Below are 223,183 nucleotides of genomic sequence, written 5' to 3' on the forward strand. Positions count from 1 at the left end.
CCGCTGGCAACACAGAACGAGGGTTGCGCTCGTTGCGGGACTTAACCCAACATCTCACGACACGAGCTGACGACAACCATGCACCACCTGTACACCGACCACAAGGGGGCGCCCATCTCTGAACGTTTCCGGTGTATGTCAAGCCTTGGTAAGGTTCTTCGCGTTGCGTCGAATTAAGCCACATGCTCCGCTGCTTGTGCGGGCCCCCGTCAATTCCTTTGAGTTTTAGCCTTGCGGCCGTACTCCCCAGGCGGGGCACTTAATGCGTTAGCTGCGGCGCGGACCACGTGGAATGTGACCCACACCTAGTGCCCAACGTTTACGGCGTGGACTACCAGGGTATCTAATCCTGTTCGCTCCCCACGCTTTCGCTCCTCAGCGTCAGTAATGGCCCAGAGATCCGCCTTCGCCACCGGTGTTCCTCCTGATATCTGCGCATTTCACCGCTACACCAGGAATTCCGATCTCCCCTACCACACTCCAGCCTGCCCGTATCGAATGCAGACCCGGGGTTAAGCCCCGGGCTTTCACATCCGACGTGACAAGCCGCCTACGAGCTCTTTACGCCCAATAATTCCGGACAACGCTCGCACCCTACGTATTACCGCGGCTGCTGGCACGTAGTTAGCCGGTGCTTCTTCTGCAGGTACCGTCACTTGCGCTTCTTCCCTGCTGAAAGAGGTTTACAACCCGAAGGCCTTCATCCCTCACGCGGCGTCGCTGCATCAGGCTTTCGCCCATTGTGCAATATTCCCCACTGCTGCCTCCCGTAGGAGTCTGGGCCGTGTCTCAGTCCCAGTGTGGCCGGTCGCCCTCTCAGGCCGGCTACCCGTCGTCGCCTTGGTAGGCCATCACCCCACCAACAAGCTGATAGGCCGCGGGCCCATCCTGCACCGCCGGAGCTTTCCACCCCCAGGGATGCCCCCAGAGGTAATATCCGGTATTAGACCTCGTTTCCAAGGCTTGTCCCAGAGTGCAGGGCAGATTGCCCACGTGTTACTCACCCGTTCGCCACTGATCCACCCCGAAGGGCTTCACCGTTCGACTTGCATGTGTTAAGCACGCCGCCAGCGTTCGTCCTGAGCCAGGATCAAACTCTCCGTGAATGCTTTCCCGTAATCGGGACATCCGCGCAGAGCGGCACGACACCCACCGGAATAGGCGGACTCGTGCACAGCGTCCTCGCTGAAAATTTGTTCTCAAAAGTAACTGGCGTTGACTTTTGGCACGCTGTTGAGTTCTCAAGGAACGGACGCTTCCTTCGCACCTCGTTTCCGAGGCCCTCCGGGCGCTTCCTTCGTGATTTGTCCCGGTCGGCGCCGGGCACAACGAAGAAGTTACAGGGAGCTGTCCGTAGGAGCAAATCCGCGCCTGTCACTCGAATGACGTAGAGTCTGCTCCGCGCGGTGGTCTAGACCTCTCGCCGATCTTTCCCGGTCCGGGCGTAGCGGCCCTGACCTGGGCGGACAACTCGTGGCTTAGGTCCGAAGTGTCCATAGTTGACATGATTTAGGCTGATCCCCGATGCGCGCCCCTGAGGGCTCGCGTCCTGGGTTCCGCCATCTAGGAGGCTCAACCATGACGACCGTGACGTCCCCTCTGGTCGGCGAGGCCATCGGGCTCGCGAACGTTCCCGACCCCGTCTTCTCCGGGGCCATGGTCGGCCCGGGTACCGCGATCAAGCCCGCGCCCGGGCCGGGTGAGGCCGTCTCCCCCGTCGACGGCATCGTGGTGTCCATGCACCCGCACGCCTTCGTCGTGCTGGATGAGCAGGGGCACGGCGTGCTCACGCATCTCGGTATCGACACCGTTCAGCTCAACGGCGAAGGCTTCGAGCTGCTCGTGCAGAAGGGCGACAGCGTCAAGCGCGGGCAGCCGGTGGTCAAGTGGAACCCGACCGCCGTCGAGGCCGCCGGTAAGTCGTCCATCTGTCCCGTGGTCGCGCTGGAGGCCTCGGTCGAGCAGCTCACCGATATCCGGGAGTCCGGTGACATCGCGGTGGGCGAGACCCTGTTCGCCTGGAACTGATTCAGCGACAGCGGTACGCCGACAACACTACGACGGAGACTCAAAGCGGAGACCGGTGAGATGACAGAGACCCTGCAGGGCGTGGGCGTGAGCCACGGCGTGGCGATCGGCCAGGTGCGGCACATGGGCACGGCGGTGCTGGAGCCGGAGGCCAAGCAGATCCCGACCGAGGACGCGGCGCGCGAGCAGGCCCGGGCACAGCGGGCGGTCGACGCCGTGGCCGCCGATCTGCAGGCGCGCGGCAACCTGGCGGGCGGTGAGGCACAGGCCGTCCTCGAGGCGCAGGCGCTGATGGCGCTCGACCCGGAGCTGATGGCTGACGTGGAGCGGCGGATCGCCGTGGGCAGCAGTGCGGAGCGCGCCGTCTACGACGCGTTCGCCGCGTACCGGGCGCTGCTGGCAGCGGCCGGGGACTACCTGGCCGGGCGGGTCGCCGACCTGGACGACGTGCGGAACCGGATCGTCGCCCGGTTGATGGGTGTGCCCATGCCGGGCGTGCCGGACAGCGACGAGCCCTACGTGCTGATCGCCCGCGATCTGGCCCCCGCCGACACCGCGTTGCTGGACCCGACGCTGGTGCTCGGTTTTGTCACCGAGGAGGGCGGGCCGACCAGCCACAGCGCCATCCTGGCCCGCGCGCTCGGGGTACCGGCCGTGGTGGCGATGCCCGGCGCGACCGACCTGCCGGAGGGTGTGGTCGTCGCGGTCGACGGCAGCAGCGGTGCCGTGATCGTCGACCCTTCGACGGAGACGCAGCAGCGGCTGCGGCGCGAGGCCGAGGAGCGCAAGGCGGCGCTCGCCGCGTCCACGGGTCCGGGCCGGACCTCGGACGGGCACCGGGTTCCGCTGCTGGCCAACGTCGGTGGCCCGGTGGACGTCCCGGCCGCGGTTGAGGCGGGTGCGGAGGGCGTCGGGCTGTTCCGGACCGAGTTTCTGTTCTTTGAGAAGCACAGCCTGGACGACTCGAAGAAGGCCCCGTCGGAGGACGCACAGGTCGACGCGTATCGCGCGGTGCTGGAGGCGTTCCCCGAGGGGCGCGTCGTGGTGCGCGTCCTGGATGCGGGGGCGGACAAGCCGTTGGACTTCCTGACCCCGGCCGACGAGCCCAACCCCGCTTTGGGCGTACGCGGTCTACGTACGTTGCTGGAGCACCCCGAGGTGCTGCGCACCCAACTGCGGGCGCTGGCGCGGGCGGCCGAAGGTCTGCCGGTGCACCTGGAGGTGATGGCCCCGATGGTGGCCGACCGCCAGGATGCGAAGGCCTTCGCCGACGCGTGCCGTGAGGCGGGACTGCAGGCGAAGTTCGGCGCGATGGTGGAGATCCCCTCGGCGGCGCTGCGGGCGCGGTCGATCCTCCAGGAGGTCGAGTTCCTCTCGCTCGGGACCAACGACCTTGCCCAGTACACCTTTGCGGCGGACCGCCAGGTGGGCACGGTGGCGCGGCTGCAGGATCCGTGGCAGCCGGCGCTGCTGGACCTGGTCGCGCTGTCCGCGGAGGCCGCCCGCACCGAGGGCAAGAGCTGCGGCGTCTGCGGCGAGGCCGCCTCGGATCCGGTGCTGGCGTGCGTGCTGATCGGGCTGGGCGTGACCAGCCTTTCGATGGGCGCGGCGTCGATCCCTTACGTGCGGGCGAAGTTGGCCAAGGTGACGCTGGCCCAGTGCGAGCGCGCGGCTGCCGCCGCGCGGGCCGCGGACAGCGCGGCCGAGGCACGGGCGGCGGCGAACCAGGTGCTCTCCGGGGAGTGACACCGGTGCACGCCACCGGTTACGACGTGAGCGGGCCTTCGTCCTTCGGGGCGGGGGCCCGCTGCGACGTCCGCGTGCCACGTGCTGTGCGCGCCTCGGTGGAGACGACGACGCAGACGCCGACCACGACGACCGCACCACCCACGGCGATGGACCAGGTGACCGACTCGTTGAGGACCAGCCAGCCGAGCGCGACGGCGACGACGGGGTTGACGTAGGCGTAGGTGGCGACCAGCGAGAGCGGCGCGCTCTGCAGCAGCCAGGCGAAGGCGCTGAAGGCGACGAGGGATCCGAAGACGACCAGGTAGGCCAGGGCCAGCCAGGAGCTGGTGCTGACGGCGCCGACGTTCAGGTGCTCGTGGCGGAAGAGGCCGAGCGCGAGGTCGCCGAGGCCACCGGCCAGCATCTCGTAGGCGCTTGCGGTGAAGGGGTTGCCGGGCATCGGCAGGCGGGAGGAGAGGAACGAGCCGATCGACCAGAGCAGGGCGGCGGCGAGCACCGCGATGATCCCGACCAGCCGGACCGCGCCGGAGCTGCCGGGCAGGGTGAGCACGATCAGTCCGGCGAAGCCGATCAGCACGCCGACGAAGGTGGCGGCGCGGGGGCGGTCGCCGAAGAGCGTGCGCAGCACGATGACCCAGAGCGGCACGGCGGCGACCAGCAGCGCCGCCAGCCCGGACGGGATCCGGGTCTCGGCGAGGACGACCAGGCCGTTGCCCCCGACGAGCAGCAGCAGACCGACGACGGCGGCGGAGGCGAGCTGCCTGCGGGTCACCCGCAGGGCACCCGGGCCGGAGCGCCAGACGACCAGGCCCACGAGCAGGACTCCGGCGACGAGGAAGCGGAGCGCTGCCGAGAGGAACGGCGGCATGGTCTCGACGGTGATCCGGATGGCGAGGTAGGTGGACCCCCAGACGACGTAGACGATGCCGAGGGCGGGCCAGAGGAAGTTCCGGGTCCGTTCGGGACCGGCCTGACCTGCGGGGACCGACCGTTCGGTCGCAGCTGGCGCCGCCTCATGTGTCATGTGCGTTCCTCTCGTACAGCTCTGTACATCGATCCTCCCGCAGGAATACAGCCACCCGCCACGCCATTTCCTGCCGTTGTCGCGAACGGGTCTTGTTATACGAGACAGTTGCTCTCACAAGCTGAGACCTGATCTATGGTCGGCACCCAGGGAGGCAGACATGACTGAGCATCAGAAGCAGTACACCCACGGCTACCACGCGTCCGTCCTGCGCTCGCACACCTGGCGCACGGCTGAGAACTCCGCCGGCTACCTGCTGCCGGAGCTGAAGCCGGGGCTGTCCGTGCTGGACGTCGGCTGCGGGCCGGGAACGATCACCGCCGGGCTGGCCGAGCGGGTCGGGCCGGGGCTGGTCACGGCCGTCGAGATCTCCGCCGAGGTGCTGGCCAAGGCGGCGGAGGCGGTACCGGAGTCGGCCGGGGTCCGGTTCGAGACGGCGGACGTGCACGCGCTGTCGTTCCCCGACGCGTCGTTCGACGTCGTGCATGCGCACCAGGTGTTGCAGCATGTCGCGGACCCGGTCCAGGCGCTGCGCGAGATGCGGCGGGTCTGCCGTCCGGGAGGCGTGGTCGCGGTGCGCGACTCGGACTACGGGGGGTTCGTCTGGTACCCGTCGCTGCCCGAGCTGGACGAGTGGAACGTGCTGTACCACCGGGTGGCCCGCGCCAACGGCGGCGAGCCGGACGCCGGGCGGATGCTGCGCAGCTGGGCGCTCGATGCGGGCTTCGCGCCGGAGCGGGTCGAGGCGTCCTCGTCCACCTGGTGCTTCTCGTCGGAGGAGGACCGCGCCTGGTGGGGCGGGATGTGGGCGGAGCGGATCACCGGATCCGCGATCGCCGAGCAGGCGGTGGCCGAGGGGTTCGCCCAGCGCGAGGATCTGGAGCGGATCAGCGCGGCGTGGCAGAGCTGGGCCCAGGAGCCGCGCGGCTGGTTCAGCGTGCTGCACGGCGAGCTGCTGTGCCGGGTGTGACCCGGACCCGGCACAGCAGCCCGTCGGCGTTCAGCTGACTGGCGCTCAGCGGCGGTACTGCTCGAAGATCCGCAGCGCGTCGGGGTTGTCGATGGAGCCGAGGTTGACGGCCTGGGCGAGCGGCGTGCCGCCCAGGATCCGCTTGATCGGCACCTCGATGCGCTTGCCGGTGAGGGTGTGCGGAAGCGCGGGCACGGCGATGATCTCGTCCGGGACGTGCCGCGGCGACAGCTGCGTGCGCAGCGCGTCGCGGACCGCCGTACGCAGCTCGTCGTCGAGCTCCGCGCCCTCGACCAGCACCACGAAGAGCGGCATCCAGTAGCCACCATCGGGCAGTTCCAGGCCGATGACCAGGGACTCCTTGACGGCGGGCAGTCGCTCGACGACCTCGTAGATGTCGGCGGAGCCCATCCGGACGCCCTGACGGTTGAGCGTCGAGTCGGAACGGCCGTGGATGACCACGGTGCCGCGCTCGGTGACGGTGATCCAGTCGCCGTGTCGCCAGACGCCGGGGAACATCTCGAAGTAGCTGTCCCGGTAGCGGACGCCGTCGGGGTCGTTCCAGAAGCGGATGGGCATGGACGGGATCGGCTTGGTGACGACCAGTTCGCCGACGTCGCCGACGACGGGCTTGCCGTTGACGTCCCAGGCCTCGACGGCAGCGCCCAGGCTGGGAGCCTGGATCTCGCCCAGGTACACCGGCAGCGTCGGCACGCCGCCGACGAAGCAGCTGCAGACGTCGGTGCCGCCGCTGACGGAGGCGAGCCACATGTCCGGGCTGATCTCGTCGTAGATCCAGCGGAAGCCGTCGGGCGGGAGCGGGGAGCCGGTGGTGCCGATGGCGCGCAGCCGGGTCAGGTCGAGGTCACGGCCGGGGTGGACGTCGGCCTTCTTGCAGGCCATCACATAGGCGGCGGAGGTGCCGAACGTGGTGACCCCCGCGTCGGCGGCGATGCGCCACTGCGCGTCGGGGGTCGGGTAGCCGGGGCTGCCGTCGTAGGTGACGATGCTCGCACCCACCAGCAGACCCGCCAGCAGGAAGTTCCACATCATCCAGCCGGTGGAGGTGTACCAGAAGAACCGGTCCCCCGGGCCGAGGTCGAGGTGGAGTCCGGCCTGCTTGAGGTGCTCCACGGTAATGCCGCCGTGGCTCTGCACGATGGCCTTGGGCAGGCCGGTGGTCCCCGAGGAGTAGAGCACCCAGAGCGGGTGGTCGAACGGCAACTGCTCGTAGGAGGGGACGGTCGGACTGCTCGTCAGCTCCTCCCACTCCAGCGCGCCTTCGGGTGCGGGGCGTCCGAGCAGCGGGATGTGCACGACATGACGGAGCGTCGGCAGCTCGGCGCGCAGCTCGGCGACGACGCCGGTGCGGTCGTGCTCCTTGCCGCCGTAGCGGTAGCCGTCCACGGCGAAGAGGAGGACGGGTTCGAGCTGCTGGAACCGGTCCAGCACGCTGCGGGCGCCGAAGTCGGGCGCGCACGAGGTCCAGATCGCGCCGACGGCGGCGGTGGCCAGCAGGGCGACGACGGCCTGCGGCACGTTGGGCAGGTAGCCGCCCACCCGGTCACCGGGCTCGACGCCGAGGCGACGCAGTTCGGCGGCGAGCGAGCCGACCTGACGGCGCAGCTCCGACCAGGTGGTGACCTGCGGCTCTGGGTGCGCCTCGTCGACGTGGAGGATGGCGGGCGTGTCGGCGTTGTGCGGGTCCTCGCCGTGGCGCAGCACGTGCTGGGCGTAGTTGAGCTTCGCGCCGGGGAACCAGGTCGCCCCGGGCATGGTCGCGTCCCCGAGCACGGCGCTGGGCTCCGTCTGGAAGCGGACGTCGAACCACTGGGTGACCGCGCTCCAGAAGTCCTCGAGGTGCTCGACCGACCAGCGGTGGAAGCTCGCGTACTCGACCGCAGGGTCCTGGCCCTGCTGGGGGCGGGGCGCGCCGTAGTACTCGGCGGCGAAGCGCTGGAAGGCGGCCATCCGGGAGGCCGCGGCTCCGGCCGGGTCCGGCCCCCACAGCGGCGTGGTCTCTTCGGTGCTCATGCGCGCTTCGTGCCTCCGACCGTCAGGCGCACCTGCACGCCGGAGGGCAGGTGGGAACGCCTGTGCTGACCTTGCCACGATCGGGGCCGGACGCGCCAGGGTCGACGGAACGCGTCACACGGCTCACGTCACGGACCCAGCTGCTGACGGACTCAGCTCGCGGACTCAGCTCGACTCGGCCCTGGGCGTCACGGCCGCAGCAGTGCCGGGTGAAGGGTGGTGGCCGGTCCGGCGCGGTAGAGGCGGGCGCGCGGACCGCCGCGGGAGTTGCCCCGTTCCGCGGTCGCGCCGGTGTCCTCGACGAAACCGGGCGCGGAGAGCACCTTGCGGTGGAAGTTGCCGGGGTGGAGGCGCTCGCCCCAGATCTCCTCGTAGACGGCGCGGAGTTCCGGGATGGTGAACTCCGGCCCGAGGAAGGCGGTCGCGAGCGGCGTGTACTCCAGCTTGCCGCGGGCGCGCTCCAGCGCGTCGGCGACGATCCTGGCGTGGTCGAAGGCCAGTTCGCGTTCGGCGAGCGGAGCGGGTAGCTCCCGGTCGCCGGTCCCACCCCCGTGAGGACCGGCGACCGGAACCCAGACGGCGCGGGCGGCGTCGCCGCCGGCGCGCGGGTCGGGCAGATCAGGTGCGAAGGCCAGGTAGGCCACCGAGACCACGTGCATGCGCGGGTCACGGTCGGGCGCGCCGTAGGAGCCGAGCTGCTCCAGGTGCACCCGTTCGAGAGCGGTCGGCGCGAGGCCGGTCTCCTCCGCGAGCTCGCGCGCCGCGGCCTCGTCCAGCCCCTCCTCCCCTGCCTTGACGAACCCTCCGGGCAGCGCCCAGCGCCCCTGGAACGGCGGCCCGCCCCGCTCCACGAGGAGGATGCTGAGCCGTCCCTGACGCAGCGTCAGCACGACGACGTCGACCGTGAGGGCGATCGGCGCGTAGGCGCGCGGGTCGTACGCGGCGAGCCACCCGGCCTCGTCGTCCTCGTGCATGCGTGCCGCTCCGGCGGGTCGATGTGTCGTGGTCGGATTGTCGCGATCGGTTTCGGTCGACCCTCGGTCAGAGTTGTTCTCTCATCGAGTTCTTCTCTGATCGAGTCTTTCTCGCTCTGAGAACAACATAGCGCATGCCGCGCCGGAGTGCCAGCCCCGCCCGGGCGCTACGCCTGCCGCAGCGCGGCCACGACGACGAGCACCTGTTCCGTCAACTCCGGCCCCACCGGCCCGTGCTGGTTCATCAGCCGGTACCACATCGCCCCGAAGACCAGGTCGACGACGGTCGGGACCGGGACCCTCCAGCCGTCCGCGCCCTGGCGCTCCAACACCTCCGCCAGCAGCGCGCGACGCTCGGCGATGTAGCCGCGCAGCCTGGCGGCCAACTGCTCGTCGGCGAAGGCGTCGGAGGTCAGGCCGAGCAGGATGTCGGCGACCGGGGCCTTGTGGGCGAGCCGGAACGTCGCCTCCAGAAAGACGCGAAGGTCGGCAACGGGATCACCGCTCGGCGGCGGGGCGCCGTGGGCCGCGCCGACTTCGCCCATCGCCTCCAGCAGCACCGCGCCGCGGGTCGGCCACCAGCGGTAGACCGTCTGGCGTCCGACTCCGGCCGCGTCCGCGATGGCCTTGATGGTGACGTTGGCGTAGCCGCCGTCCACGCAGAGGGCGACGGCCGCGTCGAGGATCGCGCGACGGGCGGCGTCGCTCCGCGGACGCCCGGGAGGCTTCGGATTCATGGCCCGACTTTACAAGACAGGGTGTCTCGTTACAGAATCGAGGCACAGTGTCTCGTTACTCGTGACGAGACACGAGCGGAGATGAAGTGGGGACGGACATGGCACACACGTCGGAGCGCGTCGTCATCCTGGGCGGCACCTCGGGGATCGGCCTGGCGACGGCGGACCTGCTGCTCGACCGGGGGTACGAGGTCGTCATCGCCGGACGCAGCGAGGAGCGCCTCACGCAGGCGCTGAAGACGCTCGACAGGCAGGGCGCCGACCGCCCGGTCACGGGCCGCGCGGTGGACGCGACGGACAGCGGGCAACTCGCCGAGTTCTTCGCGGAGGTGGGCACGTTCGACCACCTCGTGGTCACGGTCACCAGGAACGGCGGGGTCACCACGCTGGCGGACCTGGAGGCAGCCGAGGTCCGCAAGCACAGCGAGGGCAAGCTCCTCGCCCACCTGCTGAGCGTCCAGGCCGCACTCGGCACGCTGCGCGCGGACGGCTCGGTGACGCTGGTCGGCGCGGTCAGCTCGCAACTGAGCGGCCCGGGGCTGGTGGTACTGGGTGCGATGAACTCGGCCGTCGAGACCGCGTCGCGGATCCTCGCGGCCGAACTTGCGCCGCGCCGGGTCAACGCCGTCTCCCCGGGCGTGATCGAGACGCCGTGGTGGGACTGGGTCCCGGCGGAGGCGCGCACCGAGGCGATCGTCGGCGCGGCCGGCGGTACGGCGGTCGGCCGCCCGGGACGGCCGGAGGAGGTCGCCCACGCGATCGCCTTCCTGGTCGAGAACACCTACACCACGGGCGTGGTGCTGCCGGTCGACGGCGGGGCGCGGCTCAACGTGCAGCGGTGACACGTGCAGCAGCGCCCGTACGGCAGTGGCCAGTACAGAGGTGGCCCATACGGCGGTGCCCCGTAAGGAGGTGACCCGTCCGCGCAGCTGAACGGCGGGCGGGGATAGGGTTGGGGTGACGTCGATGGGGCGGGTCTGCCGGAGTTCCGGCGGCCCGCCCCGCGCCGTTGACCTGCTTGGCAGTTCGCTCGTTGCCCGACCGCTCGTCCTGCCCGACCGCTCGTCCGTCCGGAGGTCTGCCGATGTCCATCCAGGGTTCGCTCGCCGACGCGCTCGCCAGGGGCGTGGTGGTACTGGACGGCGGCATGTCCAACGAACTGGCCGCCGACGGGCACGACCTCTCCGACGCGCTGTGGTCCGCACGGCTGCTGCGCGACGAACCGGCAGCCGTGGCCGCCGTGCACCGGCGCTACTTCGCCGCGGGCGCGCAGGTCGCGATCACCGCGAGCTACCAGGCCAGCTTCGAGGGCTTCGCCCGGGTCGGCGTGGACCGTGCGGAGGCGGAGGAACTGCTGCGACGCAGCGTCACGCTGGCGCGGGAGGCCGCGGACGAGGCGCCCGGACAGGGGCCGCGCTGGGTGGCGGCCTCGGTCGGACCGTACGGCGCGGTGCTGGCCGACGGTTCCGAGTACCGGGGCCGGTACGGGCTCAGCCGGGCGCAGTTGCGCGCCTTCCATGCGCCGCGCGCCGAGGTGCTGGCGTCCGCCCGGCCCGACGTGCTGGCTGTCGAGACCGTCCCGGACATCGACGAGGCCGAGGCGGCGCTGGACGCCGTCGCCTCGCTGGACCTGCCGGTCTGGCTCTCCTTCAGCGCGGCCGAGGGCCGGACGCGGGCGGGGCAGCCGCTCGCCGAGGCGTTCGCGCTGGCGCGCGGCAACGCGCAGGTCGTCGCCGTGGGCGTGAACTGCCTCGCTCCGGAGGAGGCGGCCGAGGCGGTCGCCCTGGCGGCGGAGGTCTCCGGCAAGCCGGTCGTCGTCTACCCGAACAGCGGCGAGGGCTGGGACGCGGCGGCGCGCGCCTGGTCCGGGCCGGCGACCTTCTCCCCCGACCGGGTGGCCGAGTGGACCGCCTCCGGGGCCCGGCTGGTCGGCGGCTGCTGCCGCGTCGGGGCGGACCAGATCGCGGCGCTGGGAGCAGTGCTGAGCGCCGGGACCCGCGGCGTCTGAGACGCCGTCGGCGGCCCGGCGGGGTGGGCCTGTGTGCTGCCTGACTTGGTTTGCTGGCAGACTCGGTGTCACGCACAGCGCCGTCGGCATTGTCGACCGCTGTTCCGTCCCCTAGTTCTGTCCGTTCCGTCGTCTGTGTCCGTTGTCTGTTCCGTCGTGCTGTCTTCAGCCGCAGTGGGAGGTTCTCCGATGGCCGGGTCGATCCAGTCGCTCGAGCGCGCGGCGGCGATCCTGCGACTGCTTGCCGGCGGCGAGCGGCGGCTGGGCCTGTCGGACGTGGCCGCCTCACTCGGACTGGCCAAGGGAACGGCCCACGGCATCCTGCGCACGCTGCAGCAGGAGGGCTTCGTCGAGCAGGACCCGGACAGCGGCAAGTACCAGCTGGGCGCAGAGCTGCTGCGACTCGGCCAGAGCTACCTGGACGTCCACGAGCTGCGCGCCCGCGCCCTGGTCTGGGCGGACGACCTGGCCCGGGCCAGCGGGGAGACGGTCTACCTCGGGGTGCTGCACCTGCGCGGCGTGCTGATCGTGCACCACGTCTTCCGCCCGGACGACACCCGGCAGGTGCTGGAGGTCGGCAGCATGCAGCCGCTGCACAGCACGGCGCTGGGCAAGGTGCTGATCGCCCACGACCCGGTCGCCCGCGCCGAACTGCAGGAGAGCGAGCGCGAGGCCTTCACCCCGCGCACGCTGACCGAGCTGGCCGACCTGGACGCCGAGGCCGCGCAGATCCGCGAGCGCGGGTGGGGCGCGGCCGTCGAGGAGACCTGGACCGGGGTGGCCTCGGTCGCGGCGCTGATCCAGGACCGCCGCCGCAACCCCGTCGGCGCGGTCGCGCTCAACGGGCCGGTCGAGCGGGTCTGCCGGGACGGCGTGATCCGGCCGGAGCTGGTCGTCTCCGTACGCGAGGCGGCCCGCGCGATCTCCCGCGACCTGGGCGCGCCGCGCTTCTGACGCTCGGGCGCATTCACTGGGCGCACTCCCGATCTGACGGTCCGTTCGGCGTGTTCCGTACCCGTCCGAACGGGTGATTTGTCTATGTTGAGCGAGCAATGTCCCGTTTGTTCGACGCCTCCACAGCCACAGCTGCACCTGCATTGACGCAGGTGCAGCGGGCCACGTAGTTTTCGCACAACGGTCGACATTGTCGAACGTGAGCCGCAAACTGCACTGGGAGCCGCTGTGTCCAACAGCCATATCTTCTTCGGCGAACTCATCGGTACCGCCCTACTGATCCTGCTCGGCGCGGGCGTCTGCGCTGCCGTCACCCTGAAGCGCTCCAAGGCCGAAGGGGCCGGATGGCTCGCCATCGCCTTCGGCTGGGGCTTTGCCGTGCTCGTTGCCGCGTACACCGCGAACTCACTGTCGGGGGCCCACCTCAACCCCGCCGTCACCATCGCGATAGCCGTCAAGACCGGCGACTGGAGCCACGTCCCGGTCTACCTGGCGGGACAGTTCCTCGGCGCGGTCATCGGCGCGGTGCTGGTCTGGCTGTCCTACCTGGGCCAGTTCAACGAGAACGACGAGCCCACCCTCGGCATCTTCGCCACCGGGCCGGAGATCCGGAACCCGGTCCAGAACGTGATCACCGAGACCATCGGCACCACCGTGCTCTGCCTGCTGATCCTGACCCAGGGGCTGAACAAGGAGCTCGGCCTCTCCGGCATGGGCATCCTGATCACCGCCCTGACCGTGGTCGGCATCGGCCTCTCCCTTGGTGGCCCGACCGGCTACGCCATCAACCCCTTCCGCGACCTGGGCCCGCGTCTGGTCCACTCCCTGCTGCCGATCCCCAAGAAGGGCAGCTCGGACTGGGGCTACGCCTGGGTCCCGATCGTCGGCCCGATCCTCGGCGCGCTGCTCGCCGGCGGAATCTACAACGCGGCCTTCTGATCAACCTGACGGATCGACCAGGCTAGGCACACCCGAGAACGCGCCACCCCGCAGGGCCCTCGCCGCCCCCACTGTCAACGAGGACACACATGACCACCAGCACCGGCCAGTACATCGCGGCCATCGACCAGGGCACCACCTCCAGCCGCTGCATCATCTTCGGCGCAGACGGCCGCATCGTCGCGGTCGACCAGCAGGAGCACAGCCAGATCTTCCCCCAGCCCGGCTGGGTCGAGCACGACGCCGAGGAGATCTGGACCCGGGTCCAGTCCGTGATCGCCGGCGCGCTGGCCAAGGCCGGGCTGACCCGTGACGACATCCGCGCCATCGGCATCACCAACCAGCGCGAGACCACGGTCCTGTGGGACCGGACCACCGGCAAGCCGGTCCACAACGCCCTGGTGTGGCAGGACACCCGCACCGAGGAGCTCTGCCGCGAGCTGGGCCGCAACGTCGGGCAGGACCGCTTCCGCCGCGAGACCGGGCTCCCGCTCGCGAGCTACTTCGCCGGTCCGAAGATCCGCTGGCTGCTGGACAACGTCGAGGGCCTGCGCGAGCGCGCCGAGCGCGGCGACATCCTCTTCGGCACCATGGACACCTGGGTCATCTGGAACCTCACCGGCGGCGTCGACGGCGGCAGGCACGTCACCGACGTGACCAACGCGTCCCGCACCATGCTGATGAACCTGCACACGCTGCAGTGGGACGAGAAGATCGCCGAGTCGATGGACGTGCCGATGAGCGTCCTGCCGGAGATCCGCTCCTCCGCCGAGATCTACGGCGAGGCCGTCGGCGACCTGGCGGGCGTGCCGGTCGCCTCCGCGCTGGGCGACCAGCAGGCGGCGCTGTTCGGCCAGACCTGCTTCAACGTGGGCGAGGCCAAGTCCACCTACGGCACCGGCACCTTCCTGCTGCTCAACACGGGCGAGAAGGCGGTCAACTCCTACCACGGGCTGCTGACCACGGTCGGCTACCGGATCGGCGAGGAGGCCCCGGTCTACGCCCTGGAAGGCTCGATCGCGGTCACCGGCTCGCTGGTGCAGTGGCTGCGCGACCAGCTCGGCATCATCTCCACCGCGGCCGAGATCGAGACGCTGGCCTCGACCGTCGAGGACAACGGCGGCGCGTACATCGTCCCGGCCTTCTCCGGCCTGTTCGCGCCGTACTGGCGCTCCGACGCGCGCGGCGTGATCACCGGCCTGACCCGGTACGTGACGAAGGGTCACCTGGCCCGCGCCGTGCTGGAGGCGACCGCCTGGCAGACCCGCGAGGTCGTCGACGCCATGGAGAAGGACTCCGGCGTCACGCTCTCCGCGCTCAAGGTCGACGGCGGCATGACCAGCAACAACCTGCTGATGCAGAACATCGCGGACGTGCTGGACGTCCCGGTCGAGCGCCCCTACGTCGCCGAGACCACCGCGCTGGGCGCCGCCTACGCCGCCGGTCTGGCCGTCGGGTTCTGGCCGGACCTGGACACCCTGCGCGCCAACTGGCACCGCGCGGCCGAGTGGACGCCGCGGATGGACGAGGCGACGCGCGACCGCGAGTACAAAAACTGGCTCAAGGCCGTCGAGCGGACCATGGGCTGGATCGACGAGGACTCGACGTCCGGCCGCTGACGCCCGGACGCCGCAAGACGGGTGCGGCGGGCCCCGCACGGGGAGGGCCCGCCGCGCCGTTCGCACCACCACCAGAGAAGTTGAGGGATCTTCCGATGCACTCCATGCCGACCCTGGGGGCCAACCGCACGGCCGACCGCGCCCAGGCGCGGGAACTGCTGAGCAGTGCCACCTACGACCTGCTCATCATCGGCGGCGGCATCCTCGGCACCGCCGTCGCCTGGACCGCCGCGCAGTCGGGGCTCCGGGTCGCCATGGTCGACGCCGGTGACTTCGCGGGCGCGACCTCCAGCGCCTCGTCGAAGCTGGTCCACGGCGGCCTGCGCTACCTGCAGACCGGCGCGGTCAGGCTGGTCGCGGAGAACCACAAGGAGCGCCGCGCGCTCTCCACCGACGTGGCCCCGCACCTGGTCAACCCGCTCACCTTCTTCGTCCCCGTGTACAAGGGCGGCCCGCACTCCGCGCCCAAGCTGGGCGCGGGCGTCTTCCTCTACTCCGCGCTCTCCGTCTTCCGTGACGGCATGGGTCACGTCGCCACGGCGGCCCGCGCCGGGCAGGCTGTCCCGGCGTTGCGCACCGAGGGCCTGCGCTCGGTGGCCGTCTACAAGGACCACCAGATGAACGACTCGCGCGTCGCCGTGATGACGGTCCGCGCGGCGGTCGACTCGGGCGCGGTCGTGCTCAACCACGCCGAGGTCAGCGGGCTTCGCTTCACCGGCGGCCGGGTGACCGGCGCCGAGATACGCGACCGGCTGACCGGCGACGAGTTCGGCATCGACGCGCGGCTCGTCCTCAACGCGACCGGACCGTGGGTGGACCACCTGCGGAAGATGGAGGACAAGGGCGCCGCGCCCAGCATCCGGCTCTCCAAGGGCGCGCACGTCGTCGTCAAGCGCAAGGCCCCGTGGCAGGCGGCGCTGACCATCCCGATCGACAAGTACCGGGTCTCGTTCGCCATCCCGTGGGAGGACCACGTCCTGCTCGGCACCACGGACGAGGAGTACACCGGCGACCCGGCCGACGTCCGCGCCACCGAGGCCGACGTCGACCAGATACTCGGCGAGGCCGCGCACGCGATCCGCGACGACCATCTTGACCGCGACCTGATCACCTACTCCTTCGCGGGCCTGCGCGTGTTGCCCGGCGGTCCGGGCGGGACTGCCGCCGCCAAGCGCGAGACGGTCGTCTCCGAGGGCCGCGGCGGCATGCTCTCCGTGGCAGGCGGCAAGTGGACGACGTACCGTCACATCGGCCGCGTGGTGCTGGAGAAGCTCGCCCACGTGCCCGGCACCGGGCTGGCCGAGGACATGTCGGCGATCCCGCGCACCGTGCCGCTGCCGGGCGTCGGCAGCCCGAACGCCGTCGCGCACCGCCTGCTGGTGGACCGCGAGCCGGGCGCCCGGATGGACCCGCTGGTGGCGCGTCACCTGGCCACCCACTACGGCACGCTCTCCTTCGACCTGGCCCGCCTGATCGACCAGAACCCGGCGTTGGGCCGCCCGATCCACGCGGACGGCCCGGACGTGTGGGCGCAGGTCGCCTACGCGGTCGACCACGAGTGGGCGGCCACGGCGGACGACGTCCTGCGGCGACGCACGACGCTGACCGTGCGCGGGCTGGACACGCCGGAGGTCCGCACGGAGGTCGAGTCCTTCCTGGCCGGGCGCAGCGCGCAGGGCTGAGCCGCCACCGGTCCCCCAGGGTGGGCCCCGGCGCACGATGCGCCGGGGCCCACCCTGCTTTTTGAACGCGTTCAATATTGGCGTACGCTCCTGATCGAGCGGAGGCCGGCCGAGCGTCGTGCTCAGGGCCGTCCGCTGCTGCGCTGAAGGGGGAGCTGGTCGGCATGAAGGTGGTAATTCCGGGCGGAACAGGGCAGGTGGGAACGATCCTGACCCGCTCCTTGGAGGCGGACGGGCACCAGGTGGTCGTGCTCACCCGGTGCCCCGCCCACCCGCGCGAGACGGCCTGGGACGGTCGGACCCTCGGCCCCTGGGCCGAGGCGCTCGACGGCGCGGACGCCGTCGTCAACCTGGCCGGGCGCAGCGTCAGCTGCCGCTACACCCCGGCGAACCTGGCCGAGATGATGGCCTCCCGTGTCGACTCCGCCCGGGTCGTCGGCCAGGCGATCGCGGCTGCTGCCCGTCCACCCCGGGTGTGGCTGCAGATGAGCACCGCGACCGTCTACGCCCACGCGGCGGCCGGTGCGGCGCCGAACGACGAGACGCACGGGGTGCTCGGCGGCACCGAGCCCGACGTGCCCGGCTACTGGGAGTTCAGCGTCCGGATCGCGCGCAGCTGGGAGCGCGAGCAGGAACTGGCCGTGACGCCGCTGACCCGCAAGGTGGCGCTGCGGTCGGCCATGGTGATGAGCCCGGACCGAGGCGGCGTCTTCGACGTGCTGCTCGGCCTGACCCGGCTGGGCCTCGGCGGCGCGGTCGCCGGCGGCGGGCAGTACGTGTCCTGGATCCACGACGTCGACTTCGTCCGCGCGGTGCGGTTCCTGATCGGAGACGAGGGCGGGGCCAAGGGCGAAAGCGACGCAGCGCTCTCCGGCCCGGTGAACCTTGCCGCCCCAGGGCCGTTGCCGCAGCGGGAGTTCATGCGCGCGCTGCGCCAGGCGTGGGGCACGCCGGTCGGACTGCCCGCGACCCGGCAGATGGCGCGCCTCAGCGCTTTGGCGCTCCGGAGCGACGCCGAACTGCTGCTCAAGAGTCGCCGGGTGGTGCCCGGACGACTGCGGGACGCAGGGTTCGCCTTCGAGCACGATCAGTGGCACGACGCGGCGGCCGACCTGGTCCACCGGGTCCGCTGCCGACAGGGCGGCGAACGCAGGGGCGAGGCGCTGCGGTCCGTGCTGACGCCAGCGTGGCTCCACGGCTGAGCGATGACGGCCGAACGGTCGCGCGGCTGAGCGATGATGGCCACATGACGATCCCCTCCGCGCTCGCCTCGTTCGCCGTCGTCGCGGGCCTGCTGACGCTGATACCCGGGCTGGACACGGCCCTTGTGCTGCGCAGCGCCGCCGCGCGGGGCCGGGCGCACGGCTTCGCCACGGCACTCGGGATCAACACCGGTGCGCTGTGCTGGGGTGCGGCGGCGGCCTGCGGTGCGACCGCCGTGCTGACGGTGTCCCAGGACGCCTATCTGGGGCTGCGGATCGCCGGTGCCGGCTACCTGCTGTGGCTGGGCGTCGGCATGCTGCGCGCGGCCCGACGCCCCGAGGCGGCGCTCGGCGGGTCGGTGGGCGACGATCCTGCCCCGGCGCTCGCCCGGCTGTCGGGCTCGTACCGGCGCGGGCTGACGACCAATCTGCTCAACCCGAAGATCGGCGTCTTCTACACCGCGATGCTGCCGCAGTTCATCCCGCCGCACGCGCCGCACCTGGCCATGGGCCTGCTGCTCGCCCTGGTCCACGACGTCGAGGGGATGGCGTGGTTCAGCCTGCTGATCCTGGGCACCACGCGGCTGCGCGCCGCGCTGCGGCACCTCCGCCTCCGGCGCGCCACGGTCCGCCGCGCGCTGGACGCCGTGACCGGCGTGACGCTGATCGGGTTCGGCGTGGAGCTGGCGTTGTCCGAGCGCTGACCGCCCCGCCGATCAGGTCAACGTGTCGCCGTAGCGGGCCGAGACCTCCTTGAGGCGCCTGACCTCCTGATCGTGGCACTCGTGTTCGCACCCGATGAGCTTGCCCGAGACCACTCGCACGCCGACCGCGCAGGCGTGCGGTTCTTCGGGTTCCACGCCCTTGCAGCCGGGCGCGAGGTACTTGTCCGGGGGTGTCCACAGACCGCCGTACGGCTTGGACGGATCTCGAGTCGTCTGCGCCATAAAGCAAGTGTGCGTCAAAAACCCTTGCTGGTAGGGCAGATCGCCGAAGATCGCAACGCACGGGCGACGCGGCGGCGGTGACTCGGGCACCGGGAGGGGAGGAGGCTAGGCCTATTGTGGCGGCTGTGACTGAGAGCAACGCGACCCCCGGACACCACCGCAGCGACGTCATCGCCCACCACGAGACCCCGGAGGACCTCGACGCCCTCCGGCGCCGGACGCACATCTCCAGCAACATCCTGGCCGGCTCGGTCTGGCTGGCCCACAACATCGACCGCGCCGTGATGACCGAGAACGGCCCGCTGCTCCGCGCGCTGGCCTCGGCTGCGGACGCCGTCCACGAGCTCGGCCTCCACCTCAACCAACCGGACCCGGCCCACCTCGCCACCGCGCTGCGCGAGCTGGACGCGGCGCGGGAGCTGGTGCGCGGAGCGCTCGACGGCGACTGAACTACCACTGATCCGCGGCCGGCCTGCGGCTGGTCCACCGATCGGTGGGGCGGACTCAGCCGTCCGGTTGACCGGGAGGATCAGCCCTTGTCCCCGGCGGACGGTTGATGTGGGAGCCGGGGTCGCCCGGCGATTCTGGAGCCAACCCAAGAACAGCCGAAAGGCCGGACAGGAAGGCTCCCGAGATGAACACCGTGCAGACCTCCGTCAGCTCCTCCAATTCCTCCGTCTCCTCGTCCACCACGGCCGAGGCGTTCCGTCCCGTCAAGCGACTGGTCGGCGGCTATGCCGCCCTGAGCGCGGGCACGCTGGTGGTCGCCTACCTCATGCGGAACCACGCAGATCTGGTCACCCCGACCGTCTGGATCCGGGGCGGGATCGTCGCCTTCACCTCGCTGCTGATGCTGGCCCTCGCCGCCGGTGCCGCACGCGGCCGACGCGGCGCGTACCGCCGCCTGCGGATCGCGTCCGGCGTGATGCTGGCGGTGATCGCGGTGATGGCCTCGCTCCCCGGCGTGCTCCCCGTCTGGATGCGGTTCGAGCAGGGCGTCTGCGGCGTGCTGCTGGTCGGCGTCGTGGCGATCGCGAACAGTCGGCGGACGCGCGCGCTCTTCGCCGTCGACGGCCCCGTCGCGCGTTGACGCCGATACATTGGCGGAAGGGCCGACGGTTCAGGGTGTTCCGCACCTTCAGCGGGAGCCGTGTGAGCCACGTGAGCCAGGTGAGCCATCAGGGAGACGCAGTCATGGTGCAGGAGGGCACGACCGGTTCGACGCGGCAGTGGTCCGCGACGGCCACGGTCGTGCCCTATCTGCTGCTCGGGCTGCTGGTCCTGGTCACCGTCGCCGAGAAGGCGGGCAGCCCGACCCAGCGCGGATCGCTGCCGGTCGACCTGCTCCTGTGCGGGGCGGCAGCCGCCTGGATGCTCTGGGTCTTCACCCTGCACCCGGCCTGGCGCGAGCGGCCACACCTGATGGCGGGCTTCTTCGTCGTGCTGATCGCGATCACCGCAGCGCTGGTGGTCAGGGACCCGTGGTTCGGGTTCTTCACCCCAGCCGGATACATCTACGCCTTCCGGCTCCTGCGCTGGCCGGTACAGCTCGTCGGGGTCGGTGCGGTGGCCGTGGTCGCCGGGACGGCGCAGGCGAACGGCATCGACAAGTCGACTGCCGTCGGCGTGCTTGGCTACCTCGGCGTAGTGCTCGCCAACGTGGTCCCGATGTGCGCCGCCGCCGTAGCGATGCGGCGACGCGCCCACGACCACGCCGAGCGCGAGCGCGCCCTCGCCGAGGTCAGTGCCACCAACCGTCGGTTGGAGGCGACGCTGGCGGAGAACGCGGCCCTGCACGAGCAGTTGCTGGCCCAGGCCCGCGCGGCGGGCGTCCAGGACGAGCGCCGGCGGATGGCCCGCGAGATCCACGACACCCTGGCCCAGGGCCTGACCGGGATCATCACCCAGCTCCATGCCGCGGAACACGCGGCAGAGCACGCCGCCGACGCGCCCGAGGTCCGACAGCGCCACATCGAGGCGGCGACGCGGCTGGCGAAGGAGAGCCTGACCGAGGCACGCCGCTCAGTCCACGCGCTGAGCCCCGAGCCGTTGGAGTCGGGGGCACGGTTGGGCGACGCGGTCGCGGGCGTGGCGGAGCGCTGGTCGGCGCTGCACGGCATCCCGGTCCGGGTCACCACGACCGGAACGGTGCGCGCGCTGCCGCCGGAGGCGGAGCTGGCGCTGCTGCGCACCGCGCAGGAGGCGCTGGCCAACGTGGCGAAACACGCACGCGCGTCGCGGGTCGGGGTGACGCTGTCCTATCTGGAGGACGAGGTGGCGCTGGACGTCCGGGACGACGGCAGCGGCTTCGACCCGTCGGGGGTGGCGGCGCGTGTCAATGGATCCGCACCTGTACCGCAGGGCGGGTTCGGGCTGGTGGCGATGCGGCAGCGGATCGAGGGCCTGGCTGGGACCTTGCAGATCGAGTCGGAGCCGGGCGGCGGCACCGGGATCTCGGCGCGGGTCCCGAGGAAGGAAGAAGCGTGAGCGAAGAGAACGTGATCCGTCTGCTGATCGCGGACGACCATCCCGTCGTGCGCGACGGCCTGAGTGGGCTCTTCGCGCGCGACCCGGAGTTCGAGGTCGTCGGCGAGGCCGCGGACGGCGCGGAGGCGGTCCGGCTGACGGAGCAGCTCCGCCCGGACGTGGTCCTGATGGACCTGCGCATGCCGGGCACCGACGGCGTCATGGCCATCCGCGAACTCGCCGCGCGCGGCAGCACCACCCGGGTGCTGGTGCTGACGACGTACGACACCGACAGCCACGTCCTGCCGGCCATCGAGGCGGGCGCGAGCGGCTACCTCCTCAAGGACGCGCCACGCGACGACCTCCTCCGCGCGGTCCGTGCCACCGCGCGCGGCGAGGCGGTGCTGGCACCGTCGGTGGCGGCACTGCTGATGAGCCGCGTGCGCGGGTCGGACCCGACGGAAGCCGGTGACTCGGCTGCCGTCCCAACGAACGGTCCGTTGAGCCAGCGCGAGGTGGAGGTGCTCCAGTTGGTCGCCTCCGGCGCGACCAACCGCGAGGCAGCGGCCAAGCTCTTCATCACCGAGGCCACGGTCAAGTCCCACCTGCTGAACATCTACGCCAAACTCGGAGTCAGCGACCGCGCCGCCGCCGTGAGCGAGGCCTTCCACCGCGGCCTGCTCCAACCCCAGCGGCGTCCGACGCAGGGGTGAGGAGACCATGGCGAACCAGGCTGACGGCATAAGCCTCGACCTCTTCGCGGGCATTCCCGTCAGCGACTACGCGACGGCGGTGCAGTGGTACGAACGGCTGCTCGGCGGCCCGCCCGCGTTCTATCCGCACGCCACGGAGGCGGTGTGGCAGTTGGCGGAGCACCGGTACGTCTACGTCGTCGAGCAGTCGGAGCGTGCCGGAGGCGCGCTGGTCACCCTGTTCGTCGACGACCTCGACGCACGCGTCGCCGCGATCGCGGTCCGGGGTCTGGAGCCGGCGCGGCGGGAGGCTTACCCCGAGGGCGTCCACAAGGTCAGCTACCGCGACCCGGACGGCAACGAGATCGCCTTCGGCGGCAAGGTGTCCTGACTCGGGGGCCCGCGCCGGAGGCGCTTTCGGTCGTCGGCACGATGTCGGTCGACGGTGGGCGCTACGCTGACCGGATCGGGAGCGACAACGGGGGCGACAGTGCTGGTGGCGTGGTGGGTCTGTTGTGCCGTGGTGCTGGTCGGGGTGGAGGTTCCGCTGTTCCGGCGGGCCCACCGCAAGCACAAAGCCTGGATGAACGGCCACATGACCGAGTACCGGGCGATGTCGAGCAAGGAACGGAGCTGGGCGGGCGCGGACCGGGAGCTGTGGATGACATCGGTGATCTTCACGATCATCGCGGTCGTCGTCGGGCCGATCGGCGCAGCCCTGATCAGCGGCAAGATCTAGCCAGGCCCCCGCCGTTCACCTGCCTACGGTCCGCCTGTCCAACAGTCAGCCGCTCGCCGAGTCCCGTGAGCGCAGCCTCACCGAACACCCTCTGCCCCATCCACAACGCCGCCGTGATGCAGGCCTGGAGGGGCAGCAATAGCTGAACTGCCCCTCGTCACGGCCGATTCCGGATCTGGTGCAGGGTTATGTGCAGCGTCGGCGCGCTGCGGGGGTACACCCTACTTGGAACAGCAACTCGTCTACGTGGCTTGGGTTTCAGTCGCGTTCGCCGCGTCGGGCGTCACTCGCCCACGCTCCTGGACCGTTCGACACGACGACCTGTCCGGCCGTCTTTGCTGACTCAACGGCCAAGCAATTCAACGACGTTGGCCCATATGGCATCTCTTTCGCGGCCGCTGCGCGGCCCGGTGTCGATCCTCAGCAGGAGGACCCCTTGAGCGCGCTCACAAAACTGGACCACGAGCCTCAGCCCGCCCCGACTGCCGTACCGCCCACGAGATGACGGCCGCGCCGGTACAGCCCCTGCCGGGGGACTTCTTCGTGGTGAAAGTCGACGGCCCCGTCGGGGTGTTGATATCAATCGGCGAGTTCCTCAATGGCTCCCGATTCGGCCACTGGGACCACGCCGGAGTGTTCGTCGGCGACGGCCAGGTCGTCGAGGCGGAGCCGGGTGGGGCGCGTCTGGCCGGTGCCGACGAGTACGCGGGGCGGCCGATCGCCTGGTCGACGGGCCACATCGATCTGACCGACGTCCGGCGGACCAGGATCGTGACCGCCGCCCGCGGCTTCGTCGGAGTGCCCTACAGCGCCGCGGACTACTTCGCCCTGGCCTTGTGGCACTTCCGCCTGCGGATCCCGTGGGCGAAGCACGTCATGACGTCGCAGAAATCGATGATTTGCAGCCAGTTGGCCGATGCTGCCTACGCCGCCGCCGGCGTCCATCTCTTCAAGGACGGACGCGCCCCAGGTGATGTCACGCCTGCCGATTTGGCGGCACTGATCGGAGCCTGACGCGTTCCCTGCGGTGGTCAGCCCTTGGGGCCGAGCAGGAACAGCACCCCGAAGAGCAGTATCCCCAGGACGATCGTGCAAGCCACCGCCAGGCAGCAGCCCTTGGGGGTGTCTCCTGGCTTCGGGGTGTAATTGGTCTGCGCGGTGTTGGAGGGCATGGCTTGGACCCTACCTGTGCCGTCAGGCAGCGAGTCTCGAGAACATCTCGCTGTCGAGGCGATGGCCTTCTGGGGTCATGGCGGGGAGATACCGACCAAATGCATGATCATGCGGCGAGGGGTTCGGGCTCCGGTTCGTCGTCGGCTCCGTGGGCGCGGAGGGCCTCAATCGCGTGCAGCCACACGTCGACGAGCTGGGTGTGGCGGTGGTGCGCGAGCTGCGTCCACGTGGTGGTGCCGCGGGCATGTACCTGGATCGCGACGTTCGCTTCGATCACCGCCCGCTGCAGTTTGCGCAGCTCAACACCAGAATCCACACGATCATTCTACCGGGCGGCGCTTCAATTCCCGTACCAGGTGGACGACTTCCGCCGAGTCAGCCAACTCGCCAAATCCGCACCCCGGCCAGTCGACCGATAGGCTCGCCCGCATGCAGATCAGCGCTGTGGTGTTCGACGTCGGCGAGACCGTCACCAGCGACCGCCGCTTCTGGGCAGATTGGGCCGACTGGCTCCAGGTCCCACACCACACCCTGTCTGCGCTCGTCGGCGCCGTAGTCGCCCAAGGCCGAGACAACGCGGACGCCCTCCGCCTGATCAAACCCGACCTGGACCTGTGGGCCGAGTACGAGATCCGGGAAGACTCCGGGCACGGTGAGCGCCTCGACGAATCCGACCTCTACCCCGATGTCCGCCCCGCACTGCAGGCCCTCCGCGACGCCGGCCTGTGGGTCGGCATCGCCGGAAACCAGACCACGCGCGTCGGCCAGCTACTGCGTGCCCTTGACCTGCCCGCTGACGCGATCGGTGTGTCCGGTGAGTGGCAGGTCGCGAAGCCTTCCGGCGAGTTCTTCGCGACCCTGTGCACGTGGGCCGACCGCAACCCGGCGGAGATCCTCTACGTCGGCGACCATCCGGCGAACGACATCGCCCCCGCGCAGGCCGCGGGGTTGAAGGCCTGTCACATCCGCCGCGGACCGTGGGGCTACCTCTGGGCCAACGAGGCCGAGGCCGCGGGCGCGGACTACCGCGTCAACTCGCTGACGGAACTCGCCGAACTCCTGGCAGGCTGACAGCAGAAGCGCCCGACCTGGATGGGTCGAGCGCTTCACCGGCACAGCAACTGAGCGCGCAAGTACCGTTCCGGATAGTGAGTCAGGAACGGAGTGCCAGGATGCCACCGCGCAACCCCGACATAGTAGGGGCGCGTATCGCCGCCGCCCGCAAGCTCAAGCGACTGGATCAGGCCGAGCTCGCCGCAGCCGCGCACGTGTCCACGAGCACCATCAAGAAGATCGAGCAAGGCAGCCGATACCCGTCTGATCAGGTGCTGGAGTGCATCGCCGACGCCCTCGACGTCGACCCTGAGCAGCTCCTTGGCAGCGCCGGGTTCACCTCCGGGCGCGTCCATGACGCGATCCCCGCGCTGCGGGCAGCGATCGACGCCTACGACCTCCCCGACGACGGCCCTGTCCGACCCCTGCGGGCCTTGCGTGAGGCCACCGTGGCCTTGGAGCAGAAGCGTCTGGAGTCGCACTACTCGCAGCTCACCCGTGCTCTCCCCGCCCTGCTCGCCGAACTGTCCCGCGCCGTCCACACCCTGACCGGTGTCGAGCAACAGCAGGCCGCCACCCTCCTCGCTTCCGCGTACCGCTCGGCGGACGCCGTGGTGTATAAGTTCCGATACCACGACCTGTCCGCCCGCCTGATCGAGCTGATGCGCTGGTCCGCCCGCCTCGCCGAAGACCCCGCGATCGACGCCACCGCCGCCTACGTGCGCATGGAGACGTTCTTCGCCGACGGGAAGTCACAGAATGTCGCCACTGGGCTGCGAATGCTGGAGGCCGCGATCGACGCCGCACCCACCGGACGCTCCAGAAGCGTCACCGCCGCCGTCGGCGCCCTCCACATGCGGGCCGCTGTAGCCGCCGGCCGCATCCACGACCGCCCCCGGGCGCGGGCGCATCTCGCCGACGCACAACGGTGCGCCAAGCGCGTTCCTGAAGGCGTGTATGCGGGGACTGCGTTCGGCCCTGACTCGTACTACGTGCACCAGGTGGCCGTCGCTGTCGAGCTCGGCGACGCCACGAGTGTCCTGAACGCCGCAAAGTCGTGGAAGCCGCCCGCGAATCTCCCGGCGGAGCGCCGCTCGCACTTCTACATCGACATCGCCCGCGCCCAGCTGTGGCAGTCCCGCGACGACGACGCGTTCGAGTCCCTGCGTGTGGCCCGGTCGATTGCGCCGCAACACGTCCGCGAACACGGCCAGGTCCACCAGACGCTGCAGTCGCTGCTTCGGTCGAAGCACTCGGACCGGGACGCCCTGATCGGCTTCGCGGAGTGGGCCCACGTCGTCTGACCAGCCGTCCACCGGGGACACACAGTGTGTCCCTCGCCTCTCTTCCCAGTCGTCAGCATGGATCACGCCAGCCGATTCGCCCGCTGCGAGGAGGTCCCATGCCTTATCTGCTGGAACGACGCCTGCCCGAAGAGATCAGCATCGCGCGCCTGCATGGTGAGGCGTGCATAGGGTGCGGTGCGACGGGCGCCGGACTGCCCGCTGTCGCCTGCGGGTGAGATCAGGGTCCTCGGCCCGGACGACGAGCGGAAGTTGTGGCCGGTCGTGAGGTGCCCCGACTGCGTGCTGCGGGAGACGTCATGAGCGACACCACCATCCCCGCGCCGCCAGAGCCGACGATCCCTGTCCGCTGGAACACCCCCGACGGCGCCACCCTCCAACAGCTCGTCACCGAGCCCCAGCTCCACGGCGAAGCGTGCATGCTCTGCCACAGCACCCGCCCCGGCCTTGAAGACGCCGGGCACGTGTACGGCGAAGTCGGCGGCGGCTGGCGGGCGGAGGCCTGCCCTGCAGGCGAGTGCGAGGGGGGCGGCGTGAGCCGGACTGTGAAGTACGACCGCCGTGACGGCGGCTACCTGGTCATGGAGAACGGCCGACCGCTCACCGACGAGCATGGGCGCCCGCTGCGGTTTGAGGACCACCAGCGCGCCGAAGAGGTCGCCAAGCGTCGGGACGGTGGCCGGTGACCGGGCCCCGCCCGCCGTACCCGGAGACGCGAGAGCCGTTCACGTGGCCGACCCTGGGCGTGCGCAAGTGGCGGGCGCCGGAGCGCTCGTACTTCGGCACGTGCAACCCGGCGGCGACCGCCGAGGATCACGTCTGCCCAGTCGGTGTGCGGAAGGTGAACGGGCGCGTGTACGGGTGCGACTGTGCCTGTCACACTGCGGACCGAGCTCGGCTGACGGGGCGTTGAGGAGGATATGGAGGGCGTGCGGGACGGGCATTCACTACCACTCGCTTGGGCTGTCCAACCGACCGCCAGAACCCTTTCCCGGCAGCAGACGTCTCCTAGTCGGCAGAACCGTGTAGTAGCCACTCAGTCTCGGAGGGACCTGGGACCAACTCCGCAGAACTGATGCCGAGGGCCCGGGCGAAGCGCGCGAGTTGATCGACGCTCACCTGGTAGACATCGTTCTTGGCTCGGCTGACCGTCTTGTGGTCTGGGGAGTGCGCGACGAACCCCTCCCCGACTGGATCCAGCAACACCGCTGGGCCGTCGGCGCACTCCTGCGCGCAGCCCGCAACTCACGCGCCCTCAGTCAGGTCCAACTCGGCGAGATCGCGGAGACGTCCTACATTCGACGATCTACGCCTTGAAACCCTCAATGCCACGTAGCGGCGACAGACTCCCACCCAGTTGTGCTGGTGGGCACCGGGGTGGGTAGGCGCGAACCCCCGGAGCGCCAGCACCTGACACGGACTCAGAGAGAGATCTCAGAAGTTCACAAGTTACGGATGAGTACGGGATGAGGTAGGCCATCGCTTGTAGTTGCCCGGGTAGACGACAGGGCGGCTGCAACGAGTCGAGAGAACCCGTTGCAGCCGCCCCGCAGAGCCAGAGACGCTATATGACCAGCGACAACGGCAGAATCAGAAGGATCGCGGTGACGGAGATCAGGGTCTCCATCACCGACCAGGACTTGACCGTCTGGCCGACGCTCATCCCGAAGTACTCCTTGACCAGCCAGAACCCGGCGTCGTTCACGTGGCTGAAGAAGAGCGAGCCCGCGCCGACCGCCAAGACCAGGAGGGCCGTGTGGGTTGTGCTCATGCCGACCGCGAGCGGGGAGACGATGCCCGCTGCAGTGATCGTCGCGACCGTTGCCGAGCCGGTGGCGAGGCGGATGAGGACGGCGATCAGCCAGCCCAGCAGCAGGGCGGAGATGTGCAGCTTGTCCGCCCAGGAGCTGACCGCGTTGGCGACGCCGACGTCGACCAGGGTCTGCTTGAAGCCGCCGCCCGCGCCGACGATGAAGACGATGCCGGCGATCGGGCCGAGCGAGGAGCTTAGCGAGTCGGAGATGCGCTGCTTGGTGAAGCCGGCGCCCTTGCCCAGGGTGATCATGCCGACGAGCACCGCCAACAGCAGTGCGATCAGCGGCGAGCCGACGAAGTCGAAGATCCGCTGGACGACGGCGGTCGGCGAGTTGACGACGACGTCGAAGAACGCCTTGGTCAGCATCAGCACGACCGGCAGCAGGATGGTGACGAGCACCGCGCCGAAGGCCGGGGTGTGCTCGGAGGAGTCCACCGCGGTGGAAGCCGCGGCCGCCTCGGATGCCGTCTGCTCCGGGATCTCCAGCGGGCCGACCCAGCGCTCGGCGACGCGGGAGAACAGGGGGCCCGCGATGATCAGGCAGGGGATGGCGACCAGCAGGCCGAGCGCAAGGGTCACGCCGAGGTTGGCGTGCAGGGCGGTGACGGCGACCAGCGGGCCCGGGTGGGGCGGGACCAAGCCGTGGAGGATCGAGAGACCCGCCAGCGCGGGTATGCCGACGCGCATGAGCGGGAGGTTGCCGCGGCGGGCGACCAGCACCACGATCGGGACCAGCAGCACCACGCCGATCTCGAAGAAGAGCGGCAGGCCGAGCACGGCCGCGATCAGCGCCATCGCCCAGGGCAGCTTCCGGCCGCTGGAGCGGGCCAGCACGGTGTCGGCGATGACGTTCGCGCCGCCGGAGTCGGCCAGCAACTTACCGAGCATCGCGCCGAGGCCGATCAGCAGCCCGGTGCTGGTCACGGTCGCACCGAAGCCGGTCCCGAAGCTGTCGGTCAGCTTGTCGAAGGGCGCGCCGGCCACCACGGCCAGCACGATCGAGCCGAGGGTCAGGGCGAGGAAGGGGTGCAGCTTGAGCCTGGTGATCAGCAGCACGATCGCGCCGATGCTGACCAGGGCGGCGAGCAGCAGCTGGCCTTGGCTGTGGGAGTGGGCGAGGGCAGGGGTCGCGTCCGCCAGCAAGGCGGTGGGGGTGGACAGGCTGGTCACGCGAGGTCTCCGTTGACAGGCCGTGGCAGCAGTGCCACGGCGGACTCGACGAGGTTTTCCGGGGAGGCGTCGACGTCCAGGACCGCGCCGTTCTCGTCCGCGCCGAGCGGTTCGAGGATGGCGAGCTGGGAGTCGAGCATGTGGGCCTTCATGAAGTGACCGCTGCGGTGCGCGAGACGCTCCTCGATGAGCGCGTCCGGGCCGGTCAGGTACAGGAAGAAGGCCGAGGGACAGGCTTCGCGCAGCAGGTCCCGGTAGCTGCGCTTGAGCGCCGAGCAGGTGACGACTCCCCCGTTGCCGACGGCGACCTGCTCGCCGAGCCAGGTGCCCAGGGCCCTGAGCCACGGCTCGCGGTCCTGGTCGTCGAGGGGGTGCCCGGCCGCCATCTTGGCGATGTTGGCGGCGGGGTGGAAGTCGTCGGCTTCGCCGTAGGGCAGGCCGAGGCGCTGGGCGAGGCCCTGGGCGACGGTGGTCTTGCCGACCCCCGCCACACCCATGACGACGATGGCCATCGCCGGGCGCTGGATCTCGACGCTGAGAGCCATTGCTGGTGCTCCGTTCTTCATTCTGGTCGCCACAGTGTCGTTCAAAGGTATGACTTAATCAACCCCTGTTTCCACAATGGTCATACTTACTGCCCGCGGTACGGGTTCGGCCGTACGCCCCCTAACCTGGACGGATGGACTTCCAGGGCCTGCCCGGCCGCCTACTCGCCGATCTCGGACCCTCCATCGCCGCCGGTGAGATCCCCGTGGGCTCGATCCTGCGGATCGAGGGGCTGGAGGAGCGCTACGGCGTCTCCCGCACCGTGGTCCGCGAGGCGGTGCGGATGCTCGAATCGATGCGGATGGTTGCCTCGCGCCGCCGCGTCGGGATCACGGTCCGGCCCAAGGCCGAGTGGGACGTGTTCAACCCCACCGTGATTGCCTGGCGGCTGGCCGGTGCGGACCGGGGCGCACAGCTGCGCTCGCTGGGTTCCCTGCGGGTCGCCGTCGAACCCGCGGCGGCCGGGCTCGCGGCCACCCAGGCGACCGACGACCAGCGGCGGGCGCTCAGCGCGCTGGCCATGGAGATGACCATGACCGGCCGGGCGGGCGACCTTGCCGCCTTCCTCCGGCACGACGCCGACTTCCACGCCACCGTGCTGCAGGCGTCGGGGAACGAGATGTTCGCGCATCTCGGCGACACCGTCGAGGCGGTGCTGCGCGGGCGCACCGAGCACCACCTGATGCCGCATCACCCGGAGGAGTACGCCGTCCAGCTGCACCGCGAGGTGGCCGAGGCGGTCTGCTCGGGCGACGGCGAACGCGCGGAGCGCGCGATGCGGGCGATCGTGGCCGGGGCGCTGGAGGAGCTGGAAGCAATCCTGGAGTAGCCCGGACCGCGCTCGGGACCGTCGGCAGCACCGCCACGACCGGTAGCCGTGCGGTGACGTTCTGCCGGTCTTGTGGTGATCTGTCCGACGCGGGACGCTGAATCCACGCGCGGGAACGCTCCGCGCGGGGAAGGAGGTCGAGCGGCATGACCTTCGTTCAGGTCATCGACTACGAGACCGAGGAAGCAGAGCGGTTCGACGCCCTGATGGACGACTGGCTGCAGGCAACCGAGGGCAAGCGGACCGCGACCCACTCCTCTGTGGGCAAGGATCGCGACAACCCGACGCACTTCATGCAGATGGTGGAGTTCCCGTCCTACGAGTCGGCGATGCGCAACAGCGAACTGCCGGCGACCCGGCACATCGCGGAGGAGATGCAGCATGCCTGCATCACCCCGCCGCGCTTCGTCAATCTGGAGATCGTCCGCGACGAACGGATGTGATCCACGCAGGCGCTCCCGCCGCCGGGCCGCCGCGCCGTCCCGACCTCATCCCTCTGTCGGGACGGCCGACCGGGCCGGAGCGGGAGCGTCGGACGTCTCGTCGTAGGTGGGAAGTTCGCGCATGCCCCGGAGCGGCGAGAGAAAGACCGCAAGGAAGGTCGCAGACCCGCCGACCGCGGCGACGAACAGCGTGTCGCGCACGCCTATCGCTGTGCTGAGCACGCCGCCGAGGAACGCACCGAACGGCATGGTGCCCCAGACCAGGAACCGCATCGTCGCGTTCATCCGGCCCAGCAGGCCGGGCGGGCACAGACCCTGACGGAAGCTCACCTGGGTGATGTTGTAGACCACGATGCCCACCCACATGACGATCTGCGCCACCGCGAACAACGCCAGCGTCCAGTCTCGCTGCACGAACGGTGTGACCAGCGCACACGGGCCGAAGACTGCGGCGGAGAGGCAGATCGCCGGGCCCTGGCCGAACCGGGTGGCGACGCGTGCGGCGATCAGCGCGCCGGAGTGATTGGGTTTTGTCAATCACTCGTAGGATGCTGTGCATGACCCAGCGCAGACCGGCCACCGACGACGAGGCGAAGGCGCTCGCCTCCTCGCTGCGGCTGCGCATCCTGCGCATCTGTCTGGGCGAGGCGCACACCAACAAGGAGATCGCCCGGATCCTCGGACGCGACCCGGCGAGCGTGCTGCACCACACCAGGACGCTGGTGCGGACCGGGTTCCTGGAGGCGCAGGAGGAGCGGCGCGGGGCCCGGGGCGCCCGCGAGATCCCGTACCTGGCGACGCGGAAGTCCTGGCGCCTCGAAGTCCCGGCGCTGGACCGGACGATGCTCGAGACGTTCCTGGAGGAACTCGCCCTGGTGCCCGCGGCGGACGTCGACAGCACCCGCATGGGCCTGCGCCTGTCCGCCGGGGACATGGACGAGTTCCGCACCCGGCTGCGCGGCCTGCTGGAGGAGTTCGCCGGGCGCCCCAACGATCTCACCGAACCGGCCTGGTCGTTCTTCCTGGTACTCCACCCCGACCCGAATCGGCCCGACCCGAATCGCCCGGACCCCGACCGGCCCGACTCCAACCGGTCCGCGCCGAACGCCCAGGACGATTCCGGCACCCCTCACGACCTCGGCAAATCCGGTGAATCCGACGATCCGACCGGCCCGCGGGGTCCCTCGAACGGACCAGTGTCGACCCGGTAGGGTCCCGGGTAGCCTGCGAACGGCAGGGAGGGACGGGGCCTGGGGAGGAGCCGAGTGAGTCAGCCGGATGCGTGCTGGGATCCCGACGCCGCCGACGTGCTGCGTGCATGGGCCGCGGACGAGCGTGCCCGCGGGGACAGCCTGGCCACGGCGTTGGAGTCGATCGCCGCCAACGGACTGCCCACGGTGGAGGAGTGCGTCGCCTGGGAGGAGATCCGGGAGACCGCGCTCGCACGGCTGGCCGAGGGTCCGACGGGCCGTGTCCTCTAGGCGGCGGCTCAGGCGTGCGCAGATCCGGTTCACCGAGGGCGCGCGCAAGCAGGTCGACGCGCTGACCGGCACCGAGGAGATACGTCGGCTGGACCGGGCGCTGACCGCGCTCTCCCTGGCCCCGGAACTCGGACTGCCGACGCGGTTCCCCCTGCTCCGGGACTACCGCGACGAGTTGGAGGACGTGCGCGTCATCTACTCGGTGTCGGTGCTGCGTTCGACCATCCTCGTGGCCTACGTCGAGGCCTAGGGCAGCACGGACTGACGGTACGGAAGCACAGAACAGAACGAGGCAGGTTCGACAATGGCGGGTACGACGATGGTTCGAGTCTCGGACAAGGCGCGCCGCGCGCAGGTACGACTGCTGATGGGCGCGGCCTTCACGATGGCGTCCCTGGTGTTCACGGTCTTCGTGTCGATGGCGCAGGCGCAGCAGATGGGCGCGTGGTTGACCGCGACGGTGGCGGGGGTGCTCCTGACGACCTGGTTCGGCCTGGACGTCTGGATCACCCGCCGCGCCAACCGCGAGCAGCTCTACGGCTCCGGCAACGTCACCCCGATGACGGGCGCGAGGCGCCCTCGCTGAGCTCCGAGCTCGCCACGGTTTCGGTCGTCGCCGCCGCCGCCGACGCGTCTGTCTCCGCCTCCGTCTCCGCGTCCTCGGGACGCGGGCGGCGGAAGACGCGGGTGGCGCTGACGGCGCCGTGGATCTCGGCGTCCTCCTCGTCGATCTCCGGCAGGCCGGGGCGCAGGTGCTCCTCCACCGAGATGTACTTGAGGCCGGCCCGCAGGTCGGCGTCGTTGCGCAGGCGGATGATCAGCGGGAACTCGGCCAGCGCGGTGGTGTCGAACAGACCCGTGGTGTAGATCAGCTGGACGCCGAGCGCGTCGGCGACGGCGCGCTGGAGCTCCAGCAGGTAGGTCGCGTTGGCGCGGCCGATCGGGTTGTCCAGGAAGAGTGTGCCCGCGTGGCGCAGCTTGGCCTGGCCGCGGTCGTTGGCGCGCAGGGCGGCCATGGTGCAGTAGAGCGCGATGGCCGCGGTCAGCAGCTGGCCGCCGGAGAAGACGTCGGACATCTGACTGACCGACACCCGCTCGGCGCGCAGCACCGCGTCGGGCTTGAGGATCTCCACGGTGACGCCGCGCGGCTCCAGTGCGGCGTGGACACCGCGCAGCAGCAGGGACATGCCGTCACGGCGGTTCCAGTCCACCGCACCGGCGTTCGCGCCGGAGGCAGGACCGCCGTGGCGCTTGACCGCCGCGCGGGTGGCCTCGTCGATGACCTCGCCGAGACGCTCAGTCAGCACCGCGTGGTCGGGCTCGTCGAAGCGGATCCGCAGGAACTCCTGGCCCGACCACTCCCCCAGCCCCTCCGGCAGGCGGGAGAGCCGCTGCGCGGCGCGCAGCGTGGCGAGCGAGGTCTCGACCAGGCCGCGCAGCCGGTCGACGATGCTGTCGCGGTTGCGCTCCAGCTGGTTCAACTCGTCGGTCAGCACCCGCAGTCGGGGTGCGAACGCCGCCGCCCACTGGGCCGCGTACTCGGGCAGGACGGAGGCCGGCAGCTCGCGGATCTGCTGGCGGGCCGGGGTGCGGACGGCCTCGAACCGGGTGGCGTTGGCATGCCGGACCAGCGCGTCGCCGGCATCGCGGACCGAGAGGTCGGCGGCGGACAGCTCGGCGCCGGCGGCGCGCAGCAGACGGCGGGCGTCGGCGGCGGCGTGCCGGGCCTCCGGCAGGGTGCCGGTGACCGGCGCGACCTGCTCCTCCTCCTCGGCCTGCGCGTTGCCCGCGTCGGCGGCGGGCTCGCGGAGGCCGTCACGGAGCTGGGCCGCGGTCTCGTCGAACTCGGCGGCGGCGTGCTGGGTGGCTTCGTGACCGCGCAGCAGCTCGGCGTGGGCAGCGCGGCCCGCGTCCAACGCATCGCTGCGGCTTGCCAGTTCGGCGCTGGCCGCGCGGAGCAGGGTCTGCGCGTGCTCCTGGTCGCTCGGGACCAGCTCCTCGGGCAGCTCGGTGTGCGCGTCCCCGGAGGCGGGGGCGCTGCGCTCGGCCTCGCCGCGCAGGCGGCCGAGCTGCTCGCTGGCGGCGGAGGCGCGGGCCTCGATCGTCTGGACCAGATCCTCGGCGCGGGAGGCAGCCGCCTGGCGGCCGGGGCCGTCGGCTCCGTCGGGGCTTCCGAGCAGCTCCTCAGCGCGGGTACGGACCTTGTTGGTGAGCCGGTCGAGCTCGGCCCGTGAGCCGGACTCGTCGCTCTCCGCCCGGGCCTGCTCGGCACGCAGGTCCGCGCCGACCCCGACCTTCTCGTAGAGCTGGGCGGCGACGCGGTGCGCCTCACGCAGCGCGGGCAGGGACGCCGTGGGAAGTTCGGCATCGGCCGCGTCGGCCCGGCTGCGGGCGTCCTCGGGCAGGTCGGCGCTGGGGAGTTCGGCGCGCTCGGCGCGCAGCGCGCGGACCGTGCGGCGGGCGTCGTCGGCGGCGCGCTGGGCGGCGCGGCGGTCCTCGTCGGCCGCGTGGGCGCGCTCCTCGCAGACGTGCTGACGCTGCTCGGCCTGGGCGGTCTCGTCACCGAGCCCGCGCAGCCGGGCGGTCCAGGCACCGCGCTCGCGCAGCCGGTACGCGAGACCGGCCAGCGCGTCGGCGCGGCGGCGGGCCTGCTGGGCGCCTTCCAGTCGGGACTCGCGCAGCCGGGCGGCCTCGGCGCGCTCCTGCTCGGCCTCGGTGTGCTCGGCGCGGGCCGCGCTGCGCTCGGCGCCCGCCGCCTCCAGCGCGGCACGCGCGGCCTCGACCTCGACGGTCAGCTCGGCCAGGTGTCCGGCCGGGCAGCCGGCACGCCAGGAGGTGAGCCGACCGGCCAGCAGCCGGTCCGCGCCGAGGCGGGCCGCCAGTTCGCGGATCTGCTCGTCCCGCGCGGCGGCGCGGTCGCGCAGCTGACGCCGCTCCTCGTCGGCGGCGGACTCGTCGTGCATGGCCGGGTTCGGCGGGACCAGAAAGACGCCCGCGGACGCGGCCTCGACCTCGGCGGTCACCGGGCCGAGCAGGGCGGCGGCCGTGCCGACGGCCACGGCGGACCGCGGCAGCAGCGCGGCGGCGGCCAGCACCTCGCGGGCTCGCTCCAGCGTGTCCGGGTCGGTGACGATGACACCGTCGACCAGCTGCGGCCGGGCGGCGAGGATCCGGTCGTGGTCGACCGGGTCGACCGACTGCGCCAGGTAGCGCCAGCCGGGCAGCGCGGGAACGCCGTGCTCGCCCAGGTACTCGACAGTGGCCAGCACGTCGGGGCCGGGCGGCAGCAGACCGCCGTCACCAAGGGCGCCCAGGATCCGGGCGTCGTCGGCGGCCTTGGTGCGCAGCTCGAAGAGGGTGCGCTCGGCGCCCGCCACCGCGTTGTCGAGTTGCTCGCGCAACGGGTCGACGGCGGCGTCGAGCTGTTCGGGCGTCAGCTCGCCGTCACCGACGCCGAGCAGGGCGGCGACGCGCGGCTCGGCGGCCAGCAGACCGAGAGTGTGCCGCTCCGATCCGAGAGCGCCCTCGGCGGCGGCGAGGGCGTCCTGGGCTCGCGCGGCGGCGAGCTCGGCGCGGTTCTCGCGGGAGGAGGCCTCGCGGGAGCGTCCGGCGGCCTGCTCGGCGGTGGCGCGGGCCTGCTCCCAGGCAGAGGTGGCCAGCTTCTCGGCGTCGGCGGCCTCCAGCGCGGCACGGGCCGGGTCGACGAGCTCGGCGTCGTCCGGATCACCGGTGGTGGCGTCGATCCAGCCGGCGCGGACCGCCTGTTGGGTCTCCTGCTCGACCTCGGCCAGGCGCTGGCGCAGGTGGTCGCCCTCGCTGCGGCTCTTCTGCGCTGCGGTGGCGGCGGCGGTGGCGTCACGGCGGGCGGCCTCGCCCTCGGCGAGCAACCCCTGGGCGCGGGACTCCTCGCTGTCGGCGCGTTCCTCCGCCGCCTCGGCTGCGGCCTCCAGCGCGCCGACCAGCGCGACGGCGGCCTTGGTCCGGGCGGCCAGGGCGGGGGCGGCGTCGCGCTCGGCCTCACGGATGGCGGCGGAGACGCGGGTCGCCCGGTCGGCGGCGGCACGGTGACGCAGCACCAACTCGGTTGCCTGCCAGGCGGAGTGGAGCGTGCGGGCGTCCAGCAGCTCACGACGGAGCGCGGCGGCGTCGGCGGTGGCGGCGGCCAGCGCCAGACTGGCATGACGATGCGTCAGCTCAGCGGCGATCAGTGACTGCCGGGTGCGCGCGGCGTCCGCCTCGGCGGCGGCGTCCGCCGCGGACTCGACCTGTGCCTGCAGTTCAGCGGCGCGGGCGCGCTCCAGCCCGGCGCGGGCGCCCAGCGAGCGGGCCAGGCGACGGGCGCGCCGCTCGGCGCCGCGGTGGTGCTCGCGGACCGCCTCACGCGCGGTCGCGGCCTCGGCGATCCGGTGCAGCAGGTCCAGCGAGCCGCCGGTGAAGTCCCGCTCGGCGGTCAACTCGGCGCGGCGACCCAGCTTGGCGGCGAAGCCGTGGACCAGGTCGGCCAGGCCGTCGGTGTCGCGGGTGTCGGTGACCGCGCGGAGCAGGAGGTCGGTGAAGTCCTTGTCGCTCTTGACCGCGAAGAGGCCCGCCGCCTCACCCTCGTCGGCGTTCATCTCGCGCTGGTAGCGGAAGAGTTCCGGGTCCAGGCCGAGGCTGCCGAGGTGCTCGATCCAGCGCTCGTGACCCTCCTCCCAGCTGATCTCCAACTCCGGCGCGAGCTTGCCCGCCTCGGTGAGCGCGTCGCGGAAGCCCTTCATGGTGCGGCGCCGGCCACGCGCGCTGACCGGGAGGGTGCGCGGCGAAGCCGCTCCGTCGAGGGTGGTGGCGGGCGACGGGTGGGCTTCCTCGCGGGGCGCGGGCATCAGCACCGCACGCTCGGCGACCGGCAGCGAGTCCAGGCCCAGCGCCGGGCTCGGCCGGAACGAGTACCACGCCTCGGCGAACTTCCGCGGGTCGGCGGATACCTGACGGCCGCGCCACTCGCTGACCTTGCCGACGACGACGGTCTCGCCGGTCAGCGTGTGCTGCCACTCCAGCGCGACGTGCCCGCAGTCGTCCGCGAGCAGGAACTTGCGCAGCACGCCGGAGCTGGCGCCGCCCAGGGTGTTGCGGTGACCGGGCAGCATCACCGAGAAGATCAGCTTGAGCAGGACCGACTTGCCGCCGCCGTTCTCCAGGAAGAGCACGCCCGCGGGTGCGGGCCGCCGGGCCGGGCCGGTCTCCTCCTCGTCGAAGAAGCCGGGCTGTCGCGGCACCGGATCGGGCACGAGCTCCCCGACGCCACTCAGGTCGAGCACGGTGTCGGCGTACCGCGCACCGGCAGGGCCGATGGAGTACAGGCGGACCCGGTTGAGCTCGTACACCTTGCGCACTCATTCCCAGTTGCTTGATCGACAGGCGGGGTGCCATGTCTCACCAGAGGATATCCAGTGATTGCGGTACATCTCCGGATCTCCCGCCCGGCCTCCGACTCCACGTCGCTCAGCACGCAGCGCGCGGCTCACATCCCGCACGATCCGGCGCAGGCCGTCGAGTACGCGGGACCTCATGGGCCGCCGCCCGGTCAGGTCGGCGACGGGAGGGGGCTCAACGTCTCCTGAGCAAGCAGGCTGCCATCGAGAGTGATGGTCACCGTGCTCCCGTGGAGGACATACCGGTAGGCGCCGTTCGTCGCCTCGATCCCGCCAGCCGTCCGGGTCGCCGGCATCACCAGCCCGGTCCCTGGTTCGTCGACGAACTCGCCGTAGTAGTACAGACGCTTTTCGGCCGTCAGGCAGAGCGTGATCTGGGTGGTCCCAGCAGTGTAGGCCTCGACCAGGCTCGCCCCTTCGCCGCCGGGGAGCTGGTCCGCGACACGTTGGGGGCACGGTTGCTGCGCCTCGGCTGTGGCGACACCCGTAGCCGTGGAAGTGGCGTCCGGACCGCTGGGGCCCGACGGACTGAACAAGCTCTCGCAGCCGTGCAGCAGCTGCTGGCTGAAGAAAAGGGCTGCTACGACAGCGATGGTGGTAAGGCAGCCTCGCACGCGCTTCCCGACGGGCGCCGGCGGCGGTGGGATGTAGCGCGGGGCTATCCGTCTCGGGCGCGGAGGCGGTAGCGGCGGGGCCGGAGGACTCGGCGAGTATCCGGCGCCGCCCGGTGGCGGGTAGAAGAGGGCCTCCGGGCGCGGGGTGCCGCCCGAGCGGGCAGTGGTGGTGGGCTTGGCAGGCCGGGGTCCGGTCGAACGCGGCGCTCCGGTCTTCGTCCCGCCCGTGACTGTCGGTCGGCTCGCCGCAGTGGGTCGGTGGGTCGAGGTCGCTCGGTCGGCCGACGCCCGAGGTGAAGTGGAGGGCTCGGCAACTCCAGGAGTTGGCGCCTTTCTGGGAGTACGCGGGGCGGCTCCACTGCTCCGCGGTTCGCCTCTCCCGTCCCGTGGCGAGGAGGACTTCGTGGACGCGGGGCGGGACGCCTGGGTCGAGGGGCGGGACGCCGGCTTCCACGGCGCACTGCATACCAAGCATTGGAGGTCACTGGCGGCGTTGCGGACTTCGCAGTCCGGGCACGTCCAGTCCTCCTTCGGGCGGGCCACGGGGGGCCTCGGCTTCGAGGGCGCCTTCGGGGAGTCGCTGGGGCGGGGCTCCTCGCACACCAGGCAGGCCCGTCGGCTGGGCGCGTTGTAGGTATCGCACGAAGCGCAGCACCAGGTCGGGCCGGTCACAGAGTCTCTCCTTCTGCTCCCCCGCTACTGGGCGACAGGCGGCGTGGGACGGTTCAGTCGTGCCAGCAGGAAGTCGTAGAGTTCCGCTGCCTCTTCGGAGACCGGGAAATTCACCCAGTCCGGACTGGCGGCAGGCACACGAGTCGCGGTCTTCGGTGGAGGTGTCTCCCGCCTCCGGAGACGACCCAGGAAGTTGGCGAACTCGTGTGCGTCCTGCGCGCACTGCGACGGCACTTCGAGCCGGACGGAGACCCGGCTCTTCGAGGGGCCGGGACCTGTCCGTCCCGGTTCGAAGGTCAGCACTATCTGGACTCCGGAACCGTCGGGTGGACGCAGTGACACCACGTCGGTGCACCAGTCGAGCGGGAGGTCCATGCCGCCTCCCGCCTCCCAATGCACCCGCACCCGGCCTGCCACGTGGCTCAGTTCGGCGCCCGCGCAGAGGACGCGCAACTCAGGAAGTTGCCTCACGTCCGAGCTCACAGACTGTTGGCGATCGTGTCGATGATCTCGTCCATCTCGAACTCCTGCAGGCCGTCGCCCGCCTTCGACGGGAAGTGGAGCGTCAGGTCCCACTCCTCGGCGATACCGGACCACGGGTCCTGATCCGGTGCGAAGAGGACCAGACGCTTGGCCGACTGCTCCATGAGTGCGGATTGGCTGCGCGCATACCCCCACTGCTCGAACAGGTCATCGAAGCTGGCGGGTACCGAGGCCGGGTAGCCCTGCAGTTTCGAGTGCTCCCCTCCCAAGGGATGTGCCGGCGCGTCAGTGAACACCACCACGACGTGGCGCCGACGATCCAGGCCCGTCTCCCAGGGGGAGGCAACCGCGAGGGAGAGCGCCTCCAAGCCCGACTCGGGGATGTCCCCGCCGCCGGCGGCCTCGACACCGCGCAGGAAGGTCTCGAACTCGGCGGCCTGCTCGGGGAGACGCAGGAAGTCGGTCTGTTGCATCGCGTCGTCAACGCGGTCACCGAAGTCACGGAAGGCGATGGTGCGAATCCGCAGGTAGCTGATCGCCTTACCCTTGGAGTCCATGACCTCCGCCAGCCGCTGGTGGAAGGACAGTGCGCTCGCCTTCACCGACTCCAGCACCGGCCCCATGCTGGCTGTGGCGTCGATGCAGAGCACGATGTCCACCGCGTACTGCAGATTCCCCTGGTACTGGCTGAGTTCCGAACCCATCTGACTCTCTCCTGTGTGGTAGTTGTTCCGGTCAGCGTCGGCGGTCGCCGAGGTTGATGCGGACGCGGGACACGCGCGCAGCCGATTCGGCAGCCGGTGTTCCTGCCGCCGGTTCGGGCGCTGCCGTCGGGCCGCCGTCACGTCCGGTCAGGTTCTTCCTCAGACGGCTCACCGGCGCGGTCGCGTTGGCCGGCGCGGCAGCGGTGACCGTAGCCGGGTCCGGCGTCGTGGCTGGCCGACTCGTCCCCGGCCGAGGATGCCGCAGCGCGCACAGGTCGGGGTCACGCAGTGTGTTGAGGAACGCCGCGATCCGGGGGCGTGCCGTCGGGGCGACCGAGGTGAGTGCCCGCACCAGCCCCTGGACCGTGCTCGAGAGCCGGGAGTCCAGCGTGAGGCTCTGTCCGGCGTTGACCGCGTCCGCCGGGGAGCCGAAACGGCGGTCGTAGCCGGGAAGCTCACCGGTCAGGTAATAGTGGGTCATCAGACCGAGCGCGAACATGTCCACCGCGGTCGTCAGGTGCGTGGGCGCAAGCTCCGGATCCTCCTGAACGTAGCGGCGCCATTCCGGCGCGCCGTAGAGGGAGTCACCCGCGATGTCATGCGGGCCCGGGGGATTACCGGACAGGTAGGAGTCGTCGAAGTCGATGAGCTTCGCGATCTGCAGTGCCTTGTCCTTGTTCTGCTGGGGCAGGACGTTGGCGGGCTTGAGGTCGCCGTGGACGATGCCGATGCCGTGCAGCAGTTGGACACTGACCGCCAGCGATCGGAGCAGCACCGACTTCTGTCGCGGCTCCAGGAGTTGGGGCTGCTCCAGCGGGGCGGCCTCGATCCGGGCGGTGACCTTGTAGTAGGTGCTCCCGGAGAAGAAGAAGTCCTCGGCGAGGACGAGGTTGCCGGCCCCCCGCATGTCCGGTGCGAGCCGGGCCATCACTCCACGGTGGCGGTCCTCGAACTCCTGGCACACCGACAGGCGGATCGCCTTGCTGCGCTCGCTGCCGGGCGAGTCGTCCCTCGGCCGCTTCGGTTCCAGGAACTGCTTGATGAAGAAGTCCCGTCCGTCCTTCTCCGCGAAGGCCCAGATGCACTTGCCGCCGTTGTTGTTGGTCGGCGAGGAGACGACACGGTATCCGTTGACGACATCGTGCAGCTTCACTCGTCCTCCTGCCGCAGCTCGGGCAGCAACGTCTCGTAGGTCTCCCGGTAGGCGTTCCACTGCGCCAGGCGCCAGTCACGCATGGCGTCCTGGTCCTCCAAGGGCGGCATCTCGCGGTACCGAGACTCCGCCTGCTCAAGGCGTGGCGCAAAGGCCTCGCGCAGCGCGTCGAAAGTCTTGAAGCCGACAGCCGCCAGCACAAGTGACGCATCGTCCGCTGAGTAGCCCCGCACCGTCTCGGCGAGGTCGTGAGCCCACCGACTCATGTCCGGCGCACGTTCGAGGTGACTCAGCAGCAGGTACTCGAAATCGCCGGGCGTGTTGACGTAGCCGAAGAAGCCGTCGGTCGAGCAGAGGTAGATGCCGGGAGTGCTGAGCCGGTGATGGCTGCTCTCCACATGAAAGGGGCGGTCGGCGCAGATCATGTTGGTCATCGGCGGGTCCTGCACAAGCTGTTCCAGAGCGTCGGTCTCCTCCGTGTGGTCCCTGGTGAGCACCTGCAGACCCTGGTTGGGCGTGAGAACGTAGGCGCGCGAATCCCCGGCCCACATGGCTTCGGCCACCAGACCGGAGCCCTCGTACCGGTAGTGCACAGCCGCGATCGTGGTCGGCAGTTGGCGCCGCATCGTTCCGACGACCTTGCTGCGCGCGGCCGGCACGGCCGCCACCAGAACCCGGCGGAGTTCGTCCTCCAGGGTCTCGCAGCTGGGGTGTTCGCCGGAGACGATCCTGTCGTGGAACCAGAGTTCGGTGGCCAGTCGGGCCGACCGCGCTCCCGTCCAGGCCCCGGTGCGCTCGGTTCCGGAGGCGCTGCGCCAGGCCGGAGCGGATCCGGCACCACCGGCGCCGTCGAAGACGGCCAGCAGGCCTGTCTGCGTGGGGCGGTGGAAGAACATGAGCGGATCGGCGTCCTCGCCCAGCCCGGGACGCCGCTCAGTCCACACGCTCAGCGCATACAGTCCTGGTTGGGAGTGGAAATGCGTCCCCACCGGGTTCGGTTGCCGAGCAGGAACCCGAACCAGTGCTGACGACTCCGGGGCCGGATGCCCGCTCATCGGTCGTCACCGTTCTTCCTGCCGCTACCCCGCAGGGATCCGCGTACGCGGCTCATCTTTGCGGCGCCGTCCTGGTCCGCCGGACTCGACGCGGCCGTGGCCCCTGCCGACGACCGGGGATCGTAGCGGCGGTCCGTGGGCGGGCGGTCCTCCGCGGGCGGGCGCTCTCCGGGCAGCGGTTCGTCCTCGGGGGGAGCCGCGGGCGGTTGGGAGACGACCTCTCCAGGCAGACTCCGCGCCTCGCCCGCGAGTTCCACCGGCCGAGCCGCCGCCCCCTCGGCAAGTGGACGCGGCAGTCCGCGGCCCCGGACCCGGCTCATGCGCGTCCCGCCGAAAGGTGCGTCGCTCCCACTCAGGATCCGGTCCACGAGGGCGCGTTCGATATCTGCCGACTCGAACGGCTCGCGGTCCGCGTCGCCGCGCTCCAGGACCAGCTTGAAGGTCTTCATGAGCTCGTCGCGCTCGTTCGACTCTGCCCGCTCGATCCAGTCCAGCGCAGCCCGCGGTCCCTCCCGCTCCATGATCTCCGCGAGCAGCCCCTCCACGCCATCCGCACGCATCATGTCCAGATGCCGTTGACGCCGCATGCCGTCAAGGCGTGTGTCCCGGACGAGGTCACGGTAGGCGCGGCCACTGGCCGCAGCTTCGTCCGGGTCGATCACCAGCTCGACGTGAAGGTTGCGCAGCCGAACGGCTCGGTCACCGTCCAAGTCACGGACTTCACGGTTGAGGGCCGACTCGGCCTCGTGGAAGTCGGCGATGTCGTAGTGCCGGCTGACCGAGCGCAGCATCCGCCTGATGGGGTCGAAGAGCGCGCCACTCATGTCCCGGATGCCACGGGAGACGACCTCCGCAGGATCGGCCACCGAGCAGGTCAGGGCCAACTGGCTGCGGAAGGCGAACGCGGCGTCCCGGCTGAGCAGCGTCATGTCCAGGACCAGGCGGTGTTCGGTGGTGTCGACGGTGATCCCTTGCCGGTACATGCCCAGCCGGGCATGCGGGATCTCCTCGCCATGACGCACCGTCACTGCATAGCCCTCATGGGGGACGAGGACGAGTGCGCGCCCGGGGCTCGGTGGCCGCAGCGGGGTGAGCATACGCAACCAGGACAGGTCCTGAACGTCCAGGACCGGATCGTAGGTCAAGTGACCCATGGGGACCTCCCTCCAAGGAGTTCCAAGTCGACGACTGTGCCCTCGGCAGTCAGTGCGGTGCGGAGAGCAGGGACCGGAGGAGCGTTGCGGAGACTGTGGAGGGCCCGTCGGGGTCCTTAGCCCACCTCTCCAGGTGGTACAGCAGACGGTCACGGTGCTTTCCCTTGCGTGCCGCGATCCCACGGAGCAGCTCGGCCACCGTGCTGACCCCGCCCGGGTCCCGCCCACCGCACTCGTCAATCCAGGTTCGGAGGGCCGGTAGAGCCTGGTCCTGCACAGGCTTGCGGGCCAGAGCCCTGGCCCACAACTCCTCCAACTCCCTGCGGTATGTGCCCACCTCGACCCACAGCCTTGGCAGCGGGGCGGCGGACCCCGCTTCTGCCGAGGTTGACGGATGGCTGCGGTTAACCACGAAGAGGAAGACACTGAGGCTCTTGGCAACCAGGGGGGACAGATCCTGCGGCTGTGACCACTCCAGCAGGGCTGACAGCACAGCGGCGCCTTGACCCTGGTCGACCAGTTGGACGGAGCTCCAGGCGACCGGCAGCAGATTCCCCCAGTCTTCCCGCCAGTCCAAAGCGCTTCGCAGGACGGTCATCGCCCGGGTCGGCTGCCGTCGGCCGAGCGCCCCGCCGACCGCCGTCGCAGCGGTCTTGGCCAGCCGCCGTTCAACGGCCGAACTGCCATCGGCGGCCCATCCGCTGAGCTGGACCCAAACGTCCTCGGTGAGCTCAGGGCGTCCGGCGACGACGCCCAGTGCCGTGGCCGCGGCCTGGCGCACCGGCCAGACCGTGCTGCCCGCCCAGGACGAGAGGAAGCGGTGCAGCGCGTGTCGATGGTCGCCCCACGCCATGACGCCCGCCGCTACCGCAGCCCTGGCCCGGACCTCGACATCGGCATCGGTGAGGAGCCTCCTGAGCCACACGACCAGTCCGTCGCGGCATCCGTCAAGATAGGTCCAGGCGTAGCTGAGAACGGCCTGCCGAACCAGCGGGCTACGGAATCTGACCACCGGGGCGCCGGCCCGAACCCCACCCGAGCCCTCGGCGTCCACGATGTCGAGCCAGATCTGCTCCCGGCCGACGCGGTCGCCGAAACGGAGGCCGACCGGAGCTGCTCCTTGGGGCGAGAGCTCCGAGTACAACCGGACCGCCGCGTCCGCGACTGTCAGATAGCTCGCCTCCTCCAGCGCGGCGGCGGAAACGACGAAGCAGAGCGTCTCCAACTCCTCGTGGCTGCTGAACCACGCGCGCACCTGCTCGGTCGGGTCGCGCACCGCCGCGACCTCCGCGGCCAGGTCACGATCGGCCCGGATCGCCCGGGCAAGCCGCACGGCAGTCGCGGGCTCGGGCCGTTCACGCAGGGCGGCCAGCGCGAGGGAGTCCGTCAGCAGGCGTCGCAGCCGGGACCGGTCCTCGGAGTCGGGGTGGCTGCCGAGCAAGTGTCGTTCGAGGACAGCCAGTGCATCCACCGCGCCCAGGTCACGGCGGACGAACGGAGTCCGGTCGGCTGAAGGGGCCAGAGTGGTCCGTGGCGCCCCGGTGATAACCACCATGTAGCTGTTCGATGCGCGCAGTCCCCTGGCCACAGCGTGGAGCCGTCCCGAGTCGATCCTGTGCGGGTCGAGCCCCTCAGCCGCATCCACGTGTTCGTCGAGCGGCACCAGATAGCCACTGTCCTTCGCCGGCTGCCAGCCCGGCTGAAGCACGGCCACGGGATCCGTGACCAGGAGGCAGGTGCCGCCGTCCGCGGCGCCCGCATCGAGTAACGCCTCAGCGAGGAGATTGGCAGCGGCTGCCTCGCGGCCGGTGCCCGAGTCGGCGGCGAGCACCAGCAGATGAAGCTCGCGCAGGACGTTCAACACCTGGAGGAAGCCGTCCGGTTGAACGAAGGCAGCCAACAGCTCGTCAAGTTCCTCGGCCCCGAAAGGTACGGACGAATCGGAGCTGCCCGCAGCCGAGGCTCCACCCCGACTCCCATGGCCGCTGACGGTGTTGAATCCGCCGCCGAAGCTGACCGTGTCATGGAAGAGCGCGAGAGTACCGATACTCAGGCCGGACGGCTCGCTCTGCAGGCGGTCAGCGATGAGGTCGGCGATCCGGGCTGCCTGCGCGGTCGCCGCCCAGTCAGTCTCCTCCTGCGCCCCGTCCTTGAGTGCACGCAGCGCATCCTGCTCACTCTGGGGGCCATCGGCCGTCTCTTCGGTCGAGCCCGAGCCGTTCTTGGTGGCGCCGGACCCGGGGTCGGCATCCGAGGAGTCCGGCGCGGGTCCCGCGCCAAGGCGCGCCCGGTCGGCTTCGCTGGTCAATATTAGGTCTCCAACGGAGAAGTCACGGGTCCTGGCGGACATGGTCAAGGTGGTTACGCGGTCAGAACGGTTGCGGTCAGGAGAAGTTCAGATCACCCTTGACCTCGACCTTGCCGTGGTTGACCTGGACGTTCTTGATCACTGCGGCGTTGACCGAACCACCGCCAGGGCTCCCCTGCACCTTGATCGCCTCATCGATCATCGCGCGAAGCTCGCTCTCGAACGCGCGGTCCTGGAGCATGTAGGCGTGCAACAGGCGCTGCAACCCGTCCCGAGCCACCTCGTCTTCCGGGCTCTCGACAGCTCTCTGCAACGCCGCCACGGCCTGGGGGTCACCACGGAAGCGATCCCTGATCCGCGTGGTCAGACGAGTGACCGCAGCCACGGAGGCTTTGCCCACCCCGTCGCCTGCCGACTGGAGAGCACTGCTCGCCACGAGTGCTGCACCGGCCACCGCCGCAGTAGTGATCGGATCCATGCTTCATTCCCCCGAGTTGGCGTATACCGACGGGTACCCACCAGAGACGGACGGTACACGCAGGAAAGCCACCATAGTGCCATGCCCGTGGCACATGCGCAGCGTTTCGGGAAGCAACTCGCCGCAGCCCCGCCGCTGCGCGCACCCGCCGTCTCGATCCGTCAATGTCGGTTCGCCTGCCAAGAGTTGGCGACAGACCGGCGCAACCGTACCCGCAACCCAACGCCCAGCCCCCACCCCGACAGCGGCGCCCGAGCGAGACCGAGCGGTCGGCCTGGCGAGCGGTCCTCCTCGGGGCACAGCCAAGTGGCGTGGGGGGAACAGCTACCCCGTCGTCCTCTGCTCCTGCAGCCGGCCCTGACGCCCCGCTGGGCCGGACCGGTTCAGGCCGGATCGGTTCAGAGCTGCGGGGCGTGGGCGCGCAGGGTCTCGCCGAGCTCGGCCGCGCGGGGGTGGGCGAGCTCGCGGAAGATCACACAGGCCTGCTCCCACCGCTGCCGGGCCTGGGCGCTGTCGCCCCTGGCAGCGTGGGAGTGGCCGAGGACCTCCAGGGCGACGGCCTCGTCGACACGGTTGCCCAGGCGGGTGTTGATCGCGTAAGCCTCCGTCGCCCGCTCGGCCGCCTCCTGGGTGCGGCCGAGCAGCAACAGTGTGTCGGCGACGTTGCTCAGAGTCCGGCCGATCGCGAATTCCTCGGTGCCGGCCTCGCGAAAGCGCCGAAGCGCGTTCTGGTAGTGCTCCAGAGCGGTGTCCAGCTTGCCGAGTTGCTTGTTGGCCTCGCCGAGGTTGAGCTGCGCCGAACCCTCGGGGTGGATCGCACCGAGGCTGTGATAGATGTCCGCCGCCCGCTCCAGCAGGGGCAGAGCCTCGGCCGCCCGTCCCATGTCGATCCTGAGGTAGCCCAGATTGCCCATGCACGACGCCTGACCGCGCAGGTCCCCGAGACGTCCGCGGATCTCCAGCGAACGCAGCAGGCAGTCTTCGGCCTCGGCGACTCGTCGGGCGGCCCGGTGGGCGGCCCCCAGGGCGTTGAGCGCCCAGGATTCCGCCTCCGGGTCGTCCAGCGTCCGCGCGCTCGCCACGGCCGTCTCGTACGTGCGAATCTGCCCGGGTTGCTCGGGGCGCAGGTCGAACAGCTCCCACAGAGTGTTCGCGAGCTGCCACGCGACCCGGTGCCGACCGGTCTGCGCCGCCGCAGTCAGCGCCGAGACCAGGCAGTCGCCCTCGGACTCGGACCACGCGAGTGCCTCGTCGAAGCCGGCGAACTCCATCGGCACACAGGTCGGTTCAACCGAGGGGAGATCGAGGTGCCTGCGCCCGGGGTACAGCCGTCGTGACGCGGCCTCGCTGCTGTACAGGAGCCAGGACAGCAGGCGGTCCGTCGCGGCGTCGCGGTCGCCCGACGGCTCCTCGGCCGCGCATTCCACGGCGTAGACCCGGATGAGATCGTGCTGACGGAATCGCCCCACCCCGGCGTGCTCGATCAGGTACGTCGCGGCGAGGTCCTCGAGCAGACGGGAGGTCTCGGCCATGGGCAACCCCAGCAGTGCCGCGGCGGCTCCCAGGCTCGTCGTCGGGCCCGGACTCGACCCGAGCAGACGGAAGGCCCGGGCCTGGTCGGGCGGAAGGTTCCGGTAGCTCACTGCGAAAGTGGCCCGGACCGCGCGGTCCTCGACCCGCAGCACGTTGAGTCGTCTGTTCTCGTCGGCGAGCAGCCCGGCGAGGTCCCGCACGGACCAGTCCGGTCGGGCCACGAGCCTGCTGCCGGCCAGCCGGATGGCGAGGGGCAGGCCCGCGCAGGCGTCCAGCACGTCCGCTGCCGCATCGGGTTCCGCATCCACGATCGCGTCACCGATGATTCGGCGCAGTAACGCCGACGCCTCCTCCGCCTCAAGCACATCCAGAGTCAGCCGGGCCGCGCCGTCGAGCCCAGGCAGGGTGCTGCGGCTGGTGATGAGTACCCGACTGCAGCCGGCCCCCGGCAACAGCGGACGGATCTGCGCGGCATCCTTGACGTTGTCCAGGAAGACAAGCACGCGCCGGTCGGCCAGCAGGCTTCGGTAGCGGGCGGCCCGCTCATCGGCATCGACGGGAATCTGCTCCGGCGCCATGCCGAGGGCGCGCAGGAACCGCGCCAGGACGTCGTGCGGAGCCGTCGGCTCCGCCTCGGTCCCCTGGAGATCGACCTGCAGTTGGCCGTCCGGGAAGGACCGGAGCACCCGGTGGGCGACGTGCACGGCCAGCGTGGTCTTGCCCACCCCGCCAGTGCCGCTGATCGCCGTGAGCACGACCGGCGGCACCGGTCCCGTGGCGGTGTCCTGGAGCATGGACGCCAACTGCTCCGTCACCGCCGATCGACCCGTGAAGTCGTGCAGGTCCGCCTGGAGTTCGGCGGGCCGGGACGGCGGGATCCCCACGCCGGGCCGGGCCGCGGAGCCCGGAGTGTTCACCGCCGAGACGAGCCGATCCCGATCGGTCGCCTCCAGCGCCATCGCCTCGGCCAACCGGGAGACGGTCGACAGTCGCGGTCGACGCCGCCCGGACTCCAGCATGCTGATGGCGTGGTTCGACACGCCGGAACGCTCTGCCAAGTGCTCCTGCGTCCAGCCGACCTTGAGCCGACACGCACGCAGCAGACTTCCGAACTCCCCCAAAGCCCCAGCCCCCCGGTCAGGCCTTGCCCGGGAGCAGGAAATGCGCATGCGGCTGCCGCTGCGATCACGCAGCAGCTTTCCTCCCCCAAAGACCGACCATAGCGACTGCACAGACGACTTGACCAGCCACCACCAAGCAGTCCGGCCAAAGGAGACTGCCGTGACAGGCGAGCGGGGTGAGGTGCCCTCCTCAGCGCTCCCCACCACCGCCCGCCTGGTCATCCGGCTCCGCGCTCATCGAGCTCCGCGCGGGTGCGACCGGATCGTGATGCTCAGCTCATCGTGAACTGCTGGAAGGCGGCGTACGGACCGTTCTGGTCCTGACAACCGAAGTCCCGCAGCCCGTAGCTGCTGTCGTCGACGCACTTGCCCGTGGCCACGTTCTTCAGCACGACCGAGCCGTTGGGCTCCAGGAACATCGTGAACTGCTGGAAGGCGGCGTACGGACCGTTCTGGTCCTGACAACCGAAGTCCCGCAGCCCGTAGCTGCTGTCGTCGACGCACTTGCCCGTGGCGACGCTCTGCAGCACGTCGGTGCCGTTGGGCTGTCCCATGATGCGGAACTGCTGGAACCCGGCGTACGGACCGTTCTGGTCCTGGCAACCGAAGTCCCGCAGCCCGTAGTTGCTGTCGTCGATGCACTTGCCCGTGGCGACGCTCGTCAGCACCCACGTGCCGTTGGCGGCGTAGGGCTGCATCTGGTGGCCGACGGCCTTCGCCGACACCGTGCTGGCGCTCGCGCTGCTGACGCCCAGGCCGAGCGAGCCGATCAGGGCGACTCCGCCGACGGCGGCGACTGTCAACTTACGCATTTCGCGACCTTCCTTGTCCGATTTTCGGAGACCGACGCACATTCGCGGGAGGTCCTCCGTCGCACGTCAACCATGGTTGCCGAGCGTGCGGCGGGGCTCCATGGCGTTCGCTTTGCGTTTCGCCGCACCCCGCCTGCTCCCCTCCCGGCAGCTGAGGCACGACACATGACGAACCATCACCACAGAGGAGATGCTCGGCTGTGCGGGGCTCGCGCGCGAGCTCGCGGCGGACCGGCAGTCAGCGCCCGGGGCCCCTGACGGTGACGTGATGCCCATTTGCGAGACTCACCGGGTGACCACCTCGAATGACGCTGCTCGCGCGACCCTGCTCCGCCGGGGCTTCGCCCTGGAATACACGACGCTGGCCTGGAACGTGGTCGGCATCGTGGTCCTCGGTGTGGCCGCGATCTCCGCCCGCTCGGTCGCCCTGGCCGGATTCGGCCTCGACTCGCTGATCGAGATCGGCGCCTCCACCGTCGTGGTCTGGGAGTTGAGCGGCACCGGGGAGGAGAGGCAACGTCGCGCGCTTCGCCTGATCGGGATCGGCTTCTCCCTCCTGGCCGCCTACCTGCTGGTGCAGTCCACCCTCGTGCTCGTCGCCGGCTTCCACCCGCACCACTCAGCGCTCGGCATCGTGTGGACCGCGGTGACGGCCGCCGTGATGTTCGCGCTGGCCGCCGGCAAGGCCCGAACCGGCGCCGCCTTGGACAACCCGGTGCTCAAGACCGAGGGCAGAGTGACCCTGATCGACGGGCTGCTCGCCGCAGCGGTCCTGGTGGGCCTCGTGCTGAACAGCACGCTCGGCTGGTGGTGGGCCGACCCGCTCGCCGGCTACGTCCTGGTCTACTACGCCGCCCGCGAGACGAACGAGATCTTCTTCGCCCAGCACTGACCACCGGCTCCCGCAGGGGCAACTGCGGGCTGCCGTCTTGCCGAAGCGGTCAGACGCTGTGGAACGGGAGTCCGGCGTCGGTGACCAGGTCCTCGGAGTCGTCCGGCGGCAGCAGCGTGCCGGTCCCGTCGGTGACCGGCACGATGCCGAGCGCCAGCAACTCCTCCATCGCGGCGCTCCCGGCCAGGTCCCGGACCTGCAACTGGTAGCGGGCGGTGGTGCGGTAGGTACCGCCGGAGTCGTCGGAGGTCTTCTGCAGAAAGCCGGAGTCGACGAGGAAGGAGACGGCCTTGCCCACGATGCCGATGGTCGACCCGGCGAGGCGTCGGGCGTCCTTGGTCGCACCCGTCGCGCTGCGGCGGGCGTAGACCCGCCAGGCCGCCTCCAGGCCGGGCGCGTCGCTGACCGGGTCGGTGTTGTCCCCGGCGACGTCGGCCTGCTCCTCCAGCCGACGGCAGGCCTGCCGGACGAAGGCGTCCACGCCGTTGACGGTGATCCGGCCCAGGTAGCCGTCGTCGGCGAGGTCCTCAGGGCGCGGGAACGCGAGCGCGGCGACGGCGAGGTGCGCCAGCCCGTGCAGGAAGCGGTCGGTGGCCTCGGACGCGGCGCGGCGCGAGTAGTCGCCCATCCGCACGGCGAAGACGCTGTCCTCGGCGGCTGCGACGGCCATGCCCGCCCGAGCGGAGACCTCCAGCACAATCAGGCCGAGCCCGGCCGCGACCGCGTCGGCGAGCCGCGCGAAGGCCGGGTCGTCCCGGTAACGCCGGATCAGCTCGGCGTACTCGGTGTCCCGGGACGGCAGCAGCTTCGGCTGCACGCCCAAGGAGACGAGCCGCGCGGCGTCGGCGACGTCGGCGGGGGTGATCGGTGCGGGACGGGAAGGACCTTCGGTGGAAGGCGCGTCGTAGATTTCGTCAGTCATCACTTCGGTCCTTCAAGGTATGCAGATGAAGCCGTTGCAACTCCCTCAGGGGCGCGGGGATCCGCGCGACAAGCCACCCCATGTGGTGAGTCATTGAACGTGCCGGGCCATCCGCCCAGGGTGGTTGATCGCGCGGTTCCCCGCGCCCCCAGGTACGGCATCAGCTCGCCTCCGTACGGTCCGCCGCCATGCCCACGGCATCCAGCAGCGCGCTGCCGACGATCAGGTCGGCTCCGCCGAACTCCTCGTCCTGCAGGCGCGTCCCGTCGTCGACGGCGAAGAGCAGCCGCTCCTCGCCCTGGCGGTACGCCGTGCCGACGGAGGGGCTTGCCGCGTGGACGGCCAGGAGGGTGACCAGGTACGGGAGTTCCGGGTCCGCCCGGCGCGCCTCGGCCAACAGGCCGGAGAGCCGACGGGGGGCGTCCGGGGGAAGGTCGAGCAGGGCGAGGGCGTGCTCCAACTGCTCGTCGGAGAAACGGCTGTCGTCCGGCGTGGAGATCAGGTCGGGCTCCGGGAGCTCCGCCCCCAGATGCTCGCGCTCGACCGGCGGGGTCAGCAGGACGTCGATCAGGTCGGTGAGGCGCACCGCGCCGGGCGTGCGCAGCCCCATGCCCTTGCGGAAGAACGCCGTGGTGACCGCCGAGGCCTGGTCCAGTGGCAGCGGGAGCACGGGGGCGAGCAACTGGCCGTAGAGGTCGAGCCCGCTGCGCACGGTGAGCGTGGCGAAGGCCTGGCGGTCCTGCTCGGCGCGGAAGAGCGGACCGGCCTCCAGCAGGCGGGTCTGCAACTGGGTGTGCCGGCGGATGCAGTCCTTGACGATGTCGACCAGCTCGGCCGCACGCCGCCGGTGCTCGGGGTCCTCCGCCTCGTCGCGTGCCCTGCGGATATTGGTGAGGATCGCGTTCTCGTGGCGGTAGCGGTCGGCGATGTGCTCCAGCGCCTCGGCGATGAGGTCGGGGACGGTCTCCATCCAGTCGACCGCCCGGACGTTGCGGCGGGTCGCCTCCAGTGCGCGACGCAGCAACTCGCTGAACTGGACCGTGCGGTAGCGGGCCTGCTCGGCGGCCAGCTGCGCGTCGGCCAGGCGCCCGCGCCGGATCAGCACCTCCAGCTTGACCTCGGCGGCGATCTGCGCGGAGGTGACGTCGGTGTCCAGCGCGCCGACCAGGACGTTGACGGCCTCGTCGGTGGTGCGGAGGTAGACCCCGCCGTCGGTGCCAGGGACCTCCTCGATCAGCTTGAAGTCGTAGTCCCGGCGGATGTACGTGCCGTCGGACGCGAAGGTGCCGTAGACGGCGCGGAAGCCGCGGTCGACGCTGCCGACGTTGATCAGCGACTCGAGCACCCATTTGGCGACCCGCTCGTGCTCCCGCCAGGGGCGCTCGGGGGCCTGCGCGGCGACGCGCGGCTGGAGCCGGGCCAGGACCTCGTCCCGGTCGGCGCCGGTGTCGAAGTCCATGTGCAGGGTGACCAGGTCGATCGCGGAGAGCCCGACCTCGGCCATGCCGTAGACCGCGTACTCGCCGGCCAGGTTGGCCTTGCGGCTGTCGAGGTCGTGCAGCGGCGCGGTGCACGCCAAGGCGCGCAGCCGACGGGCGAGGCCCTCGTCGGCCGCCGGGCCCGGCGCTGGGCGTGCTGCTTCGGCGGTGGTGGTCACGGGGGCCTAGCGTAGAGGCTCGGACGGACAACGTCCCAAACGGCACGGATCATCCCGGTCTGTTCCGCATCATCACGAACGCGGTGGCGTGACCGACTTCCTCGCACTCTTCCTCACGCAGGCCCCCGTGTCCCGGATTTCCGTAGGGTCGTCCTAGTCTCCCCCGGCCGAGGCAGTGGCCAGTTCCGAGTCGGCGGTGACGGCCGCGGCCGTCTGCGCCTGCCCGAGGGCGAGCCAGCCGAGGCCGGCGAGTGCGCCGCCGACCAGCGGGAAGACGAGGAAGACCCAGAGCTGACTCAGCGCCCAACCGTGCTGGAAGATCGCCGTTGCCAGTGAACGCACCGGGTTCACCGAGGTGTTGCTGACCGGGATGGTCACCAGGTGCACCAGCACCAGCCCGACGCCCGCGACCAGTCCGCCCATCGGCACCGGGAAACCCTTGGCCGTCGTGCCGAGCACGACCACGGCGAAGACCGCGGTGGCAACGATCTCGGCCAGGATGACCGCACCGAGGTTGTAGTGGTCCGGCGAGTGGATGCCGTAACCGTTCGAGGCGAAACCGGCCTCGCTCACGGAGACGACGGTCGGTTTGCCGTCGACGCCCACCGCTGTGAAGCCGGGGCGGCCCTGGGCTACGGCCCAGATCAGCAGGGCACCGAAGAGGCCGCCGACGATCTGACCGCCGAGGTAGTACGGCACCAGTCGGCCGGGCGTCTTGCGGACCACGGCCATGGCCGCCGTGATCGCCGGATTGATGTGGCAGCCGGAGATCGGCCCGATCAGGTATGCGGCGACCGCCAGGCTGATGCCGAAGGCGAGGGCCACGCCGAGCACCCCGGCCCGGTCGGCGTCGAACACGGCGGTTCCCACGCCGCCGATGATCAGAATCGCCGTACCGAGAGCCTCGGCGAGGAAGATGCGTGTGTTTCCCATCGGTGCCTCCTTGTGGGAATGCCTTCGGGAAAGGTCTGGGTCACTACGGGTCTGGTCACTTCGGGTCTGGGTCGCTGGGGCCGTGCGTGGGACACGGCATACATCGGGAGCGTAGATCGACTGTTCGCACACGGCTGTTGGAGATCGTCCGCGCGGGTGATCTTTGCCGGATGGACCCGCCTCACTCGGCGAACCGCCGCGACAGCGGGGATGATGCCGCCGACCCACGGCCGTGTCGCCATGTCGATGTCTCTGTCTTCTCTGTCTTCTCTGTCGACATGTCACCGGCCACCGCGCCGCCGTTGCACCGCCTCCACGGCGCCGCTGCTCCGGAGCTGCCCCGAAGCGGCGGCGGAGCGGCATACGATCGCCGCAGGAGGTGCGCTGATCATGGATCTCAACGCCGACCTGGGCGAGGGTTTCGGCCGCTGGACGCTGACCGACGACGAGGCGCTACTACGGGTGGTGACCAGCGCCAACGTCGCCTGTGGCTTTCATGCGGGCGACCCGGTCACCATGCGCCGGGTCTGCGAGCAGGCCGCCGAGCGGGGGGTGCGGATCGGGGCGCAGGTCTCCTACCGGGACCTGGCGGGCTTCGGGCGGCGCGCCATGGACGTGCCGCGAGCCGAGCTGGCGGACGAACTGCTGTACCAGATCGGCGCGTTGGAGGTCTTCGCCCGGCAGGCCGGGGCGGCTGTCGCCTACGTGAAGCCGCACGGCGCGCTCTACAACCGCGCCGTGCACGACGTGGCGCAGGCGGGCGCCGTGGCGGACGCGGTCACCGGCTTCGCCCGGGCCTTCGGGCGCGAGCTGCCGCTGCTGGGCCTGCCGGATTCGGCGTTGCTCCGCGCCGCGGCCGACGCGGGCCTGCCGACGGTGGCCGAGGCCTTCGCCGACCGCGCCTACACACCCGAGGGCACACTGGTGCCGCGCGGCGAGCCCGGCGCGGTGCTGCAGGGAGCGGACGCCGTAGTCGCGCAGGCGCTGTCGATCGCTTCAGGCGGTGAAGTCGTCGCGCTCGACGGGACGCGACTGTCAGTGGCGGCTGCTTCACTGTGCCTGCACGGTGACACCCCGGGCGCGGCGGCGCTCGCGGTGCGGGTCCGTGCGGCTTTGGAGGCTGCGGGCGTGCGGATCCAGGCCTTTGCGTGAACCCGTCAGTGAGGCGAGGAGGCCGGATATCGGGGACGGAGTGCAGAGGATGGCGGTGACGGTCCGCCCGATGGGACTGCGGGCGCTGCTCGCCGAGGTGGGTTCGGACGAGCAGGTCGCCGCGCTGTTGGCTGATCTGACGGAACGTCAGCAGGCAGGCAGCCTGAACGCAGGTGCCGAGTTGGTCCCTGCGGCACGGACGGTGCTCGTCGACGGTCTGGCCGACGCGGGGCAGGTGCGCGCCCTGGCCCGGTGGCTGGGCGGCTGGCAGCCGCATGCGCTGCCGGTCGGCGAGGGGCCGCTGGTGGAGGTCCCGACCGTCTACGACGGCGAGGACCTGACCGACGTCGCGGCGCTGTGGGGCGTGCCGACCGGGGAGGCGACGCGCCTGCATGCGGCGTGCGAGTTCCGGGTGGCCTTCTGCGGGTTCGCACCCGGGTTCGCGTATCTGACGGGGCTGCCGGAACGGCTGGCGGTGCCCCGTCGGGCCACGCCGCGGACGCGGGTTCCGGCGGGTTCGGTGGCACTGGGCGGCGCGTACACCGGGGTGTACCCGGGGCCTTCGCCGGGCGGATGGCAGCTGATCGGACGGACGACGCTGCCGCTGTGGGACCCGTCGCGTGATCCGGCCGCGCTGCTGGCGCCGGGAACGCGCGTACGGTTCACGGCGGTCCGGGCGAGCGCCGAGTCGGCCGGATCCATGGCCGGAGGGTCGGCTGCTAAGTCGCCCGAAGCGGTCGTTCCGGGCTCGGCCCGCGCGGTCACCGTCGTGCGGCCGGGGCCGTTGGCGACGGTGCAGGACGAGGGCCGCCCCGGAGTGGCGGCGCTCGGCGTGCCGCACGCGGGTGCGCTGGACCGGCCGGCGGCGGCGCGGGCGAACGCGCTGGTGGGCAACCCTGCGGACGCGGCCGTGGTCGAGGCGACGCTGGGCGGGATCGCCTTGCGGGCCGAGGCCGACGCCTGGGTCGCGGTCACGGGCGCGCCCGCGCCGGTCCGGGTCGGCGGTCGGACGGCGGCGTGGGGCGCGGCGGCCCGGGTCCGCGCCGGGGAGCTGATCGAGGTGCGCACGGTGACGACCGGGTTGCGGTGCTACCTCGCGATGGACGGCGGTTTCGCCGTGGCCCCGGTGCTGGGGAGCCGGTCCACGGACCTGCTCTCCGGGCTCGGCCCGGAGCCGCTCGCCGCCGGTGCGGTCCTGCCGCTCGGCCCGGCCGCCCCGGCCGGGGACGGGCCGCCGTCCGTGGACTGGCTGCCGCTCTCCGCGCCGACCGACCGGGACGAGGTGGTGCTGCGGCTCTCGCCGGGCCCGCGCCGGGACTGGTTCGACGCGGACGCGCTGCGCGTGCTGGCCGCTGCCCGGTACCGGGTGTCGCCGCAGAGCAACCGGGTCGGGCTCCGGCTGACGGACGGGCCCGCCCTGGTCAGGCGGCACGCGCCAGGGCAGGGTCTGAGCGAGTTGCCGAGCGAGGGCATGGTGCTGGGCGCGGTGCAGGTGCCGCCGGACGGGATGCCGGTGGTGTTCCTCGCCGACCACCCCACCACGGGCGGCTATCCGGTGATCGGCGTGGTCCCGGAGGCCGATCTGGCTGCCGCGGCCCAGGCCGTTCCGGGCGCGCCGGTCCGCTTCGTCCCGGTCTCCGGCCCGCTGCGCTGAGGGGCTACCAGCGCGCGGCAGGATACGCGCGCTCACTCGTTCGTGGGTTCGATTTGTGTTGCGCGGGACTTCGGGCCGTAACGGGTCCAGACTGCAACCGTCCGAAGAAATCAGCATGAGTTCAGCCTCAGTACGGAGGTGGTCGGCATGGTTGGCGGTACGGCCGGAACGCTGCTCGCCGTGGGCACGGCGAAGGGCCTTTTCCTGGCCCGGAGCAAGGACCGTCGGTCGTGGGAGTGGACGGGCCCCCACTTCCTGATGGAGGGCGTCTACTCAGTCGCCTTCGATCTGCGCGGCGACACACCACGGATCCTGGTCGGCGCCGACTCCAGCCACTGGGGCCCGTCCGTCTTCACCTCCGACGACTTCGGCGCCACCTGGCAGGAGCCGGCCAGGCCGGCCATCGGGTTCCCCGAGAGCACAGGAGCCTCGCTGGTCCGGGCCTGGCAGCTGCAGCCCGCCGGGCCGGACGAGCCGGGCGTCGTCTACGCGGGCACGGAGCCCGCCGCGCTGTTCCGCTCCGAGGACGGCGGCACGTCGTTCGCCCTGGTCGAGGCCCTGTGGCGGCATCCGCAGCGGGAGCAGTGGGGCGCGGGCTTCGGCGGCCAGGGCCTGCACACGATCATCCTCGATCCGCGCGACCCGGCACGGTTGACGATCGCGGTCTCCTCCGGCGGTGTCTACCGCTCCGCCGACACGGGCGCGAGCTGGGAGCCCGCGAACACCGGGATCGAGGCACGCTTCTTCCCGGAGGAGAACCGGCTGCCCGAGTTCGGCCAGTGCGTGCACAAGATCTCGACGGACGCGGTCGACCCGGACCGGCTCTACCTGCAGAACCACGGCGGCGTCTACCGCAGCGACGACGGCGGCGCGCTGTGGAAACGCATCGACGCGGGCCTGCCCGCCGACTTCGGCTTCCCCGTGGTCGCCCACCCGCACCGGGGCGACACCGCGTACGTGTTCCCGCTGGTGGCGGACTACGAGCGGCTCGCCCCCGAGCACCGCTGCCGGGTCTACCGCACCGACGACGCGGGCGAGACCTGGCAGGCGCTGGAGAAGGGCCTGCCGCAGGGCGAGCACTTCGGCATCGTGCTGCGCGACGCGCTCACCACCGACCAGGGCGAGCCGGCCGGCATCTACTTCGGCAACAAGAACGGCGAGGTCTACGGCAGCGCCGACGAGGGCGAGACCTGGGCGCTGCTCCACGAGCATCTGCCCACCGTGCTCTGCGTCCGCGCGGCCACGCTGGGCTGAACGCCGATGGACTCGACGGCGATGGGCTGAACGGTGGTCGGCAGAACGGCGACGGGCTGACGCTGCGTCGAGTACGGCGTCGGGTAGAGCATCGGGCAGGGCAGGGCGCGCAGTGCTGCGGCGGTCTGCTCGGCGGCGTCGTGGTCGAGCAGGTCGCCGCCACGGCTGTCGCGGCGCTCGGCCGCGGCGAGCCGGAGCAGGTCGGGCAGCAGATCGGTGCAGCGGTCGAGCACCCAACGCGTGCCCATGGTCGCCATCCAGAGGATCTGGGCGGTCCGGCTCGGGGCGATGCCGTCCGTGTCGAGGTCGGGGGCGGGTCCAACGGGCACGCCGCGCTCGGCGAGTTCGTGGTGGAACGCCCGGGCCAGAGCCCGGTGCCCGCTCTCGCTCGGGTGCAGCCGGTCCACGGACCACATGGCCGGGTCGTGGATCCAGTCGTGGTCGGCCACGCACACGTGGACGGCCTCGTAGCGGTCCGACAGCGCATGGACGACGGTGTTCACGCTCGCCATCCGCCGACCGAGCGGGCGGGCCAGTGCGGTGGGCAGCCCGAGCATGCGTCCGGGGTCGGGCAGGCAGGCGGTCAGCAGCACCGTCCCGTCCTCGACCAGGCTGCCGAAGGCGGTGTCGAGGTGCCGGGCGACGGCATGGATGTCATAGGTGGCCCGTAGCGTGTCGTTCACGCCGACCAGCACGGCGGCGAGGTGCGGCCGTCGGGCCCGGGCCTCGGGGAGCTGACGGCGCAGCACGTCGGCGGTCTGCGCGCCGCTGGTGGCGTGGTTGACGAAGGCGACGCCGTCGGGGCCCTCCGGCTCGGCGGTGAGGCTGTCGGCCAGCAGTGCCGCCCAGCCGCGCCAGCCGCCGGGGACGGGATCGCCGAGCCCCTCGGTGAGGGAGTCGCCGAGTGCGGAGACACGAAGTGGGGTCATCGCGGGGCTCCTTCCGGAGGTGCGCAGGGTGGGACTGCGGGTGGTGGGACGAGATCGGCGGCGAAGGGCGCGGCCGTCGCAGCCAGGCTCGTGGGCGCCGGTGCAGGCTCACTGGAGGGGACCTCGTGAGCAGCGAGGAAGGCGTCGACCGCGGTCGACCAGCCGAACTGCTCGGCCCGCGCCCGAGCAACGGCACGGCGTCGGTTCTCCGGTCGGTCCAGCAGCCGCTGGACGGCATCGGCGAAGGCTGCGCCGGTGTCCGCCGCCGGGAGGCCCGCCGGGCCGAGGATGGGAGGCAGGGCGGAGGAGGCACTGGCCACGACCGGGGTGCCGGAGGCCAGGGCTTCGAGTGCGGCGAGGCCGAAGGTCTCGACCGGCCCCGGGGCGAGGGCGACGTCGGCGGTGGCGAGGACGGCGGAGAGGCGTTCGGCAGAGGCGACATGGCCGAGCATTCGGGCGGGCAGCCCGTCCCGTTCGATGCGGGCGGCCATCCGGGCCCGCAGCGGCCCGTCGCCCGCCACGACCAGGACGGCGGGCACGCCTCGACTGCGCAGCTCGGCCAGGGCGTCGAGCGCCCGCTCGGGGCGCTTCTCCGGGGAGAGACGGGAGCAGAGGACCAGCAGGATCTCCCCGGGCCGCGCCCATGAGGCGCGCAGCGCCGGGTCGTGGCAGCCGGGGTGACGTATCGTCAGATCGACGCCGAGCGGCGCCAGGACGAGGTTGGGTGTACCGATGCGACGGAACTCGGCCGCGGCCCAGTCCGTGGTGCAGATGATCCGGGTATAGGCGCGGGCGCTGCGTGCGTTGAGTCGGTCCGCGGCGCGGCTCGCCACCGGGCCGGGCACGCCCCAGACCCGCAGCACGCCGTCGAGACTCTCGTGGGAGACCATCGCGGAGGGGACGCCGTGGTCGTGTGCCCAACGGCCGGTCCAGCGCAGCGTGGTCCGGTCGGAGACCTCCAGCCGGTCCGGGCGGAGCCGGGCCAGGAGGTCTGCCACCCGGGCGCGGTCCCGCAGCACCCGGTAGCCGCCCATACCGGGGACGAGCGGGGCGGGCAACGTGATCACCCGGCCCTGCTCGGTCTCCTGATCGGACGCCTCCGGGCCGGGAACGACCAGGACGGGTCGGTGTCCGGCCGCCAGGAAGCCCTCCCCCAGGCGGCGCAGCGCGGTGCGCAGGCCGCCCGAGGTGGGGGTGACGAAGTTGGCGACGCGGACGATGCGGAGTCCCATGGCCGCGCCCCCTACGCCGCCGCAGGAGCGGCAGGCGTGGGCGGGGCGGGCGTGGGCTCCAGTGTCGTGGGCTCCGCGGTCGTGTCCGCGTCCGCCGCAGGACCGACCGCGCCGACATAGGACACGGGCCGCGACGTTCCCGCAGTGCGCGCCGCACCCGTCGTGTCCGTCGTGCCCGACGTGCCCGACGTGTCCGCAGTGCCGATGACGTGCCGGTAGTGCTCGATCAGCTCGTCACCGACGGACTGCCAGGTACGCGACTCGACCTCGGCCCGGCCTGCCGTGCCGAAGCGGGCGCGCAACTCCGGATCGGCCGCCAGCTGTTCGACCGCCCGGGCCACCGCCGTTCCGTCACGCGGCGGTACCAGGAAGCCGGTGCGCTGATGGGCGATCAGGTCCAGCGGTCCGCCGACCGCCGGGCCGACGACCGGGATGCCACTGGCCATGGCCTCCTGGATGGTCTGGCAGAAGGTCTCCATCGGTCCGGTGTGCGCGAAGACGTCGAACGAGGCGTAGAGCGCGGCCAGTTCGTCGCCGGTGCGGCGGCCGAGGAAGACGGCTCCCGGCAGACTCTGCCGCAGGGCCTGCTCGCTCGGTCCGTCGCCGACGACGACGACCCGGACGCCGGGCAGTGCCACGGTCTGCGCCAGCAGGTCGACACGCTTCTCGGGGGCCAGTCGGCCGACGTAGCCGACCAGCACCTCGCCGCCGGGGGCGAGTTCCCGTCGCAGCGCCTCGTCGCGGTGGCGCGGGTGGAACCGCACCGAGTCGACGCCGCGCCGCCACAGGTGCACCCGGGGGATGCCGTGTGCGGTGAGGTCCTGCGCGGCGGGGGTGGACGGGGCCAGGGTCCGGTCAGCGGCGCAGTGGACGGTGCGCAGCCGCCGCCAGGCCGCCGCCTCGCCGAGCGTGCTGCCCGCCCGGTAGGCGCGCGCGTACCCGGCGATGTCGGTCTGGTAGACCGCGACCGTCGGCAGACCGAGGCGCTCGGCCGCCGCCATGCCGCGCGCACCGAGCAGGAACGGGCTGGCCAGGTGGACCACGTCCGGCCGGTGCCCGGCGATCAGCTGCTCCAGCTTGCGGCTGGGCAGGGCGATACGGACCTGTGGGTACCCGGGCAGCGGGATCGCCGGGACCCGGACGACCGGGCAGGGGTCGGGCGCCCCGACCGGACCGGCCGGGGCGGGAGTGATGACGAGGGGTTCGTGGCCGCGCCGGATCAGGTGTTCCGCGGTGCGGAGCACGGAGTGGGCGACGCCGTTGATGTCGGGCGGGAAGGACTCGGTGACGAGGACGACACGCATGACTGCGTTATTCCGAGCCGCGGCGTGCAGGGGGGCACGTCGATCTGACCGACCGGCGAACGCCGCGCGAATCCTCTCTCGCTGCGCGTACGCACCGCCACGAGCTGCGGGATTGCTGGGGCCCGGGTGGCGCGACCGACACCGGGGACGGTCCGGCACGCCGCCGCGTGCCCACTACCGCTCGCCACGCTCCGTCCGCTGCTGGCCACCCGCCGGCCACCACCCGCTGCACGCCGCAACCAGCGTCCGGCCCCGCGGCCCCCGGCCCAGCCGTCAGCCAGAGCTGAGGCGGCCCCGGACGGCGGCGTGGACCTCGGCCTTCTCGCCGGGATCGGCGGCGAGGCGGCGCAGGCGGTCGAGGACCCGGCCGTCGCCCTTGGTGAGCACGTGCCGCGCGGCCAGCTCGCGGGTGGCCTCCTCGCAGTCCCAGAGGCACTCGACAGCCGCGCCGGTCGCGAAGTAGGGGTCGATCACGGCGAGTCCGCGTGCCGCGCTCAGGCGAAGCTGGGAACAGACCGTCTCCGCGTAGATGTGCCGGAGCACCGACACCGCCTGACCGGCCTCCAGCCGGCCGACGCCCTCGACGAGGGCGCACAGGTCGTCGCCGTCCGCGCCCGTGTCCGAGACCCGCTGGTGCAGGGCGTTGACCACGAGTGGCGCGTCCTCGGGGCCGCCCACACACGCGAGGAGTTTGGCAGCGGTCCGGGCGAGACGACCACCGGCAGGTCGCGCGGCCCAGGCACGGGCGTGGACGAGGATGCGCGCGCCGCGCATCCGACCCAGGGTGTCCAGGGCGAAGTCGGCGATCGGCTCCGACAGGTCCTCGGCGGCGAGCTCGATCAGTTCGGGAGCGCACACGTCGTCGTTCTCGGCCAGGTGGCGCAGGGCCGCGCAGCGTGCACCGGTCGCAGCGGTCCGCGCGGTGTCGCGGAGCAGCGGCGCGTCGGCCGGCCCGGCCACGGCGGCGAGCAGCCGGGCGCCCGCGGCGGCGCGGCGGACTGCGGCCCGGGCCTCGGCGCGGTCATCAGCGCCGCGGCCGGCGTCGGCCCTCTGGCTCGGAACGCCGCTGCCCGCGTCCGCCCAGGCGAGGACGGCGGCGGTGCTCCACTCCGGCGTCTCCGGGCGGTCCAGCTGGCGCTGCCACAGGTCGAAGGGGGCCCGCTCGGTGGCCGCGGCGACGCGGGGATGGTCGGCCGCCCACAGGTGCCAGGGCCTGGGCTCGTAGGCATCACGGACGGCCGCGCGCAGAGCGGCGTCGCCCTCGGGGTCCTCGGGGAAGCGGTCCAGCACGGCGGCGGCGAGGGCGCGCAGGCCGTCGTCAGTCTCCCGCACGGCCAGTTCGTCCAGGGCCCAGGCCCAGTTGCTGCCGTGCGCGGCGTAGCGGTGCAGCAGCTGCAGCGCGTCGCGGCGGCCGTAGCCGACCAGGCGTCCCAGCACGGCGAGGGTCAAACCGGTGCGTGACTCGCACTCGTCGAGGGTGTCCCAGGCGCAGAAGAGGTGCTCCTCCAGGCCGGTCAGCGGCGCCTCCAGCTCCATGTAGAGGCGTGCGTAGTACAGGGAGCGGTTCTCGACCTGCCAGTCGCGGCGGGGGTCTCTGGTGACGCACTCGTCCAGGGCGGCGAGCGCTTCGTGACGCTCGGCCGCCAGAGCGTGCAGGGTGCCGTCCCCGCGGCCCCGCTGAAGCAGGCCGAGAAGGGAGGCGCTGGGCGCTATCGCGGGCTCGAACATGAGGTCAGCATCCGTTGCGGCGGTCCTGGTGGCAATGGAATTTCGTGCACCCGGCGGTGGCCGGGTCGGTTCGGGTCCGCGACGGTGGCCGCGGGTGGATTGTGTCACCGGCCGTCGGGCTCGTCAGCCGGAAGCACGGAATCTTACCGTCCGTGTGCACTCTCCGCACACACGGACAAGGTCACCCAGATCGTTCGTGGACGCTCACCGGTGGACTCGAGGCCTGCGTGTCCACGGTGGCACGATCTTGCGGCATATGCCAAAGGCAAAACTTGGTCCTACTTCCCGGAAAGCCACCCCCCGTCGCAACGCGCTGTGCGAGAGTCGTGACGGTCAGCGGGTCACCCCAAGCAACCGTGGGACGCCATGCACCCCCAACTCCCTCCCCCGTCGCTTCCGCAGCAGCTGGCTGCGGTCCGCGCACAGCTGGAGGCCTCGATCGCCGACTGCCGGGACCGCTCCGAGCGGGCACTGCTCGCGCACGCCTGTTCGCACCTGGCTGAACTGGAGCGGTGCACCGCCGCGCTCACCCTCGACGCGCCCGTGGCCCGGCCCGCGAGTGGGCACGGGGGCGGGCCGGGGGCTGCCGAGGGTGGCGCGCTGCTGGGCGACGCGGAGTGGGACCTGGTCCACGACGCGGTGGACTGGTCCGCCGAGATGTACCGGATCTTCGCCCGGGCACCGCACGAGGGCCCGCTGACCCTCGATCAACTCCCGGGCGCGCTGCACCCCGAGGACCGCCGGACGGTCTCCGGGCTGCTCACCGCCGCGCTGGTCGACGGCAAGCCGATAGACGCCGAGTTCCGGCTCCAACTCGGCGACGGCACGGTGCGGTCGGTCCACTGCGTGGGCGCGCCCCAACTCGCCGCGGACGGTTATGTCGAGGCCGTCTGGCTGGCGCTACGCGACCTCGGCCGCACACCAGCGTGAACGGCACCGCAGCCTGAACGGCCGGATCGGCATCCGGCCGAGCCGTTCCCGCTGCGGCTAGACGATCTGCGGCTTGACCGGGCGAGGCATGACCTGGGAGATCTCCGTCCGCAACTCGGAGACCGCGGGCAGCTTCTCGTAGCGCGCGGTCAGCCGGTACATCTGGCGCAGCCGGTCCCAGGTGCGGTGCGAGGACATCTCGCTGGTGGCGCTGAGCGCGAGCTGCGCGTAACGCTGTGCCTCGTCGGGCTTGTTCGCCAGGTAGCAGGCGGATGCCATGGAGATGTTGTCGAAGAGCATCGACCGCTCGTGCCCGCCCGAACGCAGTTGGAGAGCCAGGTGCGCGTGGCGCTGCGCCAGCGGGGATGCGGTGGGGTCGTGGTCGGCCAGCGTGCGATAGGTGAGCGCCTGCATGCCGTGCAGATCGGCAAGGTCGAAGAACTGCAGCCAACTGGGGCCAGGATCGCCCTTGTCCTGCGCGAACAGGTCCTCGGCCTCCCCCAGCGTGCGACGCGTCGCCTGGCTGTGGCCCAAAGACGCGTGCGCCCAGGCCTCGACGGTGCGCAGCATGGCGCGGGTGCGCGGCAGAGTCTCCCTGTCCGTCCCGGCGTCCGCCACCCGCATCAGGTCCAGTGCGTCGCCGGGGCGGCCCAGGTGGACCATCTGACGCGCCGCGCGCGCCAGGGCCTCGCTGGCCCGCGGCCGGTCCTCGGACTCGCGGGAGGCGTGGACGGCCATGACGAAGTACTTCTGCGCCGTCGGCTCCAGACCGACGTCGTGCGACATCCACCCGGCCAGTACGGCCAGGTTGGCTGCGACGCTCCACAACCGGCGTCGCAGGTAGTCGGGGTGATCGTAGGTCAGCATGCCGCCGACCTCGTTCAACTGGCCGACCACCGCCTTGCGCTGCAACCCGCCGCCACGTGAGGCGTCCCACTGGCGGAACACCTCGACGGAGGCCTCCAGTGCCTTGACCTCCTCCTCGCCGACAGGCCCCGCCTCGTAGAAGTCGAGCGCGGGCAGCGCCGAGGGGCTGCGCACCACCGTGGCGGAGTCACCCGGTGGCGGCGTGGCGGCCGGCGAGCGCATCCAGTCGTACATGGGGTTGGCGATCACGGCGCCCGCGGCGAGCGCGGTGCTCGCTCCCATCAGTCCGCGTCGATTGAGCATGAGGTCCATTCCCGTGAACTCGGTGAGGACCGCGGCCGTCTGCCCTGGTGACGGTCTCGAGCTGTCGGGCGTGCCTCCTCGCACGCCCGGCCCGTTGTTCCGCTCCCGTGCTAAGCCGAGGTCCTCCGGCGTGACAACTCGACCGAGCTGCTCACTGAACAGAGCCGCGAGAATGCGTGGCACCGGATCACGCGGGATCTCCCCGCGCTCGATCCAGCGGCGCACCCGTGAGGTGTCGGTCGACAGCTGCTGCTGACCGGCCGCCGCCCCACGGCGGTTGACCATCCGCGCCAACTCGCCCTTGGACCAACCCGTGAGGGCGAAAAGGTCGGCGAGTCGGGTGTTCGGCCCTCTGTTCACGTCAAGCCCCCAGGTTCCTCGGCGCTTTCGAGGCTAGCCACCCGTCATGTGCCAGGCGAGCATTCGCCAGGGTTCGCCAGGGTTCGCTAGCTGCCACGCTCCCGGTGACTCGGTGTGTTGTAGAGACGCGCCACCTCGACCTGGTCGGTTCGCCGGCCGGACCTCCGGGTTACGGGTGTGGCGTATGGGGTGGCGCGCAGTCGCCACGCGCCAGGGCTGGCCCGGGAGACGCAACTCCCCAGGGTGCGCCGACCGGGTTCCGGCCCGTTCGGCGGCAGCGCGCCACCCCACCAGCGGTCGACCCACCCCCGGCCGACCGGCGGCAGCCCGCCACCGGCACACGAAGGGACCAGGACCCACCTCATGTACTCACAGGCTCTCTCTCCCGCCCCGGTGTCCCGCCCCCAGCAGCCCTCCGTCCCGGGCCCACTGCGGCGTCGGCCCGCCATCGGGCTGGACCCCCGCGGCCGTGAGCAGGGCAGCGGTCAACTCCAGGCCCGTCCGGCCCACCCGGCCCAGCAACTCCGTCGCCCCGTTCCGGCGCAGGCCCGGCCCGCCGCCGCGCCGCGCACGGAGAACCCGGCCGATCGCTCGCCGCAGGTCCGCGCCGCGCTGGCCCACATCGCGCGGATATCGCCCTCCTTCGTCCCGCGCCAGCTGATTCGCGACGGACGACACGTGCTGATCGCCGGTACCGCCGGCCGCACCCCGGTGGTGGCGAAGTGCCTGGCGCGGCCTGGCGATGACGTCGAGGGCACGATCCAGTTCCAGCGTGAGATCGCCACCTACCGAGCCTTCGTGCGTCACCGTCCGCCGGCGCGCCAGCCCAAGCTGGTCGCCGCCGACAGCGAGCGCTGCGTGCTGCTGATGGAGCGTGTCCCCGGCCGACCGGCCGCGCGGGAGCGCCACCCCTCCAACGCACCGACGCCGGGCGAGGTCCGGGCGATCGTCGGCGCGGTCCGCGCGCTCAACCTGTGGCGCCCGCCGACGGACGTCTTCGACCGTCCGCTGGACTACGGGCGTGAGGTGGCCCGCTATCACGCGCTGGGCCTGCTGACCGACCGTGACGCCAGCGACCTGCAGCAGCTGCTGCACGGACTGGCCCACCAGCCCTGGCAGTTCTGCCATGGCGACGCGCTGCTGACCAACGTGCTGCTGGCCCCGTCCGGCCCGGTCCTGGTCGACTGGGAGCAGTCCGGGTGGTACCTGCCCGGTTACGACCTGGCCGTGCTCTGGACGGTCATGTCAGGCGATACGGGCGCGCGGCGTCAGCTGAGCCAGGTCGCCCAGGCCGGTGGCACGCTGCCGCGCGACGCGTTCCTGGTCAACCTGATCCTGCTGCTGATGCGGGAGCTGCGCCGCCACGACGTGCCGGGCGCGAGCGAGGAGCAGCGCATCCTGATCCGACGCCTGCACGAGGACGCCGCGTTGGCACGGCGTGCGGTCCGCGCCGCGGTCGGAACGCGCTGAACGGGTCGGTCGGCAGCTCCCGGGCTGACCGGCCGCCGCAACGCGGCCGACGAGGTCAGCTAAGTGACCGACCCGCTTCGGCGAGGAGGACGTCCTCCCGGGGCAGCAACGCGCGCAGACTCACCGCATCCCGGAGCTGGCGCTCCAAGGGCCAGCCACGGGTCAGGCCCTGCGTGCCGGAAAGATCGACGCAGTGGCGCACGATTCCCAGCGCCCTCTCCGCCACCCGTGGCGCCAGCAGGGCCGCACGACGCGTCGCGTCGGGGGTGCCGACGTTCCGGCCCCCGTTCGGGTCCTCGGCGTCGACAGACCGGGTGTCGAGAGACAAGGCGTCGAGAGAGCGGGCGAGAGCGGTCAACAGCTCCTCGGACTCGGCCAGTTCGACCTCCAGCCGGCCGAGCTCCGCCAGCGGCAACTCCTTGATGCTCCGCCGCAGCCAGGCTCGCGCGGAGGAGGCGACACCCACGGCGACGGCCGCCACCGCAAGGCGACGCGCGGCCTCGTCCCGCCGACCCGGTGCGGCCAGTCGGGCTTCCTCATCGAGCATGACGTCCTCGAATCCGACGTCCTGGACGGCCCGCGCGCGAAGTCCGAACTGCTCGGTGCCCGGTTCGACGATCAGCCCTGGCGCATCGCCGGGCAGTAGAAACGTTGCAGCGCCCTCGCCCCGGTCGTCGCCGGTGGCGTCGCCATCGGCTTCGGTGACGAATGCGTCGACCGTCATCCAGTGCAACGCCTCGGCCCCGGGGACGGACGGCTCGTGGCCCGTCAGCTGCCAACCGTCCGCCGTCCGCTCCGCACGCACGCCGGAGCGGCTGCGCAGCGTCCCGGCGAGCGCCGGGCCGCGCTTCGACTCCGCCAGCAGCGCCTGGTACGCGCCGGACGGCCAGCGCGGCGACCGGTCCTCGGCTGCGTGGACGAGCAGGGTTTCCGCTGCCAGCAGCGCCACCGACGGGTCGCCGCTGCCAAGCGCGGCAAGCAGGCCGACCGTCTGCGCCAGGCCGGCCGCCGGTCCGCCGTGGCGTTGCGCCACCGTCACGGTCAGCAGTCCGGCCGCATGCAGGGTCTCGATCCCCTGGTAGGGGAAGTCGGCCTCGCGGTCCTGCTCCTCGGCTCGCGCGGCGAGCAGGTCGACGACACGCGGAAGCGCCGCCATCACCCGGGCCAGCATCTCTGCCTGCGCCGCGCCGGAGCTCGACGGAGCACGCCGGGCCGAGGAGGGTGACGGGGTCGCGGGGGACGACGCGTTCGAGGGGGTGCGGTTCGGGGTCACGGTCTCGGTCCGACTCGGCTCAGACCTGGAACATGTCCGCGGGCAGCGGCTTGAGCAGCTTGTAGAGGTCCTCGCTGATCGGCCGGTCCCAGGTGACCACGGTGACCTGGATGTCGTCGCTCCGCCCGAACTGCACGCAGGCGAGACGGCCCTCGGTCAGCTTGACCTTCTTCACGATCAGCAGCGCGTCGTCCAGCATCACCGGGAAGTCCTCGGTGTCGAGCACCCCGACCGGCTCGTCGTTGCCGACGGCCGCCAGCATCTGCCGCACCTCGAACGGGACCCCGTCCTCCGGCTCGCGGGCGGGGGAACCCGGCCGCAGGTTGCCGATCAGCATCGACGGGCCACGGCCGCCCATCAGGTCGTAGCGCAGCACCACGCCCTGGCAGGTGCCGTCCTCCGGGTCACTGAGCAGGACGGCGCCGAGGTCTCCAGGCCAGTCGCCCGGGTCCATCGCGAGAACGTCGAAATCCGGGCCTGCGGGGGTGCCGGAGCGGCGGCGAAGGAAAGCCATGGGGCAATCGTACGTGTCCGTGAACGTCGAGAACGCGTGGCCTGGCCCGGGATTCCCTTCTGGCCCCGTTCCGGCTCCGTTCCGATCCCTGGGACCACGTTCCGGGAGACGAGATTCCGGGTTGACGAGCCGATCACGTTCCGATTACGGTCGGCGACATGCAGAGACGTTCGCGTTTGGTGAGCAGGGGTCATATCGACCTGCTTCGCGTGGCGTCGGCCGCCTGTCGGTGCTGCATCCCGAGCCGTTGACGCCTCGCAGACATCGAAGTCCAGAGAAGTCCGGCAGCTCCGGCGATCACTCCAAGGATTCACCCAAGGATCAGCCCCGGATCGACCGTGCGCCTGAAGACGGCCCTCCTCGTCCACCAATCTTGCTTCGACCCGGAACCATCAAAAAACCGTGGGACTCGCCTGCCGTGCCATGACCGGCAGGGGCAGGCGGGCCCGCCTCGCACCGCGTGGGGGCGTGTGCTGGCGGGCTGGGCGCCGCGTCGACCCCGTGGGGGTGGTCGACGCGGCGCCCGCATCAGATCGGATGACCACTCAGGTCGGGCAGATGACCAGGTCGGGCGGCTGCTCAGACCGGGTGGCCGTTCAGGTCAGGTCGAACTCGCCGTCGCGTGCGCCGAGGACGAAGGCGTTCCACTCGGCCGGCGTGAAGATCAGCGACGGCCCCTCCGGGCTGCGGCGGTCGCGCATCGCGATGAAGCCGTCGACGAAGGCGATCTGGACGTCCCCTATGCCCTGACTGCTCGACATCCACTCGGCACCGCTCAGGTCCAGGTGGGGTTTTACCTCAACGCCTGCCCCGAATGGGCCCCGCTGAGTGAGAACGCCGGCCCTCGCAGTGCCGTCGAAGAATGCGTCGCTTGCCACGTCGTGCTCCTCCCGCCGTCAGTTGATCCCACTGTAATCTCCACGACACCCCTGGGTGGAGTGCTTGGACGCGATCCGCCCGTGAGGGTGACACGGGACGGATCGCGGTGGTATCGCGTGCGGGTCGCAACGCCCTCCGCACGGTGTACGGATGACGTCGTCGCGATGTCGAGCAGATGTCAGAAGCGGTGTCAGTGCTGCGGTTTGTCGCTGCCGACCAACCACATCGAGAAGAACTGCGCGCCGCCGCCGTAGGCGTGGCCCATCGCGCGCCGGGCGCCGCCGATCTGGTGCTCGCCGGCCCGGCCGCTCACCTGGAGCGCCGCCTCGGCGAAGCGGAGCATGCCGGACGCGCCGATGGGGTTGGAGGAGAGCACCCCGCCCGAAGGGTTGACCGGCAGATCGCCGTCCATCTCGGTGACTCCGGCTTCGACCAGCTTCCAGCCCTCCCCGGGCTCGGCGAAGCCGAGGTTCTCCAGCCACATCGGCTCGTACCAAGAGAACGGCACGTACATCTCCACCACGTCGATCTGCCGTCGCGGGTCAGCGATCCCGGCCTGACGGTAGACGTCGGCGGCGCAGTCACGTCCGGCCTGCGGGCTGACGTAGTCCTTGCCCGCGAAGATGGTCGGCTCGCTGCGCATCGCGCCACCGTGGAGCCAGGCGGGCGCATGCGGCGCACGGGCCGCACCGCGCTCCCCGGTGAGCACCAACGCGCATGCCCCGTCCGAGGAGGGACAGGTCTCGGAGTAGCGGATCGGATCCCAGAGCATCGGCGACGTCTGCACCTTCTCCAGCGTCAGATCACGTTCGTGCAGGTGCGCGTAGGGGTTCTTCAGCGCGTTCCTGCGGTCCTTGTACGCGACCAGCGAGCCGACGGTGTCCGGCGCGCCGGTCCGGCGCATGTAGGCGCGCACGTGGGGCGCGAAGAAGCCGCCCGCGCCGGCGGTCAACGGCTGCTGGAACGGGACCGGCAGCGAGAGGCCCCACATCGCGTTGGACTCGGACTGCTTCTCGAACGCCACCGTGAGCACCGTGCCGTGCACCCCTGCGGCAACCAGGTTGGCGGCGACCAGTGCGGTCGAACCGCCGACCGAGCCCGCGGTGTGCACCCGCATCATGGGCTTGCCCACCGCGCCGAGCGCCTCGGCGAGGTAGAGCTCGGGCATCATCACGCCCTCGAAGAAGTCCGGGGCCTTGCCGACGACCACCGCGTCGATGTCGGACCAGCCCAACTCGGCGTCGGTCAGGGCGCGGGCGGCGGCCTCTCGGACCAACCCCGCGATGGAGACGTCCTGACGCGCCGCCACGTGCTTGGTCTGGCCGACACCGACGACGGCGACCGGTTGCTTGCTCATGCCACTCCACCTCGCGCTCCACGTGCGGTCGTCATCGCGTTCCCTCCAGGACGGCCACCAGGTTCTGCTGCAGGCAGGGGCCGGAGGTGGCGTGCGCCAGCATCCGATGGGCCTCGCCGCGGTGGATCCGGGCGGCGGCCTCACCGATCCGGATCAGTCCGGCCGCCATCATCGGGTTGGCGGCCAGCGGTCCGCCCGACGCGTTGACCGGGACGCCGTCGCCGAGGTCCAACGCCCGCCGCAGGATCACCTCCTGGGAGGTGAACGGCGCATGGAGCTCGGCGCCGTCGAGCGGGGCGTCGAAGGCCCCGGCGGCGACGGCGGCGGTCCTGGTGGACGGCGACTCGGTCAGGTCGCGCACGCCGGGCTGATGCGCCTCGATCCGGTGGTCGATGCCGCGGATCCAGGCGGGACGGGCATGCAGGGCACGGGCGGTGTCGCCCGCGGCCAGGATCACCGCCGCCGCGCCGTCGCTGATCGGCGGACAGTCGTGCCGGCGCAGCGGCTCCACCTCGTAGGGGCGGCCGAGCAGTTCGGCTTCGTCGGCGCTGTCGCGCAGCTGCGCGTGCGGGTTGCTCGCGGCGGCGCGGCGGCTACGGACCGCTGTCGTGGCCAGTTCGCGCTCGTCGGTGAGACCCGCGTCCAGCAACGCCTGGGCCTGGAGTGCGGCGAGCGCGACCGTGTCGGGCCAGAGCGGCGCGAGGGTGTAGGGGTCGAGCTGACGGGTCAGCACGTCGCGGACGCTGCCGGGGCTGGACTTGCCGTAGGAGTAGACGAGTGCGGTGTCGGCCTCGCCGGTCTGGAGTTTCACCCAGGCCTCGTAGAGGGCCCAGGCGCCGTCCATCTCCACGTGCGACTCGGAGATCGGCGGCCAGGCGCCGACGCCGTCGAGCGTCATGGTGAAGGAGAAGGCGCGGCCGGCGAGGTAGTCGCTACTGCCGGAGCAGGTGAAGCCGATCTGGTTGGCTGTCAGTCCCGTCTGCTTGAGTACGTCGTGGAGGACGGGCATTACCAGCTCGACCTCGGACAGCTGGTCGGTGCGACGCGTGTGGTTGCTCTGGGCGAAGGCGACGAGGGCGACGTCGCGCCGCGCCGTACGGGAGAAGCGGGAGGAGCGGGAGGTCTCGGAGCTGCTGGCGCTGCTCACATCCACCTCCGGTAGCTCTCGGGGTCGGCGTCCGGTTCGCCCGTGGGACGGAAGTGGCTGATGCTGGCGAGGCTGGGCCCGAGTCGGTCGCGCCAGACCGCCTCGACGCGCTGTCCGATGCGGACCTCGGCGTAGGGGGTGTCGCCGATGCGCGCGTGCAGGCCGACGTGGGCGCCGTCGAGCAGCACGTAGGCGTAGCAGTAGGGCACCTCGACGTCGAGGCCCTTCGCCGCGATGTTGACGATGCAGAAGGTGGTGACGGTGCCGGTGTGCGGCAGTTCGAGCTGCTCGGAGGTGGCGATGCCGCAGGTCGGGCAGGCTCCTCGGGGCGGCACGTAGACGCGGGTGCACCGCGGGCAGCGTTCGGCCAGCAGGCGCTTCTCCCGCAGGGCGTTGAGGAACCGGGTCTGCGCGGTGCCGGGGCTGTAGGTGTACTCCAGGCGGGCGGGGAGCGTCACCCGGGTCACCGGCTCGGCACCGGCCAGTTCGGGTATGCCCGCGAGGAGTTCGACGACTGAGGTCATATGGCGGAGCCCTCCGGTTCCGTCGCGGCGCCGTCCGTGTCCGGAGCCGACGGTGTCTCGACCGCGGTCTCGGCCGCGGTCGCGGTCACGGTCTCGGCCGCGGTCGCGGTCACGGTCTCGGCCGCGGTCTCGGCCGCGGGCACGAAGCAGGCGATGTCGGTGATGGCCCCGGTGCGCTCCTCGGCCCAACGGACGGCCACGCGCATACCGGTACGCACGCTCTCGCGCGGGGCGTCCAGCGCGTGCAGCAGGGCGGTGTCGGCGCCGTCCAGGCGGACGAGCACCCAGGCGAACGGGGTGTCCAGCGGCTGGTAGGGGCGCGGACTGGCGTTCCAGGCCCAGGTGGTGACGGTGCCGACCTGGCCCAGCGGCACCAGCTGGGTCAGCTCTTCGGCGGTCACCGGGTCGTACTCGGCGGGCGGGCAGATCACCCTGCCGTCACTGCCGCGTACGCCCAGGACGACGCGCTCGCGCAGCCCGGTGAGGAAGGCTCCAAGCACAGGGCCGGTGGAGCGGGTGAACGGGAACTCGACGATCAGCGGTGCGCTGAGCACCTCGGGCGGCATGGCGGTTCCTCTTCCGGGGGTCGGGGGTGGGTTGGTACCGGGTTCCGAGGGTCTGCGTCACCGGCGGCGGTAGACGGGGGCGCGCTTCTCGGCGAAGGCGCGGGGGCCCTCCTTCGCGTCCTCGGTCGCGAAGATCGGCCAGCCGAGCTCCAACTCCCGTTTCAGGCCCTCTTCTTCACTCATCGGAGCGGTCTCGTAGACGGATCGCTTGACCGCCTCGACGGCGAGCGGCGCGGCCTCGTTGACGGCCTCGGCCAGCTCCAGCGCGCGTTTGAGCGCCGTACCGTCCGGGACGACGCTGCCGACCAGGCCGATGTCGCGCGCCTCGGCGGCGCTGTAGCGGCGGCCGGTCAGCAGCATCTCCAGCGCGTGGGTGTGCGGGATCTGCCGGGCCAGCCGGACTGTGGACCCGCCGACCGGGAAGAGCCCGCGCCGGACCTCGAAGAGCCCGAAGCTCGCGGACTCCGCCGCCACCCGGATGTCGGTCGCCTGCAGCACTTCGGTCCCGCCCGCGACGCAGACGCCCTCGACGGCGGCGATGACCGGCTTGCGCGGACGGTGGTGGCGCAGCATCGCCTTCCAGTGCAGATCGGGATCGGCGGCGAGCCGCGCGCGGTACGGCTCGTCCTCGGCGAAGCCGCCGCCGGCAAGCGCTTTGAGGTCCATTCCGGCGCAGAAAGCGCCGCCCGCACCGGTCAACACAATTGATCGGATCGCGTCGTCCGCGTCCGCCTCGATCCACGCGTCGTGGAGTCCCACCAGCATCGGAAGCGAGAACGCGTTCTTGGCTTCGGGACGATTCAGCGTCACCACCAGCGTCGCGCCGTGCTGCTCGATGATCAGATGTTCCGTGCCCGTCATGGCACCGCCTCCGCCGTGGCTGCCAACCTTGTCCGGTTCAGATCTAGAACAGGTTGCAGTCTTGCTGACGGGTTTTCAAGTACAGTTCCAAGAACAAGTTCACGACGCCGGAAGCCTGGAGTTCTGAACGTCCCGCTCCTACTCTCCGGCCATGGAATTCAACCTGGCCGATCTGTTCGAGCAAGCGGTTGACCACTTCCCCCGGCGTGAGGCGATCAGCTGCGCCACCGTCGAGGGCCGGGCCGTGCAGCGGCGCACCTTCGCGGAGCTGGACGAGCGCGCCAACCGCCTCGCCCACCACCTGTCGGAGGCCGGGCTCGGTCCGGGCGACCGGATCGCCGTCTACGCGCTGAACTGCGCGGAGTGGGTCGAGTCGCTGCTGGCGATCTGCAAGGTGCGCGCGGTCTGCGTCAACGTGAACTACCGCTACGTCACGGACGAGTTGACGTACCTGCTCGGCATGGCAGAGCCCAAGGCGATGATCTACCAGGAACGCTTCGCCAGCCGGGTTGCCGAGGTCCGGCCCGGGCTGCCCGCTCTCCGGCACCTGATCGTGATCGAGGAGCCGGGGAGCGGCGGTCCGGACGTGCCCGCCGACTCGGCCGCCAACCTGCCCGACGTCAACCTGTCCGACGTCAACCTGTCCGACGTCAACCTGCTCGCTGTCCCCTACGAGAAGGCGATCGCCGCCGGTAGCCCGCAGCGTGACTTCGCACCGCGCTCGGCCGACGACCACTACCTGCTCTTCACCGGCGGGACGACCGGCCTGCCGAAGGGCGTCGTCTGGCGGCAGGAGGATGTCTTCTTCGCCCTCGGCGGCGGCATCGACGTCACCAACGGCCACCGGATGGCGACCCCCGAGGAGATCGTCACGACCGGCTACGCCAACCCGGTCACCTTCCTCCCGATCGCCCCGCTGATGCACGGCGCGACCCAGTGGGCGCTGATGCAGCAGCTGTTCCGTGGCAACCGCGCGGTGCTGGTCGACCGCTTCGACGCGGACCGGGTCTGGCAGCTGGTCGGCAGCGAGAAGGTGCACGTGGTGATGATCACCGGCGACGCGATGGGCCGACCCCTGGTCGAGGCCCTCGGCGCTGCCGTCGAGGCGGGAGGGGACGGTGAGGCCAGCGGGGACGGTGGGGGCGGCGAGGACGGCGGGGACAGCAGCGGCGACCGCTACGACGTGACGTCGCTGTTCGGGCTGGTCAGCAGCGCCGCGTTGTTCTCCGCGCCGGTGAAGAACCGCTTCCTCGACCTGCTGCCGAACCTCTACCTGAGCGATGCGATCGGCTCCAGCGAGGGCGGCGCGGGCGGCGTCAGCCAGTGGAGCGCCGCCGACCGGGCGGGCGGCGGACAGGGCTCGGTGACCACCCGGCCGATCGACGACTCCGACGTGGTCGACGACGACCTCAACCCGCTCCCGGCGGGCGTCGTCGGCCGGCTCGCCCGGCGCGGCAACATACCGCTCTGCTACCTGAGCGACCCGGCCAAGAGCGCGGAGGTCTTCCGCACCGCGCCTGACGGCACCCGTTACGCCGTGCCCGGCGACTGGGCGCGGCGGGAGGAGGACGGCCGGATCACCCTGCTCGGGCGTGGGTCGTCGTGCATCAACTCCGGCGGGGAGAAGGTCTTCCCCGAGGAGGTCGAGTCGGCGATCAAGGCCCACCCGGCGGTCTACGACACGGTTGTGGTCGGCGCACCGGACGAGCGGTGGGGCGAGACCGTGGTGGCGCTGGTCCACCAGCGGGAGGGGCAGCCCGAGCTCACTCTGGAGGCACTGCAGGCGCACTGTCGGGCCCATGTCGCTGGCTACAAGGTCCCGCGCCGCCTCCACCTGGTCCCGTCGATCGAGCGCACCCCGGCCGGCAAGCCGGACATGCGGTGGGCGAAGCAGGTGGCCACCGTCTGACCGCGCCGACCTGCACCTCTGGCTGTCACGGGCCCCCTCCGGACCTGCTCCGGACCTACTCCGACGGACCGGCATCAGGGTCCGCTCAGGGGTCGCCCTCGGGGTTCTCCCCCAGAGTTCCCCGAGCTCCCCCTGATCACCGGCGACGCCGTCACCGCGAGAGGTTACGGTGGATTCGTGCGGACAGGGGCGTCAGCGAGAAGGGCAGGTCGGCCATGGAGGTTGCAGGAGTGCTGAGCGCCTTGTTCGCCCTCGTGGGCATCAGCGTGATCGTCCTGGTGGTCCTCGGGATGGTCCGAGCCGCCCGCGCGGTGGGGGCCAAGGCGGAGGACCTCACGCTCAAAACCAAGGCGTACACCAATCTCGGACCCCAGGGCCGGATCGCCACCACCCGGCTCCGGCTACGCGGAGCCTTGGAGGGCACCCGGGACGCGCTGAACGCCGCCGCCTCGCAGGACGCGCAGGTCGGTGAGTCGATGGCGCTGTTCAGGCGGCTCAGCGAGCACGCGGCCGAGCTCGACGGCCAGCTGCGCGTGCTGGAGCGCGAGCCCGACGCCGCGCGCGTCGACGCCAAGCTCTCGGAGCTGCGGCGGCGCGCCGAGCGGATCATGCACGCCGCGGAGGAGCTGCGCTGGGCCGTACAGGACCGCCAACACCGCTTCTCCGAGGACGAGCTCGGTCGGCTCACCGACGAGTGCACGCAGGAGGCCGACGCGCTCCGTCACTGGGACCGCCCCGGACAGGCGGAGGCAGACGCGACCACGGGGCAGGCCGCCACTGCCACCGGCGCCCGAGGCCCCGCCGGCCAGGGGCCGAAGCGGCTGAACGCCGCCCGCTGGCCCACGGCCGACGAGATGATCGGCTTCGTCGACCGGATACGTCGGCCAAGCGGCGAGGCCAACTCCCGCTGACGGGCGGCCACATCGCCTGCATCGCTCACATTGCCCAAGCGGGCAGCCCGTGCGGGTAGGCCTCGGCCAGCAGGATCCGATCCCGCCTGCCGATGCGCACCGACGCGCGGAAGGGGAAGCTGCTGCCGACCCGCTCGGGCTCGAAGGAGACGTGGGCGAACGGCGCGTCCGGGCTGCTCTCGTCGGCGAGCCGGGCCAGTTGGTCGTTGACCTCGGCCCATTCCGGCGCCGGGACGTACTGCTTCATGATCGAGTGCCAGACCACCGTCAACGTCCCGTCCTGGACCTGCGCGCGCTTCAGGAACTCCGCTGCTCCCAGCCGCTGCACCTGGGCCGGGTACCGGGCGGCCAGCTCCAACGCGCCGTGCAGTCGAGCGGAGCGGGCGGGCTGGTCGGGCCAGACGTAGGCGCGTAGGGCCAAGGCCCCGGTCTCGGTGAGTGGGTCGATGGGGGTCAGGTCACAGCCGTGGCGCTCGACCACGTCAAGGATGGGCCGCGACTCGGCCGCCTCGGCCAGCCAGGTCGGCACTGCGCCCTGCCAGGCGTCATCCAGGTGGACCGGCGAGTCCGGGTTGCCCCACGCGTACCCGGGAGCGGTGTAGCGGAAGAGCTCGGGACGGAGGTTCAGCCCGGCGCTGGAGCCGAGTTCGATGAGGCGGATCGGCAGCGGGTACTCCACGGCGGCACGCAGCAGACCGGCGATCAACAGGTTGGCGCGACCCACCTCGTTGGTCTGCGGTGGCCGGCTCATCCAGTCGCGGATCCACGGCAGCTCGTCGGCGACGACCTGGCGGAACTCCCGCCAGCACGCGTCCGCTCGGGAGGGGTCGGCGGTGCCGCCGGCGCTCGGGTAGTACGGCGCGAGGCGGGGCGCCCGACCGGTGAGGACGAGCGCGTGGACGCCGCCCAGGACGCGCAGGGCGATGGCGTCCGGTCCGGGCGCCTGCTCGTACCCGGCGACCGCATCGGCGCACGGGCCACCGGCGCGGATGTCCTCGGCGGCCCGGCGCAGCAGCCCAGCGTAGAACGGTGAGCCGAGTTCCTCGCAGCCGACGGCTTGCCGCTCGAACAAGGCGGCGGTGCGCTCCACGCCGGAGGCGGCGTCCGGCACGGTCTCGGCGACGAAGGCACCGCCCGAAGGCTGGCCCTCCGCAGCCGCGCCGGCCTGCGACCGGTCCGACTCAGACCGGTTCGGCTCAGACCGGTCTGTCGCACCGCTCGTGACCTCGCCCGATACCTCGCTCACGTGCATCCTCCGCTCTGCGTTCACACTGGTGCTGATCATGCACCAGGCGGTGCCTTCCCACACCGACGCGGAGGGTGAGCCCCATCACGGACCCGAACGGCGAACCGCGAACGGCGAACGCCAACAATTCGGTCGCCCCGCCGCGCGGGCGAGGAATAGCCTCCCGGGCATGCCTGATCTGTCGCTGCTCGCACCGCTCGCCTCCGCCCTCGCCGACCGGGACCGGCTGCACGCCTATGCCACCGCCGTCCTGGCCGGAGCCGCGGGCGTGGCTCCCGCAGAGCTCGGGCGTCACGCCGCCCGGTTGCAGTCGGCGGGCCTGCTCCGGTTGCGGTCGGAGGACGGCCGGCTGGTCGCCGACGCAGAGACGTTCGCTACGGCTCTGCGCGGCCCGGCCAAGCACCAGGACGCGACCGGCACACCCGGCGCGGATGTGGCGCAGTTCTTCCGAGACGGGCGGCTGACCGAGATTCCGGTCCGACCGGCACGACGACTCGCACTGCTGGCCCACCTCACGGGGCGGATCTTCGAGCCGGGCGTCCGCTACACCGAGCCCGAGGTCAACATCGCGCTGAAGCAGTACTGGGACGACTGTGCGGCGCTGCGCCGCTACCTGGTCGAGAACGGCTTCCTGACCCGCTCCGCCGACGGCACCTCCTACCGCGTCGCGGACTGACCCATGATCAGGCGGGGCGTGTGCCACCGAGCAGCACGCGGAGTTCGTCCGCAGTGACGCTCCCGGGCGGGAGACCCTCCAGGGCCAGCCGGGTCACCTCGTGGCGCAGCAGGTCGTTGAGCGGGGTCGGCACACCGTGCGTCCGCCCCAACAGGGCGATCTCACCGTTGAGGTAGTCCGCCTCGACGCTGCCGCCGCGGGTCAGGCTCTGCCAGGTCGATCCGCCGGCCCGGTCGACGTCGGGGATGTCCGTGACCCGCATCCGCTCGCCCTGCACCACGGCGCGTTCCTTCTCGGAACTGTAGGCGATCCCGGCCGCATCGAGCGCGGCCACGCCCTCGGCCCTGACCTGCGCCAGCAGGTCCTCGGCTCCGACCTCCAGCGCGGAACGGCCGAGCAGCGCCTCCAGCGCATTGGCAAGGTTGTTGAGCAGTTTGCCGTACTTCCACCGCATCACGTCCGGCACCACCGGGGCCGCGAAGTACGACTCCTCCAGGTCGGCGGAGAGGTCCTGCAGCAGCGGGCTCGGGGCGTCCGTCTGCCGGGCAGGGTAGTGACCGAGCGTCAGGATCCCGGTGAGCGGGGAACAGTGCGCCACCACGGTGCCCGGCTCCAGATGGGTCGCGGGCAGCCAGACGGTCATGCCCACCACGGTGCGGAAGTGCCGCAGCGCTGCCCGCTCGTTGGCGACGCCGTTCTGCGCGCAGACGATCGGCAGTACCTCGCCCGCCGTGCCGCCACCCCTGACGGGCGCGGCCGACCACTGTCGCAACAGCCCCTCGCTGTCCTGCGACTTGACCGCGAGCACCAGCACGTCGTCCGCGCCGAGCGGGCCCATGTCCTCGTGGTGCGCATAGGCGGGGATACGCAACCGTTCCTCGCCCTGCGGCGTCACCAACCGCAGCCCCCAGGTGCGCAGCGCGTCCAGATGCGCGCCGCGCGCGACCAGGGCGACCTCGCGCCCGCTCTGGGCCAACCGCCCACCGACAGCGCCGCCGACGGCGCCCGCCCCGACGATGATGTAGCGCATGCGGACGACTCTAGCGTCCGCATCGCCGCCAGCGACGTTCCTTGCGGCGCGCACCCCTCGGGTCGGTGCGGCGTCAGCCGTCGTGGCCGAAGATCTGCTGCCGCACGCAGTGGCCTGCGGCGGTGGGGCCCGTGACGGGCGAGAGGACGAGGTCCGGCAGGCAGGTGACGGCGGCCTTGAAGCCGTTGGACTGGGGCGAGTTCGCGCCGTCGTCGGCGTGCGCGGGAGCGGCGAGGGCGAGTCCTGCGGTGGTGAGTACGGCGAGCGCGATGACCTTCTTCATGCACTGGCAACGACGAGGCCCGGAACTGGTCACTCCCCGACCCTCGCCTGGCGGCGGGTCGGTCGCCGTAGCGCAGCACCGCGGCGCAACAGTCCTCGACCAGGGCGCGGGGCAGCACCTCGCCGATGTCAGTGCAGCCCGCCCGCACCGATGACGTGGCCGAAGACGAAGACGAGCAGCGCCGCACCGCCGCCGACCAGGAGTTGCCGAAAGCCGGAGCGCAGCACTGGTCGGCCGTTGACCAGGCCGAGCGCGCCGCCGACCGTGAACAGCGCCAGCCCGGTCAGGCCCACGGCCGTGGCCAGGGCAGCGCCGCCGCCCCCGAAGAGGTACGGGAGGATGACGACTACCGCACCGAGGGCGAAAGCGAGCAGGCTGGACAGAGCGGCAGCCCACGGCGAGCCCAACTCGTCGGGATCGAGACCGAGTTCCTCTCGGGCCATGGTCTCCAGGGCGCTGTCGGGGTTCTTCATGATGGTGGCGGCGACCTGCTGGGCCTCCTCCGCGCTCAGGCCCTTGGCCCGGTAGATCAGGGCCAGCTCCTCAGCCTCCGCCTCGGGATCCTCCTGCAGTTCGGCTGCCTCCTGGGAGAGTTCACGCTCGTAGGACTCGCGCTGGCTGCGCATGGAGATGTACTCCCCCGCCGCCATCGAGAAGGCTCCGGCGAGCAGACCGGCGACGCCGGCGAAGAGGACGGTCGCCGGCGCGGCGCCGGAGCCGGCGAAGCCCAGCACCAGCGAGCCGTTGGAGACCAGTCCGTCGTTGACCCCGAAGACCCCCGCGCGCAGCGCGCCGGACCGGTCGCTGCGGTGCCAGCGTTCGCGGCGCAGGATGCCGCGACCGCCCGCCTCCCCCTGTGGACCCGCGGACGCGGCGCCGTCCTCACGCAGCCGCGTCAGCACGCGGGCGTGGGAGCGCTCGTCGGCGGCCATGCCGGGGGCGGCGTCGGGATCGCCCAGATAGAGGCCCGAGTCCGCCCGCTCCGCGCGCTCCACGAAGGGCAGGGCCAGATCGACCGAGTACCGACGCGCCAGCCAGGACAGCACCCGGACCCGGGGCCCGACGCGGCCCGGCTGCGGCACGGACTCGCCGAGTTCGGTCAGCTTGTGCTCCCAGTGCGCGGCGTGCCGGTCCTCGATGGCGGCGAGCTCCAGCAGGATCTGCCGCCGCTCGCCCTCCGCACCGTCCGCGAGCGCGCGGTAGAGCACGGCGCTCTGCCGCTCGGCGTCCAGGGCCGCCCGGAAGCGGGCACGCGCCGCGCGCTGGTCGGCGGGGCTGTGGAGCTGGGGGGAGATGCTCGTGGTGCCCATGGCTTCGATCCCTTCTGTCGAACGCGTCCAGTTTAGATAAAGTCTAATCTTCAATCTACTCGGACTTTAGCCCTAGTCCTACCGCTGCGGCCACAACCCCCGCCCCTGCCCGGCGTCACCACTTCGGGCGGAGACGCGTCTCAAAGTGCTGGTCAGAGGCCTGGGCCGGGGTGAGACGGCCGGTAGGGCGCACCGGACACCTGGCACATCCCGGTCGCATCGCGAAAGATCACTCACGGCGGCGGTGAACCGTCACGGACAGGGACACCTGGGGCGCTGCCCGCCCGCACCTGCCAACGGCCCGTGCCCTACGAGGGGAGGGCACGGACCTGGACCGATGAGGCAACCGCCGCGCGCGCCGACGCGGCGGTTGCCTCTCCGCGTCGGCGCGCCGCATCCCCGGCCGACCCTCGAACGCACGCCGCGCCACGTCGTGCGGGTGCGGGTGCGGGTGCGGCTGGATCACACGGGCCAACTTGCGCACCGGAGATGACGAGTGGTCACATGCCCCCTCCGGACCAACCTGGGGAGCGCGTGTGAGTGATGTCGGCGATACGGAAACCGGACTGCCCGCGCAGCCCGTCACGATTGCCGACGAGCGGGTGGGCGTCAACGGCGCGATCGCCGCGGCGCTGACCCAGGGCGTGGGGTCCATGCCCGCGCTCTACTTCACCCTGGTCTTCTGCGGCGTCTGGATGATTCTGGCCACCTTGGGCCCGCTGCACCGGATCGACCCCTACCCGTTCGGGTTCCTGCTCTTCCTCAACAACGTCGTGCAGCTGGTGCTCTGCGCGGTGATCCTGGTCGGCCAGCGGGTGCTCGGGAAGGCCGCCGACCGGCGGGCCGTACAGACCTACAGCAACGCGGAGGCGATCTTCGCGCAGGTCGCGGACCTGCAGGCGCATCTCGACCGGCACGACCGCGCGCTCGGACGCGGCGCCAGCCTGCTGGAGTCCAGCCCGCACCCGTGGATCCGGGGCCACCGGGTCCAACCGCCGCCGCAGGCCGTGGACCACGCCGTCGGCGTCAACGGCAGGATCGCCGCCTGGTTGACCGGGCGGCTGGGCAGCATGGGGGCGTTCTACATCGCCGCAGGCACGCAGGTCGTCTGGATCGGGGCGGCCGAGCTGGGACTGCAGACCTTCGACCCCTACCCGTTCGCGTTCATGTCCTTCCTGTCCACCTTCGCGCAGCTGGTCTTCATGATCGTGATCATGGTCGGGCAGAAGGTGCTCAGCCTCTCCGGCGACCGGCGCTCCGAGCAGACCTTCCTCGACGCCGAGGCGATCCTGCACGAGTGCCGCCGGATGAAGGCGCGTCTGGCCGCGCAGGACCGCGTGATCGACAGTCTCGCCGACTACACCTCGGCCCAGGTCGCCGAACACCTGGCACAGGCCCTGCACCAGAGCCGGATGCAGGCCACCAGCGACGCCACGGCTCAACCGCCCTCCCGCGGGGCCGGGCTGCCGCCCTGGCACGCGCTGCCGGACGACTCGCGCGAGGCCGGTCGGGAGCACGCGCGCCGCGTCGGCGAGAGCCTGGCCGCGATCGGCTGCCTGACGTTCCCCGCCGCCCACACCGTCCACGGCCCCGAGCCGATCACCGCCTTCGACGACCACGAGGCGGAGGTGCTGGCCCGGCTGGAGCACGAGTACCGGCTGAGCGAGGAGGCGAGCCAGGACGGCGCCCGCCAGGGCGAGTTGGCGTCCTGGGGCGAACTGTCCGAGCCCGCACGCGCACAGGCCGTCGACGCCGTGCGGTATCTGCCCACCGTGCTGGCCGACATCGGCTTCCAGGTGCTGCGCACCGGTCCCGAAGCGGACGGGGTGGGTGAGATCGACTTCACGACAGAGGAGTGGGCGACGCTGCACCAGGCCCTGATGGCCTCGGGAGTCCTGGTCGCCCTCGCCGAGGGCGAGATCGACGCGGAGGAGATCTTCGCCATGGTCCAGCTGCTGCGCGAGGCCGGACTGACCCATCCCCAGCGCCTGATCCGCGAGTTGGCCGCGACCTCGACCTTCGACACCGGACTGCGGGCGGGAATCCGTTACGCCGACTACGAGAAGACGGCGCTGGACGCCATCCATGCGGCCTGCATGCTCCTCACCCGTCGGGCGGTCGACGAACTGGCAGGCTTCCTCAGCTTCCTGACGGAGATCGCGGGAGCGGTCGCCGACGCCAACAACGAAGGCGGCTTCTTCGGCCTGGGCGCCCGAGGCCGGACGCCGCGCGAGACCGCGGCGATGGAGGCGGTGGCACTGGCCGCCCAACTCGTGCCGCATCCGCGTGAGGTCAGGTGACTGAGTTCACGCAGGTTCAGGGTGGTTCAGGGTGGTTCAGGGTGAGCTCAACGGCACCCAAGGTGCCGGTCGAGGAAGGCGTGCCGGAGGTCCGGTGCGTGCGGCGGGGTGTGGCCGTGGGCGCCGGGGAAGGCGTGGAGCTCCTTGTCCGGGCTCGCGAAGGCGTCGAACAGGTCGAGCTGGCCCTGGCGCGGGAAGAGTCCGTCGTCCCGCTGGAGATGGAACAGGACGGGCGCGGTGATGCGGGCGGCGTCCTGCAACGCGCGGTCCGGGGCCTGGAGTCCCGGGTCGAGGTCGGGCGAGGCCTGGACGCCGAACTTCCCGAAGACGGCGCACTTCAGGGACCCGCCGAGTCCGACTGCGGCGGCCAGACCGAACCGGGTGGCCATGGACAGCCCGACGTACGCCTGTCGTCCCGGATCGGCCAGTCCCGTGCGCACCAGCAGGTCGCGGGCCGCGACCCAGTCGTCGGCCATCCGGTCCAGCACGCGTTCGACGCCCTCGGCGGCGATCAGCGCCTGGTACTCGGCGGCTACGAGGGGTGAGGGGACGCGGTCGCCGTGGTGCGGGCCGTCGATGGCGACCGCCGCGTGCCCGGACCGGGTGACCCGCTCCGCCGTCGTCAGGATGCGCTCGCTGCGCCGGTGCCCGCTGCCGCCGTGTCCCAGCAGGACCAGCGGCACCGGTCCCGAGTGCCCGACCGGCGTCCACACCGTGCCGGGGACGGGCGAGGAACCGCGACGGATCACGAACGAGCGTTCCGTGGCGTGTTCGGATGTGCGGTGCTCCTCGCCCCAGTCCACCTGATGGCTCATCCGGAAACTCATCCGGCCATCCAAGCACGGGTGGTGGCCCGCGACTCGTCGGTCGTCCCGCCCGCCACCGGGGCGGCGTTCACGCCGGAACCGGCGACCGGCACCGGCACCGGCGGTTCGGCGCTCGACGGCCGTGCCGTGCGCGACTCTGCGATCCGGGCCCACAGCGCGATCGCCGCGCCGGCCAGGCAGAGCAGGGCTGCGACCAGCACCGCGTGGTTCGCGCCCGTCGCCGTGGCCACCGCGGGCCCGCGCGCCGACCGGCTCTGGCTTACGACGGTGATCATCACCGCCACGCCCAGTGCCGAACCGAGGTACCGGGCCGTGTTGTTGGCGCCCGACCCCATCGCGGCGCGGTCGGCGGGCACGCTGCTGACGGCGAGTCGGGCCAGCCCGGCGTTCAGCACCCCGCTGCCGACGCCCGCGACGACCAGACCGGGCACCAAGTGGGTCCACGACCCGTGCGCGTGCAGCCCGTACAGCGCGGCCTCGCCGATCCCGCAGAGTAGCAGCGCGCCGGCGAGCTGGGTGGTGGCCGCGACCCTGGTGGCCAGGCGGCGGGCCTGGAGCGCGGAGACCACGGAGAGCCCGGACCAGATCGCCAGCACCCAGGCCGCGGTCGCCGGCGTCTCGCCCAGCGCCTTCTGCAGCACGATCGGCAGGTAGCTGAACAAGCCAACGATGGAGAGTCCGGTGAAGAACGCGCCGCTTCCGGCCGCGACGAAACCCGGGCTGCGGAACAGGGCCAGGTCGAGCATCGGCTCCCGGACCCGCGACTCGACCAGGACGAACACAGCCAGCAGCAGGACGCCGAGGACCAGCAGCAGGACCACCTCCGGTCGGCCCCAGCCACTGCGGCCCTCGGCCAGTCCGGCGATCAGGCAGGAGGTTCCGCCGGCCAGTGCGAGCACGCCGAGCAGGTCGAGCCTGCGCCCGCGCTGGTTACGCGACTCGGTCAGCCCGAACGCGCTGAGCAGGAGCAGCAGCGCGGCAAGGGCAGCGAGCACCCAGTAGACACTGCGCCACCCGGCGGACCGCTCGACCAGCGCCGCGTAGACCGGACCGACGGCGATGCCGAGTCCGACCGACGCGCCCCAGTGACCCAGCGCCTTCACCCGTGCGGGACCGGCGGGGTAGGCGTGGCCGATCAGCCCGAGGCTCGGGGCGAGGATCGCCGCCGCCGCACAGCCCTGGAGCAGTCGTCCGGCGAGGAAGACCGCCGGGCCCGACGCGAGCGCCGACAGGCCGGTGGAGAGCAGCAGGAGCAGCGCTCCCGCGCCGAAGACGCGCTTGCGACCGAAGTCGTCGGCCAGGCTGCCCGCGGTCAGCAGGAGCGCGGCGAGGCCGACGAGCGTGCCGGTCAGCACCCAGGTCTGGGCCGTGGTGCCGAGGCGCAGGGCGGAGGCGGTGGGACCGAGCGTGGTCAGCGGCGCGGTGTAGTCGATCAGCACCAGGAGGGTGCCGAAGCAGGCGGTCAGCAGCGTGGATCCGGGCCGATGCGGCGGCGCGGCGGAGGGCTGGTCGGACGGCATGACACTCCCCGGCAAGAAGGTCTGGTGAATGAACCTACGGACGGCAATCTACCACCTAGGTTCGATGAATGAACCTTCAGCTATCCTGGAGCCCATGGCGCTCGGTATCGACTACGAACTGCAGGACTGCTCGCTGGCCCGCGCCCTGGAGGTGGTCGGCGAGCGCTGGAGCATGCTGATCCTCCGCGACGCCTTCTACGGCGTGCAGCGCTTCAACGACTTCCTCGCCCACCTCGACATCCCGCGCGCCGTGCTCACCGCACGGCTCCAGTCCCTGGTGGCAGCGGGCGTGCTGCGCAAGGAGCCGTACCAGCAGTCCCCCGTTCGCCACCGCTATCTGCTCACCGACTCCGGACGCGAACTGTGGCTGCCGGTCTACTCGTTGGCCATGTGGGGGGAACGGCACTCCTCGCCCGACGGGTCCCGGATGGTCTTCAGCCACGCGACCTGCGGCACCGTACTGGACCCGCTCTCCGGCTGCCCGTCCTGCGGCGTCCCGGTCCCGCCCGAGGACATCGAGGTGCGCCGCGGACCGGGGGCAAGGCCACACACGCGCGAGGACGCGGTCTCCCGAGCGCTGACCGCACGCCCCCACCGCCTGCTCACCCTGCTCCCGCCCGCCAAGCTGCCCCCGGCCTGAGCCGCGGAACAGGCGCTACCTCTCCCCGGACGTCCGGCGCAGGTAGCCGGCTGCGAGTTCACGCAGGCGCGTCCCGTCGAAGCTGCGCCCGTGGCCCGGGTGGACGAGCGCCACGTCCAGCTCGGCGAGCAGCTCCATGCTGCGCCGGTAGGCGGGCACGTCCGAGTCGGGGAGGTCGTCGATCAAATATCCGTCGTAGACCGCGTCGCCGGAGTACAACACCCCGGTGCGCTCCTCCAGCAGGCCGATGCTGTCGGCGGTGTGGCCCGGCAGGTGAAGGGCCGTCAGCGTCCGTCCGCCCAGGTCCACGCGGTCACCCGCCCGGAGTTCACGCGTCAGCCGGACCGGTTCGACTCGATAGCCGCGCGGGTCGTAACCCGGGTGCGGCAGCGCGTCGAGCAGCAGCTCGGGAACGGGCTCCCCGGCGTCGTCGATGCCGAGCTTCTCGCGGAGCTCCGCGCCGAACAGGCTGGCGGGGACACCTTCCGCGAGACTCCGGGCCGCAGTGGGATGGGCGGCACGCTCGCGGAACTCGTGCGCGCCGCCGACGTGGTCCAGATGCGCGTGGGTCAGAACCACCAGCGGGTCGCGCGCGAAGAGCTCCGGCAGCTCCTGACGCAGCGGCACCACGCCCAACCCCGCGTCGACGACGACATCGCGGTCGGTGCCGCGCAGCCACCACAGATTCGCCCGGACCAACGGGTCCACGTGCGGTTCGCTGATCCGGACGACGCCGTCGCCCGCCTCGCGCTGCTCGAACCAGTCCCCCATGGCGGCCCAGTCTGCCGCAGATCGCGCGTCCCGTGGAGTGGATCAGTAGACGAGGGGGATGAGCCGCTTCGTCCGGTCGCGGAGCGCCGGTCAGACCTGACGGGTGCGGCCCTCCCAGTAGGGGTCGCGCAGGCGGCGCTTGTAGAGCTTGCCGTTGGGGTCGCGGGGAAGTTCGGCGACGAAGTCGACGGAGCGGGGGCGCTTGTACTTCGCCAACACCCGCTCGCAGTGGGCCAGGATGTCCTGCGCCAGTTGCTCGCCGGGCTCGTGGCCGACGGCGGGTTCGACGACGGCCTTGACCTCCTCGCCCCAGTCGTCGTGCGGGATGCCGAAGGCCGCCGCGTCGGCGACGGCGGGGTGTTGGAGCAGGGCGGACTCGATCTCGGCCGGATAGATGTTGACGCCGCCGGAGATGATCATGTCGATCTTGCGGTCGCGCAGGAAGAGGTAGCCGTCGGCGTCCAGCAGCCCCAGGTCGCCCACGGTGAAGGAGTCACCGACCCGGTTGGCCTGTGTCTTCGCCTCGTCCTTGTGGTACGTGAACCCGCCGGTGTTCATCTTCAGGTAGACGGTGCCCAGTTCACCGGACGGCACCGGCTTGCCCTCGTCGTCGAGGACGGCGATCTCGCTGATCGGCCACGCCTTGCCGACCGTGCCCGGGCGAGCCAGCCACTCGGTGGCGGTGGCGTAGGTGCCGCCGCCCTCGCTGGCGGCGTAGTACTCCTCGACACACTCGCCCCACCACTCGATCATCGACCGCTTCACATGGTCCGGGCAGGGCGCGGCGCCGTGGATGGCGTGGCGCATCGAGGAGACGTCGTAGCGCGCCCGCGTGGCCTCCGGGAGTGCGAGCAGGCGGTGGAACTGGGTCGGCACCATGTGCGTGTGGGTGACCCGGTGACGGTCGATCAGCCGCAGCATGTCCTCCGGTGTCCAACGGTCCATCAGCACCACCTCGTGGCCCAGATGCAGGGACGCGGCGGCGAACTGGAGCACGGCGGTGTGGTACAGCGGCGAGCAGACCAGGTGCACGTTGCCATCGCCGGGCCGGATGCCGAAGATGCCGAGGAACCCACCGAGCGGCGTCTGCTCCGGCGGCCTGCCGATCAGCGGACGGCGGATGCCGCGCGGGCGGCCGGTGGTGCCGGAGGTGTAGTTCATCACCCAGCCGGTGGTGCGCTCGCTCGGGGTCGTTGCGCTGTGGCCGTCCAACAGGTCGTCGTACGGGCGGAATCCGGGCAGGTCGCCGACGGCGTAGCGACGCTCCTTCGGCAGGCCCGCCTCGTCGGCCGCGCCGGTCGCCGCCTCGGCGAAGCGCTCGTGCGCGACCAGCACCTTGGCGCCGCTGTCGGAGACGATCCAGGCGATCTCCGGCCCGACCAGATGGTGGTTGACCGGGACCAGGTAGAAGCCGGCCTGCGAGGCGGCCAGGTAGGCGGTGAAGAGCTCGACGCCGTTGGGCAGCACGACGGCGAAGGCGTCGCCGACGCCCAGGCCCGCCTCGCGCAGGCCGTGGACCAGCCGGTTGGCGGCGGCCAGCAGGCGTCCGGCGGTCCAGGCGGTGCCGTCGGGCGCGTGCATCACGACGCGCTCGGGGTCGGCTGCGGCCTGTGCCCAGAAGCCGTTCGCGTTCGCGTTCGCGTTGGCGTTGGCGTTGGCGTTGGCGTTGGCGTCGGTCATCCCTGGTCACCCTCCTCGGCGGTGCTCTCCACGTTCCGGCCCACGTTCCGGTCCGCGATGCGGTTCACGTTTCGGTCCGCGATGCGGTTCAGCCGGGCGACGGCCTGCTCGAAGCCGCGCGTCAGCTCGTCCATGACGGCCGCGACCGGCCGGACCTCGTTCATCTGGCCGACGATCTGGCCCACCGGCGTGCCGATCAGCTCGGGCGTCTCGTACGTCTGGATCCGGCTCAACGCGTCGGCGACCAGCAGGCCCTGGAGCGGCATCGGCAGGGTGCCGGGGCTCTCCGTCCCGTCCCAGGCCTCCGTCCACTGCGTGCGCAGCTGGCGCGCGGGCTTGCCGGTCAGCGAGCGGGAGCGGACGGTGTCGCCGCTGCCCGCCGCGAGCAGCTTCTGCCGCAGCACCGGCGAGGTCAGCTCCGACTCGGCGACCGTCAGCCAGACCGAGCCGAGCCAGACGCCCTGCGCGCCGAGCGCCAGACCGGCGGCGGCCTGCGCGCCGGTGCCGATGCCTCCGGCAGCCAGCACCGGCAACGGGTCGACGGCGGCGGCGACTTCGGGGACCAGCACCATGGTGCCGATCTCGCCGGTGTGCCCGCCCGCCTCGTGCCCCTGGGCGACGACGATGTCGATCCCGGCTGCGGCATGCCGCTGTGCGTGCCGGGCGCTCCCGGCCAGTGCGGCGACCAACACGCCCGCGTCGTGGGCGCGTTGGATCACGTCCGGGGGCGGCGAACCGAGCGCGCTGGCGAGCAGCTTGATCGGGTGCCCCAGCGCGACGTCGACGTGCGAACGCGCGACCTCCTCCATCCACCCGGTGATCCGCCATCCGCCGCGCTGCCCCGCCGGCAGCTCCGGAACGCCGTGCCGCGCCAACTGCTCGCGGACGAAGGCGCGGTGGCCCTCCGGGATCATCGCCTCGACCTGCTCGACGGTGACGCCCTCGACCTTCTTGGCGGGCATCACCACGTCGACGCCGTAGGGCAGACCGCCGCACTGGGCGTCCATCCAGTCGAGGTCCTTGGCCAGCGTCTCGGCCTCGCCGTACCGGACCGCACCGAGCACGCCGAGACCACCGGCCCGCGTGATCGCGGCGGCCACGGCGGGGAACGGCGTGAAGCCGAACACGGCGTGCTCGATGCCGAGTTGTTCGCTGAGTCGGGTCCTCATCGGCGGCTCTCCATCGCATCCGGCGTCACCCTGGTGGAGGCAGCATGGCGCACGGCGTCGGAGAGCGGAAGAGATTTTCTGACGCTGCGTCAGATCGGCGTCAGATCGGCGCCGGATCCGCGTCGGATCCGCGTCGGATTTGTTCGGCAGCAGCAGCACCCTCGCCAGGACGTGGTCAGCGCCGCCAGCGCCGCGTCAACGCGGCCACCGCCGGGGGCTCGGGCACGACGCGGACCAGCGAGACCGGGACCGGGCCGATCCCCCGCGCCCAGTCGGGGAGCGCGCCGCGCGCTCCCGGTGCGGCCTCGGCCGCCGCGTCCAGGCGGGCCAACACCGCGTGGGCGTCGGCGGGACGGTCCGCGGGGTCCTTAGCGAGCAGGTCGAGGACCAGGCGCTCCAGCGCGTCGGGGATCTCCGGCCGCTCCGCGCGCGGCGGCGGCACCGGGCTGTCGCGGTGGTCCAGCAGGATGACCAGCGGATCACCCGTGTGGAACGGCGGGTGACCGAGCAGCAGTTCGTACAGCAGGCAGCCGAACGAGTAGAGGTCGCTGCGCTCGTCGACGGCGGTGCCCTCGATCTGCTCGGGCGACATGTAGAACGGCGTGCCGATGGCGAAGGAGCTGCCGCCCATGCGAGCGGTGAAGCCCAGGTCGGTACCGAGCCGGGCGATGCCGAAGTCACAGATCTTGACGGTGCCGTCGACCGTGCGGATCAGGTTGGCGGGTTTGAGGTCGCGGTGGATCACACCGCGTTCGTGGGTGTAGGCGAGCGCGGTGGCTATCTGACGGCCGATCCCGATCGCCTCGACGGGCCGCAGCCGGCGTCCCCGGGCGGCGTTCAACAGCGCGCCGAGGTCCTCGCCGTGGAGCAACTCCATGACGAGGAAGAGGATGCCGGACCACTCGCCGGAATCGTGCACCACGGTGATCCCGGGGTGCTGCAACTGCGCCGCCAGGCGCGCCTCGCGCCGGAAACGCTCCTTGACCAGCTCGTCCGACGCTCCCCCGCGCCGTCCGGCCGTCTCGGGCATCAGGCACTTCACGGCGACCTGCCGCCCGAGGAACTCGTCCTCCGCCTTCCAGACCTCCCCCATTCCCCCTCGGCCGATCCGCCGCAGCAGTCGGTACCGTCCCTGGACCAGCGTGTTCTCGTCCACCCGAACAGTATGCGGGGCGACCCTCGTGCGCCCGCAGCCGCCCGCCTGAAAGATCGGCCGAAAGGTCGGCGGAAGGTCGGTGGAAAGGTCGGTGGAAAGGTCGGTGGAAAGGTCGGTGGAACACGCCGAAACGTGTCTGCAACACTGCTCTCAAGATCCGGACGGAAGTTGGCCCGGCGTCTCCTCCGCGTGCTAGCTTCCGGCCATGCAGCAGCGACGAATCGCCTTGACCACGCGGGGTCACATCGACCTCCTGCGGGTCTGTTCCGCTGCCTGTCGCGCCTGCTGAGCACCGCACGCGACCTCAGGTCGCCGGTTGAGCGCCGGCCGCGCCGACTCTGACTCCTGATCACTTCATCCGCACCGCAGGGGCCTTGTGCCGCCCCCGCGCTGTGCGGCGTCCATTCATGTCTGCCTGCCCACAGGACGAGGTTTCCCATGCCCAAGAACCGTCGGAATGCAAGCATCCTGACTGCCGCCGTCGCAGCAGTCGTCGCCGCCCTCCTGCCCGCCTCCGCCTCCGCCTCCACCGGCGCAGCCGGACACGCGCTGCCCCTCCCTCCCCTCAAGGTGCTGACCGACAAGCCCGGTACGGGGGGCGGAGATCTCTTCGTCGCGCCCTCGTCCGCCAACTCCGCCTACGCGAGCGGCGTGGAGATCCTCAGCCCCGACGGCCGCAAGGTCGTCTGGTCCCACACCGTGCCGACCGGCCAGGAGGCGGCGGACTTCCGCAAGCAGACCTACCAGGGGCGCCCGGTGCTCACCTGGTGGCAGGGCACCGGGCTCGGCGGGCTCACCCAGGGCGTCGACTACGTCTACAACGACCGCTACCAGAAGGTCGCCGAGGTCCGGGCCGGTAACGGCTACTCCACCGACGGACACGAGTTCCAGATCACCCCGCGCGGCACCGCGCTGATCCTCGCCTACAAGGAAGCCACCGCCGACCTGCGCGCGATCGGCGGCCCGGCGGACCAGAAGGTGCTCGACGGGGTGGTCCAGGAGATCGACATCCGCTCCGGCAAGGTCCTCTTCCAGTGGGACGCCGCCGACCACGTCCCCTACGCGCAGAGCGAGCAGCCGCTGCCCGCCTCGGCCGCCACGCCCTGGGACTGGTTCCACGTCAACGCGGTCAAGGAGGACACCGACGGCAGCCTGCTCGTCGACGCACGCAACACCTGGACCACGTACGACGTCTCCCGCACCTCCGGCGCGGTCCGCTGGCAGCTCGGCGGCAAGGACAGCTCGTTCACCCTGACCGCCGCCCACGGCCAGCGCCTGAACACGGCCCGGACGCTGTTCGCATGGCAGCACGACCCGGAGCCGCTCGGGCACGGGCTGTACACCTTCTTCGACAACGAGTCGGCGGGCGTCGCCAACACCGGCACCGGCGCGGTCTCCGAGCTCCCCTACAGCCGCGTGGACACCGTCCGGCTGGACCTGCGCACGCACACCGCCACGCTCGTCCGCTCGGTGGCGCAGCCGTCCGGGCTGAGCGCCTCGTCGCAGGGGAACGCGCAGACGCTGCGCAACGGGGATCTGACCGTCGGCTGGGGGTCGCTGCCGTACGTGTCGGAGTTCGGCCCGAGCGGCAAGCTGCTCTTCAACGCCGAGTTCCCGGCGGGGGTGAACACCTACCGCGCCTACCGCTTCGCCTGGGCGTGAGCCACCCGCCTGCCGAAGTGAAGCCTGGCGATGCGGATGCGGGAGCGCGGCGGGGAGGTGTGTAGTGGAAGACGACGCACCGTCGACGCGCAAGGAAGGCGGCCGGATGAAAGCGCTCCAGTACCGCAGCATCGGCGCAGCACCGGAGGTCGTGACCGTCCCGGATCCGGAACCGGGTCCGGGGCAGGTGCTGTTGCAGGTGACGGCAGCCGGGGTGTGCCACTCCGACATCGCCGTGATGAGCTGGCCCGCCGAGGCGCTTCCCTTCCCGCTGCCGCTCACGCTCGGCCACGAGGGCACGGGGACCGTCGCCGCGCTGGGCGAGGGCGTCGGCGGCGTGTCGGTCGGCGACTCCGTGGCCGTCTACGGTCCGTGGGGCTGCGGCATCTGCGTGAAGTGCGCCGAGGGCAAGGAGAACTACTGCCTGCGCGCGGCCGAGCTCGGCATCCGGCCGCCGGGACTGGGCGCGCCCGGCGCCATCGCCGAGTACCTGCTGGTCGACAGCGCCCGTCACCTGGTCCCGCTGGGCGATCTGGATCCGGTGAAAACCGTCCCGCTGACGGACGCCGGCCTCACGCCGTATCACGCGATCAAGGAGTCGCTGCCCAAGCTCGTCCCCGGCAGTACGGCCGTGGTCATCGGCACCGGCGGGCTCGGGCACGTGGCGATCCAGCTGTTGCGGGCGATGACGGCCGCGCACGTGGTGGCGCTGGACGTGAGCGACGAGAAGCTGGCCCTGGCCCGACAGGTCGGCGCGCACGAGACGGTGCTCAGCGACGAGCGCGCGGCCGACGCGGTGCGCGCGCTGACCGGCGGCGTCGGCGCGGAGGCGGTCTTCGACTTCGTCGGCGCGCCCCCGACGGTCAAGACCGCCGGGGCGATGGTCGGCGTCGAGGGCGACGTCACCATCGTCGGCATCGGCGGCGGCGCCCTGCCGGTCGGCTTCGGTGTCCTCCCCTACGACGCGGCGGTCCGCGCGCCGTACTGGGGGTCGCGCTCCGAGCTGATCGAGGTCCTCGACCTGGCCCGCGCGGGCGCGGTGGACGTCCATGTGGAGACCTACGGCATGGACGAGGCGCCGCTGGCCTACGAGCGCCTGCACGAAGGCAGGATCACCGGCCGCGCGGTCATCCTGCCGAACGGCTGATCGCTCGCATCCCGCGGTGGGCGCCGCTCGTCCGGTGCCCATCGCGGTATGGCGTCCAGATATGAGTCATTGACGGAAATGCTCCTGACTGAGAGGCTTCCAGACGTGAGCCAGTCCGAGGTTCTCTCCGCACGCCTGCACGTCGATCTGCGACGACAGGCCAGTGCCATCTGTGCCGCCGGCCGCTGATTCCGCCGCGCCCGGCTCTTCCGGACTGCCGCTCCGCCCCTCCGCTCTCCCGGTCCGACGTCCCGACGCCTCCGCGTTCTGACGTCTCCACGTCCTGACGTCGGCATGTCCTGACGTCCTGAGGACGTACACGGAGCGCTTTCCCGGCGCTCTGCCCTGACCTTCCCGCCCCGGGTCCGCCTGCCCTGACGGTCGCAGCGTCGCTCCGTCCGCAGCCGGGCTCCGGCCTGCTCCGGAGACCATCCATGTCCGCTCTGCTCGTCCTGTCCGGCAGCCCCTCCGCCTCCTCCCGCACCGCGCTCGTCGGTGAACGTCTGGCGCAACAGCTCTCCCTGACCGGCTTCGACGTCCACCATCTCGACCTGCGCTCCCTGCCGCCGGACGCACTGCTCGCGGGCGAGACGGACCATCCCGAACTGCGCCGCGCCCTCGCCGAAGTGGAGCGCGCCGACGGGGTCGTGGTGGCCACACCGGTCTACAAGTCCGCCTACACCGGCCTGTTGAAGGCCTTCCTCGACCTGCTGCCGCAGGACGGACTGGCCGGCAAGACCGTTCTCCCGCTGGCGACCGGCGGCACCGTCGCCCATGTGCTCAGCATCGACTACGCGCTCCGACCGGTACTGGCCGCGCTGACGGCACGTCATGTCGTGGCCGGTTGCTTCCTCCTGGACCGGTCGATCGACACCTCCCAGCCCCACGGCACGCTGCTGGAACCCGAGTCGGAGCAGCGGTTGCGGCGCGCCGTCGACGAGTTCATCGGCGCCCTCCCCTCCGGTCCGGCGTTGCGCGCCGCCTGACGTCCCCTCAATCTCCCTTGCCTCACCTCCTGAAAGGCAGTTCTGTGACCTCCGGACAGTCCCATCCGCGACCGCGCCTGCATCTGGCCGTAGCCCTCGCCGACGCGGGCGCGCACCCCGCCGCCTGGCGAGAGCCCGGCGCCCGCCCCACCGAGCTCTTCACCGCCCGCTACTGGGCCGACCAGGTCGCCGAGGCCGAGCGCGGTCTGCTCGACCTGGTGACCTTCGAAGACGGCCTGGGTCTGCAGTCCTCGCTGCCGGACCGGCCCGACGACCGGACGGACCGGGTACGCGGGCGACTCGACGCCGGGCTGCTCGCCGCCCGCGTCGCACCGCTGACCCGGCGGATCGGCCTGGTGCCGACCGCCGTCGCCACCCACACCGAACCGTTCCACCTCTCCAAGGCCGTCGCCACGCTGGACCACATCAGCGCGGGTCGCGCCGGTCTCCAGGTCACCGTGTCGCCGCGCCCGGACGTCGCCGACCACTTCGGGCGACGCAGCCTCAGTGATTCCCCGCCGAACTCCGTGCTGCTGGACGAGGCGGCCGACTACGTCGAGGCGGTGCGGCGCCTCTGGGACAGCTGGGAGGACGACGCGGAGATCCGCGACGCCGCCACCGGCCGCTTCGTGGACCGCGAGAAGCTGCACTACATCGACTTCGAGAGCCCGCACTTCAGCGTCCGCGGCCCGTCGATCACGCCACGGCCTCCGCAGGGACAGCCCCTGGTCGCCGTCCCCGCACCCGGCCCGGAGGGCTGGACACTGGCGGGCCGCGCCGCCGACCTCGCCTTCGTCGCCCCGCGCAGCGACGCGGAGGCGGCAACTGCCGTGGCAGGCGTGCGGGACGCGCAGCAGCAGGCCGGACGGGGTGGCGAACCACTGCACGTGCTGGCGGATCTGACGGTCTTTCTGGACGACTCGCACGCCGCCGCCGTCGAGCGCCTCGCACGGCTGGACGAGACGGCCGGCGTCCCCGGCGTCGACGCCGAGGGACCCGGCAGTCCCAGCAGTCCCAGCAGTCCCGGCGGTCCCGGCGGTCCCGGCGCGGTCGAGGTCTTCGCCGGGACCCCAGCGGACCTCGCCGACCTGCTGCTCGCCTGGCAGCACGCCGGGCTGAGCGGCTTCCGTCTCCACCCGGGCGTCCTGGCCCACGACCTGCCGGCGATCGTCGACGGACTGGTGCCCGAGCTCCAGCGTCGCGGGGTGTACCGCCACGCCTACGAGGACGGCTCGCTGCGCGCCCGGTTCGGGCTGGTCCGGCCCGCCAACCGCTATGCCCTGTCGGGGTCGTGAGTGGTTCGCTCCGCGTAGTCGACCGACCGAGGATCCTTGACACCACAGACGTGAGGAACCGTCACCCCATGAGCAAGCCACTCAAGCAGGTCCATCTCGCCGCGCACTTCCCGGGCGTCAACAACACCACCGTGTGGAGCGACCCCGGCGCCGGCAGCCAGATCGCGTTCGAGTCCTTCGTCCACTTCGCCCAGACCGCCGAGCGCGCCCGGTTCGACTTCCTCTTCCTCGCCGAGGGGCTGCGCCTGCGCGAGCAGCACGGGAAGATCTACGACCTGGACGTGGTCGGCCGTCCCGACACCTTCACCGTGCTGGCCGCCCTCGCCGCCGTCACCGAGCGGCTCGGGCTGACCGGCACCATCAACTCGACCTTCAACGAGCCCTACGAGGTGGCCCGTCAGTTCGCCACCCTGGACCACCTCTCCGACGGCCGTGCCGCCTGGAACGTGGTCACCTCGTGGGACGCGTTCACCGGCGAGAACTTCCGGCGCGGCGGATTCCTCGCCCAGTCCGACCGCTACGCGCGGGCCCGCGCCTTCCTGCACACCGCGCAGGAGCTCTTCGACTCCTGGGACTCCGACGCCGTCGCTGCCGACCCCGCGACCGGGCGGTTCCTGCACGACGCGCGCGCGGGCGCGTTCGAGCACCGCGACGCGCACTTCGACATCCACGGACGGTTCAACGTACCGCGCAGCCCGCAGGGGCGGCCGGTGGTCTTCCAGGCCGGGGACTCCGAGGAGGGCCGCGAGTTCGCCGCGGCGGACGCCGACGCCATCTTCAGCCGCCACGGCACGCTGGAGGAGGGCCGCGCCTTCTACGCGGACGTCAAGGGCCGACTCGCCCGCTACGGGCGCTCCCGCGACGAGTTGCTGATCCTCCCCGCTGCCACGTTCGTGCTGGGCGCGACGGACGCGGAGGCGCGCGAGCGGGCCAGGGAGGTCCGGCGCCAGCAGGTCAGCGGACAGACCGCGCTGCGGTTCCTGGAGCAGGTATGGAACCGCGACCTGTCCGGTTACGACCCGGACGGCCCGCTGCCCGAGATCGACCCGAAGGTCGGCGAGCACACGGTCGCCCAGGGCCGGGCCAGCGTCCGGATGTTCCGCGATCCGGTGGCCACCGCGCAGGAGTGGCGGGAGCGGGCGGCGGCGCGGCAGTGGTCGATCCGCGAGTTCGTCATCGAGACCACCGGACGGCAGAGCTTCGTCGGCTCACCTGCCTCCGTGGCCGACCAGATCAACGAGCTGGTGCAGGCCGATGCGAGCGACGGCTTCATCCTCGTTCCGCACCTGGTCCCCGGCGGCCTGGACGAGTTCGCCGACACCGTGGTGCCGCTGCTGCAGGAGCGCGGGGTGCACCGCGCGGAGTACGAGGGCACGACGCTCCGCGACCACCTCGGGCTCGACCTCCCGGGCCAGGGCGGCGCGGAGCGGCGGCGGGTCGCCTCCTGAAGTCCCGGAGTACGAAGCAGGCCGGAGTACGAAGCCCGGCCGGCGTACGAAGAAAGGGGCGCGGTGCCTGGCACCGCGCCCCTTCCGTACGCCCTCAGGCCGTTACGAGTTGCTCAGCGGCAGCCCCGGCGGGTTGATCCCGGACGACGGGAGAGCCTCGCTGGTCAGGCCCCAGCGGGCCAGGATCTTGCCGTACGTGCCGTCCGCGATCAGTTGGTCGATCGCGTCGGCCAGCGGCTTGACCAGCCCGCTGTTCTTCTTGGTCGTCGCGCCGATGAGGCCCTGCAACGCCTCTCCCGCACCCGAGAGGACGCCGACGATCTCGGTCTGCCCCGACACCGCCGCGTGGTACTGCGCGGTCGGGTTGGGACCGAGGTAGGCGTCGATCCGGCCGGACTGCAGGGCCAGGTAGGTGTCGGAGTCGGTGCTGTAGTACTTCACCGTGACCGGCTTGAGGCCGGCCGCCGCGTCCTGGTGGCTCCAGTCCAGCAGGATCTTCTCCTGCGTCGTGCCCGAGCTCACCGCGATGGTCCGTCCGGCGACGTCCTTGGGACCGTTGATCCGCCAGGTGGTGCCCTTGCGGGCCTCGAAGGCGATGTTGTCCTTGCGGTAGGTGGCGAAGTCGTACTTCTGCTTGCGCAGTTCGGTGTCGGTGATGTTGGAGAAGCCGACGTCGTACTTGCCGCTGTCCAGGCCGACGAAGATCTGCGCCCAGTCCACCGGGTGGAACTGCACCTTGAGCCCGAGGACGTCCGCGACGGCGGAGGCGAGGTCGGGTTCGACGCCGATGACGGTCCGGTTGTCGGTGGCGAAGAAGCTGAGCGGCGCCGCTCCCTGGGCGGAGTCGACGACGTCGAGCGTCCCTCTGTTCCGGATCGCGGCCGGGACCTCGGCCGCGATCCTCGGGTCCTCGGGTGCCGTATAACGATGCTGATCGGGCGTCAGATTGAAGCTGACACCGTTCGCCTCGGTTACGGACTGCGGGCCGGCGCCCCCCGCGCTCGTCCCCGACGCACTGCACGCGGTGAGGGTGAGCGCGCTGGCGAGGACGGTGGCGGCGGCAGCGGTACGGAAGGGACGCATGGTGATCGTGCTTTCTACGAGAGGGGGATTCGGGGGGTAAGACTCAGAGCACCTTGGACAGGAACGCCTGGGTGCGTGGGTGTTGCGGATCGTCGAGGACCTCGGCGGGCGGGCCCTGTTCGACGATCTGACCGTCGTCCATGAACACGACGCTGTCGGCCACCTCGCGGGCGAAGCCGATCTCGTGGGTGACGACGATCATCGTGGTGCCGCTGCGGGCCAGGTCCTTGACGACGTCGAGCACCTCGCCGACCAACTCCGGGTCGAGCGCGGAGGTGGGCTCGTCGAAGAGCAGCACCTTCGGCTCCAGCGCCAACGCGCGGGCGATGGCGACCCGCTGCTGCTGACCACCCGAGAGCCGACGCGGGTAGGCGTCCGCCTTGTCCTGCAGCCCGACGCGTTCCAGCAGCGTCAGCGCCAGCTCGCGGGCCTGGTCGCGGGACCGGCCGAGCACGGCGACGGGCGCCTCGACCAGGTTCTCCACGACCGTCAGGTGCGGGAAGAGGTTGAACTGCTGGAACACGAAGCCGATCCGGGCCCGCTGGCGCAGCACGTCGCGCTCCCGCAGCTCGTGCAGACGGTCGCCGACCTGCCGGTAGCCGATCAGCTCGTCGTCGATGCGGACGTAGCCGGCGTCGACCTTCTCCAGATGGTTGATGCTGCGCAGCAGTGTCGACTTGCCCGAACCGGACGGCCCGAGCACGACGGTGACCTCACCGGCCCGGACCTGGAGGTCGACGCCGCGCAGCACCTCGTGGCCGCCGAACGACTTGCGCAGGCCGCGGACGTCCACGACTACGGGCGGAGTCGCGGCACTGGCTTCCGTCGTGCCGACTTCTGTCGTGGTGGTGGTGGTGGTCATCGCAGGCTCCCTTCGGCCGCGCGGGCGCGCAGGTCGTCGAACGCGGCGCGCAGCCGCCGCAGCAGGTGGACGGGTCGTTGCCGGGTGGGTCCGCCGTCGCGTCCGGCCCCGCGGGCGAAGCGCCGCTCGACGGCGTACTGGAAGACCGAGAGCACGGTCGTCAACGCGACGTACCAGGCGGTGGCCACCAGCAGCATGGGGACGACGCGTGAGGTGCGTCCGTAGATCACCTGGACCGTGTAGAAGAGCTCCATGATCGCCATCACCGAGACGATCGAGGTGTTCTTGAACAGCGCGATCAGCTGGTTCGCGGCGGCGGGGGCGATGGTGCGCATCGCCTGCGGCATGACGATCCGGCGCAGTTGGCGTCTGCGTGGCAGGCCGAGCGCGGCGGCGGCCTCCAACTGACCGGCGTCCACGGAGAGGACACCCGCCCGGACGATCTCCGCCGCGAAGGCCGCCTCGTTCACGGCGAGTGCCAGTACGGCCGCGCCCATCGCGTTGACGAGACTGTTGGTGGCGATGGAGAAGAAGCCCGGCCCGAACGGCACGCCGATCTGGATGCGCTGGTAGAGGTAGGAGAGGTTGAACCAGAAGAGCACCTGGACCAGCAGCGGCACCGACCGGACCAACCACACGTAGCCGTAGGCGACCACGCGCAGCAGCGGGCTGCGGGACAGCCGCATCAGCGCCAGCACCAGGCCGAGGGCGAATCCGGCCAGCGCGGACAGCACGGTCAACTGGACGGTGAGCCAGACGCCTTGGAGCACGCTCGGATCGAAGAGGTAGGCCCGGAAGGTCGGCCAGTCCAGGCCCGGATTGGTGACCAACGCGTGCGCCAACTGCGCCAGCAGCACCAGCGCCACGGCGACCCCGACCCAACGGCCGGGGTGACGCAGCGGCACGGTCCGCGGCTGCTGAGCCTTGCGGGCCGGGGCGACGACCGCCGTCGGCGGCGATGCGGTGATGTCGGAGGTGGTGATGCTCATGGGAACTCCGTGAGGGGGTGAAGGGTGTGGAGACTCAGCCGGCCGACTCGGGCGGGTTGATCTGCGAGGTGGTGATCGCGGAGTCGGTCGTGCCCCAGGCGGCGAGGATCTTCCGGTAGGTCCCGTCCGCGATCAGCTGCTGGACGGCGGCCTGAAAGGCACGGGTCAGCGGCGAGCCCTTGGGGAAGACGAAACCGACGTCGAGGCGGTGGAAGGGGCCGAGGTAGTGCACGGCACCGCCGGTCTGCTTCTCCTGGTAGCGCAGGCCGTTGATGGTCGACATCAGCACGTCGAACCGGCCTTGCTGCAGGCCGAGTTGCAGCGCCCCGCTGTCGGAGTAGACCTGCACCCGGTAGGCGGGCAGCCCCGCGTCCGTGCAGACGTGGGCGTTCTGCTCCAGCGTCGCCTCGAAGGTCGTTCCGGCTCCCGCGCCGACGGTCAGTCCGCACAGTTGGCGCAGCGAGCCGATCTGCTTGATCGGGCTGCCGGCGCGGACCGCGAAGCCCTGGCCGTCGTCGATGTAGGTGACGAAGTCGACCGTCTTCAAACGCTCGGTCGTCACACCGAAGTTGCCCACGCCCAGTTGGTACTTGCCCGAGCTGAGCCCCGGGAGGATCGTCTCGAAGGCCGCGATCTGCCGGTTCACCCGCAGGCCCAGCACCGCCGCGACCGCGTCGGTGATGTCGATGTCCTGCCCGACCGGGCTGCTGCTCGCGCCGTCGGGGTAGGAGGCGCTCGGCGGGCCGCCGACCGCGGTCGCCACGGTGATCTCGCCCGAGGCACGGACGGCAGCGGGCAGCAGCGCGGCGGCGGCGTCCACCTTCCGCACGGAGGAGACCACGTTGCCGCTCGGGCCGGCCGCAGCCACCGAGTTGGCGACGTCGGACGTGTCGGACGCGCACGCGCTCAACGCGATCAGAGCAACGAGGCTGAGCAGCACAGCGGGCACGCGCAGCGCCGATCGGTCAACGCGCATCGGACCGTCCCTCCTCCGCGATCGCCGCCGCTTCAAGTGACTTGCGGAACGGCAACGGCCCGATCGACTCCGGGTCCGCATGCAGGTCGAAGAGCGGCGTGTAGCCGGTCGCCAGGTACAGGGCCCTGGCCTCCGGCTGACGTGGGCCGGTGGTCAGGTAGACGTCCCGGTAGCCGCGCGCCAACGCCTCCTGCTCCAGCGCACTGACGATGCGTCGGGCCAGACCCCGGCGGCGGTGACGCGAGTGGGTCCAGATCCGCTTGAGCTCGGCGGTCTGCGGTTCGTCCTCGCGATAGCGCCGGAAGGCGCCACCGGCGACGGGCTCGCCCCGCTCCAGGAGGAGCAGCAGCGCGCCGTTCGGCGGAGCGAACTCCGTTGCCGGATAACGCTCCAGCTCGGACCGGCCGACGTCGCGGTGCTCGGGATACCGGGTGCGGTACTCGTCCGCGAGTTCGCGCAGCAGGGGTTCGGCGAGCGGGTCGTCCATCCGGACGGCACGCAACTCGAACTCGGGAGCTTCGGTGGCTGGTTGAGCGGGTGGCTCAGCGGGTGGCTGAAAGCGTGGCTCAACGAAGGTTCCAGGCAAGGCGCGGCCTTTCCGCGGGCATGGGTGACGCCGTGGCCGACCAGCCGCGCACCAGGAAGGCGGGCAGGGTCAGGCCACGGAACAGGGGAGGCAGGCGACAGCAGCGGATGCGCGGCAGCGGCAACGCGTGAAGGAGTCCGGCCCACGGCACGGGGGCGCGAAGGAGGGAAGGGCCGAACGAGCGGCCCGCTACCGAGTCAGCAGGAAGGGGTCAGCGACAACACGCGGCGGACCACACTCGACCGAAGTCGATGTGGCCTCGAATGACCAGAGGCTGCTCGGTACTCACATCGCACAGTTGAGCAGCGGTCATACGTCCGCGTCAACCACCGTCCCGCCCGTCGGACGCGTCCATGCAGGTCTCGGCAGGTGTCGGCGACGGCGAGACCACGGCGGCGTCGGCGGGCACCACGACACCGGGCGGCCTTGACGCGACGCCGACCGGCCGACGTAGTCTTGCGGGAACGCCGTGTTGAGGGATGCGGCGGAGGCGACAGCGATCACGCCGCCGGGGCTCTTCCTGGCCCGGCGCGCCCACCCGGCCTTCGTGCCGCGACGCCGCTGTCCGCGTTCTCCTTCGGAGGCTCCCTCCCGTGACCGTCGCATCCGACGTTCCCCCGCTGCGCCTGCCAGCGGCCGAAACCACTGCCTCAACCACCGCCGAGTCGACTGCCGAAACCGCAGACGCCGGTCCACACCTCCCGACCCGGATCCGCCCCCGGCGACACCCCGGTCGCTGGGCGACCGCCGTGCTGGCCCTGTTCCTGCTCGCCGTCGCGCTTCACTCCGTGCTCTCCAACCACGCCTTCCAATGGGGCGTCGTCGCCCGGTACTTCACCAGCGCCGGGGTGCTGGACGGGCTCGTGCTCACGCTGTGGCTGACGGCTGTCGTCACCGGCCTCGGCTTCGCCCTGGGCGCGGGGATCGCCGCGCTGCGGATCTCCGCCAACCCGGTGCTGCGCAGCCTGGCCTGGGGCTATCTCTGGGTCTTCCGGGCCACACCGGTCCTGGTCCAACTGCTGCTCTGGTACAACATCGGCCTGCTCTACCCGACGCTGAGCATCGGCGTACCGTTCGGCCCGACGCTGGCCTCGGTGAGCACGGTCAACCTGCTGGGCGGGACCGCCACCGCTGTCATCGGCCTGACCCTGCACGAGGCTGCCTACGCGGCGGAGGTGGTGCGCGGCGGCCTGCTCGCCGTCGACGCCGGCCAGCACGAGGCCGCCGCCGCGCTCGGCCTCGGCCGGCTGCGCACGCTACTCCGGATCGTGCTGCCCCAGGCCATGCGCAGCATCGTCCCGGCTGCGGGCAACATGCTGATCGGCACGCTCAAGAGCACCTCGATCGTCAGCGTGCTGGCCGTGGTCGACCTGCTGTACTCGGTGCAGATCGTCTACAACCGCACCTACCAGGTGATCCCGCTGCTGCTGGTGGCCGCCCTCTGGTACCTGGTCGTCACCAGCGTGCTGACGGTCGGTCAGTTCTTCATGGAGCGCCGCGTCGGACGGAGCAACCGATGAGGCAGGCCAGTGTCGCCGTCGTCGGCGTCGGACCGCGCGCCACCGGGCTGTTGGACCGGATCCTCGCCAACGCTCCTCAACTGCTGTCGGCAGAACTTAACCTGACGATCCATCTGATCGACCCCCATCCGCCCGGCCCCGGCCGGGTGTGGCGAGACGACCAATCCCCGTTGCTGCGGATGAACTCCATGGCCGAGGACGTCACCATGTTCACCGACTCCGCGACCGTCATGGACGGGCCCGTCCTCCCCGGCCCCTCGCTCGCCGAGTGGGCCGCCGGGCCGGACGTCGACACCGTGGCGGACCCGGCGGTCCGGGCCGAGCTGGAGCAACTGGCGCCCACCGACTTCCCCACCCGACGCGCCCAGAGCGCCTACCTCGACTGGGTGTTCCGGCGGACCACGGCCGCGCTGGCCCCCTTCGCCCGGGTCCACGTCCACCGCGAGGCCGCCGTCGGTCTGCACGGAGGCCCGGACGAACCGCAGCAGGTCGTCCTCGCGTCCGGGCGCACCGTCACCGCGGACCTGGTCGTGCTGACGCTGGGACACCTGGACGCACATCCCGAGCCCGACGAGGAGCGCTTGGCGCACTTCGCGGCCCGACATGGCCTGCGCTACCTGCCACCCGCCTACTCCGCCGACCTCGGATCGGAGTTGGACGCGATCGCAGCGGGCGAGGACGTCGTCCTGCGGGGTCTCGGCCTGGCGGCGGTCGATCTGGTCGTGCTGCTCACCGAGGGGCGCGGCGGACGCTACCTCCCCCGGCCCGACGGCTCGCTCGTCTACCTGCCGTCAGGCCGCGAGCCCGTGCTGCACGCCGGTTCGCGGCGCGGCGTGCCGTACCACGCCAAGACCGGCTACCGCCTCCAGGGCCCGCCGCCTCCGCTACCGCGTTTCCTCGGGCCCGATGCGGTGGACCTACTGCTGGTCGGGGACGGCCCGCTCGACTTCCGCGCCGACGTCTGGCCGTCGGTGGCCAAGGAGATCGCGTACGGCCACTACCACGAGCTGTTCCACGGCCATCCGGAGCGCGCCCGGATGCCGTGGGAGGAGTTCCTCGCCGCCTTCGCCCCGCTGCCCTGGTACGACCCGGCCACGGCCGCGCTGGTGGCCCGCGCCGTGCCCGACCCGGACGACCGGATCGACTTCGAGGCGCTGGACCGCCCGCTCGCCGGGGCGTCCTTCGCCTCTCCCGCCGCCCTGCGGGAGGCACTGCAGCGCCATGTCCGCGGCGACGTGGCGCGCCGGAGCAGCCGCGCCCACAGCGCCGATCTCGGCGCGTTCTACGCGCTGCTCTCCGTCTACGGCCAGCTCCCACGCGTCGCCGCGAGCGGTCGGTTGGACGCGACCTCGCTGGCCCGGGACCTGGACGGCTGGTGGCACGGCTTCTTCAGCTTCCTGGCCAGCGGTCCGCCCGGCCACCGGCTCCGGGAGCTGCTGGCGCTGTCGGACGCGGGCCTGCTGCACTTCCTCGGCCCCGATCTGCGCGTCGAGGCGGACCAGGCAACCGGCCGCTTCCTCGCCCACAGCCCCGCCCTTGCGGGAGTGGTGACGACCGCGACCACGCTCGTCGAGGCGCGGCTCCCGCGTGCCACGCTGCGGCGCACCGACTCCCCGCTCCTGCGCGACCTGTTCGCACGCGGCGAGGCGACCGAAGAGCTGCGTTCGGGACTGATGCTGACGGACCCTCAGAACGGCGCGATCGTCGACGCCACCGGCCGACCGCATCCGCGCCGGATCGCGCTCGGCGCGCACACCAGCGCCCGGGCGGTCGCGGCGTTCGCCCGTCCACGCAGCAATTCGCCGGCGTTCCGCCAGAACGACGCGGCTGCGCGAGCGCTGTTCGGCGCGGTCGCGCGGCTGGCCCAGGCACGGGCTCAGGTCGCGTCGTTCTGACGGGAGGCCGCACCGCTCACCCTCGAAAGCGGTGCGGCCTCGAGCGGCGTGGCTCCACGGGTCAGGAGGCGTGGAGCCACGCCGCGGTTTCCGGGGGCAACTGCCCGTCCGGCAGCGGGCCGCTGGCGAGCAGGACCGCGCGGTGCGGCGGGAGCGGCGCGGGGGCCTTGCCCAGGTTGGCCACGCAGGTGAAACCGGTGCCGTTGCGGGTGAAGGCCAGCACGGCGGGGTCGCCGGGAAGCCAGGTCATCGTGCCGTCCCCGAGCGCGGGATGGGTGCGGCGCAGGTGCAGGGCCTTGCGGTACAGCTGGAGCATCGAGTCCGGGTCGTCCGCCTGGCTGCCCGCCGTGCGCGGCGCCCAGTCCGGCGGCTGGGGCAGCCAGGTGGCCGCCGAGCCGGGTCCGGAAAAGCCGAACGGGGGCTCGGAGCCGCTCCACGGCAGCGGCACCCGGCAGCCGTCGCGGCCCGGATCGGCGCCCGCGGTGCGGTGGTACATCGGATCCTCGATCACCTCCGCCGGGAGGTCCTCGACCTCGGGCAGGCCCAACTCCTCGCCCTGGTAGAGGTAGACCGAGCCGGGCAGCGCCAGGCTCAGCAGGGCGGCGGCGCGGGCCCGGCGGGTGCCGAGCTCCAGGTCCGTCGGGATGCCGTGGGCCTTGGTGGCGAAGTCGAACCCGGTGTCGGCCCGGCCGTAGCGGGTGACGGTACGGGTGATGTCGTGGTTGGCGAGCACCCAGGTGGCCGGGGCCCCGACCGGCGTGTGCACGGTGAGCGTGGTCGTGATCGTCTCGCGCAGCCGGTCGGCGTCCCAGGGACAGCTCAGGAAGCCGAAGTTGAAGGCGGTGTGCAGTTCGTCGGGGCGCAGGTAGCGGGCGAACCGGTCGGGGTCGGGAAGCCAGACCTCGCCGATCAGAGCACGCGGCGGGCTGTAGGTGTCGGCGAGCTTGCGCCAGCTGCGGTAGATGTCGTGGATCTCGTCGCGGTCGACGTAGGGGCGTTCGTCGGTGCCTTCGACCACGTCGGGCAGCTGCGGGTCCTTGACCACCTCCGCGGCGGAGTCGATGCGGACCCCGGCCGCGCCGCGGTCGAACCAGAAACGCAGCACCTCCTCGTGCTCACGGCGCACCTCCGGGTGCTGCCAGTTCAGGTCGGGCTGCTGGGAGGCGAAGCGGTGCAGGTACCACTGACCGTCAGGGACGCGGGTCCAGGCGCTGCCGCCGAACTGCGAGGGCCAGTTGTTGGGCGGCAACTCACCGTTCGCTCCGCGTCCTTCGCGGAACCAGAAGCGGTCCCGCTGCGGCGAGCCCGGCCCTGCGGCCAGCGCGTGCTGGAACCAGAGGTGCTCCTCGGAGACGTGGTTGGGGACGATGTCGACGATGGTCCGGATCCCCAGTTCGAGCGCGTCGGCGATGAGCCGCTCGGCGTCGGCGAGGGTTCCGAAGGCGGGGTGGATGCGGCGGTAGTCGGCGACGTCGTAGCCGCCGTCCGCCATCGGCGAGGCGTACCAGGGGTTGAACCAGAGCGCGTCGACGCCGAGCCGGGCCAGGTAGGGCAGCCGGGAGCGGACTCCCGCCAGGTCGCCGACGCCGTCTCCGTCCGCGTCGGCGAAGCTGCGCACGTAGACCTGGTAGATCGCGGCGCCGCGCCACCATTCGTGGGCTTGAAGCAAGGTAGCGGTCTCCTCGGGAGAGTCAGCCCTTGAGGCTGCCTGCGGTCAGGCCGGACATGATGTTGCGTTGGAAGAACAGGAAGAACAGAACCGTCGGCACGGCCGAGATGGCCGCCGCCGCGATGAGGACGTTCTGGGGCACCCCGAGCGAGAGCGAGTAGATGCCGGCGTTCAGGGTCTGCTTGGTGGGGTCGGGCTCGGCCAGCAGTGGCCAGAGGAAGTCCTTCCACACGTTGACCAGGGCGAAGATCGACACCACCCCGAGGATCGGCCGCGACATGGGCAGCACGATCGACCACAGGGTCCGCAGCGGCCCTGCCCCGTCGATGGCGGCGGAGTCGAGCAGTTCCTGCGGGACGGAGTCGAAGAAGCGCTTGAGCAGGTAGATGTTGAAGGCGTTGGCCACGGACGGCAGCCAGATCGCCCAGGGGCTGTTGAGCAGGTTGAGGTGGAGCAGCGGCAGGTCGAGCACGGTCAGGTACTGCGGGACGATCAGCACCATGGCGGGGATCATCAGGCTGGCCAGCATCAGACCGAGGATCGCGTTGCCGAGCACGGGCCGCAGCTTCGACAGCGAGTACGCGGCGGCGACGTCGAAGACCAGCTGGAAGACGAGGGCGCCGAAGGCGTACCAGAGGGTGTTCAGCAGCAGTTGCGAGATGTTGAGGCGGTTCCAGGCGTCGGAGTAGTTCGACAGCTGGACCTGGTGCGGGTAGAAGGTGGGCGGCGTCGCGATGGATTCGGCGGTGGACTTCAGTCCGTCCGTCACCAGCAGGTAGAGCGGGCCGAGGAAGACCAGCGTGAAGACCGCGACGACGAGCAGCAGCGTCACCCGGTAGACGGCGCGGTTCATCTGGGCCGGATTGATCAGAGTGCGGGTGTCACTCATGCGTCGGCCCTCCGGTTCAGCCGCACGTACAGCAGCGAGAAGCCGGCCAGGACCAGCAGCAGAAGCAGTCCGAGGGCGCAGGCGGCGCCGTAGTTGCTGAAGTTGAAGGCGTACTGGTAGATCAGGTAGACGATCGTGGTGGTGGAGTTGTCCACGCCCTGACCGCCGTTGGTGAGCACGAACGGCTCGACGAAGACCTGCATGGTCGCCACGATCTGCAGCATCAGCATGAGCGAGAGGATCAGCCGGGTCTGCGGGATCGTCACATGCCGGATCCGGCGCAACACTCCCGCACCGTCGAGCTCGGCCGCCTCGTAGAGCTCACCGGGGATGTTCTGCAGGGCGGCCAGGTAGATCAGGGTGGCGCTGCCCATGTTCATCCAGGTGGACGCGATGACCACGGCCGGCATCGACATGTTCGGCGACTGCAGCCACGCCGAGGTGGGCAGGTGCAGCAGCTGGAGCATCCGGTCGAGCAGGCCGTACTGCGGGTCGTAGAGGTCCTTGAAGACCAGCAGCGAGGTGATCGGCGGCAGCATCACCGGCAGGTAGACAAGCACCCGCAGATAGCCGCGGGCGTGCCGCAGTTCGTTCATCACCACGGCCACGACGAACGGCAGCGCGAACCCCAGGACCAGCGCGAGCCCGGTGAACTCGGCGGTGTTGCGCCAGGCGATCCAGAAGCTCGGGTCGTTGCTGATCTGCTGGAGGTTGTGCAGGCCGACCCAGGTCGTCTGCCCCGCCCGCGCCTTCTGGAAGCTCATGATCACTTCGCGGACCATGGGGTACCAGGTGAAGCAGGCGAAGCAGAGCACCGCGCCGATCAGGAAGCCGTGCGCGGTCAGGTTGCGCCGCACGCTTCTGCGCAGTGCCCCGGCCCGGCCCGCCGTCCGCAGGGGCGGCGAGCCGGTGTCGGAGGATGCGGTCAGGACCGCCATCGGGGACTCCTCGGAGCTCAAGTGAACGTGAGGCAACGGGGTGTGAGGCAACGGGGTGTGTGGCAGCGGGGCGGCCCTACTGCGCGTTGGCCAGGACCTCGTTGACCTGCGACTGGGCGGTGTCCAGCAGTTGCTGCGCGTTCGCGTGCGGGTCGGTGAGCACGGAGGCCATGGTCGTGTCGAGGATCTTGTAGATGGCCTGCGCGTTCGGCGGCTCGGTGACCCCGGGGATCGCGGCGTTCACGAACGGAGCGAAGGCCTGCACCGACATGGTCGCGTTGGCGGCCTTGAGCTTGTTGTCCGCGGCCGCGGTGGCTCCCTGGAACAACTCCGGCTCGGGCAGACCGACCGCCTGGCCGGACGTCTTGGACCGCGGGTAGTTGTACTGCTGTCCCTGACCCATCGTCAGCCACAGGTAGCTGACCAGCTGGATCCCCGCCGTGATCTGGGCGGGGCTGTCCTTGACGTTGAACAGGTAGTCGTCGCCACCGGCCAAGGTCCCGACGGCAGGCCCGCTCTGACCGGGCATCGGGCCCATGGAGAAGTCGGAGTAGTGCGCGCCGAGACTCTGCACCATGTAGGTGATGTCGTCCGGGGCGGCGATGTACATTCCGAGCTTGCCCGCGGCCATCTGCTTCTGCAGGTCGCCCCACTTGTACAGCTGCGTCGTCCCCATGACGTTGTCGGTGAAACGCAGCGTCTGCAGGTTCTGCAGGACGGCGAGGCCCTGCGCGTTGTCGAACGCGGCCTTGGTGCCGTCCGGGCTCACCATCCGCCCGCCCTGCGCGTAGAGCTCCGCCGCGAAGTGCCAACCGCCGTTGTTGCCCGCGCTGTAGTCGCCGTAGCCGGCGACGCCGTTGCCAAGAGCGGCGATCTTCTTGGCGTCGGCCTCCACCTCGGGCCAGGTGGTGGGCGGCTGATCGGGATTCAGCCCAGCCTGCTGGAAGAGCTTCCGATTGATGATCATCCCCATCGTGTAGTTGGTCCGCGGGACCCCGTAGGTCTTTCCGCCGGACGTCAGCGGCGCCCATACGGACGGGAGGATGTCGTTCTTGACCGGCAGGTTGGCCGTGGTCACGTACGGGGTGATGTCGGCGGCCTGTCCCGAGGCGAGGACCTGCGACAGGTCGGTGAAGTACGTGTAGAAGACGTTCGCCTCGGTGCCGCCGCGCAGCGCCGCAGTGAAGAGCTCCGGTGTCTCGCAGGGGAAGGTGTCGATGCTCCTGACCGTGATGTTCGGGTGGAGCTTCTCGAATCCCGCGATGTCGGCGTTCCACTGCTGCACCTGGGTGGGGCGGCTGCTCGGCGGTGCGCAGTCGATGGAGATGGTGACCTTGCCGTTGGCGTTACCGGTGTTGCCTGCTCCGCCGGTGCCGGAGCTGGAACAGGCGGCTGCGGTCATCGCGACGGTGGCGGCGACCACGAGCGCTGCGGATCTGCGCATGGCTGAAGACCCTTCGTGGGCGGGTGGGGTGAGTGGGTGTCAGCAGAGAGAGCCTGCGGTGCGCCTCACCATAGGGACGCCGACAGGGAGACACAAGATGCCGACGGAACTTTGCAAAATTACGACATCCAAACGAGATGTGATGACGTGCCAATGACAGAGGGACCGCATCCGAATGGATGCGGTCCCTCTGTCGTGCCGTACGCCCCGCAGTGGTGCTGCAGTGGTTCTGTCAGGGGTTGCAGGGTCAACTCCCCGCGCTGGTCAGCGACCTGACGCCGAGGACGCCGCGAGAGCCGGGCCGGTCGAGCCGCGGACGACGAGCTCGGGCTCGAAGAGCAGCTCGTCATGGGTGACCTGGGTGCCCGCCAACTCGCCGATCAGCAGCTCCACGGCAGTTCGGCCCATCGCCTCGATCGGCTGACGGACGGTGGTGAGCGGCGGATCCGTGCAGGTCATGAACGACGAGTCGTCATAACCGACGATCGAGACCTCCCGCGGCACGTCCAGCCCCTGCCGCCGCGCCGCGCGGATCGCGCCGAGGGCAATCGGGTCGGAGGCGCAGACGATCCCGGTCACGCCGCGGTTCAGCAGGCGCATCGCGGCGGCCTGGCCGCCCTCCAGCGAGAACAGCGCGTGCTCCACACGGTCCTCCGGCAGGTCGAGCCCCGCCTTGACCAACGCCCGCTTGGCTGCCACGAGTTTGCGCCGCGAGGGCATGTGGTCGGGCGGGCCGAGGACCAGTCCCACGCGTTCGTGCCCCAACGACACCAGCAGCGCGACCGCCTGCTCCGCCGCCACCGCGTCGTCACAGCTGACCTGGGGAAACCCCAGGCCGGGAACGGCCGCGTTCATCAGGACGGTGGGCAGCCCGCGCTGCTCCAGGCGCTCGTAGTGCGCATGGGAGAGGCCGGCCAGGGCGTAGTGCCCACCGAAGAAGATCACGCCGGAAACCTGTTGCTGGAGCAGGAGTTCGACGTAGTCGGCCTCGGAGACGCCGCCCGCGGTCTGGGTGCAGAGCACGGGCGTGAACCCCTGCTGCGCCAGCGCACCGCTGACCACCTCGGCGAAGGCGGGGAAGATCGGGTTCTGCAGCTCCGGCAGCACCAGCCCGACCAACCGGGCTCGCTCACCGCGCAGTTGGGTCGGCCGCTCGTATCCCATCACATCCAGGGCGGTGAGCACCGCCTCGCGGGTTTGCGCGGAGACCCCGGGCTTGCCGTTGAGCACCCGGCTGACGGTCGCCTCGCTCACTCCGACCTTCTGGGCCACATGGGCAAGTCGTCGTGTCATGCCGACATGCTATATGCCGGATACCCGCAAATTCTTGCCCCTTCTTGCCATCCAGTGCAACAACCCGACGTGCTGCCCGCCCGTCTGCTCCACCGCGCCAGCCTCTCACTCGCTCAATATTTGCAGACTTCTGTCAGCATATTGCTCCCATCTGCCGCCTGTGCCAGAGTGACTCGCCAGGCCGAGACGGACCGGTCTGTGCTCTGCGGGGATGTGTCATGCCCCCGCCCTGCTGTGACCGCCATGTCGACCCTCGCGGCTGTTCCCTCTCCACGGAAGTCCCCGTCCACGGAAGGTCGTACGTGATGACGTACCGCCGCTCCACCGCCGTGCTCGCTGCCGTCACCGCAGCAGCGACCGGCGTGTTGGGCCTCCTCCTCGCCGGGCCCGCCCACCAGGCCCAGGCAGCAGCACCGGCAACCACACAGTCCGCGCTCACCCCCTTCGCCGCCGGCGCCGCCAACGGCACGGGCGCCTCGATCCCCGGCATGACCGAGTACGAGGCCGAGGGACCGCAGGCGTCCACCAACGGCACGGTGATCGGCCCCGACTACACCCAGGGCGACCTGGCCACCGAGGCCTCCGGCCGACAGGCGGTCCAACTGACCGGCCAGGGCCAGTACGTGACGTTCACCCTGACCGCACCCGCCAACGCCTTCGACCTGCACTACGCGGTGCCGCAGGGCAGCTCCGGCGACCTCTCGGTCTACGTCAACGGCACCAAGCTCAGCCAGCAGCTCCCACTGACCTCTGCCTACAGCTACATCACCACCGGCCAGGTGCCCGGCTCCAAGGTGCACAAGCTCTACGACGACGTGCGGATGATGCTGCCGTCCACGGTCAACACCGGTGGCACGGTGACCTTCCAGGTCGACGCGGGTGACACCGCGCTGCCCTACACCCTGGACGTCGCCGACTTCTTCGACGTGGGCGCGCCCGCGACGCAACCCGCCAACTCCGTCTCCGTGGTCAGCGAGGGCGCGGACCCGACCGGCGCGGCCGACTCCACCAACGCCTTTCGGACGGCGATCTCCGCTGCCGCCTCCGCCAACGAGCCGGTCTGGATCCCGGCGGGCACCTTCCTGGTCTCCTCGGCGCTGCAGGTCCCCAAGGCCACCATCGCCGGAGCCGGGGCCTGGTACTCGCAGATCAGGACCAACGAGTTCATCGACAACACCTCGGACGTCTCCGGCCCGGTCAACCTGAGCGGCTTCGCCATCCTCGGCTCGACCGTCGGCCGTCACGACGACAGCACCGCCAACGCGATCAACGGCTCGCTCGGCAGCGGTTCGACCGTCGACGGCCTGTGGATCCAGGACACCAACGTCGGCTTCTGGCTCCAGTACGGCAACACCGGGCTGACCGTGAAGAACTGCATCGTGCTGTCCACGGACGCGGACGGGCTGAACTTCAACGGCAACGCGACGAACAACACCGTCGAGAACAACTTCCTGCGCAACACCGGCGACGACGGGCTCGCCCTGTGGTCCTACCCCGCCGCCGACTCGGGCATCTCGCTCAGCGACAACACCATCGTCGAGCCGACGTTGGCCAACGGGATCGCGGACTACGGCGGCTCGAACAACACCATCCAGGGCAACGTCATCGCCGACACCAACCCGCTCGGCAGCGGCATCGCCGTCTCCAACGAGGCCTTCCTGCAGCCCTTCACCCCGCTGTCCGGGACCATCACGGTCTCCGACAACACGCTGATCCGCACCGGGGCGATGAACCCCAACTGGGGTCACCCGATGGGCGCGATGCGGTTCGACGCCTACGACTCGGCGTTCACCAACGTCACCGTCAACGTCAGCGGCAACGCGGTGGACGACAGCCCCTACAGCGCCTTCGAGATCGTCGGGGGCGGCGGCCAGGGCTACGCAGTCAACGGGCTCAACTTCACCGACAACAGCGTCGACTGGACCGGCACCACGGTCTTCCAGGCGGAGACGCCAGGCTCGGCCTCGGTGAGCGGCCTGACCGCGAGCAACGTCGGTGTGGCGGGCGCGTACGACTACGGCTACCCGAACGACGTCGCGGGCACGTTCGTGTTCAACCAGGGCAGCGGCAACAGTGGTTGGAGTACCACGCCGACGCTGACCGCCTTCCCCTCCCCGGTGGGCCTGCCGCCGACCGGTCCGGGCAACGGCACCGGCTCGCCGACCCCCACGCCGACCGCGACCAGCACCTCGCCGTCCCCGTCGCCCTCACCCACGCAGACCACCCCGCCGGGCGGCAACCTGGCGCTGGGCAAGGCGGTCTCGGACACCGGCCACACCCAGAACTACGTCGCCGCCAACGCCGTCGACGGCGACCCCAACACCTACTGGGAGAGCACCGACAACGCGTTCCCCCAGAGCTTCACGCTGGACCTCGGCAGCGCCACCGCCGTCGACCACCTGGTCATGCTGCTGCCGCCGTCATCGGCGTGGGGGGCGCGGACGCAGACCCTCTCCGTCCTCGACAGCACCGACGGCTCCAGCTACAGCACCCTCGTCCCGTCGGCCACCTACTCGTTCGACCCCAACACCGGCAACACGGCCACCATCAACCTCCCTGCGGGCACCGACACCCGCTACCTCCGGCTGACGTTCACCGCGAACTCCTCCTGGCCGGCCGGACAGCTCTCCGAACTCCAGGCCTACGCACCGAGCAGTTCCGCGACGGCCAGCCCCACGCCCACACCCACCCCGACCGCCACGGCGATCGGGAGCACTGACCTGGCGCTGGGCAAGGTGGTCGCGGACACCGGCCACACCCAGAACTACGTGGCCGCCAACGCAGTCGACGGCGACCCCAACACCTACTGGGAGAGCACCGACAACGCCTTCCCGCAGAGCTTCACGCTCGACCTCGGCAGCACCACCGCCGTGGGCAAACTGGTGATGCTGCTTCCGCCGTCGACGTCCTGGGGCGCGCGCACGCAGACCCTCTCGGTCCTCGACAGCACCGACGGCTCCAGCTACAGCACCCTCGTCCCCTCGGCCACCTACTCCTTCGACCCCAACACCGGCAACACCGCCACCATCAGCCTCCCCGCCGGTACCACCACCCGCTACCTGCGACTCACCTTCACGGCCAACTCCTCCTGGCCGGCCGGACAGCTCTCCGAACTCCAGGCCTACGCACCCTGAGCAGCGCGCTCACCTCGCCCGCCCGGCGCAACCACGCCGGGCGGGCGAGGTGGGCGGCAGCCAGGCTGATCTGACTGATCGTCAGTGCGCCTTCGCCACGGTGCGCTCGGGCACCGTCTCGGTCTCAGGTGCGGGGGCCGCAGCCGCCTCTCCAGCCGGGCTCAGTGCGTGCGCCGCACCGACGACCGTGACGCCGACGGAGCTGCCGGGCCCGGGAGGGGTGGTGTCGGTGTAGGCGACGAGCCGCTCCTGCCGCCCGTCCTCCCCCGCGCAGCTGAGCTCGACGCGGTGGTCGTGGCCGCGGAAGTGCACGGCGGTGACCGTGGCGCGCATGCCTTCGTCCCCGAGGCGCAGCTGCCTCGGCCGAAGCAACACGGTCCCGCTGCCGGACGAGGTCAGCGCCTCGGTCATGAGCAGCGGCTCGCTCAGCGGCAGCGCGCCGAGACCCGTCCGCGCCTCGCCGTCGGCGCAAACGGCGGGGAGCAGGTTGGCCTCGCCGAGGGCGCGGGCGACGTGGGTGTCGACCGGGCGGTGGAAGAGCGTGTCCGGGGCGTCGGCCTGGGTGATCCGACCGTCGCGCATGACGGCGACAATGTCGGCGAAGGCCAGTGCCTCGTCGACGTCGTGGGTGACCAGGACGGCGGTGGCCCCGGCGCTGCGCAGGGCCGCCGCGACCTCCGCGCGCAGCTCGATGCGGAGTTGGGCGTCGAGTGCGGAGAAGGGCTCGTCGAGCAGCAGCAGGTCGGGGCGGGGCGCGAGCGCGCGGGCGAGTGCCACGCGCTGCTGCTGGCCGCCGGAGAGCTGGTGCGGGTGCCGGTCGCCGAGGCCGCCCAGCCCGACCAGGTCGAGCAGTTCCGCCACTCGGACCTTGCGCTCGGCGCGCGGCAGTCCGAAGCCGATGTTGCCCGCCGCTGTCAGATGTGGGAAGAGCGCGCCGTCCTGGGGGACGTAACCGATCCGGCGCTGCTCGGCGCGGACCCGGGCCCGTCCGTCGTCCAGCACCCGGCCACCGACCGCGACGGTCCCGGACGCGGCGGCGTGGAAGCCGGCCACGATCCGCAGCAGGGTGCTCTTGCCGCAACCGGACGGGCCGAGCACGGCGGCCAGTTCGCCGTCGCCGACGGTGAGGTCCAGGCCGGTCAGCACGTCAGCCCGCCCGTGCCGCGCGTGCAGATCAGTGACGGTCAAGCCGCTCATCGCGCAGCCTCTTTCGCGGTTCGGGCCCCACCGAGGGTGCGGCGGGTCAGCAGGAGCACGGCGGGTACGGAGAGCGCGGTCATCACGGCCGCGTAGGGTGCGGCGGCGCCCCAGGCCAGTCCGGTGGTGTAGGTCCAGAACTGGGTGGCCAGGGTGTCCGTGCCGGTGGGCCGCAGCAGCAGCGTCGCCGTCAGTTCGGTGCTGGCGGTGAGCGCGACCATGGCGAAGGCCGCGCCGAGGCCGGGCAGGATCAGCGGCAGCGTCACCCGGGCCAGGACCGCCAGCGGCGCGGTGCCGAGCGAGCGGGCCACGTCCTCGACACCGTGCGGCACCTGCGCCAGCGAGGAGCGGACCGCCGTCAGCGCGAGCGGGAAGAAGAGCGCCACGTACCCGGCGACCAGCAGCGGGGGCTGCTCGTAGAACGGCTGGGCGTAGCGGATGGCGAAGAAGACGACCGCCAGCGCGACCGCGATCCCGGGCAACGCGCGGGTGAGGTAGGCGGTCTGCTCGACGGCCCGCGCCAGGCGGGTGTCGCGCCGCCAGGCGTAGAGCGCGACCGGGACCGCGGCGACGGTGGCGATGGCCGCGGCGGCCAGCGCGTAGCCGAGCGTGGTCGCGGTGAGGGACCAGATCGAGGCCGAGGGCAGCGTGGTGGAACCGCCCTTGACCAGCCAGTAGCCGAGCGCGTAGACGGGCACGCCGACCGCGACGCCGACCAGGGCCGCCATCGCCAGCAACGCCAGCGGCTTCGCGCCTGCCAGCGCGACGGGTGTGGCGGGGCGGGTCGCGTTGCCCTCGCGGACCACCCGGCCGCGCTGCCGTCCGATCCGGTTCTGCAGCAGCACCACGACCAGCGCGAGCGCGATCAGGATCAGCGAGAGGACGGAGGCCGAGACCGTGTCGAAGGCGGTCTCGAACTGGGTGTAGATGGCGGTGGCGAAGGTGTCGTACCGCAGCATCGCGAACGCGCCGTACTCGCCGAGCAGGTAGAGCGCGACCAGCAACGCGCCGCCGGCCAGGGCCGGGCGGGTCTGCGGCAGGGTGACCCGCCAGAGCACGGTCAGCCGGCCCTTGCCCAGGCTGCGGGCGACCTCCTCCGCACTGGCGTCGCTGCGGCGCAGCACGGCGGCGACGGGCAGGAAGACCAGCGGGTAGAGCGAGGAGGTCATCACCAGCGCCGCGCCCCAGAGTCCCTGGACGGACGGGAAGAGCGAGACCCAGCAGTAGCCGTGGACGAACTCGGGGATCGCCAGTGGCATCGCGACCAGCACCGTCCAGGTCCGCCGCAGCGGCAGGTCGGTGCGTTCGACCAGCCAGGCCGCGCCGAAGCCCAGCACCAGGGCGCCGACGGTGACGATCGCGGTCAGCACGGCGGTGTGCCAGAAGAGGGTGGCGATCAGCGGGCGGCCGAGCAGGCGCTGGACGGTGCCCCAGCCCGACTGGGACGCCTCCAGCGCGACGAACACCAGCGGGCTGGCGACCAGGAGCGTCACCACGATCGCCACCAGGGCGAGAACGCCGGAACCCGCCGTCCGGATCCGCCGCGGGGGACGCGGCGGACGGACGGCGGGTGACGGGGTGGACGTGAGCGTCACGAGAGCAGGCCCAGGCTCTGCATGAGCTGGATCGCCTGGGAGCCGTCGCCGAGTTGGGCGGCGGAGTCGACCGGGCCTGCCTGCTGCAGGGTCCGGGCGAGGCGGGTGTCGGTCACGCCGGGGAGCAGCGGGTACTCGTAGCTCTCGGAGGTGGCGATGATCTGCTGGGCGGGCTTGCTCACCAGGTAGGTGAGGAAGGCCTGGGCCGCCGCCTGGTGGTGACTGGACGCCAGCACGCCCGCGCCGGAGACGTCGACCAGCGAGCCGGGGTCGCCGGGGGCGAAGTAGGCCAGGGCGCTGTGGATGCTGGACGCGCCCTGCTCGTCGCGGAGCCGGTACCAGTAGTAGTGGTCGATGACGCCGCCCGCGACCTCACCCCGGTTCACGGCCGCGACCAGGTCCTCGTTGGAGTCGTAGACCTTCCCGTTGGCCTTGAGTGCCTTGAGCCACGACGTGGTGGCGGCCAGGCCCTTCATCTGGATCATGCGGGTGACGATCGGGGTGAAGTCGGTCTCGGACGGTGCGATGCCGAGCTTGCCCTGCCAGAACGCCGAGGCGAGGGCGGTGACCGAGGTCGGGGCCTGGGCGGCGGTCAACTTGCCGGTGTTGTAGACGAACACCGCCGAGCGCGCGGAGAGGCCGACCCAGTCGCCCTTGGCCGAACTGTCCGCGGCGGGCACGGCGCCGAGCGTCGAGGCGTCGACCTTGGCCAGGCTGCCCTTCTCCTCCAGGGTGGTGAGCGTGGGCGGGTTCTCCGAGACGAAGACGTCGGCCGGGGAGGCGGCGCCCTCGACCAGCAACTGCTGTGCCAGCTCGGCCTCGTCGCCGGAGCGCAGCTGCACCTTGACGCCGGTGTGCGCGGTGAAGCCCTTCACCAGGGCGTCCATGGTCTGCTCGTGCTGCCCGCTGTAGACGGTGATCGTCTGCCCTGCCAGGGAGCCGCCGGAGGCCGAGGAGGACACCGAGGACGCGCCCGAGCTGCCGCAGGCGCTCAGGGAGAGCACGCAGAGGCCCGCGAGGGACGTGACGGCAGTCGTGAACACCGACCGCTTCATGGACCGAACACCGACGAACACCGCACAACCTCCGACATGGGAAGAAGCACCTGGGCCGCCAGTGGGCGCGGTCCAGGCTGCCGCTCGGGCCGGGGCACACCCTCGCACCGACCCAGTAGGCAAGGCTTACCTTAGTTGCCGCCCGGGCAATCGCTACCCGCACCCCACCCTCCCCATGCGCGAGGCCGTGGCACTATGTCCGTTCTAGCCGCATTTATTCCGGCTTTTCCTGTGCCGGTGTGACCATTTCGTAACCCACACTCCCCACTTGCGAAGCGCGCCTGCCACATCGGGAGAAGCTGTGAAATGCAACGATGGCGTTGACTCAGAAGAAACTCAGAGGAACGATCGGTTCCACCGTGGACGCACCGAGTAGACGTCCACAGGTCTCGGAATCTTTCGCACGACTCTGGGGGGGACATGGGAGGCGGCGGCTCCGCCCAGGCCGGGGAGGCCGCGGTGTACTGCCGCGTGGCGCACCGGCGTTCGCCCCGACAGGCGGGCGTGGACCAGCGCGAGGCTCGGTGCCGTGAGTTGGCGGACCGTCATGGCGTCCACGTCGCACCCTGGCGCGTCTTCATCGACCCTCTGGCGACGAGCTGGACGCGCACCGGCCGACGCCCCGGCTGGGACGCACTGCTCCGGGACCTGGCGGCCGGCCCGGTGACACACGTCGTGCTTGCCGGGATCGACGAGCTCGAACGGTTCCGCCCCTGGGACCTGGCCGCACTGTTGACCCTCGCCGAGCGGCGCGGACTGACCCTGCTGGACCCCGAGCAGCCGGCGGACCTCAACGCGCCCGGCGCCCGCAGCGCACTCCGGGAACGGACGCAGGAACAGTGCCGCCGCCGGGAGGGCGCCTCCGGAACGACCCGGACCGCACAGTCCCAGGCCGCCGCCGAGGGACGGCCGCACGGCGGCGGACGCCGGGCCTTCGGCTACACGCAGGCCGGATACGAGCTCGTCCCGGACGAGGCGGCCGTCGTCGCCCGGATCTACCACTGGTACCTGACGGACCGTTCACTGTCCTGGATCGCCCGCGAGCTCACCACCGCACGCATATCCACCGCCGCCGGGGGACGGTGGACATCCACCAAGGTCGCGCGGATCATCGACGCCCCCCGGTACGCCGCGCTCCAGGTCCAGCAGGGCGAGGCGCTTCGCGACGAAGGCGGCGCATACGTGCCGGGACACTGGGAGCCGTGCGTCAGCCTCTCCCAGTGGGAGGCAGCCCAGGAGCTGCGCCGCCACGCGCAGTTCGCCACCCGCGCCGAACGCCGCCCGGAGCGGCACTACCGCCTGACCGGCCTGGTGCGCTGCGGTCGCTGCGGTCGGCGGATGGTCGGGGAGACCAAGAACGGCTACCCCATGTACGGGTGCATCGGCCGCAGCACCAGCGAGAGCGAACCCTGCCACCGCTACGTCAGCGCGACCCGGCTGGAGGAACTGGTCGACGAGCGCGTCCTGTTCGTCCTGGAGAACACGCGACTGTCCGGAGGGACGCCGCCCGTCGCGGTACTCGATCCGAAGACCGCGGAGGGCCGCGACCACGACCAGGCCAGGCTCGCCGAACTGCCGTCGCCCCAGTCCCACACGAGCCGCGAGCACGCGGCACTCGCGGCCCGGATCCGCGAGGAGAACCGCATGGTGGCGGTGCGCGTTCCGGACGCCGTCGACCCGGAGTTGACGGGCCGTCACGCACGCCGGAACTGGCGCCGGTTGTCCGCCTCGCGGCGTGACGACGTCCGCCGCTTCCTGATCGCGCACATCGACATCGGCCCGGTGACGGGCCCGCGCAGCGTGTTCGACCCCGCTCGCGTGCTGATCCTCCGGCATCCCGACTGAGGTCCAACACCCGGAAATCCCAAGGCCCTTACCAGGAACTTCTCAGTTTCTTCTCAGGCATCCATCAGTTCAGAGGGTTTCCAGAAGTTTTCCGCCCGATCCTCTGTTCAGTGTGTACGCGTCAGCCCTACTCTCACGTAGCAGCAAGACCACCACGATGCAGGGTGTCAACTGGCGATCGAACCGTCTCGCCAGGTGCCCCGACGTGTCGTCAGCACATGCACTGCGTTTCCTGATCCGGAATGGCACTGTGTTCTGACGTTGCGTCAGTTCTGCGTGCCTTCCCCTCGTCCCTCAGGGAGGGTGGGTTGCGTCCCCTGCGTACCCCCAGAATCGCGCGCCGTACCAGCGCGCTCGGCCGCACCGTGGCCGCGTCCGTCACCGCCGTCACCGTCGGCTTCTTCGGCCTCGCGGCGATCACGCCCGCGCAGGCGGCGACCGCCGCGCCTGCCGCGTCCGCGAGCAGCTCCGTCACGATCCACCGCCAGTGCCCGCAGGAGCCCGTGGGCTACTCGAGTTGCCTGGCGCTCAAGCGCACCGACGTCCATCCGCAGGCCTCACACGCGAACGCCTCGCCGCTGGCGACGGTGTCCGGCTACGGCCCCACCGACCTGCGGTCGGCCTACAACCTCGCCTCGGCGGCCGCGTCCAAGGGCAGCGGAGAGACCGTCGCGCTGATCGACGCCTTCGACTACCCGAGCGCGCAGAGCGACCTGGACATCTACCGCAGCCAGTACGGGCTGCCCGCCTGCGACAGCGGCTGCTTCACCAAGCTCAACCAGAACGGGCAGGCCAGCCCGCTGCCCTCACCCGCCCCGTCCAGCGACGACTGGACGGGTGAGGAGGCCCTCGACATCGACATGGTCTCGGCGATCTGCCCCAACTGCCACATCGACCTGGTCGAGGCCAACTCCGACAGCAACGACGACCTCGGTGCGGCGGTGAACGCGGCCGTCAACGCCGGGGCGAAGTTCGTCTCCAACAGCTACGGCGGCAGCGAGTCCTCCACCGACTCGACCTACGACACCGAGTACTACGACCACCCCGGTGTCGCGGTGACCGTCTCCTCCGGTGACAGCGGCTACGGCGTCGAGTACCCGGCCGCCTCGCAGTACGTCACCGCCGTCGGCGGCACCTCGCTGTCCACCGCCTCCAACTCGCGCGGCTGGACCGAGTCCGTCTGGTCCACCTCCTCGACCGAGGGCGCCGGGTCCGGCTGCTCGGCCGACGACCCCAAGCCCAGCTGGCAGACCGACACAGGCTGCTCCAAGCGCACCGTCGCCGACGTGTCCGCGGTCGCCGACCCAGCCACCGGCGTCGCCGTCTACGACACCTACAACAACAACGGCGGGTGGAACGTCTACGGCGGCACCTCCGTCGCCTCCCCGATCATCGCCTCCGTCTACGCCCTCGCCGGCAACCCGGGGGCGAGCGACTACCCGGCGAAGTACCCGTACCAGCACACCTCTTCGCTCAACGACGTCACCACCGGCTCCACGGCCAGCTGCTCCCCGGCGTACCTGTGCACCGCCGAGGCCGGCTACGACGGCCCGACCGGCTGGGGTACCCCGAACGGCACCGCCGCCTTCCAGAGCGGCTCGTCGACCGGCAACACGGTCTCGGTGACGAACCCGGGCAGCCAGACGTCGACGGTCGGCACCGCCGCGTCGCTGCAGATCAGCGGCTCCGACTCGGGTGGTGCGAGCCTGAGTTACAGCGCGACCGGGCTTCCGGCGGGTCTGTCGATCTCATCCTCGGGTCTGATCTCCGGCACCCCGACCACCGCCGGTACCTTCAACGTCACGGTCACCGCCACCGACAGCACCGGCGCATCCGGCACCACCTCCTTCAGCTGGACCGTCAGCTCCACCACCGGTGGCGGCGGCTGCGCCAACCCGGGCCAGAAGCTGGGCAACCCCGGCTTCGAGACCGGCGCAGCCACGCCGTGGACCATGACGGCGGGCGTGCTGAACAACGACACCGTCTCCGAGCCCGCCCACTCCGGCAACTGGGACGCGTGGCTGGACGGTTACGGCGCCGCCCACACAGACACCCTCGCCCAGACGGTTGCCGTCCCGTCCGGCTGCAGTGCCGCCTTCTCCTTCTGGCTGCACGTCGACACCGGCAAGACCAGCACCACCGCCGTCGACACACTCAAGGTCCAGGCCCTCAACAGCTCCGGCACCGTGCTCAGCACGCTGGGGACCTACTCCAACCTGAACGCGAGCAGCGGGTACAACCAGTACTCGTTCAACCTCACCAGCTACGCCGGGCAGACCGTCACCCTGAAGTTCACCGGCGTGGAGAAGTCCGGGGCGCAGACCAGCTTCGTGGTCGACGACACGGCACTCAACGCCTCCTGACCCGAAGCACCGGCGTCACCCGCACCATCGGCACCACCGGCACCACCTGAGCAACGGGGCCTCCTGCCACAGGGCAGGGGGCCCCAGCAGTTTCTGACCGCAACGTTGACGGCAACCCGGGCTGACGGCTGCGGCTTACTGGTTGGTGGGGGTCTCGCCGAGGGCGGTGCGGAGCCAGTCGAGGGAGTCGGTGGCGAGTAGGGCGTCGGCGAGGGCGATACCGGTTTTGGTGGTGAGGCGGGCGCGACTGTTGTCGATCCAGCGTTGGGCGTTGGCGTGGCCCTGAGCGCGGTACTCGATGCCCTGGAGGAGGCATTCGAGCTTGTCGGCGTCGCGGGCGCACGACGCTTCAGGTGATTCCTTGTCTTCGTACTCGGCGACGACGGAGCAGATGGCGTTGGCCAGGGGTTCGGGCATGCCGAGGGTCTGGTCGGCGGTGACGGCGCGGGGGTCGGCTTGGCCGGAGTACTTACGGCCGAGGTAGTTGACGTCTCCGGTGCGTGATTCCTGGGAGTCGTGCCAGACCGCAAGGAGGGCCGCTTTGGCGGGGTCGGCGCCTTCAAGTTGGGCGATGACGGAGGCGATGAGGGAAGTGCGCCACGAGTGTTCGGCGACGCTTTCGGGGTCGCGGACTCCGGCCATCCACCAGCCGGTGCGGCGGGCCTGCTTGAGGGTGCCGGCCTCGAAGAGGAAGTGAGCCACCGCGGTCAGATCGTCGTCGGCCATGTGCTGCCTTCCCTGGGGCGGTCAGCCGGCTGCCAGGCGGACCGCATATCGGATCGCATCGAGTTCCCGGCGGGACCGCGCCGAGACCTGGGCTCCATCCAACAGGATCTCCAGGCGCTCGCGTAGCAGCGCGGTGCTGCTGGCCGGGTCACCGAGGAGGCCGGGTCGGGCGGCGATCAGCGCCCAGAGGGTGTGGATGTAGAGGTCGAGGTAGCCGTAGCCAGGGGTCAGTCGCTCCGTCAGGTGGCAGAGGAGCTGGTGTCCAGCCCAGGTGCCCGCGACGGGCTCGGCGATGAAGTCGTCAGTGAGCTGAAGGGTGCGAGTCTCGCCGACCCAGTAGGCCCAGTAGTTGAGGTTCGCGGCCTCACCGGTCTCGTCGTTGACCAGGGTGTGTTCGATGAAGTGCCCCATCCGGTCACGGTCGCCGTGGCGGGCGGCGACGGAGGCCAGGGAGCGGGAGGTGAGCCAGCTGTGCAACCAGCTCTGCACACGCTGGTCCTGCTGATGATCGAGCCAAGCAGTGGCATCGGGGGCGCGGTCGTACCCACACAGGTACAGGGCCTGACGGCGGAGCAGGAACTGCCCGGGTGCCTGCGCGTGTTCGGCGGTGCGGCGCATCTGTGCGAAGAAGTACCGGCGTTCGTCGTGGGTGAGTTCTGGCCCTGCGGGCACCGGGCCGCGCCGGGGACGCTGGGCGGTGGCAGCGTTCAGGGGTTGAGGGGCGCGGCCGGTCAGGGGCCAGGCGAGGAGGTCCATCAGGTCGCGTTGCATGACCCAGGCCCCCAGCGGGCTACTGGCGGGATCGGTGTCGGGGTCCATGACGCTGGCGAAGAGGACATCAGCCTCCAGGGCTCGGTCCAGGGCCGCAAGGAGTTGGGGTGGTGCGCCGAGGTGCAGGAGGCGGTGGCGGTGCAGCAGCATCTGGCCGACCGGGATGGCCGTGAGTGGTCGGCGTCCGGTCTCCCAGCCGGCGAGGGTGTCCGAGGAGACACGGAACTGCTCGGCGAGATCCTCACGACTCAGGGCCAGGTGTTCGCGAATCAGGCGCAGAACGTAGCCGGAGACCAGCCCACCGCGGCGGGGCGAGGGGTAACCCTGACTGGGGGTCAGGGTTTCGCGCGGGTCTGTTGCCATGGCTGCGTCCCTTGGGGGTTCGGGAGCTGCTGCTACTGGTACGGGCGGTCACTGCCTGCGGTTCCACCTGGTCCGTACCGTCGAACCGAGTGATTTCAGCCAGCAACCCAGCGTAGTTGAGGGGTGGGCCGTGCGGACCCGAAGTGTTGATGTCCAGCCGGATGAGTGGATGCCGGAGACTGCGGATGCCCGAGTGACATCGGGTAGTTACTGGCTGCCGTGCACCAGGAGATCGCCGGGGCGGGCGCGTCAGGCGCTGCGAGAGTTCCTGTCCGGCGCCGGCGACGAGCGGTTCTCTGCGGCAGGCGAGCTTGTGGTGAGTGAGCTGGTCACGAACGCGGTGGCCCATGCCCGCCTGCCGGGGCGACTGATCTGGGTGCGCTTCGAGCTGGGCGCCGAGGAGCTGCGGATCGAGGTCCATGACCCGGGAAGGGGGCGACCGGTGGTCCAGCAGGCGGCGGAGGGCGACGAGAGTGGGCGGGGGTTGTGGCTGGTCGAGTGCCTGGCCGCGCGGTGGGGCTGCTGCCCACGCACGGGTGGCATCGGGAAAATCGTGTGGGCGATCGTCCTGCCGCCTGTTGTGGGCGAGGAAGAGGACTGAGCCCCACCAGTGGCTCAGGAGGCCATCGGTGGGGCTCAGTCCGTCCATGTGACCAGGTCTCAACTATCCTCATTAGGCGACAAATACGGTGCCGAGTCACACGAGTTCAGCGCCGCACGCGCGGCATGCCGAGGCCGATCCAGCTGATGATCTCGCGCTGGATCTCGTTGTTGCCGCCGCCGAAGGTGAAGATGACCGCGCTGCGGTAGCCGCGTTCCAGGTTGCTGCGCAGGACCTCGCCCGCCGAGCCCTCCTTGAGCGGGCCCGCCGCGCCGACGATCTCCAGCAGCCAGGCGTAGGCGTCGCGGCGGGCCTCGCTGCCGTAGACCTTGACGGCCGAGGCGTCCTGCGGGGTCAGCACGTTGCGGTGGACGGCGTCCACCATCTGCCAGTTGAGCAGCTTGACCGCGTCGAGGCGGCTGTGGGTGCGGGAGAGGCGCTGGCGGACCCAGGGTAGGTCGATGACCCGCTTGCCGCCCGCGAGTTCGGTCTCGCGGGCCCACTGCTGGACCTCGGCAAGGGCGCGGTTGGCCATGGTGGCGTGGGCGGCCAGGGTCACCCGCTCGTGGTTGAGCTGGTTGGTGATCAGCCGCCAGCCGGCGTTCTCCTCGCCGACGCGCATCGAGACCGGGACGCGGATGTCCTGGTAGTAGCTGGCCGTGGTGTCGTGCCCGGCCAGCGTACGGATGACGGTGGTGGTGTAGCCCGGGTCGGTGGTGTCGACCATCAGCATGGTGATGCCCTTGTGCGGCGGGGCGTCCGGGTCGGTGCGGGTGGCCAGCCAGACCCAGTCGGCGGTGTCGCCGTTGGTGGTCCAGATCTTCTGCCCGTTGACGACGTACTCGTCGCCCTCGCGGACCGCGCGGGTCTTCAGCGCGGCCAGGTCGGTGCCCGCGTCCGGTTCGGAGTAGCCGATGGCGATGTCGATCTCACCGGCCAGGATCTTCGGCAGGAAGAAGGACTTCTGCTGCTCGGTGCCGAACTTCATGATCGACGGACCGACCGTGTTCAGCGCCATGATCGGCAGCGGGACGCCCGCCTGCGCGGCCTCGTCGAAGAAGATGAACTGCTCGAACGCGCTCAGCCCGCGCCCGCCGTACTCGACCGGCCAGCCCACGCCGAGCCAGCCGTCGGCGCCGAGGCGGCGGTTGGTGTCCCGGTAGAACCTCTTCTGCTGCCGGGGGTCGTTGAGTCGGCCGTGCGCCTCGGGCGGCATCAGGTCGGCGAAGTAGGCACGCAGTTCGGCGCGGAGCCGCTGCTGCTCCGGCGTGTGGTCCAGGTGCACGACACTCTCCCTCTGCGGTCACGGCTCACGGCACGTTCGCTGCACGGCGCAGACTAGAACGTGTTCCACAAACTCGGAAGAGTCGCGGCAGCCGACTCGCCGGTAGGGTGCAGGCCAACAGACGGATCTCCGCCGCAGGAACAGCGCAGCAGCGAGGAGCACCACCGTGGACGCGGACGTCATCGTCGTCGGGGCCGGACTGGCCGGGCTGACGGCCACCTGCGAGCTGGTCGCCGCGGGGCGCCGGGTACTGCTGGTCGACCAGGAGAACCAGGCCAACCTGGGCGGTCAGGCGTTCTGGTCCTTCGGCGGACTCTTCCTGGTCGACTCCCCCGAGCAGCGCCGGATGGGCGTCCGCGACTCCCTCGAACTGGCCTGGCAGGACTGGCAGGGCACGGCCGGTTTCGACCGCGAGGACGAGGACTCCTGGGCGCGCCGCTGGGCCCGCGCCTACGTCGAGTTCGCCGCCGGGGAGAAGCGCGCCTGGCTGCGCGAGCGCGGCGTGAAGATGTTCCCGGTCGTCGGCTGGGCGGAACGCGGCGGCTACGACGCGCTCGGCCACGGCAACTCCGTGCCGCGTTTCCACATCACCTGGGGCACCGGGCCCGGAGTCGTCGAACCCTTCGTCCGACGTGTCCAGGACGCCGCCGCGAGCGGGCTGGTGACCTTCGCCTTCCGGCACCAGGTCGACGAGCTGCTGACCGGCGCGAGCGGCGTCGAGGGGGTGCGCGGCACGGTCCTCGCGCCCAGCGCGACGGCGCGCGGCGAGGCGTCCAACCGCGACGCGGTCGGCGAGTTCGAGTACCGGGCCGAGTCGGTGATCGTCACCTCCGGCGGCATCGGCGCCAACCACGACCTGGTCCGCGCCAACTGGCCCGAACGGCTGGGCACTCCGCCCGCGCACATGCTGACGGGCGTGCCCGCGTACGTCGACGGACGGATGCTCGCGATCAGCGAGGCGGCGGGCGCACGACTGGTCAACCGCGACCGGATGTGGCACTACGTCGAGGGCATCACCAACTACGCCCCGATCTGGCCGGGCCACGGCATCCGGATCCTGCCCGGTCCCTCCTCGCTCTGGCTGGACGCGACCGGCAGCCGGCTTCCGGTGCCGCTCTTCCCCGGCTTCGACACCCTCGGCACACTGGCGCACCTGCGCACGACCGGGCACGACCACTCGTGGTTCGTGCTGACCCAGAAGATCATCGAGAAGGAGTTCGCGCTCTCGGGGTCCGAGCAGAACCCCGACCTGACCAGCAAGGACCTGCGCCAGGTGCTGGCCGCCCGGCTCGGCGGCGGCGCGCCCGCGCCGGTCGAGGCGTTCAAGCGGCAGGGCGCCGACTTCGTCGTGGCGGACAACCTCGCCGACCTGGTCCAGGGCATGAACCGGCTGACCGACGAGCCGCTGCTCTCCTTCGAGGCGATCCAGCGTCAGGTCGTGGCCCGGGACCGGGAGATCGACAACGCCTTCACCAAGGACCTGCAGATCGCGGCGCTCCGCTCGGCCCGCGCCTACCGGGGCGACCGGCTGATCCGCGTCGCCCGCCCGCACCGCCTGCTCGACCCCAAGGCCGGACCGCTGATCGCGGTCAAGCTGCACGTGCTGACGCGCAAGACGCTCGGCGGCCTGCAGACCGATCTGGAGAGCCGGGTGCTGGGCGTGGACGGCGCGCCGATCCCCGGCCTGTACGCGGCGGGTGAGGTCGCGGGCTTCGGCGGCGGCGGGATGCACGGGTACCGCGCGCTGGAAGGCACCTTCCTGGGCGGCTGCCTCTTCTCCGGACGGGCGGCGGGCCGCGCGGCAGCGGAGGCGGTCCGGTCATGACGGACGACGCGACGCAGCCGGGACGATCCGAGGGCACCCGGTCCGACAACACGAGGTTCGAAGAGACGGAGAAGGAGACCATGACAGACGGGACGACGGGCACGGGCCACACGGCGCGCGGCGCGACCGGCGGCGTGGTCGACGGCCCGCTGCGCGTCGCGGTCATGGGCGCGGGCAGCATCGGCTGCCACCTGGGCGGGAGCCTCAGCACCGTGGACGGCGTCGAGGTGACCCTAATCGGCCGCCCGGCGGCCATGGCGCTCCTCGCCGAACGCGGGCTCACCCTGACCAGCTCCCGCCGCCCGCCGCGCCGGGTCGCCGCCGACGCGTTCCGCACGGCGACCGACGCGAGCGCCGCCGCCGGGGCGGACGTGGTGCTGATGACCGTCAAGTCCGACGGAACCCGCGAGGCCGCACGGCAGTTGGCACCGCACCTGGCTGCGCATCCAACCCGGGGCACGGTCGTGGTCAGCTTCCAGAACGGCCTGCGCAACGCCGACGTGCTGCGCGAGGAGCTGCCGGAGCAGACGGTACTGACCGGGATGGTCCCCTACAACATCCTCCAGACCGAACCCGGCAGCTTCCACCAGGGCACCGGCGGCGCGCTGATGTTGGACGACACACCGGCAGGCAGTCCGCTGGTCGGCGCCCTGACGCTGGCCGGGCTGCACGTCCAGCCGCGTGCCGACATGCGCGAGGTGCAGTACGCCAAGCTGCTGATGAATCTCAACAACGCAGTCAACGCGCTCTCCGGCATCCCGCTGCGCGCGGAGCTCAGCGAGCGCGCCTACCGCGCGTGTCTGGCCCTGGCCCAGACCGAGGCGCTGGCCGCCTTTCGTGCGGCCGGGATCCGTCCGGCCCAACTGGGCGCGGTGCGGCCATCGCTGACGCCGGTTCTGCTGCGGCTGCCGGACGCCCTGTTCACCCGGGCCGCCGCCAAGATGCTGGCCATCGACGAGAAGGCGCGCTCCTCGATGTGGGAGGACCTGCAGCGCGGCCGACCGACCGAGGTCGACTCCCTGCAGGGCGAGGTCGTCGCGCTGGCCGATCAGCACGGGCTGACCGCACCGGCGAACGCGCGCCTGGCGGCCCTGGTCCACGAGGCCGAGGGCGCCCCTGCGGGGCAGGCCCGCACCTGGTCCGGTCCTGAGTTGCTGGCAGAGTTGAGGGCTGCGACGACCAGCTGCACTACCTAGGCGCGCGGGGAACTGCGCGAGTACCACCCGGTGCGGATGACACTGCTCGTTCAGCGACCCACCGCACAGGGTGGTTACTCGCGCAGTTCCCCGCGCCCCGAGAGTGGAACCATCTGCTGGAGCAACGTCGGCCCCCCCGCACGGCGGGCAGCGCCGCTACGAGCGCAGTGCGCGGGAGGATCCGCGCGCCCATCACCAGCCCGAGCCCGCTGCCGCCGCCCCCTGCGGCGAGCACGGCGAAGGAAATGGCGAGTGACGCCATCTGGGTTCCGGTCTGCGAGGCCACCTGTGCGTACAGGTAATTCCGGAAATCGCGGCCGAGCGAGTCGCCGTCAGGGCCGGACGAACGCAGACGCCGGCCCTGACGGCCGCCGATGCCAAGTGCCATGACGTCGAGAATGCGACACCACGGCGGGCCCACTCAAGGCCTTTCCCTGTTTTTCCCGAGAAATCTCGCCTATTCTTTCCCGAAGCATGATATGCCGCAGTAAATACCTGTATTTACTGCGGCAGCGAATACCCGTGACGAAAGAGACGGAAGAGGGGACGATGGCTGCCCAGCCGGTCGAGTTCGCCGTCGCCGTCGAGCGCTACCTCGCGAGCGCGCCGCTGACGGAGTCGTCCCGCCGCGTCTACCGGATCGCGTTGACGCGCTGGGCGTGGACGCTGGTGGGTGAGGCCCCACCCAGTGGCGCGGACCGGCGCGGCGCACGACCTCCGGTCGTGCTGCTCTCCGCGCTGGACGATCCGGGGCAGGCCGCGCGCGTGGAAGCCGCCCTCGCGGCACGGAACCCGCGGACGCGGCAGCGTGAACTGTCCACCCTGCGCAGCGCAGTGACGTGGTGGCGCGCCCAGGGCTGGCTCGACGCCGGGCCTTTGCCGGAACCGCACGGCGCGGCCGTCGCGCCTGCCGCCCCGAAGGCCGAGCCGAGACCGACACTGACGGATGGTCAACTCAACGCCGTGCTGGGCCTCCGCGCCACTCTGCGCGACCAGGCGCTCTGGCACCTGCTCCACGACAGCGGCGGCAGCGCCGAGCACGTCCTGGCGCTCGACATCGGCGACCTGGACCGCCCCCACCGCCGCACGCACGTCCGCGCCCACGTCCGCGCCCACCGAGGTGGCCTGCCGCAGCTGCACTGGGGCGAGGCGACCGGTCGCCTGCTCTCCCTGCTGCTGATCAGCCGCACCTCCGGGCCGGTCTTCCTGACCCAACGGCGCGCCCCGGCCGCCACGCCGACGGAGGACCGCTGCCCGCTGACCGGCCGCGGACGCCTGTCCTACCGCCGCGCCGCCGAGCTCTTCGCCGAGGCCACCCGTCCACTCGACCTCTCCGGACGCGGCTGGACACTGCACCAGCTGTAGCACCGGAGCCCCGCCACCTGTGTCATCCCGGCAGAACCCGCCCCCGCGTCCTACGCTGATCGCCGGAGGTGGAGCGTGAACGTGAGCGCCGGGCCGGATCAGCCGCCCGACAGGGCGAACGCCGATGTCCTGCCCCTGCACCCGGCCGCCCGGGACGACGCGGACGCGGACGCGCGGGCTCCCCTCCGGATGCTTCCGCCCGCCGAGTACGACCGGGTCGGGCTCGTGCTGGTCTCGCACAGCCGCGCGCTGGCCCAGGCAACGCTGAACCTCGCGGTCGGACTGCTGACCGGCACCGCGCCGGCACCGGTCGCAGCGGTCGGCCGCGACGCCGAGGCCGTGGTCGCGGCCACGCGACAGGTCGACGAGGGCGTGGGCGTGGCGCTGCTCTGCGATCTGGAGGAGACTGCGCACGAGTTGGTCGTCCTGCTGGAGCGGGCGGAGGAGCTCGCACTACCGTTCCCGATCCGGTTCTGCGACGCGCCGTTGGTCGAGGGTGCGGTTCCCGCCGTCGCGACGGCGGCGGCCGGCGGCGACCTGGCGGCGGTGGTCGAGGCGGCCGAGGACGCCTACCGGGTCCGCAAGACCAACGACCACCACCGCCCTCCGATCTGACCTCAGACCTCCTCGGGCGCTCACGCCGTACCAGGGGCTGACGCGGCGTCACCGTCGAGTCCGGCCAGGAACGTCGCCTCATGGGCCGGATCGAGGCCGACCGCCGAGCTCCCCGGCCGCTTCGGGGCCGACCCGCCGACCGACTGCAGCCAGGCCCAGGTGTCGGCGACCGTCTCGGCGACCGGGCGCAGCCGCAGCCCGGCGGCGAGCGCCTTACGGACGTCGGTGCCGTGCATGGTCGCGTGGTCCTCGCCGGGCTCGATCCAGATCGGCAGCTCGGTCCAGCCCTCGATACCTGCGGCCAGGATCGTCTCCGGGTCGGTCCAGCGCAGCCGCGCCTCCGAACCGGTGACGCGGCGACAGCTCTCCAGCAGCTCACCCATGGTGGTGAAGCCGGGCGGGGCGATCAGGTTGTACGCGCCGCCCAGACCCGCGGCCAACCCGTCGAGCAGGAAAGCCGCCAGGTCCCGCGCGTCGATGTACTGGAGCGGGAGGTCACGCGGACCAGGCGCGAGGACGGTGCCGCCGCGCGCGATCCGGTCCAGCCACCAGGTGAGTCGGCCGACGTTCTCGCGCGGGCCGAGGATCAGTCCGGCCCGGCCCAGCAGCGCCCGCTCGCCGAACGCGTCCAGGACGGCCAGCTCGCCGCCGCGCTTCGCCTCCGGGTAGGGCGCCACCGCCGCGTCCGGCGAGACGTCGACGAGCGGCCAACTCTCGTCACTGCCCGCCGGATTCGGGTAGGTGTAGACGGAGCCGCTGGAGACGTAGGCGTAGCGGTCGGCTCGCTCCGCCAGCACCTGCACCGCGTCGCGGACCGCGACGGGCGCGGCCGACCAGGTGTCGACGACCGCGTCCCAGCGCTCGCCGTCCGCCAGCTCCTCCAGCGCGGCCAGACCACCCGGCGCGAGCCGGTCGCCGCGCAGCTCCCGGGCGCCGTCCGGCGGCCGGTGCGTCCCGCGGTGGAAGACCGTCACCTCCCAACCACGGGCCAGCGCGTCGTCGGTGACGGCACGGCCGACGAACTCGGTACCGCCGAGGATCAGAAGTCTCATGCCCCCGACCCTGCGTCGTGATCGTCCGCCGCGCCATGGGTGCTCGCTTTCAGCGAAAACCGGGTGCGCTCCTCGTCCTCGAGCGCCCAGGCCAGGTGCTGACGCTGGTGCGCTCCGACCTCGGCGGGCAGCTCGTCCACCGCGAACCAGCGGACAGCGAGCGACTCGTCGTCGTTGACCCGCGCCTCGCCGCTGAGCACCCGGCAGCGGAAGGTGAGGTTCAGGTACTGCACCTGGTCGCCGTTCGGATAGACCGCGGGCGGATCGACGCCGACGCCGGCCAGCCGCTCCGGCAGGACCCGCAGGCCGACCTCCTCCCACGCCTCCCGCACCGCGGCGTCCGCGGGCTCCTCCCCCGGTTCGACGATCCCCGCGACCAGCGCCCAACGTCGGTTGTCCGAGCGGTGGGTGAGCAGCACCCGGCCCTCCCCGTCGAGGATCACGGCGGTGACGCCGGTCATCCAGAGCGGACCATGGCCGATGTGCGCGCGTAGCTCGCGTACGAACTCAGGTACTGGCATGGCGCCAGCCTAGATCGTGGCGCCCGCTCGGCCCGGGATCTCACCGGCGGCCGAACGTTCGAACAACTCCGTGCAGCGAGGGCACATTCGGCCAATCGCGGGGCTACCGTGGAGCCGCCGGGCAGCACACAGTCGTGCGAGGGGGGACGCCGATGGCGCACACCGGCGTGCCCGGCAGCGGATCTGCGGCGTGGAGCGCCGACGGGGAGGTCGCGGGCGGAGCAAGGCGGGGCGCCCCGGGCCCTCGCGGCGGGACCGCGTGCGACGTGGCCGGGGTGCTGCTGCTGGCCGCCTGTGCGTGCTGGGCCGTCTACAGCTCCAGCGGGCGGGACGCGCAGCCGGAGGGGACCCTGCTGGGTCTGCTGGCGATCGCTGCCGGTTACGCGACCGGCCGGATCGCGGGCGCGGTGCTGCCGGTCGGGGCGCCACTCGTCGCTGCCGGCTCGGCCGCCGCGCTCGCCCCCTGGACGGGTGCGCACCTGCACAACGACGACGCCCTGGCCGCGCTGCTCGCCCTGGCCGTCGGCGCGGCCTGCTGCGCCGGCTACGCGGCCCAGGCGCACGGCCTGCGCTGGGCCGCGCGCGGCTGCGGCGCGTTGGCGGCGCTGCTGGTGGCCGAGTCGCTGACCACGGACTCGATGCTGGGACCGATCGCCTGCGGCGGCACGCTCGTGGTCGCGGTCGCGGTGCACCGCGTGCGCCGACGTGTCCCGGCCCTGGCGCTGCTCTCCCTCTGCGTCCTGCTGACGCTGGGCGCGACCGTGCTGCTGGCACAGCACAGCGGAGCCACCGTCACCGGCCCGTCGCCACTCGCCGACGGGCCGGTGACGCAGGTCTCGGCGCAGCGCCTCGCGCTGTGGCGGGACGCGGTAGAGGAGTTCGACCAGCAGCCGTTGCGCGGCGTGGGTCCCGGCCGGTTCACCGACGTCAGCCCGACGGCGCTGGAGTCGACGGAACCGACCGGCGCCTCCTCGTCCGCGCTGCAGACCGCGGCCGAACAGGGCCTGCCCGGACTACTGTTGCTGGGCGCGGCCTTCGGCTGGACGCTGTGGACGCTGGCGCGTTCCCCGCGACCCACGGCGGCGGTGCTCAGTGCCGCCGGGGCGATGGCCGCGCTGGGCGTGCAGGCCTCCGTCGCCTCGGTGCTGAGCGTGGCCTGGGTGGTGGTCGGCGGCGGCCTGCTGCTGGGGATGACCGCCGCGCGTCCCATGCCTCGCGTCCAGCGGGAACACGGTCCCGGCTGACCGACGCCGACCGGCACTGACATGCTGACCGACGCTGACTGGCCGTCACGAACCAGCACTGCTGTAGGTTCGGACCGGTTGGCACCCTACGAACCGTCAGGAAGCCCGAGGAAGTCGGCCATCGTGTCGACGGTGTGGGCGAAGAAGCCGTCCGCGGGCTCAACCGTCCCGACCAGATGGCCAAAGAGCTCGAAGCCGATCATGCCGAAGAGCTGGGTCCAGGCCACCAGCGCCCGGCTGACCACGACCGGGGTGAGCTCCGGCGCGACCTCCGCCCCCAGTGCCGCGACCTGCTCGGCGAAGACGCCCTCCAGCGGGCGGGCGGCGGCCGCCGGTTCGATGCGGTCCGCGGCTCCGCGCAGCACCGAGATTATGGCCAGCGAGACCCGCGACGCCGGGGCCACCGTGTCGGCCGGGGCCGCATAGCCGGGGACCGGGGTGCCGTAGAGCAGCGCGTACTCGTGCGGGTGCGCCACGGCCCAGGCGCGGACGCTGTGGCAGAGCGCGCGCCAGCGGGCCCGGTCGTCGTTCGCCGGAGCCGTCGCGACCGCGTGCTCGGCGCGTTCGCCGAGCGCGTTGTAGGCGTCCACGATCAGCGCGGTGAGCAGTTCGTCGCGGCTCGGGAAGTACCGGTACAGCGCGGACGAGGCCATGCCCAGCTCACGGGCGACGGCGCGCAGGGACAGGCGCTGCGCACCCTCCTCCGCGAGCTGACGTCGGGCCTCCTGCTTGATCTCGCGGGTCAGCTCCTCGCGGGCTCTCTCTCGAGCGGTACGGATCACTGTCGGCATGTCGAACAGGATGCCACAGACAAGAGCAGCGAACCTAGATGCATGCAACAGACTGTTTCGAGAGCACTGCTCTTGACAGAGCGCACCGATCGCGCAATAGTCGAGACATAACGCGAGAGCAGTGCTCTCGCAAAGGACATCAGCTGTGCCAGGGCCGAAGGAGCAGGCAAGATGAGCCAGAGCGCATCCACCCGACTGATCACCCCGCAGGGCCCGGTCATGGTCACCATCGACCGGATCACCCGCCAGCTCATGATCTGGCTGACCCAGGCGGGCATCAGCGTCCTCGACTCCCGCATCCTGGCCGTCCGCGGCCGGAAGAGCGGCGAGTGGCGCACCACCCCCGTCAACCTGCTCACCCTGGACGGCGAGCGCTACCTCGTCGCGCCGCGCGGCCACACCCAGTGGGTCCGCAACATGCGCGCCGTCGGCGGCGGCGAGCTGCGCCTGGGCAAGAAGGCCGAGGCCTTCACCGCGGCCGAGGTCCCGGACGAGGAGAAGCCGGCCATCCTCCGCGAGTACCTGCGGCGCTGGGCCTGGGAGGTCGGCTACTTCTTCGGCGACGTCAAGGCCGACTCCCCGCAGGAGGACATCGAGCGCATCGCCCCCGGATTCCCGGTCTTCCGGATCACCGCCGCGTGAGAGCGCCGAGACAGCACCCACGGAAGTCCCCGCAGCACTGAGCCCGCCGCCTGCCGACCGCAGGCCGCGGGCTCAGGTGCGCTGTTCCCCTGTTCAGCAACTCAGCAACTCAGCCGAGGTTCTCGCCCACCCAGCGGGCCAGCTCCTGCGCGCAGCCGTCGACGGCTTCCTTCCAGCTCTGCGCCGCGCCCTCGCCCGCCTCGTCGCTGACGTGCTTCACCAGCCGCACCGGCAGCCCGGCCTGACGTACCGCCGAGGCGACGGCGTAACCCTCCATGTCGACCAGGTCCGCCCGCTCGGCCAGCCGCATGCGCGCGTCCTCGTCCGCGACGAAGAGGTCTCCGGTGGCGAGGACCGGCCCCCGGCCGCTGAGGCCGATGGGCAGCCCGAAGTTGACCCCGGTCAGGCCCGCAAGCACTTCGGAGTCGAGGTCGTGCTGGAGCACCGCGCTCACCTCGTGCGTCCCGGCCAGGCCCGGCTTCAGCGCCCCGGCCGTGCCCAGGTTGACCACAGACGTCGGACGCGGGCCGCGGGCCAGCACCGCAGCCACCGCCATGGCCGCGTTCACCTTGCCCATCCCGGTCAACAGCACCGGAAGGTCGGTGGAGAGGTGGGCCGCTTCCTCCGCGACAGCGATGACAAGAAGCGGACGGGTCGGGTCAAGATCTCCGATGAGGCGCATGGAGCCATGCTAACCAGCCGGGAAATGCCCTCGGACAAGGCCTTCTGCGGTTACTTTGGCGTCATGAGCACCCATGAGAACTGGACTGCTGTCGACGCCTACCTCACCTCGACGCTCGACCTGCTCGACCCCGCACTCGACAACGCGCTCAAGGCGAGCGCCGCCGCCGGACTCCCCCACATCGAGGTCTCCGCCCCGGCCGGACGGCTGCTGCGGCTACTGGCGGAGCTCCAGGGCGCCCGCCGCGTTCTGGAGATCGGCACGCTCGGCGGCTTCTCCACCATCAACCTGGCCCGCGGACTGGCCGAGGGCGGCCGGGTGGTCACCCTGGAGTACGACCCCCACCACGCCGAGGTGGCCGCCGCCAACATCGACGCGGCGGGCCTGGCGGACCGGGTCGAGATCCGGGTCGGCAAGGCGCTGGACACCCTGCCGCAGCTGGAGCTCGAAGGCCGCGAGCCGTTCGACCTGGCCTTCATCGACGCGGACAAGCAGAACAACCCGAACTACGTCCGCTGGGCCCTGCGGCTGTGCCGCCCCGGCGCGCTGATCGTGGTCGACAACGTGATCCGCAACGGCGGCGTGCTCGACCCGAACGGTGACGAGGCCATCCAGGGCACCCGGGCGACGCTGGAGCTGATCGAGAGCGAGCCGCGGCTCCTCGGCACGGCGATCCAGACCGTCGGCGCCAAGGGCTGGGACGGCTTCGCCCTCGCCCGCGTGGTCGACTGACGCCGTATCAGTCGCCGTAACAGTCGCCATCCTCAGCCCTTGCCGGTCACGCGGCGCACGACCGCTCAGACCGAGAAGGCCCCGTTCGGCGGGGGCGGGGACGGCACCGCCGTCGCGTCGGTGACCGGGCGCACCCGCGCCGCCAGCGCGGCGGCCTCCTCCCCCGCGACGACCCGCGCCGGGAAGGGGTCGCCGGCGGCGCGCCGGGTCAGCCCGGCCACCGGGAGCGGGCGGCGGGAGGCCACCAGCACCACGTTCCCGTAGCGCCGCCCGCGCAGCACGGACGGCTCGGCGATCAGGGCCAGCTCCGGCAGCACGGTGCCGACGGTCGCGATCTGGCCGCGCAGGAAGTCCAGTGGCGCGCCGTCCGCCAGGTTCGCCGCGTAGACGCCGTCGGCGCGCAGCACGCGGGCGACCATCGCGGCGAACTCGAGGGAGGTCAGCGCCGCCGGGATGGTGTGCCCGCCGAAGACGTCGGCGATCAGCAGGTCGGCGCTGTCGGGCGGACAGGCCGCCAGGAAGGCGCGGGCGTCGGCGGCGTGGACGGCGGGCTCCGGCCCCTCGCCCCACGGCAGCGCCTCGCGGACCAGCGCGATCAGCCCGGCGTCGAGCTCGGCGACCTGCTGCCGCGAGCCGGGACGCGTCGCGGCGAGGTAGCGGGGCAGGGTGAGCGCGCCGCCGCCCAGGTGCACGACGTCGAGGGGCGCGCCCTCGTCCGCGCAGAGGTCCGCCACGTGGGCCAGCCGCTGCACGTATTCGAACTCCAGATACTGCGGGTCCGTCAGGTCGACGTAGGACTGCGGCGTGCCGTCCATGGTGAGCAGCCAGCCGCCCTGCCGGTCCACGTCGGGCAGCAGCCGGGCCGTGCCCAGATCCACCTCCCGGACGACGGGATGGTCGTCGGGGCGGTTGTCCGGGCGATCGTCCGGCAAGGGCGGCTGAAATGTCATGCGCACATTCTCTTCCCCGTTCGTCCAGGACCGAAATCCGGGGCTCCGGACCGGAAATTCCAGGCTTCTCCCCGTGATCTCCACCTGATGTCCACGGATCACGGAACCCGCAGGTCGCACCGTAAAGTCACACCAATCCCAACAGGCGCAGAGGTCGCGGAAAACTCATCGACAAAAATCGCGTACCGCGTACAACCTTCCTCCGAAGGCGGGTGTCTTCCATGTGTCTGAAGCCGCCACTGAAGGGAAGCCCGTGCGACAGCCGACCCACGTCACCACGGTGCCACTTCTGCGGGCCCGCACCGCCCGCCGACTCGCGGTGCTGACGTTCCGCGAGGTGTTCGACCGCGGCGTCTTCGAGGCGCAGCTCGACCGGGTGCTCCGGTCGGCCACGCCCGTCTCCGTGAGCCAGGTCGAGCAGGCCATGACCGGCGGGCCCAGCCTGCCCCCGCACAGCGTCCTGCTCACCTTCGAGCACGGCCACCGCAGCGTGGCCACCGAGGCCCTGCGGCTGCTCGCCGCCCGGCGCGTGCCGGCGCTGGCGTTCGTCGTCGCCGGGCTGGTCGACACCGACCGGCCCTACTGGTGGGACGAGGCCGAGTACCTGGTCGCCCAGGGCGGTTGGGCACGCTCCCTGTCCGGCCGCGCGGGCGGCCCGGTCGCCGAGAAACTGGCCGCCATGCCCGACCCGGACCGGCGCCGCAGCCTGGCCGAGCTCCGGGTGACGGCCCGCCACCGCGCCCCGTCCGCCCCCCAGCTCACCACCGACGACCTGCACCGGCTGCTGGACGCGGGCATCGCCGTCGGCAGCCACGGCCTCGACCACGCCCGGCTCGACCGGTGCGACGAGTACGCACTGCGCGAGGAGATCGTGGGCGCCCACGACCGCCTGACCGAGCTGACCGGCGCGGCCACGACCTCCTTCGCCTACCCCGAGGAGACCCACGACCTGCGCGCCGTGGCACTGCTCCGCGAGCTGGGCTACCGCAGCGCCTTCCGCAACGACGGCATGCTCGTCGACACCCGCGGCGGCCTGCCCGACCCGCTCTGCATCAGCCGCCTCCGCGTCGACTCCCGCACCGCCCGCACCCGCTTCGACGCCGCCCTGGCCGGCTGGGTCCCGAGCAGGCGCCTGCGCGGAGCCCTGCAGGAGGCTTGAAGCGATCGGCCCTCCCCGGACAACCGGGACGGCCGAGCCTGAGCCGCCGTCACCGGGCCTGCGCCAAGCGCAGGCCCGGGTGTCAGTGGCGGGTGCCAGACTCCCAGTCATGCTCCCCGTCAGCGTGTACACCGAGCGCACCGCGCGCCTGCTCCGCCCGACCGCCGAGGCTCTGACCGCCCTGGTGCGCGGTCTTGGCCATCCGGGCGACCGCTTCCTCGTGGCCGGACGCGTCCCCGACTTGCCGGACGTCTACTTCCGGCGGGCTGGGACACGGGGCTGACGTGGGAGCGGCTCACGGACTGGGACGACACGCCTCCGGTCCCCGAGCTGGAACTGTCCGACTCCGACCGCAGCGATCTGGAGTCGTGCCTGCGCGCGCTGCTGGTCTGCTGCTACGTCACGCGCGGGGCGCTGGCCGAAGCAGCCGAGGAGTACCTGGTCCGCGACGGCGTGCGCCCGGTGTCCCGCCTTCAGGCCGTGGCGCTGGCAGACCGGATGTGGCAGGAGCGCGTCGCCGAGCAGGCCTCCTGGGCGGGCGAGACCGACCCGGAGCGGATCACCCGGGCGTTCGACACGCTGGAGGAGCGCGGCATCACCGCCCGCGAGCACTTCACCTGCTGCCGCTCCTGCGGCCAGGCGGAGATAGGCGCGGAGGCCGAGCCGGAGTCCCGCGGCTTCGTCTACTTCCACAGCCAGGCCGCCGAAGGCGCAGCCTCCGGTGGCTCGCTGTATCTGCTCTACGGCAGCTTCGACGGCTCCGAGGAGACCACGCGCGCCATCGGAGCCGAGGCCGTCACCGCACTGGAGCAGGTCGGGCTCTCCCCCAAGTGGGAGGCCGATCCTTCCCAGGCCGTCCGGCTCCCCTCCCTGGACTGGCGCAAACGCCTCATCGGCTGACGGTGCGGATGTTCATGAGCGAGCGTCTTCCGGCGGGATCTGACCCGTCAGCTGACTGAGCTCGGGTCCTCAACGCAATCTGTGGCCCTGTCCGGGATCGAACGCACCACACCCGACGCCCGGTCCCGACCTTCCGTCAACTGCTGCGCCACCGCCGGGAGACGGCGAGCGCGATCGACGCGTACCCCGCGTTCGCCGCTACAACAGTCCCGCAGTCGGCTGGGCGCTGATCGCGCGGCCCTCGGCGTAGGCGAGCGCCTCCGGGGCCAGCTCCTCGATGCGGCCGCTGCGGACCACGGTCAGCGTGCCGGCGCCGGTCTCGCGCAGCGGGCGGGCCCGGCGCAGCGCCTGCTCAGCGACGGCGCGGGCGGAGCCGAAGAAGGCGAGGTCCGGGCAGGTGCCGGCGAGCGCCGCGGCGATCTCGTCCCGCAGCATCTCGTAGTGGGTGCAGCCGAGCACCAGCGCCCGCGTCCCCGGCGGGGTCTGCTCGGCGGCTGCCGCGACGATCGCAGCGGTGGCCTCGGCGTCGGCGTACTCGACCGCGTCGGCGAGCCCCGGGCACGGGATCTCGGTCACGTCCACGTCGGCGGCGAACTCGCGGATCAGGCCGCGCTGGTAGGCGCTGCCCGTGGTCGCGGGGGTCGCCCAGATCGCGACCGGTCCGCCGGTCGCGGCGGCGGGCTTGATCGCGGGGACGGTCCCGATCACCGGGATGTCCGGCTCCAGCTCGGCGCGGATCGCCTTCAGCGCATGCACGGACGCGGTGTTGCAGGCCACGACCAACGCGTCGGCCTTCTGCTCCGCCGCGGCGCGGGCGACGGCCAGTGCGTGCGCGGTGATGTCCTCGGGCGTGCGCGGGCCCCACGGCATGCCGTCCGGGTCCTGCGACAGCACCAGGTCCACGTCGGGCCGCAGCGTCCGCAACGCGGCGGCGGCGGCCAGCAGGCCGATCCCGGAGTCCATCAGTGCGATCTTCACGGCTTTCGCTGCACCTCCGTAGCTCACCTCTGACCAGCGGAAAGCCATCGGAAAGCGCTTTGCCGGACACCAACGAGCGCAAGTCTATGCGGCGGACCCCGAGCGGCAGGCGCTACCCCGGAGGAACCTACCCTCTGCCCACACGTGAGCGACTTCGCGGGTCATGCGCGCAGCATGCCCCGTGTACGCGGTGGCTGCCAGCCCTTCGGGGCAGCTCGCCCTGGACCCGGCCCGACCCGCCTCAGAACCCGGGTACCTGGAAGTCGTTGAAGAACCAGAGCGCGCTCGTGTACCAGATGACGACGACCGCGACCACGAGGAGGCCGCCTGCGAGCGGCAGCAGCCAGCCGACCGGCTGCCGGTAGCGAACGAATACCACCTTGGCCGCGAACGCGCCGTAGAAGAAGCACGCCGCCACGGAGTGGACGGCTGCCCGTACGGGGGTGAGTTCGACGCCGTAGGTCTGGATGCAGTGGATGGTGATAGGAATCGTGCCGAGGAGGACGAGGGCACCGATCAGCCGGTGTGCCCGTGGAACAGCTTTCGGCACCGTCCTGACGCGCGGGAGCCGCCGGTACATCCACAGCGCCAGTAGCAGCTGGACCATCGCCAGCCCGAGGATGGCCGTGGCCAGTCGGGCCTTGAGCTGCACCGCGTCGGTCAGATGCTGCCCGAAGAGCCCTGTCGCATAGTCGGGTGTGATGTTGCGGCCGACCAGGAACAGCGCCAGCGCCACAGCGATGGCCAGGGCCGTGGCCGATCCCACCACCACGCCCGTCCTGTGGCGGCGCTGCGCATCCGCATCCACGGCCCATCCTCCGTCCAAAGAGCCGGTGCGAGGGGCGGACCGCTCGACCGACAGCACCTTGCGGGTGTCTGCCCGGGTCAGCGGTCCGCGTCGGGTGCCGCGCGGGTCGCGGCGTGACGGCGCTGTCGGCTAGTGGAGCTTGTCCAACTGGTTGGTGGCGTCGTCGACGAAGTAGACGGCGTCCTGGTTCAGGCTCACGGCCAGGCCGAAGAGCGCGCCCGCGCCGGGCGGGGCGCCGCTGGCGTCCAGTTGGCGCCAGGCGATCTGGTCACCGTGCGGCGTGGTCTCGACGATGTTGCCATCGCCCGCGTTCACGGTCAGCACGTCCCCGCGGGGCGAGATGGCCAGTCCCAGGGGGCCGTTGAGGTGACCGCCCGTGCTGATGACCCGTCCGATACCGGCGCTTCGGTCACGGTGGAGGGCATCGGGGATGGCGGTGATCCGGTTGGCTGCGGTGTCCGCGACGTAGAGCGTGCCGTGTCGGCCCAGTCCGACACCCGTGGGCCCCACGACGAGTGCCGCGGGATCGGTCCGCTCCGGAAAGCCGGAGCCGATGACGCGGGTGTCGACCCAGGCCGGCGGATCGTCGCCGCACCGGCTCAGGGTGATCCGCAGGACGGTGCCGCGGTGGACCGTCTTGCCACCGGCGGCCACGGTGCCGTTCAGGACGTTGCTGACGAACAGGTCCGTGGTGTCCCCGAAGCTGGCCGCGGTCATGTCCCAGGGGCCGTTGATGCCGTGGCCGGCCAGCGTCTCGCGGACATCTCCGCGGCTGTCCAGGACCAGCAGGCAGCCGGCTTTCGCCGTGGCGGCGGTGCCGTCGGTGGTGGGCAGGCTGCCGACGACGACCCAGCCGCCCGGGAGAACCGCCAGCGCGGTGGTGAGCCCGATTCCGCCGGGGCAGCTCCCGGGCAGATGGTTGGCGTCGATGCGGGCGAACTGTCGGACCCGGCCGCCTGGGGCGACCTCGACGATCGTGGTGCCGGTGCCCTGGAGATTCTTGCTGTTGTTGAAGTTGCTCACCAGCACGTCGCCACGGTGCAGGCGGCCGGCGGACGACTCGACTACGGCGGTGCCGTAGGGGTTCACGTCCCCGTTGCCCGGCACGGTGGACGCCACCGTGGAGATGCGGTGGAGTCCTCCCAGGAACGATCCCGCGGCTCCAGCCGGGGACGCTCCGGCCACCGTCAGCGCTCCCATGGCCAGTCCGGCGGCCAGCACCGGGGCCACCAGCGACCTGCAGCGGATTGCGAGTCTCACGCCCACCTCCATCAGGGGACGGCCGACTTCGCCGCCTCGTCACACACGGTTGCGATCCATCACAGCACGCGCATGGCCGGGCGGGCACACGACACGCACACCGGTGCGACCTCGGCCTGGGCCACCCGAAAGGACGGTCGGCGGCCGGGCAGCGGTACCCGACGGCGAACGTATCGCTTCAACGGGCCCGGCTGGGCGCGCCGGTCGGGCGCTGGTACACCCGCACGCGTGAAGGTCCGGCGTGGGGCCGATCGCCCGGGGCAGCGGGGCGGGCCTCCGTGCGTAACGTGGTTCCGCGACTCGCCGTCGGCGGGCCGGTGGCCGGTGTCACCGCATCCCCAGGGCCCAGAGGTCTGTCATGAAACGTGTCATCACACTGGCTGTCGGTATGGCCGCCATCGCGGTGTGTTCTTCCGGATGCAGCAGCTCCGGTACCACCGCTTCCTCAACCCCGCCCGCCAGCACCAGTGCCGTGACGACCACCGCCGGCTCGGCCATGCCCAGTAGCAGTGGCGCCACCCCGACCGGCACCGCCGCCACGGTGAAGACGGCGAGTTCGCCGCTCGGCCAGATCCTGGTCGACGGCTCAGGCCGGACGTTGTACCTGTTCAAAGCGGACACCGGGACGACCTCGACCTGCAACGGCTCCTGTGCCCTGGCCTGGCCGCCGCAGACCACGACGGGGAAACCCAGCAGCAGCGGAGTGACCGCATCCCTCATCGGAACGACCACCCGATCCGACCACTCCACCCAGGTGACCTACCACGGCCACCCGCTGTACTACTTCTCCGAGGACACCAAGCCCGGCGAAACCCACGGCCAGGGCGTCAACGCCTTCGGCGCCTCGTGGTACGTGGTCAGTCCCAGCGGTAATCCGGTCACCAGCGCTGCGTCGGCCTCCACGTCCGCGTCCGCGTCCGCGTCAGCATCTGCCGGCTCCACAAGCGGCGGTGGCGGGTACTGAGACCCGCTCCTCACGTCCGCCCGCTCGATGACGAGCAACGGCAGACCATCGCCCGGCGGGGTCATCCGGCCTGGACAATCGTCAGAACTGGCACCTCACCGGAGAGTTGGCGAAGATGACGAACGCCGAGTTCATTCAGACCAGGCGGAGCCTGCACGGCCTGGCCGAGCTGCTGATGGCCGGGCCCCAGTTCCGCCGCAGCGGCACGATCCGGCTTCGGGTGATCCCCGGCGGATTCGCCACCACGCAGGAACCGGACATCAAGGTGCAGGACCTGCGCCTGCTCGCGGGCGGACACACGCTCTCCCTGGCAGGCAGCTACGCAGAGCTGGCCCACAACGCCGGGATCACGCCCGGAGCCCCGGTGGACCTCTACCCCCAAGGGTGCGACGTCGCGATCGAGGACACCATCGAGGTCGATCCGCAGTCCGCTCGGCACATCACCGACGGCCTCGCACTCGGTCTTCAGGCGCTGCGCCGCTTCGCCCCGCACGAGACCCCCGTGCTGTGGCCCGAACACTTCGACCTCGGCGTCACCTGGGACGAGGTCAACTTCGGCGTCTCCCCGGGCGACGCATTCGCGGACGAGCCCTACGCGTACGTCGGGCCGTGGACCCCACCGCAGTCGGACGCGTTCTGGAACGCGCCCTTCGGCGCCGCACGTCCCCTGAGCGAACTCTCGGACGCCTCCGCACTCGAAGCCTTCTACGCGGAAGGCCGACGCCTGGCCCGCCAGGCCCGTTCGGCGGGATGACACACCCCGGTCGCTACGCCGGAGCGGTCTTCGCAGCGTCCGCCCCCGTCCGATGCGTGCGCCGGAGGCGCCCGGCGGCGCTACTGCGGCATACTCGCGCGGGTGACCGCGCTGAGCTTGATCGCATGGGTGTCCCTGCTGGCCTGGGCATGGCTGGCCTTCGGCCAGGGCCGGTTCTGGTGGACCGACCTTCGGCTGCCGCCACGCGACCCCGGCGCGCCCCGGCCGAGCGTGGCCGTCGTGGTGCCCGCCCGGGACGAGGCGGAGGTGCTGCCACTGAGCCTGCCGTCCCTGCTGGCCCAGCAGTACCCGGGCGAGGCCCGGGTGATCCTGGTCGACGACGGCAGCACCGACGGCACCGGCGACCTGGCCCGCAAGCTCGGCGAGGCCTCCGAGGCCACCGTGGCGGGCGAGACCTCCGAGCCGGGCGAGCCGGGCGAGCCGGGCGAGAGCGCAGGCGCCCTCCCGCTCACCGTCACCTCCCCCGGTGAGCCGCCCGCAGGATGGACCGGCAAGCTCTGGGCGCTGCGGCACGGCGTCGAACTGGCCGGGGACGTCGAGTACCTGCTGCTGACCGACGCGGACATCGCCCACGCGCCCGACTCCCTGGACAGCCTGGTCGCCGCCGCCGAGACCGGCCGCGACGGGAGCCGGGACGGGTCGGGCAACAGCGGCGGCTACGACCTGGTCTCGCAGATGGCCCGGCTGAGCGTGGCGACCCGCTGGGAGCAACTGATCGTCCCGGCCTTCGTCTACTTCTTCGCCCAGCTCTACCCCTTCCGCTGGAGCAACCGGCCGGGCGCACGGACCGCTGCGGCAGCGGGCGGCTGCACGCTGGTGCGCCGCGAGGCGCTGGCCCGGGTCGGCGGCGTCGCCGCGATCCGGGGTGCGGTGATCGACGACGTCAACCTGGCCCGCCTGGTCAAGCGCGGCGGCGGCCGGACCTGGATCGGGCTGGCCGACCGGGTGGACAGCGTCCGCCCGTACCCGGAGCTCGGCCAGCTCTGGCGGATGGTCTCCCGCAGCGCCTACGCGCAGCTGCGGCACAACGTCCTGCTACTGATCGGCACCGTACTGGGGCTGGCCCTGGTCTACCTGGTACCGCCGGTGATGCTGGTGGTCGGGCTGGTCACGCTCTCGCCGACGGTGATCGTGCCGTCCCTGGCCGCCTGGGCGCTGATGGCGGTGACCTTCCGCCCGATGCTCGCCTACTACGGCCGCCCGGCAGCCGAGACGCTGCTGCTGCCGTTCACCGCGGCGCTGTACCTGCTCATGACGGTCGACTCCGCGATCCAGCACTGGCGCGGACGCGGCGCGGCCTGGAAGGGCCGTACCTACCCGGCTCCGGACCAGCACGGTGAAGAAAGCGAACTGCCCGCCCGCTGAGAGATCCAGCGGACGGGCAGTGCCCAACAGTTGTTCGTACGGCCTCGCTCAGACGGCCTCGCTCAGAGCGCGACGCCCATCAGCGCGTCGACCGCACGGGAGACCAGGCCCGGCGCGCCGGTGTCCTCGCCGCCCTCGGCCTCCTGACGTGCGGCCCAGGCGTCGACCGCCGCAAGCGCGCGCGGGGTGTCCAGGTCCTCGGCCAGCGCGGCCCGCACCTCGGCCAGCAGCGCCGTGGCGTCGGGCCCGTCCGGACGCGAGACTGCGGCCCGCCAGCGGGCCAGCCGCTCCTGTGCGCCGTGCAGGTCGGCGTCGGTCCACTCCCAGTCGCTGCGGTAGTGGTGCGCGAGCAGCGCCAGCCGGATCGCCGCCGGGTCGACGCCGTCGCGCCGCAGCGCGGAGACGAAGACCAGGTTGCCCTTGGACTTGGACATCTTCTCGCCGTTGAGGCCGACCATGCCCGCGTGCACGTAGTGCTTGGCGTACGGGTGGGCGTCGGCGTGCACCTGGGCGTGCGAGGCGCCCATCTCGTGGTGCGGGAAGACCAGGTCGCTGCCGCCGCCCTGGAGGTCGAAGCCCATGCCCAGGTGTTCGAGCGCGATCGCCACGCACTCGATGTGCCAGCCGGGTCGGCCGTGGCCGAGCTCGGTGTCCCAGGCGGGCTCGCCCGGACGGGCGGCGAGCCAGAGCAGCGGGTCGAGCCGGTGCTTCTTGCCGGCCCGGTCCGGGTCGCCGCCGCGCTCGCCGAAGTAGCGCAGCATCTCGTCGGCGTCGTAGCCGGAGACCTCGCCGAAGCGCGGGTCGGAGGCCACGGAGAAGTAGATGTCGCCGTCCAGCTCGTAGGCGGCGCCCTTGGCCAGCAGGTCCTTGATGATCGGGACGATCAGCGGGATCGACTCGACCGCGCCGATGTAGTGGGCCGGCGGCAGCATCCGCAGCGCCGTCATGTCCTCGCGGAACAGCGCGGTCTCACGCTCCGCCAGCTGGACCCAGTCCTCACCGGTGGCGACCGCACGCTCGAGCAGCGGGTCGTCGACGTCGGTGACGTTCTGCACGTACACGACCTGGTGACCGGCGTCCAACCAGATGCGCTGCACCAGGTCGAACGCGTTGTAGGTGGCGGCGTGGCCGAGATGGGTGGCGTCGTAGGGCGTGATCCCGCAGACGTAGAGCCGGGCGGTCGGCCCGGGACTGGTCGTCTGCAAACCGCCGGTCGCGGTGTCGTGGATGCGCAGGGGGTGTCCCTTGCCGGGAAGCAGGGGCACCTCGGAGGCGGGCCAGGCATGCATAGCCCTGACTCTAACCGGCTGATCATTCGATCCGCTAACGACCTTCCTCGATCACGTCTCGATCAGGCCTTGATCAGGCCTTGATCAGGCCTCCGTCGGCCGCGCATGCTTGCGGCACCCGGCCCTGGGGTAGAGCGCCAGTCGTCGGCTGATCAGGGAGGCGGGGCGGCTTGTGACGGACATCCCGACGGGCATACCGGCGTACGTGCTGGCGGACGTACTGGTGGTCCAACAGGAGGACGCGGCCGGTCCCGGCATCGTCGGGGCCGCACTGGAGGCGCAGGGCCTGCGCCTCGACGTCCGGCATCCGTGGCGCGGCGAGCCGCTGCCCTGGAGCCTGGACGGCTTCGCCGGGCTGCTGGTGCTCGGCGGCGCGTCCAACTGCGACGACGACACCGCCGCACCCTGGCTGCCGGACGTCCGTTCGCTGATCCGCCAGGCGGTCGACGCGGAGCTGCCGCTGTTCGGGATATGTCTGGGCGCGCAGATCATGGCGTCCGCGCTGGGCGGCCGGGTACGGCCGCGCGCCGAGGCCTCCGGCCGTGCCGGGCGGCCCCCGGAGGTCGGCGTGGTGCCGTTGCACCGTCTGTCGGCCGTGGCCGAGGACCCGGTGCTGGGCGGGGTGCCCGAGGGCGCCCCTGCCGCGCAGTGGCACTGGGACGACATCGTCACGCTGCCGCCGGGCGCGACCCCGCTGCTCACGGGGGACGCGTGCGAGTACCAGGCGTTCCGGGTCGGCCGGGCGGCCTGGGGTGTGCAGTTCCACCCCGAGGTGCTGGGCGCGGACGTCGTCGCCTGGGCCGCCTCCGACGGAACGGCGGTGCGGGAGGCGGGCGTCGACCCGGACGCCGCCGTCGCGCAAGTCCACGCGGCCGAGCGGGAGTTGCGGACACTGTGGACGGCGACCACCCGCGCCTGGGGCGCCCGGGTGCGGGCCGCCAGCACGTGACACGGTGTCAGTTGCCGTGTCAGATCGGCGGCCAGGGAACGCTCGGCCACTCCTGCGACGGGAGCGGGTGCCGCCCCTCCTTGAGCAGCCCGTCCACCCGTGACCGCGTCGCCGCGATCTCCCGCTCCGTCAGCAGCGGTGCGAGCGCCGCGCCGAGCGCTCGGTCCAGCTCCTCCCGGAGGCCGCCGAGGACCTGCGTCGCCTCGTCCGTCAGCGGCTCGCCCGCCCAACCCCACAGCAGCGTGCGCAGCTTGCCCGGGACCGCGAAGGTCACACCGTGGTCGATGCCGTAGAGCCGCCCGTCCGCCGCGGAGAGGAAGTGACCGCCCTTGCGGTCCGCATTGTTGAGCACCGCGTCCAGCACCGCGAGCCGCCGCAGCCGCTCGTCGTCGGCGTGGACGAAGAGCGCGGTCCGGCCCGGCTCGACCTCGGCCTGGCCGATGGCGTGCCAGCCCGGCGCCGGTGTCTCCCCCGGCTGGAGGGCGATCAGGTCGGGCGCGTCGCCGTCCTCCTCGACCCATATCTGGCACATGCCCTGGCCGAACGGCCCGTCACGCAGCACGGTCGGCGGGATCAGACCCCAGCCGGTCGCGGCCGAGACCAGGTACGCCGCGGTCTCGCGTCCGGCGAGCGTGCCGTCGGGGAAGTCCCACAGCGGGCGTTCACCGCGCACCGGCTTGTGGACGCAGACGGCCGTGCCCAACTCCGGGTGGGTGACGGTGCAGTAGAAGACCGCGTTGGACGCCGAGGTGACCCGCCCGTGGACGGTCAGCTCACCGTCGCGCAGCAGCGGCAACGCGCGCTCCGGGTCCGCCGCGAGCGCCGCGCTGGCGACCGCGTCCGCCTCGGGGACGGCGGCGCTCAGCGCCGGTAACCGTTCTGGCGCGGGCACACGTGGCCCTCCGGGTCCAGCGGCAGGCTGCAGAACGGGCACGGCGGGCGACCCGCCGAGACCAGGTCCAGCGCGCGCTTGGCGAAGACCCGGGCCATCGCGCCGTTGAGCCGGACCCGCAGCAGCGACGGACCGTTCTCCTCGTCCTCGAAGAGCGCCGCCTCGTCCGCCTCCTCACCCTCGCCCTCGACCACCGCCTGCGCCTCGACGACCAGCAGCTGCACCGCGTCGTCCCAGGCCAGGGCCATGGTGCCGACGCGGAACTCCTCGTCGACCGGCTGGTCCAGCGGGGCGCTGTCCATCAGCTCCGGCGGAGCCAGGGCCGGCACCGTGGTGCTCCCCCCGGCGCGGCGGACCACCTCGTCGAGCAGCTCGTCCACCCGCTCGGCGAGCGCGGCCACCTGGCCCTTCTCCAGCAGCACGGTGGTGATCCGGCCACGCGCGCTGGCCTGCAGGTAGAAGGCGCGGTGGCCCGGCTCACCGACCGTGCCGGCCACGAAGCGCTCGGGAGGGTCGTAGAAGAACACCTGGCGGGGCACGATGCTTGCTCCACTGGATCGGGGGTTTCGAGCTGGGCTCGTTCCTCGGACTGCGACGGGACTGTTGACGGGACTGTGGGGGATGCGCTCGGGGACTTGTACGACTGCCTGTTCGATGGACACGACGCTAGCTCTCGTGGTGTCCACCCTACCTACCGGACCTTGTCGTCAGCGGGTTCCGGTGGATCCGCCGATCACGGCGTCGTCGCCCTCCGGGCGCGGCCGGGGCGCGAACCCGGCCAGCTCACCGGTGTCGCCGAGCCGCAGCAGATAGGGGCGGACCGGGGTGTAGCGGATGGCGGTCACCGAGGCGGGCTCGACCGAGATCCGCTGGAACAGGTCCAGATGCAGGCCGAGCGCGTCGGCGACGATCGCCTTGATGATGTCGCCATGGCTGCAGACCAGCCAGAGCGCGTCCGCGCCGTGCTCGCGCTCGATCTCCGCGTCCCACTCGCGGACGCTGTCCACCGCGCGGCGACTCATCTCCCGCAGCGACTCCCCGTCCGGGCCGGGGAACGTCACCGCGGACGGCTGGGCCTGGACGGTCGCCCAGAGCGGTTCCTTCGACAGCTCGGCCAGGGTGCGGCCGGTCCAGTCCCCGTAGCGGCACTCGCCGAGACGCTCGTCCATCCGCAGCGCCAGCTCGGGACGGGTGGCCAGCAGCGGTGCGACGGTCTGCCGGCAGCGGTCCAGCGGGCTGCTCACGACGGCGCTGACCGGCAGTCCGGAGAGCCGCTCGGCAAGGCCCTTGGCCTGCTGTTCCCCCTGCTCGTCCAGCGACACACCCGGACTCCACCCGGCCAGGACCCCGGAGGAGTTGGCGGTCGAACGGCCGTGGCGGACGAGCAGCAGAGTCGGCATGCTGCCCAGGGTAGATCACCCGTCCGAACAGGCCACCGTGCGACCGCTGCGAACCGACGGGAAAACGCACGCGCGCTGTCAGTGGCCGCTGCTAGCTTGCTCGGACATGACGACCACACGGGAGATCCCCCGGGACGAGAAGACCATCCTGCTGCAGAGCATGGAGCGCCACCGCGACGCCGTGCTCTGGAAGCTCGACGGCCTGGACGACAAGCAGCTGCGCCTCCCCATGGTGCCGTCCGGCACCAGCCTGCTGGGCCTGGTCAAACACCTGGCCGCGGTCGAGTACGGCTGGTTCTGCGAGCCCTTCGGGATCGAGACGGAGTCGCTGCCGTTCGACGACAACGACCCCGAGGCCGACCTCCGCGTCCGCGACGAGGAGACGACCGCGGACGTCCTCGCCTTCTACGCCCGTTCCCGCGCGGCGGCCAACGCGGCGGCCGGGTCGACCGACCTGGACGCGGAGGGAACGGCCTGGTTCGGGGAGACGGTCACGATGCGCTGGGTGCTGGTCCACATGATCGAGGAGACCGCCCGTCACGCGGGCCACATCGACATCCTCCGCGAGCTGATCGACGGCAAGATCGGCGACCACGACCGCGACGACGACTGACGGGAGCGATCCGTGCAGCTCCACTTCACCGGCAACGTCTTCGAGTGGCGTGGCCCCGCGCCGTTCTACTTCGTCGCCGTCCCCGACGAACAGTCCGCCGACGTCCGCGAGGTGGCGGCCCAGGCCAGCTACGGCTGGGGCGTGATCCCGGTCGACGCCCGGATCGGCGGGACCGCCTTCTCCACCTCGCTCTTCCCGAAGGACGGCGGCTACCTGCTCCCGCTGAAGAACGCGGTGCGACGGCCGGAACGCCTCGCCGAGGGGGACGAGGTGACGGTGCAGATGACCGTCCGCCTCCAGGCCTGACATCCCAGCGGGTCTCTCCCACGTCAACTCCCGCGGCGGGGGCGTGAGTTCTTCCTGACGCGCCTCTTCCCCACGGTGACCGACCGGATCATCTCCCGCACTCTTGCCGCCCGGGCGCGCTCTGGTGCTTTCGAGGGTGCCGAGTTGGCCTCAGGCGTCGTCCACCTCCGCACGCCCTCGAAGCCGTGATTCGCTACCCACAGTGACAAGTTGCCGACTCCTGGTGACGTGCATAGCGTGAGCTTCGACCGGTCCGGAACGACGGATTTCGCTCCAGGGCCGTCTTCGAGGGGTGCCCCGCGCCGCCTTCCGGCAGCAGGCCCCCATTCCTCGGCCCGAACTGGGCCGCCTCACCAGGAGATTCGTAGATGCTTCTGCAGTCGACGATTCGCAAGATCGCCTCCGTCACGGCCATCGGCGCGCTCGCCACGCTGGCCGCGGCGGGGACCGCCTCTGCCGCTGCGCCGCAGATGGCTCCGGCCTCGCAGGCCAAGCCCGCCATGGCGATGCACCACCATCACCACCTCTACAAGGGCAGGGTCATCGCCCGCACCGGTCTGCTCATCCGGAGCGGCCCGTCGCAGAGCGCCCGGGTGATCGGCTCGCTCGGCTACGGCCAGACCGTCTGGATCGTGTGCAAGGTCAACGGCCAGTGGATCGACGGCAACCCGCGCTGGTACAAGCTGGCCGACGGTCGGTGGGCGTGGTCCTCCGCGCGCTACATCGTCAACGTCGGCCCTGCGCCGCGCTGGTGCCACTGATCCACAGCACCGCATCACGGCGCAACACCAACGCCGGTCCGCGCCCGGGTCCCCGGGCACGGGCCGGCGTTCGGCGTCGGCCCTGAGACGGCGACAGCTCAGGCGCCGTCGCCGTCACCATCTTCCGGATCGACGAATCGGGTGGCGGCGAAGAGTCGTGCACAGCGTCGCGCCATCGCGTCGGGCGACTCGTCGGGGTGGTTGATCCACCACCGGACCAGGGCAGTGCACAGGCCGCGCCACGCGTACATGAGGGCGTCGGCGTCGAGCGGGTCGCCGGATCCGGCAGCCTGCAGCAGGTCGGCCGAACCGATCGCGGCAAGGCCGTCGATGGCGTCGCGGTAGTGGGCCGCACGTTCGGCGGCCTCGCTTCCGGGCGGCAGCGAGGGATCGTAGAGCACGAACCACGCCCGGCGCTCCCCGTCGAGCGCAGCGAAGAGGGCGCTCAGCACACGCAGGGGCGTGCGCAGGGCTGTGGGCGACGCGTCGGCGCCCGGTTCGGCCATCGCGGCACGGACGGCACCCAACAGCCTGTCGCCCACCGGGTTGAGGCAGGCGAGGTAGAGGTCCTGCTTGCTCCCGAAGTACTGGTGCAGCAGCGGCTTGGTGACCCCGACGCGGGTGGCGATGGCGGCGACGGTGGTTGCCTCGTAACCGTGTCGGCCGAACTCCTCGGTGGCCGCGGCGAGGACCTGTTGTTCGCGCGCGGCCCGCGGCACGCCCTTGGTGCCGGCCCGTGAGGGGAGCGTTGTCATGGATTCGATCTTACCCTAGGGTAACTTTCCGTTGGGTAAGTTCCTCGTATCCCCCGCTGTCCCCCACTGGGAGCACCGTCATGCCTGCAGCCACGCCACGCCCCGGCTCCTCCCGCACGCGCTCCTGGTGGGGCTGGGGCTATGCCGATGCCCATCCCGACGATGCCGAGTGCATGGCGATGGGCTCGCTGCTGCCCGGCAGCCTGACCCGGCCGCTGCCGATACCCCGGGTCGCCGACCTGGACATCACCCGCCCGGCCGTGACGCCCCCGTCCACGCTGGCGCAGCTGGTCACCACAGATCCCGAAGCACGCGCCGCCCACGCCATGGGCAAGGCCTACCGCGACGTCGTCCGCGCCCTGCACGGCAGGCCCGGCCGGATCCCCGACCTCGTCACCCTCCCGGCCTGCGACCAGGACGTGGCCGACCTGCTGGACTGGGCCGGTGACCACGACGTCGCCGTCATTCCCTTCGGCGGCGGCTCCTCGGTGGTGGGCGGCGTGGAGTACCGCGGCGACGCCCACCGCGCCGTGCTGTCGCTCGACCTGACCTCGATGGACCGGGTCCTGGAGATCGACGCCACCAGTCGCTCGGCGCGCATCCAGGCCGGGGCTCTCGGTCCCGTGCTGGAACAGCAGTTGCGGCCCCACGGGCTGACGCTGCGTCACTTTCCGCAGAGCTTCGAGTTCTCCACGCTCGGCGGCTGGCTCGCCACCCGCGCGGGCGGGCACTACGCCACCGGCCACACCCACATCGACGACTTCGTCCAGTCCCTGCGCGTGGTCACGCCCGCAGGCACCAGCACGTCCTGGCGACTGCCCGCGTCCGGCGCCGGACCGTCGCCCGACCGGCTCTTCCTGGGCTCCGAGGGGACGCTCGGAGTCATCACCGAGGCGTGGATGCGCCTGCAGCAGCGGCCCCTCCACAAGGCCTCGACATCGGTCTCGTTCACCGACTTCTCCCGTGCACTGGACGCTGTACGCGCCATCGCCCAGTCAGACCTCACGCCCGCCAACTGCCGTCTGCTCGACCCCGGTGAGGCGCTGCTCTCGGGTGCCGCGAGCGACGGCTCATCCGTTCTGGTCCTGGGCTTCGAGTCCGCCACCGGGCCGGTCGACGACCGCCTCGCGAGCGCCCTGGACATCGCCCGTGCCCACGGAGGCCGCGGCGAGGACCCTTCCACGCACCGCGACGCCCCGGCCGACACGGCCGTGGGCGCCTGGCGTTCGGCGTTCCTGCGCATGCCCTACCTGCGCGACGGACTGGCCCGCGTCGGCGCCGTCGTCGAGACCTTCGAGACCGCCGCCACCTGGGGCGCCGTCCCCGCGCTGATCGACGCGGTCCGCACCGAGGTCGGCGCCGCCGCCCTGAAGGCCACCGGTCACCCCGCGACTATCAACTGCCGCCTCACCCACGTCTATCCGGACGGCGCCGCGCCCTACTTCACCGTGGCCGTCGCCGGACGTCCCGGCGACGAGGTCGCGGTCTGGGACGAGATCAAAGCCGTCGCGACCGAGGTCCTCCACCGCCATCGCGCGACGATCACGCATCACCACGCCGTCGGCCGCGACCACCGCCCGGGCTACGACCTCCAGCGCCCGGCCCCCTTCGCCCTGGCCCTGCAGGCCGCGAAGGACGCGCTGGACCCGCACCACGTCCTCAACCCCGGCGTCCTGATCGGCTGACCGAGACCGGCGCCACGGTTCGGTGGCGGCCCGGCTTCGGGGGGCGTTCGGTAGCCTTGGCGCACCGTCGTACCTCAGGAGCTTCGCCGTCATGGATACCCAGCGAGTCGCGCTTCCGACTTTCCGTACCGCCACAGCTGCGGATGTGCCCTCCCTGGTGGCACTGATCGAGTCGGCCTACCGGGGTGAATCCAGCCGCGCGGGGTGGACCACCGAGGCCGACCTGCTGGAGGGGCAACGGACGGACCCCGAGGGTGTCATGGCGGTCCTCCAAGGCCAGGACAGCCGCATGGTCGTGGTCGAGTCGGACGGCACACTCCTCGCCTGCTGCCAACTGGAGAACCGTCGCGGCCACGCGTACTTCGGGATGTTCGCGGTGCGTCCCGAACTCCAGGGCGGCGGCCTCGGCAAGCAGCTCCTCGCTGAGGCCGAGCGCCTCGCCGGTGGCGAGTGGGGTGCGAAAGAGATGCACCTGACGGTGATCACCGCCCGGGCGGACCTCACCGCCTGGTACGTACGTCGCGGCTACACCCGAACCGGGCAGACGAGTGCCTTTCCCTACGGCGACGAGCGCTTCGGCCTGCCCACGCGCAACGACCTGGAATTCGAGTTGTTGGTGAAGGAACTGCCCTAGAAGACCAGCACGGCAGCGGCTCGGTGGAGAGGGGTGGGGCCGCTGTCCCGGTGAGGGGACGTACGCTGGGCGTCCCCATGCACATCCGAGGCGTGGACATCGTGGCCGAGGAGAGCATCGTGGCACAGGGACGTTCTGGCATCAGGGGTGCGCGGATCGGGTCGGGACCGATGGGGGAACCGGAGCGCGGCGACCTCGCCCCGCGCACGACGGTTTCGTTCTGGTGCGGCAACAGCCACCAGACGCAGCTCAGCTTCGCGATCGAGGCCGTGGTCCCGCAGACGTGGGACTGCCCCAGGTGCGGTCTGCCCGCCGGCCCCGACCCGGACCAGGTGCCCGTCGCCGAGGGCAACGCCCCCTACATGACACACATGGGCTACGTCCGCCAGCGCCGCAGCCAGGAGGACGGCGAGATCCTGCTCAACGAGGCGCTGGCCAAGCTGCGCGGGACCATCTGACCGACTCGGGACGCCGCCGGCCTGCCGGTGCGGTTCGGGCGCGCCCACGCTTGCCCGGGCCCGCCTCGGATCACGACGCGCCTGTGGGGCCGATCGGACGACCGGCCCCACAGGGGATTGCTGGACTACTGGGCTGACGCCAGGAGACCTAGTGGGCCGCGCGGTCCAGGCCCGCGCTGCTGCCGCTGCCCGCGGTGAAGGCGGTCAGGCCGTTCGGGGTGCCGAGACCGGTCGGACCGTCATAGCCGGTGCCCGCGGTGCACAGGTAGGTCGGGGTGCAGCCCGAGCCGCTGTTGCTGCCGGTGGTCACGTCGTTGAGCGCCGAGGTGTTCTTGTACGGGTACTGGGCCGGGTTGTCGTTCGCACCCGGGGTGCCCGCGTCGGCGTAGACCGAGGCGATGATCGGCGAGGACGCGCTGGTCCCACCGACGACCTGCCAGCCGTTGGACTGGTAGCTGTCGTAGACGGCGACACCGGTGGCCGGGTCGGCGACGGCGGAGACGTCGGCGACGGTGCGGTTGGAGCAGCCGCTGTCGGTCTGCCAGGTCGGCTTGGGCTCGTACGCGGAGCAGCCGGAGCCGGTGCCCTCGGTCGAGTTGGTGTACCAGACGGACTCGGACCAGCCGCGCGTGCTGGAGTCCTTGGTCAGCGAGGTGCCGCCGACCGCGGTGACGTCGGGGGACGCCGCCGGGTACTCGACGCCGTAGGCGCTGTCACCGGCCGAGGCGGTGATGACGACACCGGGGTGGTTGTAGTAGCTGCTGTCGGTCTGCGTGTCGGAGGAGTCCTCCGAGCCGCCGTAGCTGTTGGAGACGTACTTGGCCCCCATCTTGACCGCCTCGTTGACGGCGGTGCCCAGGTCGGAGGTGTTGGCGCTGGTCGCCTCGACGAGCAGGATGTGCGCGTTCGGCGCGATCGCGGAGACCATGTCCAGGTCGAGGGATATCTCCCCGGCCCAACCGGCGTCGGCGGTCGGGTAGTTGGTGCCGCCGCTCTCGTCGACCTTCTGGAAGCAGCCGTTGGCCGTGGTGCAGGCGGGCAGCCCGTACTGGGTGCGGTAACTGCCCAGGTCCGCCTCGGCGTTGGGGTCGTCCTGCGCGTCGACGATGGCGATGGTGGCGCCCGCGCCGCCGTTGGCGGGGATGTTGTAGGCGCCCAGCAGGTCGCTCGGACCGAAGCCGTCAGGGGTCGCGGCGTTGCTGTCGGCGTGCAGCGCCAGCGCGTGCGGCTCCGTCACGTCCGTCCGGACCAGGGCGAAGCAGGAGGCCTGGTGCGCCTTCGGGGCAGCGCACTCGTGCCGGTAGTGCGCCGTCGAGTGACCGTGGCCGGCCTGGGCCGACGCGGCGATCGGCGCCGCAATCGGCGCGGCGTTCGGCGCAGTGGTCGCAGCCTGGGCGATGGGACTGGCGGCCAGGCCCGCCACGGCTATGCCGAGGGAGACCATCCCGGTCAGGACCTTACGGGGCCGACCAGCGTGGATGGGGTTGCGCATGGGGGGAGCTTCCTCTCATGTCACGTGACGCCAGCACGCGGTTTCCCCAGGCCGGCAGACATGGCAGGAGCCAAGCGCCGACGCAGCGGAAGCAGCTGACGTCGTGTCACCACATTGAGTGGTGAGAGCGGCGGTTGGCACGAGAGTGAACCAGGGTTGTCGGAGACGGGTCAAGGCATGACACCCAGAAAGCTCTCAGTTTCTTCTCAGTGATCTGTGAGCTATGTCTCAACAGGGCGATTTGTGACGCACCGTTGGGGCGCAAACGCAGGCAGCAATCTCGGATGATTGCTCATCAAATCGGCATATGTCCGATCCTCTGGGGGAGCTGTGCGCCCAGCCCGGACCGTACGGGAGACGCGTCGTCAGCGCCTGCTGCGCTCCGCATCCGAAACGGCACCGCGTTCTGGCGTCGCGTCAGAGCGACAGAGGCCCGAGCAGGGGCGCAGCACCAGCGCCCTCGAAGCCACGACCCCCGGTCGAACTCAGGCCGACCCGGACTGCCCCACGGCCTCAACCGCCGCGCGGAGCGCAGTGATCCGCCGCCCCCGCTACCACTGCCAGGGTTCAGCCACGGCGAGGTCAGGCCGCCGCCCGCGCCCCTGCGCGGCTGCGGGCCTCCCGGCGTACGATCCCAGACCCCGGCGGCGTTCCAGTCCCGCAGGCGCTGCCAGAGCGGCGTCGGCGGTTCCCGTGGAGATGACCACCGAGCGGCTGGATTCCGCTATCCGCTGGATGCTGTCGAACACCCCTGCCGCGTTGGACGGGCATCAGGTTCTGCCGGACGACGTGCGGACCGAGCGGCGGGCGGCAGCGGGGTCGTCGCCGAAGCCGACGGTCAGCTGGCCGGTCTGAGCTTGGGCATCGGCCTGCCGCTGGCCGGTTACTACACACTCCACGCCCTCGGCGCCTCCGACTGGGCCGCGCTGCTCGCAGCCACGGCCGCCACAGGGGCACGGCTCGTGGCCGTGGGCGCCTGGACCCGACGGGTGTCCTGGTTCGCCGCAGTCATGCTCGCAGTGTTCGGCGTCGGCCTCGCCCTGGCCTTCGTCGGCGGCGACCCACGGTTCCTGCTGCTCAAGGACTCCTTCAGCACCGCCGCGCTCGCCCTGGTGTTCCTGGCCAGCCTGCTCGGCGACACCCCACTGACGCTCGTCGGCGCGCAGAACTGGAAACCCCACCAGGCCCAGGCCCTCCGCCACCTCTACGCCGGCGAACCCACGGCCCGCCGCGCCTTCCGCACCAGCGCCCTCGGCTGGGGCCTGGGGCTGCTCGCCGAGTCCGCGCTCCGGGTACCCCTCGTCTACGCGCTGCCCGTGCCGGTCGCCGTCGGAGCCTCCACCGCGTGGATGATCACGGCGCTCTGCGCGATCGCGGTCTGGAACGCCGTCTACATCACCCGCGCCGCCCGCCGCACCCCCGCCCTGTCTGTGCTCCTTCCCGGTGGCGGAGCGCAGCCTGATCCCGATTCACCCACTCCCGACCGCTTTCGTTAGTCGAGTAAGTGCGGTCGCCGTGCTGCGAGGGGCGAGGAGAATCGGCACGCCGACCGCGTCGCCCGGGTGGCCCCGTCTCGCACAGCCGCCCTCCATGTCCGGCACGAGCTCGCCGACCGCTGCTCAGGCCAGCCCGGCCTGCTCCAGCGCCTCAACCGCCGTGCGCAGCGCGGTGATCCGCTCGTCGAGCGAGAACCCTCCCGGGGAGAGGTTCAGCGTGGTGACGCCCGCGTCCGCGTAGGCGCGGAGGCGGTCGGCGATGCGGTCGCGGGTGCCGACGAGGGTGGTGGAGTCGATGAGTTGCTGCGGAACTGCGGCCGCCGCAGCCGCCTTGTCGCCGGAGAGGTAGAGCTTCTGGATCTCGTCCGCCGCCGCCTCGTAGCCCATGCGGCAGGCGATGCGGTTGTAGAAGTTCTGCTCCTTGCTGCCCATGCCGCCCACGTACAGCGCGGTGTAGTGGCGGAAGATGTCCGCCGCCGCGGCCAGGTCCGCCTCGCTGTCGCTCGCGGCGACGGCGATCGGGACGTTCGGGGCGACGTCGAAGCCGTCCAGCGTCAGGCCCGCCTTCTCGCGGCCGGCGCGCACGGAGGCGAGCGAGAGCTCGGCCTGCTCCGGGGCGAAGAAGATACCGAGCCAGCCGTCGGCGATCTCGCCGGTCAGCTCCAGGTTCTTCGGGCCGATGGCCGCGATGTAGAGCGGGATCCGCTCGCGCACCGGGTGGATGGTCAGCTTGAGCGCCTTGCCGGGTCCGCCGGGCAGCGGCAGCGTCCAGTTGGCGCCGTCGTGGGCGACGCGCTCGCGGGACATGGCCTTGCGGATGATCTCGACGTACTCGCGGGTGCGGGCCAGCGGCTTGTCGAACTTGACGCCGTACCAGCCCTCGGAGACCTGCGGGCCGGAGACGCCGAGCCCGAGCCGGAACCGGCCGCCGGAGAGCGTGTCCAGGGTGGCCGCGGTCATCGCCGTCATCGTGGGCGTACGGGCCGGGATCTGGAAGATCGCGGAGCCGACGTCGATCCGCTCGGTCTTGGCCGCGACATAGGCCAGCACGGTCGCCGCGTCCGAGCCGTAGGCCTCGGCCGCCCAGCAGACCGAATACCCGAGGCGGTCCGCCTCCTGAGCGACGGCGATGTTGTCGGCGTCGTTGCCGAGCCCCCAGTAGCCGAGGTTGATCCCGAGTCGCACGCTGCTGCCTCCTTGCCGGCGGGTCTCCGTGGTTCCGGGGCTGTCCCCTGATCCCCAGCGGAGCGTCTGCGCCGACTCTAGCCCCCGCGTCCGCGCGCGGCTACCGGCCAGTAGCACGGGTCTCCGGCCAGGACACGCCTCCGTTCGGGTGGCAGCCGATGCCCTCGGCACGCAGAGGTTCCGCGTAGGCTCACCCCGCCAGCTCCCCGCCGGCTTGCCGCCAGCTCCCCGCTAGCTCCCTGCCTGTCACCGGAAGGCTCCCACCCGTGCTGCAGCGTCATCTGGGCCGCACCGGCCTGCGCGTGTCCCGTCTGGGCCTCGGCACCATGACGTGGGGCCGGGACGTCGACGAGCACGACGCCGCCGACCAGCTCAAGGTCTTCCTGGACGCGGGCGGCTCCCTGGTCGACACGGCGGACGTCTACGCGGACGGCGGCGCGGAGTACCTCCTCTCCCAGCTGATCGGCGCTCTGGTCCCGCGCAGCGAGCTGGTCATCGCCACCAAGGCGGGCAGCGTCCCCGACCGCGACCGCCGTTTCGACGGCTCGCGCGGCCATCTGCTCGGCGCGCTCGACGCCTCGCTGGCCCGGCTCGGCGTCGACTACGTCGACCTGTGGCAGGTCCACGCGTTCGACCCCGACACCCCGATGGAGGAGACGCTCCAGGCGCTCGACCTCGCCGTCACCAGCGGCCGGGCCCGCTACGTCGGCGTCAGCAACTACTGCGGCTGGCAGCTGGCCAAGGCCTCCACCTGGCAGCGGGCGGTCCCGGGCCGGGTCCCGCTGGCGGGAACGCAGATGGAGTACTCGCTGCTGCAGCGCGGGATAGAGCGCGAGGTCCTGCCGGCCGCGCTGGACGCGGGCATCGGCCTGCTGGCCTCGTCGCCGCTCGGCCGCGGGGTCCTGACGGGCAAGTACCGGCACGGCACCCCGCCGGACTCGCGCGGCGCGTCACCGACGTTCGGCGCCTTCGTCCACCCGTACCTGGACGAACGCGGTCGCCGCATCGTCGACGCGGTCGCCACGGCGGCCGACGGGCTCGCGACCACACCCCTGCAGGTGGCGCTGGCCTGGATCCGCGACCGCGAGGGGGTGACCGCGCCGGTCCTGGGCGCGCGCACGGCCACGCAGTTGCAGGCGGCGCTGCAAGTGGAGTCGCTGACACTCCCGACGGAGATCCGCAACGCGCTGGACGACATCTCGGCGCCGGTGCACGTCTATCCGGACCAGAACTGGACGGCGTTGTACTGAGTCGTGCCGGTCGGTGTACTGCCCGACGCACTGGTCCGGACGGTCCGGCTGTGGTTCGGATTCCGGATTTGTCAGTGCCGGCCGCTAGCGTTCTTGGCGTCAGAGATGCACGCATTCCGAAGGGCCGCGACCGATGAGTGACACCGCGAACGCCACAGACGCTGCGACAGCCACGGACGCCGTGACCGCACAGCTCGCCGAGGCGATCCGCGCTGCCGACGGCCAGGCGCAGGACGTCGGCGCCCAGGCACGGGACGCCGTCGCGGACGCCGCGGCGGTGCTCGGCGAGGCGGGGGCGCCCGCGCAGCTCGCCCCGGCGGTGGTGGGCGCGCTCGGCGAACGCGCCGCCGACACGCTGCGGGAGGACCCGTGGGCCGTGCTGGCCGTGCCCGGCGTGCTGCCCGCCAACGCGGACGAGTTCGCGCGCGGCCTGCTCGGCGCCGAGGCCTCGCCGGGGGACGAGCGGCGGGCCAACGCCCTGGTGCAGTGGCTGCTGGAGCGCGCGTCCCTGCACGGCCACACGGCCGTCGAGCTCGGCGAGATCCGGCGCGGGCTGGCGGACCACGGGGTGCCGACCCCGGACGAGGCCCTGGCCGCAGTGCTGACGGAGGGTCGGGTGATGGCCTTCCAGGAGGAGGGCGACGACGAGGACGAGTCCGAGGAGGCCGCCGCCGGGCAGGTCCTGCTCGCGCTGGACCGGCTCGCGCTGGCCGAGGAGAGCCTCGCCGACGGCCTGGTCCGACTGAGCTCCACCTTCCCCGGCCGTGACGCGGCCCCTGGCGGGCCCGAGGCGGCAGGCGAGGTCGAGGCTGAGCTCGACGACGACTCCGTGCAGGCAAAGGCGACCGAGGACGGCGAGGAGACAGAGGAGGCCGAGGCAGCAGAACCCGCCGAAGCGGCCACCGTCCGCCCGAGCTGGGACGAGGTGATCGACGCCGCGCCCAACTCCTCTGCCGCCGCGCTGATCCGCGCTGTCGCCGACTCCGCTTTGGTGCTGCACACAGGCGGCGAGACCGCCCGTTCCGAGCCCGTCGCGCTGCTCCAGGCCGCACGGCGGCTCGGGCTGCGGGCCGCGCTGACCGGCGCCCACACCGACAGTGCCCGGCGGCTCGGCCCCGACGCCGCACCGCTCGGCACACTCCTGGCCTCCGGCGAGCGTGACGTGGACGGGACGCTGGCGCTCGACCTGCTGATCGTCTGTGACGCGCCGGCACTCGACGCCGAGTTGGCCGCCACGGTGGCGGAGTCGCTGGCGGACGGTGCGCGTCTGGTGCTGAGCGGCGACCCGGGTGACCTCTGGTCGGCGGGGCCCGGCCGGGTCTTCGCGGATCTGCTGGCGGCCAAGCCCGCGCCGGTCGTCGCCTCCCGGCAGCCGGACTTCGGGCCGATCGGCGAGCTGGTCTCGGGCATCGGCATCGGCGAGTTCGAGCCGGTCGCGGCCCCCGAGAAGGAGGTCGTCATGGTTCAGGCCGGCGACGCCGCCGAGGCCGTGCACCGCGCGGTCCAGCTCGTCGGCGACTCGATCCCCCGTGCGCTGGGCATCCCGTCCGAGCAGGTCCGCGTCCTGGTCCCCGCCCACGCGGGCCCGGCCGGGACGCGTGCCGTCAACGCGGCGCTCAAGCAGCGGCTCAACCCGGGTCCGGGCCAGTTCGGCGGCTTCGACGCGGGCGACGCGGTCGTCCGGGTGCCCGCGCCCGGCGTCCTCCACGAGGGCGTGGTGCGGGGAGCAGTGCCGGAGGGGCTGGAGATCGCCTTCTCCTCCCCAGCGGCCGACGCCTCGCCCGCCGGGACGGCCGTCGTCCCGCGCGAGCAGCTCGGCGAGCTGCGGCACGGTTGGGCGCTGACGGCCCATCAGGCGGCCGGTAGGCGCTGGCCCGGCGTGGTGGTCGTGGTGCCGCCCGAGGCGGGGCCGGAGCTGAGCCGCCAGTGGCTCTACTCCGCCTGCGGTCGCGCCGAGCGCCACCTCTCACTGATCAACGCCCTGGGCCCGGCCCTTCCGCAGACGGTGGCGACCCATGCGGCCCGCCCCCGCACCACCCGCCTGCGAACGATCATCGGAGGCGAGTAGCACGCCGCCGACCCCAGGCATACAGCCGTGCCCGGCTCAGCCGGGTAAGGCCGCCGGGTAGAGCTGCCGGGTAAGGCTCAGCTGGGGTCGAGGGCCTCGTCGAGCTCGTCCTCGTACTCCTCGATCACGTCGAACCGGGCGATCAGCAGCTCCGGTTCGGCGGTGTCGAAGGGCTCGGCGAGCCACTCGCCAGGCTCGCTCGGATCGGCGGCCAGCAGCCAAAGAGTCGAGTCGCCCTCCTCCAGGCCGAAGTCGGCGGCGTGACGGGCGACCCGGTCCGGCTCGAAGTCGCTGAAGAGGGTCCGCAGCGCCCCCGTGACCGTCGGGGCGCCGACGGCCTCGCGGAGGGCCCCCGGGTCGGTCACGGTGTAATCCCGGCGGATCAGCACGCTGACCGCCTCAGGTTCGATGCCGTCCGGCAGACCGCTGCCGTCCGGATGGGGCACCTCGAAGGGAGTGAACTCGTCGTAGACCTCGTCGAGCAGTTCGTCGTAGGCGTCCGCCGCGAGAGCCAGGGCCTCATAGGCGTCGGCGACCGCCGGATCGCCCTGGCCGGCTCTCGTCTCGACGGCGAGCAAATGCGCGTCGATCGCGGCCTTGACCGCATCCGCCGCGGTGCGGACCCGGGCGATCTGTTCTTCGGAGGGACGCACGACATCAGACATGACCCGCACGCTATCCGTTCCCGGGCAGCCCGCGCATCGGAGTTGTCCGCCTCGTTGGAAAACGATCACGAATCGGTCGCCCTGGGTGTGCCCCGGGTTGCCGGTCTTCCACTCTGGGCAGCCTTTTGAGAACCTGGCCCGGCCCGGTCGTAGGCTTGCCTGTGTTCGTCCGCGGGAGGAAGAGTCTTGACCCCACCCACACCATCCACCGGTAAACCGCCGCAGAAGATCGTCCGCCAGCCCGAGTACGAGTTCCGCTCGCTGGTGCTGCCCCGTACCGTCAGCCGCAACGAGGCCCGGGCCCTGCTCACCGAGCAGGCGGAGTACGGCCATTGGGAGCTGGACCGACTCCGCCTCTTCCCGGACGGGCGGCGCAAGATCACGCTCAGACGGCGCATCATCCGTCAGGTGCGCAGCCCGCTGAGTTCCTACCTGGAAGGCTGACGCCTACCGGGAGGGCTGACGGCGCGCCTTGCGGTAGATCACCGCACCGCCCGCCGCCAGCAGTACTCCGCCACCGGCCAGCAGCAGCGCGTCGCCGCCGCCACCGGTCTCGGCGAGCACCTCACCGGCGGGCGGCGGCGGGCTGATCCGGTGACCGGACGGCGCGGCGGTCGTCCCGCTGTTGGGCGGCGGGGGCTGCTCGCCACCCGTGCTGCCGCCCCCGGCCGGGGAGCTGCAGGCGCAGCTCGGCGACGACGTCGGAACCCCGCCGCCACCCCTGTTGTCCCCGCCCGTGGCGGAACTGTGGTTGCCGCAGTCGTTGCCGTAGGCCGGGTTGCCCGCCCCCGGGGCGTTGACGGTGTTGCCGCAGAGGTTGAGCGGAATGCTGACCGGCACCTGCACCGAGTTGCCCGAGCCGACGCCGGGCGAGCCGTGCGCTCCGCCCTTGGCCGTGCTCCCGCCGCCGGTGGTGCCGCCACCGTCGTCCCCGCCCTCGCGGACGCTGCGGACGGAGTCGTTGGCGCAGTGGTTGCCGTAGGCCGGGTTGAGCAGTCCGACCACGTTCACCGTGTTGCCGCAGGCGTTCACCGGCACGGAGACGGGAACCTGGACGGTGTTGCCGGAGAGCGCGCCCGGTGAGTCGCTGGAGGCGCCCGTGGCGCCCGTGTCGGCGAAGGCGTACCCCGCCGCATAACCCGCAGTGGAAGCCAACACGCTCCCGGTCGCCATGACCGTGAGCAAACCGCGTTTGGCAGCTTGTCGCATGGTTGTGCCCTGCCCTCAGTCCTTCGGGCGACCCGTGGGCCGCCCGGTTGTTGCTGGAATGCCCGAATGCGAAGGTCGCGCACAGGGCGCGTGCACCAGGCCTGTTCCCCCGTACCTCTCACAACGACAGGACGCACCCCGGGGCACGGTTAACACCGCAGGGAAAATGCAGCGGCCCCAGGAGGAAAATCCTCCAGGGGCCGCGCGACGGTCGATCGGTCGCTCAATCGGGCGCGCAATCAGACATTCAATCGACCGGGTCGGTCTTCCGGATTCTCCCGAAACCGGCTCAGTTGTTCTCGCAGTGGTTGCCGAACGCCGGGTTGAGCAGACCGATGACGCTGATGGTGTTGCCGCAGACGTTCACCGGCACGGAGACGGGAACCTGGACGAAGTTGCCGGACAGCACACCCGGGGAGCCCCAGGCCGCACCCTCGGCGGTGGCGGAGTGCGCACTGGCCACACCCGCGCCCGCGAGGGCCAGACCACCAGCGGTGGCGACGACGACGGCGATCTTCTTGACCTGCATGGTCTCTCCTTGCTCCATGGGAACAGCCCGTTCGGTGGGCTGCATATGAGTGAACGAGACTGCGGCAAATGGGGTACGTAACCCCGGCAACGATCACCCATTGGAGTGAGGACACCCGCACGCCTATACGAAAATCCCGCATTATCAGACCGGCTCAGTGGTGAGCCGGCCGAATCAGCTCAGCACTGCCGTATTCAGCACTGGTCGATGAAGCGATCCAGCACCCGGACCCCGAACTTCAGACTGTCGACCGGAACCCGCTCGTCCACTCCGTGGAACATTCCGGCGAAATCCAGTTCCGGAGGCAGCCGCAGCGGCGCGAAACCGAAGCAGCGGATTCCGAGTTCGCTGAAGGACTTCGCATCCGTCCCGCCGGAGAGGGTGTAGGGCACGGCGCGCGCGATCGGGTCCTCGGCGACCAGGGCCGACTGCATCGCCGCCACCAGCGGACCGTCGAAGTCGGTCTCCACGGCCTTGTCGTGGTGGACCGCCTCACGGCGGACGCGCGGGCCGAGGACGCTGTCCAGCTCGGTCAGGAACTCCTCCTCGTAGCCGGGCAGGAAGCGCCCGTCCACGTGTGCGGTGGCCTGACCGGGGATGACGTTCACCTTGTAGCCGGCGCCGAGCATGGTCGGCTGGGCGGTGTTGCGCAGCGTCGCGCCGATCAGCTTGGCGATGCCGCCCAGCCGCTCCAGCGTGGTGTCCATGTCCTCCGGGTCGAGCTCGACGCCGAGCGCGTCGGAGAGCTCGTCCAGGAAGTGCCGCACCGACTTGGTGATGCGGACCGGGAACTTGTGCCGACCGAGCCGGGCCACCGCCTCGCACAGCTCGGTGATGGCGTTGTCCTTGTTGGTCATCGAGCCGTGACCGGCGGTGCCGTCCACGGTGAGCCGCATCCAGTGCATGCCCTTCTCAGCGGTCTCCACCAGGTAGAGGCGCAGGTTCTCGTTGACCGTGAAGGAGAAGCCGCCGACCTCGCCGATGGCCTCGTTCACCCCGTCGAACAGGCCCGGGTGGTGGTCGACCAGGTGGTGCGCCCCATAGACGCCGCCCGCCTCCTCGTCCGCGAGGAACGCGAGCACGATGTCGCGCGGCGGCTTCCGGCCGCTGCGCAGCCGGTCGCGGACGACGGCCAGCGTCATCGCGTCCATGTCCTTCATGTCGACCGCGCCGCGTCCCCAGACCATGCCGTCCGCGATCTCGCCCGCGAACGGGTGGTGGGTCCAGTCGTCGGCGTTGGCGGGGACGACGTCCGTGTGCCCGTGGATCAGCAGCGCCGGACGGGACGGGTCCTCGCCCGCGATCCGGGCGATGGTGCTGGCCCGGCCCCGCTCCGACTCGATGATCTGCGGCTCCAGGCCGAACTCGGCCAGCTTCTCGGCGACGTACTCGGCAGCGGCGCGCTCGCCGGGGCCGGAGCCGTCACCGTAGTTGCTGGTGTCGATCCGGATCAGGTCCCGGCACAGCTCGGCGACCTCCGCCTCGCCGAAGCCCTCGCCCTGGCCACCGCCGAGCCGCTCGCCCGCCCCGCTCACCGCGCTGGTTCCACCCACTGTCTCGCTCACGCTACTCAGCCTCTCTCCGCGTCGATGCCGCACCGCGCCTCCGGAGTTCCGGGGTTTCCGGAGTCCCGGGGATCCGGTGCGGATGCTGCCCATCCTCTCCCGCCGCGCGCCCCCGCCCAAGCCCGCCGCGTCCGCAGTCCGGCACCGGGCCCGCCGGGGGACGTCGTCGAGCCACTCGCCTGATCCCCGTCACCTCGCCGTCGCATCGCCGTCGCATCCCCGCAGGTCGCGCCCGTGATGACCGCCCGGGAACGCATTTCGGAACGGCCGCTGATCTTTGCTATGGTTATCCCCGTCAGCGAGGCCGCAGGGCCGCAAAGACAGACTCCGATGCGCGGGTGGCGGAATGGCAGACGCGCTAGCTTGAGGTGCTAGTGCCCTTCGGGGCGTGGGGGTTCAAGTCCCCCCTCGCGCACGCATCGGGTCGGGCCCGTGATCATCGATCACGGGCCCGATCGTTTTGCCCGGGCTGTCCGTGTCGTGCCCGGGCGAGCCCCTCACGGCGATCTAGCGTGGGGCACCATGGCCTCCCCGATCACGCCGCGCGGTCGTGCCACCCAGCGGCAGGCGCGCGTCGCCGTGCTGCTGCGCCGGCCGAAGCTGTGGCTGGTTCCGTCCGTCCTCGCCTCGCTGGTCGCCGTGGGGCTGTCGCTCCTCTACATGGGCGGCATCCTCGACCCGAACGGCAGCCTGCACCGGCTCCCGGTCGCCGTCGTCGACGCCGACACCGGGGCACCGCTGCCCGGCCAGCGGCAGAACCTGGGCACCCAGGTCACGCAGGCGGTCGTCGCCGCCTCTCCGGTCGGCGCGGTCGACTGGAAGCAGGTGGACCAGGCGCAGGCACAGGACCTGCTGGCATCCGGCAAGGTCTACGGCGCGCTGGTGATCCCGGCCGACTTCACCGCCTCCGTCGGGGCGCTGACGACGGCGCATGCGACGACGCGGCCGACGATCGCCGTGCTGACCAACCCGGGTGTGGGCAGCCTGGGCTCCTCACTGGCGTCCCAGATCAACCAGAACGCGGCCCACCAGGCCTCGTTGACCATCGGCAAGGAGCTCACCGCCTCCCCCGCGACCGCGAGCGTCGACGCGACCACCCGCCTGCTGCTGACCGACCCGGTCGCGGTCACCACCCAGGTCGGCCACCCGATCGGGCAGCACAGCGGACTGGGACTGACCGCGTTCTACTACACGCTGCTGTTGGTGCTCAGCGGCTTCGTCGGCGGCAACCTGATCCACAACGGCGTCGACACCGCGCTCGGCTACGCGGACAGCGAGATCGGCCCGTGGCACACCCGCCGTCCGACCGTCCCGATCAACCGGACGCGGACGCTGGTGCTGAAGATGTGGATGACCGCCGGGATCTCGGTACTCACCACGACGATGGTGATGGTGGCCTGCATCGCCGTACTCGGGATGGACGCGACGCACATCCCGCTGCTCTGGATCTTCTCGTACTGCGCCTGCCTCGCGGTCGGGCTCGGCGTGCAGGCGATCAACGCGGCCTTCGGCGGGATCGGGCAACTGGTGTCGATGTTCGTCTTCATCGCGCTGTCGCTGCCCTCGTCCGGGGCGACCGTGCCGCTGGAGGCGACGCCCCCCTTCTACCGGTTCCTGGGCGCCTTCGAGCCGATGCGCCAGCTCAGCGCCGGGGTCCGGTCCATCCTCTACTTCGACGCCCGCGCCGACGCGGGCCTGGCCCGGGCCTGGATCATGATCTCGGTCGGTTTCGTCCTGGCCCTGGCCTTCGGCTTCGCGATGACCCGCTACTACGACCGCAAGGGCCTGCACCGCCTCACCCCGCAGCCGGATCCTGCCGAGGAACCGGCACCGGCGCAGACCTGAGCACGGCAGGACACGAGGGCACGGCACCGCACGGCAGGACACGGCAGGACACGGCAGGATTGCCGCCCATGACGAACCTTCATGTCGTACGCGTCTTCTGTGGTCCCGACGGTCACGGCGGCAGCCCGCTCGGGGTGGTACTGGACGGCGCCGCGATCCCCGAGCGGACCGAGCGTCAGCGCGTCGCCGCCAAGCTCGGATTCTCCGAGACCGTCTTCGTCGACGACGCCGCGAGCGGCCGGGCGGACATCTACACGCCCAGCGTGCGGTTGCCGTTCGCCGGGTACCCCCTCGTCGGGACCGGGTGGCTGCTGCGGCAGGAGGGTCTCGGCGGGGAACTGCTGCGTCCCGAGGCCGGAGACGTACCGGCGTGGCAGGACGGGGAGTTCAGCTGGATCTCCGGCCGCGCCGAGTGGGTCTCCGGCAAGCGGACCCAGCAGTACGCGAGCCCGGCGGAGGTCGACGCCCTGGAGGTCCCGCCGCCCGGGAGCGGCTGGCTCTACGCGTGGGCGTGGCAGGACGAGAGCGCCGGGACCGTCCGCGCCCGGGGGTTCCCAGGACGCGGGGACGGCATCGACGAGGACGAGGCGACCGGCGCGGCAGCCGTCGTGCTGACCGGCGAACAGCGCCGGGCGCTGGACATCCGCCAGGGCACGGGCTCCAGGATCCTGACCCGGCCACTCCCCGACGGGTTTATCGCGGTCGACGGCCGGGTCGTGACCCAGGAGCTGCGGTCGCTCTGACGTCTCCGGCCGGCCTGCTCTCCCCCTCGGGGCAGCCCACGCCGCTCAGACCGGTTCTGCGCGGCCACATTCCGCAGGCGACTGCTCACGTCCGGGGACGCCGGGCCAGGTCCGGACGACGCGGCGAGCGACTTACCGCTCCGACCCGCTAGCGTGACGATGAGCGGACGATCCGATCACCCGCGTCCCGAACAGTCCCAAACAGTCTCGAACAGTGGAGAGCGGCGATGAGCGACCTGATCCTGGTACGCCACGGCGAGACCGAGTGGAGTCTGTCGGGCCGGCACACCAGCTGGACCGACCTGCCGCTCACCGCGAACGGTGAGGCCCAGGCCCGCGCGCTGGCGCCGCTGCTGGGCGAGCACAAGATCGCTGTGGCGCTGGTCAGCCCGATGACCCGGGCCCAGGACACGGCCAAGCTGGCGGGACTCGACAACGTGTGCGTCGACCCGGACCTGCACGAGTGGGACTACGGCGCGTACGAGGGCATCACCACCCGCGAGATCCACCGGACCCGTCCGGCGTGGAACCTCTGGACGGACGGCGTGGCTCCCGGCCCCGAGGAGCACCCGGGCGAGACGCCCGAAGAGGTGGGCATCCGCGCCGACCGCGTGATCGCGCGGATCGAGGCGGCACTCGGCAACAGCACCGGCGGCGACGCGGTCCTGGTCGCGCACGCGCACTTCCTGCGGGTGCTGACGGCGCGGCGGCTCGGGCTCCCGCCCGCCGACGGGGCCCTGTTCCAGCTGGCCACGGGCACGATCAGCCGCCTCAGCACCGAGCACGACCGCCCGGTCGTCGCGACCTGGAACGAGCACCCGCGCGGGTAGCGCCACGCGGCCGACGGACCTCGCGTACCTGACGGACGGCCAGGTCAGCGCATGAGCGAACGGGGTCCGTCCGCTACCTGATCAAACTGATCGCACTGCACTAATCTGGCCAGCGATGATCCAGCCACCGCCGCAGCCGGCCACCAGGTCCTCCTGGTACCGCTCGATCAAGTCGACCACCAGGTCCGGGCTCCGCGTCGAGCCGGCGACCAATGCGCCGCTCGCCGCGCTGAGGGGCGCGCTGGGTGTGGCGATCGCGCTCTTCGGCGCGCTCGCGCTGAGCACGCCGGCGATCGCGACCTCGGCCGCGCTCGGCGCGCAGCTGGCCGGGATGGCGACCTTCCAGCGCAGCTACCGCCCGCAGCCGTGGCTGGCGCTGGCGACCGCGCTGGGACTGTCGCTGAGCACGTTCGTCGGCTATGTCGTCTCGCCGTGGCCGCCGCTGTTCCTGGCCGTGCTGGCGCTGTGGGCCTTCGGCGCGGGCATGGCCTGGGTCGGTGGCCAGACCGCGGGCATCCTGGCGTCGATGACGGTCACGGTGATGCTGGTCATCGTCACTCTCCCGACCACGGTCCCCGAGGCCGCGCAGCACGCCGCGGTGATCGCGGGAGGCGGCGCGATCCAGGCGCTGCTGGTGCTGATCTGGCCGGTCAACCGCTGGGGCGCGCACCGCGAGGCGCTGGCCGAGGCCTGCGCCTCCATGGCCGACTACGCCCGGCGGTTGCGGCACGACCCTTTCGCGCCGTTCGACCCGGATCCGCTGATGGTCGCCCGCGACGCCGCCCAGGTGACCCCCGGTCAGGCCCGCAGCCGTCCGTCCGAACTCACTGGCGTCCGCTCGCTGGTGGAACGGATGCGCCCGGCGCTGGCCGCCCTGGCCGACCCCCGCGTCGGCGCCGCCGAGGAGGGCCGCGAACGCGACCGTGCCCGGGAGCTGCTGGCGGCGGCCGCCGAGATCCTCGACATGGCGGCGCGCTCGATCCGCACCGGCCAACCGGCGCCGATCCCCGAACACGCCTACCGCGCCCTGGCCTTGCCGGAGGACGGCCCGGTGCTCGACGGCATCGCCAAGCACACCGCGCTGCGCCTGATCGGCCTGCTGGCCGAGATCCACGACGCCCTGGACGCACAGGACGACGAGGCCCAACCCCGCTACCTGCCCCGCCCGGGACTGCGCGCGCTCGTTCCCCACACCGCCCGGGCGGTCCGCCGCAACTGGACCTGGCGCTCGCCGGTCCTCCGCCACGCGGTGCGCACCGCGGTGGTGGTGACGCTGGCCGAGGGCGTCGGCCGGGTGCTGCCCTTCGGCCACAGCTACTGGGCCGCGATGACCGCGATGATGGTGATGCGTCCGGACTTCTCGCAGACGTACAGCCGCGGCGTGGCCCGACTGGTAGGCACGGTCGTCGGCGTCGGGGTCGCCTCGGCGGTCATGGTCGCGGCCAAGCCCGCCCCCTGGGTCTGCGGCCTGCTCGCCGTCTGCGCGGTCGGCTGCGCGTATCTGACCATGCGCAGCGGTTACATGGCGCTGAGCACGCTGGTCACGATCTACGTCGTCTTCCTGCTGTCGATGGACGGCCTGGTGCTGTCCCACACGGCGGAGGAACGGGTCGGCATGACCCTGGTCGGCGGAGTGCTGGCGCTCGCCGCGTACGCGATCTGGCCCACCTGGCAGACCGTCCGCCTGCCCGACCGCCTCGCCGCGCACATCGCCGCGGCTGGCCGCTACGCGGCGGCGACGCTCGACGCCTACGGCGAGCCGTCGACCGCGTCCCGACGCGCCATGCGCGAGGCCCTCCTCGACCTGCGCGGCGCGCGGGCCGCGATGATAGCGACGGACGCCTCAGCGGCCAACGAGCCGATCCGGCATCGGGGCCTGCGGCCCTCCCAGGTCGCCGACGCGCGGGCGGCGGTCGCCGCGATCAGCCGCGCCGCGATGCTGATCGAGGCCCACGCCCCCACCGCGACCGCGCCCGCACCGGGCGCGGTCGCCTTCGCCACGACGGTGCGCGACGCCCTGACCCGCGCCGCGGACGCGGTCCGAGAGGGCGAACCGGCGGACGTCTCGGGCGTCGAATCCGCGTACACGGACTGGTCCGCGGCACCGGACGGCACCCCACCGGAACTCCTCCGCGACGCGTCGATCCTGACGGAGGCCATCGACGGGCTCCAGGACGCCCTGGGCTGAATTCACCGCCGACAGGGCCAGTTGCACTTTCCTCAGGGCGCCGGGCCCTGGAGAGGCTCCGCGCATCTCACCCACCCAAGCGGGCGAACAACGGTTCGGACTCGGGCAGCCGGCCGTCAACCGGCGTGCACCGCACGACGATCCGGTCCGCCGCGTCCGGCAGGAACGGGCGGAGCTGTTCGCCCACCTCGCGGCAGGCCGCGACCAGCGCGGCCAGCGCCGCGTCCAACCGCGGGTCCGCGGCGCCGCGTTCCGCCTTGGCCAGCTCCCACGGGCGGGTGCGGTCGATGCAGCGGTTGGCCTCCTCGACCAGGGTCCAGACCGCGCCCGCCGCCGCACGGTAGTCGAACGCGTCGAGCGCCGCGTCCACGCGGCCCGCCGCCCGCGCGCAGACCGCGCGCAGTTCGGAGGTCGCGGTGGTGCTCACCGTGGCGGTCGGGACGACGCCGTCCCGGTAGCGATGGACCATGGTGACGACCCGGTGGACCAGGTTGCCGAAGCCTCCGGCGAGGTCCGCGTCCGCGCGGGCGATCAGCCGCTCCTCGGTGAAGTCCGCGTCGCCGACGCGCGGCACCTCGCGCAGCAGCCACCACCGCACCGCGTCCGTCCCGAAGCGGGACACCAGCGCCGCCGGGTCCACCGCGGATGCCGAACCCGCCCCCGAACCCGCCCCCGCCGCCGCGGACTTGCTGATCTTGCGCCCGGACACCGTCAGGTAGTCGTGGACCAACACCCGTGTGGGCAGCGGCAGTCCGGCCGACAGCAGCATCGCGGGCCAGTAGACGGCGTGGAACCGGAGCACGCCCTTGCCGACCAGGTGCACCCGCTCGCCGTCGCCCGCCCACCACGTCCGGTAGGGCTCCGCGTCCGTGTCGCTGCCGCCCAGGCCCAGGCTGGTGACGTAGTTGCCGAGGGCGTCCCACCAGACGTAGACGACCTGCTCCTCGTCCCCGGGGACCGGGATCCCCCAGCCTCGCGCGCGGGCGCGGCTGCGGGAGACGGAGAAGTCACGCAGGCCCGAGTCGATCAGCGCCAGCACCTCGTTGCGGCGCGACTCGGGCTCGATCCGCAGCCGCCCGCTCGTGATCAGTTCACGCAGCTGCTCCTGGTAGCGCGAGAGGCGGAAGAACCAGTTCTCCTCACTGACCTGCTGCGGCTCGGTCCCGTGGTCGGGGCAGCGGCCGTCCTCGGTGAGCTCGGATTCCGCGAAGAAGGCCTCGCAGCCGACACAGTAGAGACCGACATATTCCTTGCGGTAGAAATCCCCGGCCTCGGCACAGCGTCGCCACAGGTATTCGACGCCGATCCGGTGCCTCGGGTCCCGGCTGGTCCGGATGAAATCGTCGAAGGAAAGCGCCAGGGGTGCGGCGAGTTCCGCGAAAGCGGCGGCGTTGCGGTCGACCAGGTCCTGGACGTCGACGCCTTCGTTCTCGGCGGCGAGCACGTTCTTCAGCGAGTTCTCGTCCGTCCCGCTGAGGAAGCGCACCGCGCCGCCGCGCGTGCGGCGGTGTCGGGCCAGCACGTCCGCCTGCACGAGCTCCAGGGCGAAGCCGAGGTGCGGGCGCGCGTTGACGTAGGGGATGGTGGTGGTGACGTAGTAGCTGCTCATCAGGCTCTCCAGCGCTCCGGTTGCTCACCGGGTGTCGGGCGGGAGGGGCCTGCGGCGGACATGCAAGAGGCCCCTGGTGACGGGGCCTCGGTAGCGCGCGTGCGTTCGCGTCTCAGCAGCCCCTGGAGGGGCGCATCATTCGGAAGCAGGGCGCGTCGATCATGGCTGGAGAGTAGCAGAAGCGGTCTCAGAGGTGGCCGCGAATATAGCGGCCCAGCTCGGCGGTCCAGTGCCCGTAGTCCGCGCGCATCGAGGCGTCGCCGCCGCAGATCTTGGCGACCTGGGCGTCGGTGATCCGGTCGGCCCCGTCGGACGCCAGCAGCTGGGCCATCCGGTCCATCGTGTCGGCGAGACGCTCCGCGTCGTGGTGGCTCAGCATGACCAGTCGCTCGGTGCGGCCGATGGTGGTGGAACCCGGCATGGCTGCCTCCTCGGGTCGGTCCCCCACCCACGGTAGGCCTTTTCGGCAGGCGGGCAAGTTGCACTCTCAGGGACGTGGGGCTCTGCCGATCTGCGGCTTCGTCGCGCGGGCAGATTGGTCGAGCAGAGCCCCGCGCCCCTCGAAGACCTGCACCTTCTCCCAGGCCCTGTCGTCAAACTCCCGCCGGGCCCGGCTTGCCTGGTACGGCCTCCCCCTGCCTTCGGCTAGGGGGTGCCCCCACGCTGCGTTGTCGCATCGCCCAAGTACGGCCCAGTACGAGGGCGATCCTCCGCCTTGCAACTGTCCGCACCAGACAACCCGGGCTGATCCGACGCGAGTTTGACGACAGGGCCTAGCGAATCGGGAGACCCGAGAGCGTGCGCGCAATAACCAGCCGCTGGATCTCGCTGGTCCCCTCGAAGATGGTGTAGATCGCCGCGTCGCGGTGCATCCGCTCCACCGGGTACTCACGGGTGAAGCCGTTGCCGCCGAAGATCTGGATCGCCTGGGCCGTCACCCACTTGGCCGTCTCACCCGCGTACAGCTTGGACATCGAGCCCTCGGCCGCCGTGAACGGCTGGGCCGTCGCCGCCATCCAGGAGGCGCGCCAGACCAGCATGCGCGCGGCGTCGATGCGGGTGCGCATGTCGGCGATGGTGAAGGCGATGCCCTGGTTGTCGATGATCGGCCGGCCGAACTGCTCTCGGGTCTTCGCGTACTCCAGGGACTCCTCGTACGCCGCGCGGGCCAGGCCGACCGCCTGGGCGCCGACGGCCGGGCGGGAGGCCTCGAACGTGGCCATCGCCGCGTTCTTGACCTGCTCGACCTTCTCGCCGCGGGCGACCGCAGCCGCGCGCTCCCGGGCGCGGGCCATGCGCTCGTCCAGCTTCTCCTTGCCGCCGAGCAGGCAGTCGCCGGGGACGCGGACGTTGTCGAGGACGACCTCGGCGGTGTGCGAGGCGCGGATGCCGTGCTTCTTGAACTTCTGACCCTGGCTCAGACCCTTGGTGCCCGGCGGGATGATGAAGGACGCCTGGCCGCGCGCGCCGAGCTCCGGGTCGACGACGGCGACGACGACGTGGACGTGGGCGATGCCGCCATTGGTCGCCCAGGTCTTGGTGCCGTTGATGATCCACTCGTCGGTGGCCTCGTCGTAGACGGCGCGGGTGCGCATCGCGGCGACGTCGGAGCCGGCGTCGGGCTCGGAGGAGCAGAACGCGGCCAGCTTGGGCTCGTCCGGGGTGCCGAACATCTCCGGCGCCCAGACGCCGACCTGCTCGGGCGTACCGTTGGTGACGACGCCCGCTGCGGCCAGCGCGCTGCCGCAGATGGCGAGGCCGATGCCCGCGTCGCCCCAGAACAGCTCCTCCATGGCGATCGGGATGCCCAGACCGGTCGGGTCGAACTGCTGCTGGGCGAAGAAGTCCAGCGAGTAGATGCCGACCTTGGCCGCCTCCTGGATGATCGGCCAGGGAGTCTCCTCCCGCTCGTCCCACTCGGCCGCGGCGGGGCGGATGACGTCCCGGGCGAAGCCGTGCAGCCAGTCGCGGACGGCGATCTGGTCGTCGTTGAGTGCGAGGTTGAAGGCCGTCATCTGTTGTCTCCCGGGCGCGTTGCGCGTACTGGATTTTCCATCGCCAGGTGTTACCGTCGGTAACACACGCAAAGTTTGTTACTACCTAGTAAGGAATGTCAAGGCATGCGGATCGAGGCCGACACCCGCGACGAGAGGCGCACGGCGCTCCTCGACGCGGCCGACCGGGTGGTGCGCCGCGAGGGGCCGCGCGCGAGCATGAACGCGATCGCGGCCGAGGCAGGGATCACCAAGCCGATCCTGTACCGGCACTTCGGCGACAAGAACGGTCTCTACCGCGCCCTGGCCGACCGGCACTCGGCCGCGCTCCTCGCGCAGATCAGGGACGCGCTGGCCGCGCCGCTGGAGCGGCGGGAGCGGGTGGAGAACGTCCTCGACACCTACCTCGCCGCGATCGAGTCCGCACCGCAGGTCTACCGGTTCCTCGCCCACCCCGACCCGGCCTCGGACGGACTCTCCCCAGCCGGGCCGCTGGCGCCCACGCTGCGGGCGATCGCGGCCGAGCTGAGCCATGCCATCGCGATGCAGGTGGACCTCGGGCCGGAGAGCAACGTCATGGCGGAGGCCTGGGGGCAGGCGATCACGGGCATGGTGCTGGCCGGCGGCGACTGGTGGCTGGAGCACCGGCCGTTTCCCCGGCAGCGGATGGTGCAGACCCTGGCCGACCTGCTCTGGGGCCGCCTCGCCGCAGCCGGTGACAACCCGGGCGCGACCAAGATCTCGGACTGAACACATCTGTCCGCTCCGCCCGCTCCGTCCGCCCGCTCCGTCCGCCCCACCCGCCCTGTCCGCGAGCGCGACTGACCCCCCGTCAGCGGACGGGCTGCGGGACGCTCCCCCTGACCTGCGGCCGGGAGGTGCCCCCCGGCAGACGCAACCGCCGCGAACTGCCGCTGTACGCGAAGCCGGTCCGCTCGTAGACCCGTCGGGCCGGGTTCCCCTCGGTCACCTCCAGCCGCAGCGTGGGCAGGCCCGCCTGCGCGGTGCGCGCGAGGGCGCGCCGGAGCAGTGCGGCGCCCAGGCCCTGGGGCGCGTGCGCGGGGTCGCGGAAGATGTCCACCACGCCGGGCCCGTCGCCCGCGAGACAGCTGCTGCGCTGCGCCACCAGTACCGCGGCCACCGGCCGTCCGCCCGGCGCCAGCGCGACCGCGCTGCCGTCGAGCAGCTCGCCGAAGAGCCGACCCTGGACCATCGACGCGAACCAGTCCGGGTCACCGGCCGGATGGTCCGGATGGCCCGGCGGGTAGGCGCGTTGGTGCAGCCGGAAGAGTCGGCGGCCACCCACCTCGCCGGGCGCGGCCAGCGTCAGGCCGTGCGGGAGCTCCGGTTCGTGCCAGCGCGGATCCGGGCGCATCAGCGCGAAGTCCCAGAGGTAGTGGTGGGCGTGGCGCCCGAACGCCTCGGCGGAGCGGTGCAGCAACTCGGCGAAGTCGGTCTCGGCCGAGGCCACCCGGACGTCGAGCGTCCAGCCGGCCAGCACCTCGCCGACCACGCGCGCCGCATGCGCGAGGTCGGGACAGCGCGGACGCAGGTCGTCCGCCCACCAGAAGCCGACCCCGTCGCCGGTCCGGTCACCGGTCCCGGCATCGGTTCCGTCACCGGTCCCGGCATCGGTCCGGCCGCTGGTCACGGCGACCCGGACGAAGTCGGCCACCACCCGGCCCCACTCGTCCTGGACGGCCGTCCGCCCTGGTTCCGCCTGCCACCGGGTCAGTTGGGTCCGTTCCGGCACGACCGCGCCCGCCTCCGTCCCGTCCCGCCCATCCCTGCTCCGCAGCCCCTGCTCTGCCACCGCACTCCCGACGCACTCCCGGGCGGCGCTCAGCCGCCGTCGGCAGGCAGGTACCAGGGCGCTCGCCGGATCGCGCGGTGTGCGCGGAAGGCGCGCAGTCCCGTCAGCTCCTGGACGAACACGCCGCCGTCCAGATGCGCCGACTCGTGCTGGAGGCAGCGGGCGAAGAAGCCGGTGCCCTCGATCTCGACGGGCGCGCCCGTCACGTCCTGACCGCGGACCACCGCGCGGTCGTAACGCGGGGTCTGCGCCCGCAGGCCTGGCAGCGAGAGGCAGCCCTCCTCTCCGGCCACCACGACGCCGTCCGCCTCCACCAGCACCGGGTTGACGACGTGTCCCACATGGCGGACGTCCTCGTCGTCAGGGCAGTCGTAGACGAAGACCCGCTTCCCGACCCCGACCTGATTGGCCGCCAGCCCCACGCCGTCCGCCGCGTACATGGTCGCGAACATGTCCTCGACTAGGCGCTCCAGCTCCTGGTCGAAGACCTCCACGGTCGCGCACGGCTCGCGGAGCACCGCCGAGGCCCACGGGGTGACGGGATGCACGGTGCCGGCGCTGCCGGGGATGCGGGAGAGCATGGGACGACTCTATGCGGAGCCACAACCGCTCCTGTTCACGGGCCCGTCCGGCTGGTTCGCGGGCGGATCAGATGACGGGCAACCGAACGGAGATGGACGGTGCCCGCAGCGGAAGGGATCGGCCCGGTAGGCTACGGACAGCCTCGCCGTCCCGCAGGCAGACCGCAGGAGGAAGCACACCGATGTCCGCGCAACCCGATTCGGCCGTGCCGTCGGCCTCGCTGAACGCTCGCGCCAAGCTCGCCGTCACCGCCGGAAAGGCCGCGGCCGCTGTGTCGCGCGCCGCGGGACGCGGAAGCGGCTCGGTGATCGGCGGCAAGGTCGCGCTCCGGGTGGACCCGGATCTGCTGAGTCGCCTTTCCGAGAACCTCGACGTGGTCCTGGTCTCCGCGACCAACGGCAAGACCACCACCACCCGTCTGATCGCCGAGGCACTGCGCGCGGCCGGACCGGTCGTCTCCAACGCGCTCGGCGCCAACATGCCGGCGGGCATCACCTCCGCCCTGGCGGAGGGCGAACAGGCGCGGTTCGGCGTCATCGAGGTGGACGAGAAGTACCTGGCCATGGTCGCCCGGGACACCCACCCGAAGGCCATCGCCCTGCTCAACCTCTCCCGCGACCAGCTCGACCGGTCCTCCGAGACGCGCATGCTGGCCGAGAAGTGGCGCGAGGGCCTGGCCGGGTCCGAGGCCGTGATCATCGCCAACGCCGACGACCCGCTGGTCACCTGGGCCGCGTCGTCCTGCCGCCGGGTGATCTGGGTGGCGGCGGGCCAGGCCTACCGCGAGGACGCCTGGTCCTGCCCGAGCTGCGGCGGCGTCATGCAGCGCCCGGACGAGGAGTGGTTCTGCCCGTCCTGCGGTTTCCGCCGACCGCAGCCGCACTGGGCGCTCCAGGGCGAGTTCGTGGTCGACCCGCAGGGGTCGCCGTGGCCGATCCGGCTCCAGCTGCCCGGCCGCGCCAACCTGTCGAACGCCGCCTCCACCGCGGCGGTCGCCTCGGTCTTCGGCGTGCACCCGCAGGTCGCGCTGCAGCGGATGGAGTCGGTGACGGCCGTCGCGGGCCGCTACGAGTCGGTCATGGTGGCGGGGCGCGAGGTGCGCCTGCTGCTCGCCAAGAACCCGGCGGGCTGGCTGGAGACCTTCTCCCTGATCGACCCGGCGCCCGCGCCGGTGGTGCTCTCCGTCAACGCGCTCTCGGCGGACGGCACCGACACTTCCTGGCTGTGGGACGTCGACTACGAGCGGCTGGTCGGCCACCCGGTCTTCGTGATGGGCCAGCGCAAGCTGGACCTCGCGGTGCGGCTCGAGGTCGCCGGTGTGCAGTTCCAGGTGGTCGACTCGATCCAGCAGGCCGTGGCGATGGCGCCGGCCGGTCGGGTCGAGGCGATCGCCAACTACACCGCGTTCCAGCAGCTCCGCCGCGACGTGCAGAACTGACCGCCGGCACCGAGACGACAAGGACCTTCCCGCCATGAGTGAAAGCGCCCTTCGGCTGGTCTGGATCTACCCCGACCTGCTCTCCACCTACGGCGACCGCGGCAACGTGCTCGTCGTCGAGCGCCGGGCCCGGCAGCGCGGCCTGCAGGTGGAGCGGATCGACGTCCGCTCCGACCAGCAGGTGCCGACCAGCGGCGACATCTACCTGATCGGCGGCGGCGAGGACCGCCCGCAGCGGCTCGCCGGTGAGCGGCTGCGGGTGGACCCGGGCCTGCACCGCGCGGTCGAGAACGGCGCCATCGTCTTCGGTGTCTGCGCCGGGTTCCAGATCCTGGGCCACGAGTTCGTGGACGACCGCGGCGAGCGGACGTCGGGCCTGGGTCTGCTGGACGTGTGGAGCACCCGTGGCGAGAGCCACCGCAACGTCGGCGACATCCTCGCCGAGCCCGACCCGCGTCTCGGCCTGCCGACGATGACAGGCTTCGAGAACCACCAGGGCATCACCCACCTGGGCCAGGGCGTCTCCCCGCTGGCCCGGGTCACCGTCGGCGGCGGCAACGGGACCGGCGACGGCACCGAGGGCGCCTGGCGGGACACCGTCTTCGGCACCTACCTGCACGGACCGGTCATGGCCCGCAACCCCGCCGTGGCGGACCTGCTGATCAAGCTGGCCCTGGACGTGAGCGCCCTGCCGCCGGCCGACAACACGTGGTACGACGCGCTGCGGTCCGAGCGCATCTCCGCCGCCCAGCAGCAGACGGCCTGATCCGGGCCGCCTGCTCGATCCCTCCGAGTTCACACCTGTTCCACTCCGCTCCCCCACGCAGGGCGCCGACGGCGCCGCCCTGGCGACCGAGCCGGCCTGACCGGGAGTCGCTGCTCGGTATCATCGCGATAGGGTTGTTTTGTCCGATTCCGGTCGCCGCGCTCTGCTCGGGAGTAGCTGAACAATGCGTATTGGTGTGCTGACCAGTGGCGGGGACTGCCCCGGTCTGAACGCCGTGATCCGGTCGGTGGTCCACCGCGGAGTGGTGGACCACGGGGACGAGATCATCGGCTTTGTCGACGGCTGGCGGGGCCTCCTCGAGGAGGACTACCGGGAGCTGACGCTGGAGTCCGTCTCCGGCATCCTGGCCCAGGGCGGGACGATCCTGGGCTCGACCCGCGTCCAGCCGTCCAAGCTCCGGGGCGGCGTCGACGCCGCCCTGGAGATGTGCGAGCGGCTCGGCCTCGACGGCATCATCCCGATCGGCGGTGAGGGCACGCTGAAGGCGGCGCGCCTGCTCTCCGACGCGGGCCTGCCGATCGTGGGCGTGCCGAAGACCATCGACAACGACATCGCCTGCACCGACGTCACCTTCGGCTTCGACACCGCCGTCTCGGTGGCCACCGAGGCGCTGGACCGCCTCAAGACCACGGCCGAGTCGCACCAGCGGGTCATGGTCGTGGAGTTGATGGGGCGTCACACCGGCTGGATCGCCCTCAACGCCGGCATGGCGGCCGGCGCCCACGCCATCGTGGTGCCCGAGCGGCCCTTCGACATCGGCAAGCTGACCGAGGTCGTCCGCGAACGCTTCGAGCGCGGCAAGAAGTTCGCGATCGTGGTGGTCGCGGAGGGCGCCAAGCCCGAGCCCGGCACCATGCCGTGGCAGGAGGGCACCATCGACATCTACGGGCACGAGCGCTTCACGGGGGTCGCCACCCAGCTCTCCGGCGAGCTGGAGCACCGGCTGGGCAAGGAGGCCCGCCCGGTCATCCTCGGCCACATCCAGCGCGGCGGTACGCCGACCGCCTACGACCGGATCCTCGCCACCCGCTTCGGCTGGCACGCCGTCGAGGCCGTGCACAAGGGCGCGTTCGGTCACCTGACCGCCCTGCAGGGGACCAACATCAACCTGGTCCCGCTCGCCGAGGCGGTCGCGGACCTGAAGACCGTCCCGGCCGAGCGCTACGCCGAGGCCGAGACCGTCATCTGACGCACCGCCTGTTCCGCCGCCAGGTCCGCCGCCGGGTCAGCCCCGGCGGCGGACCGTCGGGCAATGCCGGTTATGTCCGATTAGCGTGTATCGTATGGAGATCCTTGCCTACGGCGTGCAGGCCGACGAGAAGCCCCTGCTGGAAGCCGCGTTCACCGGTCGGTACGACGTCCGCTGCCTGGAGGTCTTCCTCAACACGGACACCGCGCCGCTGGCGGCCGAGCACGAGATCATCAGCACCAGCGTCAACGCCCGGCTCGACGCCACCACCTTGCGGATCCTCGCCAAGGGCGGGACGAGGATGATCGCCCAGCGGTCGACCGGCTTCAACAACATCGATCTGGACGTCGCCGCCGAACTCGGCTTCACCATCAGCCGCGTCTCCTTCTACTCCCCCTATGCCGTCGCCGAGTTCGCCTGGACGCTCGCCCTGGCCGTCAACCGGAGGATCGTCCGGGCGGCCGGGCGGACCCGCGAGTTCGACTTCCGGCTGGACGGTCTGATGGGCCTGGACGTCCACGACATGACCGTCGGCGTGATCGGCACCGGCAAGATCGGCGAGTGCTTCTCCCGGATCGCCCACGGCTTCGGCACCAGGCTGCTCGGCTGGGACATCGCGGAGAACCCCGTCTGCCGCGACCGGCTCGGCATGGAGTACTCCTCGCTGGAGCTGCTGCTTGCCGAGTCGGACATCGTCTCGCTGCACGTCCCGCTGCTGCCGGACACCCACCACCTGATCGACGAGACCGCGCTCGGCCGGATGAAGCCGTCCGCGATCCTGATCAACAGCAGCCGCGGCGGACTGGTCGACTCGCGCGCCCTGGTCGAGGCGCTCCGCGCCGGGCGGCTGCGCGGCGTCGGGCTGGACGTCTACGAGGAGGAGACCGGCCTCTCCTTCTTCGACAAGTCGCTGGAGGGCGTGACCGACGACACCCTCGCCCGGCTGATGACCTTCCCCCAGGTGCTGGTGACGTCCCACCAGGCCTACTTCACCTCGACGGCAGTCGGCCAGATCATCGCGACCACCGTCGCGAACGTCGACGACTACCTGACCGGACGATGTTCGGAGAACACGCTGGTACCCAAAGCATGACCCGGGTGCCGAAGGACAAAACGGTCGGTTCTACTCTGGTGCGGTAACTGTGCGCACCAGGACGAGGGAAGCAGGAACCGCCGATGGGCAGCATGCCGGGCATGCCGGGGATGGGCCAGGACCTTCTCCCCTTCACCTTCGGCCGGGCGCTCGCCTTCCACCCCTCCGCCGACTGGTACTTCCTGGTAGCCGCCCTGTTGATGGCGGGCCTCTACCTCTTCGGCGCCGTCCGGCTCTGGCGGCGCGGTGACAAGTGGCCCGTCAGTCGCGTCGTCGCGTGGATGCTCGGGGTCGTCACCATGGTGATGGTCACCTGCACCGGACTGGCCCAGTACGGGATGGTGCTGCTCAGCGCGCACATGATGCAGCACATGGTGCTGTCGATGCTGACGCCGATCCTGCTGCTGCTCGGCGGCCCGATCACGCTGACCCTGCGCGCACTCCGTCCGGCCCCCAAGGGCAAGCGCGGCCCGCGCGAGCTGCTGGTCGCCCTGCTGCACTCCCGCTACCTGAAGGTGGTCTCCCACCCCGCGTTCACCATTCCGCTCTTCATCGCCAGCCTCTACGGGCTGTACTTCACGCCGATCTTCGACTTCCTGATGAAGACCACCTGGGGCCACCAGCTGATGATGGTCCACTTCCTCGCGGTCGGCCTGGTCTTCTTCTGGCCGATCATGGGCGTGGACCCGGGACCGCACCGCCCCGGCTACGTGATGCGGATCCTGGAGCTGTTCATGGGCATGCCGTTCCACGCCTTCTTCGGCGTGGCGGTGATGATGGCGTCCGGCCTGATGGTGAACACCTTCGCGCACCCGCCGGCGTCGCTGGGCATCAACCCACTCAGCGACCAGCACCTGGCGGGCGGCCTGGCCTGGGCGTTCAGCGAGATCCCCTCAACGGTGGTGCTGATCGCGCTGACCTTCCAGTGGGCCAAATCCGAGGAGCGCCAGTCGCGCCGCAAGGACCGGGCCGCCGACCGCAACGGCGACCAGGAGCTGGAGGCGTACAACGCGTACCTGGCCCGCCTGGGCCAGCGCCCGGCGGGCTGAGCCGCCCAGAGAGCCTGGGGGCTGTCGGGTCAGGTGCCGGACATCATGCTGTCGTAGGGGACCTGGCGCAGGTAGAGCGCGCCGCAGGTGTGGCAGATCGGTTCCCTGGTGTGCGCCCAGCCCGCGTCGGTCATGGTCGCCGCGTCCTCGCCCAGCTCACGACCGCAGAGGGCAGTCAGCGCGCCGTCCTTCATCATGTGCCAGGCCTTGATCGTGCCCCCGCCCGCGTACTCCGCCCGCATTCCGTAGACGTTCATGGCCGAACCTCCTGGTGCTCCTGGTGACGTCGGCCCATCAGGTCAAGGATGCTGCGGCGTTGCGCTCAGCGCCACTCCCGCCACGGGTGCGCACCGGCCCCGAGCGTGGCCCCGGGGCGACGCACCCGGACCTGGCCGAGGAAGGCCCGGCCGGTGATCCGTATCGTCGGACCGTCCGTCGGCGTCTCGTCCACCGCACCCAGCGGCAGCACCCGCTTGGCGAAGAACGCGCCGCCCTCGTCGTAGACGCGGACGTGCGGAGGCAGGACGATCTCGATCAGTCCGCAGAGGGCGTCGGCCTCGATCACCACCTCGCGCCGGGTGAAGACCGCCTGGCGCAGATCGATCACCAGCTTGCCCCAGCGGGCACGGGCCACGCTGGTGGGCGGCACCGGCCACTGGCCGCCACGGCGGACCTTGCTGAACAGCGCGGTCACCGGGCGGACGCTCGGCGGCTCGACCGGCTGCAGCTCGGAGGCGGAGACGGGCAGGTCGAGGGTGAGCGGATGCAGCTCGGCCAGTGTCCGTGCCGCGTAGGCGGTCTCCAGTCGCGATGCGTGCTCGTCCGGATCGAGGTGACCGGTGGCCAAAGCATCGGCGAGCACGGCGGCGACCCGGTCCCGGTCGACGTCCCCGGCGCGCAGGGCGGGGCCCTCGCCGGCGGGGGCAGGGAGCAGCACAGGCTCGTTCATGGCGGACACACTCCAGCTTCGGCCGGCAGGGAACGGCGGATCGACCGCGCGGGATCGACGGCGACAGAAACACGATATGTCGCGACTGTGACGCGGTCAACGCGATTACTCGAACGAGGGAAGAGGGCTCCGCTTCTCCTGCCGGCTTCTCGCGTCTCCCGTCTCTCGTCCTACCTGTCGTCCTACCTCTCGGAAAAGCGGTCAGCCTGGGCGAGGAGCCCGTCGAGCAGGACGTCGAGGCCGAAGTCGAACCGCTCGTCCCCGGCGTCGCGGGTGAGCGGGTCGACCATGGAGCTGAGCCAGCTGATCCCGTTGAGCCCGTTGAGCGGACGCGGCATCACCCTCGGTCCAGCTCCTGATGGTTGGGCACGTAGGCGAGGTCGATCGGCTGCGCGGGCGGGCCGTCGCGGCGCAGCGCCTCCAGCAGGGCGACCAGTTGCGGCGGCCACAGCACCTCGCCCACCTCGGCGAGTTCGGCCGGGCTGAACCAGCGGCAGCGGAGGATGCCGTCGGCGGCGAACGAGTCGGTCAGGTCGCCGACCGGGTCCCGGCGCGGGGCCCGGGCCAGGAAGATCACCTCGTGCTGACGGACCAGCCCCTCCCCGCTGCGGTGGTAGTCGTGCTCCCAGGTCCACAGCGCCGGACCGGTGGTCACGTCGGTCCAGCCGGTCTCCTCGGTCGTCTCGCGCAGGGCTCCGGCGAGCGGCTCCTCCCCCGGCTCCAGGCCGCCGCCGGGCAGCACCCAGTGCGGGCCGACCTCGGCGTCGTGGTGCAGTTGCAGGAAGACGTGATCGTCCGGATCCAGGACGAGCAGGCGAGCGGCGGCGCGGCGTGGACGCTCGCCGGTCCCGGGCCGCTCGGCGACGAGGAAGCCGCCACCGTGGGTCAGGCGATCCGCGCCGTAGCGGTCGGCGAGGTCGTCCTTGTCGATCTCGTGGACCAGCCAGCCGTCGCGGCGCAGCCACTGGGCGGCGTCCTGGCCGAGGCCGCCGCGCCAGAGCGAGATCGCCGCGGACATCGAGGGCTCGCTGGCCGAGAGCTCCAGGGTCCGCCGCAGCTCACGGCCGTGGACCAGGGACAGACGACTGCCGGGCGCGGAGAGTGCGCCGACCTGTTCCAGCAGCGCGGCGGCGTCGGCGGGCTCCAGATAGATCAGCAGACCCTCGACCAGCCAGGCCGTGCGCGCCTCCGGGTCGAACCCGGCGCCGGTCAGCGCGGCGGCCCAGTCCTCGCGCAGGTCGACGGCGAGGATGGTGCGCGGCACCCGGGGCTCGGCGTGTTCGGCGGCGAGCACCCGCTCCTTGAAGGCCAGGGTGTCGGGCAGGTCGAGCTCGAAGAGCCGGACGCCGTCGGGCCAGTCCAGCCGGAAGGCGCGTGCGTCCAGCCCGGCCGCGAGCAGCACCACCTGGGTGCAGCCGCCCGTGCGGGCCGCGCCCTGGAGGCAGTCGTCGAAGAACGCGGTGCGCAGCACAAGGTGCGCGGACATCACCCGCCAGGCCTCGCTCGACCTACCGCGCGGCACCTGCGCGGGCGCGGCGGCAACCGCCGCGCGGACGAAGGCGGCGGCGTAGGGATCGTCGAAGAGCCGGTCGCTCGCGGGACGGGCGCTCTCGACGGCCCGCACCATGGCCACGCCGAGCGCGGTCCGGCCGACGCCCTGGGGCAGCTGATCCTCGGTCACCCGTTCAATCTAGCGACGGCCACCGTCAGCCCGACCCGGGTTTTCCCGGGCGGTGATGCCGAAGCGACTGCGCGGGCGTTCGCTCTCCGCGAGCGGGCCGACCGCGTGGATCTCGCTGACGGCGCCCGACCACTCCGGCTCCTCGGCGGGGCGCGGGGCGTCCTGGGCGTCGAGCTCCTCCAGTCGCCGCAGGTCGGCGGCGGAGACCAGGGCGACCAGGGGTTTGCCGTGGCGGGTCATGACCACCCGCTCGCTGCCGTAGCCGACGCGGTTGACCAGCTCCGCAAAGGCGGCCCTGGCTTGTGTGACGGGAATCTCAGCAGGCATGCTCGAAGTCTAGCGTTCTGTACAGAACGTACGTTCTTGGCGAGTACGTTCGCAGCAGAACGCGCGGACCGACTCAGGACGAGCAGGAGGACGGAATGCCGACCGAACGACTCCGCGACCCCTTCCGCGAGCAGCTGCTGGAACAGCGGGTGGTCACCCTTACCGGGCCGCTCGACGACACCGCGTGCGCGGAGGCCGCCGCCGAACTGCTCCACCTCGACCGCGCCGACCCGGGCCGTGAGCTGAGCCTCTACCTGAATTCCTCCGGTGGCGCGCTCACCCCGCTGCTCGGGCTGGTCGACGTGGTCCGCTCGCTCGCCTGCCCGGTGCAGACCGTCTGCCTGGGGCGCGCCGAGCGGACCGCGGCCGTGCTGCTGGCCGTCGGCACGCCCGGCCGACGGGTCGTCATGCCGCAGGCGCGACTCCTGCTCGCCCACCCGGACCCCGGGACCGAACCGGACGGCCACCCGCTCGCGGCAGAGGAACTGATGCACCATGCGGACTCCTGGGAGCGTCGGCTCCGCGCCGTCGAGGCGCTGCTCGCCGAGGCGACCGGCACGAGTCGCGAGCGGGTGCGACACGACCTGGAACACGGCCTGGCGATGGGCGCGGAAGGGGCCGTCGGATACGGCCTGGCCGACACGATCGGCCGACGCCCGCCGAATGGATGAACCATTCCCACAGCGCCCCGAATAAGCCCAGTTCATACCCGGTTCGAACGCGTCTGTAATCGTTTTCGAGGCCCGGCATACGAATACCTCTGAAGGCTCAAGAATTGCGCAGCAAACCCGATGTGGTAAGAATCACAAACGCACGGCGGAACGTGAAGATCCCATAAAAACGTGCCAATACTGTCCGCCGAACGAACAAGTCCTCGCCACCGTGGCGGGGCGGTCCTGCCGGACGCCTAGTCTCGCCACCGGCCGGACGCCAGGTGCTCACACACACCTGACAGGCGAGAACGGGAGACCCAGGCAGTACGGGGTGGCGCAGGCAACGCCGCCCCTCGGGGTGAAGCCGGACGACGGCCGGGCAGCTTCTGGAGCCCGAACCCGACAGGGACGACTTTCGTAGGCGGTTCCGGAAGGGCTTTAGCATGTCTGCGTCCTCTGGTTCTGCGCGCAACCATGCCAACCGGCTGAAGGCCGGAATCACCACGCTCGCCGCCACGGGAGCACTTCTCGGCGGGACCGCAGTGGTCGCGCCGACGGCCAGCGCGGCCAATCTCACCATCGGCCTGCGGGCCTTGCACGTCGCCGAATCCAAGCACGGCGACCCCTATCACTGGGGAGCCACCGGGCCGAACTCTTTCGATTGCTCAGGGCTGACGTACTACGCGTTCAAACATGTCGGAAGAAAACTCCCCCGCACGGCGGAACAGCAGTACAACCACGTGCACCACATCTCGTTCCGCCAGCTGCGACCTGGCGACCTGGTCTTCTTCCATGACGGCGACTACGTGTACCACGTGGGCATCTACGCCGGGCACTGGAAGATCTGGCACTCCCCGCACCCCGGCACCTACGTGAAGCTGGAGCACATCTGGACGCACTCCGTCTGGTTCGGCCGGGTGAACTGACCACGCGTCCGGTCAGAGAGCCGCCTGACGGCGGGCCTCGTCGAGTAGCTCCATCACCTCGATCGAGGCCTGCCAGGGCATCAGCGGGCTCTCCAGCAGACCGGCGCGCAGGCAGCGCATCACCTCCTCGGCCTCGTGGGTGAACCCGAGGCCGTGGAACGGCACGTCGATGCGCTCGGCCGGCTTCTGCTCGTCCTTGCCGCGACGCAGCAGCAGGTGGTCCGGGCGGAAGAAGTCCTGGGGCAGCTCGATCCGGCCCTCGGTGCCGGCCACCGTGGCCCGGCGCGGCGTCGGCGCGACGATGCCGCAGGTGAGAGCGGCCATCGCGCCGCTGTCGTAGCCGAGCAGCACACCGGTGTTGGCGTCGACGCCCTCGGGCGTCGGACTGGACCAGGCGCGCACCCGGTCGGGCCTGCCCAGCAACAGGTGCGCCAGGCTGACCGGATAGACGCCGAGGTCCAGCAACGCGCCGCCGCCCAGCGCCGGGTTCCGTAGCCGGTGGCTCGGCTCGAACGGTCCGGCGATGCCGAAGTCGGCGTGAACGGTGCGGACGTCGCCGATCACCCCGTCACGGACCAGCTCGACGGCGCGCCGGATCGCCGGGTTGAACCGCATCCACATGGCCTCCATCAGGAAGACCCCGCGGCTGCGGGCCAGTTCGACCAGGGAGCGGGCCTGCGCCGCGTCCAGCGTGAGCGGCTTCTCGCAGAGGACCGCGCGGCCCGCGTCGAGGCAGAGCGCGGCGGCGTCGTGGTGGGCGCTGTGCGGGGTGGCCACGTAGACCACGTCGACGCGATCGTCGGCGGCCAACTCCGCCCAACTGCCGTACGCGTGGGGGATCCCGTGGCGCGCGGCGAAGGCCCGGGCAGCCCCCTCCGTGCGCGAGGCGACGGCGAACACCTCGGCGTCCGGGAGGAGTTGGAGGTCCTCGGTGAAGTCGCGGGCGATGTTGCCGGTGGCCAGGATGCCCCAGCGGATCTTCCCCTGGATCTTGCCCTGGCTCTTCCCCCGGCGGTTCGCGCTCCCATTGGTCCCAGTCATGGGGTCATCCCATCACGACCGGAGCCCATGGCGGCAGGGTCCGTCACCGGTCCCGGCGGGCGCCGTCCGGGGCGGTGCCGGCCAGAAGCGAGACAGCCCAGGTGATTTGATCATCCGTCAGATCCGCGCGGGCCGTCAGCCGCAGCCGCGAGAAGCGGTCGGGCACGGACGGCGGGCGGAAGCAGCCGACGCCGAGGCCGAGTGCGCGCACCTCGGCGGCCCAGGCCACAGCCGCCTCCGGGGAGGGGGCGCGGACCGAGACCACGGCCGCGTCCGGCTCGCTGGACTCGAATCCCTCGGCGCGCAGGGCGTCGGCCAGCAGGTGTGCCACCTGCCGGGCCCGGTCGGCGCGTTCGGGCTCGGAGCGGAGCACGCGCAGCGCGCCGAGCGCGGCACCGGCGGCGGCCGGGGCGAGACCGGTGTCGAAGATGAAGGTCCGCGCGGCCTGGACCAGGTGCTCGATCACCCGGCGCGGACCGAGCACCGCGCCGCCCTGCGAGGCCAGCGACTTGGAAAGGGTCACCGTGGTCACCACGTCCGGCGCGCCCGCCAGACCCGCGGCCGCGGTGGCCCCGGAGCCGCCCGGGCCGAGGACGCCCAGGCCGTGCGCGTCGTCGATCACCAGTGCCGCGCCGTGGTCGCGGCAGGCGGCGGCCAGCTCGGCCAGCGGCGCGGCGTCGCCGTCGACGGAGAAGACGGAGTCGCTGACCGCGATCGCCCGGGCCTCGCTCCGGGCGGCCAGCTCGGCGCGGAACGCACCCGGGTCCTTGTGCGCGGCACGGGCGATCCGGGCGCGGGAGAGGCGGCAACCGTCGATCAGCGACGCGTGGTTGAGCGCATCGGAGACGATCAGCGCCTCCGGGCCGGTCAGCGCGGTGAGCGCGGCCAGGTTGGCGGTGTAGCCGGAGGAGAAGACGAGCGCCGCCTCCGCGCCGCAGAACTCGGCGAGTTCGCGCTCCAGCTCGGCGTGCAGCTCGGTCGTCCCGGTCACCAGCCGGGAACCGGTCGCGCCGCCACCCCAGCGCCGGGCTGCCTCGGCCGCGGCGTCGGTGACCCGGGGGTCGAGGGTGAGGCCCAGATAGTCGTTGCTCGCCAGGTCGAGCAGGCCGCTGTCCGCGGGGCGCGGTCGCAGCGTGCGCACCAGACCGGCCCGCTGCCGGGTCGCGGCGGCGGCGTCGATCCACGCGAAGGGGTCAGCGGTGGCGAGGGTCATGGGGCGACCCTGTCAGGAGCGCGCCGCACGGGACAACTCGAAGCCGTTGCGACATTGCTCACCACAGCCGCGACCACCACACCCGCGCGTAACCGGGGTGCATAAGAGAGGTGCCGAGACCGCTCAGTCGTCCCACATGACCGCGTCGCCGGTCTGCGCGGTCAGGTACCAGGTCGGGGTGACCAGATCGGCGGTGGCGCCGGTCGTCTGCGCCGCGTAGGCGGAGTGGACAACCGTGACAAAACGCCCGACCTGGGCGACCTTCCACTGCGCTGCGGTCGTCGGCGCCGTCACCCCCGGAACGGCGTTGCCGGGTTGACGCATCGACACCGACGACGCGCTGTCGAGCGCGGACTCCGCCTGGCGCGCCGTCTCCGCGTCCGCGAAGGTGAAGAGGGTGACCTGCGACAACACCGAGTGGTCCGCGCTCAGGTAGTCCGCTGTGAGATAGCCCTCACACGAGGTGACGACGGCGTTCGGCACGGTGGGAGCCATGACGCCCAGGCAGGACGCCGCGCTGTCCAGCGCGTAGCGGGTCTCCTGGTAGGCGTTGACGTTGGTGGCGCTCTCGGGCACGTTCACCGTGGCCGGGGCGATGGTCGAGGCGTCCGGCAGGTCGCCCTGCGCAGCGGCTGCGCCGCTGGTGTCACCCGGCACGGCGACGCCGCCGACGCTGTCCTGGGAGATCTCGGTGGACCCGGTCCCCGCGGCGGCCGAGGAGGCGCCCGTGTAGTGGACCTCCGCCCAGGTCGCTATGCCCGCCGACACGACCAGCAGCCCGATCAGCGCCGCCCTGCGCGAGCCGCGGCGCGGCCGGTGCCCGGCGGCATGCGCTGGGGCATGCGCAGGGGCGTGCACGGGGGCGTCCGCGGGCTGCGGTTCCGGTTCCCGAGGGTCGGCGGTCGACTCTCCCCTGGTCGTCATGCGAGAGAGTGTAGGGGGTCACACTCCCGTGCGAACCAGCCGGGTGATCAGCAGAGACACCGAATTCACAGGCCACGGACAGGCTTTCGCGTCGCGCTCACTCATCGAACCGAATCCCTTCACATCGTGCCGAGAATCGGACGAGTCGGGTCCGAGTTGGTTGATCTGTGACAACACGGCCAGCGTTGTGTGAGATGTTCTATCCGGTTCCGTACTGGCGGCAGCAGATCACCGCAGGGCAGGATCACCTTCATGGATCTGCTCGACTCTCTTGTCACCAAGGCGCTCAGCCGCGAACTGCCCACTCGCGAGGAGGCCCTGGCCGTGCTCGCCACCACCGACGACGAACTGCTCGACGTCGTCGCCGCGGCCGGTCGCGTCCGCCGGGCCTTCTTCGGCCGCCGGGTGAAGCTCAACTACCTGGTGAACCTCAAGAGCGGACTCTGCCCCGAGGACTGCTCCTACTGCTCCCAGCGGCTGGGCTCGAAGGCCGAGATCCTCAAGTACACCTGGCTCAAGCCGGGTGACGCCGCCGCCGCGGCCAAGGCCGGTGTGGCGGGCGGCGCCAAGCGCGTCTGCCTGGTGGCCAGCGGTCGCGGCCCGACGGACAAGGACGTGGACCGGGTCGCCGACACCATCGCGGCGATCAAGGAGGAGAACGAGCAGGTCGAGATCTGCGCCTGCCTCGGCCTCCTCTCCGACGGCCAGGCCGAGCGGCTGCGCGACGCCGGTGTCCACGCGTACAACCACAACCTGAACACGTCCGAGGGCACCTACGAGGACATCTGCTCCACCCACGACTTCTCCGACCGGGTCGACACCGTGCAGAAGGCGCAGGCCGCCGGTCTGTCCGCCTGCTCGGGCCTGATCGCGGGCATGGGCGAGAGCGACGCGGACCTGGTCGACGTCGTCTACGCGCTGCGCGACCTGGACTCGGACTCGGTTCCGGTGAACTTCCTGATCCCGTTCGAGGGCACGCCGCTGGCCAAGGAGTGGAACCTCACGCCGCAGCGCTGCCTGCGCATCCTGGCGATGGTCCGGTTCGTCTTCCCGGACAAGGAGGTCCGCATCGCGGGCGGCCGTGAGGTGCACCTGCGCTCGCTGCAGCCGCTGGCCCTGAACCTGGCCAACTCGATCTTCCTGGGCGACTACCTGACCAGCGAGGGCCAGGCCGGCCAAGCCGACCTCGAGATGCTCTCCGACGGCGGCTGGGTCGTCGAGGGCCAGGACGAGGCGACGCTGCCGCGCGACCGCGAGCACGCCGACGTGGCCGTCCGCCGTCGCGGCGCCGGCACGGACCTGCCGCCCAACGCCTGATGAGCACGTCCGAACCTGGCGCCGGCACGCGCGTCCCGCTGGACGTCGACCGGCTGCTCGAGCTCGACCGCGCCCATGTCTGGCACCCCTACGGGGCCATGCCGGGCGCGGCCGAGCCCTACCCGGTCGCGTCCGCGAGCGGCGTGCGGCTGCGGATGGCCCGGCCGGTCGAGGGCCATGACGAGCTGATCGACGGCATGTCGTCGTGGTGGTCGGCGATCCACGGCTACGGCCACCCGGTGCTGGACGCGGCCGTCCGCGACCAGCTCGGCCGGATGAGCCACGTGATGTTCGGCGGGCTCACCCACGAGCCCGCCGTCCGGCTGGCGACCACGCTGGTCGAGCTGACGCCCGAGCCGCTGCAGCACGTGTTCCTGGCGGACTCGGGCTCGGTCTCGGTCGAGGTCGCAGCCAAGATGTGCCTGCAGTACTGGCGTTCGCAGGGCCGCCCGGAGAAGCACCGGCTGCTGACCTGGCGCGGCGGCTACCACGGCGACACCTTCCACCCGATGTCGGTCTGCGACCCCGAGGGCGGCATGCACGAGCTCTGGACCGGCGTCCTGCCGCGCCAGATCTTCGCCGAGGCCCCGCCGTCCGGGTTCGACGCCCCCGTCGACCCGGCGTACGTGGCCCATCTGGACGAGCTGATGGCCCGTCATGCGGCGGAGGCCGCAGCCGTGATCGTCGAACCCGTGGTCCAGGGTGCGGGCGGCATGCGGTTCCACTCCCCCGCGTACCTGCGGGTGCTGCGGGAGCTGTGCGACGCGCACGACGTCCTGCTCGTCTTCGACGAGATCGCCACGGGCTTCGGCCGCACCGGCGAACTCTTCGCGGCGGACCACGCGGGCGTCTCCCCCGACGTCATGTGCGTCGGCAAGGCGCTGACCGGCGGATACCTGACGCTGGCCGCGTCGCTGTGCACGACGCGGGTGGCGGAGGGGATCAGCCGGGGTGACGTGCCTGTGCTGGCGCACGGCCCGACGTTCATGGGCAATCCGCTGGCGACGGCGGTGGCCAACGCGTCGATCGAACTGCTGCTCTCGCAGGACTGGCGGCAGGAGGTCAAGCGGATCGAGTCCGGCCTGCGGGAGGGACTGGCGCCTGCGGCCGCGCTTCCCGGCGTCCGGGACGTGCGGGTGCTGGGCGCGATCGGCGTGGTGCAGCTCGACCACGAGGTCGATGTCGCGGCGGCGACGCGGGCCGCTGCGGCGGAGGGGGTGTGGCTTCGGCCGTTCCGGGACCTCGTCTACACGATGCCGCCGTATGTCTGCGGAGACGCCGACCTCGCCACCCTCTGCGCGGGCGTCCGCGCGGCGGCGGAAGCCGCATAAGCAGTGCAGGCGGGGAACTGCGCTACAAGCCACCCACGCAGGTGGAGCACCGAACGCGCAGGGCCGTCCGTACACACGTGGTTCTCGCGACAACGCGCTTCTCGCGCAGTTCGTCGCGCCCCTGAGGAAGCTGCAACTCCGCCTTCGCGTCGATCCAACCGACCGACCCTCTGACCGAAAGCAACTCACGCACCATGACCTGCCAGATCCTCCTCGTCACCGGCACCAACACCGAGATCGGAAAGACCGTCACCACCGCAGCGGTCGCGGCCCTCGCGCGTGACGCGTCGCGGCGCGTCGCGGTGGTGAAGCCCGCACAGACCGGCGTCGCGCCGGGCGAGCCGGGCGACGTGGACGAGGTGCTGCGGTTGGCCGGGCCGGTGACCGTGAGCGAGCTGGGTCGCTACCCCGAGCCGCTCGCGCCCGGGACCGCCGCCGCGCGCAGCGGCCTGCCGCCCGTGACGACGGAGCAGATCGCCAAGGAGGTGGCCCGGCTCGCCGAGACGCACGACCTGGTGCTGGTCGAGGGCGCGGGCGGCCTGCTGGTGCGGTTCGACGCGGAGGGTTCCTCGCTCGCGGACGTTCCCGCCGCGCTGACGGGCCTCGGCCTGCAGGCCGAGGTGCTGCTCGTGGTGACCGCCGGGCTCGGCACACTCAACCTCACCGAGCTGAGCGCCGAGGCGCTGCGCACCCGTTCGATCCCGCTGCACGGGCTCGTCATCGGCGGCTGGCCGGCCGAGCCGGACCTGGCGATGCGGTGCAACCTGGCCGACCTGCCGCTGGTCGCGGACGCCCCGCTGCTCGGCGCGCTGCCGGAGCGCTGCGCCGGGCCGGAGGTCGACCACGAGAGCTTCCTCGGGGTCGCGCGCGCCTCGCTCGCGCCGGTGCTCGGCGGGGCGTGGGAGCTCACCTAAGGGAGGGCTCCGGGGATCACTCGGGGGATCACTCAGGGTCCGGCTCAGTCCTGTGGCGGATGCCGTCCCGGAGTGTCGGTCATAGGCTCGTTCCGGACGCCGATCCATGCTGTTCAGCGAGTTCGGAGGGGTCGGCCGGGGGAGTCGGAGCACGGAGTCATGGCTGGCACGCCACAGAACGCGTCACAGCACGCGTCTCAGCACGCGTCCGGTCCCGCCGCCCGGGCGGTGGGGCTGAGCAAGGCCTACGGGAGCGGAGACACCACCGTTCTCGCGTTGGACGCCGTCGACGTCGCGATCGACGCCGGGCGGTTCACCGCGATCATGGGGCCGTCCGGCTCCGGCAAGTCGACGTTGATGCACTGCCTGGCCGGGCTGGACCAGGCGACCTCGGGCGAGGTCTGGATCGGTGACACCGAACTGACCCGGCTCGGGGACCGGCAGCTGACCCGGCTCCGGCGGGACCGGGTCGGCTTCGTCTTCCAGGCGTTCAACCTGCTGCCCACGCTCACCGCCGAGGAGAACATCACCCTGCCCGGCGACATCGCGGGCCGCAGGCCGGACGCCGCCTGGCTGGCCCAGGTGGTCGAGACCCTGGGGCTGGGCGACCGGCTGGGTCATCGGCCGCACGAGCTGTCCGGCGGGCAGCAGCAGCGCGTCGCGGTGGCGCGGGCGCTGGTCGGACGGCCCGCGCTGATCTTCGCGGACGAGCCCACCGGCAATCTGGACTCCCGCTCCGGCGCCGAGGTGCTCGGCTTCCTGCGGCGCAGCGTCGACGAGCTGCGGCAGACGGTCGTGATGGTCACCCACGACCCGAACGCCGCGTCCTACGCCGACCTGGTCCTCTTTCTGGCCGACGGCCGGATCGTCGACCGGCTGGAGCGTCCGACGGCCGACAGCGTGCTGGAGCGGATGCGTCGTCTCGATCCCCGGCCCGCGACCACGCGCGCCGAGTAGAGGAGCCCTGGGACCGATGCTCAAGGCGACGCTGCGCGGCTTTCTCGCCCACAAGGGTCGGCTGGCCCTGTCCCTGCTCGCGGTGGTGCTCTCGGTGGCCTTCGTCGCCGGGACGCTGATGTTCACCGACACCATCGGCAGTACCTTCGACCGGCTCTTCCGCAGCACCTCGGCGGACGTCTCGGTGACCGCGCACAACGACCTGGTGGGCCGCAACGACCAGAGCCTCTCCGGCACCGTGCCGACGGTCCCGGCGTCCCTCGTCGGCACGGTCGCGCACGTGCCCGGGGTGGCCTCCTCCTACGGGCGGGTGCAGCTCGCCGGGATCGTGCTCACGGACGCGCGGAACAAGAGCATCGGCGCGATCGGCGGCGCGCCGACCATCGGGATCAACTGGAGCCTGGAGCCCAACTCCCCCGTCGACCTGACCTCCGGCTCGCCGCCGGCGAACGGCACCCAGGTCGTGGTCGACTCCGACACCGTCGCCAAGCACCATCTGCTGCTGGGCGAGCGGCTCCACGTGATCTCCGCGACCGGCAGCTTCCCGGTCACGCTGACCGGGATCGCCACCTTCAACACCACCAACCCCGGTGCGACGCTGGTCTTCCTGGACACGGCCACCGCCCAGAGCCATCTGCTGGGCCAGACGGGCGTGTTCACCTCCGTGGACGCGGTCGCCGCCCAGGGCCTCACCCACCAGCAGCTGGCCGACCGGGTCGCGGCCGTGGTCGGCAAGGCCTACGACGTGAAGACGGCCGAGCAGAGCGCCAAGGACGCCGCGCAGACGCTCGGCACCTTCCTCTCGGTCATCAAGGACGCGCTGCTCGGCTTCGCCGGGATCGCCGTGCTGGTGGGCATCTCGCTGATCCTCAACACCTTCTCGATGCTGGTCGCGCAGCGCACCCGGGAGCTGGGGCTGATGCGCGCGCTGGGCGCGAGCCGGGAGCAGGTCAACCGGTCGGTCATGGTGGAGGCGGTGCTGCTCGGCGTGATCGGCTCCACGGTCGGGCTGGCTCTGGGCGTCGGGCTGGCGCTCGGGCTGATCAAGCTGGTGGCCACCGGCGGGCTGGTGCTCAAGGGCAGCGAGCTGGCGGTCCGTTGGCCGACCGTGGTCGCCGCGTACACGGTGGGAATCGTGGTGACCGCGGTCTCCGCCTACCTGCCGGCGCGGCGTGCGTCGAAGGTCTCGCCGATGGCCGCGCTGCGTGAGGCGGACACCCCCGGCCGTGGCGCGCCGCTGCGGATACGCGCGGCGGCGGGGCTGGTGGTGCTGGCGCTCTCGGCGGCGGCGCTGGGCGGCGCCGCCGTGACGCGGGACCTGGGGCGCGCCGGGCTGCTGCTCGGGGCCGGGGTGCTGCTCAGCCTGATCGGGCTGGTGGTGATCGGGCCGCTGCTGGCCCGGCCGGTGATCCGGCTGGTCGGCGGCTGGTTCCCGCGCGTCTTCGGTCCGGTGGGGACGCTGAGCCAGCGCAACGCGCTGCGCAATCCGCGGCGGACCAGCGCCACCGCCTCCGCGCTGATGATCGGGCTGGCGCTGGTCGCCTCGCTGTCGGTGGTCGGCTCGTCGATGGCGGCCTCGATCGACGCGCAGATCGACAAGACCATCGGCGCGGACCTGATCGTGCAGAACGCCAACGGGCTGCCGTTCCCCAACGAGGTCGGCGACACCGTCCAGGCCACGCACGGCGTGGGGTTGGTCGTGCGCGGCCAGGCGACGCGAGGCGCGCTGGTCGCGGCGAACGGTACGCAGAGCCGGACGCTGGTGGTCGGCACCACGCCCGGCCTGGACAAGGTGGTGCGCATCCAGATGCGCACCGGCACCATCGCCCGGGGCACCGAGCCCGGCCGGGTCATGGTGGGCTCCAACTACGCCGACGCGCACAGCCTGCACGTCGGCAGCCCGGTGACGATCCTGTTCCAGAGCGGACGGACCGGCACGCTGACGGTCGGCGCGATCGACGTCACCGACACCAACCCGGGCGGTCTGGGCGACGAACCGGTCGTCGCCACGCAGACGCTGCGCAGCTACGTGCCGGGCGCGCTGGACGACGTGGTCTTCGTCAACGTGGCTCCCGGGGCGAACAAGGAGCAGGTCAAGAGCGCTCTGACCACCGCGCTGGCCAAGGACCCGCAGGTGCAGGTGCGCGACCAGACCGACTACAAGAAGCTGATCCGGGGCCAGATCGACTTCCTGCTGCAGCTGATCTACGGCCTGCTGGCGCTGGCAATCATCATCGCCGTCCTGGGCGTGGTCAACACGCTGGCCCTGTCGGTGATCGAGCGCACCCGCGAGATCGGGCTGCTGCGCGCGATCGGGCTGGGCCGCCGCCAACTGCGGCGGATGGTACGGCTGGAGGCCGTCGTCATCGCGCTGTTCGGGGCCGTTCTCGGACTGGGCCTCGGGCTGGTCTGGGGGCTGACCGCGCAGCGGCTGCTGGCGGTGAAGGGGCTGCAGTCGCTGTCGATCCCGTGGTCCACCGTGATCGCCGTGGTGATCGGCGCCGCCGTGGTCGGCCTGCTGGCCGCCCTGGGCCCCGCGCTACGCGCCTCGCGGCTCAACGTCCTCGACGCCATCGCGCACGAGTAGATCTGGCGTCAGGCCCTGTCGCCGGACTTCCGCAGCAGCCCCGGCAGCGCCAGGGCCGACTCCCACAGCTCGTCGAGCTCGTCCTGGCCTGCCGGATCCACACCGTCGAGCAGGGGCTGGAACCGCTCGGCCGCGCGGAACAACGCCTCGGGCAGCGGCTGGTCGCGCTCGCGCAGGTCCATCATCCGGGCCAGCAGCGAGGCCGCGACCGCCCGCAACTCGGAGAGCCCAGCGGGCGCGGCGAGCTCGGGCGCGAGCTCGGCCTCGGGCTCCGAAGGCTCGAAGGTGTCGGCGGGCTCAAAGGTGTCGGCGGGAACGGCACGTTCGGGTGCTCTGTTCAGTTCTGGATGACCACGCGGCAGTTGAGCGACCATACGGCGACACTACGCCCGGCCTCTGACAATCGGGCCGACGGTCGCTCAACTGCGACGGGTACGGCCCGGCCTCAGCCGAGCGGCCTGACCCAGCGACGCCACTGGTCCTCGCGGTGGTATCCGGCGGCGGCCCAGGCGGCTTGGCCGGTGCCGTTGACCTCCAGCACCATCGCGTCCGCACGACGACCGCCGACCGCGCGGAAGCGGTCGTGCGCAGCCTCCAGCAACAGCCCGGAGACGCCCTGACGCCGGTGGTCGGGATGGACCGCGAGCCGGTAGAGGCTGGCCCGCCAGCCGTCCCAGCCGGCGATGACCGTACCGACCAGCCGCGCCGGATCGCCCGCCTGCGCGGGCAGTTCGGCCAGGATGAGCGCGTCCGGGTCGCGCTCGACCAGGCGCTTCACGCCCGCCACGTCGTCGCTGATGCTCGTGCCCTCGGCGGCCAGTCGCCAGAAGTCCAGGACGGCGCCGACGTCGTTGACGCGCGCGGCGCGGATGCTCAGTTCGCTCATGCGCCCAGCCAAACAAGTGGCCCGCGCGCGCCGCCGGGAGTTTCGAGGGCTGAGACGTGCCGTCGTCCATCCCCCTCCCGACGGGCGGTCACTACGATGGTCGGGTGACGGAAAGGGGAGGGGACACCGCGCTGTCCGAGCTGATGCCGTGGTCCGTCCGCGGGATCAGGACGGGCCGGTCCTGGGTCCTCTGCGCCGATCCCGAGGTGCTGGAGGAGCGCTGGCGACGGCTGGTCGAGGCGGGACCGCAGCGGCGCGCCGAGTTGTTCGAACCGTCCCGCTCGCGCACCCCCGACTCCGCCGTCGCCGCGCTGCCCGGACAGGCAGGACAGGGCGGCAGCACCCGCCGACTCTCCCGAGAGCCGGGCCCAAGGCCGCCGCTGGTCAGGGTGCGCAGCCGGGCCTTCGACCGACTCTGGCTCCTCGCCGACCACCGCCTGCTGGACCGGGCACGCCCGGAACTCTGGCGGGTCCTCGGCCCCGACCAGCGCTTCATGCTCACGCTGCCACCACAGCAGCCCGCGCCCGCAGCACCTGATTCACCGACCACCGTCGTCAGCACCGAGCTGCCGATCGACCCCCGCGTGACGGTGCATCCGCTCCACCGGCGTCCGGACGGGTCGGAGCCGAACGTCACTCCCGGGCTGCTCGCCCACCTGTCGCACGTCTTCCGCGCCACCGCGCCCCTCACCCCGGCAGACCTGCTGGCGTGGATCACCGCCGTCACCGCTCGGCCCGCCGCGCCGCGCAGCGGAGGCGAGCCCCTGGTGCCGCTCCCCCGCTCCGCCGCCGTCTGGGCCGAGGGCGTGGCGCTCGGGCACCGCGTGCTGGAGCTGCACAGCGCAGCGCCCACCGGCCGCCGACTCCCGGACGGCCGGAGGGCGTTCGTGCGCCAGCCCGTCGACCGGCAGCCGGAGACGCTCGGCTACGAGCCGGAGACCGAGACCCTGATGCTCGGCGAGGGCCGCCTGGCGCCCGTGCTGCCGAGCGCCTGGGCCTCGCCGGCCCTCGGCGAGTGGTTCGAGGAGCGGATCGCCTTCCGTTCCGCCGCCACCGGCACGCTGCAGGCCCTCGGCCTGACGGTCTGGCCGCAGCGGGCCACCACGGAGCTGCTGGAGCTGACGACCACGCTCGCCCTCCTCGCCGAGCTGCTGCCCGCGCAACAGGAACTCGTCGCCTCCGGCGGCCCCTGGCTGAGCCGCGCCGAACTGGCGGACGCGGGCGTGCTGCCGGTCCCCGCCGCAGCCCGCCGACCGGCGTCCGTCTTCACCTGTCAGGAGGAAGGACCGGAGGGCCAGTACGCGCTGCTGTGAGGACGCGTCCCACCGGGTGTCCGCACCGGACGCGATGATTGCCGTTTGATACCGAAGCCCCGATTGAGCTGCAACGACGCTCGCACCCGTCGGCGCGCCCCGGATACCATCCGCCATGAATCCGCTCACCGTTGCGGCTACCGAGCGACGGCGGCGGAACACCGGCGAAAACTGCAGCGGAAGGACGGAGCGTGGTGGACCAGCTCACCGGTGGTGACTCCTCGCTGCTGCGGCGGATCAACTCCGCGGTGACGCTGCGTGCCCTCCGCGACGGCCAGGTGCTGACGCTGACCCAGCTGGTCGGCGGGACCGGACTGTCCCGCCCCACTGTCGAGGGCGTGATCGAGGGTCTGATCGAGTCCGGCCTCGTCGTCGAGGTGGACCCGGCCACGGCGGCCGGCGCAGGCAGGCCCGGTACCGAGGGCGTGCGTCAGCGCGGCCGTCCCGCACGGCACTTCCGCTTCCGCGCCGAGGCCGGTCACCTGCTCGGCGTCGAGATCGGCACCCACGGCGCCCGCGCCATCATCTCCGACCTGCGCGGACGGACCCTCGGCGCGTACGGGCGGCCGATCGACGAGACCACCGAGGCCGACGAGCGCCTGACGCTGGTCCGCGGGACCGTCGCCGAACTGCTGCGGCGCGGCGGCATCTCGCGCGACACGATCTGGGCCGTCGGTGTCGGCACACCCGGCGTGGTCGACTCCGAGGGCGTGGTCCAGCTCGGCACCGCGCTGCCCGGCTGGACCGGGCTCGACCTGGCCAACCGACTGCGCCGTTCGTTCCGCTGTCCGGTCCTGGTCGAGAACGACGCCAACCTGGCCGCCATCGGCGAGCACTGGAAGGGCGCGGCGGTCGGCAGGAGCGACGTGGTCTTCGTCCTGGCCGGGCTCAGCCCGGGCGCCGGATCACTGATCGGCGGACGCCTGCACCGCGGCTTCGGCGGCGCGGCGGGAGAGATCGGCTCGCTGCACCTGCTCGGGCAGGAGGCGGAGCCGTCCCAGCTGCTCTCCCCCTCGGGCAAGCGCCTCCACGACCCGCTCGACGAGGCCGCCGTAGCGCAGGTGCTGCGGCTGGCCCAGGAGGGCGACCACACGGCGATGGACGTGCGCGACCGCTTCCTGGCCCGGCTGGTGCGCGACGTCGCCGCGCTGGTACTGGCGATCGACCCGCAGATCGTGGTCGTCGGCGGGTGGGCGAGCGGCCTGGCGGGCGTCGTGGAACCGCTGCACGAACAGCTCAGCCGCCTCTGTCTGCGCCCGCCCGAGGTGCAGCTCTCGGCACTCGGCGACGCGGCCATCGCGATCGGCGCGGTGAAGCTGGCCCTCGACCACGCCGAGGCCCAGCTCTTCTCCGTCGATCAGTGACCGGAACGAACAGCGGTACCAGGAACGAGCAGCGGCAACGGACCGGAGCGCGCAGGAACGCCCGTCAGGACGCCGCGCGCACCTCGACCCCGGCCTCGCCGAAGGTCAGCTTGCACGTGTCGGCACGGTAGGTGGAGACGGAGACCGCAAGCGGGCCCTCCGCCGAGAAGTAACGCGTCGTCAGCACCAGGACCGGGACGCCCGGCGGGCGCTCCAGCAGCCGGGCGGGCTCCTCCTCCGCCACGCCGAGCTCGACCGAACGGGACTCGCTCTCGACGGGCAGCGCCTGGAACTGCTTGAGCACCGCACGCGCACGGCTGGAGTCGGCCAGGAAGCCGGGGACGTGCGGCATGACCGTTCCGGGCACGAACAGCGTCTCGGTACCCACGGCCTGACCGGCCGTCACCCGCACGCGGCGGACGCTGTGCACGGCCGAGCCGGGCTCCAGGCCGAGCGCCTGGGCGACCGCCGTCGGCGCCGGGCCGACACCGCAGTCGACGATCCGCCAGGTGTCCGGACCGACTGACGCGTCAGGGCCGACCGACGTGCCGACGCCGGCAGACACGCCCGGGACGGTCGACTGGCCGACCGGGACGCCGATCCGCGGCGCGGCGATCAGCGTGCCGATGCCGCGGCGGCGGACCAGGCGGCCCTCCAGCTCGAGCTGGTCCAGGGCCTGGCGCAGGGTGGCCCGGGCGACGCCGAAGCGGGCGGCGAGGTCACGCTCGTTCGGCAGCACCTCACCGGTGCTGAACTCGGCGTCGATCGTCCGGACCAGCACCGTGCGCAGGTGCCAGTACTTCGGCTCCGGTGCCGCCTCGGTCGCTGTGGTCCCCACCCTGGCCTCCGCCCGTGAGCGCCGCCCTGTTCGCAGGACCGCGATTATGAGCCCTTATTTATTAAAGGACTTTGCAGTAAAGCCGACGATAGGGGCCCCCAGGGCATTGGTCAAGACCAATGGTCGAGGCCCAGATAGTGGCCCAGTCCCTTGCGTCCGTTGCGCATCATCCAGGCGTGGTTGACGCGGAACGCCGGACGTCCCGGCACGGCGAGGGCACGCATCAGCGGCTTGGTGACCTCGACGTCCTCGTGGAAGACGGCGACGCTCGCGCCGTCGCCACGGCTGGTCACCGTCCAGCGGGTGAGGCCTTCCAGGTCGCCGGTCAGCCGGGCCTCCAGCACCCCGGCGGCCGGGTCCTGTCGCGCCTCGTGCGCCACGACGCTCAACTCGTACGGCAGCAAGGAGCGGAAGCGCATCCGCCCGCTGGTCTCGGTCAACTGCCGGACCTCGAGTATCTCCGGCCACCAGACGGGATAGCCGCGCGGATCGGCGAGCACCTGGTAGACACGGTGCGGCGGAGCGGCGAGGTCCCAGACGGAGAGGAAGCGGTAGCGGTGCAGGGGCGCGGCCATGCGCCCAGTGTCGGACCGTCAGACCGGCAGGTCGAGGCGCCCCTCCGGGGTCAGCGGGAAGCCCGGGTTGTGGCAGAGCTCCCACAGGTGGCCGTCCGGATCGGCGAAGTAGCCGCTGTAGCCGCCCCACTCCATCGCGACCGGGGCCTTGACCAGGTCCGCGCCGACGGCGAGCGCATGCGCCATGGCGGCGTCCACCTCCTCGCGGCTGCCGAGGTTCTGCGCGAGGGTCACCCCGCGGAAGGTCGGCTCACCACCGTCGGGGACCCCCGCGTCGGCGGCGAGCTCCTCGGTCGGGAAGAGGCCCAGCACCGAGTCCGCGGTGCGGAACCACGCGATCACCCCCTCCTGCGAGGCGGAGGACAGCGGCCAGCCGAGGTCCTGGTAGAACTCGATGCTGCGCTCCAGGTCGGAGACGCCGAGCGTGACGATGCTGATCCGGGCGGGAAGGCTCATACGGGTCAGGCTAGGACGGGGTCGGCGATCGGGCCGGGTGCGACATCCGGCAGGATCGGATCCGGCACGACGCGACCAGCAGCAGCACCGATTCCTCGCAAGGAGCTCCAGATGACCCAGCCCCAGCGCCTCCCCTTGGTCGCCGCCGTCGGCGAGCGGACGCCCAAGGTCAGCGACGAGGCCTTCCTGGCCGTCAACGCGACCGTGCTGGGCGACGTGACGCTCGCCCCCGGCTCCGGCGTCTGGTACGGCGCGGTGCTGCGCGCCGACAACGAGTCGATCACCGTCGGCGCGGACAGCAACGTCCAGGACAACTGCACCGTGCACGCCGACCCCGGCTTCCCCGCCGTGCTTGGCGAGCGGGTCTCGGTCGGCCACAACGCCGTGCTGCACGGCTGCACGGTCGAGGACGACTGCCTGATCGGGATGGGCGCGACCGTCCTCAACGGCGCGGTCGTCGGGGCGGGTTCGCTGGTCGCGGCCGGGGCGCTGGTGACGCAGGGGATGCAGGTCCCGCCGGGCTCCATGGTCGCCGGCGTCCCGGCAAAGGTGCGCCGCCCGCTCACCGACGAGGAGCGCGCGCACATCAAGCTGAACGCCGAGTGGTACGTCGCCCTCGCCGAGCAGCACCGCGGCATCGGAGCGTAGACGGGCGGCATCACTTAGTGTCGTCGGCATGACCGACGACACCCACCGCTCCGTCAGCATCGAACGCACCAGTTCGGGCCACTACACCGCGACCAACCCGCGCGGCGGCACCATCAGCTTCGGTTCCTCCGGGACCACCGAGTTCTCCCCGGTGGAGCTGCTGCTCGCCGCGATCGGCGGCTGCACGGCGATCGACGCGGACGTCGCCACCAGCCGCCACACCGAGCCGGACGGCTTCACCGTGACGGTGAGCGGCGACCGGATCAGCGACGAGCTGGGCCAGCGGATGACGAACCTCGCGGTCACCTTCCACGTCAGCTTCCCCGAGGGCGAGGCGGGCGACCGCGCCCGCGCGATCCTGCCGCGCGCCGTGAAGTCCTCGCACGACCGGTTCTGCACCGTGAGCCGCACCGTCGAAACCGGTACCCCGGTCACCTCGACGATCGCCGAGGACTGACGGGCCGCTCAGGAGCAGCGCCGTTCGCGAGCAGCGCCGACCGGAAGCCGTGCCGTTCGGGATCGGCTCAGCTCCGGCTGCCGTTGAGGTAGGCGAGGACGGCCAGCACACGGCGGTTGTCGTCGTCCGAGGGCTGCAGGTCGAGCCGGACGAAGATGGACGCCGTGTGCTTGGCGACGGACCGCTCGGTGATCACCATGTGCTGGGCGATCGCGGCGTTCGAGCGGCCCTCCGCCATCAGCGAGAGCACCTCCCGCTCGCGCGGGCTGAGCAAGGCGACCGGCCCGGCGGAGGAGTTGTGCGTGAGCAGGCGGCTGATCACCTCCGGGTCCATCGCCGTGCCGCCCGCGGCGACGCGTCGGACCGCGTCCAGGAACTGGTTGCCGTCCATCACCCGGTCCTTGAGCAGGTAGCCGATCGCACCGCTGCCGTCCGCCAGCAACTCCCGTGCGTAGAGCGGCTCGACGTACTGCGACAGGACCAGGACCGGCAGCCCGGGCAGCTCCTGACGGGCTGTCAGTGCGGCGCGCAGGCCCTCGTCGGTGAAGGTCGGCGGCAGCCGCACATCGACCACGGCCAGGTCGGGACGGTCCGCCCGGAGCGCGTCCAGCAGCTCCTCGCCACTCTCGACGGCCGCGGTGACCTCGATCCCGTGCGCTTCCAGCAGCCGGGTCAGGCCGTCGCGGAGGAGGAAGAGGTCTTCGGCGAGAGCAACGCGCACGGGATCTCCAGGCTGGCGATGGTCGGGCCGCCCGCCGGGCTGCTCACCGCGAGCAGGCCGTCGAAGGCGGCGAGTCGGCGCTCGACGCCCCGCAGGCCGGTGCCCTGGGAGGGGTCGACGCCGCCGCGGCCGTCGTCGGTGACGGAGATCCGCAGCACGTCGCCAGTATGGCCGATCTCCACCCAGATCCGCCGCGCCTCGGCGTGCTTGGTGACGTTGGCGAGGAGCTCGCTGACGGCGAAGTAGGCGGCGGACTCCACGGCGACCGGGACCCGCCCCGGCAGCCCGCCGGTCACCTCCACGGGCAGCGGCAGGTCGAAGGCCAGCGCCTCGACGGCGTCCGCGAGGCCCCGGTCGGCCAGGACCGGCGGGTGGATGCCGCGGACCAGGTCCCGCAGCTCCCCGAGCGCCCGCGCGGAGCTGGACCGGGCCTCCGCCAGCATCGCCCGCGCCGCCTCCGGGTTCTCGTCGAAGAGTTGCTCGGCCGCGTTGAGCGCCATGCCGAGCGCGACCAGCCGGGCCTGCGCGCCGTCGTGCAGGTCGCGTTCGATCCGGCGCAGTTCGGCCGCACCGTGGTCGATGCTGTCGGCCCGGGTCCGGGACAGATGGTCCACCCGCTGGACGAGTTCCCGCTGCCGGGTCGGGCCGAGCAGCGTCCGCGCGGCGTGGTCGTGCAGGCGCAGCAGCACCGGTGCCCCCCAGAGCGCCAGCAACGGCGCGAGCCACAGCTCGACTCCGAAGAGCACGACGGGCTTGGCGGTGAACCGGCCGTTCGGCCCGAGGTGGTTGAGCAGCAGCGGCGCCACGATCAGCACGACGCCTCCGGCGAGGACGAGCGCCGCGCTCAGCACCACCCAGGCCAGGTCGCGCCAGGAGGCCGGATCGCCGAGCCAGCCGAGAAGCCGCCCGCGCCAGCGCTCGACGGGTGACGCCCCGTCGGGGAACTCCCGGTAGGGGGAGGCGATCCGCGTGCCGCTCCAGTGCGCGACCAGTCTCCGGTGCTCCGACGCGACCCACCGTGAGGAGAGGATCCCGAGCGGCAGCAGCAGGACCGCGACCCACACCACGCCGTGGTGCCCGCCGGGCGGGCCGCCGTCGTAGCAGGTGACCGCCGAGACGGTCAGCACCCCGGGGAGCAGCAGGACCGCACCGGCGGCCCGGCCGCCGCCCCCGGTCGCCCAGCTGAACCCCCAGATCACGCACGGGACCGCCGTGATCAGCAGGCCGAGCCACAGGTGCAGGCGGTCGCCGAGCACGTCCGTCTGCGCGTGGCCCGACGCGTTGAGCACGAGCAGCGGAGCAGCCGCCACCGCGGCCCCGCCGGCCAGCGTCAGCGCGACCAGGTACGCCGCGCGGAGCGGCGCGAGCAGGGTGCGCCACAGCCGGGTGTCGGCGGCGGGCGGTGCGGGCGGACTCACGGGGGCCTCCGGTGCTGGTCTCGTCGGTGCGCGCCCGGCTCCCGGCTCGGGCGTCCCGCCAAGTCTGCGCCGACGTCGCACCGAGCCGCGCCGGGCGCAGCCACCCAAGATCAGGTGTACCTGGGTACACCCCCGCTCCACCGCTCAACCGTATGTCGACGGTCCCGCCCGGATTCCTAGCCTCGTCCTCGTTCCGGCGTCACGCAATCAACGTCACGCGAGCAACATCGCGCATCGCGCAATCAACGTCACGCAAGCAGAGAACCACCGGAGGAACCGTGTCCGTGCCGATCGTCGCCGTCCGCGACGTGACCAAGACCTACGACCCGACCGGCACCGCCCGGCCGGCGCTCGACGCCCTGGACCTGGAGATCGCCCCTGGTGAGGCGGTCGCCGTCCTCGGGCGCTCGGGCAGCGGCAAGTCGACGCTGCTCAACCTGGTCGCGGGCCTGGACCGGCCGAGCTCGGGCAGCGTGACTGTCGACGGCATGAGCCTTGCCGGCCTGAGCGAGGCAGCGTTGGCGGCGTTCCGGCGGGAGAAGGTCGGGATGGTCTTCCAGTTCTTCAACCTGCTCGACGACCTCACCGTGCTGGACAACGTCCTGCTGCCGGCCCAACTGGCCGGGATGCGCCGCGCGCAGGCCCGCGCGCGAGCGACGGAGCTGCTGGAACGGCTCGGGATCGACCGGCTCTCTCGCTCGTGGCCCGGCGGGCTCTCCGGTGGCGAGCGCCAACGCGTGGCAGTGGCACGGGCGTTGATGAACCGGCCGGCGTTGCTGCTGGCCGACGAGCCGACGGGCGCGCTGGACACCGCCTCGGCCGCCGACGTCCGCGAGCTGCTCCGGGCGCTCCACGCCGAGGGCCAGACGATCGTCCTGGTCACCCACGACACCTCTCTCGCCGCCTCCTGCGCCGAACGGATCGTCGAGTTGGCCGACGGCCGTCTGGTGCGGGACGAGCGCACGGGTCTGCAGCCAGAGGACGTCACACAGCAGGACGTCACGGGGCAGGACGTCACGCGGCAGAGCTCGTCGGCGGTGACGGCATGAGCGCCTTGGGAGGGGTCGTCCGCTCCGGCGTCGGCCGCAAGCGGGTGCAGACCCTGGTCATGGTGCTGACCACGATGACGGCGGTGACCGCCTGCCTGTTGGCCGCCGGTCTGCTGCTCGCCTCACGCGGGCCGTTCGACCGCGCCTTCGGCGCACAGCACGGCGCACACCTCGCCCTCCGCTTCGACGGGACCGAGGTCGACGCCGCCCAACTCGCCGCCACCGCCCACGTGCAGGGCGTCACCGCCACGGCCGGGCCCTACCCGGCGGTCACGCTGCACCCGACCGTGGGCTCCGACGCGTTCCTCCCGGCCGGTGACCCGCTGCCGGCGACCACCTTGGTCGGCCGCCCGATCGACGGGCCGCTGGACGACCTCCGGGTCACGGAAGGGCACTGGCTCACCGGTCCCGGCCAGGTCGTGCTGCCGGACGGCAACTCGCCACTGACCCTGGGTGATCGCATGGCCTTTCCCGGTCTGCCCGGACACCCGAGCCTGACCGTCGTCGGCCTGGCCGCCTCGGTGACCGGCAGCGCCGACGGCTGGGTCTCCCCCGCCGAGATCCCCGCCTTGACCGCCCACGGCACCGTGCCGGACCAGCAGATGCTCTACCGCTTCGCGGACGCGGGCAGCGCCACGCAGCTCGACGCCGACCGCGCCGCCGTCGCCGCCGCGCTCCCGGCGGGCGCGGTGACCGCAGCCGACTCCTACCTCGACGCGCGGCAGTCGGCCGACAAGACGTCAGCCACCTTCGTGCCGTTCCTGGTGGCCTTCGGCGTGCTCGGACTCTGCATGTCGGTGCTGGTCATCGGCGTCGTGGTCAGCGGCGCGGTGGCCGCCGGGCGTCGGCGGATCGGCATCCTCAAATCACTGGGCTTCACCCCGGCGCAGGTGGTGCGCGCCTATCTGGGCACGGCGCTGATCCCGGCCGGTGTCGGCGCGGTGCTCGGCGTGCTGTTCGGAAACGCGCTGGCGATCCCGTTGATGGGTGTCACCGACAAGGCGCTGAACAGCGTCTCCACGGGCATCCCGGTCTGGCTCGACCTGGTGGTCCCGCTCGGGACACTGGCCGCCGTCGCCGGCACGGCGCTTGTCCCCGCCCTGCGTGCCGGACGGCTGAGCACGGTCGAGGCGCTGACCGTCGGACGCGGCGCACAGACCGGGACCACCGGCCGGGCCGTGCAGCAGGTGCTGGCCTGCTGGCCGCTGCCGCGCGCGCTGAGCCTGGGCCTCGGCAGGCCGTTCGCCCGTCCCGGCCGGGCCCTGACGGTCGCGGCGGCGGTGACGCTGGGCACGGTCGGGGTCACCTTCGGCGTCGGGCTGGGCATCTCGCTGGACGGCGTCCAGCAGGGCATCAGCCAGGACAACGCGGGTGCCGTGATCATCCTGCCGGGCATCCCGGCGCCGGGTTCCAAGCCCAAGGTGGTCACCGCCGCCGGCCTGACCCGGGCCGCCGCCCTGATCAGCGCCCAGCCCGGCACCGGCGCCTGGTTCAGCACCACGACCGACCGCCTGGACCTGGCCGGGCACACGGGCCAGGCGCAGGTGGTCGCCTACCAGGGCGACTCGTCCTTCGGCGAGCTCCAACTGGTCTCCGGCAGCTGGTTCCAGGCGCCGGGCGAAGCGGTCGCGCCGTCCAGCTTCCTGAGCGCCAACGGCGTCCGCGTCGGCGACACCGTCACCCTGGCCGAGGGCGGTCGCACCGCGCGGGTCCGCATCGTGGGCGAGGTGCTCTCCCTCCACGACGAGCTGCTGACCGACCGCTCCTCGCTGGCCCCGCTCGACCTCGACTACCTCGCCGGGATGACCCAGTTCGACATCGCCCTCAAGCCGGGCACCGACCAGGCGTCCTACGCCGACGCACTCAGCCGGGCGCTGGCTCCCTACGGCATGGCCGCCATCCCGAACCAGGAGCCGCCGAGCGTGGTGGTGCTGTCCATGGACACCCTCGCCCTGCTGCTCACCTTGATGCTGGTGGCGGTGGCCGGACTGGGCGTGCTCAACACCGTGCTGCTGGACACCCGGGAGCGGGTGCACGACCTGGGCGTGCTCAAGTCCCTGGGCATGGCCCCGCAGCAGACCGTGGCGATGGTGCTGACCTCGGTCAGCGTCAGCGGCCTGGCGGCCGGGCTGGTCGGTGTGCCGATCGGCATCGCGCTGCACGACGCGGTCCTCCCGGCGATGGCGCGCGCGGCGGGGACCGACGTCCCGGGCGTCGACCTGGCGGTCTACCACGCGCCCGAGCTGATCCCGCTGCTCCTCGGCGGCCTGGTGCTCGCCGCGCTCGGCGCGCTGGCCCCCGCGACCTGGGCGGCCCGCACCCGGACGGCCACGGCGCTGCGCACGGAGTGATCGGGGCCGTTGTCGTCGGGGCTGTTGTCGTCGGGGCAGTACCCCGGCGTGGGGATCCGGACCCTAGAATCGTTGCACTATGAACCAGGTTTCGGGTCCCCGCTTCCGCAGCATGGTCGCCATCGGCGACTCCTTCACCGAAGGCATGTCCGACGACGTGCTGCCGGACGGCCAGTACCGCGGCTGGGCGGACCGTGTCGCGGAGCGCCTGGCCGCCGAGCTCGACGGCCAGGCGGACAGCAAGGGCGACGGCGACGGCGAGCCCGACGGCGACCGCTTCCGCTACGCGAACCTGGCGGTGCGCGGCAAGCTGATCGGCCAGATCGCCGACGAGCAGGGCGACGCCGCCGTCGCGCTCGGCGGTGAGCTGGTCACCCTCGCCGGGGGCCTCAACGACGTGATGCGGCCCGGCTGCGACATCGACCACGTGGAGCGCACGCTCGGCGCGCTGGCCGCGCGGATCGCGGCCGAGGCGCGGCAGGTCGTGATGTTCTACAGCGTCGACCCCAGCCGCCGGATGCGTGGCAGTGCCCGGCTGATGCCGCAGATCCTGCGACTGCAGGGATTCGTCCGGCAGTTCGCCAACCGCCACGAGAACATCGCCGTGGTCGACCTGTTCCACGTCCCGGCCTTCGACGACCCGCGGATGTGGGCCGAGGACCGCCTGCACTTCTCCGCCGAGGGCCACCGCCGGGTCGCCGAGGCGGTGCTGCAGGCGCTCGGCTTCGAGCCGTCCTTCGACTGGCGCGAGCCGCTGCCACCGGCTCCCCCGGTCCCCCGGCTCACCAAGCTCGGCGACGACCTCCGCTGGATCCGCACCCACGTGCTGCCGTGGATCGGCCGCCGCCTCACCGGCAGGTCCAGCGGCGACAACCGCCCCGCCAAGCGTCCGACGCTGGACGCCTTCCCGGACTAACGCTCGGCCTGCCGGAGCTGGTCGAGCAGGTGGTCACGGTCGGCCAGCACCTCGGTGAGGACGCGGCGTGCGGCGGCCAGCAGGTCGGCGACGTCGGAACCGGCCAGCCTGTAGCTGACGGTCGACCCGTCGCGGACCGACACGATGATCCCGGAGCGGCGCAGCACCGCCAACTGCTGGGAGAGGTTGGACGGTTCGATCTGCAGGTCCGCGAGCAGATCGCGGACCGGACACGGACCGCCACGCAGAAGTTCCAGCACCCTGATCCGGACGGGATGGCCCAGGAGGCGGAAGAACTCGGCCTTGACCTGGTAGAGCGGCGGCGCCGCCATCACACTTCCAGTCCCTGTTCGATCACCAGCAACCGTCGCCGGGCCATCACCTGGTTGGCCCGCTGCCGGTCGAGCGCCAGGTAGAGGAAGAGTCCCGCCCCCGTCAGCATCGCTTCTTTGAGCGCAGTGTCCGTACTCGCCATGGCCCGTGACCCTAGGATCCAAACTCCGCACCAGTTACCGGAATTGAAGAACACTGCAATCGTTCATCTGTGCCTGTGTAGGATCCGCGGTCGCCGCCGCGCCCCGCTCAATCCGGCCAGGACAGGGAGCGGCCCAGGGCCGCGAGGACCGCGGATGGGACCGCGGAATCTGTCAATCCGTCAGACCCGAGCACGACCGCCGCGCCCACCGACAGTGCGAAATCGGACATTCCGTTTCAAATGCAAGCTTTACTTCGTGGTCATGATCGGTTCGTGGTTGCGAAACACTGCTTCGGCAACATGGCAGCATGAAGCAGTCTCATCTCACCCACCACGCCAACTCCTCTGCCGGTCACCCGAAGCACCGCTGGCGCAGAGACACGGTCGAGCTCTCCGCAGTCTTCACCGCAGTCGCGGTGGCCGATTTGGTCGCGAACGTGGTCGTGCACGGCCACGACGGTCCGGTGCTGCTGTTCTCCTCAGCCGTCGCACTCGTGGCCACAGCCCTGGGGCACAGCTGGTGGACACACCGGCACACACACGCCCCACCAGGCGTGATCACCTCGGTCGCGGGCAGTGAGGCGCCCGGGGAGGAGCTCGCCGCGCCCACCGCCGCCACGCCGCCGGAGGAGGTGGCGCTGTGGCGGATCCGCGCCACGGTCACGGACGCGCCGGGCAGTCTGGCCACGCTGTGCCGGGCACTGGCGGACATCCCGGTCAACATCGTCTCCATGCAGGCCCACCCGCTCGCCGAGGAGACCGTTGACGAGTTCGTCGTCCGGGCGACTCCGGAGCTCGCCGCGCAGGAGCTGACCCGGGCGGTGGTCGCGGCGGGCGGCACCGAGGTGTGGCTGGAACGCGCCGACGCCCACGACCTGGTCGACGTGCCGACCCGCGTGCTCACCATGGCCACCCGGACCGCCCAGGACGCCGCCGAACTGCCGCTGGCGCTGCGGCAGCTGTTCGGACGGTGCCGGATCCGCTCGATCCCCGGCCGCGAGCTCGCCGAGGACGAGCTGGACGGCGCGGTGATGCGGCTGCGCGACCCGGCCGGCGGTGTCCTCGAACTCAAGCGCGAGCAGCCGGCGTTCACCCCGACCGAGTTCGCCAGGGCGCGGGCGCTGATCGAGCTGGACGCCCGGCTCGGCCCCCGGATCCCGCACACCCGCCAGACGCTGCGCCTGCTCGGCGCCCCCCACGGGTCCGCCGAGGGCGCCGAGGGCGGCGAGATCTCCGTGCGCCGCGCCGAGCCCCGCGACCGGGCCGCCGCAATCGCCCTGCACGAACGGTGCAGCACCCGGACGCTCCGCCAGCGCTACCACGGTCCGGTCGGCGACGCCGACCGCTTCCTCGGCCACCTGCTCGACCCGCGCCACGGCCAGACGCTGGCCGTCGAGGCCGAGGACGGCCGCCTCGTCGCCCTCGCCCACCTGCTCTGGGACGACGACGCGGCCGAGATCGCGGTCCTGGTCGAGGACGCGTGGCAACGCCGCGGCCTGGGCGGAGTCCTGGTCCGCCGCCTCACCGAGCTGGCCCGCCGCGCAGGACTGGCCGAGGTCTACGCCGTGACCACGTCCGCCAACGCAGGCATGATCGCGACGCTGCGTCAACTCTCCGTGCCGCTCGACTACCACGTCGACGAAGGCACGCTGGTGATCACGGCCCACCTCGCCGTCCCGCAGCCCACGTCGGCCGGGTCGGCCGCGTCGACTGTGTCTGCCGCGTCGGCCTCAGCCGCCGCGTCGATTACTCGACGGTGACCGACTTCGCCAGGTTGCGCGGCTTGTCCACGTCCCGCTCAAGCGCCACCGCCGCGTAGTAGGCGAGGAGTTGGAGCGGGATGCCGAGCAGGATCGGGTCCAGCTCCGGCTCGTTCTTCGGGATCAGGATCGCGTCCTCGGCGAACTTCGGGTCCGGCGCGGTGTGACCGACCATCAGCACCCGGCCGTGGCGGGCCCGGATCTCGCCCAGGGTGGTGAGGTTCTTCTCCACCAGCTCGTCGTCCGGCACCAACGCGACGGTCGGCAGCTCGGGGCCGATCAGCGCCAGTGGGCCGTGCTTGAGCTCGCTGGCCGGGTAGGCCTCGGCGTGGACATACGAGACCTCCTTGAGCTTCTGCGCGCCCTCGCGGGCCACCGGCCAGCCGCGCACCCGGCCGACGAACATCATCCCGGCGTTGTGCGCGTACTCGGCGGCCAGCTTGGCGATCCGGTCCTCGCCGGCCAGGATCTGCCGGATCTGGCCGGGCAGCGCCTTCAGGCCCGCGCAGATCCGGCGGCCGTCGGCGGGCGAGAGGTCGTGGACGCGGCCGAAGTGCAGCGCGATCAGCGCGAAGGCCACGGCCGTCGAGGTGAACGCCTTGGTCGAGGCGACCGAGATCTCCGGCCCGGCGTGCAGGTAGACGCCGCCGTCGCACTCGCGGGCGATGGCGCTGCCGACCGTGTTGACGACGCCGAGGACCCGGCCGCCCTTGCGCTTGATCTCCTGGACCGCGGCCAGGGTGTCGTAGGTCTCGCCGGACTGGCTGACCGCGATGTAGAGGGTGTCCGCCTCGATCACCGGGTTGCGGTAGCGGAACTCGGAGGCCGGCTCCGCGTCGGCGGGGATCCGGGCCAGCTCCTCGATCAGCTGGGCGCCGAGCTCGCCCGAGTAGTACGCCGAGCCGCAGCCGAGGATCTTGACCCGGCGGAAGGCGCGCGCCTCGCGCGCGTCCAGGTTCAGGCCGCCCAGGTGCGCGGTGGCGAACCGCTCGTCGACGCGGCCGGAGAGGGTCCGCTCGACGGCTCCCGGCTGCTCGTGGATCTCCTTGATCAGGTAGTGCGCGTGCCCCGCGGTGTCGTAGGAGGCCTCCTCGATGTTCACCGTCGAAGGCTGCTTGGCGGTGGCGCGGGCGTCCTGGGTGAAGGTCTGGAAGCCGTCGGCGCGGACCGTGGCCAGCTCGCCGTCGTCCAGGTGGACGACCTGGCGGGTGTAGCGGACCAGCGCGGCCACGTCGGAGGCGGCGAACATCTCCTTCTCGCCGATGCCGAGCACGATCGGGCTGCCGTTGCGGGCGACCACGATCCGGTCGGGGTGCTCCGCGTCCAGCACGGCGATGCCGTAGGTGCCGACCACGCGGGAGAGGGCGGCACGGACCGCGTCCTCAAGCTCCTCGCTGTCCTTCGCACAGGCGGCGACCAGGTGGGCCAGCACCTCGGTGTCGGTCTCCGAGACGAAGACCACGCCCTCGCTCTCCAACTTGGCGCGCAGTTGGTCGGCGTTCTCGATGATGCCGTTGTGGACCACGGCGAAGCGCCCCGAACCGTCCTGGTGCGGGTGCGAGTTGACGTCGCTCGGCTCGCCGTGGGTGGCCCAGCGGGTGTGGCCGATGCCGGAGGTGCCCTTGCCGCGTCCCTTGGAAAGCATGTGCGCCGGGACGGCCGCGGCCAGGTCGGCGACCCGGCCCTTTTTCTTCACCGTCTTCAGTCCGCCCTTGGCGGCGACGGTGATACCGGCCGAGTCGTAGCCCCGGTACTCCAGTCGGGCCAGGCCCTCCAGCAGGATCGGGGCCGCGTCCTTGCTACCGATGTAGGCGACGATTCCGCACATATGAACTCTCCTCCGCGTCTCTCGCGTCTCTGCGTCGGCTCACCCGTAGACGATCCGGCGCAGTTGGCGGGCGGACAGCTCGGGTGCTGACACGCGCCGCTGCTGCAGCTCGGGACCGATACGGGCGAAGATCTGGTCGTTGGTCAGCCCGCGCGCCTGGAGCTCGCCGTGGCGGCGCCGCACGTACTCCTCGGTTCCCTCGCCGAAGTAGGCGAGCACGTCCGCGATGACGCGGGCGGCCTCACCGGGGCCGAGGGAGGTGGTCCGGAGCAGGTACTGCATCAGGTCGTCGTGAGGGTGGCTGGCCTGGGACACGAGGCACGACCTTACGCAGAGAGGAGTCGTTCACCAAGAATCCTGCCCGATTTCGGGCAGGACTTCGCGCTAACGGCCCTCAGCTCTCCCCGGAACTGCCCTTGGAGCCCCGCTCGGAACCCCGCTCGGAACCCCGCTCGGAGCTGGAACTCGGCTTGGAACTCCGACGACCCGCGACATACCAGGCCCCGCCCCAGAGCAGCAGCACCAGTACCGAGCCGGTGGGCACCCAGTTGCCCCACCGGTCATAGAGGGTGTCGCCGGTCGCCAGCGGGACCGTGTAGACGGTGGCCGCGCTGTCCGACTTGCCCAGCTCGGTGCCGACCTGCCGCCCGGCGGGGTCGTAGGCCACGCTGACGCCGGTCAGCGTCGCCTGGACGACCGAGCGCCCCGACTCGGCGGCGCGGAACGCGGCCAGCGAGGCGTGCTGCTCGGGCGCCCAGGTGCCCTGGAACGTCGAGGTGGCCGACTGGACCAGGATCACCTGCGCACCGCGCTGCTCCAGCGCGCGGCTCATGTCGGGGAAGGCCGACTCGAAGCAGATCAGCGGCCCGACCTTGAGCGTCCCGCCGCCGGGCGTCGGCACCGTCATCACCACCGGCGTGGTACCGCGTCGGCGGTCCACCGCGGCGGCCTTGGAGAAGTCCGAGACGAACCCGAGGACCGGCCGCAGCGGGATGTACTCGCCGAAGGGCACCAGCCGGATCTTGTCGTACCGCTGCCCGGTCAGCCCGTCCGGTCCGACGAGGACCGAGCTCTTGTAGATCCCGCCGAGGCCCGGCCGCACCGCGTCCACATTGACCAGCAGGTCCGCCCCGGTGGCACGGGAGAGGGCGGCGAGGTCGGCGGTGACGTCCGGATGGACCGTGAGGTCGTCGGCGACGCTGCTCTCGCCCCAGAGCACCAGATCCGGGTGGTCCGCCGCGAGCGTGGCGGTCAACTGCTCGCCACGGACGGTCCGGTAGCCCGTCGAGTCCACCGCCAGGCCCGGCTGGACCACGCCCACGGCGGCGCTGCTCCCCGTCAGCTTCGGCTGCGGCGCCCACGCGGAGACGGCGACGGTACCGAGCGCGAGGGAGACCAGCGTGAGCCATGCGACGTAGGACCGGCCCCAGGAGACGATCAGCGCGACGACGGCCGTGTTCACCGCCACGATCAGCAGGCTGTCCAGCCACACCCCGCCGACCGAGGCCAGCCGCAGCGCGGCGTGCTGCTGGTACTGGCTCGCCCCGAGCAGCCCCCACGGCCCACCCAGGTACTGCCAGGAGCGCACCGTCTCGGTCACCAGCCATCCGGTCGGCACCAGCACCAGCGCGGCGACCACCCGCCCGACGTCCGGGGTGCCGTGCAGCAGCCGGTGCACCAGCCAGCCCCACGGCGCCCAGATCAGTCCGAGCAGCGCCGCGATCGCCACGATGAAGACGCTCAGCGAGGGGATCAGCCAGCTCATCACGCCGATCAGGAAGCCGATCCCGCCGAACCAGCCCAGCTGCAGCGCCTTCCGGGGCGTGGCTGCGCCGCGTAGTACCAGCAGCAGCGGCACCAGACAGACGTAGGCGAACCACCACCACCCGGGCGCGGGAAAGATCAGCACAGGCAGCGCGCCGCAGAACGCCGCCAACAGCGGCTTGGCGCTGCGCCGGACGAGACGCCGGAGACGGGACGATCGAGGGCCGGCGGACGTGTCCGGGGGCGGCGGATCGCTGTGCCCGCCCAGCGGCTTTCTCCCGGTGACGACGCTCACGCTGATCCTCTTTCTCTTTCTCTCCCCCGAGGAAACGTGCCGGCCGCACCATCTTGCTGGCTCCGGTGCCTCCAGGTCCCAGTCTCCGACGCGATCACCGGTTGAGCACCTTGTTTGCAGGTCGTTCGCAGGGTGTTTGCGCCCTCGCATCCGTCGGCGCACCCTGGAGACGATGGGAGGGTGACATGGCATCACATCAGCAGCAACCCGGGCGCATCCGAACGGGTACACAGTTTGCGGCGATCACGGTCGGCGTGGTGGCGCTGGCCCCAGTCTGGCTCTTCGTCGGCTACCCGTTGGAACGCTCCTGGACCGGTCCGGGGCGTGCCTGCGGGAACCGCGTCACATTCCGGATCGCACGCCACCCCTTGGCGGTCGCTCTCAGCACCCCGATGCGCCTGGTCGCGGAACGCCTCCTCGGCCGCAGCCGCCGCACTCCGGGTGGCGAAGGCGGCCCACCCACCGCAGGCGACCGCTTCCCCCGCCGCCCGAAGCCGACCCTCCCGAGCGACGCGATCGCGCTGAGCGAGCCGGGCTCGCGGTAGCGGTAGCGGTAGGGGCGACGGCCGGTGAGACGGTCGGACCGGCGCAGTCGGCTGCTCGCTAGGGTGGCGGCATGACCAGCGACTTTCGTTCCGCCGGGCACGACGCAGTCGAGTTGCTCGCCGACTACCTTGACGGGCTGCCTGCGCGGAGCGTCTGGACACCGATGCCGGAAGCGGCGCGGGACGCGCTGCTTGACGCGCCGCTTCCGGAAGTGCCCACAGCACTGGACGCGCTGGTGAAGACGGTCGGCGAGACCGTGCTGCCGTACCCGATGGGTAACGGGCATCCGCGGTTCTTCGGGTGGGTCAACGCCGCGCCCGCGCCCGCCGGGGTGCTGGGCGCGCTGGCCGGGGCCGCGATGAACCCGAGCAGTGCCGGAGGCGACCACGCCGACGTGCATCTGGAGCGCACGGTCGTGCGGTGGCTGGCCGAGTTGGTCGGGTTTCCGCATCCGCCCGGTGGCGGGCTGCTGACCTCCGGGGCGTCGATGGCCACCATCGTCGCGCTCGGTGCCGCGCGCAACCGCGCCGCCGCGCGGCTCGGGGTGGACGTGCGTCACGACGGGGTCGCGGCGCTGCCGCCGCTGGTCGGCTACGTCAGCGCGGAGACGCACTCGTGTGTGCGCAAGGCCGCCGAGCTGCTGGGCATCGGCAGCAGGAACCTCAAGGTGGTCGCCACCGACACCGAGGGACGGCTGGATCCGGCCGCACTGCGGTCGCAGCTCGACGCGGACCGGGCGGCGGGGCTGGTGCCGTTCCTCGTCGTCGGCTCCGCCGGGACGGTCAACACCGGCGCGATCGACGATCTGGCCGCGCTCGCCGACGTCTGCGAGCAGAGCGCCGAGGGCATCTGGTTCCACGTCGACGGCGCCTACGGCGCGTTCGGACGGCTGGATCCGGTGTCCGCCCCGCGTTACGCCGGGCTGGAGCGGGCCGACTCGCTGGCGCTGGACCCGCACAAGTGGCTGGGCGTGCCCGTCGACTGCGGTTGTGTGCTGGTCCGCGACGCGGAACAGCTGCGCGGGACGTTCAGCCTGGTACCGCCCTATCTCCGTGACGAGGACGCCGGGGGCCTGGGCTGGTTCTCCGAGTACGGGATCGAGCAGACCCGCCCGTTCCGTTCGCTCAAGGTCTGGGCGACGATCGCGGCGGCGGGTCGCGAGGGCATCGTCCGCGACATCTCCCGCTGCTGCGCGCTCGCCCGCACGCTCGGTCAACTCGTCGAGCAGGAACCGGATCTGGAGCTGCTGGCCGCGGTCGAGACGTCCATCGTCGCCTTCCGCTACCGGCCGACGGGCGAGCGGGCGCTGCCTGCGGAGCGGGTCCAGCAGGTCAACGCGGCGCTGGCGGTCGCCGTGCAGCAGCGCGGGCGGGCCTTCGTCACCGGCACGGTGCTGGCCGGTTGCGAGGCGGTGCGGGCCTGTCTGCTCAACGCCGCGACCACGGAGGAGGACCTGCGGATCCTGGTCGACGAGGTGCTGACCGCAGGCGCGGCCCTCGGGACGGAACTGTGACAACAGCCCAGGAACCCCACAGGTCGGACGGCCCGTCTCCATGTACATGAAGATCAATCCTGCACACAGGGCCGGCCGTGCCGGTCTCGCTCTCCTGGGCGCCACGGCCCTCTGCCTCGCCGCCACCGCCTGTTCCGGCAACAGCGGTTCCGGCTCCGGCTCCTCGGCGACGGCCGGATCATCTGCGACGGCTTCCGCCTCGGCCACCGGCGGCTCGGGAGACACCGGCGGTTCCGGCGGCAACGGCTCGACCGGTGGCAGCAGCTCGACGGGCGGTTCCGGTTCCACGGGATCGACGGGCTCGACCAGCGGCGGCTCGACGGGCGGCGGTCAGGCGGCCGGAACGCCCACCTGTACCGGCTCGCAGATCACCGTCTCCGAGGGCCAGGGCGACGGCGCGGCCGGGCACAGCGCCGCGGTGCTGCTGTTCCACAACACCGGCTCGACCTCGTGCAGCATCTACGGCTACCCGGGCGTGGCCGCCCTGGACAGCGGCGGCCAGCAGGTCGCCCAGGCCACCCGGACCCTGCGCGGCATGATGGGCGGCGCACCGCAGGGCGCCACCGCGCCGACCGCCGTCGTGGTGGCCCCCGGCGCGACGGCCTCCGCCCGCGTCGAGGGCACGGACGTGCCCGAGGGCAACGCGACCAGCTGCCCGACCTACGCGGGCCTGCTGGTCACGCCTCCCGGAACCAAGACCTCGACGCGGCTGCCGATCCAGATGATGGGCTGCAGCGCCATCCAGGTGCACCCCGTGGTCCCCGGAACGACCGGCAACCAGGACTGACGCGGCGTCACAGGGGCGCGCTCGGCTACTCCGTGGTGAACTCGGCCATCATCGCCATGTCCTCGTGCTCCAGGTTGTGGCAGTGGAGCAGGAACCGCCCGGCGTAGTCGCTGAACCGGACCGCGACCTCGACGCCCTGGGCAGGGAGCACGTCCACGGTGTCCTTCCACCCGGCGTCGTACTCGCCGGGCGCGGTGTTGTTGCGGCTGACCACCTGAAACGGGTCCAGGTGTACGTGGACCGGATGGTGCACGTCGGTGACGAAGCGCCAGATCTCGACCTGACCGAGCTTGGGCCTGGCCAGCGAGTGGCCGGGCTGGTACTCCTGCCCGTTGATGGTCCAGCTGTCGGCCGACTTCTGGAAGAGAAAGGTACGGGTGGCCACGGC

At 71.6% G+C, this 223,183-nt stretch carries 212 protein-coding genes, 1 tRNA gene, 1 rRNA gene and 1 pseudogene (1 of these 215 cut by a window edge); 106 read left to right on the forward strand and 109 right to left on the reverse strand.

Translation table 11 applies throughout. The features are described from left to right. A 16S ribosomal RNA gene (locus ABH940_RS14540) occupies nt 1-1,106 on the reverse strand; the annotation flags it as partial. Between the two features lie 472 nt (nt 1,107-1,578). Between ABH940_RS14540 and ABH940_RS14545 the strand changes: the two genes are divergently transcribed. Together ABH940_RS14545 and ptsP are read left to right on the forward strand one after the other, a co-directional pair. Further along, nucleotides 1,579-2,028, forward strand: coding sequence for a PTS glucose transporter subunit IIA (locus ABH940_RS14545; RefSeq protein ID WP_370072566.1), 450 nt, complete (start codon nt 1,579-1,581; stop codon nt 2,026-2,028). Nucleotides 2,029-2,088: 60 nt separating this feature from the next. Next, nucleotides 2,089-3,774 (forward strand): phosphoenolpyruvate--protein phosphotransferase, encoded by a 1,686-nt coding sequence (gene ptsP / locus ABH940_RS14550; RefSeq protein ID WP_370105415.1) that lies wholly within the window; start codon nt 2,089-2,091, stop codon nt 3,772-3,774. Nucleotides 3,775-3,793: 19 nt separating this feature from the next. Here the strand turns inward: ptsP and ABH940_RS14555 are convergent, their stop codons facing one another. After that, nucleotides 3,794-4,801, reverse strand: a complete 1,008-nt coding sequence (locus ABH940_RS14555; protein WP_370105416.1) for an EamA family transporter — start codon at nt 4,799-4,801, stop codon at nt 3,794-3,796. A gap of 160 nt (nt 4,802-4,961) precedes the next feature. Between ABH940_RS14555 and ABH940_RS14560 the strand changes: the two genes are divergently transcribed. Further along, nucleotides 4,962-5,771, forward strand: coding sequence for a class I SAM-dependent methyltransferase (locus tag ABH940_RS14560; protein ID WP_370072569.1), 810 nt, complete (start codon nt 4,962-4,964; stop codon nt 5,769-5,771). Between the two features lie 45 nt (nt 5,772-5,816). Here ABH940_RS14560 and ABH940_RS14565 read toward each other — a convergent pair whose 3' ends face one another. From ABH940_RS14565 to ABH940_RS14575, 3 genes are all read right to left on the reverse strand, one after another. Beyond that, nucleotides 5,817-7,805, reverse strand: a complete 1,989-nt coding sequence (locus ABH940_RS14565; RefSeq protein ID WP_370105417.1) for an acetoacetate--CoA ligase — start codon at nt 7,803-7,805, stop codon at nt 5,817-5,819. Between the two features lie 188 nt (nt 7,806-7,993). Continuing rightward, complete coding sequence (locus ABH940_RS14570) at nt 7,994-8,779, reverse strand: NUDIX domain-containing protein (RefSeq protein WP_370072571.1); 786 nt, start codon at nt 8,777-8,779, stop codon at nt 7,994-7,996. 167 nt (nt 8,780-8,946) lie between these two features. Continuing rightward, nucleotides 8,947-9,516 carry a TetR/AcrR family transcriptional regulator gene (locus tag ABH940_RS14575; RefSeq protein ID WP_370072572.1) on the reverse strand — a complete coding sequence of 190 codons (570 nt, stop codon included), beginning with the start codon at nt 9,514-9,516 and terminating at the stop codon, nt 8,947-8,949. A 98-nt stretch (nt 9,517-9,614) separates the two neighbouring features. Between ABH940_RS14575 and ABH940_RS14580 the strand changes: the two genes are divergently transcribed. The 8 genes from ABH940_RS14580 to ABH940_RS14615 all read left to right on the forward strand — a co-directional run bounded on the left by ABH940_RS14580 (nt 9,615) and on the right by ABH940_RS14615 (nt 18,624). Further along, nucleotides 9,615-10,358: an SDR family oxidoreductase gene (locus ABH940_RS14580; protein ID WP_370105418.1), complete on the forward strand. Its 744-nt coding sequence runs from the start codon at nt 9,615-9,617 to the stop codon at nt 10,356-10,358. A gap of 242 nt (nt 10,359-10,600) precedes the next feature. Further along, complete coding sequence (gene mmuM, locus ABH940_RS14585; RefSeq protein WP_370105419.1) at nt 10,601-11,524, forward strand: homocysteine S-methyltransferase; 924 nt, start codon at nt 10,601-10,603, stop codon at nt 11,522-11,524. Between the two features lie 189 nt (nt 11,525-11,713). Then, the gene (locus ABH940_RS14590; RefSeq protein WP_370072576.1) at nt 11,714-12,478 is read left to right on the forward strand and encodes an IclR family transcriptional regulator; all 765 of its coding nucleotides are present in this window, start codon (nt 11,714-11,716) and stop codon (nt 12,476-12,478) included. Between the two features lie 228 nt (nt 12,479-12,706). Then, entirely contained in the window at nt 12,707-13,417 is a 711-nt protein-coding gene (locus tag ABH940_RS14595; RefSeq protein WP_370072577.1) for an MIP/aquaporin family protein, read from the forward strand. A gap of 89 nt (nt 13,418-13,506) precedes the next feature. Beyond that, nucleotides 13,507-15,036 (forward strand): glycerol kinase GlpK, encoded by a 1,530-nt coding sequence (glpK, locus tag ABH940_RS14600; protein WP_370072578.1) that lies wholly within the window; start codon nt 13,507-13,509, stop codon nt 15,034-15,036. 95 nt (nt 15,037-15,131) lie between these two features. Then, the gene (locus tag ABH940_RS14605; protein WP_370105420.1) at nt 15,132-16,718 is read left to right on the forward strand and encodes a glycerol-3-phosphate dehydrogenase/oxidase; all 1,587 of its coding nucleotides are present in this window, start codon (nt 15,132-15,134) and stop codon (nt 16,716-16,718) included. Nucleotides 16,719-16,882: 164 nt separating this feature from the next. Next, entirely contained in the window at nt 16,883-17,920 is a 1,038-nt protein-coding gene (locus tag ABH940_RS14610; protein WP_370105421.1) for an epimerase, read from the forward strand. Nucleotides 17,921-17,964: 44 nt separating this feature from the next. Continuing rightward, a complete protein-coding gene (locus ABH940_RS14615) occupies nt 17,965-18,624 on the forward strand; it encodes a LysE family translocator (RefSeq protein WP_370105422.1) in 660 nt (219 codons plus the stop codon). Between the two features lie 12 nt (nt 18,625-18,636). On the opposite strand, the gene ABH940_RS14620 is transcribed toward ABH940_RS14615, so the two are convergent. Next, nucleotides 18,637-18,867, reverse strand: coding sequence for a hypothetical protein (locus ABH940_RS14620; RefSeq protein ID WP_370072582.1), 231 nt, complete (start codon nt 18,865-18,867; stop codon nt 18,637-18,639). 125 nt (nt 18,868-18,992) lie between these two features. Between ABH940_RS14620 and ABH940_RS14625 the strand changes: the two genes are divergently transcribed. The 7 genes from ABH940_RS14625 (at nt 18,993) to ABH940_RS14655 (ending at nt 23,778) form a co-directional block, all read left to right on the forward strand. After that, nucleotides 18,993-19,316: a hypothetical protein gene (locus ABH940_RS14625; protein WP_370072583.1), complete on the forward strand. Its 324-nt coding sequence runs from the start codon at nt 18,993-18,995 to the stop codon at nt 19,314-19,316. Nucleotides 19,317-19,501: 185 nt separating this feature from the next. Then, nucleotides 19,502-19,957: a hypothetical protein gene (locus ABH940_RS14630; protein ID WP_370072584.1), complete on the forward strand. Its 456-nt coding sequence runs from the start codon at nt 19,502-19,504 to the stop codon at nt 19,955-19,957. Between the two features lie 104 nt (nt 19,958-20,061). Continuing rightward, nucleotides 20,062-21,354, forward strand: coding sequence for a sensor histidine kinase (locus tag ABH940_RS14635; RefSeq protein ID WP_370072585.1), 1,293 nt, complete (start codon nt 20,062-20,064; stop codon nt 21,352-21,354). Further along, the gene (locus ABH940_RS14640) at nt 21,351-22,046 is read left to right on the forward strand and encodes a response regulator (protein WP_370072587.1); all 696 of its coding nucleotides are present in this window, start codon (nt 21,351-21,353) and stop codon (nt 22,044-22,046) included. Before ABH940_RS14635 ends, ABH940_RS14640 begins: the two co-directional genes overlap by 4 nt. Nucleotides 22,047-22,053: 7 nt before the next feature. Then, complete coding sequence (locus tag ABH940_RS14645) at nt 22,054-22,416, forward strand: VOC family protein (protein ID WP_370105423.1); 363 nt, start codon at nt 22,054-22,056, stop codon at nt 22,414-22,416. A gap of 99 nt (nt 22,417-22,515) precedes the next feature. Continuing rightward, nucleotides 22,516-22,764, forward strand: coding sequence for a hypothetical protein (locus ABH940_RS14650; protein WP_370105424.1), 249 nt, complete (start codon nt 22,516-22,518; stop codon nt 22,762-22,764). Nucleotides 22,765-23,265: 501 nt separating this feature from the next. Beyond that, nucleotides 23,266-23,778, forward strand: a complete 513-nt coding sequence (locus tag ABH940_RS14655) for a hypothetical protein (protein ID WP_370072590.1) — start codon at nt 23,266-23,268, stop codon at nt 23,776-23,778. 17 nt (nt 23,779-23,795) lie between these two features. Here the strand turns inward: ABH940_RS14655 and ABH940_RS14660 are convergent, their stop codons facing one another. Both ABH940_RS14660 and ABH940_RS14665 read right to left on the reverse strand, forming a co-directional pair. Further along, nucleotides 23,796-23,936: a hypothetical protein gene (locus ABH940_RS14660; protein WP_370072591.1), complete on the reverse strand. Its 141-nt coding sequence runs from the start codon at nt 23,934-23,936 to the stop codon at nt 23,796-23,798. Nucleotides 23,937-24,043: 107 nt separating this feature from the next. Continuing rightward, the gene (locus tag ABH940_RS14665; protein ID WP_370072592.1) at nt 24,044-24,253 is read right to left on the reverse strand and encodes a hypothetical protein; all 210 of its coding nucleotides are present in this window, start codon (nt 24,251-24,253) and stop codon (nt 24,044-24,046) included. A 113-nt stretch (nt 24,254-24,366) separates the two neighbouring features. On the opposite strand from ABH940_RS14665, the gene ABH940_RS14670 reads away from it, so the two are divergent. The 3 genes from ABH940_RS14670 to ABH940_RS14680 all read left to right on the forward strand — a co-directional run bounded on the left by ABH940_RS14670 (nt 24,367) and on the right by ABH940_RS14680 (nt 26,980). Then, nucleotides 24,367-25,008, forward strand: a complete 642-nt coding sequence (locus ABH940_RS14670; protein WP_370072593.1) for an HAD family hydrolase — start codon at nt 24,367-24,369, stop codon at nt 25,006-25,008. Between the two features lie 101 nt (nt 25,009-25,109). Beyond that, on the forward strand, nt 25,110-26,294 hold the full coding sequence (locus ABH940_RS14675) for a helix-turn-helix domain-containing protein (protein WP_370072594.1): 1,185 nt from the start codon (nt 25,110-25,112) through the stop codon (nt 26,292-26,294). A 299-nt stretch (nt 26,295-26,593) separates the two neighbouring features. Further along, nucleotides 26,594-26,980, forward strand: coding sequence for a hypothetical protein (locus ABH940_RS14680; RefSeq protein WP_370072595.1), 387 nt, complete (start codon nt 26,594-26,596; stop codon nt 26,978-26,980). 878 nt (nt 26,981-27,858) lie between these two features. Here the strand turns inward: ABH940_RS14680 and ABH940_RS14685 are convergent. Beyond that, a complete protein-coding gene (locus ABH940_RS14685) occupies nt 27,859-29,280 on the reverse strand; it encodes a gluconate:H+ symporter (protein ID WP_370072596.1) in 1,422 nt (473 codons plus the stop codon). Next, nucleotides 29,277-29,825, reverse strand: a complete 549-nt coding sequence (locus tag ABH940_RS14690) for a gluconokinase (protein WP_370105425.1) — start codon at nt 29,823-29,825, stop codon at nt 29,277-29,279. Before ABH940_RS14690 ends, ABH940_RS14685 begins: the two co-directional genes overlap by 4 nt. 134 nt (nt 29,826-29,959) lie before the next feature. Here ABH940_RS14690 and ABH940_RS14695 point away from each other — a divergent pair, with 134 nt between their 5' ends. Together ABH940_RS14695 and ABH940_RS14700 are read left to right on the forward strand one after the other, a co-directional pair. Further along, entirely contained in the window at nt 29,960-30,655 is a 696-nt protein-coding gene (locus tag ABH940_RS14695; protein WP_370072598.1) for a FadR/GntR family transcriptional regulator, read from the forward strand. Nucleotides 30,656-30,801: 146 nt separating this feature from the next. Continuing rightward, nucleotides 30,802-31,098 carry a hypothetical protein gene (locus ABH940_RS14700; RefSeq protein ID WP_370072599.1) on the forward strand — a complete coding sequence of 99 codons (297 nt, stop codon included), beginning with the start codon at nt 30,802-30,804 and terminating at the stop codon, nt 31,096-31,098. Nucleotides 31,099-31,143: 45 nt separating this feature from the next. Here ABH940_RS14700 and ABH940_RS14705 read toward each other — a convergent pair whose 3' ends face one another. After that, nucleotides 31,144-31,635, reverse strand: a complete 492-nt coding sequence (locus ABH940_RS14705) for an MFS transporter (protein WP_370105426.1) — start codon at nt 31,633-31,635, stop codon at nt 31,144-31,146. A gap of 20 nt (nt 31,636-31,655) precedes the next feature. Between ABH940_RS14705 and ABH940_RS14710 the strand changes: the two genes are divergently transcribed. The 4 genes from ABH940_RS14710 to ABH940_RS14725 all read left to right on the forward strand — a co-directional run bounded on the left by ABH940_RS14710 (nt 31,656) and on the right by ABH940_RS14725 (nt 33,165). Continuing rightward, nucleotides 31,656-32,309, forward strand: coding sequence for an ArsR/SmtB family transcription factor (locus ABH940_RS14710; protein WP_370072601.1), 654 nt, complete (start codon nt 31,656-31,658; stop codon nt 32,307-32,309). Nucleotides 32,310-32,363: 54 nt separating this feature from the next. Further along, entirely contained in the window at nt 32,364-32,579 is a 216-nt protein-coding gene (locus ABH940_RS14715; protein ID WP_370072602.1) for a hypothetical protein, read from the forward strand. Then, nucleotides 32,569-32,829 carry a hypothetical protein gene (locus ABH940_RS14720; protein WP_196195101.1) on the forward strand — a complete coding sequence of 87 codons (261 nt, stop codon included), beginning with the start codon at nt 32,569-32,571 and terminating at the stop codon, nt 32,827-32,829. Before ABH940_RS14715 ends, ABH940_RS14720 begins: the two co-directional genes overlap by 11 nt. A 69-nt stretch (nt 32,830-32,898) precedes the next feature. Then, nucleotides 32,899-33,165: a hypothetical protein gene (locus ABH940_RS14725; protein ID WP_370072603.1), complete on the forward strand. Its 267-nt coding sequence runs from the start codon at nt 32,899-32,901 to the stop codon at nt 33,163-33,165. On the opposite strand, the gene ABH940_RS14730 is transcribed toward ABH940_RS14725, so the two are convergent. Continuing rightward, nucleotides 33,131-37,942 (reverse strand): hypothetical protein, encoded by a 4,812-nt coding sequence (locus tag ABH940_RS14730; protein WP_370105427.1) that lies wholly within the window; start codon nt 37,940-37,942, stop codon nt 33,131-33,133. The two genes, ABH940_RS14725 and ABH940_RS14730, sit on opposite strands and share 35 nt — an antisense overlap. A gap of 200 nt (nt 37,943-38,142) precedes the next feature. Beyond that, a complete protein-coding gene (locus ABH940_RS14735; RefSeq protein WP_370072605.1) occupies nt 38,143-38,526 on the reverse strand; it encodes a hypothetical protein in 384 nt (127 codons plus the stop codon). A gap of 481 nt (nt 38,527-39,007) precedes the next feature. Here ABH940_RS14735 and ABH940_RS14740 point away from each other — a divergent pair, with 481 nt between their 5' ends. Next, the gene (locus ABH940_RS14740) at nt 39,008-39,238 is read left to right on the forward strand and encodes a hypothetical protein (protein WP_370072606.1); all 231 of its coding nucleotides are present in this window, start codon (nt 39,008-39,010) and stop codon (nt 39,236-39,238) included. A 62-nt stretch (nt 39,239-39,300) separates the two neighbouring features. Here the strand turns inward: ABH940_RS14740 and ABH940_RS14745 are convergent, their stop codons facing one another. From ABH940_RS14745 to ABH940_RS14785, 9 genes are all read right to left on the reverse strand, one after another. After that, nucleotides 39,301-39,747 carry a hypothetical protein gene (locus ABH940_RS14745; RefSeq protein ID WP_370072607.1) on the reverse strand — a complete coding sequence of 149 codons (447 nt, stop codon included), beginning with the start codon at nt 39,745-39,747 and terminating at the stop codon, nt 39,301-39,303. Between the two features lie 8 nt (nt 39,748-39,755). After that, nucleotides 39,756-40,463, reverse strand: a complete 708-nt coding sequence (locus ABH940_RS14750) for a vWA domain-containing protein (protein ID WP_370072608.1) — start codon at nt 40,461-40,463, stop codon at nt 39,756-39,758. A 31-nt stretch (nt 40,464-40,494) separates the two neighbouring features. Next, nucleotides 40,495-41,616, reverse strand: a complete 1,122-nt coding sequence (locus ABH940_RS14755) for a lipopolysaccharide kinase InaA family protein (RefSeq protein WP_370072609.1) — start codon at nt 41,614-41,616, stop codon at nt 40,495-40,497. Further along, complete coding sequence (locus ABH940_RS14760; protein ID WP_370072610.1) at nt 41,613-42,560, reverse strand: serine/threonine protein phosphatase; 948 nt, start codon at nt 42,558-42,560, stop codon at nt 41,613-41,615. The genes ABH940_RS14755 and ABH940_RS14760 overlap by 4 nt, the downstream gene beginning before the upstream one ends. Before the next feature lie 107 nt (nt 42,561-42,667). Beyond that, the gene (locus ABH940_RS14765; protein WP_370072611.1) at nt 42,668-43,825 is read right to left on the reverse strand and encodes a hypothetical protein; all 1,158 of its coding nucleotides are present in this window, start codon (nt 43,823-43,825) and stop codon (nt 42,668-42,670) included. Between the two features lie 49 nt (nt 43,826-43,874). Beyond that, on the reverse strand, nt 43,875-46,175 hold the full coding sequence (locus ABH940_RS14770; protein WP_370105428.1) for a hypothetical protein: 2,301 nt from the start codon (nt 46,173-46,175) through the stop codon (nt 43,875-43,877). A 34-nt stretch (nt 46,176-46,209) separates the two neighbouring features. Then, nucleotides 46,210-46,611, reverse strand: coding sequence for a hypothetical protein (locus ABH940_RS14775; protein WP_370072613.1), 402 nt, complete (start codon nt 46,609-46,611; stop codon nt 46,210-46,212). Nucleotides 46,612-47,009: 398 nt separating this feature from the next. After that, nucleotides 47,010-49,487 carry a tetratricopeptide repeat protein gene (locus ABH940_RS14780; protein ID WP_370105429.1) on the reverse strand — a complete coding sequence of 826 codons (2,478 nt, stop codon included), beginning with the start codon at nt 49,485-49,487 and terminating at the stop codon, nt 47,010-47,012. Nucleotides 49,488-49,537: 50 nt separating this feature from the next. Next, nucleotides 49,538-50,077 carry a hypothetical protein gene (locus tag ABH940_RS14785; RefSeq protein ID WP_370105430.1) on the reverse strand — a complete coding sequence of 180 codons (540 nt, stop codon included), beginning with the start codon at nt 50,075-50,077 and terminating at the stop codon, nt 49,538-49,540. Between the two features lie 292 nt (nt 50,078-50,369). On the opposite strand from ABH940_RS14785, the gene ABH940_RS14790 reads away from it, so the two are divergent. After that, nucleotides 50,370-50,969, forward strand: coding sequence for a cation transporter (locus ABH940_RS14790; RefSeq protein ID WP_370067980.1), 600 nt, complete (start codon nt 50,370-50,372; stop codon nt 50,967-50,969). Between the two features lie 49 nt (nt 50,970-51,018). Here ABH940_RS14790 and ABH940_RS14795 read toward each other — a convergent pair whose 3' ends face one another. The 3 genes from ABH940_RS14795 to ABH940_RS14805 all read right to left on the reverse strand — a co-directional run bounded on the left by ABH940_RS14795 (nt 51,019) and on the right by ABH940_RS14805 (nt 54,481). Beyond that, nucleotides 51,019-51,891: a hypothetical protein gene (locus ABH940_RS14795; RefSeq protein WP_370105431.1), complete on the reverse strand. Its 873-nt coding sequence runs from the start codon at nt 51,889-51,891 to the stop codon at nt 51,019-51,021. A gap of 160 nt (nt 51,892-52,051) precedes the next feature. Continuing rightward, complete coding sequence (locus ABH940_RS14800) at nt 52,052-53,548, reverse strand: hypothetical protein (protein WP_370067984.1); 1,497 nt, start codon at nt 53,546-53,548, stop codon at nt 52,052-52,054. Between the two features lie 153 nt (nt 53,549-53,701). Continuing rightward, nucleotides 53,702-54,481 carry an aquaporin gene (locus tag ABH940_RS14805; RefSeq protein ID WP_370067986.1) on the reverse strand — a complete coding sequence of 260 codons (780 nt, stop codon included), beginning with the start codon at nt 54,479-54,481 and terminating at the stop codon, nt 53,702-53,704. A 390-nt stretch (nt 54,482-54,871) separates the two neighbouring features. Here ABH940_RS14805 and ABH940_RS14810 point away from each other — a divergent pair, with 390 nt between their 5' ends. The 3 genes from ABH940_RS14810 (at nt 54,872) to ABH940_RS14820 (ending at nt 58,541) form a co-directional block, all read left to right on the forward strand. Then, complete coding sequence (locus ABH940_RS14810) at nt 54,872-55,633, forward strand: LamB/YcsF family protein (RefSeq protein ID WP_370067988.1); 762 nt, start codon at nt 54,872-54,874, stop codon at nt 55,631-55,633. 70 nt (nt 55,634-55,703) lie between these two features. After that, on the forward strand, nt 55,704-57,287 hold the full coding sequence (locus ABH940_RS14815; RefSeq protein WP_370068325.1) for a 5-oxoprolinase/urea amidolyase family protein: 1,584 nt from the start codon (nt 55,704-55,706) through the stop codon (nt 57,285-57,287). 147 nt (nt 57,288-57,434) lie between these two features. Then, nucleotides 57,435-58,541 carry a WD40/YVTN/BNR-like repeat-containing protein gene (locus ABH940_RS14820; RefSeq protein ID WP_370067990.1) on the forward strand — a complete coding sequence of 369 codons (1,107 nt, stop codon included), beginning with the start codon at nt 57,435-57,437 and terminating at the stop codon, nt 58,539-58,541. On the opposite strand, the gene ABH940_RS14825 is transcribed toward ABH940_RS14820, so the two are convergent. From ABH940_RS14825 to ABH940_RS14840, 4 genes are all read right to left on the reverse strand, one after another. Next, a complete protein-coding gene (locus ABH940_RS14825; protein ID WP_370067992.1) occupies nt 58,451-59,470 on the reverse strand; it encodes an SGNH/GDSL hydrolase family protein in 1,020 nt (339 codons plus the stop codon). The two genes, ABH940_RS14820 and ABH940_RS14825, sit on opposite strands and share 91 nt — an antisense overlap. Continuing rightward, nucleotides 59,467-60,702, reverse strand: coding sequence for a glycosyltransferase (locus tag ABH940_RS14830; RefSeq protein WP_370067994.1), 1,236 nt, complete (start codon nt 60,700-60,702; stop codon nt 59,467-59,469). Before ABH940_RS14830 ends, ABH940_RS14825 begins: the two co-directional genes overlap by 4 nt. An 11-nt stretch (nt 60,703-60,713) precedes the next feature. After that, a complete protein-coding gene (locus ABH940_RS14835; protein ID WP_370067996.1) occupies nt 60,714-62,006 on the reverse strand; it encodes a glycosyltransferase family 4 protein in 1,293 nt (430 codons plus the stop codon). A 273-nt stretch (nt 62,007-62,279) separates the two neighbouring features. Next, the gene (locus ABH940_RS14840) at nt 62,280-63,734 is read right to left on the reverse strand and encodes a HEAT repeat domain-containing protein (protein ID WP_370067998.1); all 1,455 of its coding nucleotides are present in this window, start codon (nt 63,732-63,734) and stop codon (nt 62,280-62,282) included. 366 nt (nt 63,735-64,100) lie between these two features. Between ABH940_RS14840 and ABH940_RS14845 the strand changes: the two genes are divergently transcribed. Further along, nucleotides 64,101-64,664, forward strand: a complete 564-nt coding sequence (locus tag ABH940_RS14845) for a PAS domain-containing protein (protein ID WP_370068000.1) — start codon at nt 64,101-64,103, stop codon at nt 64,662-64,664. Nucleotides 64,665-64,721: 57 nt separating this feature from the next. Here the strand turns inward: ABH940_RS14845 and ABH940_RS14850 are convergent, their stop codons facing one another. Next, nucleotides 64,722-66,194 (reverse strand): hypothetical protein, encoded by a 1,473-nt coding sequence (locus tag ABH940_RS14850; protein ID WP_370068003.1) that lies wholly within the window; start codon nt 66,192-66,194, stop codon nt 64,722-64,724. Between the two features lie 363 nt (nt 66,195-66,557). Here ABH940_RS14850 and ABH940_RS14855 point away from each other — a divergent pair, with 363 nt between their 5' ends. Further along, the gene (locus tag ABH940_RS14855) at nt 66,558-67,664 is read left to right on the forward strand and encodes an aminoglycoside phosphotransferase family protein (protein ID WP_370068005.1); all 1,107 of its coding nucleotides are present in this window, start codon (nt 66,558-66,560) and stop codon (nt 67,662-67,664) included. A 55-nt stretch (nt 67,665-67,719) separates the two neighbouring features. On the opposite strand, the gene ABH940_RS14860 is transcribed toward ABH940_RS14855, so the two are convergent. Beyond that, nucleotides 67,720-68,937: an acyl-CoA dehydrogenase family protein gene (locus ABH940_RS14860; protein ID WP_370068007.1), complete on the reverse strand. Its 1,218-nt coding sequence runs from the start codon at nt 68,935-68,937 to the stop codon at nt 67,720-67,722. Nucleotides 68,938-68,956: 19 nt separating this feature from the next. Then, entirely contained in the window at nt 68,957-69,451 is a 495-nt protein-coding gene (locus ABH940_RS14865; protein WP_370068009.1) for a hypothetical protein, read from the reverse strand. 158 nt (nt 69,452-69,609) lie between these two features. On the opposite strand from ABH940_RS14865, the gene ABH940_RS14870 reads away from it, so the two are divergent. Next, nucleotides 69,610-69,702 (forward strand): putative leader peptide, encoded by a 93-nt coding sequence (locus ABH940_RS14870; protein ID WP_370068011.1) that lies wholly within the window; start codon nt 69,610-69,612, stop codon nt 69,700-69,702. Between the two features lie 345 nt (nt 69,703-70,047). Here ABH940_RS14870 and ABH940_RS14875 read toward each other — a convergent pair whose 3' ends face one another. The 5 genes and pseudogenes from ABH940_RS14875 to ABH940_RS14895 form a co-directional block, all read right to left on the reverse strand. Further along, entirely contained in the window at nt 70,048-70,236 is a 189-nt protein-coding gene (locus ABH940_RS14875) for a DUF397 domain-containing protein (protein ID WP_370068327.1), read from the reverse strand. 284 nt (nt 70,237-70,520) lie between these two features. Beyond that, on the reverse strand, nt 70,521-71,687 hold the full coding sequence (locus ABH940_RS14880; protein WP_370105432.1) for a thiolase domain-containing protein: 1,167 nt from the start codon (nt 71,685-71,687) through the stop codon (nt 70,521-70,523). Nucleotides 71,688-71,718: 31 nt separating this feature from the next. Then, nucleotides 71,719-72,834: a thiolase domain-containing protein gene (locus tag ABH940_RS14885; protein ID WP_370068015.1), complete on the reverse strand. Its 1,116-nt coding sequence runs from the start codon at nt 72,832-72,834 to the stop codon at nt 71,719-71,721. Further along, nucleotides 72,831-73,924, reverse strand: a pseudogene (locus ABH940_RS14890) (Zn-ribbon domain-containing OB-fold protein). The gene ABH940_RS14885 and the pseudogene ABH940_RS14890 overlap by 4 nt, the downstream one beginning before the upstream one ends. Before the next feature lie 57 nt (nt 73,925-73,981). Then, entirely contained in the window at nt 73,982-74,785 is an 804-nt protein-coding gene (locus ABH940_RS14895) for a crotonase/enoyl-CoA hydratase family protein (RefSeq protein ID WP_370068017.1), read from the reverse strand. A 151-nt stretch (nt 74,786-74,936) separates the two neighbouring features. On the opposite strand from ABH940_RS14895, the gene ABH940_RS14900 reads away from it, so the two are divergent. Together ABH940_RS14900 and ABH940_RS14905 are read left to right on the forward strand one after the other, a co-directional pair. Beyond that, nucleotides 74,937-76,694, forward strand: coding sequence for an acyl-CoA synthetase (locus ABH940_RS14900; protein WP_370105433.1), 1,758 nt, complete (start codon nt 74,937-74,939; stop codon nt 76,692-76,694). A 215-nt stretch (nt 76,695-76,909) separates the two neighbouring features. After that, nucleotides 76,910-77,605, forward strand: coding sequence for a hypothetical protein (locus tag ABH940_RS14905; protein WP_370105434.1), 696 nt, complete (start codon nt 76,910-76,912; stop codon nt 77,603-77,605). A 25-nt stretch (nt 77,606-77,630) separates the two neighbouring features. Here the strand turns inward: ABH940_RS14905 and ABH940_RS14910 are convergent, their stop codons facing one another. Then, nucleotides 77,631-78,851, reverse strand: a complete 1,221-nt coding sequence (locus ABH940_RS14910) for a DUF2332 domain-containing protein (protein ID WP_370068023.1) — start codon at nt 78,849-78,851, stop codon at nt 77,631-77,633. Nucleotides 78,852-79,020: 169 nt separating this feature from the next. Here ABH940_RS14910 and ABH940_RS14915 point away from each other — a divergent pair, with 169 nt between their 5' ends. Further along, nucleotides 79,021-79,527 carry a DUF2087 domain-containing protein gene (locus tag ABH940_RS14915; protein ID WP_370105435.1) on the forward strand — a complete coding sequence of 169 codons (507 nt, stop codon included), beginning with the start codon at nt 79,021-79,023 and terminating at the stop codon, nt 79,525-79,527. Between the two features lie 7 nt (nt 79,528-79,534). Here ABH940_RS14915 and ABH940_RS14920 read toward each other — a convergent pair whose 3' ends face one another. The 3 genes from ABH940_RS14920 to ABH940_RS14930 all read right to left on the reverse strand — a co-directional run bounded on the left by ABH940_RS14920 (nt 79,535) and on the right by ABH940_RS14930 (nt 82,150). Continuing rightward, on the reverse strand, nt 79,535-80,557 hold the full coding sequence (locus ABH940_RS14920; RefSeq protein ID WP_370068027.1) for a ketopantoate reductase family protein: 1,023 nt from the start codon (nt 80,555-80,557) through the stop codon (nt 79,535-79,537). Nucleotides 80,558-80,630: 73 nt separating this feature from the next. Next, the gene (locus tag ABH940_RS14925; RefSeq protein WP_370068029.1) at nt 80,631-80,840 is read right to left on the reverse strand and encodes a hypothetical protein; all 210 of its coding nucleotides are present in this window, start codon (nt 80,838-80,840) and stop codon (nt 80,631-80,633) included. 128 nt (nt 80,841-80,968) lie between these two features. Continuing rightward, nucleotides 80,969-82,150 (reverse strand): VIT1/CCC1 transporter family protein, encoded by a 1,182-nt coding sequence (locus tag ABH940_RS14930; protein WP_370105436.1) that lies wholly within the window; start codon nt 82,148-82,150, stop codon nt 80,969-80,971. 536 nt (nt 82,151-82,686) lie between these two features. Here ABH940_RS14930 and ABH940_RS14935 point away from each other — a divergent pair. After that, a complete protein-coding gene (locus tag ABH940_RS14935) occupies nt 82,687-84,450 on the forward strand; it encodes a DUF1003 domain-containing protein (protein WP_370105437.1) in 1,764 nt (587 codons plus the stop codon). 47 nt (nt 84,451-84,497) lie between these two features. Here ABH940_RS14935 and ABH940_RS14940 read toward each other — a convergent pair whose 3' ends face one another. Further along, nucleotides 84,498-85,265, reverse strand: a complete 768-nt coding sequence (locus ABH940_RS14940; protein WP_370068035.1) for a dienelactone hydrolase family protein — start codon at nt 85,263-85,265, stop codon at nt 84,498-84,500. An 8-nt stretch (nt 85,266-85,273) separates the two neighbouring features. Continuing rightward, nucleotides 85,274-86,797: an MFS transporter gene (locus ABH940_RS14945; protein WP_370068037.1), complete on the reverse strand. Its 1,524-nt coding sequence runs from the start codon at nt 86,795-86,797 to the stop codon at nt 85,274-85,276. Between the two features lie 94 nt (nt 86,798-86,891). Between ABH940_RS14945 and ABH940_RS14950 the strand changes: the two genes are divergently transcribed. Beyond that, nucleotides 86,892-87,437, forward strand: coding sequence for a winged helix-turn-helix transcriptional regulator (locus ABH940_RS14950; RefSeq protein WP_370105438.1), 546 nt, complete (start codon nt 86,892-86,894; stop codon nt 87,435-87,437). A 15-nt stretch (nt 87,438-87,452) separates the two neighbouring features. Here the strand turns inward: ABH940_RS14950 and ABH940_RS14955 are convergent, their stop codons facing one another. The 4 genes from ABH940_RS14955 to ABH940_RS14970 form a co-directional block, all read right to left on the reverse strand. Further along, the gene (locus ABH940_RS14955; RefSeq protein WP_370068041.1) at nt 87,453-88,208 is read right to left on the reverse strand and encodes an MBL fold metallo-hydrolase; all 756 of its coding nucleotides are present in this window, start codon (nt 88,206-88,208) and stop codon (nt 87,453-87,455) included. A gap of 90 nt (nt 88,209-88,298) precedes the next feature. Further along, nucleotides 88,299-89,888, reverse strand: a complete 1,590-nt coding sequence (locus ABH940_RS14960; RefSeq protein ID WP_370105439.1) for an acyl-CoA synthetase — start codon at nt 89,886-89,888, stop codon at nt 88,299-88,301. Then, nucleotides 89,885-91,057 (reverse strand): NAD(P)H-dependent flavin oxidoreductase, encoded by a 1,173-nt coding sequence (locus ABH940_RS14965; RefSeq protein WP_370105440.1) that lies wholly within the window; start codon nt 91,055-91,057, stop codon nt 89,885-89,887. Before ABH940_RS14965 ends, ABH940_RS14960 begins: the two co-directional genes overlap by 4 nt. 175 nt (nt 91,058-91,232) lie before the next feature. Next, complete coding sequence (locus tag ABH940_RS14970) at nt 91,233-92,213, reverse strand: serine/threonine-protein kinase (RefSeq protein ID WP_370068047.1); 981 nt, start codon at nt 92,211-92,213, stop codon at nt 91,233-91,235. Between the two features lie 438 nt (nt 92,214-92,651). On the opposite strand from ABH940_RS14970, the gene ABH940_RS14975 reads away from it, so the two are divergent. The 6 genes from ABH940_RS14975 to ABH940_RS15000 all read left to right on the forward strand — a co-directional run bounded on the left by ABH940_RS14975 (nt 92,652) and on the right by ABH940_RS15000 (nt 98,751). After that, complete coding sequence (locus ABH940_RS14975; protein WP_370105441.1) at nt 92,652-93,875, forward strand: arylsulfotransferase family protein; 1,224 nt, start codon at nt 92,652-92,654, stop codon at nt 93,873-93,875. Between the two features lie 106 nt (nt 93,876-93,981). Continuing rightward, the gene (locus tag ABH940_RS14980; protein WP_370068329.1) at nt 93,982-95,022 is read left to right on the forward strand and encodes an NAD(P)-dependent alcohol dehydrogenase; all 1,041 of its coding nucleotides are present in this window, start codon (nt 93,982-93,984) and stop codon (nt 95,020-95,022) included. Between the two features lie 78 nt (nt 95,023-95,100). Next, entirely contained in the window at nt 95,101-95,211 is a 111-nt protein-coding gene (locus ABH940_RS14985) for a putative leader peptide (RefSeq protein WP_370068051.1), read from the forward strand. 245 nt (nt 95,212-95,456) lie between these two features. After that, the gene (ssuE, locus tag ABH940_RS14990) at nt 95,457-96,008 is read left to right on the forward strand and encodes an NADPH-dependent FMN reductase (RefSeq protein WP_370068053.1); all 552 of its coding nucleotides are present in this window, start codon (nt 95,457-95,459) and stop codon (nt 96,006-96,008) included. Nucleotides 96,009-96,052: 44 nt separating this feature from the next. Further along, entirely contained in the window at nt 96,053-97,303 is a 1,251-nt protein-coding gene (locus ABH940_RS14995; protein WP_370105442.1) for an LLM class flavin-dependent oxidoreductase, read from the forward strand. A gap of 68 nt (nt 97,304-97,371) precedes the next feature. Continuing rightward, the gene (locus ABH940_RS15000; protein ID WP_370068057.1) at nt 97,372-98,751 is read left to right on the forward strand and encodes an NtaA/DmoA family FMN-dependent monooxygenase; all 1,380 of its coding nucleotides are present in this window, start codon (nt 97,372-97,374) and stop codon (nt 98,749-98,751) included. Nucleotides 98,752-98,853: 102 nt separating this feature from the next. On the opposite strand, the gene ABH940_RS15005 is transcribed toward ABH940_RS15000, so the two are convergent. The 5 genes from ABH940_RS15005 to ABH940_RS15025 are packed head-to-tail and all read right to left on the reverse strand — an operon-like array spanning nt 98,854 to nt 103,148. Continuing rightward, nucleotides 98,854-99,834, reverse strand: coding sequence for an ABC transporter substrate-binding protein (locus ABH940_RS15005; protein WP_370068059.1), 981 nt, complete (start codon nt 99,832-99,834; stop codon nt 98,854-98,856). A 43-nt stretch (nt 99,835-99,877) separates the two neighbouring features. Beyond that, complete coding sequence (locus ABH940_RS15010) at nt 99,878-100,696, reverse strand: amino acid ABC transporter ATP-binding protein (RefSeq protein ID WP_370105443.1); 819 nt, start codon at nt 100,694-100,696, stop codon at nt 99,878-99,880. After that, nucleotides 100,693-101,685, reverse strand: a complete 993-nt coding sequence (locus ABH940_RS15015; RefSeq protein WP_370068063.1) for an amino acid ABC transporter permease — start codon at nt 101,683-101,685, stop codon at nt 100,693-100,695. Before ABH940_RS15015 ends, ABH940_RS15010 begins: the two co-directional genes overlap by 4 nt. A gap of 34 nt (nt 101,686-101,719) precedes the next feature. Then, entirely contained in the window at nt 101,720-102,661 is a 942-nt protein-coding gene (locus ABH940_RS15020) for an ABC transporter substrate-binding protein (RefSeq protein WP_370068065.1), read from the reverse strand. Next, on the reverse strand, nt 102,651-103,148 hold the full coding sequence (locus tag ABH940_RS15025; protein WP_370068067.1) for a GNAT family N-acetyltransferase: 498 nt from the start codon (nt 103,146-103,148) through the stop codon (nt 102,651-102,653). Before ABH940_RS15025 ends, ABH940_RS15020 begins: the two co-directional genes overlap by 11 nt. A gap of 692 nt (nt 103,149-103,840) precedes the next feature. Between ABH940_RS15025 and ABH940_RS15030 the strand changes: the two genes are divergently transcribed. After that, nucleotides 103,841-104,767, forward strand: a complete 927-nt coding sequence (locus ABH940_RS15030) for an amino acid ABC transporter permease (RefSeq protein WP_370105444.1) — start codon at nt 103,841-103,843, stop codon at nt 104,765-104,767. Then, entirely contained in the window at nt 104,764-106,662 is a 1,899-nt protein-coding gene (locus ABH940_RS15035) for an FAD/NAD(P)-binding protein (RefSeq protein ID WP_370105445.1), read from the forward strand. The genes ABH940_RS15030 and ABH940_RS15035 overlap by 4 nt, the downstream gene beginning before the upstream one ends. A gap of 61 nt (nt 106,663-106,723) precedes the next feature. Here ABH940_RS15035 and ABH940_RS15040 read toward each other — a convergent pair whose 3' ends face one another. The 5 genes from ABH940_RS15040 to ABH940_RS15060 all read right to left on the reverse strand — a co-directional run bounded on the left by ABH940_RS15040 (nt 106,724) and on the right by ABH940_RS15060 (nt 112,895). Next, nucleotides 106,724-108,331 carry a glycoside hydrolase family 13 protein gene (locus ABH940_RS15040; RefSeq protein WP_370068073.1) on the reverse strand — a complete coding sequence of 536 codons (1,608 nt, stop codon included), beginning with the start codon at nt 108,329-108,331 and terminating at the stop codon, nt 106,724-106,726. Nucleotides 108,332-108,353: 22 nt separating this feature from the next. Further along, nucleotides 108,354-109,220 carry a carbohydrate ABC transporter permease gene (locus tag ABH940_RS15045; protein ID WP_370068075.1) on the reverse strand — a complete coding sequence of 289 codons (867 nt, stop codon included), beginning with the start codon at nt 109,218-109,220 and terminating at the stop codon, nt 108,354-108,356. Further along, complete coding sequence (locus ABH940_RS15050) at nt 109,217-110,158, reverse strand: carbohydrate ABC transporter permease (protein WP_370068077.1); 942 nt, start codon at nt 110,156-110,158, stop codon at nt 109,217-109,219. Before ABH940_RS15050 ends, ABH940_RS15045 begins: the two co-directional genes overlap by 4 nt. Before the next feature lie 76 nt (nt 110,159-110,234). Beyond that, the gene (locus tag ABH940_RS15055; RefSeq protein ID WP_370068079.1) at nt 110,235-111,602 is read right to left on the reverse strand and encodes an extracellular solute-binding protein; all 1,368 of its coding nucleotides are present in this window, start codon (nt 111,600-111,602) and stop codon (nt 110,235-110,237) included. A gap of 264 nt (nt 111,603-111,866) precedes the next feature. Next, nucleotides 111,867-112,895, reverse strand: a complete 1,029-nt coding sequence (locus tag ABH940_RS15060; RefSeq protein ID WP_370068081.1) for a LacI family DNA-binding transcriptional regulator — start codon at nt 112,893-112,895, stop codon at nt 111,867-111,869. Between the two features lie 305 nt (nt 112,896-113,200). Between ABH940_RS15060 and ABH940_RS15065 the strand changes: the two genes are divergently transcribed. Beyond that, entirely contained in the window at nt 113,201-116,029 is a 2,829-nt protein-coding gene (locus ABH940_RS15065; protein WP_370105446.1) for a discoidin domain-containing protein, read from the forward strand. A gap of 81 nt (nt 116,030-116,110) precedes the next feature. On the opposite strand, the gene ABH940_RS15070 is transcribed toward ABH940_RS15065, so the two are convergent. From ABH940_RS15070 to ABH940_RS15080, 3 genes are read right to left on the reverse strand one after another with little or no spacing between them, the layout of a single operon-like run. Continuing rightward, entirely contained in the window at nt 116,111-117,226 is a 1,116-nt protein-coding gene (locus ABH940_RS15070; RefSeq protein WP_370105447.1) for an ABC transporter ATP-binding protein, read from the reverse strand. Continuing rightward, nucleotides 117,223-118,821: an ABC transporter permease gene (locus ABH940_RS15075; protein WP_370105448.1), complete on the reverse strand. Its 1,599-nt coding sequence runs from the start codon at nt 118,819-118,821 to the stop codon at nt 117,223-117,225. The genes ABH940_RS15070 and ABH940_RS15075 overlap by 4 nt, the downstream gene beginning before the upstream one ends. Further along, nucleotides 118,818-119,864, reverse strand: coding sequence for an iron ABC transporter substrate-binding protein (locus ABH940_RS15080; protein WP_370068089.1), 1,047 nt, complete (start codon nt 119,862-119,864; stop codon nt 118,818-118,820). The genes ABH940_RS15075 and ABH940_RS15080 overlap by 4 nt, the downstream gene beginning before the upstream one ends. A gap of 432 nt (nt 119,865-120,296) precedes the next feature. Here ABH940_RS15080 and ABH940_RS15085 point away from each other — a divergent pair, with 432 nt between their 5' ends. After that, nucleotides 120,297-121,721: a recombinase family protein gene (locus ABH940_RS15085; RefSeq protein ID WP_370068091.1), complete on the forward strand. Its 1,425-nt coding sequence runs from the start codon at nt 120,297-120,299 to the stop codon at nt 121,719-121,721. Between the two features lie 317 nt (nt 121,722-122,038). Further along, nucleotides 122,039-124,084, forward strand: coding sequence for a putative Ig domain-containing protein (locus ABH940_RS15090; RefSeq protein ID WP_370068331.1), 2,046 nt, complete (start codon nt 122,039-122,041; stop codon nt 124,082-124,084). Between the two features lie 135 nt (nt 124,085-124,219). Here ABH940_RS15090 and ABH940_RS15095 read toward each other — a convergent pair whose 3' ends face one another. Further along, nucleotides 124,220-124,810 (reverse strand): HD family hydrolase, encoded by a 591-nt coding sequence (locus ABH940_RS15095; protein ID WP_370068093.1) that lies wholly within the window; start codon nt 124,808-124,810, stop codon nt 124,220-124,222. Nucleotides 124,811-124,831: 21 nt separating this feature from the next. Then, a complete protein-coding gene (locus ABH940_RS15100) occupies nt 124,832-125,944 on the reverse strand; it encodes a transcriptional regulator (protein WP_370105449.1) in 1,113 nt (370 codons plus the stop codon). Nucleotides 125,945-126,113: 169 nt separating this feature from the next. On the opposite strand from ABH940_RS15100, the gene ABH940_RS15105 reads away from it, so the two are divergent. After that, on the forward strand, nt 126,114-126,545 hold the full coding sequence (locus ABH940_RS15105) for an ATP-binding protein (protein ID WP_370105450.1): 432 nt from the start codon (nt 126,114-126,116) through the stop codon (nt 126,543-126,545). A gap of 106 nt (nt 126,546-126,651) precedes the next feature. Here the strand turns inward: ABH940_RS15105 and ABH940_RS15110 are convergent, their stop codons facing one another. After that, the gene (locus tag ABH940_RS15110) at nt 126,652-127,830 is read right to left on the reverse strand and encodes an acyl-CoA dehydrogenase family protein (RefSeq protein WP_370105451.1); all 1,179 of its coding nucleotides are present in this window, start codon (nt 127,828-127,830) and stop codon (nt 126,652-126,654) included. A gap of 166 nt (nt 127,831-127,996) precedes the next feature. On the opposite strand from ABH940_RS15110, the gene ABH940_RS15115 reads away from it, so the two are divergent. The 4 genes from ABH940_RS15115 (at nt 127,997) to ABH940_RS15130 (ending at nt 132,831) form a co-directional block, all read left to right on the forward strand. Next, a complete protein-coding gene (locus ABH940_RS15115; RefSeq protein ID WP_370105452.1) occupies nt 127,997-129,655 on the forward strand; it encodes an FAD-binding dehydrogenase in 1,659 nt (552 codons plus the stop codon). Between the two features lie 80 nt (nt 129,656-129,735). Further along, nucleotides 129,736-130,851, forward strand: coding sequence for a 2-dehydropantoate 2-reductase (locus ABH940_RS15120; RefSeq protein WP_370105453.1), 1,116 nt, complete (start codon nt 129,736-129,738; stop codon nt 130,849-130,851). A 549-nt stretch (nt 130,852-131,400) separates the two neighbouring features. Further along, a complete protein-coding gene (locus tag ABH940_RS15125; protein ID WP_370105454.1) occupies nt 131,401-132,216 on the forward strand; it encodes a hypothetical protein in 816 nt (271 codons plus the stop codon). Between the two features lie 81 nt (nt 132,217-132,297). Then, nucleotides 132,298-132,831: a PTS-dependent dihydroxyacetone kinase phosphotransferase subunit DhaM gene (locus tag ABH940_RS15130; RefSeq protein ID WP_370105455.1), complete on the forward strand. Its 534-nt coding sequence runs from the start codon at nt 132,298-132,300 to the stop codon at nt 132,829-132,831. 20 nt (nt 132,832-132,851) lie between these two features. Here ABH940_RS15130 and ABH940_RS15135 read toward each other — a convergent pair whose 3' ends face one another. Then, nucleotides 132,852-133,883 (reverse strand): NAD-dependent epimerase/dehydratase family protein, encoded by a 1,032-nt coding sequence (locus ABH940_RS15135; RefSeq protein WP_370105456.1) that lies wholly within the window; start codon nt 133,881-133,883, stop codon nt 132,852-132,854. Next, nucleotides 133,880-134,404: an NUDIX domain-containing protein gene (locus ABH940_RS15140; protein ID WP_370068111.1), complete on the reverse strand. Its 525-nt coding sequence runs from the start codon at nt 134,402-134,404 to the stop codon at nt 133,880-133,882. The genes ABH940_RS15135 and ABH940_RS15140 overlap by 4 nt, the downstream gene beginning before the upstream one ends. 152 nt (nt 134,405-134,556) lie before the next feature. Here ABH940_RS15140 and ABH940_RS15145 point away from each other — a divergent pair, with 152 nt between their 5' ends. Beyond that, nucleotides 134,557-135,648, forward strand: a complete 1,092-nt coding sequence (locus ABH940_RS15145; protein WP_370105457.1) for an O-antigen ligase family protein — start codon at nt 134,557-134,559, stop codon at nt 135,646-135,648. Nucleotides 135,649-135,734: 86 nt separating this feature from the next. On the opposite strand, the gene ABH940_RS15150 is transcribed toward ABH940_RS15145, so the two are convergent. Then, nucleotides 135,735-136,439, reverse strand: a complete 705-nt coding sequence (locus ABH940_RS15150) for a TetR/AcrR family transcriptional regulator (RefSeq protein ID WP_370068115.1) — start codon at nt 136,437-136,439, stop codon at nt 135,735-135,737. A 219-nt stretch (nt 136,440-136,658) separates the two neighbouring features. On the opposite strand from ABH940_RS15150, the gene ABH940_RS15155 reads away from it, so the two are divergent. After that, complete coding sequence (locus ABH940_RS15155) at nt 136,659-137,081, forward strand: nitroreductase family deazaflavin-dependent oxidoreductase (protein WP_370068333.1); 423 nt, start codon at nt 136,659-136,661, stop codon at nt 137,079-137,081. Between the two features lie 109 nt (nt 137,082-137,190). On the opposite strand, the gene ABH940_RS15160 is transcribed toward ABH940_RS15155, so the two are convergent. Beyond that, complete coding sequence (locus ABH940_RS15160; RefSeq protein ID WP_370068117.1) at nt 137,191-137,763, reverse strand: nucleosidase; 573 nt, start codon at nt 137,761-137,763, stop codon at nt 137,191-137,193. Nucleotides 137,764-137,826: 63 nt separating this feature from the next. On the opposite strand from ABH940_RS15160, the gene ABH940_RS15165 reads away from it, so the two are divergent. Then, nucleotides 137,827-138,495 (forward strand): O-methyltransferase, encoded by a 669-nt coding sequence (locus ABH940_RS15165; protein ID WP_370068119.1) that lies wholly within the window; start codon nt 137,827-137,829, stop codon nt 138,493-138,495. Nucleotides 138,496-138,560: 65 nt separating this feature from the next. Here the strand turns inward: ABH940_RS15165 and ABH940_RS15170 are convergent, their stop codons facing one another. Continuing rightward, a complete protein-coding gene (locus ABH940_RS15170; RefSeq protein WP_370068121.1) occupies nt 138,561-139,445 on the reverse strand; it encodes a spermidine synthase in 885 nt (294 codons plus the stop codon). A gap of 253 nt (nt 139,446-139,698) precedes the next feature. On the opposite strand from ABH940_RS15170, the gene ABH940_RS15175 reads away from it, so the two are divergent. From ABH940_RS15175 to ABH940_RS15185, 3 genes are all read left to right on the forward strand, one after another. Then, entirely contained in the window at nt 139,699-140,604 is a 906-nt protein-coding gene (locus tag ABH940_RS15175; RefSeq protein WP_370068123.1) for a polysaccharide deacetylase family protein, read from the forward strand. Between the two features lie 109 nt (nt 140,605-140,713). Continuing rightward, complete coding sequence (locus ABH940_RS15180; protein WP_370105458.1) at nt 140,714-140,887, forward strand: hypothetical protein; 174 nt, start codon at nt 140,714-140,716, stop codon at nt 140,885-140,887. Nucleotides 140,888-141,066: 179 nt separating this feature from the next. Beyond that, nucleotides 141,067-141,504 carry a hypothetical protein gene (locus tag ABH940_RS15185; protein WP_370105459.1) on the forward strand — a complete coding sequence of 146 codons (438 nt, stop codon included), beginning with the start codon at nt 141,067-141,069 and terminating at the stop codon, nt 141,502-141,504. Between the two features lie 198 nt (nt 141,505-141,702). Here the strand turns inward: ABH940_RS15185 and ABH940_RS15190 are convergent, their stop codons facing one another. The 4 genes from ABH940_RS15190 to ABH940_RS15205 form a co-directional block, all read right to left on the reverse strand. After that, nucleotides 141,703-142,482 (reverse strand): glutamate racemase, encoded by a 780-nt coding sequence (locus ABH940_RS15190; RefSeq protein WP_370068127.1) that lies wholly within the window; start codon nt 142,480-142,482, stop codon nt 141,703-141,705. Between the two features lie 241 nt (nt 142,483-142,723). After that, nucleotides 142,724-143,290, reverse strand: a complete 567-nt coding sequence (locus ABH940_RS15195; RefSeq protein ID WP_370068129.1) for a DUF6529 family protein — start codon at nt 143,288-143,290, stop codon at nt 142,724-142,726. 129 nt (nt 143,291-143,419) lie between these two features. Further along, nucleotides 143,420-144,550, reverse strand: a complete 1,131-nt coding sequence (locus tag ABH940_RS15200; protein WP_370068131.1) for a hypothetical protein — start codon at nt 144,548-144,550, stop codon at nt 143,420-143,422. 327 nt (nt 144,551-144,877) lie between these two features. Continuing rightward, nucleotides 144,878-145,048: a hypothetical protein gene (locus tag ABH940_RS15205; RefSeq protein ID WP_370105460.1), complete on the reverse strand. Its 171-nt coding sequence runs from the start codon at nt 145,046-145,048 to the stop codon at nt 144,878-144,880. Here ABH940_RS15205 and ABH940_RS15210 point away from each other — a divergent pair. The 3 genes from ABH940_RS15210 (at nt 145,047) to ABH940_RS15220 (ending at nt 147,654) form a co-directional block, all read left to right on the forward strand. Continuing rightward, complete coding sequence (locus tag ABH940_RS15210) at nt 145,047-145,514, forward strand: hypothetical protein (RefSeq protein WP_370068135.1); 468 nt, start codon at nt 145,047-145,049, stop codon at nt 145,512-145,514. The genes ABH940_RS15205 and ABH940_RS15210 overlap by 2 nt on opposite strands. Before the next feature lie 115 nt (nt 145,515-145,629). Continuing rightward, the gene (locus ABH940_RS15215; RefSeq protein WP_370068137.1) at nt 145,630-146,268 is read left to right on the forward strand and encodes a hypothetical protein; all 639 of its coding nucleotides are present in this window, start codon (nt 145,630-145,632) and stop codon (nt 146,266-146,268) included. 102 nt (nt 146,269-146,370) lie between these two features. Beyond that, nucleotides 146,371-147,654, forward strand: coding sequence for a glycosyltransferase (locus ABH940_RS15220; protein WP_370105461.1), 1,284 nt, complete (start codon nt 146,371-146,373; stop codon nt 147,652-147,654). 62 nt (nt 147,655-147,716) lie between these two features. On the opposite strand, the gene mshC is transcribed toward ABH940_RS15220, so the two are convergent. Beyond that, complete coding sequence (gene mshC / locus ABH940_RS15225) at nt 147,717-148,943, reverse strand: cysteine--1-D-myo-inosityl 2-amino-2-deoxy-alpha-D-glucopyranoside ligase (RefSeq protein WP_370068141.1); 1,227 nt, start codon at nt 148,941-148,943, stop codon at nt 147,717-147,719. A gap of 172 nt (nt 148,944-149,115) precedes the next feature. Here mshC and ABH940_RS15230 point away from each other — a divergent pair, with 172 nt between their 5' ends. After that, entirely contained in the window at nt 149,116-149,892 is a 777-nt protein-coding gene (locus tag ABH940_RS15230) for a type 1 glutamine amidotransferase (protein WP_370105462.1), read from the forward strand. Between the two features lie 19 nt (nt 149,893-149,911). On the opposite strand, the gene ABH940_RS15235 is transcribed toward ABH940_RS15230, so the two are convergent. The 3 genes from ABH940_RS15235 to ABH940_RS15245 form a co-directional block, all read right to left on the reverse strand. Next, a complete protein-coding gene (locus ABH940_RS15235) occupies nt 149,912-150,688 on the reverse strand; it encodes an SCO1664 family protein (protein ID WP_370068335.1) in 777 nt (258 codons plus the stop codon). 65 nt (nt 150,689-150,753) lie between these two features. Continuing rightward, nucleotides 150,754-151,323 carry a DUF3090 domain-containing protein gene (locus ABH940_RS15240; RefSeq protein WP_370068145.1) on the reverse strand — a complete coding sequence of 190 codons (570 nt, stop codon included), beginning with the start codon at nt 151,321-151,323 and terminating at the stop codon, nt 150,754-150,756. A gap of 168 nt (nt 151,324-151,491) precedes the next feature. Continuing rightward, a complete protein-coding gene (locus ABH940_RS15245) occupies nt 151,492-152,184 on the reverse strand; it encodes a histidine phosphatase family protein (protein ID WP_370068147.1) in 693 nt (230 codons plus the stop codon). Nucleotides 152,185-152,290: 106 nt separating this feature from the next. Here ABH940_RS15245 and ABH940_RS15250 point away from each other — a divergent pair, with 106 nt between their 5' ends. The 3 genes from ABH940_RS15250 to ABH940_RS15260 all read left to right on the forward strand — a co-directional run bounded on the left by ABH940_RS15250 (nt 152,291) and on the right by ABH940_RS15260 (nt 153,864). Continuing rightward, a complete protein-coding gene (locus ABH940_RS15250) occupies nt 152,291-152,797 on the forward strand; it encodes a DinB family protein (RefSeq protein WP_370105463.1) in 507 nt (168 codons plus the stop codon). A 12-nt stretch (nt 152,798-152,809) separates the two neighbouring features. Next, entirely contained in the window at nt 152,810-153,103 is a 294-nt protein-coding gene (locus ABH940_RS15255) for a DUF1905 domain-containing protein (RefSeq protein ID WP_370068151.1), read from the forward strand. A 368-nt stretch (nt 153,104-153,471) separates the two neighbouring features. Next, nucleotides 153,472-153,864 carry an SH3 domain-containing protein gene (locus tag ABH940_RS15260; protein ID WP_370068153.1) on the forward strand — a complete coding sequence of 131 codons (393 nt, stop codon included), beginning with the start codon at nt 153,472-153,474 and terminating at the stop codon, nt 153,862-153,864. Between the two features lie 98 nt (nt 153,865-153,962). Here the strand turns inward: ABH940_RS15260 and ABH940_RS15265 are convergent, their stop codons facing one another. Then, entirely contained in the window at nt 153,963-154,619 is a 657-nt protein-coding gene (locus tag ABH940_RS15265; RefSeq protein WP_370068155.1) for a TetR/AcrR family transcriptional regulator, read from the reverse strand. A gap of 80 nt (nt 154,620-154,699) precedes the next feature. On the opposite strand from ABH940_RS15265, the gene ABH940_RS15270 reads away from it, so the two are divergent. The 3 genes from ABH940_RS15270 (at nt 154,700) to ABH940_RS15280 (ending at nt 157,396) form a co-directional block, all read left to right on the forward strand. Then, the gene (locus tag ABH940_RS15270) at nt 154,700-156,304 is read left to right on the forward strand and encodes an FAD-binding oxidoreductase (protein ID WP_370068157.1); all 1,605 of its coding nucleotides are present in this window, start codon (nt 154,700-154,702) and stop codon (nt 156,302-156,304) included. A 91-nt stretch (nt 156,305-156,395) separates the two neighbouring features. Further along, complete coding sequence (locus tag ABH940_RS15275) at nt 156,396-156,938, forward strand: GNAT family N-acetyltransferase (RefSeq protein ID WP_370105464.1); 543 nt, start codon at nt 156,396-156,398, stop codon at nt 156,936-156,938. Nucleotides 156,939-157,015: 77 nt separating this feature from the next. Beyond that, nucleotides 157,016-157,396 (forward strand): RNA polymerase-binding protein RbpA, encoded by a 381-nt coding sequence (locus ABH940_RS15280; protein WP_370068161.1) that lies wholly within the window; start codon nt 157,016-157,018, stop codon nt 157,394-157,396. Nucleotides 157,397-157,544: 148 nt separating this feature from the next. Here the strand turns inward: ABH940_RS15280 and ABH940_RS15285 are convergent, their stop codons facing one another. Next, the gene (locus ABH940_RS15285; RefSeq protein WP_370068163.1) at nt 157,545-158,888 is read right to left on the reverse strand and encodes a peptidase S8; all 1,344 of its coding nucleotides are present in this window, start codon (nt 158,886-158,888) and stop codon (nt 157,545-157,547) included. 693 nt (nt 158,889-159,581) lie between these two features. Here ABH940_RS15285 and ABH940_RS15290 point away from each other — a divergent pair. Together ABH940_RS15290 and ABH940_RS15295 are read left to right on the forward strand one after the other, a co-directional pair. Next, the gene (locus ABH940_RS15290) at nt 159,582-159,743 is read left to right on the forward strand and encodes a hypothetical protein (RefSeq protein WP_370068165.1); all 162 of its coding nucleotides are present in this window, start codon (nt 159,582-159,584) and stop codon (nt 159,741-159,743) included. 2 nt (nt 159,744-159,745) lie between these two features. Next, nucleotides 159,746-160,384 carry a VC0807 family protein gene (locus ABH940_RS15295; protein WP_370068167.1) on the forward strand — a complete coding sequence of 213 codons (639 nt, stop codon included), beginning with the start codon at nt 159,746-159,748 and terminating at the stop codon, nt 160,382-160,384. 123 nt (nt 160,385-160,507) lie between these two features. On the opposite strand, the gene ABH940_RS15300 is transcribed toward ABH940_RS15295, so the two are convergent. After that, entirely contained in the window at nt 160,508-161,569 is a 1,062-nt protein-coding gene (locus tag ABH940_RS15300; RefSeq protein WP_370068169.1) for an LLM class F420-dependent oxidoreductase, read from the reverse strand. Between the two features lie 266 nt (nt 161,570-161,835). Between ABH940_RS15300 and ABH940_RS15305 the strand changes: the two genes are divergently transcribed. Continuing rightward, on the forward strand, nt 161,836-162,819 hold the full coding sequence (locus tag ABH940_RS15305; protein ID WP_370105465.1) for an aldo/keto reductase: 984 nt from the start codon (nt 161,836-161,838) through the stop codon (nt 162,817-162,819). Between the two features lie 133 nt (nt 162,820-162,952). Further along, nucleotides 162,953-164,887 (forward strand): helix-hairpin-helix domain-containing protein, encoded by a 1,935-nt coding sequence (locus ABH940_RS15310; protein ID WP_370068173.1) that lies wholly within the window; start codon nt 162,953-162,955, stop codon nt 164,885-164,887. Nucleotides 164,888-164,964: 77 nt separating this feature from the next. Here ABH940_RS15310 and ABH940_RS15315 read toward each other — a convergent pair whose 3' ends face one another. After that, nucleotides 164,965-165,552, reverse strand: coding sequence for a hypothetical protein (locus tag ABH940_RS15315; RefSeq protein ID WP_370068175.1), 588 nt, complete (start codon nt 165,550-165,552; stop codon nt 164,965-164,967). A 228-nt stretch (nt 165,553-165,780) separates the two neighbouring features. On the opposite strand from ABH940_RS15315, the gene ABH940_RS15320 reads away from it, so the two are divergent. Then, the gene (locus ABH940_RS15320) at nt 165,781-165,996 is read left to right on the forward strand and encodes a DUF5703 family protein (protein ID WP_370068337.1); all 216 of its coding nucleotides are present in this window, start codon (nt 165,781-165,783) and stop codon (nt 165,994-165,996) included. A 3-nt stretch (nt 165,997-165,999) separates the two neighbouring features. Here ABH940_RS15320 and ABH940_RS15325 read toward each other — a convergent pair whose 3' ends face one another. The 3 genes from ABH940_RS15325 to ABH940_RS15335 all read right to left on the reverse strand — a co-directional run bounded on the left by ABH940_RS15325 (nt 166,000) and on the right by ABH940_RS15335 (nt 168,825). Further along, the gene (locus ABH940_RS15325) at nt 166,000-166,725 is read right to left on the reverse strand and encodes a chaplin (protein WP_370068177.1); all 726 of its coding nucleotides are present in this window, start codon (nt 166,723-166,725) and stop codon (nt 166,000-166,002) included. A gap of 325 nt (nt 166,726-167,050) precedes the next feature. After that, the gene (locus ABH940_RS15330; RefSeq protein WP_370068179.1) at nt 167,051-167,290 is read right to left on the reverse strand and encodes a chaplin; all 240 of its coding nucleotides are present in this window, start codon (nt 167,288-167,290) and stop codon (nt 167,051-167,053) included. A 194-nt stretch (nt 167,291-167,484) separates the two neighbouring features. Beyond that, complete coding sequence (locus ABH940_RS15335) at nt 167,485-168,825, reverse strand: M20/M25/M40 family metallo-hydrolase (RefSeq protein WP_370068339.1); 1,341 nt, start codon at nt 168,823-168,825, stop codon at nt 167,485-167,487. Nucleotides 168,826-169,187: 362 nt separating this feature from the next. Between ABH940_RS15335 and ABH940_RS15340 the strand changes: the two genes are divergently transcribed. From ABH940_RS15340 to ABH940_RS15360, 5 genes are all read left to right on the forward strand, one after another. Then, nucleotides 169,188-169,270, forward strand: a tRNA-Leu gene (locus tag ABH940_RS15340). Nucleotides 169,271-169,377: 107 nt separating this feature from the next. Next, complete coding sequence (locus tag ABH940_RS15345; protein WP_370105466.1) at nt 169,378-170,700, forward strand: YhgE/Pip domain-containing protein; 1,323 nt, start codon at nt 169,378-169,380, stop codon at nt 170,698-170,700. 68 nt (nt 170,701-170,768) lie between these two features. Beyond that, entirely contained in the window at nt 170,769-171,443 is a 675-nt protein-coding gene (locus ABH940_RS15350) for a PhzF family phenazine biosynthesis protein (protein ID WP_370105467.1), read from the forward strand. 227 nt (nt 171,444-171,670) lie between these two features. After that, the gene (locus ABH940_RS15355; RefSeq protein WP_370105468.1) at nt 171,671-172,273 is read left to right on the forward strand and encodes a histidine phosphatase family protein; all 603 of its coding nucleotides are present in this window, start codon (nt 171,671-171,673) and stop codon (nt 172,271-172,273) included. Between the two features lie 115 nt (nt 172,274-172,388). Then, on the forward strand, nt 172,389-174,461 hold the full coding sequence (locus ABH940_RS15360) for an FUSC family protein (RefSeq protein ID WP_370105469.1): 2,073 nt from the start codon (nt 172,389-172,391) through the stop codon (nt 174,459-174,461). A 67-nt stretch (nt 174,462-174,528) separates the two neighbouring features. On the opposite strand, the gene metG is transcribed toward ABH940_RS15360, so the two are convergent. The 3 genes from metG to ABH940_RS15375 form a co-directional block, all read right to left on the reverse strand. Continuing rightward, nucleotides 174,529-176,070, reverse strand: a complete 1,542-nt coding sequence (metG, locus tag ABH940_RS15365; RefSeq protein ID WP_370105470.1) for a methionine--tRNA ligase — start codon at nt 176,068-176,070, stop codon at nt 174,529-174,531. Between the two features lie 187 nt (nt 176,071-176,257). Next, nucleotides 176,258-176,491 (reverse strand): hypothetical protein, encoded by a 234-nt coding sequence (locus ABH940_RS15370; RefSeq protein ID WP_370068191.1) that lies wholly within the window; start codon nt 176,489-176,491, stop codon nt 176,258-176,260. A gap of 352 nt (nt 176,492-176,843) precedes the next feature. Next, a complete protein-coding gene (locus tag ABH940_RS15375) occupies nt 176,844-178,085 on the reverse strand; it encodes an acyl-CoA dehydrogenase family protein (RefSeq protein ID WP_370068193.1) in 1,242 nt (413 codons plus the stop codon). A gap of 105 nt (nt 178,086-178,190) precedes the next feature. On the opposite strand from ABH940_RS15375, the gene ABH940_RS15380 reads away from it, so the two are divergent. After that, the gene (locus tag ABH940_RS15380; protein ID WP_370068195.1) at nt 178,191-178,814 is read left to right on the forward strand and encodes a TetR family transcriptional regulator; all 624 of its coding nucleotides are present in this window, start codon (nt 178,191-178,193) and stop codon (nt 178,812-178,814) included. Between the two features lie 82 nt (nt 178,815-178,896). On the opposite strand, the gene ABH940_RS15385 is transcribed toward ABH940_RS15380, so the two are convergent. Together ABH940_RS15385 and def are read right to left on the reverse strand one after the other, a co-directional pair. Then, a complete protein-coding gene (locus ABH940_RS15385) occupies nt 178,897-179,817 on the reverse strand; it encodes a GNAT family N-acetyltransferase (protein WP_370105471.1) in 921 nt (306 codons plus the stop codon). Between the two features lie 89 nt (nt 179,818-179,906). Further along, complete coding sequence (def, locus tag ABH940_RS15390; protein ID WP_370068197.1) at nt 179,907-180,458, reverse strand: peptide deformylase; 552 nt, start codon at nt 180,456-180,458, stop codon at nt 179,907-179,909. Between the two features lie 182 nt (nt 180,459-180,640). Here def and ABH940_RS15395 point away from each other — a divergent pair, with 182 nt between their 5' ends. The 5 genes from ABH940_RS15395 (at nt 180,641) to ABH940_RS15415 (ending at nt 186,015) form a co-directional block, all read left to right on the forward strand. Beyond that, nucleotides 180,641-181,897, forward strand: a complete 1,257-nt coding sequence (locus ABH940_RS15395; RefSeq protein WP_370068199.1) for a MurT ligase domain-containing protein — start codon at nt 180,641-180,643, stop codon at nt 181,895-181,897. A gap of 34 nt (nt 181,898-181,931) precedes the next feature. Then, nucleotides 181,932-182,663: a type 1 glutamine amidotransferase gene (locus ABH940_RS15400; RefSeq protein WP_370068201.1), complete on the forward strand. Its 732-nt coding sequence runs from the start codon at nt 181,932-181,934 to the stop codon at nt 182,661-182,663. Nucleotides 182,664-182,847: 184 nt separating this feature from the next. Then, complete coding sequence (locus tag ABH940_RS15405) at nt 182,848-183,873, forward strand: 6-phosphofructokinase (protein WP_370068203.1); 1,026 nt, start codon at nt 182,848-182,850, stop codon at nt 183,871-183,873. Between the two features lie 94 nt (nt 183,874-183,967). Then, the gene (locus tag ABH940_RS15410) at nt 183,968-184,966 is read left to right on the forward strand and encodes a 2-hydroxyacid dehydrogenase (RefSeq protein ID WP_370105472.1); all 999 of its coding nucleotides are present in this window, start codon (nt 183,968-183,970) and stop codon (nt 184,964-184,966) included. A gap of 83 nt (nt 184,967-185,049) precedes the next feature. Then, nucleotides 185,050-186,015 (forward strand): cytochrome c oxidase assembly protein, encoded by a 966-nt coding sequence (locus tag ABH940_RS15415; RefSeq protein WP_370068207.1) that lies wholly within the window; start codon nt 185,050-185,052, stop codon nt 186,013-186,015. Nucleotides 186,016-186,044: 29 nt separating this feature from the next. Here ABH940_RS15415 and ABH940_RS15420 read toward each other — a convergent pair whose 3' ends face one another. From ABH940_RS15420 to ABH940_RS15440, 5 genes are all read right to left on the reverse strand, one after another. Further along, complete coding sequence (locus tag ABH940_RS15420) at nt 186,045-186,272, reverse strand: hypothetical protein (protein WP_370068209.1); 228 nt, start codon at nt 186,270-186,272, stop codon at nt 186,045-186,047. 65 nt (nt 186,273-186,337) lie between these two features. Next, nucleotides 186,338-186,964, reverse strand: coding sequence for a DUF1707 domain-containing protein (locus ABH940_RS15425; protein ID WP_370068211.1), 627 nt, complete (start codon nt 186,962-186,964; stop codon nt 186,338-186,340). Nucleotides 186,965-187,146: 182 nt separating this feature from the next. Beyond that, entirely contained in the window at nt 187,147-187,302 is a 156-nt protein-coding gene (locus ABH940_RS15430; protein ID WP_370105473.1) for a hypothetical protein, read from the reverse strand. Beyond that, nucleotides 187,302-188,645, reverse strand: coding sequence for an SAM-dependent methyltransferase (locus ABH940_RS15435; RefSeq protein WP_370105474.1), 1,344 nt, complete (start codon nt 188,643-188,645; stop codon nt 187,302-187,304). The genes ABH940_RS15430 and ABH940_RS15435 overlap by 1 nt, the downstream gene beginning before the upstream one ends. Nucleotides 188,646-188,654: 9 nt before the next feature. Then, the gene (locus tag ABH940_RS15440; protein ID WP_370105475.1) at nt 188,655-188,972 is read right to left on the reverse strand and encodes a type II toxin-antitoxin system Phd/YefM family antitoxin; all 318 of its coding nucleotides are present in this window, start codon (nt 188,970-188,972) and stop codon (nt 188,655-188,657) included. Between the two features lie 95 nt (nt 188,973-189,067). Between ABH940_RS15440 and ABH940_RS15445 the strand changes: the two genes are divergently transcribed. After that, a complete protein-coding gene (locus ABH940_RS15445) occupies nt 189,068-189,643 on the forward strand; it encodes an ATP-dependent Clp protease proteolytic subunit (RefSeq protein WP_370105476.1) in 576 nt (191 codons plus the stop codon). A gap of 425 nt (nt 189,644-190,068) precedes the next feature. After that, nucleotides 190,069-190,551 (forward strand): C40 family peptidase, encoded by a 483-nt coding sequence (locus tag ABH940_RS15450; protein ID WP_370105477.1) that lies wholly within the window; start codon nt 190,069-190,071, stop codon nt 190,549-190,551. Nucleotides 190,552-190,563: 12 nt separating this feature from the next. Here ABH940_RS15450 and ABH940_RS15455 read toward each other — a convergent pair whose 3' ends face one another. From ABH940_RS15455 to ABH940_RS15465, 3 genes are all read right to left on the reverse strand, one after another. Next, nucleotides 190,564-191,592, reverse strand: a complete 1,029-nt coding sequence (locus tag ABH940_RS15455; RefSeq protein WP_370105478.1) for a Gfo/Idh/MocA family protein — start codon at nt 191,590-191,592, stop codon at nt 190,564-190,566. Nucleotides 191,593-191,635: 43 nt separating this feature from the next. Continuing rightward, nucleotides 191,636-192,805 (reverse strand): 8-amino-7-oxononanoate synthase, encoded by a 1,170-nt coding sequence (locus tag ABH940_RS15460; protein ID WP_370068225.1) that lies wholly within the window; start codon nt 192,803-192,805, stop codon nt 191,636-191,638. A gap of 123 nt (nt 192,806-192,928) precedes the next feature. Then, on the reverse strand, nt 192,929-193,729 hold the full coding sequence (locus tag ABH940_RS15465; RefSeq protein ID WP_370068227.1) for a hypothetical protein: 801 nt from the start codon (nt 193,727-193,729) through the stop codon (nt 192,929-192,931). A gap of 252 nt (nt 193,730-193,981) precedes the next feature. On the opposite strand from ABH940_RS15465, the gene bioB reads away from it, so the two are divergent. The 5 genes from bioB (at nt 193,982) to ABH940_RS15490 (ending at nt 200,835) form a co-directional block, all read left to right on the forward strand. Beyond that, on the forward strand, nt 193,982-195,046 hold the full coding sequence (gene bioB / locus ABH940_RS15470; RefSeq protein WP_370068229.1) for a biotin synthase BioB: 1,065 nt from the start codon (nt 193,982-193,984) through the stop codon (nt 195,044-195,046). Continuing rightward, complete coding sequence (locus tag ABH940_RS15475; RefSeq protein ID WP_370068231.1) at nt 195,046-196,377, forward strand: adenosylmethionine--8-amino-7-oxononanoate transaminase; 1,332 nt, start codon at nt 195,046-195,048, stop codon at nt 196,375-196,377. The genes bioB and ABH940_RS15475 overlap by 1 nt, the downstream gene beginning before the upstream one ends. 194 nt (nt 196,378-196,571) lie before the next feature. Beyond that, on the forward strand, nt 196,572-197,291 hold the full coding sequence (bioD, locus tag ABH940_RS15480) for a dethiobiotin synthase (protein ID WP_370068233.1): 720 nt from the start codon (nt 196,572-196,574) through the stop codon (nt 197,289-197,291). Between the two features lie 159 nt (nt 197,292-197,450). After that, entirely contained in the window at nt 197,451-198,248 is a 798-nt protein-coding gene (locus tag ABH940_RS15485; protein WP_370068235.1) for an ABC transporter ATP-binding protein, read from the forward strand. Nucleotides 198,249-198,264: 16 nt separating this feature from the next. Then, the gene (locus ABH940_RS15490; RefSeq protein ID WP_370068237.1) at nt 198,265-200,835 is read left to right on the forward strand and encodes an ABC transporter permease; all 2,571 of its coding nucleotides are present in this window, start codon (nt 198,265-198,267) and stop codon (nt 200,833-200,835) included. 8 nt (nt 200,836-200,843) lie between these two features. Here the strand turns inward: ABH940_RS15490 and ABH940_RS15495 are convergent, their stop codons facing one another. Both ABH940_RS15495 and ABH940_RS15500 read right to left on the reverse strand, forming a co-directional pair. Continuing rightward, nucleotides 200,844-201,209: a hypothetical protein gene (locus ABH940_RS15495; protein ID WP_370068239.1), complete on the reverse strand. Its 366-nt coding sequence runs from the start codon at nt 201,207-201,209 to the stop codon at nt 200,844-200,846. A gap of 71 nt (nt 201,210-201,280) precedes the next feature. Then, nucleotides 201,281-201,721 carry a GNAT family N-acetyltransferase gene (locus ABH940_RS15500; protein ID WP_370068241.1) on the reverse strand — a complete coding sequence of 147 codons (441 nt, stop codon included), beginning with the start codon at nt 201,719-201,721 and terminating at the stop codon, nt 201,281-201,283. Between the two features lie 104 nt (nt 201,722-201,825). Here ABH940_RS15500 and ABH940_RS15505 point away from each other — a divergent pair, with 104 nt between their 5' ends. Next, entirely contained in the window at nt 201,826-203,034 is a 1,209-nt protein-coding gene (locus ABH940_RS15505; RefSeq protein WP_370068243.1) for a type ISP restriction/modification enzyme, read from the forward strand. 194 nt (nt 203,035-203,228) lie between these two features. Further along, the gene (locus ABH940_RS15510) at nt 203,229-204,398 is read left to right on the forward strand and encodes an ROK family protein (protein WP_370068341.1); all 1,170 of its coding nucleotides are present in this window, start codon (nt 203,229-203,231) and stop codon (nt 204,396-204,398) included. Nucleotides 204,399-204,462: 64 nt separating this feature from the next. Here the strand turns inward: ABH940_RS15510 and ABH940_RS15515 are convergent, their stop codons facing one another. From ABH940_RS15515 to ABH940_RS15525, 3 genes are all read right to left on the reverse strand, one after another. Then, nucleotides 204,463-205,236 carry a GntR family transcriptional regulator gene (locus ABH940_RS15515; RefSeq protein ID WP_370068245.1) on the reverse strand — a complete coding sequence of 258 codons (774 nt, stop codon included), beginning with the start codon at nt 205,234-205,236 and terminating at the stop codon, nt 204,463-204,465. A gap of 110 nt (nt 205,237-205,346) precedes the next feature. Further along, the gene (locus ABH940_RS15520) at nt 205,347-205,811 is read right to left on the reverse strand and encodes an SRPBCC family protein (RefSeq protein WP_370068247.1); all 465 of its coding nucleotides are present in this window, start codon (nt 205,809-205,811) and stop codon (nt 205,347-205,349) included. A gap of 18 nt (nt 205,812-205,829) precedes the next feature. Continuing rightward, on the reverse strand, nt 205,830-206,267 hold the full coding sequence (locus ABH940_RS15525) for a VOC family protein (protein ID WP_370068249.1): 438 nt from the start codon (nt 206,265-206,267) through the stop codon (nt 205,830-205,832). Nucleotides 206,268-206,378: 111 nt separating this feature from the next. Here ABH940_RS15525 and ABH940_RS15530 point away from each other — a divergent pair, with 111 nt between their 5' ends. After that, nucleotides 206,379-206,915 carry a gamma carbonic anhydrase family protein gene (locus tag ABH940_RS15530; protein ID WP_370068251.1) on the forward strand — a complete coding sequence of 179 codons (537 nt, stop codon included), beginning with the start codon at nt 206,379-206,381 and terminating at the stop codon, nt 206,913-206,915. A gap of 28 nt (nt 206,916-206,943) precedes the next feature. Next, nucleotides 206,944-207,372 (forward strand): OsmC family protein, encoded by a 429-nt coding sequence (locus tag ABH940_RS15535; RefSeq protein WP_370068253.1) that lies wholly within the window; start codon nt 206,944-206,946, stop codon nt 207,370-207,372. A gap of 67 nt (nt 207,373-207,439) precedes the next feature. On the opposite strand, the gene ABH940_RS15540 is transcribed toward ABH940_RS15535, so the two are convergent. Both ABH940_RS15540 and ABH940_RS15545 read right to left on the reverse strand, forming a co-directional pair. Further along, nucleotides 207,440-208,093 (reverse strand): response regulator, encoded by a 654-nt coding sequence (locus tag ABH940_RS15540; protein WP_370068255.1) that lies wholly within the window; start codon nt 208,091-208,093, stop codon nt 207,440-207,442. Beyond that, nucleotides 208,045-209,511, reverse strand: a complete 1,467-nt coding sequence (locus tag ABH940_RS15545; RefSeq protein WP_370105479.1) for a histidine kinase — start codon at nt 209,509-209,511, stop codon at nt 208,045-208,047. Before ABH940_RS15545 ends, ABH940_RS15540 begins: the two co-directional genes overlap by 49 nt. Nucleotides 209,512-209,789: 278 nt before the next feature. Between ABH940_RS15545 and ABH940_RS15550 the strand changes: the two genes are divergently transcribed. The 3 genes from ABH940_RS15550 to ABH940_RS15560 all read left to right on the forward strand — a co-directional run bounded on the left by ABH940_RS15550 (nt 209,790) and on the right by ABH940_RS15560 (nt 213,827). Then, complete coding sequence (locus ABH940_RS15550; protein WP_370105480.1) at nt 209,790-210,560, forward strand: ABC transporter ATP-binding protein; 771 nt, start codon at nt 209,790-209,792, stop codon at nt 210,558-210,560. Continuing rightward, nucleotides 210,557-212,911, forward strand: a complete 2,355-nt coding sequence (locus ABH940_RS15555; protein ID WP_370105481.1) for an ABC transporter permease — start codon at nt 210,557-210,559, stop codon at nt 212,909-212,911. Before ABH940_RS15550 ends, ABH940_RS15555 begins: the two co-directional genes overlap by 4 nt. 79 nt (nt 212,912-212,990) lie before the next feature. After that, nucleotides 212,991-213,827 carry an SGNH/GDSL hydrolase family protein gene (locus ABH940_RS15560; protein WP_370068263.1) on the forward strand — a complete coding sequence of 279 codons (837 nt, stop codon included), beginning with the start codon at nt 212,991-212,993 and terminating at the stop codon, nt 213,825-213,827. Here ABH940_RS15560 and ABH940_RS15565 read toward each other — a convergent pair. Together ABH940_RS15565 and ABH940_RS15570 are read right to left on the reverse strand one after the other, a co-directional pair. Next, nucleotides 213,824-214,159, reverse strand: a complete 336-nt coding sequence (locus ABH940_RS15565; protein ID WP_370068265.1) for an ArsR/SmtB family transcription factor — start codon at nt 214,157-214,159, stop codon at nt 213,824-213,826. The genes ABH940_RS15560 and ABH940_RS15565 overlap by 4 nt on opposite strands. Then, nucleotides 214,159-214,302, reverse strand: a complete 144-nt coding sequence (locus ABH940_RS15570) for a hypothetical protein (RefSeq protein ID WP_370068345.1) — start codon at nt 214,300-214,302, stop codon at nt 214,159-214,161. The genes ABH940_RS15565 and ABH940_RS15570 overlap by 1 nt, the downstream gene beginning before the upstream one ends. Before the next feature lie 308 nt (nt 214,303-214,610). Between ABH940_RS15570 and ABH940_RS15575 the strand changes: the two genes are divergently transcribed. Next, the gene (locus tag ABH940_RS15575) at nt 214,611-216,062 is read left to right on the forward strand and encodes a GNAT family N-acetyltransferase (protein ID WP_370068267.1); all 1,452 of its coding nucleotides are present in this window, start codon (nt 214,611-214,613) and stop codon (nt 216,060-216,062) included. Here ABH940_RS15575 and glmS read toward each other — a convergent pair. From glmS to lnt, 3 genes are all read right to left on the reverse strand, one after another. Further along, entirely contained in the window at nt 216,049-217,890 is a 1,842-nt protein-coding gene (glmS, locus tag ABH940_RS15580; protein WP_370068269.1) for a glutamine--fructose-6-phosphate transaminase (isomerizing), read from the reverse strand. The two genes, ABH940_RS15575 and glmS, sit on opposite strands and share 14 nt — an antisense overlap. A 39-nt stretch (nt 217,891-217,929) precedes the next feature. Beyond that, a complete protein-coding gene (locus tag ABH940_RS15585) occupies nt 217,930-218,172 on the reverse strand; it encodes a hypothetical protein (RefSeq protein ID WP_370068343.1) in 243 nt (80 codons plus the stop codon). Between the two features lie 112 nt (nt 218,173-218,284). Further along, entirely contained in the window at nt 218,285-219,949 is a 1,665-nt protein-coding gene (gene lnt, locus ABH940_RS15590) for an apolipoprotein N-acyltransferase (protein WP_370068271.1), read from the reverse strand. A 185-nt stretch (nt 219,950-220,134) separates the two neighbouring features. On the opposite strand from lnt, the gene ABH940_RS15595 reads away from it, so the two are divergent. The 3 genes from ABH940_RS15595 (at nt 220,135) to ABH940_RS15605 (ending at nt 222,795) form a co-directional block, all read left to right on the forward strand. Next, nucleotides 220,135-220,494 carry a hypothetical protein gene (locus tag ABH940_RS15595; RefSeq protein ID WP_370068273.1) on the forward strand — a complete coding sequence of 120 codons (360 nt, stop codon included), beginning with the start codon at nt 220,135-220,137 and terminating at the stop codon, nt 220,492-220,494. 71 nt (nt 220,495-220,565) lie between these two features. Then, nucleotides 220,566-222,008 carry an aspartate aminotransferase family protein gene (locus tag ABH940_RS15600; protein WP_370068275.1) on the forward strand — a complete coding sequence of 481 codons (1,443 nt, stop codon included), beginning with the start codon at nt 220,566-220,568 and terminating at the stop codon, nt 222,006-222,008. A gap of 46 nt (nt 222,009-222,054) precedes the next feature. After that, the gene (locus ABH940_RS15605; protein ID WP_370068277.1) at nt 222,055-222,795 is read left to right on the forward strand and encodes a DUF4232 domain-containing protein; all 741 of its coding nucleotides are present in this window, start codon (nt 222,055-222,057) and stop codon (nt 222,793-222,795) included. 25 nt (nt 222,796-222,820) lie between these two features. Here ABH940_RS15605 and ABH940_RS15610 read toward each other — a convergent pair whose 3' ends face one another. Next, a protein-coding gene (locus tag ABH940_RS15610; RefSeq protein WP_370105482.1) for a multicopper oxidase family protein crosses the window boundary here: on the reverse strand, nt 222,821-223,183 show its 3' end. The gene runs 1,248 nt beyond the window's last position; 363 of the gene's 1,611 nt are visible here — the last part of the coding sequence; its start codon lies beyond the right edge, outside the window; the stop codon is at nt 222,821-222,823.

This window comes from Streptacidiphilus sp. BW17, from assembly GCF_041262485.1.
GTDB lineage: Bacteria > Actinomycetota > Actinomycetes > Streptomycetales > Streptomycetaceae > Streptacidiphilus.

Coding starts and splice junctions, on each gene's coding strand:
- ABH940_RS15500 (WP_370068241.1), bottom strand. CDS start 201,721: ATGAGCGAACTGAGCATCCGCGCCGCGCGCGTCAACGACGTCGGCGCC.
- ABH940_RS15440 (WP_370105475.1), bottom strand. CDS start 188,972: ATGCCTGCTGAGATTCCCGTCACACAAGCCAGGGCCGCCTTTGCGGAG.
- ABH940_RS14545 (WP_370072566.1), top strand. CDS start 1,579: ATGACGACCGTGACGTCCCCTCTGGTCGGCGAGGCCATCGGGCTCGCG.
- ABH940_RS15105 (WP_370105450.1), top strand. CDS start 126,114: ATGCCGGAGACTGCGGATGCCCGAGTGACATCGGGTAGTTACTGGCTG.
- ABH940_RS15380 (WP_370068195.1), top strand. CDS start 178,191: ATGCGGATCGAGGCCGACACCCGCGACGAGAGGCGCACGGCGCTCCTC.
- ABH940_RS15210 (WP_370068135.1), top strand. CDS start 145,047: ATGCCCAGTAGCAGTGGCGCCACCCCGACCGGCACCGCCGCCACGGTG.
- ABH940_RS14675 (WP_370072594.1), top strand. CDS start 25,110: ATGCCACCGCGCAACCCCGACATAGTAGGGGCGCGTATCGCCGCCGCC.
- ABH940_RS15315 (WP_370068175.1), bottom strand. CDS start 165,552: ATGTCTGATGTCGTGCGTCCCTCCGAAGAACAGATCGCCCGGGTCCGC.
- ABH940_RS14965 (WP_370105440.1), bottom strand. CDS start 91,057: ATGAGGACCCGACTCAGCGAACAACTCGGCATCGAGCACGCCGTGTTC.
- ABH940_RS14810 (WP_370067988.1), top strand. CDS start 54,872: ATGGATCTCAACGCCGACCTGGGCGAGGGTTTCGGCCGCTGGACGCTG.
- bioD (WP_370068233.1), top strand. CDS start 196,572: ATGACCTGCCAGATCCTCCTCGTCACCGGCACCAACACCGAGATCGGA.
- ABH940_RS14695 (WP_370072598.1), top strand. CDS start 29,960: ATGGACTTCCAGGGCCTGCCCGGCCGCCTACTCGCCGATCTCGGACCC.
- ABH940_RS14565 (WP_370105417.1), bottom strand. CDS start 7,805: ATGAGCACCGAAGAGACCACGCCGCTGTGGGGGCCGGACCCGGCCGGA.
- ABH940_RS14855 (WP_370068005.1), top strand. CDS start 66,558: ATGTACTCACAGGCTCTCTCTCCCGCCCCGGTGTCCCGCCCCCAGCAG.
- mshC (WP_370068141.1), bottom strand. CDS start 148,943: ATGCATGCCTGGCCCGCCTCCGAGGTGCCCCTGCTTCCCGGCAAGGGA.
- ABH940_RS15400 (WP_370068201.1), top strand. CDS start 181,932: ATGAGTGAAAGCGCCCTTCGGCTGGTCTGGATCTACCCCGACCTGCTC.
- ABH940_RS15275 (WP_370105464.1), top strand. CDS start 156,396: ATGGATACCCAGCGAGTCGCGCTTCCGACTTTCCGTACCGCCACAGCT.
- ABH940_RS15395 (WP_370068199.1), top strand. CDS start 180,641: ATGTCCGCGCAACCCGATTCGGCCGTGCCGTCGGCCTCGCTGAACGCT.
- ABH940_RS14920 (WP_370068027.1), bottom strand. CDS start 80,557: ATGCGCTACATCATCGTCGGGGCGGGCGCCGTCGGCGGCGCTGTCGGT.
- ABH940_RS15035 (WP_370105445.1), top strand. CDS start 104,764: ATGAGGCAGGCCAGTGTCGCCGTCGTCGGCGTCGGACCGCGCGCCACC.
- ABH940_RS14960 (WP_370105439.1), bottom strand. CDS start 89,888: ATGACCGACGCCAACGCCAACGCCAACGCCAACGCCAACGCGAACGCG.
- ABH940_RS15070 (WP_370105447.1), bottom strand. CDS start 117,226: ATGAGCGGCTTGACCGTCACTGATCTGCACGCGCGGCACGGGCGGGCT.
- ABH940_RS15595 (WP_370068273.1), top strand. CDS start 220,135: ATGGCATCACATCAGCAGCAACCCGGGCGCATCCGAACGGGTACACAG.
- ssuE (WP_370068053.1), top strand. CDS start 95,457: ATGTCCGCTCTGCTCGTCCTGTCCGGCAGCCCCTCCGCCTCCTCCCGC.
- ABH940_RS15430 (WP_370105473.1), bottom strand. CDS start 187,302: ATGCCGCGTCCGCTCAACGGGCTCAACGGGATCAGCTGGCTCAGCTCC.
- ABH940_RS15085 (WP_370068091.1), top strand. CDS start 120,297: ATGGGAGGCGGCGGCTCCGCCCAGGCCGGGGAGGCCGCGGTGTACTGC.
- ABH940_RS15015 (WP_370068063.1), bottom strand. CDS start 101,685: ATGAGCATCACCACCTCCGACATCACCGCATCGCCGCCGACGGCGGTC.
- ABH940_RS15460 (WP_370068225.1), bottom strand. CDS start 192,805: ATGACCCTCGCCACCGCTGACCCCTTCGCGTGGATCGACGCCGCCGCC.
- metG (WP_370105470.1), bottom strand. CDS start 176,070: ATGAGCAGCTACTACGTCACCACCACCATCCCCTACGTCAACGCGCGC.
- ABH940_RS15260 (WP_370068153.1), top strand. CDS start 153,472: ATGCTTCTGCAGTCGACGATTCGCAAGATCGCCTCCGTCACGGCCATC.
- ABH940_RS14955 (WP_370068041.1), bottom strand. CDS start 88,208: ATGGGGGACTGGTTCGAGCAGCGCGAGGCGGGCGACGGCGTCGTCCGG.
- ABH940_RS14900 (WP_370105433.1), top strand. CDS start 74,937: ATGGAATTCAACCTGGCCGATCTGTTCGAGCAAGCGGTTGACCACTTC.
- ABH940_RS14815 (WP_370068325.1), top strand. CDS start 55,704: ATGGGACTGCGGGCGCTGCTCGCCGAGGTGGGTTCGGACGAGCAGGTC.
- ABH940_RS15100 (WP_370105449.1), bottom strand. CDS start 125,944: ATGGCAACAGACCCGCGCGAAACCCTGACCCCCAGTCAGGGTTACCCC.
- ABH940_RS15000 (WP_370068057.1), top strand. CDS start 97,372: ATGAGCAAGCCACTCAAGCAGGTCCATCTCGCCGCGCACTTCCCGGGC.
- ABH940_RS15025 (WP_370068067.1), bottom strand. CDS start 103,148: ATGGACGACCCGCTCGCCGAACCCCTGCTGCGCGAACTCGCGGACGAG.
- ABH940_RS14930 (WP_370105436.1), bottom strand. CDS start 82,150: ATGGGCACCACGAGCATCTCCCCCCAGCTCCACAGCCCCGCCGACCAG.
- ABH940_RS15455 (WP_370105478.1), bottom strand. CDS start 191,592: ATGACTGGGACCAATGGGAGCGCGAACCGCCGGGGGAAGAGCCAGGGC.
- ABH940_RS14825 (WP_370067992.1), bottom strand. CDS start 59,470: ATGACCCCACTTCGTGTCTCCGCACTCGGCGACTCCCTCACCGAGGGG.
- ABH940_RS15370 (WP_370068191.1), bottom strand. CDS start 176,491: ATGCCGGGTTCCACCACCATCGGCCGCACCGAGCGACTGGTCATGCTG.
- ABH940_RS15155 (WP_370068333.1), top strand. CDS start 136,659: ATGGTCACCATCGACCGGATCACCCGCCAGCTCATGATCTGGCTGACC.
- ABH940_RS14925 (WP_370068029.1), bottom strand. CDS start 80,840: ATGAAGAAGGTCATCGCGCTCGCCGTACTCACCACCGCAGGACTCGCC.
- ABH940_RS14630 (WP_370072584.1), top strand. CDS start 19,502: ATGAACACCGTGCAGACCTCCGTCAGCTCCTCCAATTCCTCCGTCTCC.
- ABH940_RS15265 (WP_370068155.1), bottom strand. CDS start 154,619: ATGACAACGCTCCCCTCACGGGCCGGCACCAAGGGCGTGCCGCGGGCC.
- ABH940_RS15330 (WP_370068179.1), bottom strand. CDS start 167,290: ATGCAGGTCAAGAAGATCGCCGTCGTCGTCGCCACCGCTGGTGGTCTG.
- ABH940_RS14880 (WP_370105432.1), bottom strand. CDS start 71,687: ATGAGCAAGCAACCGGTCGCCGTCGTCGGTGTCGGCCAGACCAAGCAC.
- ABH940_RS15150 (WP_370068115.1), bottom strand. CDS start 136,439: ATGCCGACAGTGATCCGTACCGCTCGAGAGAGAGCCCGCGAGGAGCTG.
- ABH940_RS14690 (WP_370105425.1), bottom strand. CDS start 29,825: ATGGCTCTCAGCGTCGAGATCCAGCGCCCGGCGATGGCCATCGTCGTC.
- ABH940_RS15125 (WP_370105454.1), top strand. CDS start 131,401: ATGGCTGCCCAGCCGGTCGAGTTCGCCGTCGCCGTCGAGCGCTACCTC.
- ABH940_RS15045 (WP_370068075.1), bottom strand. CDS start 109,220: ATGAGTGACACCCGCACTCTGATCAATCCGGCCCAGATGAACCGCGCC.
- ABH940_RS15445 (WP_370105476.1), top strand. CDS start 189,068: ATGCCGACCGAACGACTCCGCGACCCCTTCCGCGAGCAGCTGCTGGAA.
- ABH940_RS15055 (WP_370068079.1), bottom strand. CDS start 111,602: ATGCGCAGATCCGCAGCGCTCGTGGTCGCCGCCACCGTCGCGATGACC.
- ABH940_RS15465 (WP_370068227.1), bottom strand. CDS start 193,729: ATGACGACCAGGGGAGAGTCGACCGCCGACCCTCGGGAACCGGAACCG.
- ABH940_RS14835 (WP_370067996.1), bottom strand. CDS start 62,006: ATGCGTGTCGTCCTCGTCACCGAGTCCTTCCCGCCCGACATCAACGGC.
- ABH940_RS15060 (WP_370068081.1), bottom strand. CDS start 112,895: ATGACACGACGACTTGCCCATGTGGCCCAGAAGGTCGGAGTGAGCGAG.
- glpK (WP_370072578.1), top strand. CDS start 13,507: ATGACCACCAGCACCGGCCAGTACATCGCGGCCATCGACCAGGGCACC.
- ABH940_RS14660 (WP_370072591.1), bottom strand. CDS start 23,936: ATGCCCTCCAACACCGCGCAGACCAATTACACCCCGAAGCCAGGAGAC.
- def (WP_370068197.1), bottom strand. CDS start 180,458: ATGCTCTCCCGCATCCCCGGCAGCGCCGGCACCGTGCATCCCGTCACC.
- ABH940_RS15555 (WP_370105481.1), top strand. CDS start 210,557: ATGAGCGCCTTGGGAGGGGTCGTCCGCTCCGGCGTCGGCCGCAAGCGG.
- ABH940_RS14830 (WP_370067994.1), bottom strand. CDS start 60,702: ATGGGACTCCGCATCGTCCGCGTCGCCAACTTCGTCACCCCCACCTCG.
- ABH940_RS14895 (WP_370068017.1), bottom strand. CDS start 74,785: ATGACGGGCACGGAACATCTGATCATCGAGCAGCACGGCGCGACGCTG.
- ABH940_RS14805 (WP_370067986.1), bottom strand. CDS start 54,481: ATGGGAAACACACGCATCTTCCTCGCCGAGGCTCTCGGTACGGCGATT.
- ABH940_RS15250 (WP_370105463.1), top strand. CDS start 152,291: ATGACGACCACACGGGAGATCCCCCGGGACGAGAAGACCATCCTGCTG.
- ABH940_RS14915 (WP_370105435.1), top strand. CDS start 79,021: ATGCCTGATCTGTCGCTGCTCGCACCGCTCGCCTCCGCCCTCGCCGAC.
- ABH940_RS15050 (WP_370068077.1), bottom strand. CDS start 110,158: ATGGCGGTCCTGACCGCATCCTCCGACACCGGCTCGCCGCCCCTGCGG.
- ABH940_RS15450 (WP_370105477.1), top strand. CDS start 190,069: ATGTCTGCGTCCTCTGGTTCTGCGCGCAACCATGCCAACCGGCTGAAG.
- ABH940_RS15140 (WP_370068111.1), bottom strand. CDS start 134,404: ATGCCAGTACCTGAGTTCGTACGCGAGCTACGCGCGCACATCGGCCAT.
- ABH940_RS14575 (WP_370072572.1), bottom strand. CDS start 9,516: ATGAATCCGAAGCCTCCCGGGCGTCCGCGGAGCGACGCCGCCCGTCGC.
- ABH940_RS15485 (WP_370068235.1), top strand. CDS start 197,451: ATGGCTGGCACGCCACAGAACGCGTCACAGCACGCGTCTCAGCACGCG.
- ABH940_RS15525 (WP_370068249.1), bottom strand. CDS start 206,267: ATGAGCCTTCCCGCCCGGATCAGCATCGTCACGCTCGGCGTCTCCGAC.
- ABH940_RS14975 (WP_370105441.1), top strand. CDS start 92,652: ATGCCCAAGAACCGTCGGAATGCAAGCATCCTGACTGCCGCCGTCGCA.
- ABH940_RS15285 (WP_370068163.1), bottom strand. CDS start 158,888: ATGCGCAACCCCATCCACGCTGGTCGGCCCCGTAAGGTCCTGACCGGG.
- ABH940_RS14905 (WP_370105434.1), top strand. CDS start 76,910: ATGGAGGTTGCAGGAGTGCTGAGCGCCTTGTTCGCCCTCGTGGGCATC.
- ABH940_RS15135 (WP_370105456.1), bottom strand. CDS start 133,883: ATGAGACTTCTGATCCTCGGCGGTACCGAGTTCGTCGGCCGTGCCGTC.
- ABH940_RS14840 (WP_370067998.1), bottom strand. CDS start 63,734: ATGTTCGAGCCCGCGATAGCGCCCAGCGCCTCCCTTCTCGGCCTGCTT.
- ABH940_RS14590 (WP_370072576.1), top strand. CDS start 11,714: ATGGCCGGGTCGATCCAGTCGCTCGAGCGCGCGGCGGCGATCCTGCGA.
- ABH940_RS14710 (WP_370072601.1), top strand. CDS start 31,656: ATGACCCAGCGCAGACCGGCCACCGACGACGAGGCGAAGGCGCTCGCC.
- ABH940_RS15280 (WP_370068161.1), top strand. CDS start 157,016: ATGCACATCCGAGGCGTGGACATCGTGGCCGAGGAGAGCATCGTGGCA.
- ABH940_RS15245 (WP_370068147.1), bottom strand. CDS start 152,184: ATGCCGACTCTGCTGCTCGTCCGCCACGGCCGTTCGACCGCCAACTCC.
- ABH940_RS15495 (WP_370068239.1), bottom strand. CDS start 201,209: ATGGTCGCTCAACTGCCGCGTGGTCATCCAGAACTGAACAGAGCACCC.
- ABH940_RS14560 (WP_370072569.1), top strand. CDS start 4,962: ATGACTGAGCATCAGAAGCAGTACACCCACGGCTACCACGCGTCCGTC.
- ABH940_RS15530 (WP_370068251.1), top strand. CDS start 206,379: ATGACCCAGCCCCAGCGCCTCCCCTTGGTCGCCGCCGTCGGCGAGCGG.
- ABH940_RS15170 (WP_370068121.1), bottom strand. CDS start 139,445: ATGACATTTCAGCCGCCCTTGCCGGACGATCGCCCGGACAACCGCCCC.
- ABH940_RS14655 (WP_370072590.1), top strand. CDS start 23,266: ATGACGGCCGCGCCGGTACAGCCCCTGCCGGGGGACTTCTTCGTGGTG.
- ABH940_RS15180 (WP_370105458.1), top strand. CDS start 140,714: ATGCTCCCCGTCAGCGTGTACACCGAGCGCACCGCGCGCCTGCTCCGC.
- ABH940_RS15405 (WP_370068203.1), top strand. CDS start 182,848: ATGCGTATTGGTGTGCTGACCAGTGGCGGGGACTGCCCCGGTCTGAAC.
- ABH940_RS15535 (WP_370068253.1), top strand. CDS start 206,944: ATGACCGACGACACCCACCGCTCCGTCAGCATCGAACGCACCAGTTCG.
- ABH940_RS14680 (WP_370072595.1), top strand. CDS start 26,594: ATGAGCGACACCACCATCCCCGCGCCGCCAGAGCCGACGATCCCTGTC.
- ABH940_RS14820 (WP_370067990.1), top strand. CDS start 57,435: ATGGTTGGCGGTACGGCCGGAACGCTGCTCGCCGTGGGCACGGCGAAG.
- ABH940_RS15095 (WP_370068093.1), bottom strand. CDS start 124,810: ATGGCCGACGACGATCTGACCGCGGTGGCTCACTTCCTCTTCGAGGCC.
- ABH940_RS14670 (WP_370072593.1), top strand. CDS start 24,367: ATGCAGATCAGCGCTGTGGTGTTCGACGTCGGCGAGACCGTCACCAGC.
- ABH940_RS14645 (WP_370105423.1), top strand. CDS start 22,054: ATGGCGAACCAGGCTGACGGCATAAGCCTCGACCTCTTCGCGGGCATT.
- ABH940_RS14610 (WP_370105421.1), top strand. CDS start 16,883: ATGAAGGTGGTAATTCCGGGCGGAACAGGGCAGGTGGGAACGATCCTG.
- ABH940_RS15410 (WP_370105472.1), top strand. CDS start 183,968: ATGGAGATCCTTGCCTACGGCGTGCAGGCCGACGAGAAGCCCCTGCTG.
- ABH940_RS15520 (WP_370068247.1), bottom strand. CDS start 205,811: ATGGCCGCGCCCCTGCACCGCTACCGCTTCCTCTCCGTCTGGGACCTC.
- ABH940_RS14985 (WP_370068051.1), top strand. CDS start 95,101: ATGCTCCTGACTGAGAGGCTTCCAGACGTGAGCCAGTCCGAGGTTCTC.
- ABH940_RS15560 (WP_370068263.1), top strand. CDS start 212,991: ATGAACCAGGTTTCGGGTCCCCGCTTCCGCAGCATGGTCGCCATCGGC.
- ABH940_RS15345 (WP_370105466.1), top strand. CDS start 169,378: ATGGCCTCCCCGATCACGCCGCGCGGTCGTGCCACCCAGCGGCAGGCG.
- ABH940_RS15575 (WP_370068267.1), top strand. CDS start 214,611: ATGAAGCAGTCTCATCTCACCCACCACGCCAACTCCTCTGCCGGTCAC.
- ABH940_RS15205 (WP_370105460.1), bottom strand. CDS start 145,048: ATGGCCGAGCCGGCGGTGGTCGTCACGGCACTGGTGCTGGCGGGCGGG.
- ABH940_RS14865 (WP_370068009.1), bottom strand. CDS start 69,451: ATGGCTTTCCTTCGCCGCCGCTCCGGCACCCCCGCAGGCCCGGATTTC.
- ABH940_RS14605 (WP_370105420.1), top strand. CDS start 15,132: ATGCACTCCATGCCGACCCTGGGGGCCAACCGCACGGCCGACCGCGCC.
- ABH940_RS14615 (WP_370105422.1), top strand. CDS start 17,965: ATGACGATCCCCTCCGCGCTCGCCTCGTTCGCCGTCGTCGCGGGCCTG.
- ABH940_RS15005 (WP_370068059.1), bottom strand. CDS start 99,834: ATGCGTCCCTTCCGTACCGCTGCCGCCGCCACCGTCCTCGCCAGCGCG.
- ABH940_RS14580 (WP_370105418.1), top strand. CDS start 9,615: ATGGCACACACGTCGGAGCGCGTCGTCATCCTGGGCGGCACCTCGGGG.
- ABH940_RS15325 (WP_370068177.1), bottom strand. CDS start 166,725: ATGGCGACCGGGAGCGTGTTGGCTTCCACTGCGGGTTATGCGGCGGGG.
- ABH940_RS15565 (WP_370068265.1), bottom strand. CDS start 214,159: ATGGCGGCGCCGCCGCTCTACCAGGTCAAGGCCGAGTTCTTCCGCCTC.
- ABH940_RS15010 (WP_370105443.1), bottom strand. CDS start 100,696: ATGACCACCACCACCACCACGACAGAAGTCGGCACGACGGAAGCCAGT.
- ABH940_RS15375 (WP_370068193.1), bottom strand. CDS start 178,085: ATGACGGCCTTCAACCTCGCACTCAACGACGACCAGATCGCCGTCCGC.
- ABH940_RS14950 (WP_370105438.1), top strand. CDS start 86,892: ATGGCGCTCGGTATCGACTACGAACTGCAGGACTGCTCGCTGGCCCGC.
- ABH940_RS14780 (WP_370105429.1), bottom strand. CDS start 49,487: ATGACCAGGCGGGCGGTGGTGGGGAGCGCTGAGGAGGGCACCTCACCC.
- ABH940_RS14775 (WP_370072613.1), bottom strand. CDS start 46,611: ATGGATCCGATCACTACTGCGGCGGTGGCCGGTGCAGCACTCGTGGCG.
- ABH940_RS14940 (WP_370068035.1), bottom strand. CDS start 85,265: ATGAGCCATCAGGTGGACTGGGGCGAGGAGCACCGCACATCCGAACAC.
- ABH940_RS14750 (WP_370072608.1), bottom strand. CDS start 40,463: ATGGGTTCGGAACTCAGCCAGTACCAGGGGAATCTGCAGTACGCGGTG.
- ABH940_RS14700 (WP_370072599.1), top strand. CDS start 30,802: ATGACCTTCGTTCAGGTCATCGACTACGAGACCGAGGAAGCAGAGCGG.
- ABH940_RS15310 (WP_370068173.1), top strand. CDS start 162,953: ATGAGTGACACCGCGAACGCCACAGACGCTGCGACAGCCACGGACGCC.
- ABH940_RS15420 (WP_370068209.1), bottom strand. CDS start 186,272: ATGAACGTCTACGGAATGCGGGCGGAGTACGCGGGCGGGGGCACGATC.
- ABH940_RS15350 (WP_370105467.1), top strand. CDS start 170,769: ATGACGAACCTTCATGTCGTACGCGTCTTCTGTGGTCCCGACGGTCAC.
- ABH940_RS15570 (WP_370068345.1), bottom strand. CDS start 214,302: ATGGCGAGTACGGACACTGCGCTCAAAGAAGCGATGCTGACGGGGGCG.
- bioB (WP_370068229.1), top strand. CDS start 193,982: ATGGATCTGCTCGACTCTCTTGTCACCAAGGCGCTCAGCCGCGAACTG.
- ABH940_RS15585 (WP_370068343.1), bottom strand. CDS start 218,172: ATGCAGTACCTGCTCCGGACCACCTCCCTCGGCCCCGGTGAGGCCGCC.
- ABH940_RS14945 (WP_370068037.1), bottom strand. CDS start 86,797: ATGCCGTCCGACCAGCCCTCCGCCGCGCCGCCGCATCGGCCCGGATCC.
- ABH940_RS14795 (WP_370105431.1), bottom strand. CDS start 51,891: ATGACTGACGAAATCTACGACGCGCCTTCCACCGAAGGTCCTTCCCGT.
- glmS (WP_370068269.1), bottom strand. CDS start 217,890: ATGTGCGGAATCGTCGCCTACATCGGTAGCAAGGACGCGGCCCCGATC.
- ABH940_RS15270 (WP_370068157.1), top strand. CDS start 154,700: ATGCCTGCAGCCACGCCACGCCCCGGCTCCTCCCGCACGCGCTCCTGG.
- ABH940_RS14635 (WP_370072585.1), top strand. CDS start 20,062: ATGGTGCAGGAGGGCACGACCGGTTCGACGCGGCAGTGGTCCGCGACG.
- ABH940_RS15165 (WP_370068119.1), top strand. CDS start 137,827: ATGAGCACCCATGAGAACTGGACTGCTGTCGACGCCTACCTCACCTCG.
- ABH940_RS15490 (WP_370068237.1), top strand. CDS start 198,265: ATGCTCAAGGCGACGCTGCGCGGCTTTCTCGCCCACAAGGGTCGGCTG.
- ABH940_RS15355 (WP_370105468.1), top strand. CDS start 171,671: ATGAGCGACCTGATCCTGGTACGCCACGGCGAGACCGAGTGGAGTCTG.
- ptsP (WP_370105415.1), top strand. CDS start 2,089: ATGACAGAGACCCTGCAGGGCGTGGGCGTGAGCCACGGCGTGGCGATC.
- ABH940_RS15605 (WP_370068277.1), top strand. CDS start 222,055: ATGAAGATCAATCCTGCACACAGGGCCGGCCGTGCCGGTCTCGCTCTC.
- ABH940_RS15160 (WP_370068117.1), bottom strand. CDS start 137,763: ATGCGCCTCATCGGAGATCTTGACCCGACCCGTCCGCTTCTTGTCATC.
- ABH940_RS15425 (WP_370068211.1), bottom strand. CDS start 186,964: ATGAACGAGCCTGTGCTGCTCCCTGCCCCCGCCGGCGAGGGCCCCGCC.
- ABH940_RS14785 (WP_370105430.1), bottom strand. CDS start 50,077: ATGCGTAAGTTGACAGTCGCCGCCGTCGGCGGAGTCGCCCTGATCGGC.
- ABH940_RS14555 (WP_370105416.1), bottom strand. CDS start 4,801: ATGACACATGAGGCGGCGCCAGCTGCGACCGAACGGTCGGTCCCCGCA.
- ABH940_RS15415 (WP_370068207.1), top strand. CDS start 185,050: ATGGGCAGCATGCCGGGCATGCCGGGGATGGGCCAGGACCTTCTCCCC.
- ABH940_RS15145 (WP_370105457.1), top strand. CDS start 134,557: ATGGCGCACACCGGCGTGCCCGGCAGCGGATCTGCGGCGTGGAGCGCC.
- ABH940_RS14570 (WP_370072571.1), bottom strand. CDS start 8,779: ATGCACGAGGACGACGAGGCCGGGTGGCTCGCCGCGTACGACCCGCGC.
- mmuM (WP_370105419.1), top strand. CDS start 10,601: ATGTCCATCCAGGGTTCGCTCGCCGACGCGCTCGCCAGGGGCGTGGTG.
- ABH940_RS14870 (WP_370068011.1), top strand. CDS start 69,610: ATGCAGAGACGTTCGCGTTTGGTGAGCAGGGGTCATATCGACCTGCTT.
- ABH940_RS14980 (WP_370068329.1), top strand. CDS start 93,982: ATGAAAGCGCTCCAGTACCGCAGCATCGGCGCAGCACCGGAGGTCGTG.
- ABH940_RS15120 (WP_370105453.1), top strand. CDS start 129,736: ATGACAGACGGGACGACGGGCACGGGCCACACGGCGCGCGGCGCGACC.
- ABH940_RS14765 (WP_370072611.1), bottom strand. CDS start 43,825: ATGGGTCACTTGACCTACGATCCGGTCCTGGACGTTCAGGACCTGTCC.
- ABH940_RS15020 (WP_370068065.1), bottom strand. CDS start 102,661: ATGCGCGTTGACCGATCGGCGCTGCGCGTGCCCGCTGTGCTGCTCAGC.
- ABH940_RS15215 (WP_370068137.1), top strand. CDS start 145,630: ATGACGAACGCCGAGTTCATTCAGACCAGGCGGAGCCTGCACGGCCTG.
- ABH940_RS14845 (WP_370068000.1), top strand. CDS start 64,101: ATGCACCCCCAACTCCCTCCCCCGTCGCTTCCGCAGCAGCTGGCTGCG.
- ABH940_RS15065 (WP_370105446.1), top strand. CDS start 113,201: ATGACGTACCGCCGCTCCACCGCCGTGCTCGCTGCCGTCACCGCAGCA.
- ABH940_RS15360 (WP_370105469.1), top strand. CDS start 172,389: ATGATCCAGCCACCGCCGCAGCCGGCCACCAGGTCCTCCTGGTACCGC.
- ABH940_RS14620 (WP_370072582.1), bottom strand. CDS start 18,867: ATGGCGCAGACGACTCGAGATCCGTCCAAGCCGTACGGCGGTCTGTGG.
- ABH940_RS14725 (WP_370072603.1), top strand. CDS start 32,899: ATGGTTCGAGTCTCGGACAAGGCGCGCCGCGCGCAGGTACGACTGCTG.
- ABH940_RS14770 (WP_370105428.1), bottom strand. CDS start 46,175: ATGTCCGCCAGGACCCGTGACTTCTCCGTTGGAGACCTAATATTGACC.
- ABH940_RS15475 (WP_370068231.1), top strand. CDS start 195,046: ATGAGCACGTCCGAACCTGGCGCCGGCACGCGCGTCCCGCTGGACGTC.
- ABH940_RS15600 (WP_370068275.1), top strand. CDS start 220,566: ATGACCAGCGACTTTCGTTCCGCCGGGCACGACGCAGTCGAGTTGCTC.